Annotated in this window: 186 protein-coding genes, 2 tRNA genes, 3 rRNA genes, 3 pseudogenes, 1 riboswitch and 2 other annotated features (2 of these 197 cut by a window edge); of the genes and pseudogenes, 31 read left to right on the forward strand and 163 right to left on the reverse strand. The window is 41.1% G+C overall.

The features are described from left to right. The 29 genes from ACZ47Z_RS13060 to ACZ47Z_RS13200 form a co-directional block, all read right to left on the reverse strand. Positions 1-911, reverse strand: partial view of an L-lactate dehydrogenase gene (locus ACZ47Z_RS13060; RefSeq protein ID WP_054751473.1) — the 5' portion only. The gene continues 46 nt to the left of window position 1, outside the view; 911 of the gene's 957 nt are visible here — the first part of the coding sequence; the start codon lies at positions 909-911; its stop codon lies off the left edge, out of view. A 20-nt stretch (positions 912-931) separates the two neighbouring features. Beyond that, positions 932-1,681 carry a peroxide stress protein YaaA gene (yaaA, locus tag ACZ47Z_RS13065; RefSeq protein WP_464525623.1) on the reverse strand — a complete coding sequence of 250 codons (750 nt, stop codon included), beginning with the start codon at positions 1,679-1,681 and terminating at the stop codon, positions 932-934. Then, the gene (gene bcp, locus ACZ47Z_RS13070; protein WP_054751471.1) at positions 1,681-2,136 is read right to left on the reverse strand and encodes a thioredoxin-dependent thiol peroxidase; all 456 of its coding nucleotides are present in this window, start codon (positions 2,134-2,136) and stop codon (positions 1,681-1,683) included. Before bcp ends, yaaA begins: the two co-directional genes overlap by 1 nt. Positions 2,137-2,150: 14 nt before the next feature. Continuing rightward, positions 2,151-2,552, reverse strand: a complete 402-nt coding sequence (locus ACZ47Z_RS13075) for a Fur family transcriptional regulator (protein ID WP_117569954.1) — start codon at positions 2,550-2,552, stop codon at positions 2,151-2,153. A 296-nt stretch (positions 2,553-2,848) separates the two neighbouring features. Next, positions 2,849-3,274, reverse strand: a complete 426-nt coding sequence (locus ACZ47Z_RS13080; protein WP_054751468.1) for a bacteriohemerythrin — start codon at positions 3,272-3,274, stop codon at positions 2,849-2,851. Between the two features lie 51 nt (positions 3,275-3,325). Then, complete coding sequence (locus ACZ47Z_RS13085; RefSeq protein WP_054751798.1) at positions 3,326-3,529, reverse strand: DUF6219 family protein; 204 nt, start codon at positions 3,527-3,529, stop codon at positions 3,326-3,328. Between the two features lie 302 nt (positions 3,530-3,831). Further along, entirely contained in the window at positions 3,832-6,573 is a 2,742-nt protein-coding gene (locus tag ACZ47Z_RS13090; RefSeq protein WP_464525624.1) for an ABC transporter permease, read from the reverse strand. Positions 6,574-6,584: 11 nt separating this feature from the next. After that, positions 6,585-7,268 carry an ABC transporter ATP-binding protein gene (locus ACZ47Z_RS13095; protein WP_117960654.1) on the reverse strand — a complete coding sequence of 228 codons (684 nt, stop codon included), beginning with the start codon at positions 7,266-7,268 and terminating at the stop codon, positions 6,585-6,587. Positions 7,269-7,336: 68 nt separating this feature from the next. Then, complete coding sequence (locus tag ACZ47Z_RS13100) at positions 7,337-8,290, reverse strand: sensor histidine kinase (protein ID WP_054751466.1); 954 nt, start codon at positions 8,288-8,290, stop codon at positions 7,337-7,339. A 1-nt stretch (position 8,291) separates the two neighbouring features. Continuing rightward, positions 8,292-8,945, reverse strand: a complete 654-nt coding sequence (locus tag ACZ47Z_RS13105) for a response regulator transcription factor (RefSeq protein ID WP_464525625.1) — start codon at positions 8,943-8,945, stop codon at positions 8,292-8,294. Positions 8,946-9,084: 139 nt separating this feature from the next. Next, on the reverse strand, positions 9,085-9,744 hold the full coding sequence (locus tag ACZ47Z_RS13110) for a thiamine diphosphokinase (RefSeq protein WP_020436384.1): 660 nt from the start codon (positions 9,742-9,744) through the stop codon (positions 9,085-9,087). Beyond that, positions 9,737-10,399, reverse strand: a complete 663-nt coding sequence (gene rpe, locus ACZ47Z_RS13115; protein WP_015528369.1) for a ribulose-phosphate 3-epimerase — start codon at positions 10,397-10,399, stop codon at positions 9,737-9,739. Before rpe ends, ACZ47Z_RS13110 begins: the two co-directional genes overlap by 8 nt. A 4-nt stretch (positions 10,400-10,403) precedes the next feature. After that, positions 10,404-11,282: a ribosome small subunit-dependent GTPase A gene (gene rsgA / locus ACZ47Z_RS13120; protein WP_055172368.1), complete on the reverse strand. Its 879-nt coding sequence runs from the start codon at positions 11,280-11,282 to the stop codon at positions 10,404-10,406. 17 nt (positions 11,283-11,299) lie between these two features. Continuing rightward, positions 11,300-13,546 (reverse strand): Stk1 family PASTA domain-containing Ser/Thr kinase, encoded by a 2,247-nt coding sequence (pknB, locus tag ACZ47Z_RS13125; RefSeq protein WP_054751462.1) that lies wholly within the window; start codon positions 13,544-13,546, stop codon positions 11,300-11,302. Beyond that, positions 13,543-14,283, reverse strand: a complete 741-nt coding sequence (locus tag ACZ47Z_RS13130; protein ID WP_020436380.1) for a Stp1/IreP family PP2C-type Ser/Thr phosphatase — start codon at positions 14,281-14,283, stop codon at positions 13,543-13,545. The genes pknB and ACZ47Z_RS13130 overlap by 4 nt, the downstream gene beginning before the upstream one ends. Before the next feature lie 5 nt (positions 14,284-14,288). Next, positions 14,289-15,329: a dual-specificity RNA methyltransferase RlmN gene (gene rlmN / locus ACZ47Z_RS13135; RefSeq protein ID WP_054751458.1), complete on the reverse strand. Its 1,041-nt coding sequence runs from the start codon at positions 15,327-15,329 to the stop codon at positions 14,289-14,291. A gap of 88 nt (positions 15,330-15,417) precedes the next feature. After that, positions 15,418-16,809 carry a 16S rRNA (cytosine(967)-C(5))-methyltransferase RsmB gene (gene rsmB / locus ACZ47Z_RS13140; protein WP_464525626.1) on the reverse strand — a complete coding sequence of 464 codons (1,392 nt, stop codon included), beginning with the start codon at positions 16,807-16,809 and terminating at the stop codon, positions 15,418-15,420. 80 nt (positions 16,810-16,889) lie between these two features. Next, complete coding sequence (locus tag ACZ47Z_RS13145) at positions 16,890-17,597, reverse strand: zinc metallopeptidase (protein ID WP_015528375.1); 708 nt, start codon at positions 17,595-17,597, stop codon at positions 16,890-16,892. A gap of 50 nt (positions 17,598-17,647) precedes the next feature. Continuing rightward, positions 17,648-18,586, reverse strand: coding sequence for a methionyl-tRNA formyltransferase (fmt, locus tag ACZ47Z_RS13150; RefSeq protein WP_054751454.1), 939 nt, complete (start codon positions 18,584-18,586; stop codon positions 17,648-17,650). 3 nt (positions 18,587-18,589) lie between these two features. Next, positions 18,590-19,087, reverse strand: a complete 498-nt coding sequence (gene def / locus ACZ47Z_RS13155) for a peptide deformylase (RefSeq protein WP_117497775.1) — start codon at positions 19,085-19,087, stop codon at positions 18,590-18,592. Between the two features lie 18 nt (positions 19,088-19,105). Next, positions 19,106-21,331 (reverse strand): replication restart helicase PriA, encoded by a 2,226-nt coding sequence (gene priA / locus ACZ47Z_RS13160; RefSeq protein ID WP_464525627.1) that lies wholly within the window; start codon positions 21,329-21,331, stop codon positions 19,106-19,108. A 4-nt stretch (positions 21,332-21,335) separates the two neighbouring features. Beyond that, entirely contained in the window at positions 21,336-22,802 is a 1,467-nt protein-coding gene (locus tag ACZ47Z_RS13165) for a UDP-N-acetylmuramoyl-L-alanyl-D-glutamate--2,6-diaminopimelate ligase (RefSeq protein WP_015528378.1), read from the reverse strand. A 111-nt stretch (positions 22,803-22,913) separates the two neighbouring features. Next, a complete protein-coding gene (locus ACZ47Z_RS13170; protein ID WP_464525628.1) occupies positions 22,914-23,927 on the reverse strand; it encodes an acyltransferase in 1,014 nt (337 codons plus the stop codon). A 15-nt stretch (positions 23,928-23,942) separates the two neighbouring features. Beyond that, a complete protein-coding gene (locus tag ACZ47Z_RS13175; RefSeq protein ID WP_054751794.1) occupies positions 23,943-25,178 on the reverse strand; it encodes a Y-family DNA polymerase in 1,236 nt (411 codons plus the stop codon). Between the two features lie 223 nt (positions 25,179-25,401). Next, positions 25,402-27,987: an ATP-dependent chaperone ClpB gene (gene clpB, locus ACZ47Z_RS13180; protein WP_020436372.1), complete on the reverse strand. Its 2,586-nt coding sequence runs from the start codon at positions 27,985-27,987 to the stop codon at positions 25,402-25,404. Positions 27,988-28,175: 188 nt separating this feature from the next. Continuing rightward, positions 28,176-29,261: a glycoside hydrolase family 172 protein gene (locus ACZ47Z_RS13185; protein WP_055160890.1), complete on the reverse strand. Its 1,086-nt coding sequence runs from the start codon at positions 29,259-29,261 to the stop codon at positions 28,176-28,178. Between the two features lie 15 nt (positions 29,262-29,276). Then, positions 29,277-30,116 carry a carbohydrate ABC transporter permease gene (locus ACZ47Z_RS13190; RefSeq protein ID WP_054751448.1) on the reverse strand — a complete coding sequence of 280 codons (840 nt, stop codon included), beginning with the start codon at positions 30,114-30,116 and terminating at the stop codon, positions 29,277-29,279. A gap of 23 nt (positions 30,117-30,139) precedes the next feature. Next, on the reverse strand, positions 30,140-31,015 hold the full coding sequence (locus ACZ47Z_RS13195) for a carbohydrate ABC transporter permease (RefSeq protein WP_054751446.1): 876 nt from the start codon (positions 31,013-31,015) through the stop codon (positions 30,140-30,142). Positions 31,016-31,055: 40 nt separating this feature from the next. After that, positions 31,056-32,318, reverse strand: a complete 1,263-nt coding sequence (locus ACZ47Z_RS13200; protein WP_055160884.1) for an ABC transporter substrate-binding protein — start codon at positions 32,316-32,318, stop codon at positions 31,056-31,058. Positions 32,319-32,511: 193 nt separating this feature from the next. On the opposite strand from ACZ47Z_RS13200, the gene ACZ47Z_RS13205 reads away from it, so the two are divergent. The 5 genes from ACZ47Z_RS13205 (at position 32,512) to ACZ47Z_RS13225 (ending at position 39,004) form a co-directional block, all read left to right on the forward strand. Beyond that, on the forward strand, positions 32,512-34,311 hold the full coding sequence (locus ACZ47Z_RS13205) for a sensor histidine kinase (protein ID WP_227164816.1): 1,800 nt from the start codon (positions 32,512-32,514) through the stop codon (positions 34,309-34,311). Beyond that, complete coding sequence (locus ACZ47Z_RS13210) at positions 34,311-35,897, forward strand: response regulator (protein WP_055160878.1); 1,587 nt, start codon at positions 34,311-34,313, stop codon at positions 35,895-35,897. Before ACZ47Z_RS13205 ends, ACZ47Z_RS13210 begins: the two co-directional genes overlap by 1 nt. A 121-nt stretch (positions 35,898-36,018) precedes the next feature. Continuing rightward, entirely contained in the window at positions 36,019-37,056 is a 1,038-nt protein-coding gene (locus tag ACZ47Z_RS13215) for a YeiH family protein (RefSeq protein ID WP_054751435.1), read from the forward strand. A 71-nt stretch (positions 37,057-37,127) separates the two neighbouring features. Further along, positions 37,128-38,510: an MATE family efflux transporter gene (locus tag ACZ47Z_RS13220; RefSeq protein WP_054751433.1), complete on the forward strand. Its 1,383-nt coding sequence runs from the start codon at positions 37,128-37,130 to the stop codon at positions 38,508-38,510. Between the two features lie 80 nt (positions 38,511-38,590). Next, positions 38,591-39,004 (forward strand): potassium channel family protein, encoded by a 414-nt coding sequence (locus ACZ47Z_RS13225; RefSeq protein ID WP_015528383.1) that lies wholly within the window; start codon positions 38,591-38,593, stop codon positions 39,002-39,004. 4 nt (positions 39,005-39,008) lie between these two features. On the opposite strand, the gene ACZ47Z_RS13230 is transcribed toward ACZ47Z_RS13225, so the two are convergent. The 3 genes from ACZ47Z_RS13230 to ACZ47Z_RS13240 all read right to left on the reverse strand — a co-directional run bounded on the left by ACZ47Z_RS13230 (position 39,009) and on the right by ACZ47Z_RS13240 (position 45,405). Then, complete coding sequence (locus tag ACZ47Z_RS13230) at positions 39,009-40,301, reverse strand: chloride channel protein (protein ID WP_054751430.1); 1,293 nt, start codon at positions 40,299-40,301, stop codon at positions 39,009-39,011. A gap of 20 nt (positions 40,302-40,321) precedes the next feature. Beyond that, positions 40,322-41,101 carry a DUF2238 domain-containing protein gene (locus ACZ47Z_RS13235; RefSeq protein ID WP_196020084.1) on the reverse strand — a complete coding sequence of 260 codons (780 nt, stop codon included), beginning with the start codon at positions 41,099-41,101 and terminating at the stop codon, positions 40,322-40,324. 197 nt (positions 41,102-41,298) lie between these two features. Beyond that, complete coding sequence (locus tag ACZ47Z_RS13240; RefSeq protein WP_464525629.1) at positions 41,299-45,405, reverse strand: phosphatidylinositol-specific phospholipase C domain-containing protein; 4,107 nt, start codon at positions 45,403-45,405, stop codon at positions 41,299-41,301. A gap of 234 nt (positions 45,406-45,639) precedes the next feature. Between ACZ47Z_RS13240 and ACZ47Z_RS13245 the strand changes: the two genes are divergently transcribed. After that, positions 45,640-46,959 carry a sensor histidine kinase gene (locus ACZ47Z_RS13245; protein ID WP_054751421.1) on the forward strand — a complete coding sequence of 440 codons (1,320 nt, stop codon included), beginning with the start codon at positions 45,640-45,642 and terminating at the stop codon, positions 46,957-46,959. 4 nt (positions 46,960-46,963) lie between these two features. Here ACZ47Z_RS13245 and cytX read toward each other — a convergent pair whose 3' ends face one another. The 4 genes from cytX to ACZ47Z_RS13265 form a co-directional block, all read right to left on the reverse strand. After that, positions 46,964-48,136: a putative hydroxymethylpyrimidine transporter CytX gene (gene cytX / locus ACZ47Z_RS13250; RefSeq protein WP_054751419.1), complete on the reverse strand. Its 1,173-nt coding sequence runs from the start codon at positions 48,134-48,136 to the stop codon at positions 46,964-46,966. A gap of 3 nt (positions 48,137-48,139) precedes the next feature. Further along, positions 48,140-48,949, reverse strand: coding sequence for a bifunctional hydroxymethylpyrimidine kinase/phosphomethylpyrimidine kinase (thiD, locus tag ACZ47Z_RS13255; protein ID WP_015528392.1), 810 nt, complete (start codon positions 48,947-48,949; stop codon positions 48,140-48,142). Positions 48,950-48,989: 40 nt separating this feature from the next. Further along, positions 48,990-49,060: transfer RNA gene (locus ACZ47Z_RS13260), tRNA-Gly, on the reverse strand. Positions 49,061-49,169: 109 nt separating this feature from the next. Further along, positions 49,170-50,237: an Rpn family recombination-promoting nuclease/putative transposase gene (locus ACZ47Z_RS13265; RefSeq protein ID WP_226866203.1), complete on the reverse strand. Its 1,068-nt coding sequence runs from the start codon at positions 50,235-50,237 to the stop codon at positions 49,170-49,172. A 711-nt stretch (positions 50,238-50,948) separates the two neighbouring features. Here ACZ47Z_RS13265 and xdhA point away from each other — a divergent pair. The 4 genes and pseudogenes from xdhA to ACZ47Z_RS13285 form a co-directional block, all read left to right on the forward strand. Further along, positions 50,949-53,258 carry a xanthine dehydrogenase subunit XdhA gene (gene xdhA, locus ACZ47Z_RS13270; RefSeq protein WP_464525630.1) on the forward strand — a complete coding sequence of 770 codons (2,310 nt, stop codon included), beginning with the start codon at positions 50,949-50,951 and terminating at the stop codon, positions 53,256-53,258. Next, entirely contained in the window at positions 53,251-54,138 is an 888-nt protein-coding gene (gene xdhB, locus ACZ47Z_RS13275; protein WP_464525631.1) for a xanthine dehydrogenase subunit XdhB, read from the forward strand. The genes xdhA and xdhB overlap by 8 nt, the downstream gene beginning before the upstream one ends. After that, the gene (gene xdhC / locus ACZ47Z_RS13280; RefSeq protein ID WP_020437186.1) at positions 54,131-54,637 is read left to right on the forward strand and encodes a xanthine dehydrogenase subunit XdhC; all 507 of its coding nucleotides are present in this window, start codon (positions 54,131-54,133) and stop codon (positions 54,635-54,637) included. The genes xdhB and xdhC overlap by 8 nt, the downstream gene beginning before the upstream one ends. A gap of 16 nt (positions 54,638-54,653) precedes the next feature. Continuing rightward, a pseudogene (locus tag ACZ47Z_RS13285) lies at positions 54,654-54,905 on the forward strand (purine permease); the annotation flags it as partial. A 145-nt stretch (positions 54,906-55,050) separates the two neighbouring features. Here ACZ47Z_RS13285 and ACZ47Z_RS13290 read toward each other — a convergent pair. Further along, positions 55,051-55,764: an HAD family hydrolase gene (locus ACZ47Z_RS13290; protein ID WP_464525632.1), complete on the reverse strand. Its 714-nt coding sequence runs from the start codon at positions 55,762-55,764 to the stop codon at positions 55,051-55,053. A 290-nt stretch (positions 55,765-56,054) separates the two neighbouring features. Between ACZ47Z_RS13290 and ACZ47Z_RS13295 the strand changes: the two genes are divergently transcribed. Continuing rightward, complete coding sequence (locus tag ACZ47Z_RS13295) at positions 56,055-56,837, forward strand: hypothetical protein (protein ID WP_054751409.1); 783 nt, start codon at positions 56,055-56,057, stop codon at positions 56,835-56,837. A gap of 270 nt (positions 56,838-57,107) precedes the next feature. Here ACZ47Z_RS13295 and ACZ47Z_RS13300 read toward each other — a convergent pair whose 3' ends face one another. From ACZ47Z_RS13300 to ACZ47Z_RS13345, 10 genes are all read right to left on the reverse strand, one after another. Next, on the reverse strand, positions 57,108-57,854 hold the full coding sequence (locus ACZ47Z_RS13300) for a TSUP family transporter (protein WP_015528406.1): 747 nt from the start codon (positions 57,852-57,854) through the stop codon (positions 57,108-57,110). 94 nt (positions 57,855-57,948) lie between these two features. Continuing rightward, complete coding sequence (locus tag ACZ47Z_RS13305) at positions 57,949-58,218, reverse strand: STAS-like domain-containing protein (protein ID WP_054751406.1); 270 nt, start codon at positions 58,216-58,218, stop codon at positions 57,949-57,951. A 230-nt stretch (positions 58,219-58,448) separates the two neighbouring features. Beyond that, positions 58,449-58,955, reverse strand: a complete 507-nt coding sequence (locus ACZ47Z_RS13310; RefSeq protein ID WP_015528408.1) for a flavin reductase family protein — start codon at positions 58,953-58,955, stop codon at positions 58,449-58,451. A gap of 86 nt (positions 58,956-59,041) precedes the next feature. Further along, positions 59,042-60,265: a tyrosine--tRNA ligase gene (gene tyrS / locus ACZ47Z_RS13315; protein ID WP_015528409.1), complete on the reverse strand. Its 1,224-nt coding sequence runs from the start codon at positions 60,263-60,265 to the stop codon at positions 59,042-59,044. Between the two features lie 728 nt (positions 60,266-60,993). After that, positions 60,994-62,457 carry an N-acetylglucosamine-specific PTS transporter subunit IIBC gene (gene nagE, locus ACZ47Z_RS13320; protein WP_054751402.1) on the reverse strand — a complete coding sequence of 488 codons (1,464 nt, stop codon included), beginning with the start codon at positions 62,455-62,457 and terminating at the stop codon, positions 60,994-60,996. Between the two features lie 212 nt (positions 62,458-62,669). Beyond that, positions 62,670-63,515: a BglG family transcription antiterminator LicT gene (licT, locus tag ACZ47Z_RS13325; protein WP_227164825.1), complete on the reverse strand. Its 846-nt coding sequence runs from the start codon at positions 63,513-63,515 to the stop codon at positions 62,670-62,672. A 417-nt stretch (positions 63,516-63,932) separates the two neighbouring features. Beyond that, entirely contained in the window at positions 63,933-64,682 is a 750-nt protein-coding gene (truA, locus tag ACZ47Z_RS13330; protein WP_464525633.1) for a tRNA pseudouridine(38-40) synthase TruA, read from the reverse strand. Between the two features lie 157 nt (positions 64,683-64,839). Continuing rightward, positions 64,840-65,664 (reverse strand): energy-coupling factor transporter transmembrane component T family protein, encoded by an 825-nt coding sequence (locus ACZ47Z_RS13335; RefSeq protein WP_412430502.1) that lies wholly within the window; start codon positions 65,662-65,664, stop codon positions 64,840-64,842. Then, entirely contained in the window at positions 65,661-66,527 is an 867-nt protein-coding gene (locus ACZ47Z_RS13340) for an energy-coupling factor transporter ATPase (RefSeq protein ID WP_015528414.1), read from the reverse strand. Before ACZ47Z_RS13340 ends, ACZ47Z_RS13335 begins: the two co-directional genes overlap by 4 nt. Continuing rightward, positions 66,512-67,363: an energy-coupling factor transporter ATPase gene (locus ACZ47Z_RS13345; protein WP_015528415.1), complete on the reverse strand. Its 852-nt coding sequence runs from the start codon at positions 67,361-67,363 to the stop codon at positions 66,512-66,514. Before ACZ47Z_RS13345 ends, ACZ47Z_RS13340 begins: the two co-directional genes overlap by 16 nt. 307 nt (positions 67,364-67,670) lie before the next feature. Between ACZ47Z_RS13345 and glpK the strand changes: the two genes are divergently transcribed. Continuing rightward, complete coding sequence (gene glpK, locus ACZ47Z_RS13350) at positions 67,671-69,167, forward strand: glycerol kinase GlpK (protein WP_464525634.1); 1,497 nt, start codon at positions 67,671-67,673, stop codon at positions 69,165-69,167. A 133-nt stretch (positions 69,168-69,300) separates the two neighbouring features. Here the strand turns inward: glpK and ACZ47Z_RS13355 are convergent, their stop codons facing one another. From ACZ47Z_RS13355 to ACZ47Z_RS13415, 13 genes are all read right to left on the reverse strand, one after another. Beyond that, on the reverse strand, positions 69,301-70,188 hold the full coding sequence (locus ACZ47Z_RS13355; protein ID WP_054751394.1) for a YitT family protein: 888 nt from the start codon (positions 70,186-70,188) through the stop codon (positions 69,301-69,303). A gap of 30 nt (positions 70,189-70,218) precedes the next feature. Then, positions 70,219-71,556, reverse strand: a complete 1,338-nt coding sequence (locus tag ACZ47Z_RS13360; RefSeq protein ID WP_464525635.1) for a putative ABC transporter permease — start codon at positions 71,554-71,556, stop codon at positions 70,219-70,221. Positions 71,557-71,582: 26 nt separating this feature from the next. Further along, complete coding sequence (locus ACZ47Z_RS13365; RefSeq protein WP_464525636.1) at positions 71,583-72,569, reverse strand: class C sortase; 987 nt, start codon at positions 72,567-72,569, stop codon at positions 71,583-71,585. After that, positions 72,515-73,477 (reverse strand): class C sortase, encoded by a 963-nt coding sequence (locus ACZ47Z_RS13370; RefSeq protein WP_464525637.1) that lies wholly within the window; start codon positions 73,475-73,477, stop codon positions 72,515-72,517. Before ACZ47Z_RS13370 ends, ACZ47Z_RS13365 begins: the two co-directional genes overlap by 55 nt. A 122-nt stretch (positions 73,478-73,599) precedes the next feature. Continuing rightward, complete coding sequence (locus tag ACZ47Z_RS13375; protein ID WP_464525638.1) at positions 73,600-75,261, reverse strand: SpaH/EbpB family LPXTG-anchored major pilin; 1,662 nt, start codon at positions 75,259-75,261, stop codon at positions 73,600-73,602. Between the two features lie 79 nt (positions 75,262-75,340). Next, positions 75,341-80,554 (reverse strand): SpaA isopeptide-forming pilin-related protein, encoded by a 5,214-nt coding sequence (locus tag ACZ47Z_RS13380; RefSeq protein ID WP_464525639.1) that lies wholly within the window; start codon positions 80,552-80,554, stop codon positions 75,341-75,343. 606 nt (positions 80,555-81,160) lie between these two features. Beyond that, positions 81,161-84,050: ribosomal RNA gene (locus tag ACZ47Z_RS13385) — 23S ribosomal RNA — on the reverse strand. A 407-nt stretch (positions 84,051-84,457) separates the two neighbouring features. Further along, positions 84,458-84,575 (reverse strand): 5S ribosomal RNA (rrf, locus tag ACZ47Z_RS13390). 66 nt (positions 84,576-84,641) lie between these two features. Next, positions 84,642-86,172, reverse strand: a 16S ribosomal RNA gene (locus ACZ47Z_RS13395). Together the 16S, 23S and 5S rRNA genes form the textbook arrangement of a ribosomal RNA operon. 822 nt (positions 86,173-86,994) lie before the next feature. Further along, on the reverse strand, positions 86,995-87,519 hold the full coding sequence (locus ACZ47Z_RS13400) for a VanZ family protein (RefSeq protein ID WP_288645677.1): 525 nt from the start codon (positions 87,517-87,519) through the stop codon (positions 86,995-86,997). A gap of 71 nt (positions 87,520-87,590) precedes the next feature. Continuing rightward, the gene (locus ACZ47Z_RS13405) at positions 87,591-88,955 is read right to left on the reverse strand and encodes an MATE family efflux transporter (protein WP_054753152.1); all 1,365 of its coding nucleotides are present in this window, start codon (positions 88,953-88,955) and stop codon (positions 87,591-87,593) included. Positions 88,956-89,203: 248 nt separating this feature from the next. Then, a complete protein-coding gene (locus ACZ47Z_RS13410) occupies positions 89,204-91,687 on the reverse strand; it encodes a hypothetical protein (protein ID WP_464525640.1) in 2,484 nt (827 codons plus the stop codon). Between the two features lie 16 nt (positions 91,688-91,703). Continuing rightward, the gene (locus ACZ47Z_RS13415) at positions 91,704-93,776 is read right to left on the reverse strand and encodes an efflux RND transporter permease subunit (RefSeq protein WP_288597352.1); all 2,073 of its coding nucleotides are present in this window, start codon (positions 93,774-93,776) and stop codon (positions 91,704-91,706) included. A 251-nt stretch (positions 93,777-94,027) separates the two neighbouring features. Between ACZ47Z_RS13415 and ACZ47Z_RS13420 the strand changes: the two genes are divergently transcribed. Further along, positions 94,028-94,633 carry a TetR/AcrR family transcriptional regulator gene (locus tag ACZ47Z_RS13420; protein ID WP_227165469.1) on the forward strand — a complete coding sequence of 202 codons (606 nt, stop codon included), beginning with the start codon at positions 94,028-94,030 and terminating at the stop codon, positions 94,631-94,633. A 542-nt stretch (positions 94,634-95,175) separates the two neighbouring features. Here ACZ47Z_RS13420 and ACZ47Z_RS13425 read toward each other — a convergent pair. The 19 genes from ACZ47Z_RS13425 to ACZ47Z_RS13515 all read right to left on the reverse strand — a co-directional run bounded on the left by ACZ47Z_RS13425 (position 95,176) and on the right by ACZ47Z_RS13515 (position 118,523). Then, the gene (locus ACZ47Z_RS13425; RefSeq protein WP_054753137.1) at positions 95,176-96,114 is read right to left on the reverse strand and encodes an alpha/beta fold hydrolase; all 939 of its coding nucleotides are present in this window, start codon (positions 96,112-96,114) and stop codon (positions 95,176-95,178) included. Positions 96,115-96,124: 10 nt separating this feature from the next. Beyond that, positions 96,125-97,495, reverse strand: coding sequence for a citrate/2-methylcitrate synthase (locus ACZ47Z_RS13430; RefSeq protein ID WP_054753135.1), 1,371 nt, complete (start codon positions 97,493-97,495; stop codon positions 96,125-96,127). 182 nt (positions 97,496-97,677) lie between these two features. Beyond that, positions 97,678-98,550, reverse strand: a complete 873-nt coding sequence (gene rsmA / locus ACZ47Z_RS13435; protein WP_020436330.1) for a 16S rRNA (adenine(1518)-N(6)/adenine(1519)-N(6))-dimethyltransferase RsmA — start codon at positions 98,548-98,550, stop codon at positions 97,678-97,680. A 16-nt stretch (positions 98,551-98,566) separates the two neighbouring features. Then, entirely contained in the window at positions 98,567-99,328 is a 762-nt protein-coding gene (locus ACZ47Z_RS13440) for a TatD family hydrolase (RefSeq protein WP_054753133.1), read from the reverse strand. A gap of 301 nt (positions 99,329-99,629) precedes the next feature. Further along, positions 99,630-101,900 (reverse strand): hydratase, encoded by a 2,271-nt coding sequence (locus ACZ47Z_RS13445; protein WP_015528694.1) that lies wholly within the window; start codon positions 101,898-101,900, stop codon positions 99,630-99,632. A 134-nt stretch (positions 101,901-102,034) separates the two neighbouring features. Beyond that, on the reverse strand, positions 102,035-102,934 hold the full coding sequence (locus ACZ47Z_RS13450; RefSeq protein ID WP_020436328.1) for a sensor histidine kinase: 900 nt from the start codon (positions 102,932-102,934) through the stop codon (positions 102,035-102,037). A 3-nt stretch (positions 102,935-102,937) separates the two neighbouring features. Then, entirely contained in the window at positions 102,938-103,783 is an 846-nt protein-coding gene (locus ACZ47Z_RS13455; protein ID WP_054753131.1) for an ABC transporter permease, read from the reverse strand. Continuing rightward, positions 103,776-104,729 (reverse strand): ABC transporter ATP-binding protein, encoded by a 954-nt coding sequence (locus ACZ47Z_RS13460; protein WP_227159201.1) that lies wholly within the window; start codon positions 104,727-104,729, stop codon positions 103,776-103,778. Before ACZ47Z_RS13460 ends, ACZ47Z_RS13455 begins: the two co-directional genes overlap by 8 nt. A 51-nt stretch (positions 104,730-104,780) precedes the next feature. Then, positions 104,781-105,467, reverse strand: coding sequence for a response regulator transcription factor (locus ACZ47Z_RS13465; protein WP_464525641.1), 687 nt, complete (start codon positions 105,465-105,467; stop codon positions 104,781-104,783). Further along, positions 105,452-106,810 (reverse strand): MATE family efflux transporter, encoded by a 1,359-nt coding sequence (locus tag ACZ47Z_RS13470; RefSeq protein ID WP_464525642.1) that lies wholly within the window; start codon positions 106,808-106,810, stop codon positions 105,452-105,454. The genes ACZ47Z_RS13465 and ACZ47Z_RS13470 overlap by 16 nt, the downstream gene beginning before the upstream one ends. A 14-nt stretch (positions 106,811-106,824) precedes the next feature. Then, positions 106,825-108,180 (reverse strand): MATE family efflux transporter, encoded by a 1,356-nt coding sequence (locus tag ACZ47Z_RS13475; RefSeq protein WP_412292172.1) that lies wholly within the window; start codon positions 108,178-108,180, stop codon positions 106,825-106,827. A 60-nt stretch (positions 108,181-108,240) separates the two neighbouring features. Continuing rightward, entirely contained in the window at positions 108,241-109,116 is an 876-nt protein-coding gene (locus ACZ47Z_RS13480) for a YitT family protein (protein WP_055166567.1), read from the reverse strand. A 268-nt stretch (positions 109,117-109,384) separates the two neighbouring features. Then, entirely contained in the window at positions 109,385-110,578 is a 1,194-nt protein-coding gene (gene tuf, locus ACZ47Z_RS13485; protein WP_020437194.1) for an elongation factor Tu, read from the reverse strand. A 124-nt stretch (positions 110,579-110,702) separates the two neighbouring features. Further along, positions 110,703-112,820, reverse strand: coding sequence for an elongation factor G (fusA, locus tag ACZ47Z_RS13490; protein ID WP_464525643.1), 2,118 nt, complete (start codon positions 112,818-112,820; stop codon positions 110,703-110,705). Positions 112,821-112,841: 21 nt separating this feature from the next. Next, complete coding sequence (gene rpsG / locus ACZ47Z_RS13495) at positions 112,842-113,312, reverse strand: 30S ribosomal protein S7 (RefSeq protein WP_020437196.1); 471 nt, start codon at positions 113,310-113,312, stop codon at positions 112,842-112,844. Between the two features lie 211 nt (positions 113,313-113,523). Next, entirely contained in the window at positions 113,524-113,943 is a 420-nt protein-coding gene (gene rpsL / locus ACZ47Z_RS13500; protein WP_004847546.1) for a 30S ribosomal protein S12, read from the reverse strand. 307 nt (positions 113,944-114,250) lie between these two features. Continuing rightward, positions 114,251-115,687 carry a proline--tRNA ligase gene (gene proS / locus ACZ47Z_RS13505; protein WP_464525644.1) on the reverse strand — a complete coding sequence of 479 codons (1,437 nt, stop codon included), beginning with the start codon at positions 115,685-115,687 and terminating at the stop codon, positions 114,251-114,253. 95 nt (positions 115,688-115,782) lie between these two features. Further along, positions 115,783-116,026, reverse strand: a binding site (T-box leader). Between the two features lie 49 nt (positions 116,027-116,075). Further along, the gene (locus ACZ47Z_RS13510) at positions 116,076-117,209 is read right to left on the reverse strand and encodes a toxic anion resistance protein (RefSeq protein WP_054753125.1); all 1,134 of its coding nucleotides are present in this window, start codon (positions 117,207-117,209) and stop codon (positions 116,076-116,078) included. Positions 117,210-117,266: 57 nt separating this feature from the next. Further along, a complete protein-coding gene (locus ACZ47Z_RS13515) occupies positions 117,267-118,523 on the reverse strand; it encodes a 5-bromo-4-chloroindolyl phosphate hydrolysis family protein (protein ID WP_464525645.1) in 1,257 nt (418 codons plus the stop codon). Between the two features lie 114 nt (positions 118,524-118,637). Here ACZ47Z_RS13515 and ACZ47Z_RS13520 point away from each other — a divergent pair, with 114 nt between their 5' ends. Next, positions 118,638-119,306 (forward strand): RluA family pseudouridine synthase, encoded by a 669-nt coding sequence (locus ACZ47Z_RS13520; RefSeq protein ID WP_464525646.1) that lies wholly within the window; start codon positions 118,638-118,640, stop codon positions 119,304-119,306. Positions 119,307-119,430: 124 nt separating this feature from the next. Here the strand turns inward: ACZ47Z_RS13520 and spoVG are convergent, their stop codons facing one another. The 3 genes from spoVG to ACZ47Z_RS13535 all read right to left on the reverse strand — a co-directional run bounded on the left by spoVG (position 119,431) and on the right by ACZ47Z_RS13535 (position 122,188). Next, positions 119,431-119,721: a septation regulator SpoVG gene (gene spoVG, locus ACZ47Z_RS13525; RefSeq protein ID WP_055147886.1), complete on the reverse strand. Its 291-nt coding sequence runs from the start codon at positions 119,719-119,721 to the stop codon at positions 119,431-119,433. Positions 119,722-119,798: 77 nt separating this feature from the next. Beyond that, positions 119,799-120,917, reverse strand: a complete 1,119-nt coding sequence (gene glgD / locus ACZ47Z_RS13530; RefSeq protein WP_054753113.1) for a glucose-1-phosphate adenylyltransferase subunit GlgD — start codon at positions 120,915-120,917, stop codon at positions 119,799-119,801. After that, positions 120,914-122,188: a glucose-1-phosphate adenylyltransferase gene (locus tag ACZ47Z_RS13535; protein ID WP_015528671.1), complete on the reverse strand. Its 1,275-nt coding sequence runs from the start codon at positions 122,186-122,188 to the stop codon at positions 120,914-120,916. Before ACZ47Z_RS13535 ends, glgD begins: the two co-directional genes overlap by 4 nt. Before the next feature lie 226 nt (positions 122,189-122,414). Between ACZ47Z_RS13535 and murC the strand changes: the two genes are divergently transcribed. The 4 genes from murC to ACZ47Z_RS13555 all read left to right on the forward strand — a co-directional run bounded on the left by murC (position 122,415) and on the right by ACZ47Z_RS13555 (position 127,424). After that, complete coding sequence (gene murC / locus ACZ47Z_RS13540; RefSeq protein WP_054753109.1) at positions 122,415-123,791, forward strand: UDP-N-acetylmuramate--L-alanine ligase; 1,377 nt, start codon at positions 122,415-122,417, stop codon at positions 123,789-123,791. 268 nt (positions 123,792-124,059) lie between these two features. Continuing rightward, positions 124,060-125,178: a DnaD domain protein gene (locus ACZ47Z_RS13545; protein ID WP_464525647.1), complete on the forward strand. Its 1,119-nt coding sequence runs from the start codon at positions 124,060-124,062 to the stop codon at positions 125,176-125,178. Positions 125,179-125,238: 60 nt separating this feature from the next. Beyond that, complete coding sequence (locus ACZ47Z_RS13550; protein WP_020437205.1) at positions 125,239-126,225, forward strand: ATP-binding protein; 987 nt, start codon at positions 125,239-125,241, stop codon at positions 126,223-126,225. 14 nt (positions 126,226-126,239) lie between these two features. Further along, positions 126,240-127,424, forward strand: coding sequence for a ribose-phosphate pyrophosphokinase (locus tag ACZ47Z_RS13555; protein ID WP_054753105.1), 1,185 nt, complete (start codon positions 126,240-126,242; stop codon positions 127,422-127,424). A 765-nt stretch (positions 127,425-128,189) separates the two neighbouring features. On the opposite strand, the gene rpoC is transcribed toward ACZ47Z_RS13555, so the two are convergent. From rpoC to murB, 32 genes and pseudogenes are all read right to left on the reverse strand, one after another. Beyond that, positions 128,190-131,882: a DNA-directed RNA polymerase subunit beta' gene (gene rpoC / locus ACZ47Z_RS13560; protein WP_464525648.1), complete on the reverse strand. Its 3,693-nt coding sequence runs from the start codon at positions 131,880-131,882 to the stop codon at positions 128,190-128,192. An 18-nt stretch (positions 131,883-131,900) separates the two neighbouring features. Further along, on the reverse strand, positions 131,901-135,761 hold the full coding sequence (gene rpoB, locus ACZ47Z_RS13565; protein ID WP_464525649.1) for a DNA-directed RNA polymerase subunit beta: 3,861 nt from the start codon (positions 135,759-135,761) through the stop codon (positions 131,901-131,903). A 282-nt stretch (positions 135,762-136,043) separates the two neighbouring features. Further along, on the reverse strand, positions 136,044-137,207 hold the full coding sequence (locus ACZ47Z_RS13570) for a M20 family metallopeptidase (protein ID WP_055171567.1): 1,164 nt from the start codon (positions 137,205-137,207) through the stop codon (positions 136,044-136,046). Positions 137,208-137,284: 77 nt separating this feature from the next. Next, positions 137,285-137,656, reverse strand: a complete 372-nt coding sequence (gene rplL, locus ACZ47Z_RS13575) for a 50S ribosomal protein L7/L12 (RefSeq protein WP_015528663.1) — start codon at positions 137,654-137,656, stop codon at positions 137,285-137,287. A gap of 92 nt (positions 137,657-137,748) precedes the next feature. After that, positions 137,749-138,282, reverse strand: a complete 534-nt coding sequence (rplJ, locus tag ACZ47Z_RS13580; protein ID WP_020437213.1) for a 50S ribosomal protein L10 — start codon at positions 138,280-138,282, stop codon at positions 137,749-137,751. 60 nt (positions 138,283-138,342) lie between these two features. Beyond that, positions 138,343-138,484: a sequence feature (ribosomal protein L10 leader region), on the reverse strand. Positions 138,485-138,609: 125 nt separating this feature from the next. After that, the gene (rplA, locus tag ACZ47Z_RS13585; RefSeq protein WP_015528662.1) at positions 138,610-139,302 is read right to left on the reverse strand and encodes a 50S ribosomal protein L1; all 693 of its coding nucleotides are present in this window, start codon (positions 139,300-139,302) and stop codon (positions 138,610-138,612) included. 152 nt (positions 139,303-139,454) lie between these two features. After that, positions 139,455-139,880 carry a 50S ribosomal protein L11 gene (rplK, locus tag ACZ47Z_RS13590; protein WP_015528661.1) on the reverse strand — a complete coding sequence of 142 codons (426 nt, stop codon included), beginning with the start codon at positions 139,878-139,880 and terminating at the stop codon, positions 139,455-139,457. 52 nt (positions 139,881-139,932) lie between these two features. Next, positions 139,933-140,451, reverse strand: coding sequence for a transcription termination/antitermination protein NusG (gene nusG / locus ACZ47Z_RS13595; RefSeq protein ID WP_015528660.1), 519 nt, complete (start codon positions 140,449-140,451; stop codon positions 139,933-139,935). A gap of 25 nt (positions 140,452-140,476) precedes the next feature. Beyond that, complete coding sequence (gene secE / locus ACZ47Z_RS13600; RefSeq protein ID WP_015528659.1) at positions 140,477-140,674, reverse strand: preprotein translocase subunit SecE; 198 nt, start codon at positions 140,672-140,674, stop codon at positions 140,477-140,479. A gap of 24 nt (positions 140,675-140,698) precedes the next feature. Continuing rightward, a complete protein-coding gene (gene rpmG / locus ACZ47Z_RS13605; RefSeq protein WP_054753150.1) occupies positions 140,699-140,848 on the reverse strand; it encodes a 50S ribosomal protein L33 in 150 nt (49 codons plus the stop codon). Positions 140,849-141,051: 203 nt separating this feature from the next. Beyond that, positions 141,052-141,888, reverse strand: a pseudogene (locus ACZ47Z_RS13610) (tRNA lysidine(34) synthetase); the annotation flags it as partial. Positions 141,889-141,942: 54 nt separating this feature from the next. Then, complete coding sequence (locus tag ACZ47Z_RS13615) at positions 141,943-142,701, reverse strand: tRNA threonylcarbamoyladenosine dehydratase (RefSeq protein WP_020437216.1); 759 nt, start codon at positions 142,699-142,701, stop codon at positions 141,943-141,945. A 25-nt stretch (positions 142,702-142,726) separates the two neighbouring features. Then, positions 142,727-143,449, reverse strand: coding sequence for a J domain-containing protein (locus ACZ47Z_RS13620; protein WP_020437217.1), 723 nt, complete (start codon positions 143,447-143,449; stop codon positions 142,727-142,729). Between the two features lie 118 nt (positions 143,450-143,567). Next, positions 143,568-143,975, reverse strand: coding sequence for a zinc ribbon domain-containing protein (locus ACZ47Z_RS13625; protein WP_020437218.1), 408 nt, complete (start codon positions 143,973-143,975; stop codon positions 143,568-143,570). Between the two features lie 224 nt (positions 143,976-144,199). Then, positions 144,200-145,090: a DUF4340 domain-containing protein gene (locus tag ACZ47Z_RS13630; protein ID WP_020437219.1), complete on the reverse strand. Its 891-nt coding sequence runs from the start codon at positions 145,088-145,090 to the stop codon at positions 144,200-144,202. A gap of 17 nt (positions 145,091-145,107) precedes the next feature. Next, positions 145,108-146,577 (reverse strand): Gldg family protein, encoded by a 1,470-nt coding sequence (locus tag ACZ47Z_RS13635; protein WP_464526060.1) that lies wholly within the window; start codon positions 146,575-146,577, stop codon positions 145,108-145,110. Between the two features lie 51 nt (positions 146,578-146,628). Then, the gene (locus ACZ47Z_RS13640; protein WP_020437221.1) at positions 146,629-147,495 is read right to left on the reverse strand and encodes an ABC transporter permease subunit; all 867 of its coding nucleotides are present in this window, start codon (positions 147,493-147,495) and stop codon (positions 146,629-146,631) included. Next, positions 147,479-148,483, reverse strand: a complete 1,005-nt coding sequence (locus tag ACZ47Z_RS13645; RefSeq protein ID WP_054753101.1) for an ABC transporter ATP-binding protein — start codon at positions 148,481-148,483, stop codon at positions 147,479-147,481. Before ACZ47Z_RS13645 ends, ACZ47Z_RS13640 begins: the two co-directional genes overlap by 17 nt. A gap of 187 nt (positions 148,484-148,670) precedes the next feature. Beyond that, positions 148,671-149,546 (reverse strand): SGNH/GDSL hydrolase family protein, encoded by an 876-nt coding sequence (locus tag ACZ47Z_RS13650; protein ID WP_054753094.1) that lies wholly within the window; start codon positions 149,544-149,546, stop codon positions 148,671-148,673. Between the two features lie 61 nt (positions 149,547-149,607). After that, entirely contained in the window at positions 149,608-152,241 is a 2,634-nt protein-coding gene (locus ACZ47Z_RS13655; RefSeq protein WP_117824982.1) for an SbcC/MukB-like Walker B domain-containing protein, read from the reverse strand. Beyond that, positions 152,238-153,398, reverse strand: coding sequence for an exonuclease SbcCD subunit D (locus ACZ47Z_RS13660; protein ID WP_464525650.1), 1,161 nt, complete (start codon positions 153,396-153,398; stop codon positions 152,238-152,240). Before ACZ47Z_RS13660 ends, ACZ47Z_RS13655 begins: the two co-directional genes overlap by 4 nt. 23 nt (positions 153,399-153,421) lie before the next feature. Then, positions 153,422-153,994: a hypothetical protein gene (locus ACZ47Z_RS13665; RefSeq protein ID WP_117889823.1), complete on the reverse strand. Its 573-nt coding sequence runs from the start codon at positions 153,992-153,994 to the stop codon at positions 153,422-153,424. Positions 153,995-154,139: 145 nt separating this feature from the next. Next, entirely contained in the window at positions 154,140-154,700 is a 561-nt protein-coding gene (locus ACZ47Z_RS13670; RefSeq protein WP_054753087.1) for a prolyl-tRNA synthetase associated domain-containing protein, read from the reverse strand. 16 nt (positions 154,701-154,716) lie between these two features. After that, positions 154,717-156,423 (reverse strand): ABC-ATPase domain-containing protein, encoded by a 1,707-nt coding sequence (locus ACZ47Z_RS13675; RefSeq protein ID WP_464525651.1) that lies wholly within the window; start codon positions 156,421-156,423, stop codon positions 154,717-154,719. Positions 156,424-156,783: 360 nt separating this feature from the next. Further along, positions 156,784-158,898: a glutamine synthetase III family protein gene (locus ACZ47Z_RS13680; protein WP_464525652.1), complete on the reverse strand. Its 2,115-nt coding sequence runs from the start codon at positions 158,896-158,898 to the stop codon at positions 156,784-156,786. 294 nt (positions 158,899-159,192) lie between these two features. Continuing rightward, a complete protein-coding gene (gene fba / locus ACZ47Z_RS13685) occupies positions 159,193-160,056 on the reverse strand; it encodes a class II fructose-1,6-bisphosphate aldolase (RefSeq protein WP_015528648.1) in 864 nt (287 codons plus the stop codon). 335 nt (positions 160,057-160,391) lie between these two features. Then, positions 160,392-160,463, reverse strand: a tRNA-Glu gene (locus ACZ47Z_RS13690). Between the two features lie 237 nt (positions 160,464-160,700). Next, the gene (locus tag ACZ47Z_RS13695) at positions 160,701-161,636 is read right to left on the reverse strand and encodes a diacylglycerol/lipid kinase family protein (RefSeq protein WP_054753083.1); all 936 of its coding nucleotides are present in this window, start codon (positions 161,634-161,636) and stop codon (positions 160,701-160,703) included. A 163-nt stretch (positions 161,637-161,799) separates the two neighbouring features. Next, complete coding sequence (locus ACZ47Z_RS13700; RefSeq protein ID WP_015528640.1) at positions 161,800-162,054, reverse strand: HPr family phosphocarrier protein; 255 nt, start codon at positions 162,052-162,054, stop codon at positions 161,800-161,802. After that, positions 162,051-163,010, reverse strand: coding sequence for a DNA-binding protein WhiA (gene whiA / locus ACZ47Z_RS13705; RefSeq protein ID WP_055147949.1), 960 nt, complete (start codon positions 163,008-163,010; stop codon positions 162,051-162,053). Before whiA ends, ACZ47Z_RS13700 begins: the two co-directional genes overlap by 4 nt. A gap of 12 nt (positions 163,011-163,022) precedes the next feature. Then, entirely contained in the window at positions 163,023-163,901 is an 879-nt protein-coding gene (gene rapZ, locus ACZ47Z_RS13710; protein WP_054753081.1) for an RNase adapter RapZ, read from the reverse strand. 1 nt (position 163,902) lies between these two features. After that, the gene (gene murB, locus ACZ47Z_RS13715; RefSeq protein ID WP_054753079.1) at positions 163,903-164,808 is read right to left on the reverse strand and encodes a UDP-N-acetylmuramate dehydrogenase; all 906 of its coding nucleotides are present in this window, start codon (positions 164,806-164,808) and stop codon (positions 163,903-163,905) included. A gap of 196 nt (positions 164,809-165,004) precedes the next feature. Between murB and ACZ47Z_RS13720 the strand changes: the two genes are divergently transcribed. The 3 genes from ACZ47Z_RS13720 to ACZ47Z_RS13730 all read left to right on the forward strand — a co-directional run bounded on the left by ACZ47Z_RS13720 (position 165,005) and on the right by ACZ47Z_RS13730 (position 168,395). Beyond that, complete coding sequence (locus tag ACZ47Z_RS13720; protein WP_081016886.1) at positions 165,005-166,330, forward strand: HlyC/CorC family transporter; 1,326 nt, start codon at positions 165,005-165,007, stop codon at positions 166,328-166,330. Between the two features lie 109 nt (positions 166,331-166,439). Next, positions 166,440-167,216 (forward strand): N-acetylmuramoyl-L-alanine amidase, encoded by a 777-nt coding sequence (locus tag ACZ47Z_RS13725; RefSeq protein WP_117827410.1) that lies wholly within the window; start codon positions 166,440-166,442, stop codon positions 167,214-167,216. 153 nt (positions 167,217-167,369) lie between these two features. Continuing rightward, the gene (locus ACZ47Z_RS13730; protein ID WP_020437239.1) at positions 167,370-168,395 is read left to right on the forward strand and encodes a branched-chain amino acid aminotransferase; all 1,026 of its coding nucleotides are present in this window, start codon (positions 167,370-167,372) and stop codon (positions 168,393-168,395) included. A gap of 165 nt (positions 168,396-168,560) precedes the next feature. Here the strand turns inward: ACZ47Z_RS13730 and glmM are convergent, their stop codons facing one another. Next, a complete protein-coding gene (gene glmM, locus ACZ47Z_RS13735; RefSeq protein ID WP_055147962.1) occupies positions 168,561-169,904 on the reverse strand; it encodes a phosphoglucosamine mutase in 1,344 nt (447 codons plus the stop codon). Positions 169,905-170,268: 364 nt separating this feature from the next. Between glmM and ACZ47Z_RS13740 the strand changes: the two genes are divergently transcribed. Both ACZ47Z_RS13740 and ACZ47Z_RS13745 read left to right on the forward strand, forming a co-directional pair. Continuing rightward, a complete protein-coding gene (locus ACZ47Z_RS13740; RefSeq protein ID WP_464525653.1) occupies positions 170,269-171,915 on the forward strand; it encodes a SulP family inorganic anion transporter in 1,647 nt (548 codons plus the stop codon). Positions 171,916-171,932: 17 nt separating this feature from the next. Further along, positions 171,933-172,730 carry an HAD family hydrolase gene (locus tag ACZ47Z_RS13745; RefSeq protein ID WP_464525654.1) on the forward strand — a complete coding sequence of 266 codons (798 nt, stop codon included), beginning with the start codon at positions 171,933-171,935 and terminating at the stop codon, positions 172,728-172,730. Positions 172,731-172,814: 84 nt separating this feature from the next. Here the strand turns inward: ACZ47Z_RS13745 and ACZ47Z_RS13750 are convergent, their stop codons facing one another. The 6 genes from ACZ47Z_RS13750 to ACZ47Z_RS13775 all read right to left on the reverse strand — a co-directional run bounded on the left by ACZ47Z_RS13750 (position 172,815) and on the right by ACZ47Z_RS13775 (position 177,977). Further along, positions 172,815-173,528: an acyl-[acyl-carrier-protein] thioesterase gene (locus ACZ47Z_RS13750; protein ID WP_464525655.1), complete on the reverse strand. Its 714-nt coding sequence runs from the start codon at positions 173,526-173,528 to the stop codon at positions 172,815-172,817. 21 nt (positions 173,529-173,549) lie between these two features. Next, complete coding sequence (gene spoIIR / locus ACZ47Z_RS13755; protein WP_464525656.1) at positions 173,550-174,236, reverse strand: stage II sporulation protein R; 687 nt, start codon at positions 174,234-174,236, stop codon at positions 173,550-173,552. Positions 174,237-174,349: 113 nt separating this feature from the next. Next, entirely contained in the window at positions 174,350-175,033 is a 684-nt protein-coding gene (locus ACZ47Z_RS13760; protein WP_237984644.1) for a GntR family transcriptional regulator, read from the reverse strand. Position 175,034: 1 nt separating this feature from the next. Then, entirely contained in the window at positions 175,035-175,910 is an 876-nt protein-coding gene (gene ispE, locus ACZ47Z_RS13765) for a 4-(cytidine 5'-diphospho)-2-C-methyl-D-erythritol kinase (RefSeq protein WP_464525657.1), read from the reverse strand. 76 nt (positions 175,911-175,986) lie between these two features. Then, positions 175,987-177,546, reverse strand: a complete 1,560-nt coding sequence (locus ACZ47Z_RS13770; protein ID WP_464525658.1) for a DUF3794 and LysM peptidoglycan-binding domain-containing protein — start codon at positions 177,544-177,546, stop codon at positions 175,987-175,989. A gap of 11 nt (positions 177,547-177,557) precedes the next feature. Continuing rightward, positions 177,558-177,977, reverse strand: a complete 420-nt coding sequence (locus ACZ47Z_RS13775) for a protease complex subunit PrcB family protein (protein ID WP_054753068.1) — start codon at positions 177,975-177,977, stop codon at positions 177,558-177,560. Positions 177,978-178,149: 172 nt separating this feature from the next. On the opposite strand from ACZ47Z_RS13775, the gene ACZ47Z_RS13780 reads away from it, so the two are divergent. Next, positions 178,150-178,890 (forward strand): lysophospholipid acyltransferase family protein, encoded by a 741-nt coding sequence (locus ACZ47Z_RS13780; RefSeq protein WP_054753066.1) that lies wholly within the window; start codon positions 178,150-178,152, stop codon positions 178,888-178,890. A gap of 81 nt (positions 178,891-178,971) precedes the next feature. Here ACZ47Z_RS13780 and ACZ47Z_RS13785 read toward each other — a convergent pair whose 3' ends face one another. The 4 genes from ACZ47Z_RS13785 to ACZ47Z_RS13800 all read right to left on the reverse strand — a co-directional run bounded on the left by ACZ47Z_RS13785 (position 178,972) and on the right by ACZ47Z_RS13800 (position 181,498). Then, positions 178,972-179,439, reverse strand: a complete 468-nt coding sequence (locus ACZ47Z_RS13785) for an S-ribosylhomocysteine lyase (RefSeq protein ID WP_054753065.1) — start codon at positions 179,437-179,439, stop codon at positions 178,972-178,974. Positions 179,440-179,538: 99 nt separating this feature from the next. Then, entirely contained in the window at positions 179,539-180,531 is a 993-nt protein-coding gene (locus ACZ47Z_RS13790; RefSeq protein ID WP_464525659.1) for an aldo/keto reductase, read from the reverse strand. 96 nt (positions 180,532-180,627) lie between these two features. Continuing rightward, positions 180,628-180,783, reverse strand: a complete 156-nt coding sequence (locus ACZ47Z_RS13795; RefSeq protein ID WP_054753061.1) for a rubredoxin — start codon at positions 180,781-180,783, stop codon at positions 180,628-180,630. A 94-nt stretch (positions 180,784-180,877) separates the two neighbouring features. After that, on the reverse strand, positions 180,878-181,498 hold the full coding sequence (locus ACZ47Z_RS13800; protein ID WP_054753059.1) for a flavin reductase: 621 nt from the start codon (positions 181,496-181,498) through the stop codon (positions 180,878-180,880). Positions 181,499-181,725: 227 nt separating this feature from the next. Between ACZ47Z_RS13800 and ACZ47Z_RS13805 the strand changes: the two genes are divergently transcribed. Then, positions 181,726-182,472 (forward strand): SIR2 family NAD-dependent protein deacylase, encoded by a 747-nt coding sequence (locus tag ACZ47Z_RS13805; protein ID WP_054753057.1) that lies wholly within the window; start codon positions 181,726-181,728, stop codon positions 182,470-182,472. 46 nt (positions 182,473-182,518) lie between these two features. Here the strand turns inward: ACZ47Z_RS13805 and ACZ47Z_RS13810 are convergent, their stop codons facing one another. Continuing rightward, the gene (locus tag ACZ47Z_RS13810; RefSeq protein WP_054753144.1) at positions 182,519-182,785 is read right to left on the reverse strand and encodes a helix-turn-helix domain-containing protein; all 267 of its coding nucleotides are present in this window, start codon (positions 182,783-182,785) and stop codon (positions 182,519-182,521) included. A gap of 50 nt (positions 182,786-182,835) precedes the next feature. Continuing rightward, complete coding sequence (locus ACZ47Z_RS13815; protein ID WP_054753055.1) at positions 182,836-183,741, reverse strand: hypothetical protein; 906 nt, start codon at positions 183,739-183,741, stop codon at positions 182,836-182,838. Positions 183,742-184,059: 318 nt separating this feature from the next. Here ACZ47Z_RS13815 and ACZ47Z_RS13820 point away from each other — a divergent pair, with 318 nt between their 5' ends. Both ACZ47Z_RS13820 and ACZ47Z_RS13825 read left to right on the forward strand, forming a co-directional pair. Continuing rightward, positions 184,060-185,457, forward strand: a complete 1,398-nt coding sequence (locus tag ACZ47Z_RS13820) for an MATE family efflux transporter (protein ID WP_118174996.1) — start codon at positions 184,060-184,062, stop codon at positions 185,455-185,457. A gap of 12 nt (positions 185,458-185,469) precedes the next feature. Continuing rightward, positions 185,470-188,856 (forward strand): bifunctional diguanylate cyclase/phosphodiesterase, encoded by a 3,387-nt coding sequence (locus ACZ47Z_RS13825; protein WP_464525660.1) that lies wholly within the window; start codon positions 185,470-185,472, stop codon positions 188,854-188,856. A gap of 102 nt (positions 188,857-188,958) precedes the next feature. Here the strand turns inward: ACZ47Z_RS13825 and ACZ47Z_RS13830 are convergent, their stop codons facing one another. The 13 genes from ACZ47Z_RS13830 to ACZ47Z_RS13890 form a co-directional block, all read right to left on the reverse strand. Further along, positions 188,959-189,783: a TPM domain-containing protein gene (locus ACZ47Z_RS13830; RefSeq protein ID WP_054753047.1), complete on the reverse strand. Its 825-nt coding sequence runs from the start codon at positions 189,781-189,783 to the stop codon at positions 188,959-188,961. A gap of 12 nt (positions 189,784-189,795) precedes the next feature. Next, positions 189,796-190,890, reverse strand: coding sequence for a TFIIB-type zinc ribbon-containing protein (locus ACZ47Z_RS13835; RefSeq protein WP_464525661.1), 1,095 nt, complete (start codon positions 190,888-190,890; stop codon positions 189,796-189,798). A gap of 63 nt (positions 190,891-190,953) precedes the next feature. Further along, positions 190,954-192,387: an SPFH domain-containing protein gene (locus ACZ47Z_RS13840; protein ID WP_464525662.1), complete on the reverse strand. Its 1,434-nt coding sequence runs from the start codon at positions 192,385-192,387 to the stop codon at positions 190,954-190,956. Between the two features lie 83 nt (positions 192,388-192,470). Then, positions 192,471-192,854, reverse strand: a complete 384-nt coding sequence (locus ACZ47Z_RS13845) for a hypothetical protein (RefSeq protein ID WP_055148016.1) — start codon at positions 192,852-192,854, stop codon at positions 192,471-192,473. A 410-nt stretch (positions 192,855-193,264) separates the two neighbouring features. Beyond that, the gene (locus ACZ47Z_RS13850) at positions 193,265-194,047 is read right to left on the reverse strand and encodes a nucleoside phosphorylase (protein WP_054753043.1); all 783 of its coding nucleotides are present in this window, start codon (positions 194,045-194,047) and stop codon (positions 193,265-193,267) included. Positions 194,048-194,104: 57 nt separating this feature from the next. After that, positions 194,105-194,989, reverse strand: coding sequence for a ribokinase (gene rbsK / locus ACZ47Z_RS13855; RefSeq protein WP_155204511.1), 885 nt, complete (start codon positions 194,987-194,989; stop codon positions 194,105-194,107). Positions 194,990-195,021: 32 nt separating this feature from the next. Next, a complete protein-coding gene (locus tag ACZ47Z_RS13860) occupies positions 195,022-195,939 on the reverse strand; it encodes an ABC transporter permease (RefSeq protein ID WP_226865832.1) in 918 nt (305 codons plus the stop codon). Next, positions 195,939-196,997 (reverse strand): ABC transporter permease, encoded by a 1,059-nt coding sequence (locus ACZ47Z_RS13865; RefSeq protein WP_226865833.1) that lies wholly within the window; start codon positions 196,995-196,997, stop codon positions 195,939-195,941. The genes ACZ47Z_RS13860 and ACZ47Z_RS13865 overlap by 1 nt, the downstream gene beginning before the upstream one ends. Continuing rightward, entirely contained in the window at positions 196,997-198,496 is a 1,500-nt protein-coding gene (locus ACZ47Z_RS13870; RefSeq protein WP_226865834.1) for an ABC transporter ATP-binding protein, read from the reverse strand. Before ACZ47Z_RS13870 ends, ACZ47Z_RS13865 begins: the two co-directional genes overlap by 1 nt. 67 nt (positions 198,497-198,563) lie before the next feature. Next, positions 198,564-199,616: a BMP family lipoprotein gene (locus ACZ47Z_RS13875; protein WP_226865835.1), complete on the reverse strand. Its 1,053-nt coding sequence runs from the start codon at positions 199,614-199,616 to the stop codon at positions 198,564-198,566. 46 nt (positions 199,617-199,662) lie between these two features. After that, positions 199,663-200,604 carry a nucleoside hydrolase gene (locus tag ACZ47Z_RS13880; protein ID WP_055171635.1) on the reverse strand — a complete coding sequence of 314 codons (942 nt, stop codon included), beginning with the start codon at positions 200,602-200,604 and terminating at the stop codon, positions 199,663-199,665. 16 nt (positions 200,605-200,620) lie between these two features. Next, complete coding sequence (locus tag ACZ47Z_RS13885; protein ID WP_054753035.1) at positions 200,621-201,460, reverse strand: YjjW family glycine radical enzyme activase; 840 nt, start codon at positions 201,458-201,460, stop codon at positions 200,621-200,623. Beyond that, positions 201,447-202,970: a YjjI family glycine radical enzyme gene (locus ACZ47Z_RS13890; RefSeq protein WP_464525663.1), complete on the reverse strand. Its 1,524-nt coding sequence runs from the start codon at positions 202,968-202,970 to the stop codon at positions 201,447-201,449. The genes ACZ47Z_RS13885 and ACZ47Z_RS13890 overlap by 14 nt, the downstream gene beginning before the upstream one ends. A gap of 134 nt (positions 202,971-203,104) precedes the next feature. On the opposite strand from ACZ47Z_RS13890, the gene ACZ47Z_RS13895 reads away from it, so the two are divergent. After that, entirely contained in the window at positions 203,105-203,806 is a 702-nt protein-coding gene (locus ACZ47Z_RS13895) for a Crp/Fnr family transcriptional regulator (protein ID WP_464525664.1), read from the forward strand. Positions 203,807-203,873: 67 nt separating this feature from the next. On the opposite strand, the gene ACZ47Z_RS13900 is transcribed toward ACZ47Z_RS13895, so the two are convergent. The 5 genes from ACZ47Z_RS13900 to ACZ47Z_RS13920 all read right to left on the reverse strand — a co-directional run bounded on the left by ACZ47Z_RS13900 (position 203,874) and on the right by ACZ47Z_RS13920 (position 210,439). Beyond that, positions 203,874-205,244, reverse strand: a complete 1,371-nt coding sequence (locus ACZ47Z_RS13900) for a hypothetical protein (protein ID WP_054753029.1) — start codon at positions 205,242-205,244, stop codon at positions 203,874-203,876. 152 nt (positions 205,245-205,396) lie between these two features. After that, positions 205,397-206,662 carry an MFS transporter gene (locus tag ACZ47Z_RS13905; protein ID WP_226865839.1) on the reverse strand — a complete coding sequence of 422 codons (1,266 nt, stop codon included), beginning with the start codon at positions 206,660-206,662 and terminating at the stop codon, positions 205,397-205,399. 27 nt (positions 206,663-206,689) lie between these two features. Then, on the reverse strand, positions 206,690-207,565 hold the full coding sequence (locus tag ACZ47Z_RS13910) for a shikimate dehydrogenase (protein WP_054753027.1): 876 nt from the start codon (positions 207,563-207,565) through the stop codon (positions 206,690-206,692). A 28-nt stretch (positions 207,566-207,593) separates the two neighbouring features. Further along, positions 207,594-209,567 carry an FAD-dependent oxidoreductase gene (locus ACZ47Z_RS13915; protein WP_464525665.1) on the reverse strand — a complete coding sequence of 658 codons (1,974 nt, stop codon included), beginning with the start codon at positions 209,565-209,567 and terminating at the stop codon, positions 207,594-207,596. Between the two features lie 35 nt (positions 209,568-209,602). Continuing rightward, positions 209,603-210,439 carry a sugar phosphate isomerase/epimerase family protein gene (locus ACZ47Z_RS13920; protein ID WP_054753024.1) on the reverse strand — a complete coding sequence of 279 codons (837 nt, stop codon included), beginning with the start codon at positions 210,437-210,439 and terminating at the stop codon, positions 209,603-209,605. Between the two features lie 426 nt (positions 210,440-210,865). Between ACZ47Z_RS13920 and ACZ47Z_RS13925 the strand changes: the two genes are divergently transcribed. Continuing rightward, positions 210,866-211,753: a LysR family transcriptional regulator gene (locus ACZ47Z_RS13925; protein ID WP_464525666.1), complete on the forward strand. Its 888-nt coding sequence runs from the start codon at positions 210,866-210,868 to the stop codon at positions 211,751-211,753. A gap of 20 nt (positions 211,754-211,773) precedes the next feature. Here the strand turns inward: ACZ47Z_RS13925 and ACZ47Z_RS13930 are convergent, their stop codons facing one another. From ACZ47Z_RS13930 to gnpA, 7 genes are all read right to left on the reverse strand, one after another. Further along, positions 211,774-212,502 (reverse strand): DUF554 domain-containing protein, encoded by a 729-nt coding sequence (locus ACZ47Z_RS13930; RefSeq protein WP_055162980.1) that lies wholly within the window; start codon positions 212,500-212,502, stop codon positions 211,774-211,776. 175 nt (positions 212,503-212,677) lie between these two features. Beyond that, entirely contained in the window at positions 212,678-213,964 is a 1,287-nt protein-coding gene (locus ACZ47Z_RS13935; RefSeq protein ID WP_464525667.1) for a right-handed parallel beta-helix repeat-containing protein, read from the reverse strand. Beyond that, entirely contained in the window at positions 213,915-214,280 is a 366-nt protein-coding gene (locus ACZ47Z_RS13940) for a hypothetical protein (protein ID WP_227159927.1), read from the reverse strand. Before ACZ47Z_RS13940 ends, ACZ47Z_RS13935 begins: the two co-directional genes overlap by 50 nt. 95 nt (positions 214,281-214,375) lie before the next feature. Further along, complete coding sequence (locus ACZ47Z_RS13945) at positions 214,376-215,173, reverse strand: carbohydrate ABC transporter permease (protein ID WP_464525668.1); 798 nt, start codon at positions 215,171-215,173, stop codon at positions 214,376-214,378. 1 nt (position 215,174) lies between these two features. After that, positions 215,175-216,053 (reverse strand): carbohydrate ABC transporter permease, encoded by an 879-nt coding sequence (locus ACZ47Z_RS13950; protein WP_464525669.1) that lies wholly within the window; start codon positions 216,051-216,053, stop codon positions 215,175-215,177. Positions 216,054-216,125: 72 nt separating this feature from the next. Then, entirely contained in the window at positions 216,126-217,433 is a 1,308-nt protein-coding gene (locus tag ACZ47Z_RS13955; RefSeq protein WP_054753020.1) for an ABC transporter substrate-binding protein, read from the reverse strand. Between the two features lie 79 nt (positions 217,434-217,512). Further along, positions 217,513-219,666, reverse strand: a complete 2,154-nt coding sequence (gene gnpA, locus ACZ47Z_RS13960) for a 1,3-beta-galactosyl-N-acetylhexosamine phosphorylase (RefSeq protein ID WP_464525670.1) — start codon at positions 219,664-219,666, stop codon at positions 217,513-217,515. A 310-nt stretch (positions 219,667-219,976) separates the two neighbouring features. On the opposite strand from gnpA, the gene ACZ47Z_RS13965 reads away from it, so the two are divergent. After that, positions 219,977-220,831, forward strand: a complete 855-nt coding sequence (locus tag ACZ47Z_RS13965; protein WP_054753019.1) for a helix-turn-helix domain-containing protein — start codon at positions 219,977-219,979, stop codon at positions 220,829-220,831. Between the two features lie 52 nt (positions 220,832-220,883). On the opposite strand, the gene gmk is transcribed toward ACZ47Z_RS13965, so the two are convergent. Next, entirely contained in the window at positions 220,884-221,558 is a 675-nt protein-coding gene (gene gmk / locus ACZ47Z_RS13970) for a guanylate kinase (RefSeq protein ID WP_181986577.1), read from the reverse strand. Between the two features lie 239 nt (positions 221,559-221,797). On the opposite strand from gmk, the gene ACZ47Z_RS13975 reads away from it, so the two are divergent. Then, positions 221,798-222,004 (forward strand): hypothetical protein, encoded by a 207-nt coding sequence (locus tag ACZ47Z_RS13975; RefSeq protein WP_054753015.1) that lies wholly within the window; start codon positions 221,798-221,800, stop codon positions 222,002-222,004. A 162-nt stretch (positions 222,005-222,166) separates the two neighbouring features. On the opposite strand, the gene guaD is transcribed toward ACZ47Z_RS13975, so the two are convergent. The 10 genes and pseudogenes from guaD to ACZ47Z_RS14025 all read right to left on the reverse strand — a co-directional run. After that, positions 222,167-223,453: a guanine deaminase gene (gene guaD, locus ACZ47Z_RS13980; RefSeq protein WP_464525671.1), complete on the reverse strand. Its 1,287-nt coding sequence runs from the start codon at positions 223,451-223,453 to the stop codon at positions 222,167-222,169. 36 nt (positions 223,454-223,489) lie between these two features. Beyond that, positions 223,490-224,908, reverse strand: coding sequence for an NCS2 family permease (locus ACZ47Z_RS13985; RefSeq protein ID WP_464525672.1), 1,419 nt, complete (start codon positions 224,906-224,908; stop codon positions 223,490-223,492). A 141-nt stretch (positions 224,909-225,049) separates the two neighbouring features. Beyond that, positions 225,050-225,146, reverse strand: a riboswitch (purine riboswitch). A gap of 444 nt (positions 225,147-225,590) precedes the next feature. Then, complete coding sequence (locus tag ACZ47Z_RS13990; RefSeq protein WP_054753013.1) at positions 225,591-225,803, reverse strand: PF20097 family protein; 213 nt, start codon at positions 225,801-225,803, stop codon at positions 225,591-225,593. Positions 225,804-226,016: 213 nt separating this feature from the next. Beyond that, a pseudogene (locus ACZ47Z_RS13995) lies at positions 226,017-226,136 on the reverse strand (DUF6054 family protein); the annotation flags it as partial. Between the two features lie 257 nt (positions 226,137-226,393). Further along, positions 226,394-227,152 (reverse strand): EFR1 family ferrodoxin, encoded by a 759-nt coding sequence (locus ACZ47Z_RS14000; protein ID WP_464525673.1) that lies wholly within the window; start codon positions 227,150-227,152, stop codon positions 226,394-226,396. Between the two features lie 74 nt (positions 227,153-227,226). Then, positions 227,227-228,039: an alpha/beta fold hydrolase gene (locus ACZ47Z_RS14005; protein ID WP_464525674.1), complete on the reverse strand. Its 813-nt coding sequence runs from the start codon at positions 228,037-228,039 to the stop codon at positions 227,227-227,229. A gap of 97 nt (positions 228,040-228,136) precedes the next feature. Then, the gene (locus ACZ47Z_RS14010) at positions 228,137-228,466 is read right to left on the reverse strand and encodes a DUF6054 family protein (protein ID WP_054753011.1); all 330 of its coding nucleotides are present in this window, start codon (positions 228,464-228,466) and stop codon (positions 228,137-228,139) included. A gap of 48 nt (positions 228,467-228,514) precedes the next feature. After that, entirely contained in the window at positions 228,515-228,814 is a 300-nt protein-coding gene (locus tag ACZ47Z_RS14015; protein WP_464525675.1) for an LURP-one-related/scramblase family protein, read from the reverse strand. 369 nt (positions 228,815-229,183) lie between these two features. Beyond that, complete coding sequence (locus ACZ47Z_RS14020) at positions 229,184-230,608, reverse strand: sucrose-specific PTS transporter subunit IIBC (RefSeq protein ID WP_055162950.1); 1,425 nt, start codon at positions 230,606-230,608, stop codon at positions 229,184-229,186. Positions 230,609-230,647: 39 nt separating this feature from the next. Then, positions 230,648-230,686, reverse strand: partial view of an alpha-galactosidase gene (locus ACZ47Z_RS14025; RefSeq protein WP_464525676.1) — the 3' end only. It continues 2,145 nt past the right edge of the window; 39 of the gene's 2,184 nt are visible here — the last part of the coding sequence; its start codon lies beyond the right edge, outside the window — the gene reads right to left on this strand; the stop codon is at positions 230,648-230,650.

Consider the following 230,686-nt stretch of genomic DNA (forward strand, 5'->3'; position numbering starts at 1 on the left):
TCTTTTAGCTTCAATGCTTCTTCTCCACTAAGATTAATCGGTATATCAGATTCAATTCCGTCTGCACCAACAATGACAGGCATACTTAATACAACATCATCAATCTCATATACTCCATGTATCATGTGCGATACAGGAAGTATTGATTTTTCGTCACGCATAATTACTTCACAGATACGTTTTACTGACATTGCAATTCCATAATATGTCGCATGCTTCTTATTAATAATCTCATAGGCACTGTTTTTGACAGCATCTGCGATTTCCTTCGTGTTTTCCTTATGGTTATAATGTCCTCTCATCTCACACATGTCACTAAGCGGAACACCGGATACATTAGCAGATGACCATGCCACAACTTCACTGTCTCCATGCTCTCCTACTATAAATGCATGCACGCTTCGGCTATCCACTGATAAATGCTGTCCAAGCTTGCTTCTAAGTCTTGCACTGTCAAGAACTGTTCCTGAGCCGATAACTCTCTCCTCCGGAAGTCCTGACAGTTTGATTGCAACCTGTGTCAGAATATCCACAGGATTTGCTACAACCAGAAGGATTCCTCCAAAATCTCTTTTGGCAATTTCCGGAATAATGGACTTAAATATTGCCACATTCTTATTTACCAGATCAAGTCTTGTTTCTCCTGGCTTTTGCCCTGCACCTGCTGATATAATTACAATCGCAGCATCTGCCACATCATCATAATCACCAGCATATATTTTCATAGGGCTGGCAAATGGTATTCCATGACTGATATCCATAGCCTCTCCCTCTGCCTTATTCTTATCCGCATCTATCAAGGCAATTTCAGTGAATAATCCACTCTGCATAAGCGCAAATACAGATGCTGAGCCTACGAATCCGCAGCCTATCATAACTGCCTTTTTTGAATTTGATTTTTTCTTATTCATGCAATCATCCCTTCCTTTTGTTATTCTACAATTCTTTCAAATATGTATTCATTACCTGACGAAATTCCGCCTCTGAATACATAACCAAGTCTGTTAAAACTTCTGATATCATCTGGTTTTTCTATATGATTCTCTGCCATATATCTTACCATTTCACCACGAGCCATCTTAGCATATGTGCCTTTTGTGATAAGCTTATCACCAGACTTTTCGCAAAAAGTAATAGTAATATATCTGTCTGCTGGAGTCAGATATTTTTCAATACATTTAGAGTATTCCTTTGAAGCCAGATTAATGATAATTCCGCTGTCATCCATTACTTCCCTGTAAAGCATCTCACCCCAGAACTCATACAAATTTTTATAATGCCCTATTGCAGCCTTTGCCTGCATTTCGAGTCGATATGGTGTAATACCATCCATCGGTTTTAATACCCCATAAAACGCTGACATTATTCTCAAATGTTCCTGCACATAATCAAAATGAGCATTTTCAAAAACTACAGGAGCCATATACTGATAGGCAATGCCCTCGTAAGCTAAAACAGCAGGTGTAAGTTGTTTATACAGATTCATAGAATTAATTCTCTCTATGTTCTGTGCCGCAATATTGTCATTGCACTTCCACATTTTTTGAAGTTCTTCTTCGGTTCTTCCTTTCAGCCAGCTAAGTATCTCTTCTGTTTTTTCCATGAATACCGGACATGATAATATACCTATGCTATCAGTGTCTGTTTTCATTTTTTTAGCGGGTGATAATATAATCTTCATCAGCTTAATTCCTGCAGCATTTTTTCAGGATCATCAGCTGCTTTTACTTTATCATTAGCTTTTACTATTATCCCATGTTCATCAATAAGGTATGTTGTTCTGACCACACCCATGGATACTTTTCCGTAGTTTTTCTTTTCCTTCCATACATCATATGATTCAATAACCTTGCGCTCTGTATCTGATAAAAGCGTAAATGCCAGTCCATGTTTTTCCTCAAATTTCTTATGTGATGCAACTGAATCCTTGCTTACGCCAAGTACAACCGCACCTTTCTCAACAAACTGTGGGTATCTATCTGAAAATCCACAAGCCTGCTTTGTACATCCAGGTGTATTATCCCTTGGATAAAAATACAGGATTACTTTCTTTCCAAGATATTCGCTTAATTTATGTAATTCTCCATTCTGATCCGGTAATTCAAAATCCGGTGCTTTTGTTCCTACTTCTAACATTTTTATTCTCCAATCTATGCATCTTTCATTTCTTTCTTCTGACATTCCTGGCAGATGCCCTTAAAAAAAATGTCATGGCTTATATACTTCATTCCATGTGTGTCTTTTATTTTCTTCTCCAGCTCTGATATAACATCCATATCAACATCAAATATCTCTCCACACTTTACGCATTCCACATGGTAGTGATTTTCGAGTGTAAAGTCAAAGCGGTCTGAACCATCTGGAACTTCCACTTTTCTAACCTTGCCTTCTTCTACAAGAATGCCAAGATTTCTATATACAGTCCCTCTTCCGATAGATGGATATTTTTCTTTTATAAATGTATATATCTGGTCTGCTGTTACATGACGGTGCATTTCATTTACTGCATCAAGTACCATATCTCTTTGAATTGTATTTCTAATTTTTTTCAGCCTCCTTAATAGGATTTATTCTTAATTAGGATTTTATATCATTCCTTTTATTCTGTCAAGCATATATTTAATTATGTGCACAATTATAAAAAAAGATATTCAGATACGTAACACTCATCTGAATACCTTTTTTGTAACTTTATTAAATTGTCACCTTCTACAGCATCTCTATTAGTCTCAAATCGTGCAATTACATCACATCCACACTTATCTGCAAGCATATCTGCTGCTTTGCAGAAAGTATTTTGTCTGACTGGGGCATACATTATTAAAATATAATTGCGTAACAAACAGTTCTATAATCTGTCAGGATTATCATATATATTTATATATTCGGCTACAGATCTGTCAAATGTCTTGATATGACCAAACAGCCAGTCAATAACATTGATTTTTACCTGTTCCATAAACTTTTCATCTGGTCCCTCATTTTCATCCAGATAATCATAGAGTACCTTAACAGTATGCCTGAACTCCTCATGCTTCTTTATATGTTCCTCCAAGCCTGGATAACCTACATCTTTCTGCAGTTTTTCTTCTTCTTTGAAATGAAATTCCGTATATTCATCAAGATAATCAAGCATTTTAATTGCCTTTACTCTTGCATCTTCTGATTCACATGCACTCACAAACTGCTGAATACGATCAATCAGTTCCTTATGCTGCTCGTCTATTGTCTTATTGCCTGTTATTAAATTATCATCAAATGTAATTACTGTCATAAAACCACCTTACAATCCACCTCATATAAGTTACCAAATTGCATAAATATTCTAATTCTTTTCTACTTCTTCACTTTTCTTAACTGCACCTTTGCCCGAAATCATCTTATACCCAGAGAGTACAGAAAACAACATACATCCCATTGCTCCAATCGCAAAAATCTTATGTTCCTTCATCTTTCCTCTGAAGCCGGTATAAAATGTAGCAACCATACATGCTAATGCACCCACTGCCCAATATTTATGAGTTTTCACGATTTCACCTCCAATCTCTTTAATTGTAACGCAAATATAATTGCTGTACAACACCATTATCTATGCATTTCTTTTTCCAATAACAAGAGTTACTGCAAGCGTTATTGCAGAATAGAATAATGATTTTTTCATCATAATCTCTCCATAAATTCACATTTGTACTTTTCTTTTATATCGCATAGACACAGTATATCATATCCACTGTGCCTATGCGATATCCTACTGCTTCTTTCTATTCCGGTGTATATGACCAGTGCATCATTCGGTTTGTGATGGTATCTTCCCACTTAGGCTTTTCCCTTTCAGGTCTTCTTACATATGAAATGTGTAACCACAACATTAATAAGCACTAAAGAAAACATTACACCTACAGTACTAAGGATCGGCCAATGAAATGTAAAATATGACAATTTATTTTCCATATAAATCTTTACCCCAACCAAAGCTGCCATTCCTACAGTAAACAACAATCCTATCACACACATAAAATAATAACTGCCTTCTCCAAAGAGCATTAATTTCATTTGCTTATCGGTCATCCCAATGCTTTTCATAATATCAAATTCTTTTCTCCGAGTGTACATCCCGGTAAATACAACATTACAATAATTAGTCAATCCCGCAATGAATAATATGATACTTACAGCACCTAAGAGAATTCGATTTCCTCTCATATATGTTTCTTTTTGCTGCATCAGATCTGATTTACAGATAATAAAAACTCCTGCTTCGCCGGTTCCTTCATCCATTGATACTTCTGTCATTTCGGATCGTTTCTTATTTTCCTCGGATATCAGCTCGTTGATCTGTGTTTTAACATAAGGTTCTTTTTCCGGATCAGCAGTTAATTCCATTGTTAATATCTTTTTCTCAGTTGGTATCTTTTGAAAGCCTTTCTCACTGATAAAATAGTATAAGCTGCATTCCCCATGCCAGGATTGATTTATTTCCGGGAAATCATCGTTTTGCCGATCCAAATAACCACATAGAGTAAATGTTTCAGATTCTTTTTGAGGGAATTCGTCTTCCTGTTGTTTCTCTTTATTCTCAGAATTACTTTGTTCTTTTCTACGAATCGCATCTTCTCTTGAGAGCAAAGTTTTAAAGTATACCGGTTCGCCAATTGCTTCATCTGCAAGTTTTTGCTGTTCCGGGGTCAGCATATGATCATGTATGAGCAACACGCCATTTCCTTCTTCCAAAGATTTCAAATCAATATTGAGTTGATTATCCTGAACGTATTTCTCAAGCGACAAGATTTGATTGTCATTTAAAATCTGCACAGTATCCCAACTGAATCCTTCCACCATATTGTCATCTGTAAGATTAAAAAGCCCTTCGTCATAAGGACGGATGCCCTTTCTGGACATAACTGTAGTTACATAAGCTCCTTCGATCAAATTAGATTTTTCCCAATCGATACCATCTATCTTGTGTAATTTTTTCTCCAACTTTTGAGAGATTGGTGAAAATTCATCATAATCATTGTCATACAACAGTTCCACACCGTCGCCCTGTGTCAGTAAAGGATCAACATCGATTTCTCTAGTTTTATATTCTTCCCCATATCCCAGGCTTTTCCCAAATTCGCTAAACTCTCCTGCCAGCAAAAAATCAGGGCGTTTCTCAAGAAGATGCTTATAATCGCATCCATTTGTAAGTACATTCATTAGAATAAAAGACAGGACTCCTAAAAAGATGGAAATACTTGTAATGATAAATCGTGCTTTATGACGTGTTATATTTCCCCATGCAATATAAAACATTTCTCCTGTCTCAGAGCGTTTCAACACCAGTTTTCCAGGATGTTTTATTTTTTTGTCACCCATATTTCCATCATAAGTGGCACTCTCGATACAAGACAGCTTCGTTATTTTTCTAATAACGCCTTCTGATTCCATCCACAAAATTCCATTTACAAATACAACAGAAAGAAAAAGAATCCATGGTCTGAAAAAGGAAAGTATCGTGTTTCCTCCCATTTCCTGATAAAAATGAAAGCCTAATACTTCCGGTATCAATAAGACCAAAATCAGTGCAGAAATCAAACTCCCTAAGACAGAACCTTTTAACATGAGTAACCGCATTTGTTTCCGGTATATTTTTGTGATCTGTCTTTCTGTGGCTCCAATCGTGTGGAGTAATCCGAGATTTTGAATATCTTCACTCATGGATATCCAAAGAACATTACGCACAAGGAAATATATTCCACACAAAATACCTAGCGTTCCTAATATCACCATCTCATATCCACCTGCGAATTTAGAAACGGCAGTATATTGTGCTGTATCAGAAACGTATATCTTCTGATCTGCACTCTTCATCGGCAATGCCTGATATAATTTTTCTTCTGTTTTGCTTCTGCTTAAATGATTGCTCTGACTGAAAAGTAAAGTATAGGGACCCTTTTCCAGGTTTAACTCATTAATTTTGTCATGTGAAATATATCCGATTGCTAATTTATTTCCAGAGTCCGTATACCATCCACATAGTTTGAATTTTTCTTTCGAATGTTCGAACAGACCTTTGTATACATCTAAGTTTATTTCCATTCCCTGTTCCGGTTCAGAAATACCAAGTTTTTTCAATGCCCGCTTAGACAATAGAATTTCATCCTTTTTCTGTGGGTAGCTTCCAATTATATTGGTATATGCAGGCTTCAAAAAATTGTTCCAGCTTTCTGAGTCAGCCCATACTACATCACATATCGTTTTTGCATTATCATCTGAAATGTCTGTAGCTTCACCTACAAAAATACTTTTTCCAACCCGTTTTATATAATCCAGTTGTTTTAATTTTGCATATTGTTCTTCTGTTCCATCTTCTATTCTGCCCGAAGAAGCAGTTCCATTTTCTCGGGTTAATCTTATTTCTTCTGCCTGTATTTTTCCACAGGAGATTCCGAAGACCATGGTTATAGCAACAATACCGATTACTACTGAGCAAAATAAAATCGTATTTCTTATCTTTTTTGTGCCTGCAAAATTTTTAGCCAGGAATCGGATTATGTCTTTATTGTTATTTGGAATGTTCTTATGAAACATAGTGATACCTCCTAACAATCGTTACAATCTCTTGTATAGATTTTCCCATCAGACATACGTATTACTCTGTCTGCCATCTGCGCTACTTCCTCTTGATGCGTCACGATCAATGTCGTCTGATGAAATCTTGCGGCACAGGATTTTAGTAATCCTACGACTTCCATACTTGTAACAGAATCCAGATTTCCGGTCGGTTCATCCGCCAGGACAATAGCCGGTTTCGTCAATAATGCCCGCGCTATAGAAACTCGCTGTTGCTGCCCGCCGGACAGCGTTGATGGAAGACGTTCTAATTTATCTTTTAGTCCTAGTATTTCTACAATCTCATTGAAAAAATCTACATCGATTTCCTTGCCATCCAGTCTCATTGGGAGGACAATATTTTCACGTATACTAAGAGAAGGTATCAAATTATATTGCTGAAATACAAATCCGATATTTCTTCTTCTGAATATCGTTCTTTCTTCCTTGTTAAGATCTTTTAAACTTGTATTTCTGATCCAGACACCTCCAAAATCCGGAGTATCAAGACCTCCTAAGATGTTCATAAGTGTTGTCTTTCCGCATCCTGACGTACCGACAACTGCTATAAATTCACCATCTTCCACAGTCAACGACACACCATCTAAAGCACGCACTTCATATGTATCGGATGTATAATATTTTTTTAGATTCATGGCTTTGATTATATCCATCTTTTCTGTAAACTCCTTTCGTAAATGCTACCTTTAACTCAGCCATAATCTATTATACATGGTACCTCTTACAAACTTCTTACAAGCTGCATGTGAACTGTCTCGACCGGAAGATTTACCTCTATAAGCAGCCCTGGCTTCATTTGTTTTGCTTTCATCATCCCTTTTTGTAATAGAACAATCTCTCTGGAAAGATATAAACCAATTCCGCATCCTTCCTGCCCTCTTGCCTGCTCACCACGATAAAATCTTTGAAAAATTTTATTTTCTTCTCCATCTCTTATCCCGATTCCATAATCTCTTACTTGAATTTTATAAAACATTTCTGTCTGTTTCATTGTGATATTGATCGTGCTGTTGTTTTTACTATATTTGACTGCATTATCAAACACATTATAAAACGCCTCACACATCCAGTTTTTATCATGTTCGCAAATGATTTTCTCTGGCAATTCTACTTGAAAAAAGATTTCTTTCTCTTCTGCCTTTTTCTGTATTTGCCCCAACGCATTTAGAATCGTTTCGACAAGATTTTCTTTTTGCATGTGAACTTGTATGATTCCTTGCTCTAATCGGGCAGTTTTTATAAAGCTCTCCACCAAAAAGCATAATTGTTCTTCACTTATTCGCAAGTCTTTCATGTATTCTGCATTCAATACTTCTTGCGTTTCATTCAATGATTCTTGCAGCAATTCCGTATAATTTTTTATATTTGACAGCGGTGTCCGTAGTTGATGCGCAATCTCAGAAATCAATTTCTGTATCTCATATCGACTTTTTTCGGCCTCTTTTCTTCTTCCTTCTAACATTTCCTGTAAACGGATTAATTGATTGGTAGTTTTGGAATAAAGCGTTTCTTTCCCGATATCTGAACCATCTAATTCATTGCCGTTTATTAAGGATTCCGTCAATTTATATATTTTATTCATTTCCTTCGCTCTTAAATGATTTTCCACTAAATATACAGTACTTCCTCCGAGTATGAAACCTATTAAAAGTACTGTAGAAATTGCTACAACCATGCTAATCTCCCATTCTATATCCCATTCCAAATACATTACTGATAACATTCGATGAATCCTTTAATTTCTTTTTCAATCTACTGATCATAACACTAATTGTGTTAGGATCAATGAATTCACTATCGATTCCCCATATATTTTCCATTATCATCTCTTTTGTAAGAACCTGATTCTGATTCATAATAAGATATTCTAAAAGCTGATACTCTTTGACTGTCAAAAATATTTCCGTCTCTCCGACGAAAACCTGTTTTCTATCAGAATACAAAATGACTTGTCCGCACAGAAAAGTATTTTCATTTGACTTTCTCTTTAAAACAACTTCTATACGTTTTAGTAATACCTTTATTGAAAATGGTTTAACCACATAATCATCTGCTCCTGTATCAAACGCTTTTAACATATCTTTTTCATCATCTTTTGCAGTTAAAAAAATAGCTGGAATTTTTCCATTTTTTTGAAGCTCCTGATATAGATTTATTCCATCCCCATCCGGCAATCCAATATCTACGATCAACAAATCTACAGAACTATCTATATTTTTAATTGCCTCTTTTCTTGAAGCGGCAAGAATCGTTGTATAACCTTGATTTTTCAAAGATGTATCTAATGCTTTTCTTAACAATTTATCATCTTCTATAATTCCTATTACCATACACACCTCCTGATTTTTCTAGAATATATACAAAAAGTCCATTACAATATACATAACACCTCTGTATATTGTAACGGACTTTTCCAAAAAAGAAGCCCTCAAATAGCATCTAATACCACACTATAAAGGAGTTTGAATTTCAATCTCTCGTCTCCATCAAAATCACTTTTCCAAACACGAAAGAGATCTTCACTTCATCTTCACCTTCTGCAAACTCATTACTCACACACAAGCTGTCTCCTGATGAGAGCAAATGATTCTGCAATGGATATTTTGCACCGCTGATACAGAAATCCTCAACCGGAAGTTGCATCGGAAATACTGAAAAATACTTTCCAAAAGCTTCTTCTCTGCGAATTGCGATTCCATGATCAAGCAGACGAATTCTATTATGACTGTCTAAGATCATCGCCTGAGATCCTGCTTCAAGTGCAATATTCAGGCACTGAACATTAGCCCAGAAATGATCCAGACGATTTCCTGTTCCTCCAAGAATCCAGATTTCTTTTCTTCTGAGTCCAAGACACATACGAAGTGCAATCTCCGTATCAGACGCATCCTTTACCGGATTGAACTCCCGGATCGGTACACTTGCTTCTTTTCTATAATAATCGATTACTTCTTCCGGTACACTGTCAAAATCTCCTACAATGTAATCCGGCTTGATCTTATGTTCATAAAGAAATGCGAGTCCTTTATCTACTCCGATAATAAATTCTGTCTCTTCTGCCTCAAGAATCGGAAGGACAAAATCTTCTTCCAGCATTCCCCCGCTCACAATAACTGTTCTCTTACACATTGCCGTTTAAAATCTCCATAAACTTTGCTGTATTATCTTTGATATCACCTTTAAAAACGCCTGAACCTGAGACCATTACATTCGCTCCGGCTGCAAGTACTTCTGCCACGTTTTTATGATATATTCCACCATCTACTTCAATATCAGTTGTAAGTCCTTTTTCATTCAGAAGGTTTCTCAATTCACTGATACGCTCCAGTGATTCCGGAATAAATGCCTGTCCGCCAAATCCCGGTTCTACAGACATGATCAGAAACATCTCTGCCTGATCCAGATATGGAAGCAGTACATCAACCGGTGTCTTTGGTTTAATAGAAATTCCCACTTTCGCTCCTGCTGCATGGATTTTATCAATTGTTGCCTGCAGATCTTCACATGCTTCATAATGAACTGTAACGATATCTGCTCCTGCTTTCACGAATTCTTCCACATAACGAATCGGTTCTGTCACCATGAGATGAACATCCAGTGTCTGTGTTGTTGCTCCCTTGATCGATGCGAGAACAGGCATTCCAAAGGAAATGCTTGGAACGAACATTCCGTCCATCACATCAAAATGAATATACTCTGCGCCTGCTTCTTCTGTTAATTTCAACTGCTCTCCTAAAATCTTGAAATCTGCTGAGAGAATAGATGGTGCCAAAATATTTTTCATAAACTTAATACCTCTTTCTTTCCTTTAGTTCACGGTACATCTCCGTATAATCTTCATATCTGATCTTATGGATCTTCCCTTCTTCAACTGCCTCTTTTACAGCGCATCCGGGTTCATGAATATGGTCACAGCCATTGAACTTGCACTGTCCTTCAAACGGTGTGAATTCCGGAAAATAATATTTTAAATCTTCTTTTTCGAAATCATTGACATAAAGAGAACTGAATCCCGGAGTATCCATAATATAAGAATCTTCTCCAATCACGATCAGTTCGGAATGTCTTGTTGTATGTTTCCCACGGTCAATCTTCTTACTGATACTTCCTGTCTCCATCTTCACTTCAGACTGCAGAAGATTGATCAGGGATGATTTTCCAACACCGGAAGGACCTGCGATCGAAGTTGTCTTTCCTTTTAAAAGTGATTTTAACTCACTGATATTTTCTTCTTCCTTAGCACTTGTGAAGATTACCGGATATCCGCATCCGGTATAAACTTCTTTCAATTCTGCAATTTCAGGATGGCTTGCAATATCCGTCTTATTAAAACATAATACGACAGGTATCTCTTTTCGTTCCATCATGACAAGAAAACGATCTAACAGATTATAATGTGGTTTCGGTTTTGTCACTGCAAACACAACCAGTGCCTGATCAATATTGGCTACTGCCGGACGAATCAACTCATTCTTACGCGGCAAGATCTTTGTGATATTTCCTGTCATTTCTTTTTCATCAAGTACCTCGATCACAGCATCATCACCGACCAACGGCTTGATTCCGTCTTTTCGAAAAGCACCTTTTGCTTTACACTCAAAAATTCCGGATTCTACTACATTCACGTAGTAGAATCCGGCAATCCCTTTTATTATCTTTCCCTGCATATACTTGCTCTCTGTTATCATTGATTCGTGTTCTCTTCTGTCCCGGAATCATTTCCGGAATCTCCACTATCCGGATCTGATGGCTGAGATCCTTTGCTGACCATATACTGGACAGTTGTTCCTTTTTCTACCTGCGTACCACTGCTAACAGACTGATAGAATACCTGTCCTTCTGGATATTCATCACTATAATCTTCACCAATATACTCCGGTGTAAGTCCTGCCTGCTTCAACAGTTTTTCCGCTGTATTCTGGTCTTTATAGGAAAGATCCGGTACTGTAACCACCGTCATCTTTGGTCCTTTGCTCACCACATATCCGATTGTTGTACCTTTAGATACTTCTTTTCCGGCATCTGTGTCCTGTGAAATAATAACTCCTTCTTCTACAGTATCACTGTAATCTTCAGTTGCATTTCCGGACAAACCTGCCTGTGAAAGTGCTGCTTCAGCATCCGACTGGGACTTTCCGGTAAGTTTAGGAACTGTTGCCGGCTGATTTCCCTTGCTTATTACAAGAGTGACCGTTGTTCCTTCTTTTACTTCTGCACCTTCACTCGGACTGACAGAAACAACTTCTCCCTGTTCCACATCATCACTGTAGACCGGATCACCTTTCTTCACAACAAGATTCTTATCCTGAAGTGCTTTTTCTGCATCAGCTTCCGACATTCCAACAACATTTGGAATCGTTGTCATTTTAGCTTCTTCACCACTGCTGATCACAACATTGACTGTTGTATGCTTCTTTACTTTCTTTCCATCAGCAGGATCCTGGCTGATGATCTTTCCTTTTGCAACAGTATCGGAAGGCGCAGTTGACTTATGGATTCCGAGATCATATTTGTTCAGTTCTTTCTGAGCTTCCTCATATGTCTTGCCTGTCACATCCGGTACTTTTACCATCTCTGAATCTGTTTGTTGTGTAGTCGTTCCTTTTCCACCTTTAAATACGCCCACTGCATTTCCTACAAGGAACATGATCAAAAGTGCGATCACAACACCGGCAACAACCATAAGAATCTTCATGATCTTCTTCGTGTCTTTATTCACTTCATTTTTCTTACGGCGATCATCATAACGGTCTTTGCGGCGGTCGTCGTAATCATCATCATCATAGCGGCTTCTGCGGCGATCATCATAATCATCGTCATCATCATAACGGCTTCTGCGGCGATCATCATAATCATCGTCATCATCATAACGGCTTCTGCGGCGGTCGTCGTAGTCATCGTCATCATCATAACGGCTTCTGCGGCGGTCATCGTAATCGTCATAGTCATCCTCGTAATCGTCGTCATAATCATCATTATAATTTTGACGATTCTTCATACGATTCAGTTCATCCTGTGACATAACAACCGTGGTCCGTCCTGTATCCTGAGATGCTGCCGGCATACGTTTTGTCACACCATCAAGAACTACAAAATCTCCATCCGGATCTACCAGTGAATGCTTCAGATCCTGAAGCAGCTCCTCGCAGCTCATATAACGCTTATTCGGCAGTTTCTGCGTACATTTCATAATAATGCACTCCAGGCTGTACGGAATATCCGGAACTTCTTCTGCTGGAGACTTGATCACTTCATTCAAATGTTTCAAAGCAACCGTCACTGTCGAATCTCCGTCAAACGGAACATGCCCGGTGATCATCTCATACATCGTGATACCTGCTGAATAGATATCACTCTTCTCATCTACAATACCGCCTCTGGCCTGTTCCGGAGATGTGTAATGTACAGATCCCATCACTGTCGTTGTTACTGCCTGTGTTGCCGTTGATGTCGTAGCCCGCGCGATTCCGAAATCAGTAACCTTAACCTTTCCATCTTTGGAAATAATGATATTCTGCGGCTTAATATCCCGATGAATGATATGGCAGTTATGCGCTGCCTGAATACCTGTCACCATCTGGATGGAAATACTGATTGTCTCTTTTGCTGAAAGCTTTCCTTTCTTCTCAATGTAATCCTTCAGCGTAATTCCTTCTACAAGCTCCATGACCATATAATAAAGACCGCGATCCTGCCCTACATCATAGACATTAACTACATTTGGATGCATCAATCCTGCTGCTGCCTGAGCTTCGCTTAAAAACTTCTTAATAAACGTCTCATCCGAACGATATGTGCTCTTCAGCACCTTGATCGCAACAAAACGATTCAGCTTATGATCCTTGCCTTTATAGACATCTGCCATTCCGCCAGAACCGATACGGCCAAGTATCTCGTATCGTTTTCCTAAAAATACTCCTTCTTTAATCATACACTCACCTCATCTGCAAATGGCTCAAACAATACCACTCCGATGTTATCTGTTCCTCCATTCTCTTTTGCTGCTTCCACCAGCATCTCACCTGCCTCGACGATATCCCGGCTTCCCTGCACAATATGGAAAAGTTCTTCATCTTCCACCATATTACTTAATCCGTCTGTACACATCAGAATGATGTCTCCCCGTTTCAGACGATGTTCATAAAAGTCCACATCCACATCAGCTTTTGCACCGATCGCTCTTGTGATAATATTCTTATCCGGATGATGCTTCGCTTCTTCCGGCTTAATTCCACCAAGACGTACCATCTCTTCTACAAGAGAATGATCCTTACTTAGCTGTTGGATCCCCTGATTGATCAGATACAGACGGCTGTCTCCTACATTGGCAAAATACAGCATCTGTTCTTTCACAGTAGCGGCAACAACCGTTGTTCCCATCCCCTTCAGATGTTCGTCACCGGATGCTTCTTTGATAATCTCACGATTGGCAGCCTTGATTGCTTTCACAAGAACTCGTTCGATATCCTCGCCCTCGCTCTTCGCAATCTCTTTGATCATCACTTCCACAGTACACTTAGAAGCATAATCTCCTGCCTGATGGCCACCCATACCATCCGCTACCACGAACAGGTTCTGGAGAATACCCAGTGGTTTTCCCGTCGTAAAGACGTAGTCCTGATTTACCTGTCGCACCATTCCAACATCTGTAATTGAAAATGTCTTCATACCTTCTATTCTCCTTCAGTTTCTACGTAGCGGCGCCTGAGCTGACCGCAGGCTCCGTCAATATCAGAGCCCATTTCCCTTCTTATAGTAACATTTATTCCGCTTTTTTCAAGTTTATTTTTGAAATTCAAAGCACTTTTCCGGCTTGGACGAACAAAATCACGCTCTTTTACCGGGTTGACCGGTATCAGATTGATATGACAGTTCTTGTGCTTTAATAAATGAATCAGTTCCTGTGCATCCTCATCCGTATCATTCACACCATGCACAAGACTGTACTCAAAACTCACTCTCCGGCCGGTTTCTTTGAAATATTCGTCACAGGCCGCGAGTACTTCTGTGATATCATATTTATTTGCAACCGGCATTAATTTTCTTCGCTTTTCCTGATTGGAACCGTGAAGTGAAAGTGCAAGTGTGATCTGTAAATGCTCTTTCGCCAGTTCTTTCATCTTTGGAACTATTCCGCAGGTTGATACGGTGACATTTCTCTGACTGATGTTCAATCCATGCTCATCTGTAAGTAAATGAATAAACTTCAGGAAATTATCGTAATTATCCATCGGTTCACCGGTTCCCATGATCACTACATTTGAAACCCTCTCACCACTTATCTTCTGAATCTGATAAATCTGTCCAAGCATCTCAGACGGAGAAAGATTTCTCACCAGACCTCCGATCGTTGATGCACAGAATGCACATCCCATCCTGCAACCGACCTGGGAGGAAATACAGACAGAATTTCCATGCTTATATTTCATAAGAACACTTTCGACTACATTTCCATCATAGAGACGGAACAGAAACTTGTTCGTACCGTCAATCTGGGAAATCTGTCTCTCCAGCATAACAACCGGGAGAATCTCATAATTCTCTTCCAGTTTTTCCCTCAAAGCCTTTGAAAGATTCGTCATCTCATCAAAATGATCTACCAGCTTCACATGCAGCCATTCATAAATCTGTTTTGCACGAAATGCTTTTTCTCCGATCGTCGCCATCTCTTTCTGTAATTCTTCATATCCATAAGCACGGATATCCTTCTTCATCTTAAAGTTTTCCTCCTGTATTTCGTTTTTTCTGCGAGTTATTCACATTATTTGTCTGCTTTTTCTATTTTTTCACATTTCCTGAAAATCATGCTTTTTTCTTAAATCTTGCAATAAAGAATCCGTCACAATCGTGAACTCCCGGGAAGAATTGGATACATCCCTTCTCGATCACATCACTTCGTAACTCCTTGCAAAGATTTTCTGTAATATCGTCCAGTTCAAATTGTGGGTATTCTTTCAAGAACCAGTGTACATTGTCCATGTTTTCTCCCGGATTTACGGTACATGTGCTGTACAGCAATGTGCCGCCATCCTTGACGATTGCCTGTGCGCAAGTCAGAATCTTTCTCTGCAAATCTGCAAGTTCTTCAAGATCTTCCGGTTGTACGCGATATTTCAGATCTGGTTTTTTGCCAAGCACGCCAAGACCTGAACATGGAAGGTCTGCAATCACAAGATCCGCTGTTTCCTTATCATACTCATCAAATACAGAAGCGTCCTTGCATACAGCACAAATATTTCCAAGTCCGGAACGGTCGATATTCTGCCAGATCAGATCTGTCTTATATTCGGTCAGATCTCTTGCTTCAACCCGTCCTGTCTTTTTTTCTGTTCCATTCTCTCTCGCCGCCACTTCATCTGCCAGCTGAAGCTTCTCTGCCACATGAAGTGATTTTCCTCCCGGTGCTGCACAGACATCAATTACATGATCGCCGGCTTTTGGATCTGCCAGTTCTCCGACAAACATAGAACTGATATCCTGTACTGCAAAGAGTCCTTCCTGAAAACTTTCCAGACCTTCCAGATAATCATAATCTGAAAGATAAAACGCATAAGGAAGATACGGATGTGCTTCTACTTTCGCTCCTTCTGCTTCCAGTTTTTCTTTCAATATTTCCGGTGTAACCCGGTTCATACAACATCGGATCGTAATCGGCTTCTCTTTCTGAAAATCTGCTGCCATCTTTTCTGTGATCTCTTCCCCATATTCTTTCTTCCATAAAGAAAGAATCCATTCCGGGACAGAATATTTCACAGACAATCTCTGTACATCTTCTTTTGGATACTCGATCTCCTCCATCTTGCGGACAACATTTCTCAGAACTCCATTCACATATCCCCGCAGACCTGAAAATCCTTTTCGAACTGCAAGCTTTACTGCCTCACTGCACACCGCATGATCCGGTACGCTATCCATATATTTCAGCTGATAGACACTGCTGCGAAGAATATTACGGATGACCGGTTTCATCTTCTTAACCTTTGTCTTAGAAATCTGATTCAAGATATAATCAATTTCTATCATATGTTCCAGAGTACCTTCCACAACTCTGGTGATAAATGCACGCTCACGTTTCTCAAGATATTGATATTTTGACAGAACATCGCCAAGAATCTTATGACTATATGCTCCATTCTCTGTTATTTCCATCAAAATCTCAAGAACAACCTCGCGTTCATTGATCTGCTTTCCCATAAATAATCTCCTATTCTCCGCATTTTTCTTTCTATCTGCTGTCAGTCAGTTACTGTTCACACGATGTGCGACCAGCAACGTCAGTCATTCCTTCTTCGTCCATTTGTCAGGATCAACAAACGTAAAAGCTGTAAAATCATTGCAGCCGCACTTGCCACATATGTCATTGCTGCTGCCCGAAGTACCTTCTTCACTCCACCAACTTCGTCTTCACGGAGCATTCCTGAATTTCCAAGTACCTTCACCGCTCTTCTGGAAGCATTGATTTCCACCGGAAGTGTTATAAGATGAAATGCCACAGCTACCATAAAGAGCAGAATTCCGATATCAATAAGAAAGCTGGACATCTGGCCATTCATAAACAGGCCGATAATGATCAATGGCCAGGAAATCATGGAACCGAAATTTACGACCGGCACAAGTGCCCCACGGATTGATAAAGGTGCATACCCTTCAAAATGCTGTACTGCATGACCACACTCATGTGCCGCAACTCCGATTGCTGCTACAGAAGTTGAATTATAAACCGGATCAGAAAGTGCCAGTGTCTTGTTTCTCGGATCATAATGATCGGTCAGATTTCCCGCGATATGAGTCACCTGCACATCATAGATTCCATTTCTTCTGAGGATCTGTTCTGCCGCTTCTCGTCCTGTCATCCCTGAATAACTGCGGATCTTCGAATATTTTGCAAATGTTCCTTTCACCTGGGATGATGCGAGCAGGCTGAGAACCACACCGATCAGTACCAGTATATAAGTCCAGTCATAATAAAATCCATAATACATACTAAAACTACCTCCTGTTATCTATCTGCAGTCCCCCTCCAGAAGTCCTCTTATTCCTGTGTAAATTTAACTCCGCTTTCAATTGTGTATCCCCTTAAGAAAGCTCCCGTATCCATTCTCTTTTTCCCCGGAATCTGAAGTTCCAGAACTCGTAAGACGCCATCCCCTGTCTGAACAGTAAAGGAATCTTTCTCTACACTCAACACTGTTCCAGGCTCTGCTTTTACCGTGCCATCAGCCTCTGCTTTTGCTCTCCAGATCTTCACTACCTTTTTGTCCCAATGTGTGTAAGCACTTGGCCAGGAATTCAGGCCACGCACCAGACGTTCGATCTGTACTGCGGATGTATTCCAGTCAATATTTCCAAGCTTCTTATCGAGCATTCTGGCATATTCTGTCGGGCTTTCTCCCTGCTTCTCGAAAGTTGCCGTATGATCTTCAATAGCTTTCAGAGTCTCTACACAAAGCTTTGCTCCTGCCTCTGCAAGCTTATCATGAAGGCTTTCTCCTGTCTCATCTTCTGTGATCGGCACTTCAACCTTCTGGATCATGTCGCCTGTATCCAGTCCTTCGTTCATCTGCATTGTTGTAACACCTGTCACTTCCTCGCCATTGATGATAGACCACTGGATTGGCGCGGCACCACGGTATTTCGGAAGTAGAGATGCGTGTACATTAATGCATCCATATGGTGTCATCTCCAGGATTTCTTTCGGAATGATCTGACCAAATGCAATGACAACCATCACATCTGCATTATATTTTCTCAGTTCCTCTGCACATTCCGGATCACGGATTTTCTTAGGCTGATAAACCGGAATTCCATGTTTCATCGCAGCTTCTTTCACCGGAGTTGGCTGCATCTCTTTACCGCGTCCCTTTGGTTTATCTGGCTGGCTCACTACGAGACATACCTCATGTCCTGCTCCCACCAGTGCCTCCAGTGTTCCCACGGAGAAGTCCGGTGTTCCCATGAAAATTATTCTCATCAATTATTCCTCCACTTCGTATTCCATATCTTCCTCGTTGTAGGCCGGTGAATCATGCAGTTCTCCTTCTACTTTCTCTACATAGAGGTGTCCTCCCAGGTGATCGATCTCATGACAGAATGCTCTTGCAAGAAGTTCTTCTCCTTCTATCTCGAATTCCTCCATATTTTCATCCAGCGCACGTACCTTTACGTGATTCGGACGAGTCACGATTCCCCATTTTCCCGGCACACTTAAGCAACCTTCTTCGCCTGTCTGCTCACCGGATGTCTCAATGATCTCAGGATTGATCAAAACGATCGGACCCTCTCCGACATCAATCACTACAATCTGTTTGAGAATACCAACCTGCGGTGCGGCAAGACCCACACCCATCTTCTCATACATCGTATCAAGCATGTCTTCAATTAAAATCTTTGTACGAAGTGTCATCTTCGTCACTGGTTTACACTGTTTTTCAAGAACGTCATCGCCCATCTCTCTTACTTCTCTGATTGCCATTATTCTTTCCTCTCTTTTCTATAAATTCATCGGGTTGAAATCGAATTGGATTCTCATTTTCTGAAACCCTGAGTTAATTTCTATATATTGTTCCATCCTGTCTTTTAATACAACTAAGGTTCGGTATTCCGGAGCTTTTACGTAAATCACTCTCCGGTAAATATCTTTGATCTTATCCACTCCCGGACTTGCCGGGCCGATCACATTGAGCTGTGCCTGCCCTTTGATCCGCAAAATGTATTCCTTCAGATACTTGCACGCTTTCTCTAAAAGTGCCTCATCTTCACATGCCGCAAGTACTGCCATCAGGTTCTCCACCGGTGGATATCCCATCAGACTACGGTAGCGGATTTCTTTCTCATAGAATGCTTCATAATCCTGCGCTGCTGAAGCCTCGATTGCATAATGCTCCGGATCGTAAGTCTGGATCACAACCTCACCCAGTCTGTCACCTCTTCCGGCACGGCCTGCTGCCTGTGTCAAAAGCTGGAATGTTCGCTCACCGGAACGATAATCATCTGTATAAAGTGACATATCCGCTGCCAATGCACCGACTAACGTGACCTTTGGAAAATCATGCCCTTTTACAATCATCTGTGTTCCCACAAGAATATCTGCCTCTTCATTCGCAAATGCAGATAAAATCTGTTCATGGGAATCCTTTTTCTTCGTCGTATCCATGTCCATGCGTAGTACTCTTGCCTGTGGGAATCTTGCCTTCACCATATCCTCGATCTGTTGGGTTCCTGCGCGGAATTCTCCGATATACCGGGAACCACATTCCGGACACTCCGTCACCTTCGGCTGCTCATATCCACAGTAATGGCAGACCATTTTTCCACCTTTGTGTACCGACAAGGATACATTACAGTGCGGGCATTTCACTACATGGCCACATTCTCTGCAGGAAATAAAACCAGAATATCCCCTGCGATTCAAAAACAGCATGATCTGCTCTTTTGCATTCAATCTGTCTTCGATCAGTTCCTGCAACTTCTCACTCAAGATGGATCGGTTTCCATTCTTCAGTTCTTTACGCATGTCTACTGTATACACAGTTGCCATCTGCTGCATATGGGAACGGTTCTTCATCTCGTAAAGCTGATATTCACCAAGTCTTGCCCTGTACATGGCCTCCATGGACGGAGTTGCGCTTCCAAGCACTACACTGGCATCTTCTACTTCTGCCCTGTGGACTGCCACTTCTCTTGCATGATAGCGTGGCACCTGCTCACTCTTGTAGGTTGGTTCATGTTCTTCATCTATAACGATCAGCCCCAAATCCGGAAATGGAGTAAAAAGTGCAGAACGTGGTCCGATCATCACATCGACCTCGCCCCTCTTTGCACGCATCATCTGATCGTAACGTTCTCCGGCAGACAGTCTTGAGTTCATGATAGAAACTCTGTCGCCGAAACAGCGGTAAAACCGCATCACTGTCTGATAGGTCAGTGCGATCTCCGGAATCAGAACGATTGCCTGCCTTCCCTGCCCGACCACAGTGCGGATCATCTCCATATAGACTTCTGTCTTCCCACTTCCGGTCACTCCGTGAAGCAGATAAGTTCTCCTTGTTCCACACAGATAGTCTTGCCGGAATCCCTGGATCACATGCTGCTGTTCTTCTGTATAGATGATCTCCTGTTGTGATTTCTTTGCCTGTTTCACCGGATTACGGTATACTTGCTCTGACTCTATCTTCAGCACTCCCTGCTCTTCCAATGCCCGGATCACAGGCAACGTCACATTTAATTTTTTCGTCACCAGCTCATAATCCTGAACCGGTACTTCCATCAAAGCTTCCAGAAGTCTCGCTCTTGCTTTCTGATTCTTTTTCTGATAAAAAGCCAGCTTCTCCCGACTTTCTTCCTCAGTAAGCAGCAGACGGAGATGTTTCTTCACCTTCGCATTCTCTTTCTGCTTGATTGGCAGCACTGTCTTAAGTGCCTGGATCATTGTTCCGCCATACTGCTCTTTCATCCATGCCGCCAGCGCGATCAGTCTCGCTTCGATTGCCACACTGTTTCTGGATATGTCTGTGATCTCCTTCACCTTTGACAGATCATAATTGCAAGTCTCTGATAATGAAGTCACATAACCTTTGATCTGCCGGTTTCCTTTTCCAAAAGGGATAATTACTTCCATCCCCGGATGCAGCTCGTCTTTCAGTCGTTCCGGTATTCGGTACTGAAAGATCTTATCCAGTTTTTCATGTTGTATATCTACAATAACATCTGCAAACACAATCTTATTTCTCTTTTAATTCTTCCAGAACTTCTTTGATCAGCACGCGCTCATCCATCGGATGCTTCACGCCGCAGATCTCCTGATAGTCCTCATGTCCTTTTCCTGCCAGTACAATAACATCCCCCGGCTCGCCGTGCTCGATCGCATATTTGATTGCCTCTTTACGATCACAGATCTCCACATATTTTCCATCTGTCTTTGCGATTCCGGTTTTAATATCGTTAATAATATCCTGTGGTTCTTCAAATCTCGGATTATCTGATGTAATGATCGTCAGGTCGGCCAGTCTTCCGGATACTTCACCCATCTCGAATCTTCTGTCTTTGGAACGGTTTCCGCCACATCCGAACAGACATACAAGACGTTTCGGATTATATTCCTTCAATGTTGTCAGAAGACTTTCAAGACTCATCGCATTGTGCGCATAATCGATCATCAGTGTAAAATCATCAGACACCTTGATCATCTCGATACGTCCTTTTACCTTGGCCTTCTTGAGTGCATCCTTGATCATCTCAACCGGCACCTGGAAATGACGGCAGACTGAGATAGCAGTCAGTGAATTGTAAACACTGAATTTACCCGGAACATCAATCTCTACATCAAAATCCATAACGCCTGCAACATGATATGCCACACCAAGATATCCTGGTCTGGATACCAGTTCTACATTCTCTGCGCGAAGATCTGCCTCCGGTGAAAATCCAAATGTCTCAATCTTACATGTAGACCCTTTAAATACATCTTTAAAATACTTGTCATCCACATTGGCGATTCCGAGCTTACACTGCTTGAACAGAAGACCTTTACATCTCTTGTAATCATCAAAATCCTTATGCTCGTTCGGTCCGATATGGTCTCTTCCAAGATTTGTGAAAATGCCGATCTCAAATGGGATTCCTGCTGTTCTGTGAAGCATCAGTCCCTGAGAAGAAACTTCCATAACAACACAGTCACAACCTGCTTCTACCATCTCTGCAAAATATTTATGGATCGTATAAGACTCCGGAGTTGTATTGCATGACGGGATCTTCTTGTCTCCGATAATTGCCTCGATTGTTCCGATCAGTCCAACCTTATGTCCTGTCTCTTCAAGAATAGACTTGATCATGTAAGTTGTTGTTGTCTTTCCCTTTGTTCCTGTAATACCGATGACTTTCATCTTATCTGCCGGATATCCAAAGTAAGCTGCTGACATCAGAGCCAGTGCATAACGAGTATCCTCTACCTTAATTACAGTCACATTTTCCGGCACTTCGACATCTTTCTCTACAACAACAGCTGCCGCGCCTTTCGCCGCAACATCCGCTGCATATTTATGTCCATCAGATACTGCTCCGCTGATACACACGAAAACAGATCCTTCTTCCACTTTTCTTGAATCATTGATCAGTGTTGTTACTTCCGTAGAATCACTTCCCTGTACTACTGTGTAGTCCAGGCGTTCTAATAATTTATCTAATTTCATGATCTAACCCTCCTGTTCTGAACTGGTGTACTGCATCATTGACTTTCAGGCAAATAACGATTGTCTTAACCTTTATAGAATAACATAATCTCACCGCATATGCAAAAAAACCTACATAATCTTTCGTCCTGTTTTCGTCTTTCGAATCAGCCAGACACATCCAAATGACAATAACACAAGTCCCATACTCACTACCGGAATCATGATCCAGGCTGAAAATGTCTCTGGCTTAATATTTCTCTTATAAACATCAAGAAACATGATATGGATCAAATAAATCCCAAAGGAACATCCACAAAATCTGTCAATCCACTTCTTTGCCTGTTCGGACGGATTGAATTCGCTCTTTTTCAATCGTACTAACATAAGAAATGCCATCGCTGCTGCCAGTGCAAGCAGTGGATTACCATATTCCAGCAGACGTTCATAATGTTCTCCATCCTGCAAGGTTGCCGCATAAGTCAGCCCATAATTTAATGCCATGCATACTACAAAAATACCTGCCGGAATCATTTTCCCCTTCATCACATGCTTACGATATTTATATATATAATATCCGATAAATACATAATAAGAATAGATTCTGTCCCCCACCATTGGGACAGAATAATACATCTTTTCATCAAAAAATGTGGAAATATAATTGAACAAAACAGCTGCCGTAATCACCACAAGAAATGCGCGTTCCATCCGAAGGTTCATCCCTTTACACATAACCTGGAAAAAAGGAAGTACCAGATAGATCGGAATCATTGCATACAGATACCACAGATGCTGTTCTACCGGCTTATATAATAAATCTTTGATTTGATAAGGATCTTCCATATAAACTGCATTCCAGATCATATATATTACACTCCACACAAGCAGAACAATTAGAAAACGAAAGATTCTTTTTGCATGTTTATGAAGTGATTCCTGTCTTCCAAGCAGAAGTGCTCCTGTGATCATGAAAAAACATGGTACACTTATCCTTGCCAGCAGATTTAATAGCAGTGAAAAACTGTACTCCCCAATCGTAATATCGCCATAGGCTCTGCAGTAATAGTTTGATACATGGATCACAATAACAAATATAAAAGAAATCATTCGAATCAATTCCAGATTATAATTTTTCTCTTTCAATGCACGTTCCTCTTTCTATCTCTTCTGATTTTCATCTTTTTTCTTGTTTCTGTCCGGTTTATAAAATGTGCCTTTCACAACCGCACCCTTTCCATAACGATTGTTCAGCTGTTCCAATGCGGCATTTAATTTCTTATGTTTCTCGTCCGGTTCTTTTGGAAATTCAATATCAAAAATTGTCAGCTGCTCCGGTGCATTCTCTTCTACTAACTTTGACGTTCGGATTCCGAGCAGACGGACAGGTTCTCCACTCCAGCTTTCACGGAACAAATTACAGGCTGTCTCACATAAGATAACCGGATCATTCGTCGGCTTTTGAAGCTGCACCTGATGCGACATATTTCTGAAATCATAATAGCGAACCTCCATGCTCACCATCCCGGCTTTCTTTCCTGCCTTCTTCAGCCTGTTTCCCACGCTCTGCGCAAGCTCACGAAATACATCTATCGCCTCTTCATAAGTCGTTGCATCCTCTGACAGAGTCGTTGAATTTCCTACTCCCTTTGCCTCTTCCGGTTCATACTGTACCTTATCATCCCCGATTCCATTTGCGAAATTCCAGAGCATCCGGCCATGACTTTTTAAATGCAGCGTAATTACATTTACATCCGCATGAGCAAGATCTCCAATTGTATTAATTTCAAGTTTCTTAAAGACTTCCACACTTGAACGCCCTGCCATAAAGAGTTCTCCGATCGGAAGTGGCCACATTTTCTGCGGAACCTCTTCTGGAAATAACGTATGGATCCGATCCGGTTTCTGAAAATCCGAAGCCATCTTCGCTAGTAACTTATTACTGGAGATTCCAATATTCACCGTGAATCCAAAACGCTTCTTCACTTCTTCTTTGATCTCCATTGCACCGTCCACCGGTGTTGGATATCGCCCGACAAGCTCTGTAAAATCCATATAACATTCATCGACACTGACCTGCTCGATCTTCTTTGTATATGTCCGCAGGAAATCCATCAGCATCCGGCTCTTTTCTCGATACATCTTATGATTCGGCGGTGCTGTCACAAGATTCGGACATTTTCGAAATGCATTTACTACAGGTTCACCCGTCTGAATCCCATAGGATTTGGCAAGTGATGATTTTGCAAGGACGATTCCATGACGCGAGCTCTGATCTCCGCCAATAATCGCCGGAATCTCCCGCAGATCCACTTTTGATCCATTTTTCAATTGTTCAACCGCCGTCCAGCTTAAAAATGCTGAATTGACGTCGATGTGGAAAATAATGCGCGCCATGGTAGCCTCCTTTCTGGAATTCTGCCTGAGTTCTTTCTTAGTATTAATTCTTGTTGTATGCATATGCATTCTGTCAGTTTCTTATTTTAACATAGAGTCTGCTCTTGTATCAATTACTTCGGTGAACGAAAAAAAAGCTGTGAAAAACTCAATTTTCCAAAAATCTCCAGAAAATTTTCATTTTTCACAGCCCTACATATTATATCGTTACTATACTAGTATTTTATTTCTTCACACCTGCTGTCAGTTTACCGTCCTTCACATCGATCAAGATCGTGTCTCCACGTCCCACATCTCCTGCAAGGATCAGTTTTGCAGCTAATGTCTCTACATTCTTCTGCAAGTAACGTTTCAGTGGTCTTGCACCGTACATCGGCTCATATCCACCTTCCACAACAAAGTCTTTCGCTGCATCTGTCAGCTCGACACTCAGTTCACGTTCTTCCAGACGGCGGTTCACATCAGCAACCAGAAGGTCAATGATGGAACGTACATTTGTCTTTGTCAATGGTTTGAACATGATAATCTCATCCAGACGGTTCAGAAATTCCGGTCTGAAATGTGCTTTCAGATCATCCATTACCATCTCCTGACTCTGTTCATCGATCGAACCATCTTCTTTAATGCCTTCCAGCAGATAATTTGCACCAATGTTGGAAGTCATGATCAAGATTGTATTCTTGAAGTCAACTGTACGTCCTTGGGAATCTGTGATTCGTCCATCATCCAGTACCTGCAGCAATACGTTGAAGACATCCGGATGTGCTTTCTCGATCTCATCGAAAAGCACAACAGAATATGGTTTTCTTCTGACTGCTTCTGTCAGCTGTCCGCCTTCATCGTATCCGACATATCCCGGAGGAGCTCCGATCAGTCTGGACACGGAATATTTCTCCATGTACTCACTCATATCGATACGAACCATGTTGTTCTCATCATCAAACAGGCTCTGGGCAAGTGCCTTTGCAAGCTCTGTCTTACCTACACCTGTAGGTCCAAGGAACAGGAAGGAACCGATCGGTTTTGTCGGATCTTTGATACCTGCTTTGGAACGGATGATTGCTTCAGTTACAAGCTCTACACCTTCATCCTGACCGATGACACGCTTATGCAGTTCATCTGCAAGGTGAAGAGTTTTGTTTCTCTCGCTCTCGTTCAGTTTTGCAACCGGGATACCTGTCCATCTGGAAACGATTTTTGCAATCTCATCATCTGTAACGGATTCATGCACAAGAGAAAGATCTTTTGCCTTTACCTTTGCCTCTTCCTCTTCCAGCTGTTTCTGCAGCTGTGGAAGGCGACCATACTGAAGCTCTGCTGCCTTATTCAGATCGTACTCTCTCTGAGCTTTCTGAATCTCCTTGTTCACCTGCTCGATCTGCTCACGGATCTTCTGCACATGCTCTACGGAATTCTTCTCATTCTCCCACTGTACTTTCTTACTTGCATACTGCGCTTTCAGTTCTGCCAGTTCTTCCTGCAAATGTTCCAGACGCTCTTTACTTAAGCGATCTTCCTCTTTCTTAAGTGCAGACTCTTCAATCTCCATCTGCATCACACGACGGCGAAGCTCATCAAGCTCTGTCGGCATAGAATCAAGTTCTGTCTTGATCAATGCACACGCCTCGTCAACAAGGTCGATTGCTTTATCCGGCAGGAAACGATCAGAAATATATCTGTTCGAAAGTGTAACTGCCGCAACAAGCGCACTATCTGTGATCTTAACTCCATGGAAGACTTCGTATCTCTCTTTCAGTCCTCTCAGGATAGAGATTGCATCCTCAACGGTTGGCTCATCTACCAAGACCGGCTGGAAACGACGCTCCAATGCAGCATCCTTCTCAATATACTGACGATACTCATCCAGTGTTGTTGCACCGATACAATGCAGTTCACCTCTGGCAAGCATAGGCTTAAGCATATTTCCTGCATCCATCGCACCGTCTGTCTTACCGGCTCCGACGATCGTATGAAGTTCATCGATAAAAAGAATGATCTTTCCGTCACTGTTCTTCACTTCTTCCAGAACGGCTTTCAGACGCTCCTCGAATTCACCACGATACTTCGCTCCTGCTACCAGTGCTCCCATATCCAGCGAAAAGATTGTCTTATCTTTCAGGCCTTCCGGTACATCTCCGCTGACGATTCGCTGTGCAAGTCCTTCTACAACCGCAGTTTTACCTACACCAGGTTCACCGATCAGCACCGGGTTATTCTTTGTCTTACGGGACAGGATACGAATCACATTACGGATCTCTTCATCACGTCCGATGACCGGATCCAGTTTCTGATCTCTTGCTTTCTCAACAAGATCCTGACCGTATTTATTCAATGTATCATAAGTTGCTTCCGGATTGTCAGAAGTAACTCTCTGATTTCCTCTTACTGTTGACAGCGCATGGAGGAACCCCTCTCTGCTAATGCCATATTCACGGAAAATCTGCTTCAACTCACGGCTTGCATACTTCAGCATTGCAAGAAACAGATGCTCAACAGAGACATACTCATCTCCCATCTGCTTTGCTTCATCTTCTGCATGGATCAGCACATTATTCAAGTCCTGACCGACATAAGCCTGACCTCCCTGTACCTTCGGTCTCTTGCCGATTGCCTGCTCGATACTGTTAATAAAGAGCTGGCCCTGAATGTTCATCTTCTCAAATAATTTTAAAATCAGACTGTCATCCTGTGTCAGCAGCGCATACAGCAAATGCTCCTGCGCCAGTTCCTGATTCCCGTTATCCGCAGCAATCTTCTCACAGTTCTGAACTGCCTGTAATGAATTCTGTGTAAATTTATTGATATTCATGGTCTTTCCCTCCTTTGAACCACAAATTTGCTTTTCCTGTGTTCTATTAGGAATATAGCACGTATTGTTAGCACTGTAAAGGGTTGAGTGCTAATTCTTTTCTAAAAATTTTGTGAAGTCCTTATTTCATGGGCTTCACAAAATTTTAAATTTACAATTACACTCAATTTGTAATGATTTAGACCATTCTATCTTGGCCATCTCTCTTTTTTATTCATTAACGGTTTAAAAGCCTGATGCGGTTCACTCTGATACCAATATGCTACACTGGCAACATCATCCTGTCTTTCAAATAGTCCTTTATAACATACACCGATCTGCTGGATAGTAACTTTTAAATTTTCTTCAAAGCAAATCGGATCCATCAGATGCCATCTATAAAATCCTCTCATTGGCGGACAATCATCATTATGATATGGATTATGCACCAGTTCATCGTGTGCTGAATAATACGGATATCCTAAAAATGGAGAATTATAAGTCTGTTCTACCGTCTTTCCGTTTACCTGGTGAGCAAAACTCCATGACCCGCCAAAATAGTCCTCTGTTCCCGTGCCACATATTGTAGGATATTCTTCATCTCCGTCAATATAAAATTTAACTTCGCCTTCTCCCCACCAGTATCTTTCAAGTGTTGTCAGAGCAAGATATGTACCAATATAATGGCCTTTTCCTTTCACATTATCCAAAATAACATAATCCTTTGCCAGTTCTGTTATTCTTTGACGTCTCCACTGTGCATGAAAATAAGCTGTATCTTCTGGTAACTCATCATACAAACAATAGTCTACCTGATAAAAGAAATCAGGAATTGGATTATCATGTTGATTTTCTAAAGTAATTCTTGCTTTTTTACGAAATGGCATTTGAAAATAGCTATTAAAACCTCTGTTTGGAATTACGGATATTGGCATAGATGTAACAAGACATTCTCTTGCAAAACCACAGCAGAAGAAATCACCTAAAGGACTTTCAACCGATGGAACTTCCTCATCATCCCAGTACATGCGGAGTACTAAATCACGGAGTACATAACAATCCGCATCTGATGTTTTATTATTAACCGTAATCCATATATGCTGAATAATACCCGGTCCATCCATTTCAGCTAATACTACCGTTTCATTCGGCATAATATTTTTCAAGCACGGACTACCTTTTCTTGAAGGGCCAAGATGACTTGCTGCAATTCCACCCTTTCCTTTTTCTCCAGTTGGATTTTCAGCATTTATAGCTCTCGATCTTCCATTTCTTAATCTGAAAATATCTGACATTATTCACACCTCCACTTATTGCTTAACGCCGCCAGCCATAACACCTTCCATGATCTGCTTCTCAAAAATAAGTACGAAAATAACTATTGGCAGCAGGATAATACATCCAACTGTACTTATCAAATCCCATGGCATACTATATGATGTCTCCCTTGGAATAGTTGTAATAGCAACACTTAATACTTCTATTTTTTGTGCAAAAAACAATGGAGTGAATAAATCATTAAGGCAATTTATAAAATTAATGATTAATATTGTTGCAATAGCCGGTTTCATTAAAGGCAACGTGATATAAAACAGTTTCTGAAACATATTCGCTCCATCTATTTCTGCTGCTTCATCTAATGAAATAGGAATTTCACTTAAGAAATTACCTAAAATCAACATAGTAAATGGAATCAATGCACTTGTATACATGATGATCAAGCCAGGAAATGTATCAACTAATCCAAATCTTTTCATCAGATCATATAACGGTCTTGCTGTTACAATTCCCGGAATTAAAGCAGATGCCACTATCGCTGCATATACAAGTGTAAGTCCTTTTCCTGAATAACGAGTAAATGCATAAGCTGCCATTAAGCAGATAACTGTTGATAAGATTAACGAACATACAGTAATAATTGCTGTATTTAAAATCTTCTCACCCAAATTCATCTGCGTGAAAATTCTAATATAATTATCCAGTGTAGGATGTTTTGGCAGATAGTGAATCGGTGAACTAAACAGCTCAGAAGCAGGTGAAATAGATGATGTAAAAATCCAAAGTAATGGAAGTAAAATAATAAAAGCAACTATTAAAATCAAGCCCCATTTGAATATCGGTGCCAAAACTTTTTTTGTTTTTGGTTTCATTGTCAACCTCTCCCTTCTATATTTTAATCAAACTTTTTGATTGCTCTAAGCTGTATAAAACTTAAAATTGTCATAACAATAAACAGGCAGACAGCTATTGCAGACGCATATCCGAGATTCAAATTAGTAAAAGCCTCCTGCATAATTCGATATGCTAACAAAGATGTTGAATCCCCTGGACCTCCTGATGTCATAGCATATACTAAGTCAAAACTTGTCAATCGCCACATTGTAAAGAAAATAGAAAGGCTCAGTATTGTCTTCATTATATTTGGCAGTGTAATTGAGAAAAAAGCTCGTACCGGTCCTGCTCCATCGATTTTTGCTGCCTCATAAATATCTGCTGATAAAAACTGTAATGCGGCAAGCACCAAAATTGCAAAGAAAGGTAAGTCCTTCCATAAATCAACTGCAATAACTGCTCCTTGAGCTGAATTTGCATGCACAAGCCAATCATAATGAAAATTCGGTACAAATCTTCTAATCAAATCATTGATTAATCCATATTGATCATTAAACGCCCATCTTGCAGCAAGTCCCGCTACTACCATGGGCATTGCCCATGGTATAAGTACTATTGTACGCAGGAATTTTTTACCTTTGATCTTCATATTTAACATTAATGCAAGAATCACACCTAATACTAAATGGAAAAACATTGATACAACCGTAAATTTCACAGTAAATCCGATAGAAGATAATAATTTTTGATCTTCAAATATTCTAAGATAATTTTCTAATCCTATAAATTGAAAGTTATTGCCTTTTAATAAACTCATATCATAAGTACTGTTTATAAAGGTCATGATAATTGGATAGAGCGTAGTAAATGCTCTTACAATCACTACCGGAAGTACCAGAAGCCATGCAATCCACAATCCTTTTGTCTTCTTTTTCATTGTCCTTACCTCCCGTAAAACACGTAAAACAATATATTAATTATTTGACTACATATGTATCAACTGCCTTTTGTGCTTTTTCACAAAATGAGTCTAATGTTAACTCGTCAGATACATACTGCTGGAATAAAGATCCCATCTCACTAATAAACTCCATCGCCTGCGGTGCCATAGGACGTGCAAGAAGTTCTGTATTGTCCACGTACTCTTTTATTTCATCTAAACCAGGCAAATCCATTGCTGCTAATTCATCACTTTCCAACACGTCTGTTCTTGCCGGAAGTCTGGATGTCATTTCTGTATAATCAAGTTCTCCCTGCTCACTTGCAGCATACTTGAGGAATTTCTGCGCCGCTGCTTTATTTTTTGAAGCACTATTCAAAACATATCCCCATGTAGAAATATAAGCTGCCTTATTTTCAAATGTCGGCATAGGGGCAATATGCTGTTTATCCGGACCATACTTTCCTGAATTAACAAAAGACTGTATTGCTCCTACATACATAAAGATAGAAGCATATTCTCCATCAAAAAATTTCTGCATCATTGGATCGTACTGATCTGCCAGCTGAGAAATAGGTGTCTCTTTTTTCTTCATCATATCATACATGAATTTTACAGCTTCCTGAGTTTTAGGATTTGTCCAATCGTAGTAGTCTCCACCAAACAAATTCACAAATGTTCCGATAGAGTTAAATACATATGTTTTTTCCCACGCATCTCCATATCCGTATTTACCGTCCGATGAATTAGCTTCTACATATTTTTCAAAATCCTCTTTTGTCTTAATCTCAGTAAGACCTGCATTTGCCATCTTTTCCTCATCAACCCAGAAAGCAAGAACATCCATAAAGCAAGGAACTGAATAAACATTGTCTCCTACCATTGTCATTTCCTGCATATATTTCTGTGGAAAATTTTCCATGATCTCCGGTGTCATGACGGTGTCTTGAAGCGGTTCTAGATAACCTGTATTTTTAAATCCACTCATCATTTCATCATTAATTGTAACGACATCAATGCTATCATCACCTGAAGATAATATAGTTGTTATTTTTGCCTGACGATCATCTGTATTTGTCGGGCATGCGATTGTTTCAATTTCCAGTCCCGTTGCTTCCTCCGCTTTATGGATATATTCATCAAAAGCTTTTCCATAAGTTGTATCCTGTGTCATCAAGGTGATTTTGTTTGAATTCTCGTTCTGCTTAACCTCTGTGTTTCCTCCGGACTTCCCGCATCCACTAAAAAGTCCAACAGACATTGTTGCTATAAGTAATACACTGACTATTCTTTTTTTCATTTCTTTCCCTCCTGCGTTTTAATATGCAACCTAATATCTACAACTATTTGTTAATATCATCATAGAAAATAATGCTTTAAAAATAAATATATTATTTTGCGCATACTTTATAATTTTTTTATTTTTCAAATCAAATTATTGCGTTTTATTATTTCTTTTATTAGAATGAAGCTGAAAGGAGCGGTTCCATAATATGAAGCTATTTACGTCACTAATCAATACTATAAAAGAACACTTTCGCTTAAAACTAATCATTTGCTTTATTCTTTGCGCCATACTTCCCCTTCTTATATTGGGAACAATATCTTATAAAATATCTTATAATATAGCTAAAGACAAGATTCTGAAAGAAACAGCAATTTCTTGTGAAAAAAATCAGCACCTGCTTGAAAATCGAATGACTCAAATAGAAAATTTAGAAGATTCTATTCATTTTAATTTATGTATGTTATGTACAACAGCAGAACAACCTATGTCAAATTATCTCGACAAACTTTCTGCGGTTCGGAATAATATTGCTTCAACAGCTGATTCTTTTAATATTTATCATGTAAATATCTTTTTACCTGATGATAGTTTTGCTTCAAAAGAAGGTCTTACTTTCTGTTCTTTATCAGACCTTAAAAAATATAAGGTACAGTTGAGCGATTTTTCAAAACAGGGGCTTACTCCTAATTGGATTTTTCGCAAAGACATTAACTTCCCTTATATGGTCAGCAAAGGTGAAGAACCTTCCGGAGTACTCTCCTGCTATAGGTATGCAAAAATCAATTCACAAAAAACTTGTTTGGCTGTTCACATAACAAGTGAAGAATTAAGCAACTACTTAAACACATTTTCTGAAGGCAATCCTTCTCTTTCTTATATAATAAATTCCGAGGGTGTTGTATTATCAAGCACAGATAAGAAACAAATTGGGGGTTCTTTATCCAATGAAAAACTTCATGCAATCACACAAAACTTGAGACTATCACATTTCTCATATGATAAATGTGAGATAATTTCCACACCGGTACATAACCAGCTATTTCTTGTTACTGAAACTCCTGATTATTATATACGCCAAAGTTCATCCTTTCTCGTAAAAATGATTTTCATTTGTTTCATGATTATTGTCCCTCTGACTATGCTCTCAATTATCTGGGTGGCTGATCAAATGACAAATAAAATCAATCATTTGTCTCATTCTATGTCGGAAATCAAAATGGACGATGTCATAGATTCGACGCAGATCGACAAGTTAGTTCCATCTTCTTCAACTCACTTGGATGAAATAGATTCACTAACCGTCACCTGTGCTAACATGATTTCAGAATTGAATTCAAGCTTTGAGAATAACCTTCAATTAAAAATACAAGAGGAAAAACTAAATTATCAGTTGCTGCAATCACAAATCAATCCTCATTTCCTATATAATATTTTAGCATCTGTTCAAAATTTGTTGTCATTTGGTGAAATCACGAAAGCGAATAAAATGCTTGCTGATTTATCGCTTTTTTATAAAGGATTGTTACGCACCTCCAATGATCTGATTCCTATTAAAAAAGAATTAGAAATTGCACAATTATATATGGAAATGGAAGCATTATGTAAAGATAATTTATTTGATTGGAATATAGATATGGAAGAAGGAATAGAAAACTTTCTTATTTGTAAGTTCACACTACAGCCTATATTGGAAAATTCGATTCAACATGGTTTTAAAGGAAATGGAATCCATATGCATATCGATATTTCTATTAGATATGATGATGATATGATAGAAATCATGATTTCTGATAATGGAATTGGTATGTCTCCTGAGAAACTAAATGAACTCCGTGAAGGTATTGTTTCCAAACAAATTCACTACGAAAAACATTTCGGTATAAGTAACATTAATTCACGTATATGTTCCTCTTTACAGGGACATGGTACACTCAGAGTTGAAAGCAACAAAGATACTGGAACCACAATTTATATAAGAATTCCGCAATTACTGGAGGACTACTAATGTACAAAATTATGATTATAGATGACAACCATATATCTGTTGATGGTATTTGCCACAACATTGACTGGTCTGATTTAAATGCAGAAGTCGCTTGCAAAGCCTATGATGGACAGCAGGCTCTTGATTATCTGCAAAATAATATGGTTGATTTAATTATTTCCGATATAGAAATGCCACAATTAGACGGTTTATCTCTTGCACAAAATGCACTAAAGATTAATTCATCTATAAAAATAATACTTATCAGTGCATTTGATAAATTTGAATATGCCAAACAAGCTATACGACTCGGTGCATTTGACTATATAGAAAAACCGCTTGATTATTCTTATCTAAAGAAAATCATTCGCAATGCTCTTAGTATGCTTAATAAAGAACAGAGGAATCTTGAAATATTAAAACAAAGCCGCCCTATAATGATCGATAATTTTTTTCATAAATTAATACAATCTTCAAGTGATGAAGCTCGATATACACTTTCAAATTATGCCGATTATCTTCAGTTGAATCTTGACTATCATTATTATCAGGCCATTGTAATTCAAATACAAAATGCAACAGACATCAAAGAAAAAAAAGGCATTGAAGAGTATCACATAAAACTAATGAGTATGTCTGATACCATAAAAGAACTTTTCAATGAGCACTTTTCACTGATTCATACTTTAACAAGTTTTGACGAAATCGTATTGGTGATTGCTCACAATTATTCTAATCAGAAATACTTCTATAATGCATCTTATGAACTGTTAACAGAATTATTGCAACTTTATAAAAACAGCTTTTTCGAATTAAATATCGGAATAGGAAACATCGTCAAATACTTGTGGACTTTATCTGTTTCGTATTCCAATGCATTAAAGTCACTGGAATACCGTTTTTTCTTTCCACAGAAAAACATATTTACACTGGGTGATACTATAGACAACGATTACTCTGCTGAATTATATGAAGTTTCCGGTCATGAAAAGTTAATACAGCTTTTATGCGAAAATGACCTGGACGGAGTAGAAAAGTGGATTCTTTCATTTTCAGAAGAATTAACACAAAACTACAAAAACAAACAATTTATATTTATACGTATCTATCAGCTTTTGGGACATTTACTAAAATTTCTCTGCGATATGGGCATTAGAAGCAATGACATGGAAAAAGACATTATTAAAACCTATCAACACCTTGACTCTTTTTCAACAAGTACTGAGATCTTCCAATGGCTTTCTAGTTTATGCCAGACAATATCTGATAAAATTAATCTTTCAGCACAGAGTCGTCAAGAACATGTTTGTACTGCTACTATCAATTATATACACCAACATTATCAAGACAACACCTTATGTCTAAATGAAATTGCTAACAATGTTCATATTAGTCCGGCTCATCTTAGTGCTCTGTTCAAAAAACAACGCCAGCAAAATATTTCGGATGTAATCACAGATATTCGGATTGAAACGGCCTGTAATCTATTGAAAAATACGAACCTTTCACTAAAAGAAATAAGTGCGAAAGTAGGATATTCAAATCAATACTACTTCAGTTCTTGTTTTAAAAAGAAAACCGGACAGACACCTTCATCCTATAGATAGTAGAATTTATACACTTTTTATTATTGTTTATCCGTGTTATAATCTATAATTGTTTCATAAAAATACGGTTGCTGACGCCCATAGTGCGACAGTAACAAAAGACTTAAGAGAGGAAACTATCATGAATTTTATTCAAAAAAATTTCAAAGGAATTCTGGTCTGCTTTCTGATTGCGATTCCATCCTGGCTGATTGGAAAAGCATTTCCGGTAATCGGCGGACCTGTCATTGCGATTCTCGCCGGAATGATGATCACCTGCTTTTGGACTGAAAAAGGAACAGCCGAATCAGGAATTAAATGGACATCTAAAATTATTTTACAGACTGCTGTTGTTCTGCTTGGATTCGGTATGAATCTCGGAGTTATCTTACAGACAGGAAAGCAGTCTCTTCCTATTATCGTCAGTACAATTTCTACCTCTTTGATCATTGCATGGCTGCTCCGCAAGGTGCTGAATGTTCCTTCCAACACATCTATCCTTGTTGGTGTCGGTTCTTCCATCTGCGGTGGTTCTGCGATTGCTGCTACAGCGCCTGTCATTGACGCCGATGACACAGAAGTCGCACAGGCGATTTCTGTTATCTTTTTCTTCAATATTATCGCTGCTGTACTTTTCCCGGTGCTTGGAAATGCACTCGGCTTCGACACAACAAGCGGAAATGCTTTCGGTGTCTTTGCCGGAACTGCGATCAATGATACTTCATCCGTAACTGCTGCCGCCTCTACCTGGGACAGCATGTGGAATCTTGGAAGTGAGACACTTAATACTGCTGTCACAGTTAAACTGACACGTACGCTTGCAATCATTCCGATCACACTTGTGCTCTCACTAATTCGTGCGAAATCAGCCGCAAAAGACGGAAAATCATCCGGTAAGTTCAGCTTAAAAAGAGCTTTTCCAATGTTCATCCTGTACTTTATCATTGCGGCCGTCATTACAACTGTATGCATGAGCCTTGGGGTAAGTGCGGATGTATTTGCTCCGCTGAAAGAACTGTCTAAGTTCTTCATTATCATGGCTATGGCTGCGATCGGTCTGAACAGCAATGTTGTGAAGCTTGTCAAATCTGGTGGAAAGCCAATCCTTCTCGGTGCTTCCTGCTGGGTTGGAATTACAGTAGTCAGCCTTGCAATGCAGCATGTAATGCATATATGGTAAAATATTGATTTTTCCATTACATGAGATGTATAATCTTCTTTGACTTTAAATCTATTTAGGAGAAAACAGATATGAATAGCAAATCAAATTCTCAGGCGATGGAGACTGAAAAGATTCCGCGCCTTCTGGCACAGCTTGCAATTCCTGCGGTTATCGCCCAGATCATCAATCTTCTATATAACATTGTAGATCGAATCTATATCGGACACATTTCCGGTGTTGGAGCCGCAGCATTAACCGGCGTTGGATTATTTACACCGATCCTTATGCTGATCAACGCTTTTGCTATGCTTGCAGGTTCCGGTGGTGCTCCGCGTGCTGCGATATCTATGGGAAAGAAAGATAATAAAACAGCTGAAAAAATCCTTGGAAACTGTTTTGCACTTCTCATCCTTATGGCTGTCATACTTACTGTAGTTTTCTTTACATTTGCACCACAGCTGTTGACACTTTTTGGAGCCAGCGAGAAGACACTGCCGTACGGAGTAGCATACGCAAGAATCTATATCCTTGGAAGTGTCTTTGTCTTAATCGTGATGGGAATGAATCCATTTATTACAACACAGGGATTTGCCAAGATCAGTATGATGACTACTGTGATCGGAGCTGTGATCAATATCATTCTTGATCCGATTTTTATCTTCGTATTCAATCTTGGTGTAAGAGGTGCCGCACTTGCCACTGTTTTAAGTCAGGCTGTCGGTGCAATTTGGATTCTTCGTTTCTTATCCGGGAAGAAGACGATCCTTCATCTTAGAAAAGAAAATTTCAGATTACAAAAGGATGTTATCTTACCATGCCTTGCACTTGGTATTTCCACTTTTGTCATGCTTTCTACAGAAAGTATTCTCTCCATCAGCTTTACTTCCAGTCTGTCAAGATATGGTGGAGACCTTGCTGTCGGAGCCATGACGATCATTACAAGTGTCAGCCAGCTTGCCACGCTGCCACTGCAGGGAATCTGCCAGGGCGGTCAGCCGATCATGAGTTATAACTTCGGTGCTGGCAATAAAGAACGAGTAAAAAAAGCCTTCTTTACACAATTTAAGGTTTGTACGATTTTCACCAGCTGTTTCTGGCTGATCATGCTGCTGTTTCCTAAGCTGTTTGCAGGAATCTTTTCCAACAATACGGATCTGATCACTTATACCGCATGGGCGCTGAGAATCTATATGGCAGGTATTTTCTCCCTCGGATTCCAGGTTTCATGTCAGCAAAGTTTCATGGCATTGGGACAGGCAAAGGTCAGTCTGCTGCTCGCCTGCTTAAGAAAACTGATCTTACTGATTCCGCTGATCTTTATCCTGCCACTCTTTATTCAGGATAAGGTTTTTGCAGTCTTTCTTGCAGAACCGATCAGTGATATTGTTGCAGCCACAATCACAACAATCACATTCATGAGCCGCTTTAATGGAATTCTGAATAAAGGCAGTAAAATGAAAACCGCAGAATAAATTTTATCTAACTATTCTTTTGACTCCATTTCATGATATAATTAATTTATCTGAAATTTATGAAACGGAGCCATTAATATATGAAAAAGCTAAAACTTTTATGGATGATCTTAAAACGCACGAAAGCAACCCAGATTCTTTCCGGTTATATCGTATTTCTCTTTGTATCCGCAGCCATCATTCAACTGGTAGAGCCTGACATCAACCACTATGGAGATGCCCTCTGGTATTGCTATGCGGTACTTTCTACCGCCGGGTTCGGCGATATTGTTGCCATAACTTTCATTGGCAAACTGGTTTCGGTACTTGTTACAATCTACACGATCTTCGTTGTTGCAATCGTTACCGGTGTTGTTGTCAATTATTACGGACAGATTGTAGAGATGCAGCGTCGTGAAACGGCAATGATGTTCCTGGATAAATTAGAACGTCTCCCGGAACTTTCCAAAGAAGAACTGGAAGACATCTCAAAAAGGGTAAAAAAATTCCGCTGAGTTTTCACTCAACGGAATTTTTGTTTTCCACTTTTCTCTTATCAAATAAGGATAGGCATTTGCTGCCTGCTGCCGCAGCCACAAAAATCCATACGAACAATTTCACCGGATAGCATAGAAACAGAAGCATTGTAACGGCTAACGGCTTTTTCATCGTTCCACCTAGAAGCGCCGCTGTAACAATTGCAGATGCGAAAACAAGATGACTCTCTGCATTTCCGCAGATCAGCATTCCCACGCCATATCCCATACATACACCTGCGAAGATAACCGGGAAGAAATGTCCTCCCTTCAAACCGAACTGTATACAAATATTTGTGAGAAGCACTTTCAAAAATGCAACTCCGATCAGTGCTAACGGAAGGTATTGACTATACTCTTTCATCAACACTCCCATCTGTTCTTCTCCCGAAAACATAACTGCCGGGATTAACATTCCACAGATTCCAAGACAAATTCCTGCGAGAACTTCTCGAAGAACTGCCGGTACCTTTTTCGCAGTTTTCTTCGCTATCTGATGTGTCTTTTCATGAAAAACAGCTAACACGCATCCTGCAATAATATAGAGAAGTATTAATGCATAGTCCATCTTTCCGATCTCAACTGCCTCAAAGCTTGGAAAACCGGAAAGTCCTGAACCGAATACTGTGGAAAGTCCTGCATAAATACCTGTTGCAGCAGCAATTGCGATTCCATAAATAAATATCTTTGATGAAATTCCTGCCGGAACAACAGTTTGTTCTGAATTATTCTCTTCTAAAGTGTTCTCTTCCACTTCAAACAATCCAAATAGCGGAGCATGGAATAAAACACTTAAGGATGCTGCTACCCCGATCTGGGAGTATTCCTTCGCATGCTGTCTGGCAAACTTCAGATTATCTCCTGCCCAGTAACACATTCCGACGATAATTCCGGTAAGCCCGGCTTCCGGACCTACACTGCTTCCGATCAAAAGTGGTAGCACTGCTGCGATCATCATGACAAGCATATTTTTATAATCATAATGCTTTTCCGTTTTCACTTTTGCCATAACAGTTTCCATTTCCTCCGGATAATCTCCGAACATCTTCCGGAAGACACCGACAAAAAATGCACCGATCACACAGACCACTATCGTATAGTATGGTAATGAGAAATGTTCCGGAACCCATTCCCAGATAAGATTCATTCCGACTGCCATGATCTTCAAAAGTGCCCAGACCAATCCGCCGGCAACTGCACCGATAATTGCACAGAACAGCCAGAGCTCTAACTGGTTTTTTATCTTTATATTTCTAATTTCTTTTTGACTGTTCATCGATCTGTCCTTTACGTTTTCTATTTCTCAGATACTTCTGCATCCGTATCTCTCACCTGTGGAATTAAGGAAGCTGCCAATTTCCCTTTTCCGCGATGTTTCAAGTATAAAATTCCAATTGCAGAAAATACAACGGCTCCGACAAAATTCACCATAAGATCTTTCATTGTATCTACGATTCCAATGTCTAAATATCCGCCCAGATTCCACGTCTCACCGTTGATCACAACAGACTGAACATCTACATGGATTGGGATATTTGCTCCTGTCGGATTCAGCTTCACGGAATTGATTGCCGGAACGATCCAGTCTTTCTGCATATCCAATCCGAAAAACCAATCCATACTGAATTCAAAGAACTCCCACAAAACACCAACTGTCATTGAAAAACAAAATGCAAAAAATGCCACAAAGTATGGGGACATCTTAATTGAAAATCGATCACTTCTGTTGAATAAATCAATCAGCGCAAACCCGATTGCCGCCATCAGGAATCCATTCGTTGTATGCAAAATAGTATCCCATACCGGAATCTTTACATAAAATGCATTGATCTCTCCAAGGATCTCTGCTGAAAAGATAAAAATCAGAATAACCGTTTCCAGACCAACCGGAATTGTCACTCCAAGTTTCTTGTCGATAAACTGTGGCACCATAAACAAAATCAATGTTAAAATCCCAAGAAACATATTGTGATAGTTTCCTAAAAAGAATTGTCTGATAATGGAGACAATAACCAACATTGTCAGTACCATCTGGACCCTTGTTCTATTTCTTGCTTTTTTACTTAATTCACTCATTTCTCACTCTCCTTTTCTCTCAACACATTGCGGTCAGAAACACTTTTTATTACATGTTTAAGATATACCGCATCTGTTTTCATAATATACTAATTTTATCTTTTTTTCAACAAAAGGTGTCAGGCCGAAGTTTAAAATAACAGCTTCCACATATGCCTGACACCTTTCTATCTGTCGTTTATAGATTCACTTTAATTTTACTTCTGTTTTCTTCTTCTAATAACATAAATCATTCCACCGATCACTGCAATTGATCCTGCAATCATCAGAATCCAGATGTAACTAATGCTGTCTCCTGTCTTTGCTGTTTTCACCTGTTTTCCTGACACTGAAGTTCCTGTTGGTTTCTTTCCTGCAGTACCTGTCGATGTTTCCTTTGAATCTGTTGGATTCTTTGTTTCTTCTTTCTTCACAATCTGGTAATCTATCTGATAGTCTGTATCCTCTCCGTGAAGCACATAATTATCACTCTGTTCACCAATCATTCCGACAATGGTGGCTGTATATGTTCCGGTCTTGATTTCATTTCCACCTTCTACAACCGCCTTGCAGTTATCTTCGAACAATACCCCTGTAAATTCTGCAGACACATTTGCTTCTTTTCCCGTATAAATCACAGTTCCGTCCGTATTCCATGCAACGCCCAGAGGTTTTGGCTGTACCTGCAGCGTTCCTGGTTTAAACAGTACTGCGTAATTCGCATTATCTGCTGTCAGCGGAGTTTTTTCTGTAATATCATAAAGACCGACCGTACAGTTTTCTTTTTCTGCATTTCCTGCTGTCAATGTGACATTTATTTTCAAATCCTCTAACTGATCATCCCCTGCCAGACTTCCATCACTGATTGACCAGGTATACTCTGTGATCGTCTGTCCATATTCTTTCTCCATACGGTCCGGTCTGATCGTAATGCTTCTCGGTTTTACTGTTACAGAAATATTTGACGTAACTGTCTTGTAGTTCGGATTAGCCGGTGTGAAGATCATCTCTTGTTCACTTTGATCCTCTGCTACTGTAAGCATTGTCGTATCGTCTGCAAAACGGAATACACCTTCTCCCGACTGACCGGAAAGTGTTGCTTTCTTTAAGCTGTCTCCATAAATCACTTCTGCTGCCGGGAAAGTCACTTCCGGATCTGCCTGCAAAATCTCATATTCCCATACATGCACGCGGTTTGTGCCGGAAAAGATATAGTTTTCATTGGTCAAACCTATTGCAAGCGCCTTGTAATTTCCAACTTCTGTATGATCTGCATTGAGCAGTTTTTTAATCGCACAACTATCCTTTTCTAAAAGGCTGTCTGCTTTCACGTTTGCCTCTATTCCACATGCATTTCCTGTATATGTATACTGTGCTGCCGCATTCCATTCTATCTCTGCTTCCTTTGGTGATACATTAAGGAATGCCGGAAGAACTACAACATCATAATTCGTATTTGTCGCATTGTCTTTCAGGATGACATATCTTCCTGCGTTTCCATATGCGCCAAGAATGTCATCTCCATCTTCATCTGTTATGCTTCCTGTCAGAATATCTTCCGGTTCGATGGTTGTTGCTTTCAATGTCAGTCCGAGACTTTCAACAGTATCTCCTGGAAGAAGTTTCGCCCTTTCTGAATCACTGATCGTAAATGTAAGATCTGCGCTGGTCAACTCATCTCCATATGTCTTTGTTTTCTTTTCTGCACGGACAATGATTCTCTGTGCACTACTGACTGCTCCATTTTCGAATGTAGTATTTTCTGCTGTACTGCTTTTGGAACCTGTTGTTTCCATTGTGTTCACTGGATTGATATCAAGATCGTATTCTTTCAAATGAATCCAGTTTACCTTGAATCCGCCTACTGTTTCCGGACAATCAATCTTATAGCTTCCTGCATCGATTATCTCATTTAATGACTGTCCTGTCTCCTGGATTCTCATTTCATCCGTAACATTTGCAAAAAGTTCTTCCACTTCATCTGCGCTCAGTGTTTCCGTTGGTGCAACAACGTATGACATCTTCGGAGTTTCACCATAGGAAATTTCTTCATATCCGAGATACGCTGTGATCACTTCTGACTTATTCACTGTTTTTACCGGAACCCACATAGTAACATTTTTGTATTTTTTATTATCTGCCGGCAGGAAGGTCAATTCAAATTTTGTCTGATCTGTTACTTCCTGATCTGTTACAACATGGGTTGCATCTTCAAACTTCCATGTTCCTGCCGGTGCATTTTCAATCCCCTTCAATGTAGCTTCTGCCAGTGTCTGACCATATTCAACCTCTACTTCCGGTGTAGGAAGTTTTGGTTCAAATATCATGTTGCTGTTTGTCTCATAGATCAACCGTGACATTGGTTCATCAATAAAGTTAAGCATTACTGTTCCAAGGAATCGGTTATCGATACAATTCTCCTTATCTTTATATAAATCCGAATTGATATCTCTTGTCATATTCAACGGAATTCCATTTGCACAGGAAGTATAATTAAATACCCATGAATTAGAATCAATTGGATGACTTGTATCTATTCCTGTTGTCTGTTTCATTGTTCCTGCTATATATTCCCACTTCTTTGAATAAATATCACAGTCATATGTATTATATGCATCCTGGATATACACTCGATTTTTTCCATCATCATATGTTTTATATGCATACTTATAATCTCTATAACTCACATCATCCCAATTGGTAAGATCAAGTCCCATTGCACGCGTCTGCCAGGCTTCATAATTTTGAGTTAATTTAAATCTTCGAATAAGTACAATTTTTCCACGAGCTTCCTTCATTGATGGAATGTCTCCATCAGTGTACACTTTATCTTGATGATTTTTCACAAATTCTGCAACTGCATGCTCCATTCCTACTGTAGAACCATCATCCGGTTTTATCGTAAGAATAATTGTTTCTGAAGGATGTTTTTCCAAAAAAGCAAGTGATGTATTAAAGATTGACTGTAATGTAAGATCACTTCCGTCTTTTTCCTGACACTGCCATGTATCGCCTCCATGTATAATCTTCACGTCTGCCGCAGAAGCATTATCTTTTGTTGCATTTCCACGAATATCAAAACTACGTGCTCCCACATTCAACTGCTCATCATAATAAAGATTCTGACAAGATGTGAGTGATAAACTTGCAACAAGGTCTTGTACAACCCCTGCTGTTCCTGTATCATGTGTTGCCGGAATATTTACAGAAGATAATAGTGCATCATCTGGAATATCTGCCATCCATTCATCTGCGTAACCGTAAGCCGTATCATTTGTACTTCCTGCCAAAATTGACACATTCATAGCCGTTGCTGTATGACCAATCCATGTCTCGCCAATCCCCTCTTTTAGATACATACCGCTTCTGGCGTTCATGATTTTATATGTTCCATCATCCTGTCTAAAGAAGCGCCACAATTGGCTGGTATTTTGATTTCTGTCAAAACTTTCCTTATTCCAGATATGTACTATTGTATTTACACAACCTGATTCTCCCAGGACATCTATCGCATAATTGGTATCTTTCTCTCCATCCGATATAGCTTCAATTCTATATGCCTGATAGTCTGGATACCAAACCAGTTTCCATTTACTGGCGGTCCCCTGTTCTAGAAAAAGTAACTGTGTTCCTGGGAGTGACTCATTTGAAGGCCTGTTTATTGCTTCATGTGTTTCTGCTTTATAGATTTCAGAAACTACACTTTTATCTCCATCTTTTAAAATCTGAGTTTCCTTTCCTGTGAGCGGAACCACCGATTTTGTAACCAGCCAGACTTTTCTATCTTTTTCTTCTGTCTGAATAATATTGGGATTATTATTATTCAAATTTCCTGAGTATCCAAGCCATCTTCCACTTTTTCTATTCTTTATATAATATCTTTTATTTCCGTTTGCATCATTTCCAAGATAATAAAATGCAAATTGACGATGCTCTTTTCCTTTGACTTTTTCATCATTACTTTCCCATACATGTATCTTTGCACCGCTATCTTTACTTTCATCTTTTACATCTGCGAAACGATCTGTTCCATTCACCTTAATGTGTTTAATTCCATACCATCCGTTTTCTATTTTATCCAGACGGAAACGGCAATTACCGCCTTCTCCGGTATCCAAATGTACATCGCTTCCTTTCTCGCCACTGTCATTTACATTCCAACGATAATCTGTATTTTCTTCCAATGTAATAAATAATTCACTGTTCGTCTCCATATTTGTGTCCAGCGTTCCACTGGAATCTGCCGCTTTTACACTGAATGGAATCCCCGTAAGTGCTATCGTCATACATATGAGCGCTGCCATTATCCTTTTTATTGTTTTCATATCCGTTTTTCCTCCTCATTTGTATTTTGCTATATTATCGGCAATCATATTTCTTATCATTATATTTTTGATACCGGATTTTTCAATATTTTTGGCATGAACTGTCTGAAAATGGCACGAATCGACATTCTGTGGTATACTAATCCTATGTCAAAACGTTTGTATTTAATATGAACTGTGCAAACCTGCACGACAACACTTTATGGATTATCTATTTCAAAAGGGGGGATTTTGATGCGGACTTTAATTTTCCAGACTTTGGAATTTACAGTTTTGATTCCTGGTATGCTGCTTGCCTATCTGCCGGTAAGATCATCTCTGAAGCAAACACCTAAGAAGCTGGCTGTCTGGATGCTTCCGCTTCTTATTATATGCTCTTGTTTTTGTGGTTTTGCATGCTATAGATTCCATTTGTCAACAAGATCTGTTCTTCTTCCTCTTTTATTTGTTCTACTTGTTCTATATCATAACACTTTATTAATTTCACTTTGGAAATCTGTCAGCATCTTTCTTGCCGTCTGTGCAGTTTTTTCCTGCTTTAACAGCCTTTCCAGAGCTGCTTCTGCAATGTTGAATTTTGGTTCTGAACACCTTGCATTTTCCGGTTTTTCTACTTTTGGGATCCTGTATAATCTTTTCTGCATTCTTTTCGTCCTTCTCGTATGGTATCCAGCCTCCCATTCAGTCAAAGAAATAGTAGAAGATGAAAATCTTGCTCCGACCTGGTATGTTTTCTGGATTCTCCCGGTTCTGGTCATCGGATTGAACCTTGCTTTGATTCCAAAATATAATACCATCCTGCACACGCAGCGTTTTCTGCGTGGATACATTGTGATTGTTTATGCTCTTCTACTCATCCTTGCATTATTTTACTCGATGTTTTTAATGATGGCTAATATCCTGAATAAAAACAAAAAACTTCAGCAGGAAAATCTTTTTCTTTCTGTACAGCAGGAACGATATGAGAATTTAAGAAGTGCGATTGAAGATGCCAGACAGGCTCGACATGATATTCGTCATCATTTTATACAACTTTCCACCATGGCCAAAGACGGTGATTTAGAAAAGATCAAAGAATACCTGCAAAATGCAATGGATAAAATTCCAAACCTTACTTATCACTTCTGTGAAAATCAGTCTGTCGATAACGTGATTGGATATTATTATGCGCTTGCTCAAAAAGAAGAAATTCCATTTGCTGCCCGTGTTGATCTTCCAAAAGAACTTTCCGTAGATGAAATGGATCTCTGTCTTATTCTTTCCAATCTATTAGAAAATGCATTGGAAGCCAGTCGCAAAACTACCGCTGCGCAGCAGCAGATATCGTTGGAAATCTATCAACATTCTGCTTCTATTCTTTTAATCCGGGTAGAAAATAATTTTGACGGAACGATCAAAGAAAAGAACCATCTGTTCCATTCCACCAAGCGAAAAGGTCTGGGAATCGGTACCCAGTCTGTCCGCAGAATGGCAGAAAAGAACGATGGTTCTTGTAATTTTACTTATGAAGATGGAGTCTTTACCGCAAAGGTTATGCTTCGCGCTGACCTTTAAAAGGCTATGCTTTCTTTCTTCCTCTTACTGTTGCCACGATCATGCAAAGAAGAATTGTCAAAACCATATCCGGAAGTGTATTTCCAAGCAGCATATCAATATTCATCAGAACACGGTATAAAATGAAGCCGGCCAGCCAGATCAACAGATTACACCAATCGAATCCGGTTTCCGATTTTTTCTTTTTCAGAATAAAGAAATCTGCAATCTGCACTGCGATCATTGGCGCAAATACAGAGCCGATCAGATACAGGAAATCTGTGATATCGTCCATCGGATAGACAATTGCTCCGATGGTACCGATCACTGTTACAACTACAGCAACGTATTTTCCTTTAAGTCCTGCAAAGATGGATTCACTTGAAATTCCTGCTGAATAAGCATCCAGGAAAGTGGTTGTAACTGTTGAAAATACAATGATCAGAAGACCTGCGATTCCAAGTCCTGCTTTTACCATGATCTGTGCGATATCACTTTCTCCTGTGAACAATGCAGCACCCATTCCGACCAGATACATAAAACAGCTTACAACTCCATAAACAACTGTACTGACTGCGGTTGCCTTCACAGGTTCTTTCGCCTCTCTTGTATAATCACTGATCAACGGAAGCCAGGACAATGGCATTGCAACCGCAAGTTCTACTGCTGCTCCAAAGGAAAATGTCTCATCGGTAATGGATGTAACTACAGTTCCATCAAAGAAAATAATCTTAAAAAGAATCAATGTAAGAATAAAAAGTGCTGCCATCGCAACTGTATTTACCTTTCCAAGATTCGTAATTCCGATCAGAATCCATACAATGATCAATGCTCCTATTACCAGACACCATACCCAGTGTCCCACTGTAAAGATGCCTCCTGCTGCCAGTGCTCCATCATAGATCATAATTGCAGTCCATCCGACAAGCTGAAGCACATTCAGGATTGCGAAAAGCTGTCCTCCATGACTTCCAAAGCTGTCTTTTACTGTCTCCATGGCACTTTTTCTTGTCTTACCTCCAATCACTCCAGCCAGAAACAACATGATACATCCAATCACATGTCCTACCAGAATGGCTGCCAGCCCTCTGCCAAATCCAAGAGCTGCAAAATATGTCCCTGTAAGAATCTCAGCAATGGAGACTCCTGCTCCAAACCAGATTAATCCGTTCTCAAATAATGATGTTCTTTTTTCCATAGTTTATGCCTCTGCTTCTTTTGTATATTCATTCTGGATAGCAAATCCATGATCCATTGGACCGCTTCCCTTCCCAAGGTCAAGCATTGCTGCAAGTGCCCCAGAGATATACTCTTTCGCACGCTCCACAGACTCCTCCAATGAGAATCCTTTTGCAAGATTAGAAGCAATCGCAGAAGACAATGTACAACCTGTACCATGAGTATTCGGATTATCAATTCTTTTTCCGTTAAACCATCGATACGCTCCATCTGCATACAGCAGATCATTCGCATCATTTAAGTTATGTCCCCCCTTGCAGAGTACTGCACAGTGATATTTTTCTGAAATTTCTTTCGCCGCATCGATCATCTCTTCTGCACTTGTGATCTTTCTTCCGATCAACTCCTCTGCCTCCGGAATATTCGGAGTCAGTACACTTGCAAGCGGGAATAATTCTTCCTTCAATGTATCCGCCGCATCATCACTGATCAGCTTCGCTCCGCTTGTTGCTACCATAACAGGATCTACTACAATATTCTTTGCTTCATACTGACGCAGCTTCGCTGCAATAACTTTGATCAGTTCTTTATCTGAAACCATCCCGATCTTTACGGCATCCGGATAGATATCTGTAAAGATACTGTCAAGCTCCTGTCCTAAAAATTCCGGTGTTGCATTTAATATAGAAGTAACACCTGTTGTATTCTGCGCTGTCAATGCAGTAATCGCACTCATTGCATATACTCCATTGGTGATCATTGTCTTGATATCAGCCTGGATTCCTGCGCCTCCGCTAGAGTCACTTCCGGCGATTGTAATTGCTGTTTTCATGTTCTTGGCCTCCTTCTTTTTTAAAAACGGGTACAAAAAAAGCGGGTGATGGGAATCGAACCCACGTATCCAGCTTGGAAGGCTGGTGTTCTACCATTGAACTACACCCGCGTGTCTTGTGTTATCTCTGACACGAGTTATATCTTATCATACGTATCAGAGATATGCAAGCACAAATTTAAATTTTTCTAAGTTTTTTTAATTTTTTGTATCTACCTTATTACAATTTTTGCAATTCCATCAATTTCTTTCTTAATCTCATATTTTCCTCTTCTGCTTTATCAGCTCTTTGTTTTTCTTCTTCTGCTCTTTGTTTTTCTTCTTCCGCTCTTTGCTTTTCTTCTTCTATCTTTTGCTTCTCTTCTTCTAGTTCTCTTGCAATGCTCTCCTTCGCTTGAGCCACCTGTTCGGCTACCTTCTCTGCCACTTGTTCTTCGACCTGTTTTGCAACACTTGCCTTTACTTGTGCCAATTCTTCTTCCATCTCGTCAATCATCAACTTTACTGTATTACGATCCAAAATCTCAAGTTCTTTCGAAAACATCTCCATCATTCCTTCCATATTAAGACAGAGTGTATAGATTTCTTCATAAATCTTCTGAAAATCCGAATTTTGATTCAAAAGTTTTATAATCATCTCCGGATCATCCTGACTGAGAAATACGAGCCACTCTTCCAATCTGTTTTTTATCTTTCTGTTTTCATTTTGAATGATGTCACTAAAAATGTCAAGACATATAAAAGTATATTCTTGCAGTAAATTCACTTCTACTCCTGTATCACTTTTTTGTTCGCAATGGTGAATATATATTTCTTTCGAAAACCTGCGGAAATCAGCGCTGCTCTTTTCAAATAATACAATTGTATAGACTTTCTGAATTCTCTTATAAGTAAATGAATTTCCTAATTCTGCGCGCACTCGTTTATACTGTCGTAACAATAAATCAGAAGAATAACAGGCACTTCTCTGTCCGGGAAATAAATATCCCATTTTTTGTACTTCAACATTTGCTATACTGCCATCTTCAAACTGAACAACAATGTCCATAATCAATAAGGAGCTCTCTGCTGCAATACGCGCTGATTCATTCGGAAGTACTTTTAAAATTCTAATTTTTCTTCCCAGTATTTCTGATAGAAAATCATTTAACCTTTCGGGTCTGGTATCCGGATTCATAATAACTTTAAAATAGGTATCATAGAGAAGTTTTACACCTTTTACACCAGTGCAAATGTCAAGATATTCCTGTTGGTATTTTTCTTCCCAACCGCAAAATGTCTTCCACATTTTCGGGCTATTCCGGATTTCTTCAAGCACTTGTCCTTTGGTTCTGATCATTGGGAAATAGTTTTGTAATTTGTTTTTCATCGTTTATTTTGATGCGATATTTAAAATAAAACAGTCCTCTTACCTGCCCAACACCAACTTCATGAATTGGTATGTTCTCAGAATATCCCAGTCCACTTTTAATTGCAATGTGTTTCTTGTTTATAACTCATCTTTTTTGTTGATAATTTGTGGATAACTTTACAAATCAATATTTTTTCAATTTTTATTGTCATTTTTGCCAAAAAAACATTATAATACAATTAATTTATAGTCATTTTTTGTCCAAAACGCCATAATTCAAAAAAGCGGAGAAAAAATGTCACATGGCCTTTTAATGTATCAGCTTTTCTCTCTATAATGAATAAAAAGGAGGAGGAAGATTCGTGGATTTATTTAATAGCTTACCACTTAAAAAGCAGGAATATATGAACAAAAGATCCCGGCACCGGAGATTCTGGTACTTAACCAGACACGAGCGCGCATTTCCGAAGAAGTGGGGATTTCTATTAAAACTCTGGACAGAAACATCAGAAAGCTGGAAGAGATGAATCTTCTGACGCTAAATAAAGGAAAGATCGTGATTACCCAAGCCCAATATCTTCAGATGAAACAGGATATTGATTTTTACGTAAACGGTTGATCCAAACTTATGTTTAAGGAGGGGATAACATGTATGTAGGAAAAAAGGTTACTCGTGTAGATGCCTACGATAAAGTAATTGGACGTACAAGGTATACAGATGATCTCTGTGATAAGAGTGCCTATATTGCACGTATTTTACACTCTACAATTGCCAACGGACATGTTCTTTCTATTGACACATCTGAAGCTGAGAAGATACCTGGAGTTGTAAAAGTATTTACCTGTTTTGATTTAAAGGAGAAGCATTATTTCCCAACTGCCGGACATCCATGGTCCACAGATAAATCACATCAGGATGTTGCCGATCGTCTTGTACTTACAGACCGCGTCAGATTTTATGGGGATGATATCGCTGCGGTTGTAGCAGAGGATGAGGTTTCCGCTGCACAGGCACTTCGTGCGATCAAAGTAGAATATGAAGAATATCCATTTGTTCTGGATGTTATGGATGCTATGAAAGAGGATGCTCCTCAGCTTCATGATAAATATCCAAACAATATTCTCAAACACACAACGATCAGTAAAGGTAACTACGAAGAAGCAATCAAAGAACCTGGACTGATCAAAGTAGAAGGCTGGTACAGCACACCAACCGTTCAGCACTGTCATATTGAGAATTTCATCTGCTATGCTGAGATGGAAGGCGACCGCATCAAGGTTGTAAGTTCTACTCAGATTCCTCATATCGTACGTCGAGTTGTCGGTCAGGCACTCGGAGTTGAATGGGGTAAGATTCGTGTCATCAAGCCTTACATCGGCGGTGGTTTCGGAAATAAACAGGATGTTTTGTATGAACCACTTTGTGCATGGCTGTCCATGCAGCTTCACGGACATCTTATTAAACTTGATGTACCAAGAGAGGAGACCTTTGTTTCTACTCGTGTACGTCATGCGATCAAGAGCCACATCATTTCATGGGTTCGCCCGGATGGAACATTTGCTGCAAGAAAACTGGAAGCATTTTCTGATCAGGGTGCTTACGCATCTCACGGTCACAGTATCTGTGCCAAAGGAGTTGGCGCATTCCCGCAGCTTTATCCTTGTGATAACGTAGAGGCTGATGCTTATACGATATTCACAAACAAATCCGTTGCCGGTGCGATGCGTGGTTACGGAATTCCGCAGGCAATGTGGGCTGTAGAATGTCATACAGAAGACATTTGTGCAAAACTTAACATGGATCCGCTTGAATTCCGCCGCAAAAACCTGATGCCGGTCGGATTCAAGGATGCATTTTCTAAAAATGAATTATACAGCGACACATTCAACCAGTGTCTTGACAAAGGAATCGAAGTTACTGATTACCTTCGTAAATACAAAGAATACCAGAACCAGACAGGAGATATCCGCAGAGGTATCGGTATGGCAGTCTTCTGGTACAACACAGCTGTATGGCCAATCTCACTTGAGACATCTTCCTGCCGTATGGTATTGAATCAGGATGGTTCTCTTCAGGTTCAGCTCGGTGAGACAGAGATCGGACAGGGTGCTGATACTGCATATTCACAGATGACTGCAGATATTCTTGGCGTTCCGCTTGAAGCTGTACACGTTGTTTCCTGTCAGGATACAGACGTTACACCATTCGGAACAGGTGCTTATGCATCCCGTCAGACTTATACAGCCGGATTCTCAATTCGCCAGACAGCGCTGCTTCTGAAAGAACGCATTTTAAAATATGCGCATGAACTGACAAGAATGCCTGAATATAACCTGGATATCATTGACGGACAGATTGTTCGTATCACAGATAACCGTGTTCTGATGTCTCTTGGAGATCTTTCAACAGAAGCACTTTACAGCCTTTCACACAGTGAGCATCTGTCAGCTGAAAGTACAGCACAGATTAAGTCCAATGCTTACTCCTTCGGATGTACATTTGCAGAAGTTGAAGTTGACATCCCGATGTGTAAGGTAAAACTGCTTGATATCGTCAATGTACATGACGCCGGAACTCTTATCAACCCGGCACTTGCTGAAGCTCAGGTACACGGTGGTATGAGTATGGGAATCGGATTCGGACTTTCTGAAAACCTGCTCTTTGATCCGAAGACCGGAAGAGCATTAAATAATAACTTGCTCGATTACAAGTTATCCACATTTATGGATCACCCGAGACTACGCGCTTATTTCGTAGAAAATGCGGAGCCTACAAGTGCATTCGGAACAAAATCTCTTGGTGAGCCACCGACATGTTCCATTGCACCTGCAATCCGTAACGCAGTTTATCAGGCAACAGGTGTCTATGTAAATGATGCACCGGTGAATCCACACCACTTGTTTCGCAGTATGAAGGAACAACATATGTTTGAGGAAGGAGGAGAAGCAAATGTATGATCTTAAAGCACTTTATGAAGCTGAAAGCGTAGCTCATGCTATACAGATTTTACAGGAACATCCGGAAGCACAGATCATTGCCGGCGGAAGTGACGTTCTTGTACAGATGCGTGAAGGACGTCGCGCAGGAAAAGAACTTGTAAGCATTTATAAAATTGATGAAATGAGAGGCATATCTTATGAAGAAGACGGTGCGATCCGCATTGGCTCTCTGACCAGCTTCTCTCATATTACAAAGGATCCGATCATCCAGAAGCATATCAACGTACTTGGGGAAGCTGTTGATATGGTTGGTGGACCACAGATCCGTAACATCGGAACGATCGGTGGAAACACATGTAATGGTGTTACATCCGCTGATTCCGCTTCAACACTTCGTGCATGGGATGCAATTGTTGAGATCACAGGACCGGACGGAGTTCGCAGAATCCCGATCCATGACTTCTATATTAAAGCAGGAGTCGTTGATCTGAAACCGGCAGAGATTCAGACAGCGATCATCATTCCGAAGGAAGCATACGAAGGCTACCACGGACATTACATTAAATACGCAATGCGTAATGCAATGGATATCGCAACAACAGGATGTTCTGTCAATGTAAAACTCTCTGAGGATAAGAAGACGATCGAGGATGTCAGAATTGCTTACGGAGTTGCAGGACCTGTTCCGATGCGTGCGCCTTCTGCTGAGGCAAAAGCAAAGGGCAAACCGCTTACAAAAGCTGTTGTTCATGAATTTGGTCAGGCTGTTCTGGAAGATATCAATCCACGTGACAGCTGGAGAGCATCCAAAGCATTCCGTCAGCACATCGCTACTGTTCTTGCAGAGCGTGCACTGACAGAATCTATCAGATTGGCAGGAGGTGTGATCGATGAATAAACAGTACAAATTACTTACCTGCACGATCAACGGTAAGAAAGTCGAGAAAATGATCGATGTCCGTGCATCACTTACAGATGTTTTAAGAGATGACTTCCGTCTGACCAGCGTAAAGAAAGGCTGTGAAGTCGGAGAATGTGGAGCATGCAATGTAATCATTGATGGGGAATGCTTCAACTCCTGTATCTATCTCGGTGTGTGGGCTGAGGGAAAAGAAATCCTTACTCTTGAAGGTCTCGCCGGACCAAATGGTGAGTTATCCGATATTCAGCAGGCATTTATTGACGAAGCAGCTGTTCAGTGTGGCTTCTGTACACCTGGATTCATCATGAGTGCAACTGAACTTTTAAATGCCGGCAAAGAATTCTCAGACGATGAGATCCGTAAAATGATGTCCGGTCATCTGTGCCGCTGCACAGGTTATGAAAACATTTTCCGTGCAGTCAAGAAGACAATGCTTCGCAGACTCGGAAAAAATGAAGAAGCAGACGCTGTCTAACTATCCAATATGGAAGATTGGTTCAATCCTGTACGAAGGAATCAAGATGCTCAAAGACTGCGAGTTCAATGACCGCACAATGATCATTGTATCTCTCGCTTTCTGCGTCGGCGTTGGTCTTACACAAACAGATGCGAACTTCTTCAGCGCTTTCCCACAGGCTGTGGGAGATATCTTCAATGGAAATGCTGTTGCAGGTGTGTTCGTAGTATCACTGCTGCTCAGTCTGATTCTGCCGAAAGATAAAAGTGAAAAAGTAGAAGAATAACGAATAAGAAGAAAATAACAGCTGTAATTGAAATATATTTCTCTTACAGCTGTTATTTTTCTTTTTTTAAAAGGTTTTCTTTTACCATCCAGCTTCCGGAGCAGCCATCACCTTGATTATTTGGGCTTCCTTCTGCATATTCCGCTCACTCCTTTGTGCTGATCTTCTCCAGACATGCAATCAATTCTGCCTCACTTCTTACCACTGCATCCGGCTTTACATCACCTGCTGCCTGATGTCCGCGATGATTATACCAGACTGCATTCCATCCTGCAGCTTTTGCCCCAACAATATCATTTTCAAAAGAATCTCCTACATAGCAGATCTCTTGCGGCAAAATCCCCATTCTTTCCGCCGCACGACTGAAAATCCTCTTGTCCGGTTTTGCTACCCCGAGTGCTCCTGATATAAATACATGACCTACTGGAATCCATTCCGTTACACCAAGCGCATTCACTTTATCCCACTGATGCTGCGCCGGACCATTTGTAACGATTCCCAGAGTCACCTTCTCTTTCAAGTTCTGCATCAACTGTCTCATTGCATCTGTCATCTTGATTTCATGCTGTTTTTCTTCATAAATTGCTTGGAATTCCAATGCTTTGAGTGCATCAATCTTCTTCCCATAATCAAGAAATGCATTTTTGAATCGATAGATATACATCTCTTCCATCGACATCTCACCACTTAAACATCGTGCATACACGGAATCACTGTATCTTCTGCTTGCCAAAAATGCGCCTTCCAGATCCAGATCTTTATCTTCCGGGAAAACCTCCCTGCATGCTTCCTTAAATGGAGTTGATAAATCATATAATGTGTCGTCTACATCGAATACAATTGCTTTCATTATTCTCATCCTGTCCTTTTCCCACTCCCTGGTAAACTGTTTTGGTTACTACTCGCACTACATACGACTGACAATCCATTCTGACAGATACCATGCTTGTTATCTTTTTATCAATCTATTGATAGTCTAACATAGTTTATTTTGTTTGACTAGGTTCAATTTTATCCACTATTTTATAAATCTTATAAGTATACGCTAACCATAAACCTGATTATCCCTTGCATCACCGTGCTATAATTAAAATTAAGGTGGTTAGAAACATTTACCATCTGCTAAGGAATTTGAAAGAAGGCATTTTAATGAGAACTTATGTTACACACTACTTTAACTTTGAATACATCGGAATCTACCTGCTCGTCTCGCTGATCGGGCTGGCCGTTGTGATCGGTATTGTTCTTGGCGTAGCCAAATTGAAAACACGCCAGCGACTGCAGGATGACTCCCTGTCTCACAAAGCAATCCGTCGTATCAACCGCCACCATCAGGAGCGAAAAAGAAGCATTATTGAAAGTTTCTTTGAGATGGTCTTCGCCAGCACCTCCGTGCTGATCTTTCTGTCACTTTACTATGTGATTGACGAGAGGATTCCAGGCGTGTCCATCTATTGGCAGAAGTATCAGGATATTATCCTTTTACTCTTCCTTTGCTTCTCCGTTATCTTAAATGGATGGCTTGATATTGTATTTGTACCATTGGAAGAAATAGATTCCAACCAGAAGGCGTCCATCCGACTGGTATCTTCCTTTTATATTATACTGATACTTCTGTATATTAAGTTTATTTACAATGATGACAACTACGATTCACTGATGATGTACTTCATCACGCTTGCAGTTGGTCGCTTTATCTACTTCGATTTTACAATGGATGACTTTTTAAGCACACTTCACGGCTTCTGGGAAGAATTGCCACTGCTTATCCTGATGGCAAGTTACTCCGGATTCGTCTGCTGGTTTGGATTCTATACCGGATTCCTGCTTACGTCTAACGGTGTGATCGTCAGCACGCTGCTGGCGCATCTGTTTATGGTATGTTCTATTTTTATATTGGATAAGACCAGAGTGCTGAGATTAGTGATGTAAGTATTATATTATAATGTTTATAAAAATTGACAAATTTATGTTATTTTGTATAAAAGTTAAGCCTATGCACAAAGAAGCAGAATCATTTCCACCCATGATTCTGCTTCTTTTATTTCCTTATTATATTCGTAACTGTTCAGAGCCAACCTCCAAAATGCTACGCATTTCGTCGGTATGGCGTATCCGCCAAATAAAATTTCAAAAACAGCCTTAAAAATGCAAGCATTTTACACCTGTTTTATGAAATTTTGCTTGGCTCTGAACAGTTACTTATATCCCAGACACAACCTTAACCAATAACAGTACCAGCACGATCAGAATAATCGGCTTAATCACTTTCACCCCATTATTCACAACCATTCCGGCACCTACGTAATGCCCTGCGATACTGAAACAGGATGCTGCCAGTCCCAGTCCCCACAGGATTTTCCCTGCCAGGATAAATGTGATCAGCGCTGAAATATTGGAAGAAAGATTCACAATCTTCACATTTCCTGTCGCTTTCTCCAATGGTATCTTCGCAAGCTTGGTAAATACAAGCAGCAAGAAGGTTCCTGTTCCCGGACCGTAGAATCCGTCATAACAACCAATCACCAAAGAGCATACAATCGCGATCAGATACTGCTTGTTCTTTGTCATTCCGACCGGAACTTCCACATCCATGTTCTTGTCTCTCAACACACAGAAGGCTACGATCGGCAGGATCACAACCAATACCATTTTCAAAATATGGTCGCTGATGATCAACGCCAGATTCGCCCCTGCAACAGAACCAATCAACGCTCCGATCACTGTTCCTGGTACAAATCCCCAGTCTACTTTCTTATTCTTAATCAGTCTCGCTGTCGATACTACCGTTCCTGTTGAAGATGACAGCTTGTTCGTCGCGATTGCATTATGCACCGGAATCCCGGCAAACATATATGCCGGAAGCGAGATAAGTCCACCGCCTCCTGCAATTGAATCAACAAAGCCCGCCAGAAACACCAGCGGGCATACAATCAGATAAATCCCCATTTTCCTTGTTCCTTTTCTTCTATATAATAAGATATCAGAGACAAATGCCCCGACTTCCTATTGTAACGGTTTACAAGGAATCTGTAAATATCATTTATTGTTGTTTTCCTCCGAGATGGCGAATCATCGCTAACATGGATGTGCTTGCATGAAGCGGTGTAATCTTTATCTCCGGATGCTCTTCCTGAAATACACGGAATACTTCATCCGCAAAGCCGCGCCCCATGAATTCAATTCCCCGAAAATCAATTACAAGCTCCTTGTATCCTTCTGCATCTTTCAGAACTCTTCTTGCATGGGATCTTGCCACCGGATCCACAAAAGGCAATACATCCTTCAGTATTATTATTTTTACTTCTTCCATTCTACCGCCCGCTTTCCTGGTATTTTCTATATCTATTTTTACCATATTTTATCAAGATTTTCAAGTTGTACAGCATTTTTATTTACTCTATTCTACAAAAAACTCCTCTCAGACTGCATCTTATCACAACTGAAAGGAGTTCTCCTATTATTTGCAAGCAGTGTAACTACTCTTTATTTTAATTGTTCCGGCTCTTCGACTTCATAATCTGACCAGCTGAAATCTTTTACTTATTCTCTCACAAGCACCTTCACGATCTCACCCATATACATTGTATGGTAATCTTTGCCCGGATACCATTTTTCATCCGGTCCGTCTACTGTAAAGCACTCCGGTTTCATCTCCTGTGCATAAAGCTTTCTGCAGACAAAGATCAGATCTGCTTCTTCATACGCTGTTGTTCCATCTGTGTAATACGGTGTCAGACCTGCTTCTTTATCTTTATCACAGTCGCGACCTGACTTGGAACCACAAAGATTTAATGCTTTTCTATAATCTTCCTTAAAGAAAGAAAGTGTAAACATCTCTTCTGCATCCACGAATTCCTTCGTATATCTCTGTGGACGAATATATGCTGTAGCCACATTCATCCCCCACATAATTCCAACACCGCCCCAGCTGGCTGTCATTGTATTATGCTTCTCTTCATCTCCTGCTGTGATCAGCATCCATTCCTTGCTGATTTTTGTAAAAGGGTTAAATGAAAGTTCCTCAATCTTTACTTCTTTAAATGCCATTTTTGTTTCCTCCTTATAAGAAGCGGCCGTTACTGTATCCAACTTAATGCTACAGTAACAGCCACTATTTCTCTACTTCATTTCAATTATTTTGCAACAATTCTGCGGAAGTTTTTCTTTCCTTTTTTCACGATCTTTCCTTCTCCGTCGAAGTCTGCCGGAGCATATGTTGTTGTAATGTCTGTTACTTTCTCTCCGTCTACAGAAACACCACCCTGTGTTACGGCACGTCTTGCGTCAGATCTGGAAGATGCCTGTCCGCTCTTTACGAGAACTGCAAGGATATCAATCTTTCCATCCTGGAAATCTGCTTCTTCCAGTTCTGTTGTTGGCATGTTATCAGCATTTCCCTGGCTGAACAGTGCACGTGCACTCTCCTGTGCTTTCTTCGCTTCTTCCTCACCGTGAACAAGTTTTGTCAGCTCATATGCAAGGATTTCTTTTGCTGTATTAAGCTGTGCACCTTCCCAAGTATCCATCTTGTCGATCTCTTCAAGTGGAAGGAATGTCAGCATACGGATACATTTCAGAACATCAGCATCTCCGACATTTCTCCAGTACTGGTAGAAATCGAATGGGGATGTCTTGTTCGGGTCAAGCCATACAGCACCTGACTGTGTCTTACCCATCTTCTTACCTTCGGAGTTCAGAAGCAGTGTGATTGTCATAGCGCTTGCATCTTTACCAAGTTTACGACGAATCAGCTCTGTACCTGCGAGCATATTGCTCCACTGATCATCTCCACCGAACTCAAGGTTACATCCGTAATTCTGGAACAGTTCGTAGAAGTCATATGCCTGCATGATCATGTAGTTGAACTCAAGGAAGCTGAGTCCTTTTTCCATTCTCTGCTTGTAACACTCAGCTGTCAGCATTCTGTTTACTGAGAAATGAGGTCCTACCTCACGAAGTACATCGATGTAGTTCAGATCAAGCAACCAGTCTGCATTATTTACCATAAGCGCTTTTCCATCAGAGAAATCGATGAAACGGCTCATCTGCTCTTTGAAGCAGTCACAGTTATGCTGGATCTGCTCCGGTGTCATCATGCTTCTCATATCAGTTCTTCCGGATGGATCTCCGATATATCCTGTACCACCACCGATCAGTGCGATTGGCTTGTTTCCTGCTTCCTGCAGACGTTTCATCAGGCACAGTGCCATGAAATGTCCTACATGAAGACTGTCTGCTGTCGGGTCGAATCCGATATAGAATGTAGCCTTTCCATTATTTACAAGTTCTTTGATTCTTTCCTCATCTGTTACCTGGGCGATCAGGCCTCTTGCCTGAAGTTCTTCATAAATTCCCATTTTCCTTCTCCTTCTCTTTTCGTTTTATTTTTCTGTTACTTCTACAGAATATTCATAACATGTCTCTTGGCACAAAAACTGTGACCAGTAGCATTAATAACGCATCATTCAGCTTGGCCTTTTTATATATCCAAAAAGAACTTTCCTAGCATATAAAAAAGTCCTTACTGCATGACGCAATAAGGACGATCTATCACCGTGGTACCACCTTAATTCACTGACAACATTCTTTTCTGATGTAAGTATAAAATTCTTACTTTTATGTCTGTCAGTCTCATTCGTGCAATAACGAGCACAACTCCGTCACAGCCTACTCTCTGTCTGATCTGTTCCCCATATCAATCTATGAATTTAAATTCTAGTAATTAGATATGAATTTCCATCATCAGATTTCGGTGTGAAGCTCCAGGATGTATTCGCAGTCAGTCATCTACGCGCCTCTCATCAACCGGCAGCTTTCTGTGTGTCCGCTCTGTCTGTTACTTGTTCCCTTCATAGCCTTCCATATATAACTTTATATAACTTCTATATAAGAGTCAGAATAACTCTCGTAGTTTTGATGATAGACTATTGTAATCCTTTTGTCAAGTGGTCTTACATATATAAAAACGGAAGTGTCCCCGGCTCTTCGCCGATTCCACTTCCGCTTTTGAAAAGGGATTATTAATGTGTGTGTTATCCGTATTCTTTCACATCATTATCCCGGATAACCTAATTATCATTTAAACTTATTTGCAAAGTTTCTTGAACTCGTCAGCTACGAACTGAACTTTTGTTCCAATGATTACCTGAACGTCTTTCTGAGATGGACGAACAACACCTGCAACACCTGCAGATTTGATCTTCTTCTCATCAACCTTTGTGTAATCTTTGATTACAAGACGAAGTCTTGTGATACAGTTGTCGATAGACTCAACGTTATCTTTTCCACCAACACCCTCAAGAACGATCTTAGCTACTGTTGTGAAATCATCGTTTGCAAGAACAACTTTTGTTTCATCATCATCGTCATCTTCACGACCTGGTGTCTTCAGATCGAATTTAACGATTGCGAAACGGAATACAACATAGAATACGATGAAAGCTGCGATTCCAAGTGGAAGGATGAGCCATGTCTTAGCTGCTGCCGGAAGGGAAGCAGAGAAGATAAGGTCTGTAAGTCCTGCTGAGAAGCAGAATCCTGCACGGAATCCAAGAGCTACTGTGATTACTGTAAAGATACCATACAGTAATGCGTATACAACGTAAAGTGCCGGAGCAAGGAACATGAATGCGAACTCGAATGGCTCTGTAACACCACAAACGAATGCGGAAATTGCTGCAGATGCGATAAGTCCGATTGCAACTTTCTTCTTATTGCTCTTTGCAGACTGAATCATAGCAAGAGCTGCTCCAGGGATACCAAACATCATACATGGGAAGAATCCTGACATGTACATTCCAAGACTCCAGGAAACGTCTGCAGATGTTTCTCCAGCCCAGAAGTGTGACAGGTCTCCAAGTCCGATTGTATCAAACCAGAATACATTGTTCAGTGCGTGGTGCAGACCGAACGGGATAAGTAATCTGTTGAAGAATGCATAGATACCAGCTCCAAGAGCTCCCATTCCTGCGATTCCTTTTCCAAGTGCAACCAGTCCACCGAAGATTACCGGCCATACGAAAAGAAGAACTGCAGATACGATAATGGAAACAACACCAGCAACGATTGCTACACAACGCTTTCCACTGAAGAATGACAGCCAGTCAGGAAGCTTAGTTGATTTGAATCTGTTGTAGCAAAGTGCACCGATGATACCAGCGATGATACCGATAAACGGGTTAGCGATTTTGCTGAATGCGATAAATGCTGTTGATCCTTCTTCCAGTGTTCTAAGAACAGATACTGCTCCAGTAGAAAGAAGGTTTGTGATCATCAGCCAAGATGCAAGTGCAGCAAGACCTGCTGTACCATCATGGTCATCAGACATACCAACACCAACACCGATTGCAAAGAGGAGTGCCATGTTATCAATAAGAGCACCACCAGCTTTTACAAGGAAAAATCCGATCTGCTGAACAATACCAGTTACATCTCCACCCTGCATAGTAGATGGACACATTGCGTATCCTAATCCCATCAGGATACCACAAATCGGAAGACAAGCAACAGGAAGCATAAGAGCTTTTCCTAATTTCTGTACGAATTTCATAGAATTCCCTCCTTAATAATCTCTCATTTTTAATCCCTTTTTATTTTAACCGGCAAATGAGTCCTCCGGTCAAAATCACCTCTGATCCTCCGGGTCTTCCACAAACCAGAGAACCATCTATGACAAAAGCGCAATGCGCTAAAGTCCAAGTTCATCTGCGGCTGTTCATTTCTCAATGCAGCCTTTCACTTTTGTTACCGTTCAAAGCAACCTTATTCGTCCTCCGAATCCGCCATCGCAACACGGCGAATATGGAGTGTCAGATACAAAACTTCCTCTCCTGACAGCTTGCAGTCTGCCGTCTTTTCTATGTAATCTGCAACTTTTCTGCTGCAAGAATACTCTCTCGGATACTTTCTCTGCATCATCTCTGTAATCTCGTTCTCTTCCTCTTCAAGTAACTCCTTGCGGTAAATCCTCTGAAGAAGGAACTTCACATGTGTCAGAAATCTCTCATAATGCAGCGAGCCTTCATCCATCTCAATCCCAAGTTCATCTGCTACGATTCCAAGAATCTCTTTCACCTGATTCGGAAACCGTACTGCATCCCGAATATCAGTCCCATACTCTGCGTTGACAAAATGTAATGCAATAAATCCTGCTTCGTCCTCAGGCATCTCTACATTCAGTCTTTTTTTCACAAGTTCTACCGCATATCTTCCGAGTTCAAATTCCTGTGGATAAAATCTTTTAATCTCCCACAGCAACGCATTCTCAAGATGAATCCCCTTTTTACAGCGGCTGATTGCAAAACTGATATGATCTGTCAATGTAACATAGATGCTCTGATTTAACTTCAGCTTCATTGTCTTCTTTGCATAGGAAATGATCTCGTTCGAAATCTGAACCTGCTCAAGCGGCATCTTCGCCAGCAATTCCTTGAGCTGTTCTGCTATGCTCTGACTCTTGATACGGAAAACCTTCTCTATCTTCTCTGCTGGAACTTCCTGTCCCCGCTTCATCTGGAATCCGATTCCGCGGCCCATGATAACAACTTCTAAGCCTTTTTCGTCAAATGCAGATACAATATTGTTATTAATTATTTTGTCTATAACCATCCGATTGGCCTTTCTCTAACTTTGGGAAAAACTCCCTCATAACAAAAAAGCCAAACTTTAAGGCATCCCCCTTGATTCCTTCGGTGACGCTCATAAAATCTGGTTTTGCCTGCCTAACAGTAACAATCCTTCTTTAATGATAACAATTCGTCAATGTTATCTCTTTTCTACGTGATTCAGTATAACAAACCTGCACATAAAAGTCAATCAAATATTTTATAATTTGTTAATAATATTTATATTTTTTTTATACTTTTACATAATACGCGATTTTTTTCGTTATTCTTTACAAAAACAAATTCCAGGCATACGCTTAAAATTCGTCTCTGCCTGAAATTTGGTTCTGTCTACTGACAATCACCACACTGTCTAGTCTAACAGCGAAACGGTTCATTGTCAACCTTTACAAAAAATTATTTACTTTTTTTCATCAAGGTAGTCAATTTTAACAAGCCTCAGTCCCTGTGGTGGAACTGTCATTCCTGCTGCCTGGCGATCCTTTGCCTCAAGAATGGCCGGAATCTGTTCCGGGGCAATCGCTCCTCTTCCAACTCCGATCAACGTACCTGCAAGGATCCGGACCATATTGTAGAGGAATCCATTTCCACGGACACGAATTGTAATAAGCTCTTCCTCTTTCTCTACTTCCAGATCATAAATCGTGCGAACCGTATCTTCCACCTGAGTATGAACATTACAGAAGCTCTTAAAGTCATGCTCCCCTTTCAGATATCCTGCTGCTTCTCTCATCTTCTCAAGATCCAGGTCAAAAGAAACATGGTACGTGTCTCTTCTTCTCATCGGATCCGGAAACTTGCTGTTCAAAATCTTATATTCATATGTTTTCTCTGTATCACAATGTCTCGGATGCCAGTCTGCTGCCACCTCATCTGATGCCACAACCACGATATCTTCCGGAAGCAGTGGATTCAATGCATAAGCAAATCGGTCTGCCGGGATTGTAGACTCTGTGTCAAATACAGCAACGTTTCCCTTCGCATGGACTCCAGCATCTGTGCGGCTTGCCCCGATCACGATACTCTCTTCCTTCGTAAGTCTGGAGATTGCCTGATTCAATTCGCCTTCAATCGTCGGCACTTCCGGCTGCACCTGCCAGCCACAGTATGCTGTCCCGTCATACGCCACTCTCAATCTGATTCTTCTCATATCTGTTCTTTCTCCTATACTATGAGAAACACGCTCCGCGAGTTTCTCAAGTTATCGCGACAATTGCCAAGGTCTCGTGCAAGCACGGACTTTGGCTCGTTGCTCGCGTAAATAAAAGGGACAGAAATCTCCGTCCCTCTTCTCTATTTATTTTATTCTAAAAAATCCACAATTTAAACGGCACAAATCTTCCGATCACTACAATCGCGATCAGATATCCCCATGTGATTGCATAAGCAAGTCTGTCCTGATAATGATATTTCAAAGGCTTCATCTTTGTACGCCCCTCGCCACCATGATAACAGCGGGCTTCCATTGCCATCGCCAGATCATTCGCTCTTCGGAACGCAGACACGAAAAGCGGAACAAGGATCGGAATCATTGCCTTTGCTCTCTGGATAATATTTCCTGATTCAAAATCAGCTCCTCTTGCGATCTGCGCCTTCATGATCTTGTCTGTCTCTTCCAGCAGAATCGGAATAAAACGCAGTGCAATAGACATCATCATCGAAATTTCGTGTACCGGTACATGGATTCGGTTCAGTGGATGAAGCAGCTTCTCCAGTCCATCCGTCAGTCCGTTCGGAGTCGTTGTAAATGTCATCAAAGAAGATCCTGCAACAAGCAGTACAAGACGAACTGCCATGAACACAGAAGTACGAAGTCCTGTCTCTGTGATCGTAATGATTCCCCAATGGAATAACACTGCACCGCCTCTTGTAAGGAACAAGTTCATAGCCACTGTAAACAATAACAAGATCACAATCGGCTTAAGTCCTTTTCCGATAAACTTTGCCGGGACTTTAGAAACGTGAATCATGCACGCAAGAAATACAAATGCCAATGCATATCCAAGCACACTGTTCTGCACAAATAAAGAAATCAAAAAGATCAGTGTGCAGACAATCTTCACACGCGGATCCAGTCTGTGAATCGGACTCTGCGCCGGATAATACTGTCCTATCGTAATATCTCTGATCATGACTGCACCTCCTGTCTCTTCTTCAGGAAGTTGTAGATCTCGTCTGCAGCCTCTTCCACAGTTGTCGCATCTGCTGATACATCAAATCCTTTTTCTTTCAGATCATGCATTACATATGTTACCTGTGGTGCTGCCAGTCCAACAGCCTCAAGCTCTTTATAATGGCGGAACACTTCTTCCGGCGTACCGTCAAGCATCTTCTCTCCATCATTCATCACGATCAGGCGCTCCACATATTTCGCAACATCTTCCATGCTATGGGAAACAAGAATTACTGTCATTCCAGTCTTCTCATGAAGCAATTTTACCTGATCTAAAATCTCATCTCGTCCCTTCGGATCCAATCCGGCAGTCGGCTCATCCAGAACAAGTACCTTCGGATGCATTGCAAGAATTCCTGCGATTGCCACACGGCGTTTCTGTCCACCGGATAATTCAAATGGGGACTGCTTATAATATTTCTCCGGAAATCCTACAAGCTCCAAGGCTTCTCTTGCCTGCTTCTCGCACTCTTCCTTGGAAAGTCCCTGGTTCTTCGGTCCAAAACACACATCACTTAACACATCAACTTCAAACAACTGATACTCTGGATATTGGAACACAAGTCCTACCTGTGTACGCAGTTTCTTCATATCATATCCGTCCTCGTAAATGTTCTGTCCCTCATAAAGTAATTTCCCTGAGGTTGCTTTCATCAGACCGTTCAAATGCTGGATCAAGGTTGATTTTCCCGAACCCGTGTGTCCAATGATTCCGACGAACTGTCCCTGCGGGATCTCAAGACTGACATCCTTCAGCGCATGATGCTCATATGCAGTTCCCGGGCTATATACATAACTGATATTTTCTAACTTAATTGACATAAGGCATCCACCAATTCTTCCCTTCTAAGAATTCCTTTCGGCAGCGGAACTCCTTTTTGAATCAATGCGTCTGCCAGCATTGTCACCTGTGGTACATCCATACGGTACTTCTTGAGTTCATCCACCCGGCTGAAGATTTCTTTCGGTGTACCATGCATCACCACATGCCCTTCATCCATTACAAATACCTGATCCGCATCGATCACTTCTTCCATATAATGTGTGATCAGGATCACCGTAACATTCTTCTCTTTTCGAAGCTGCTCTACCGCTTCAATAACTTCTTTTCGTCCATTCGGATCAAGCATCGCTGTCGGCTCATCGAGCACGATACACTTCGGCTCCATTGCGATCACTCCTGCGATCGCCACTCTCTGCTTCTGACCTCCGGACAATTTATTCGGAGAATCCTTTCTTCGCTCCAGCATACCGACTGCACGCAGACTGTTCTCTACCCGTTTCCAGATTTCATCCGTAGGAACTCCTAAGTTCTCCGGACCGAATCCTACTTCCTCTTCCACAACAGTTCCGATAATCTGGTTATCCGGATTCTGAAATACCATACCGGCGCTCTGTCTGATGTTCCAAAGCTCATTCGGATCTTTCGTATCTCTTCCGTCCACCCACATCGTTCCACCTGTCGGGACAAGAATCGCATTCATATGCTTCGCCAGGGTAGACTTTCCTGAACCGTTGTGTCCAAGAATCGCCACAAAAGACCCCTGCGGGACATCAATGTCAACTCCGTCAATGGCGCGATGGGATCCGATCACATTACCTTCTTCGTCTCGTTTATCATATTCAAATACAAGCTTTTCAGCACGTATCATTCCCATGGAATATACCGCCTTTCTTATTATAAAAATGCATAAGAAAATAAAACTTTCTAATGTCTCTGTATCGTTATTAGTTGCATAAGGCGAACTGCTGAAAAGCAATTCAAAATTTATTTTACGGTATCGTAAAAAGATTTGCAAGCATGCATACAGTAAAATACAGTAAAATGCGAAAATTTAGTTATTACAGCACCTTTCGTCCATTGAACCTCCATTCCGATTATGATATTCTTATCTTATTAGAATATAGAACAGAACGAACCTCGATTACTGTTCTGAGTAATACTAGAATGAGGAGGCACATATTATGTCAAAATACGTTATGGCATTAGATGCCGGAACCACAAGTAACCGCTGCATTTTATTTAATAAAAAAGGGGAAATCTGCAGCGTCACACAGAGAGAATTCACACAACATTTTCCGAAACCGGGCTGGGTTGAGCACGATGCGGATGAAATCTGGGCAAGCATGCTCGGAGTTGCTGTGGAGGCTATGAACATCATCGGCGCAGAACCTTCTGATATCGCTGCAATCGGTATCACGAACCAGCGCGAGACAACGATTGTGTGGGATAAAAATACCGGCGATCCTATCTGCCACGCAATCGTCTGGCAGTGTCGTCGTACTGCTGAATTCTGCGATTCTTTGAAGGAAAAAGGACTGACAGAAAAGTTCCGTCAGAAAACCGGCCTTGTACTTGATGCTTATTTCTCCGGAACAAAGATCCGCTGGATTCTCGACAACATTCCGAAAGCAAGAGAACGTGCCGAGCACGGAGAACTGCTCTTTGGTACAGTAGAGACCTGGCTGATCTGGAAACTGACGAAAGGCGCAGTACATGTTACAGACTACTCCAACGCATCACGAACCATGCTTTTCAATATCAATACATTAGACTGGGATGACGAGATTCTCGAAGAACTTCAGATCCCACGCTGTATGCTTCCGACACCGAAGCCTTCCAGCTGCATTTACGGAGAGACAGATCCTTCCGTCCTCGGCGGAGCGATCCCGATTGCCGGTGCTGCCGGAGATCAGCAGTCTGCACTTTTCGGTCAGACCTGCTTTAAACCGGGAGATGCGAAAAATACTTACGGAACCGGATGCTTCCTTCTGATGAACACCGGAGAGAAACCTGTCTTTTCCAACAATGGGCTGGTCACCACGATTGCCTGGGGACTTGACGGAAAGGTTACATATGCTCTGGAAGGTTCTATCTTTGTTGCCGGTGCAGCGATCCAGTGGCTGCGTGATGAACTACGCCTGATTGACTCCGCAGACGACTGCGAATATATGGCAAAGAAAGTGAAAAATACAAACGGCTGTTATGTTGTACCTGCTTTCACCGGACTTGGTGCTCCATATTGGGATCAGTATGCCCGCGGAACGATCGTCGGCCTGACACGTGGGGTAAATAAATACCATATCATCCGTGCAACCCTCGAGTCTCTCGCTTATCAGGCATATGACGTCCTGACTGCCATGAAAGCAGATTCCGACATTAATCTTGCCTCCCTGAAAGTAGACGGCGGCGCAAGCGCAAATAACTTCCTGATGCAGACACAGGCTGATCTGATCAACGCACCTGTCCACCGTCCGGTCTGCGTTGAGACGACTGCCATGGGAGCTGCTTATCTGGCTGGTCTTGCAGTCGGCTACTGGAACAGTCTTGAAGAAATCAAAGAGAACTGGGCGATCGATCAGATCTTTGAACCTTCGATTGATCCGGAAGTCCGCGAAAAGAAACTGAAAGGCTGGCACAAGGCTGTCAAATATTCCTTCGACTGGGCAAAAGAAGATTAACATTTTTATATCTTTGAAAACGAATCTCTTCATAAAGAGCATATAGAAAAACTGCTGTCCGTCTGTTGTTCACAAATCCCGCAAGCAACAGTTCAGACAGCAGCTTTTTCTATTTCATATTCTTCTCTTTTATTTACAGCTCATCAAGACTTTCCTTGAATCCCTCTCCAAGCACCTCACTCGTCTCAGTAAACATTACAAACGCAGAGTCATCTACCTGGTAAACTGCATTTTTCACAAGATACGCTTCTGACTTGGAACATGCACAGAGCAGAACATTTCTCTTACTCTTTGTATAAGTACCCATTCCTTCCAAAGATGTTACACCACGGTCGGTGATTCTTCCAATCTCTTCCGCGGTTTCTTCTCCTTTGGATGTTACGATAATCGCAAGTGTTCCTGCGCCGATTCCGTAAAGGATCTTGTCAATCACCATAGAGCAGACAAATACTGCAATCAATCCATAAAGAACTGAGTCAACATCACCGAATACCGGCCATCCGATCAAGATAATGATCAAGTCGATCAACAACGTCAGTCGACCAAGAGACATATGTGGTCTCTTCTTTTTGATCGTCATCGTCAGGAAATCTGCTCCGCCCGAAGAAGAACCTCTCATATAGAAAAGAACCATTCCAAGTCCAAGCAATGCTCCCGAGTAAATCGCTGCAAGCAGACGCTGCCCTGTATAATATGGGAACATCGGAAATACAAGATCGACAAAAATGGTTGAAATAATCATTGTTCTCGCAGTCTTTATCAAAAAACGCTTTCCTACTGTCTTGTAACTGATGATGACCAGTGGAATATTCAGTATCAATGTCATTGTACCGACCGGAAGATTCCATAACTTGTTCATAATCAAAGCAATACCTGAAATTCCTCCAGGCGCAAAATTTCCTCCCTCGGCAAATGTATAAATTCCGGCACCAAACAAAATACTTCCTATAATATCATACAAAATATCCACTGCAAGCTCTTTCTTCGGATGCTCTGCCCGCATCTTTTTATTCTCCATCATACCATTTTCCTCTCGTTTACATCTTATTTTCTATTCTGTCGCTTTTGCGTTCGGATAAATCTTCTCCATCTTCGCATCATCGTAATGCTCATCTGCCCATTTCTGAATGCTGTTTTCCGCTACAACGCCCTTTCCACGTTCGTCATAACGAACAAGTGCAATACATGACACAGCCACATTGCAGACCATGAAAATGATCAAAAACCAGGTGAGCACCTTCCCTGCCAACATCGGGATTTTCTCAATCCATGCGGAAATGTACGGATAGATCTTCTTAAACCAGACAACTGCTGCAATTCCCCAGAAGAAGCAGTATAATAAGTTGATTCGGCCTCCTAAGTTAAATGGAATCTCGCTATAGTCCCAAAATACTTTCCCGAATACAATTTCCGTAAATACACTACAGAGATATTCGTATGCTCCGCCGAGCAACGTACCGATGATAAATAAGAAGCTGTCACTCTTATCTTTATATTTGTAAAGCATTGCTGTCACAAGTGCGATCGCCAGTCCCCAGACAATACTGAACGGTCCCCAGACCACACTGGAGCGACTCATCCACACACCTGCCGTGATTCTGCAGAAAATCGTCTCTGTAATGTCTCCAAGAAATGCTCCGACAAAGAACAACAGCACAATCTTATAGAACCCACAGCCTGCGGCAAATACTTTCCCCTTCTCCGCTTCCTCTTCCTTGCGGATCAGTTCCCTCGCTTTTGGATACGCTTTTTGGATACGTTTCCCAACCCATCCGGAAATCGCACTTCCAAGCTTATTGCTGACTTTATCCAGACCTTCATTCGTAGCTTCCCACCGCGCGAGGTTCTTCCCTTTTCCACGAAGCAGCAGATAAGATCCGAGGATATCCACAACCAATACTCCAAGAAGAACCAATACAAGGATCTTCATCAGGAACAGAGGCAACATTTTAAATGCTATGATCGCAAATCTGTTTCCCCAGCGGATTACGAGATATCCAAGAGCACCCCAGATAAGAGAAGCCGGGATACAGATATATCCGTCCAGATTCCATTTAATCCTGGAGTAATCCCACCATCTGGCTTTAAATGCCTTCTCGATCAAATGCCCTGCAACCCATTCAATCACTGTCGCATAAATCGTCGCAAATAAAAAAAGCCAGACTCCTCTTAGCTCCTGTAATCCAAATGTCATGAACAGAGCGGCGATACCGTAGATCACACAGAACGGTCCATTCACCAGACCTCTGTTCGCAAACTTCTTCTGTTTTACTGTTGCGGCCGCTGTCTCCAGCACCCATCCTAAGAAAGAATAGATGAAAAACAGCCAAAGCAGTTCATACCATGTAAAACGAATCATTGCTCCATCTCCTTTGTACCATGTTTTCATTCACATCTTTCTTAGTATAACGCATCTCAATGCTTTTTCCTAGGGATAAATCCAAAAATAATCAATACTCCGATCAGCCCGATTCCAGCATAACCGGCTTTCCTCCATAACGTATCTCTCTCAATCAGACGCTGATCTTCCTCTATCGCTTCCGTTCTGTTCTGCTCGGAAGTGGTGATATTCTCTTGTTGGCTGCTGTCCGCCTCTTCTGCTGCATCAACTGCTGCCTCCGGCTGTGTTCCAACCTCATCACAATACACAACATATCTTTTAGAATTCTGCGTATAAGGATGACATGTCATCAAAGTCACCATATTCCGCCCCGGCTGAATCATGATCTTGTCACTCTCATCCGGCAGGATAATCTCAATCTCAGACACACGATACGTCAATGTTTCCTGACAGTTTTGTATCGTCAGTTCATCTCCAATCTCCAACCGCTCGATCTCGCGGAACATCGGAATCCCCTTCCATCCTCGGTGCGCTGCGATCACACAATTACTGTCTGTATCCTGTACCGGAAATGAAGTCTGTCCAAGCATGACCGCACCTCTCGCCATCTTCTCCTGCGTCGCGCCGAGATATAATGGCAATGTCACATCCATCTTCGGAATATCAAGAATCCCGATCATCCCGTCATCAATCCCATACTTCGACAGATCCAATGTCTCCTGCTCGTAAGACCATGGATCAGTCAGTCCTGACTGACCATCAGAAAAGATCTGCTGATTATATGCCTGCATCTCCTGGTAGAGCTGGGCGTTCTTTGGAATCTGGTTGGAATCGGCAGAGGTAGAGTCTTTCTCTTCTCCACTTTTATCCAACTGGCTTCCTTCCACCTCTTCTTTAAAATGTTCCACTGCTTTCTCGTTCTCCTTCTGCAATGCAACCTTTTGTAAATCTGGGATTGCATACACAAACAAACCTCCAAGATACAGAATTATCAGCATAATCGCCATCAGCGTTCTGTTCTTTTGCTTTTTCTTCTCCTTCTTTTTCCTGCTTTTTTGCATGGTTTCTTTTCCTTCTTCTCTTTTTCATCATAAATCGCAACTTCTGATTTATTCTTTTTCCCAAACTTGCGCACAATCACATTGATCAGAACAACCAGAATCACTGCAAAAAGAATGCCTTCTATAATGGCTTTTTCGTACATTGCTTTCCAGCCACCGCCATCCGGACCTTCCTCTGCCTGTCCTGCTGCCTCATCACTCACATCCTGCGTATATTCTGTTCGAATGCCTCTTACCAAAAGACGATGTGAATTAATCCCATAAGGTGTACATGTCACCAATGTTGCATAATCATACCCCGGAACGATTTTCAAATCATCTGTTTTCGATGGCTCAACAACCTTAATCTGATCCACCTTATATGCCAATGTCTCATTCAGCACATGAATAAGAAAAATATCCCCTTCTTTTACAGATTCCAGCTTCGTAAATATTTCCGCTTCCGGAAGTCCTGTATGCCCGGAAAGTACTGTATGTGTACTCTCTCCACCAATTGGAAGAGATGTCCCCTCCAGGTGACCAACACCTTTTGCTAACACTTCTTCTGATGTGCCATGGTACACAGGTTCATACACATCAATCCTTGGAATCTCAATATACGCCATAATTCCATTTTTCTCAAGATTCAATGCTGAAATATAATCTGCTGACATATCAGCTGCCGCATCCGGATCAAATGGATCCGATATAACAACTGTATTGCTCAAACTGTCATTGTACTGCTTTGCTTTTTCTTTCGCTTCCTCAATCTCTGCATCTGACAGCTTCTCCATCTCTTCATTATATTCTGTAAGAATCTGATCCTGTTTTCTATCCTGTAATATATTACTGATAAATGGATAACTCAAAACGCCGATTCCACAAAGCAGAATCAGCACAAGAAAGATATTAATTATTTTATTTTTCATTTTCCTGCTCCTTCCCTGTATTTGAAAACAAGAAATGTGCTTTCTCACTTTCAAATACAGGGAAACAGTCATTTCTGTTTCCCTGTATAGTATTAATTATGTATATGAGAGCATCTAATTAATTATTTGGATCTTTTTCTCATGAATAAGAGTGATCCTGCAGCTGCAACGATTGCGATACCTACGATTGTGAAAAGTGCAATACCTCTTCCACCTGTAACCGGAAGGTCAAATCCCTTGCTGTTGACTACTGTGAGTGGTACTTCGGCTGTTTTGCTGCCTGAATTCTTCTGATCGTTCTGCATTGTAACAGGTTTACTGCCTACAAATGCTTCTGCTCCTCCTGTTGCATTATCATCTTTAATCACAATCACTACTGGATCTTTCAGAAGTACATAACCTGCGTTTGTTTTTGTCTCTGTCAGTTTGTATGTACCTGGTTTTAAACCTCTGATGTAGATTCTTCCGTTGGCGTCTGTTGTTACTTCATTTGACTTTCCGCCTGGTGTATAGAAATCATTTGGAGTTTTTTTCGCAACATATACTTCTTTATCGCTTTCATCTGTTAATGCAAATGTAACTCCTGAAAGCTTCTTTTCGCCTTCACCATTTTTCAGAAGATCGATTCCGTATGTGAATACTTTAGTGTTTTTATGCTCTGTATTTCTATCAATATCACCTGTATTTTTATATGTTACAAAAACATCATTTGTATTTCCACTCTGTCCAAGAACTGCTTTGTCATTTAATGTTGCTGTATATGTAATTGTAAAGTTCTGTGTTGTATTTTGTCCTAATGTTTCACAATAATCTTTATTAAAAGTAATTGTAATTGTTGTAATTCCATCTGTATCAGTAGGTGAATCCATCGTATAATTCTCTTGGGCTACAGTAGTAGTTCCATTTTTAACTTCTACACTATTTCCAAATGTTAACCCTTTACTCATTTTATCTGTTACAACTAAAGACTCTAATCCATTCTCACCTACCGGAATCTCATAAGTTACTTTGTAATTAATTGTAGCTCCGATATTAGCAGTTGTGCTTACTTTTTCATTTGTACCTTCCACAATTTCCTTATCAATCTTATCTTCACCTGTTGAGTTCTTTGGATATACTTTTAAATCTGTTACTGTTTTTCCATCTTTTCCAGTAAACGGTAAAGAAACGAGGAATGGAACAGAAACTTTTGTTACGTTTACTTTTTTATTTTCATCGCTTGCCAATGCTGCTTTTGTAGCATCTGTTTCTGCAAAAACATATAACTTATACAAAGATAAATTATCAAATTTAACTTCTCCACTTTCAGCTGCTGTTGACTTTTTATTAGCGTCCATAGCATTAGCTTTTACAAATGCAATTGTATCAGTTTTTTTTGTTTTAATCGCAGTATTTAATTCAGTTTGTGTAAAATTAGTATTTACCTTTGTTTTATCAAGGCCAATTGCTTCCAGAAAATCTGCATTTTTCACCTTATACTGTGTCTCTGTCTGTGAAGAATTCTCTCCCGCAGTATCTACCTGCACTCTCTCACCAACCTCTACATAAGCAAACTGAACCCCTTGTAATAAAGTATTCCCTTCTTCTGTTGGTGCAACACCTGTATAATTCTCTGGTAACAATGTCTCCCCAGCTCCAGTATTACTCATATACTTCGTAATCGTAACACTACCTTTTTCTTCTGTGGTGCCTTCATCCGCAAATGCCATCACTGACATACTGCTCATTACTGTTGCCGCTGCAAGTGCTGCCGCCGCAAATTTTTTCAAAACATTTTTCTTCATTGCTCTCTTCTCCTTCTTTTTTTCTAAATCTATTCAAAGGGACTCCCTATTCCCTACGAATACTGGTTCATTGATTCTTTTAGCCTCTCCTTGAAACTCTCTTCTTTCTGCTTTTCTTTCTTGCTGTTAACAAGTAACCACCCACCAGAACTGCTGTAATTCCGATTACGATAAATTTGAAAATTCCTTTATTTCCACTTGCCGGAAGATCGAATGCTTTATCATTAATGATAGTGTAAGTAAGGTTCCATGTCACACCACTTTTCGTTACTTTATTTCCATTCACTATATCTCCCGCATCATACTTATATGGAAGTGTTATCTGAATCGGCTCTTTTAAGAGCACATAACCGGCTTTTGTCTTTACTTCTTTCAGATAATATGTAATCGGAGTTTCTTCCGTTCCAGCTTTAATGTTATTGAAGACTAACTCCCCATTTTCTCCGGTAGTACCTGTTAGCTCATTTCCTGAGTGGTCTTTTGCAACTTGCGTTGTATTAGAATCTGTATAAAGCGTAAACTCTGCCCCTTCTAAGAAATTATCTTTTCCGGTCTTCTTTATGATTTTCAATGTACCAGTTTTTTTATTTGTGATATTATAACTTCCATCTTTAGCTTTCGTATATTCCGGATAATATCCTGCTATTGGCTTTATATGTGCTAGATTCTGTGGATCTGGTTTCCCATTATTAAGTTCTTCCGAACTTATTAAGGTTCCTAATTCTACAACCTTGTACTTATATTCTTTTCTATCATTCGCTGCATAATCCACATATTTCAATAATCCTGTGAATGTGTACTTCCAATTAGCATCACTCTTAACAACCTGATTTGGAATCGCATTTCCTGACTTATCTTTTGCTTGTTCATATTCATTAGTTTTAGGATTTAAATACTGAATCTGAACAACAATATTTCCCGGTGTACCTGCTGTCACTCCGCCTTCCCAAGTCTTCGTTCCGGAAATGGAAATCAATGGTGTAACTGTATTCACAAATGTAACCGCTGTGCTAGTTGAATTGTTACCCTCATCTGCTTCTACAATTCCTGTAACGACATTGTTCTCTGCTTTGACATTCTTGTCATTTCCATCATTTGTAACTTCAACTTTTTCCAGACTATAATCGGCATCCTTTGGTATTACTTCATAAATCGTATAATCGGTACCTGCCGGAATTCCTTGAATCGTTTTCTCCTGTCCTGCTTTCAATTCAATCGGCTGCGTAATAACATCTGTTCCTGTATTCGCTTCCAGTTTCATTCCTGCAATATTTCGGTATTCAATTATAAACTGATACGTTCTTTCTGGTTGAGATTCTGACTCTCCCGTGCTTAATTCTTTTTTCAGAGAAATAGAACCTGTCCGCAGCTTATTCACATATTTTGCTTTCAGATCAATCACTGCATTTTCACTATCAGGATTAGCATAACTTCGGAATACAATCGTTGATTCAGTAGGTTTTGGCGCTACACTGATATTCTCTGTTCTTCCATCATTTACCTCATATCCTGATTGTTTTTCAACAGATGTCTGTATGTCACCGGTTACCTTATCAGTTGTTTTGCTCAAATCCCTTGGATTTACAATCGCTCCATTTTCATACAACGACCACGTTGTAGTAAATACATCCGGTGAAACATTTTTCTCGACAATGGAAAGATAACTTCCTCTTCGGAACTGATCGCTGAATATTGCACTTTCTTTATTTCCAATACTAAGAAGTCCATCGCTGTAGATGATTGTATCTCCCTTTGTATTCTGATAATATGAACCATTCACTGGTTCTAGCTTATTTGAATTAATTGAACCATAATCCGGAATGTCTTCTTGTTCTGTTGTAAACCCTGTCTTCTCACCGCTGGCCGGCTTTACAAATGAAAACTTATCAAGATAAATCGTCACATCATTCCAGTAAGCAAATTGGATTTCTTTCACTTTGCTGAAATCAAATTCCCTTGTATTTCCAGCATCTAATGTTTTTGCTTTTAATTTTTCGAGATCGATTCTTATTGTCTTCCAGGTCTGCTTATCAATATTATTATTTCGTCCATTGTAAGTAAGGAAGCTTGCCCATGCTCCTATCCTTGTTCCCTTTGCATCAACTAATGCAACAAATGGATCTGTTCCCGATGCATTTGCGTCCATGTTATATACATCAAACTGTAAATATTTATACCCTTTTGAATCTGATGCATCAAATGTATTACCATTACCATCTTTTGCCTGGATTTTTACCAATCTTGAATCTGTTGTTGATTGAGGATCTTTTGCATTCTTTTTGCCCGGATAATAGTAGCTTATAATTTTTCCTTTTTTGCTATTTGTAGTATCATCAATCACTTCAACTTTTGAGTTGCACACCCTTGTTCCAGAAATACTTGTGTTATTTGAATAGTCATTAAATACGTTCTTTACTTCCGGGCTGCTAGGAGCAGACACGTCTTTAATCTCTCCACTTGTTGCAAGATTTTTTATCTCAAAATCAAATGTTCCGACATCTGCTAAAGCTTTTTTGAAAATATCATTTGCTCCTGTTGTATCAACTTCTTTTTCTACAGTGAGCTTATTCTCCTGTGGGAAGTTGAAAGTGATTTTCATATTTGATTCCCAAAGACCACGCTCCATATAAAACATAGTAAGTGTGTGTTCCTTTGTAAAATAATCTTTTGTATCGAATGCATTAGGAAAAGAAGTTTCTACATTTGGCTGAAATCCATTAGAAGAAGCGTTCTTTACGCTACTAACCGTAGCCTTTTTCTCAGCAAAATCAATATTTCCTGTTACCACACCGTGATCTCCACCGATATCAAGAACTAATTGACCATCGATAAATACCCATACATCATCATCACCTGAGAAATCAAATTTGATATTTTCTTTCTTATTATTATCAGGATTAACCACTTGTCCATTTGATGTAAGCCGGAACTTCAAATCAAACTTTTGTCCAAATCCATAATTTAATCTAGAAGCATCACCTGATTGATCTCTAGAAGCATCACCTGATTGATCGCTTGAATTCAATGGGAAGTAGTTTCCATCATTTGTTGGTCCTGTCGTTGTACATCCCTTTACTGGGTTAGTATTTGATTGTAAGAAATATTTATCTGTATCATCATATTTTAATTGAAGATTTCTATTGTCTGCTTCGTCATCAGCACTGTCAAAAGTCCAGTACATTCCCTTTTTTACAAATGGAAATGTTACATTTTCATATACTTTTCCAAGTACTGTATTTTTCGAGTTATTTCCATTTAAAAAATCTTTGTCAAAAAATGGAGCTAGTACCGTTCCATTACTTTCTGTTTTTAATTGTAGACTATTATTATTTAACTGATCTGCAACCAATCCCTGGGTGGCATTATTTCCATTTGATAATGGGGTATCTGAATTCTTTCTTCCCCACATAGAGCTATTCTCGTAAAAGAATTTTTGAAATAAATCATTATTTCTATCACTATCGTAACCAAACAACTCCATTGTTTCAGCAATATCATTAAAATGTGAATCTGAATAATTCTGAAAATTTCCCCAGTATAATGGTGACTTTGCGCCATTATCTTCATAATAATCACTCAACGCCATGTTGAACTGACGGAACGGCTGATAGATTCTGTTATTTGTTACATCACCTTGTTTTGGATAGTTATCTCTGTTTTTTCCGTTCAGTTCATAATCTGAGTAGTAATCATAAATTGTCGTATTTACATATAAATTATCAGCATCTCTTTTTTCTGTTGCATTTGGTACATCTACAACCGTTGCATTCTTCTTTCCCCTTTCCGCATCTCTTACTGTATATGCCTCTCCCCAGTAACCGCCACGGTTTCCTTGAGTGCCTTGATAGATAATGTCGTCACTTGAATCTCCGTAATAACATGGTTTTGTCATCTTTTCCGGAATATCTACTAAATCTGTCGCATCACCATTTGCTGCTACGTTCGTATCATATACTGGATCTGCAGCAAATCGTATTTTTGTATATCCCTTTTGAAGAGTTACTTTATATACATCTTTATAATTTTCTTCTAGTGCTATTTCCATTTTTCCTGTATAAGATGTAGTACCAGTATCCTTTGTAGCATAGAAGTAAATTGGACCCTTCTCTGAATGTGGAATTCCATCTCCAGTCCCCTTTACATTTTCTGTCTTAGCATAAGATAATTTAGATAATGTAGCGTCATAATATACTGTTATTCCATCTGCTGGTTGGGTAGTTCCTTGATATTGATATTTACTCTGAGCTGCATTCTTTTTTCCAGTACCTTGTTCATCATCACCTGTTAACTTAAAACAAGGTTGATTTAATCCCCAGTCGATTTGCAAATCTACAGTCTGAGAAGATTTATCGTTACCATTTGGCCAAGTACTCTCTCTAAGGAAAATTACATTTTTCCATTGCTTATTAAATGTATATTTCCAGACATTTGGTAAGTTTGATCCACCCTCTTTAGCCATTGGTAAGATGCTCTTCAAATCATCAGTGCCATCATTAAATGCATAAATATAAATTTGTGTTGCATTATTCCACCTGGTATCCTCAATATTGCTTTGTTGGAAGTAAACTGTATATTGGTTTTCTTCTGCAACTGCATTTAAAGCATTTTCTCCGTCCGTATTCTCATCCGCAGCTTCGCTTTCTGATTGACTTACTGCCTGGCCTTCCCAGACAACTGTCGCTTCATTCTCTTTACTCTCGTCTGCTCTCTTAGCTGCTTCTGTGATATCCTGCTCCTCTTCGAATGCCTTTGCCTCAACCAGCACTTTCTTTGTATAGCTTGCTTCATCTGTACGATACTGAAGCTGCATATCAAAGTTGATTGCTGTTGCATCTGCTGGCATTGTAATCTGCAGATATTTAGAAGTAACTGTTCCATTATCGTCCTTGTCGTTCTTCCACTCTGCTGTTGGACTTGCCTTTGTTCCATTATTAAGAGTCACTGAATCTTTCAATGTCTCATCGATTGTTTTCTGTGTGTTTTTATCTGTAAGCTGATTGCTTGTCAGAAGATTGACTGCATCTATATCTGTTGCCGCAGATCCGTCCTCGTTTTTTAGATATACATTCAGACAGACTGATTGCGAGCACTGCCCCTGCGCAGTCACATGAATTGTCTGTGTAACATTCTGTTCCACAGTTTGTTCAGAATCTTTAGAAATGTTAATTTTTATCCGATCTTGTTCGTCACTGCTCTCTCCTGTTGCAAATACAGTATTTCCTGTTAATACTGTTCCAAGTACCATTGTCACTACAAGTATCAGACTAACTCTCTGTTTTGCCTTTCCTCTCATTTTTCGAACTCCATCCCTTTTCATAACCGATAATATAATTTCTGTCTCCCCTCTGCTGTCTATCGGTAATCTCTTGTATTTGTTTCTTAACATTATGTTAACAAAACTTTCCAATTTAATGAATATTAAATTTTCAAGATTTATAACACTATTTCAAGATTTATAACACTATTTCAAGAAGTTACGTGTTTTACCTCCAAAAAATAACCCAGAATCAACTGATAAATTTTCTCTTTTATCAATTAATTCTGGATTAACACTTGCTGCTTTTTTCCACATCTTCATAATAATAATCTCCTCCTCAAAACGAATTGATATTCTTTATGAGTCGTATATTAGACCACAAAGGAGTGATTTGTCAAGCAAAAAACAGACTGTGCTCTGCTTTTTAGCTATATTCGTTAAATATAGTCAAGTGATGTTAAAATACATCGAGTTGGTTGTTGTATCTATTAATCTGATATCTTAATACATTTCGTTCTATGGAAGTTATTGCAAAGAAAAAAACAGTGCTTTCACACTGCTTCTCATTCCTGTCTATATTCCATGTACCTTCAAAACTACATACAGTTAAAACCAACATCATCATCCAAACCTATCACTGCTTTGGTTATGCCCTCGACCTATTAGTAACAGTCAGCTCCATGTGTTACCACACTTCCACCTCTGCCCTATCTACCTCGTCGTCTTCAAGGGGTCTTACTAACTTGACGTTATGAGATATCTCATCTTGAGGGGGGCTTCACGCTTAGATGCCTTCAGCGTTTATCCCTTCCCGGCTTGGCTACTCTGCTATGCCTTTGGTAAGACAACAGATACACCAGCGGCCAGTCCATCCCGGTCCTCTCGTACTAAGGACAGCTCCTCTCAAATATCTTACGCCCACGCCGGATAGGGACCGAACTGTCTCACGACGTTCTGAACCCAGCTCGCGTACCGCTTTAATGGGCGAACAGCCCAACCCTTGGGACCTACTTCAGCCCCAGGATGCGATGAGCCGACATCGAGGTGCCAAACCACTCCGTCGATGTGAACTCTTGGGAGTGATAAGCCTGTTATCCCCAGGGTAGCTTTTATCCGTTGAGCGATGGCAATCCCACTTTATACCACCGGATCACTAAGTCCTACTTTCGTACCTGCTCCACCCGTCGGTGTCGCAGTCAAGCTCCCTTCTGCCTTTGCACTCTTCGAATGGTTTCCAACCATTCTGAGGGAACCTTTGAGCGCCTCCGATACCCTTTCGGAGGCGACCGCCCCAGTCAAACTCCCCACCTGACATTGTCCCCCAGCCGGATCACGGCTGCTGGTTAGAAACCCAGTACTGCAAGGGTGGTATCCCAACATTGGCTCCATAGCAACTGGCGTTACCATTTCCTAGCCTCCCACCTATCCTGTACATGCAATACCGAATCCCAGTATCAAGCTGGAGTAAAGCTCCATGGGGTCTTTCCGTCCTGGCGCAGGTAACCAGCATCTTCACTGGTATTTCAATTTCACCGGGTGCATTGTTGAGACAGTGCCCAAATCATTACGCCTTTCGTGCGGGTCGGAACTTACCCGACAAGGAATTTCGCTACCTTAGGACCGTTATAGTTACGGCCGCCGTTTACTGGGGCTTAAGTTCAAAGCTTCGCTTGCGCTAACCTCTCCCCTTAACCTTCCAGCACCGGGCAGGCGTCAGCCCATATACCTCACCTTTCGGTTTTGCATAGACCTGTGTTTTTGCTAAACAGTTGCTTGGGCCAATTCTCTGCGGCCATCTTACTGGCACTCCTTCTCCCGAAGTTACGGAGTCATTTTGCCGAGTTCCTTAACAATGCTTCTCCCGTCGGCCTTAGGATTCTCTCCTCATCCACCTGTGTCGGTTTACGGTACGGGTATCCTGCAAACAATAGCGGCTTTTCTTGACAGTCAGCTCACGTGCTTCCCTACTTATTTTCAGTCCACATCACGTCTTCAGATTAAAGAGCGGATTTGCCAACTCTTCTCCTACCTCGCTTGTACCGGTCTTTCCATTCCCGGCTCACGCTCTCTGCCTGTGTCCCCACAGTTCTGTTACAGGATAGTACAGGAATTTCAACCTGTTATCCATCGACTACGTCTTTCGACCTCGCCTTAGGCCCCGACTTACCCAGAGCAGATCAGCTTTACTCTGGAAACCTTAGATATTCGGCCGGAAGGATTCCCACCTTCCTCTCGCTACTCATTCCGGCATTCTCTCTTCTTAAAAGTCCACAGCTCCTTCCGGTACTGCTTCGTCCCTTTAAGAATGCTCCTCTACCAATTGAATTCTCAATTCCAAAGCTTCGGCAGTGTGTTTTAGCCCCGGACATTTTCGGCGCAGGACCTCTCGACTAGTGAGCTATTACGCACTCTTTGAATGAATGGCTGCTTCTGAGCCAACATCCTAGTTGTCTTCGAAATCCCACATCCTTTTCCACTTAACACACATTTTGGGGCCTTAGCTGTTGGTCTGGGCTCTTTCCCTTTTGACCACCCAACTTATCTCGGATCGTCTGACTCCCATACATCATCTACACGGCATTCGGAGTTTGATATCCCTTAGTAAGCTTTGACGCCCCCTTAGGAATTCAGTGCTCTACCTCCGCAAGACTCGTATGAGGCTAGCCCTAAAGCTATTTCGAGGAGAACCAGCTATCTCCGGGTTCGATTGGAATTTCTCCCCTATCCACACCTCATCCCCACCCTTTTCAACGGATGTGGGTTCGGTCCTCCATTGCCTTTTACGGCAACTTCAACCTGGACATGGATAGATCACCCGGTTTCGGGTCTACTCCGACTGACTATGCGCCCTATTCAGACTTGGTTTCCCTTCGGCTCCGGACCTTTAGTCCTTAACCTCGCCAGCCAGCGTAACTCGCCGGACCGTTCTACAAAAAGTACGCGGTTGAGCATATAAAGCTCTTCCACAGCTTGTAAACATATGGTTTCAGGTTCTTTTTCACTCCCCTCCCGGGGTCCTTTTCACCTTTCCTTCACAGTACTATGCGCTATCGGTCACTAAGTAGTATTTAGCCTTACGGGGTGGTCCCCGCATCTTCCCACAAGGTTCCACGTGTCTCGTGGTACTCTGGATCCCGCCATGTCAACTCGTCTTTCGCTTACGGGGCTTTCACCCTCTCTGGCCGGCTTTCCCAAAACCGTTCTGCTAAACTCGTTGAATCAATTCCGCGGTCCGAACCCCAGCATGCACGCACGCTGGTTTGGGCTCTTCCGTTTTCGCTCGCCGCTACTCACAGAATCACATGTTGTTTTCTCTTCCTCCGGCTACTTAGATGTTTCAGTTCACCGGGTTCCCTTCCTTAAGTTATGTATTGGCTTAAGGATACTTGAGGTTTGCTCAAGTAGGTTTCCCCATTCAGAAATCTCCGGATCAAAGGATATTTGCTCCTCCCCGAAGCTTTTCGCAGCTTATCACGTCTTTCATCGGCTCTTAGTGCCAAGGCATCCACCATACGCTCTTATCAGCATAACCAACTCGACCTCATCCCACGGGAATGGGATAATGTCCACACATACATAGCGTTGTATGCGTTGGTGATAGTCAATTTATTTTAAGTCTGTTTTCTTCAGACTGTAAGTTAATGTTGTTAACATTACCTCGGATGTCTTGATTAGATATTTATCTAAATCTATTGATTTTTACTATATGCAGTTTTCAAGGTACATAAGATGAAGTTCTTATTCAGTTCTTCATCCGACTGATATTTTCATCAGTCATTACATACACAAATCTCTTTGTATATCTAATCACTGGTGAAACCAGCTATCATAACAGCACTGCCCTGCTGATTGGGTTGGCGGCGATAAGTTGTTGCTCATCTGTGCCTGTATCTATATGTTCAACTTCGGCAGCGTCTCTGCCTTAGTTTCTTTCTTTTAATTTGGCGGCCACCTACTCTCCCACACCGTCTCCAGTGCAGTACCATCGGCCGCTTAGGTCTTTACCATCGTGTTCGGGATGGGAACGGGTGTTACCCCTAAGCGCATCGCCACCAAAAATTTTAGGTTACTTGATAACCCAACAATAGACAACAGTAAAACGCTTTACTTCTTTCTTCCTTAGAAAGGAGGTGATCCAGCCGCACCTTCCGATACGGCTACCTTGTTACGACTTCACCCCAGTTATCGGTCCCACCTTCGGCAGCTCCCTCCTTACGGTTGGGTCACTGACTTCGGGCGTTACTGACTCCCATGGTGTGACGGGCGGTGTGTACAAGACCCGGGAACGTATTCACCGCGACATTCTGATTCGCGATTACTAGCGATTCCAGCTTCATGTAGTCGAGTTGCAGACTACAATCCGAACTGAGACGTTATTTTTGGGATTTGCTCGACCTCGCGGTTCTGCTTCCCTTTGTTTACGCCATTGTAGCACGTGTGTAGCCCTGCTCATAAGGGGCATGATGATTTGACGTCATCCCCACCTTCCTCCAGGTTATCCCTGGCAGTCTCTCTAGAGTGCCCGGCCAAACCGCTGGCTACTAAAGATAGGGGTTGCGCTCGTTGCGGGACTTAACCCAACATCTCACGACACGAGCTGACGACAACCATGCACCACCTGTCATCCCTGTCCCGAAGGAAAGGCAACATTACTTGCCGATCAGGGAGATGTCAAGAGCAGGTAAGGTTCTTCGCGTTGCTTCGAATTAAACCACATGCTCCACCGCTTGTGCGGGTCCCCGTCAATTCCTTTGAGTTTCATTCTTGCGAACGTACTCCCCAGGTGGACTACTTATTGCGTTTGCTGCGGCACCGAACAGCTTTGCTGCCCGACACCTAGTAGTCATCGTTTACGGCGTGGACTACCAGGGTATCTAATCCTGTTTGCTCCCCACGCTTTCGAGCCTCAACGTCAGTTACCGTCCAGTAAGCCGCCTTCGCCACTGGTGTTCCTCCTAATATCTACGCATTTCACCGCTACACTAGGAATTCCGCTTACCTCTCCGGTACTCTAGATTGACAGTTTCCAATGCAGTCCCGGGGTTGAGCCCCGGGTTTTCACATCAGACTTGCCACTCCGTCTACGCTCCCTTTACACCCAGTAAATCCGGATAACGCTTGCACCATACGTATTACCGCGGCTGCTGGCACGTATTTAGCCGGTGCTTCTTAGTCAGGTACCGTCATTTTCTTCCCTGCTGATAGAGCTTTACATACCGAAATACTTCATCGCTCACGCGGCGTCGCTGCATCAGGGTTTCCCCCATTGTGCAATATTCCCCACTGCTGCCTCCCGTAGGAGTTTGGGCCGTGTCTCAGTCCCAATGTGGCCGGTCACCCTCTCAGGTCGGCTACTGATCGTCGGCTTGGTAGGCCGTTACCCCACCAACTACCTAATCAGACGCGGGTCCATCTCATACCACCGGAGTTTTTACCCCTGCACCATGCGGTGCTGTGGTCTTATGCGGTATTAGCAGTCATTTCTAACTGTTATCCCCCTGTATGAGGCAGGTTACCCACGCGTTACTCACCCGTCCGCCACTCAGTCACCAGGATCTTCATCCGAAGAATCAAATCAAGGTGCTTCGTTCGACTTGCATGTGTTAAGCACGCCGCCAGCGTTCATCCTGAGCCAGGATCAAACTCTCGTTAAAAGTGTTTGTATCCAGTTCAGAACCAACTAACTAGCTAATTCTTCCCTTTTTACTGTTGTTTTGGTTTGTTTAAAAACCGTTCTTAAAAATCTTCTCTTAAAGAAATTTTCAAGGGTTGTTGTTGTCTATTGTTCAGTTATCAAGGTTCTTTGTTTGTGTCGTTCTTTTCAAGCGACAGCTTTTATATTTTATCAAAAGCTTTTGTCTTTGTCAAGAACTTTTTTATTTTTCTTTTGCTGTTTGTGAGTCACTCATCCGCTTCTCTTCGACAGCTCATTTATGTTATCACATTCAAACTTTTCTGTCAACCACTTTTTAACAATTCTTATGAGTTTTTATTAGTTCTTCTTATAAGCTGCTCTTTTGAACTTTCTTTCCTCAGGGACTGTCCGCCTCCGCGCCTTCCTCTAAAGTAAGCTTTCGTTCTATAGTTTTCAGTGCCGTTCTCAGCGACGAATGTTATCTTAACACAGCCGTTTTTAATTGTCAATGTTTTTTATATATTTCATGCAATTCAGAATATTCTGAAAATTAGTATCTGCGTTCCCCGACCCTAACAGATTTTGCAAGCTTGCTTGCAATAAACTGGTAGGGGTGGGGAACATAGGGCGAATGCCCTTAACCGAAAGGACGTCAGTTCTTTCGGTTGTTGCAGATGCGTAAACTGCGTTTCCAAACCCTAACAGGTTTTGCAAGCTTGCTTGCAACAGGCTGATAGGGTTGGGGAACATAGGGCGAATGCCCTTAACCGAAAGAACGTCAGTTCTTTCGGTTGTTGCAGATGCGTAAACTGCGTTTCCAAATGCTACGAATATTGCATGCTTACTTATTTGCCACAAACAGCGCACTCAACAATGCAATTCCAACGATTTCAACCGCTGCTCCAACTACATTGATTACACGCATTCTTTTCTTGGATAATATTTTCCCAAAAAGTACAAAAAGTAATGTCCCCAATACACCACCGAGTGTATTTCCAAGTAAATCTGTAATATCACTTACTCCAATTGAAAATATCCACTGTATAATCTCAAAGCTCAAACTTATTAGAAATGATGCACCAATCCCCTTCCACCATTTTCTTTCTCCAAAAAATGCAGTAAAATATACTCCTGCCGGAACGAAAACAAGTATATTATATACCACTTCTTTTATATGCATTATAGGCTTAACGCTTGTTTCATAATGAAAAGGAATCAAATTTAATTGTCTCAAATGTGGGATTTCTTCTATAGCAAATGCAAATTTAAACAGCACAAGCCAAGTTAGCAAAAGAAGATATACTCCAAATACGATACATGATATCACTTTGGTTCTATGATTTTCCCATTGTTTTTCTTTTACCATTTTCCCTTAAACACCTTTCTCATATATGCTTTATCGTTTCTTATAAAAGAATAATAGCAGGCTTTTCTTAATCAAAGCCTGCTATTATTCTTAAGTATTCTTGAACTTCTTGTAATCCAGAAGAATGTTGCTACAAAGATAATACCTTTTACAATGGATGTCGATGAAACTGCACACCAGATTCCATTAAGTCCGAGTGCTGTTCTGCAAAGGAGAATTGCCAATGGAATTCTCGCTCCTGTAAATATAATTGAAATCACACTGCACAGATGTGTCTTTCCAAGTCCGGACAATGCCCCAACCGTCATAAGCTCTACGCACATAAATGCTTCACTGAGTCCTACGATTATAAGGTAATCTACTGCGATTTCAATTGCTGTTGCTTCATGGAAAAAAATTCTTGCGATTGGTTTTGGAACAAATACAAATATTGTTGTAATTATCAATCCCCAAATACCAACTGTCCATAAAGATGCTCTGTATCCTTTCTTGACACGATCCATCTTGTTGGCTCCATAGTTCTGTCCAACAAATGCATTCAGCGCCGCAGCGAATCCATCCGCCGTATTCCATGAGATCGATTCAATCTGACCACCGACTCTCTGTACTGCAACTGCCTCAGCACCAAAGACGGATACCATACGTGCAAGTACCATTGAGATTACACAATAAGCCATTCCCTGAAGTGCTGTCGGAATTCCGATCTTGCAGATTCCACTTACATATTCCATCGGAATTCTTGCAAACAGACGAATTCCTTTTAATACATTATCCTTCTTCTGCACAAAGATTCCGATGATCATTACACTCATTACAATTCCCTGCGCTGTTACAGTCGCAATTGCTGCACCTGCCACACCCAATTCAGGAAGTGGCCCCGGTCCAAGAATCAGTACCGGATCCAGGATCATATTAATTACCAGCCCGATCAGATTCGCAATAAATGGAGTCTTTGAATCTCCCTGTGCAGTATAAATACCTGTCAATGTAAATGTCAGAAATGAAAATACGATCAAACCGCAGGCAATTCTTGTATAAGAAAGTGCAGCCGCAATTGCTTCTGCATCATCCAAATGAAAGAAGCCGATCAATCGATGTAAAAACAGCAATACAATTGCCGCATATACTAATCCCATCAATGTAGCTAACTGTACTGCGGTCTGCGCATATTTATTCGCCTCGTCTCTATTTCCTTTTCCGATACATTGCGCTACTTGAACTTGTCCGCCCATTCGAGCCATAGATGCCAATCCTTGTGACAGCCAGGTGTACATTCCTCCAACACCAACTCCGGCAACTGCCTTCGAACCAAGCAGACCGATCCATGCCATATCTGTAAGATTATACAATGTCCCTAAAAATGACGATGCCATAATCGGTATCGCCAACTTTGTCAAGGTCTTTAAAATAGGACCCTTTGTTAAATTTCCTTCCATATCTTCCCCACATACCATAATTTCTACTATCAATTTGTTCTACTGTGCATTCAATAGCATCTCTATAGACAGACTACTACATAATGGTATTTTTTGCAATCCCTTCTTGTGATGGCAAATTCCAAAACGAAAAACGGAGTTACTGTTCACTCCCGTGTCAATCACTCCGCTGATTGACACAGTAACAAAACGGAGAAATCCTGGTCGGGGATTTCTCCGTTTTTCCTATATTATAGAGATGATACGATTTACTCGATTGCTTCTGTCTCGATTACGAATTTCACGTTTCCTTCCATTCCGCTGTCTTTTCCACTGAATGTTGTATAAGTACAATCATCCGATGTAAGTGCATCGAAACGGTCAAGTACATCACCAAGTTCGTCTTCTACTGTGCTCTTTAATTTGCTTGTTCCTTCACGGTCGAACTTCTCCATACCGTCTGCGAGTTCTCTTGCTCCTGACTGAAGAGTTGCTGCACCTTCACGAAGGGCTGCGCTGTTCAGTGAAAGTTTTGCCGCTCCGGATGACATCTGGCTTCCCAGTGTATTTAGTCCGCTTGCCAGCTGGTTTGTTCCGCTCTGAAGTGTCTGAACTCCTGCTACCAGTGTTGAACTGTTAGCTTTCAGTTTGTTGGCTCCTGCTAAAAGTGCGTCATTATTTGCACTCAACTGTGAGAATCCACCGTTCAGTTCAAGAATACCCGTAACTGCTGCCGGGAACTGTGCCTGTACAGATTTGTTTAACTCACCAAGGTTAGATGAAAATGTTCCGATTGCTATATTTAATCCCTGCATTCCTGCATCCAGCTGATCTACAGATTCTGATAACTGTCCGATTGCTTCCGCCGGAAGTTTATCCTTCATACTTGTGATTGTCTGAAGTTTCTCCTGCATTGCCGGAAGCTGAGCTGTCAGTGTCTGTGCTGTCTGCTGAAATGTTTTCATTGACACACTGATTGCTCCCATCTCCTGCTGGATCGCTGTTGTATCAATTGTTGGAATTGTCACACTAACTTCGCTTGCCTTCTCGAGTCCGCTCAATCCGTCTGCCGCGCTCTTTGCTGCATTTAATTTATCAATTGCTGCCTGAAGATCCGCTTTTGCAGTCTCGTCTGTTGTCTGATCTTTCTTCGCCTGTAATTCACTGACTGCAGAATCAATTGTTGCTTTGCTGTTTGCTGCTGCATTTTTTGCTGTATCAACCTTATCATTATAATCTCTGATCTTTGCATTCAGATCATCTACTGCACTCTGACAAGTTGTGTCCAAAGTAGCAAGCTGCTGGTTAATCATTCCAAGCTGCTGACTCAGACTTGTGAGGTTAGCTGCAATATTCTGAACCGGTGTTGCAATTCCATCATTCAGCGCTGTTCCAAGCTGCTCTGTCTGATTGATCATTTCAGTTCCTGTCGCCAACATATTTCCTACCTGACCCAAAAGTGCCTGAACCTCTTTGCTTCCAAGTGCTGCTTTCAGCTGTGCTGTTCCCGCTGCCAGTTGGCCGGCTGCTACCTGAATATCTTCTGTCGCTGCTCCTTCTCCGTCAATCGCTGCATTCAGCTGACTGATCGCTCCCTGTACTGTTTTCAGTCCGCTGCTGAGCTGGCTCAGTTTCGCGGCACCTGCTGCCAGCTGCTGTTCACCGCCAATATAAGCTGTAACTCCGTCAGCCAGTGCATTTGTTCCGTCTGTATAATCCTGCACGCCTTTGACAACTTTATTGACACCATTCACATACTCTGTCACGCTTCCGTTCAGTTCTCCATTGCTTCCAAGGTACTTCTGAATTGCATCATTCAAAGTATCCGCACCTTCTGTATAGCTGTTGACACCGTCTGCAAGTGTTCCGGCTCCGTCTGCAAGTGTGTCAGATCCACTTACTAACTGAAGTGCTGCATCTTCCAGTTCATCTAAGGAACTCTTCAGTGAATCAACATCTACGATATTATCAAAATCAATGTCATCAAGAAGATCGGTAAGTGCCACTGTAAATGTAGAAGACATTGTGAAATCTGTCACATCAGCTTCCACGCAGAGACTTTCCGGGATTGTCAGATCTTCTGTTTTGCTTTCGTCCAGATTCAAACTTTCTTTCATGCCAGGCATTCCGAATCCGACTACGATATTCTTGCTTCCATCAGAAATAACTTTTCCGTTATCAATCGTAACATTGCTAAATGTTTCATTCGGAAGGATCATTCCCGTCATCATGACAAATGGTGTGTAAACTTCTTCTTGTTTTCCATCTACGCTGACTGTTTTCTTCTCTTTATTTGTATAATCCACCTGAATCTTCAGATGTCCGCTTTTTCCTTTCAAATCTGCCGGTTTGATTTCTTTTCCGTCCAGATAGTAAGTAAGCTTTACAGAAACCGGAAGATTCTGATCTGTTGTTCCCTGATAATAAATATCTTCACCGTCTGTATTCCATGTCAATGTATCTCCAGATGCTTTGAATGTTTCATCACCTTTTACATTCTTAATATCTTTCAGAGTACTTGCATCTGTCAGGCTTCCTGATACACTGCCCGAATTCTTCAGCCAGTTAGATACTGTTACTTCATCAATTGTTCCTGTTGCGTCTGCATTTACATAAACTGTCTCTTCCTTATAAACTGCATCTGCGTCAGAACTTGTTCCTGCAGCAAAGACCGGCACAGCACCCATCATTACTGACATTCCAACGGCAAGAGAAGTTGTGAGTCCACGTTTGATTTTTCTGTTTTTGTTCATGATTCTTACATCCTTTCTACTTTTTTCCACCGAGGAATCCGATGGACGTCTTACATATTACTTTGTCAAATATCATAAACATCGCCGGCAATATCAGGATTACAACAACCATACTGATAATCGCTCCTCGCGCAAGCAAAGTGCAAATAGAACCGATCATTTCAACCTGAGAGTAGCAGGCTACTCCAAATGTTGCCGCGAAGAAACTTAATCCGCTGCTGATAATTGACGGCATACTAGTTTTATGGGCAATACTGATTGCTTCCATCTTATCTCGTCCACGCTGACGCTCTTTCTGATAGCGGGTCGTCATTAGAATTGCATAATCTACAGTTGCTCCCAACTGAATTGCTCCAATTACTATACTTGCAACAAATGGAAGGCTTGTTCCCTGATAAAACGGGATTGCCATATTAACCATAATTGCAAATTCAATAACTGCCACCAATATGATTGGCAGTGATATTGATTTGAAGATAATCATAATAATGATAAATATCGCTGCAATTGAAAGTGCATTTACATTTACCAGATCCACATTGGTTACATCCTCCAAGTCTTTCATCAAAGGAGCTTCTCCAATTACCATCGCATTTTTATCATAAGATTTTACAATCTTATCGATCGATGCAATCTGTGTATTGACTTCCTCTGTTGCTGATTCATATTCCGAGCATACGAATGCAAGCTCGTAATCATCGCTTTGCAGCATTTCTTTGATATCATTTGGTATCATAGAGTCTGGCACTGCCGGTCCAATCAGCGAATTCATACTGATCGTCCACTTGACACCCTTCACAGAATCAATCTCATCGAACATTTTCGACTTCTGTTTTGCATCCATACTTCTATCTAACATAACCATATGAATATTACTCATATCGAAGTCTTTCTTAAGTTCTGCATTCGCCACATTACTGTCCAGTGTGGATGGGAGTGAATCTGCAATGTTGTAGTAAATCTTTGTGTGATTATTTCCATAAATAGCCGGGAATAAAAGTACCAGGAAAACAACGATCCATACTTTATAGTGCTTTGTAATAAAAGCTGATGGCTTATCCATGTTGCTGAGCAACAGTTTATGTTTTGTCTTCTCAATTGGTTTATCAAATACAAGAACCAAAGAAGGTAAAACTGTTACGCAACAGATCACACCGATCAATACGCCTTTTGCCATAACGATACCAAGATCTCGGCCAAGTGCAAATGTCATAACACACAACGCTACGAATCCGGCTACTGTCGTAACAGAGCTTCCTGCCACAGACTTAAATGTATTGGAAATCGCATGTCCCATGGCACGTTCTTTCTCTCCCGGAAAACGCTTCTTGTTTTCCTCGTAGCTGTTCAAGAGGAAAATGGAATAATCCATTGTCACACCCAGCTGCAATACCGCAGTCAATGCCTTTGTGATATACGAAGTCTCTCCAAGGAAAATGTTGCTTCCAAGATTGTAGAGAATCGCAAGCCCAATACTGATCAGAAATAAAATCGGTACTACGAAAGATCCGCTTGTCAGTTCAAGTACGACCAGACTTAAAAGTGCTGCAATCACCACATAAACCGGAAGTTCTTTAAGTGCCAGATTCTTAATATCTGTAACAACTCCTGTCATACCGCTGATAAAGCACTGATCATTCGCCAGCTTTCTCATCTGTCCGACAGCATCCATAGCTTCATCAGAAGATGTTGTATTATCAAACAATACAAGCATCATCGTGGCATCGCCTTTGAAAAACGCCTCCTTTAAATCCTTTGGGATCATCTCCACCGGAAGACTGATATCAGCTACATCGTCATACCAAAGTACATCTTTTACATGCGGTACTTCACTGAACTGATCTTCAAGCTTCTGAACATCCTTCATGTCCATGTTCTCTACCACGACCATGGAGAAAGCGCCCATTCCATACTCATCCACCAGAATATCCTGACCCTTTACTGTCTCCAGATGCTCCGGCAGATAACTGAGCAAATCATAGTTTACACGTGTCTTTGCCATCCCGATGACCGACGGGATAATCAGAAGAAATCCGATGATCAACATCAGAACTCTGTGTTTGGCAATCCATTTGCCAACTTTAACCATTTGTATCATCTCCTATACTGTCTCACTACTCAAGTCTCTTATAGTATAGCGCGAAATGACCATTAGTCAATATTTTTTTGTTAAAAAATGAAAAATGGTCATTTTTATTGACTTTTAGGAATTTTGTGCCATACTAGTAAAAAGACAATAGGAATTTTTCACAGAATGTATTTTTATGAAAACCTCTTATTGGCAAAGTTTGTATTATATATTACAATCACTAAAGACACACAAAGGAGGTCATTGAGATTATGGGAAAAGTAGATGATAATAAAAAACAGAAAATGAATACACTGCTCCAGACTGCATTTGACCTGTTCACCGGAAAAGGCTTTGCCAAAACAACTGTATCCGACATCGTGAATCAGGCCGGTCTGGCAAAGGGGACATTCTATCTTTATTTCAAAGACAAGTATGATTTAAGAGATAAATTGATCGCATACAAAGCCTGTCAGCTTTTTGATGATGCACACAAGCAGCTTGAAGGAACTGAGATTAATTCTTTAGAAGAAGAGATTCTTTTTTTAACAGACTATATTATTGACCGTTTCCAGAAACAGCAGTCCTTGTTAAAATTTTTGTCAAAGAATCTCTCCTGGGGAGTTTTCCAGGATGCTGTCGGAACAGGTTCTGTAGTGTCCAGGCAATTTTATGATCACTACAGAAATTCACTTGTAAAATATAATGTAAACTGTGAGAATCCGGATCTCTTACTTTTTACACTAATTGAATTGATCAGTTCAACAAGTTACAACTGTATCCTTCATGAGAAACCTGTTTCTATGGAAGAGTACAAACCTTATCTTCATAAATCACTCAAGAAGGTCTATGAAGTGTTTGTAAGCGTTCAGGATTAAGTTTATTTTATTTTATTTATTTTTCTTTTAATGTTTGAACATAATTTTGACACATTTTCTGTCTATACTAAGACTCAGATAGTTGATAAACAACTATCTCCCCCCTCATAAAGTAATGGCATCCCGGTGTGCCGGGATGTCGACTTTACTCTCATTCCTTTAGATAATAAAAAGAAGACCCGATTGTCAATCTGCTGAAGCAGTGAGGTGCTCGGGTCTTACTTTTTGTGTTTTCATATGATGTCGTGCAGGATTGTTTTATATATAACACCACCTATATTCTGGCATCATCTAAGTTATCACTGCAACGCGAAAGCCCGCTAACCTTTCGGCTAACGGGCTTCGTTGTGTTTATAGTTATCTAAAGGAATGAGAGTAAAGTGTTGACACTTTCCTGTGTCACAACTTTATGAGGGGGGGAAGATAATTGATTTTCTCTTATCAACTATCTTGATATTAGTATATCCGGAAAATGTGTCAAAAGTATGAGTGCTTTCTTAAAGAATACGAAAAAATATAAACAGATTATGAAAAAATATAAACTAATAATTTATTTTTCTACGTTCTTCCATCCACTCGAGAAGATCTTCATATACCTGCTCCCGATCTGTCTCGTTGAGCAGTTCATGACGATCACCGGCATACAGTCTTAGACTGATGTCCTGGATTCCGGCCGCTTTGTATTTCTCATAAACCTTCCTTACGCCTTTTCCGAATCCTCCAACCGGATCTTCGGCACCGGCTGCGAAAAGGACTGGAAGCTGCTTCGGAATCATATAGATACTTTCTTTTTTCTCCATTATAAGCATCCCGGTAAACATGCTATAATACGCGTTCACTGTAAAGACAAAGGAGCACAGTGGATCTGAAATATATTTTTCCAGATGTTCTTCATCACTGGTTACCCAGTCCGCGCGTGTCTTTGGATTCTTGAATTTCCTATTATAGGCACCGACTGCCATTCTATCCACCAGTTTACTTTTATAATGCCAGCCACGGAACATCGCCAGTGTCCTACACAATCTTCTTCCAAACTGAAGTGTCGCTCTCTGCTGATCTGCTACAACTCCGATAAACATTGCTCCCGCCAGCCCATTTCCATACATCTGTACATACTGGCGCAAAAGACTTGAGCCCATGCTATGTCCTAACATAAAGTAAGGTACATCCGGATATTTCTTCATCGTCCGCTGACGAAGTGTATGCATATCTCCGATCACGCATGCATTTCCATATTTTTCGTTAAAAAATCCATACTCCGACTTGCTCTGCACAGATTTTCCATGCCCTAAATGATCGTTTCCAACGACATAATATCCATGACTACACATGAATTCTGCAAATTCATCGTATCTCTTAATATATTCCACCATTCCATGGCTTAACTGCAGGACAGCTTTCACTTCTCCTTCCGGTTTCCACTCAATCGTGTGGATCTCCGTATTGCCATCCTTTGAAGGGAAATAAAACTCATCTCTCATCGTTCATTCACTACCTGTCATCTAATTTGATATAATCACGATATGGTGCAAGCGGCTTATAAGCCGGACGTATGATCTTATCTACATTCTTCAACTCTTCCAGTCTGTGTGCACTCCATCCAACGATACGTGCTGCCGCAAAAATTGGAGTATATAATGCCGGTGGAAGATCAAGCATGCTATAAACAAGTCCACTGTAGAAATCTACGTTCGCATTAACACCTTTATACATCTTACGTCTCTCGCTAATGATCTCCGGTGCCATCTTCTCTACTTTCTCATACAGTGCATATTCTGCCTCGTGGCCCTTTTCATATGCAAGCTGCTTTACAAACTTCTTGAAGATCTCCGCTCTTGGGTCGGATACAGAATAAATCGCATGTCCCATTCCATAGATCAGACCTCTCTTATCAAACGCTCTCTTCTCCAGCAGTGCCTCAAGGTAAGCTCTGATCTGATCATCATCCTGCCAGTCTGTCAGCTGCGTCTTCATATCTTCAAACATCTGTGTTACTTTCACGTTCGCACCACCATGTTTTGGCCCTTTCAATGACGCCATAGCTGCTGCAATTGTAGAATAAGTATCTGTTCCTGAAGATGTAACAACATGCGTTGTAAATGTTGAGTTGTTACCACCGCCGTGATCCATATGAAGAACAAGAGCCATATCAAGGATCTTCGCCTCAAGTTCTGTATACTGACGATCTTCTCTGAGCATCATCAGAATATTCTCTGCCATAGACAGTTCTTTCTTCGGTGCATAAATATACAGATCTTCACCCATTTTATAATTGTAAGCAAGATAGCTGTAAACCATAAGCATTGGGAACTGGCTGATCAGGTTCAGACTCTGACGCAGTACATTCGGAATGCTTGTATCATCCGCTTTGTCATCGTAAGAATAAAGCTGAATAATACTTCTTGTAATACTGTTCATCATATCACGGCTCGGAGCCTTCATGATCACGTCACGTACAAAATTCGGTGGAAGCATCCGGCGGTCAGCTATCATATCCTTAAAATTCTCAAGTTCCTTCTGATTCGGAAGCTCTCCAAAAAGAAGCAGATATGCAATCTCCTCAAATCCAAAATGTTTCGCCTCAAGGAATCCGCTTACAAGATCTTTAATATTGTAACCTCTGTAATAAAGATTACCTGCACACGGTACGGATACACCGTCTACAATCTTTGTTGCACACACATCGGATATATTTGTCAATCCGGCAAGTACACCTTTACCGTTCAGATCTCGAAGTCCTCTTTTTACCTCGTATTTGGTATAGAGTTCTTTGTCAATTGCATTGTTCGTTTCACATTTCAGAGCAAGTTCTTCAATCTCCGGAGTGATGTCAAAAAATATGCTGTTAATATCTTTGGCCATGGGCTCTTCCTCCTTCTCTTGTTTCTTCTAATGTCTTTTTATCTTTTAATTATACTAGATATCCGTCTAGTAAACAATTAACTGAATATTAAATCTTTATGAATCAAAAAGTGAAGAAGAATAAAGTTGCTGTCCACTACATTTTTGTAAACAGCAACTTTGTAAATTCCTTTAATATTATTTTATCTGCAATCATAAAGAAAATCTGCCAGCTTTGCAAATTCTTCCAGCGTAAGGGCTTCCCCTCGAATAGATGCACCTCTTCCGAGTGCTTCAATCGCTGCCTCGATTTCTTCCTTCGTGTAGTCAAGTTCTGCCGAATTCTTCAGTCCATTTGCCAAAGTCTTTCTTCTCTGGTTAAAGGAGGCACGGATAATACGGAACATAAGCTTTTCATCCTTTACCTTCACCGGTGGTTCTTCATAACGTTCCAGACGGATTACCGCAGATCCAACCTTCGGACGAGGCATAAAGCAGTTCGGTGGTACATTTGCTACAATATATGGTTTCGCATAATATTGCACAGCCAGAGACAGTGCACCATAGTCCTTCGTTCCCGGTCCCACCTGCATACGGTCTGCAACTTCTTTCTGAACCATAACTGTAATACTCTTGATCGGAACATGATTCTCAAAAAGTCCCATAATGATCGGCGTTGTAATGTAATATGGCAGGTTGGCCACAACCTTGATCGGTTTTCCTCCATTTTCCTCTTCTGCAAGCTTTGCAATATCTACTTTCAGAACGTCATTGTTAATAACCCGGGCATTGTCATAATCTGAAAGCGTATCTTCCAGAATCGGAATCAGTGCCTTGTCAATCTCAACTGCAACAACTTTTCTCGCTGCACATGCCAGATACTGTGTCATCGTTCCGATTCCCGGTCCGATTTCCAATACAAAATCATCTTTTGTAATCTCTGCTGCCGCAATAATTTTGTCCAGTACATGTGTATCGATCAGAAAGTTCTGACCGAACTTTTTCTGGAATACGAAATTATATTTCTGTAATACTTCTATCGTATTCTGTGGATTTCCAAGTGTTGGTTCTTTCATCTCATCTCTCCATTTCTTATAATTGATATAAATCCCTTGCATTCTTCTCTGTCTGTTCGATCACCTGCTCCGCAGAAATGCCTTTTAGCTCTGCGATCGCTTCTACAACATATGGCAGGTACAAGGACGAATTTCTCTTTCCTCTGAATGGTGTCGGTGCCAGATACGGACAGTCTGTCTCAAGAACAATTGACTCCAGTGGAATTTCTTCTACAATCTCTTTTAACTTCTTTGAGTTCTTGAATGTCACAACACCGCCGACTCCGATGTAATATCCCATCTTTACATATTCTCGCGCCATCTCAAGGCTGTAAGAATAACAGTGTATCACACCTTTGAGTCCTTTTCCATGTTCTTTCATAATTTCCATCGTATCAGCTGCCGCCTCACGGCTATGGATCATCACAGGTTTGTTCATCTCTCGCGCAAGATCCAGCTGTCTGATGAACCAATGTTTCTGCAGATCATGCCCTTCTTTATCCCAATAATAATCAAGTCCGATCTCGCCAACCGCAACGATCTTTTCTTTCTTTAATAATTCTCTCATTCGAGCGAAATTCTCTTCATTCAGTGCACCGACTTCGTCCGGATGTACACCTACTGATCCATATATAAATGAATACTTCTCTGCGAGTTCTACTATCTTATCCCAGGACTCTACTGTCGCCGCTGCATCCACAATTGTTCCAACGCCGCCTGCTGCCATACTGCTTAGTAGCTCATCTCTGTCTGTGTCAAACTGCTCATCATCATAATGCGCATGTGTATCAAATATCATTTTATTTACCGCCTATTTTCAATATTTCTAATCTTGTGCTTTATTTTACCACAAATAATTCTTTCCGTCTTCATATAATACATCCATCGCCCCAATGTCCAAGGTTCTCAAGTTCCGCACAACTAACTAAATCAGACATTTCATAAGCAGATTTTTTCATTCTTATACCTTAACGTGTTACATTTTATTTCGTTTTAATACTAGCATGTGAAAATTTAATTAGCAAGATAAAAGCAGCGAGATACAGGTCATTCCCCATATCTCGCCGCTTTTCTTTCATTTTATCATATTTAATGATTGACTAATGATTTCTATAGTAATTGATCAGACATCCGTCAAGAATGATCTCACGCTCTGCGTCTGTAAGATCTCCCAGCTTAAGGTTCAGTTCTTTGAGTTCATCACCTACAACATAAGCTTTGATCACATCCGCTTTCTCTTCTACTGCTTTTCTCACATTAGGAACAAAGATGTAATCTCCGTTCTTGAAGGAAAGTGCTTCATGATCTTCTTCTGTCAGGAATGGGAGCATTCCCCAGTTGATCAGGTTGGAACGATAACGCTTTGTTGCATACTCTGTTGCGATGTTTGCCCATCCTCCAAGTACTTTCTGACAGGAAGCTGCCTGCTCACGAGCAGATCCGTCTCCTGGTTTTACTGCGAAGATTGTACTTCCGACACCAAGGTTACCCTTGCCAACTTCCGGATATGTCTCGTGAATCTTATCCATCACCGGTTTCAGTTCTGCAAGTGCATCTACCGGACATTCATCTGCTTCAATTGCTTTCTGAGCTTTCTGTACTTCTTTCGCACGTCCGACGTATGCAGGATCTTTTCTTGAAAGAGCGAACTCTGCAAGTCCCAGTGGATTAGAACGGTAAGAAGATGTCTCTCCGGACGGAATCAGCTCATCTGTTGTTGTAACAGGATCATGGATCTCAGATACAACCTTCACAAGCAGGTTCTGTGGAAGTGCTGACATTGCCGGCCAGTCCTTAATGTTTGGTCCAAATTTAATCTCAACGCTTGGATCAGCAACGCCCTTGCTGTCAAATACACGGTTTGCATAAATGTTCTTATCAAAGTGATATTTCTGTCCTTTGTACTCTACATCCATTGCTGTTGCCGGTGTTAAGAATCCCTTGTTTGCTGCTGTTGCTGCGATAGAACGAGCATCCATCAGTGCTACAGAAGAGATCTGTCCGTTCTGCAGCTTACTTCCTTCACGGTTCGGGAAGTTTCTTGTTGTATGACGGATAGAGAATGCGTTATTCGCCGGAGTATCTCCTGCTCCGAAGCACGGTCCACAGAATGCTGTCTTCACAACAGTTCCTGCTTCCATAAGATCTGCAATTGCACCATTCTTAACAAGTTCCATATAAATCGGTGTACTTGCCGGGTAAACGCTGAATGTAAATTCATCTGCTCCGATGTTCTTTCCTTTGATGATATCTGCAGCTGCACAGATATTTTCAAATCCACCACCTGCACATCCTGCGATGATTCCCTGCTCTACATAGAACTTACCGTTTCTGATCTTATCCTGCAGAGAGTAATCAACTGCACCGTCAAGACTTACAAGTGCTTTCTGCTCTACATCATGAAGGATGTCTGCCAGATTTGCGTTCAGTTCATCAATTGTATAAACATTGCTTGGGTGGAACGGCATTGCGATCATTGGCTTGATCTCGCTTAAGTTCACATAAACCATACCGTCATAATATGTAACTGCTCCAGGATTCAGTTCTTTGTAATCTTCACTTCTTCCGTGAATATCATAGAACTCCTGAATCTTCTCATCTGTTTTCCAGATAGAAGACAGACAAGTTGTCTCTGTTGTCATAACGTCGATTCCGATACGGAAATCTGCACTAAGCTTGCTGACTCCAGGTCCAACAAACTCCATAACCTTGTTATTCACATAGCCATTCTTGAATGTAGCTCCGATGATTGCAAGAGCAACGTCCTGCGGTCCTACACCTTTCATCGGCTCTCCGTCTAAGTAGATTCCGATCACGCCCGGCATCTTAATATCATAAGTCTTGTTCAGAAGCTGTTTCACAAGCTCCGGTCCACCTTCACCCATAGCCATCGTTCCGAGTGCTCCGTAACGTGTATGGCTGTCAGATCCAAGGATCATCTTTCCTCCGCCTGCAAGCATCTCACGGGCAAACTGATGGATAACTGCCTGATGCGGTGGTACATACATACCGCCGTACTTCTTCGCACAAGTTAATCCAAACATATGATCATCTTCGTTGATTGTTCCACCAACTGCACAAAGACTGTTATGACAATTTGTAAGTACATACGGCATCGGGAACTTCTCAAGTCCTGATGCACGTGCTGTCTGGATAATTCCAACAAATGTAATGTCATGGGATGTCAGCTTATCAAAACGGATCTGCAGACGCTCCATGTTCTCGGATGTATTGTGTGCCTTTAAAATACCATATGCCATTGTGTTCTGAGCGGCTTCTTCCTTCGTCAGCGGAACCTGCACATTTCCTGTGTCTTCTACTATCTCTGTTCCATTGAGAAGATATACGCCATTCTCGTACAATTTAATCATGTAAAGACCTCCTTCAATCTGATCTATAGTTTTGAAATAACTGCTACCATATTAACATATTTCAGTGTTTCGGTAAATCTAAATTTTCGCAATTCAGCATTGTAACTCAATAAAGTGCAATTTTTACTGATTTTTTAGATAGAAAGCGGAAATCTCATCTCAATAATAAACTCATTTTTCTCTGTCTTTGCGCTGATTTCTCCATTCATACGTTTCACAAGTTCCTTTGCAATAGATAGTCCCAATCCGGTAGATGTTTTGCTCCTTGCCACATCCGCTTTATAAAATCTGTCAAAGACATGTTCTATATCAATCTGCTCCGAATGTATCACCTGATTCCTGATTCGCAATACTGCATGCTCCTGCTTGCGCTCTAACACAATACTTATCTTCTTTTCTCCATGATCCAGGCCATTTTTAATTACATTCTGAATAACACGGTGGAGTCCTTGTTTATTTCCGGCTATGGACAACAGTTCTTCTGTAATCTGAATATCCGGCTGGATTCCCCTTCTTACCCAGTCATCATAATAGGAAAACACCGTTTCTTTCAGAATCCGGTTGATACAGCAAGGCGTCAGTTCCAGACTATAGGATTCATTTTTTAACTTTGTGAACATGAAAAGTTCTTCCAGCATTTCATTCAGACTGTGTATTCTTTCATGAATAATATTCAGATAACGTCTCTGGTCTTCGACATTTTCGCATTCTTCCATAAGCTGAAAATATCCATCCAGAGATGTCAGCGGTGTCCGGATATCATGGGAAAGATTCGTATAAGTATCCGCGATCAAAGCTTCTTTCTCCTGATAACGCTGCTTCTCTTTTCTTTGTAATTCCAGAAGTTCATTCAATCTGTCTGAAAGCGTTCCGATTCCACCCAAATCAAACTCGCGTTGAATCAACATGTTACTGTCATGTTTCATCAAGAACGCCAATTGGCGGCAGATGTCCTTCACCTGCCGCTGATATTTCCACATAATAATAAATTGTAAAATGATAATTCCTGCTAATATTCCAATTACGATATACATCCGCTAAATATCCCTCTTTTGAAAAACAGCACTGCTTGCAGCTATCATTATGACAGCAAACACAATTGCCACGCCGAATGCTGCCAGACACTCATTTCCACTTGGATTCATAGGAAGCAGTGATAATTTCCCGGTTATCGTATACTTATAAATCTGGAAATTCTGGATTCCCATTTTCCGAACAGCACTGTTTATTAATCCGTATACGATACTCATTATATTCATTGTAAGACAAATCGCGATGACCATGCTGATCACATTATTTTTCAGAATAATTGCAATCGCCATGCAGATCAACACGAGTGCATAATGAAGTGCCAGCTCCGTCAGGAAATAAGACAGAATAGCTTTTGAACTTCCCAACGTCAATTCTTTGAATACTATATAGTTCGCAGCTCCCTGGAGTAAGAATGCACCTGCCATTGTCAGCACCGTAAAGACCGCCAACGCAATAGATCTGGAAAAAATCAGTGTTCCTCTTTTTTGAACCTGGCCGCCAATATTTTTAATATAACCGCTTCCAATATCCGCTGTTGAAAACATCACAGCAAAAATCACCAGAAACAACGCATAAAATTTTCCCTGAGAATTTGCAAAGAAAATGTCATACACCGTAACCTTTTCTCCCGGTTCTGTCGGCAGTGTCACCATCATTCCCACATTAATATTCTCTGAAGTCGGTTCCGCAAACTGCTCCTGCCGCACGGTATCTTCTTTACTTAATGAATCATAATCTGTTTTACACATAAATGTTGTAAACAGTACTGACACAGCCAGCACGATCCATACTACATACATACTTTTGGTCCGAAACATCCGGTACAAATCCATTTTTATCATATTAAGCATGGCTGGCACCTCCTGTCAGATTCAGAAAATACGTTTCCAGTTCTTCACTCGTTATAGAAAGCCCTTTTACCGGAATTCCTGCCTTTGCAAGCTCCATATTCAACGTTGCACTTTCATTCAGACGTTCAAAAATGTGAATATGTTCTTTGTCTGTTACCTGATAATTCGTGAATCCCATAGCATCCAGCACCGGAATTGCCAGCTTCGGATCAGCCAGTGTTAATTCCATCCGCTCACTGCATCTTCGCATTAATTCTTCTCTTGTAAGCTCCTGCAATAAACTTCCATTGTGAATGATTCCATAATCGGTAGCAATCTTCGATAATTCTTCCAGAATATGACTGGAAATGCAAATCGTCATATTCCTCTCTTTCTGAAGTCTCTGAATCGTGTCACGAACCTCAGCAATTCCCTGTGGATCCAACCCATTGATTGGTTCATCAAGGATTAACAGATCCGGTTCTCCAACCAACGCAAGACCAATTCCCAGACGCTGTTTCATTCCAAGAGAAAAGTGTTTTGTCTTTTTCCGTCCCACATGCTCCAGACCTACTGTTTTCAATATCTCTTCAATGTAACCTGCTTTCTTTATCCCAAACAGCTTGCATTTGATATTCAGATTTTCATATGCGGTCATATTTCCATATAATCCCGGTGCTTCAATCAGACATCCCACACGGGAGCGGACTTTCTGTAAATCCTTTCCCTTGTATCCGAAGATCTCAATCTCTCCACTCGTTGGCCTGGAAAGTCCACTGATCATCTTCAGGCAAGTCGTCTTCCCTGCTCCATTTCGTCCGATAAATCCGTAAATAGCGCCCTTTTTAATATGCATACTGACACTGTCCACAGCTTTATGATGTCCATACCGCTTCGTCAGTCCTCGTGTTTCCAATAACATCTCACTCAAATTTTTCATCTCCTTTTTCTTATCTGCATTTATCATAAAAGATGAATCCTAATCAAACGCAAATAAATAGTAAAAAAAGAGTAAAGATTACGCATGAAGACGATAACCGATTCCCCATACTGTCTCAATGTATTCCTCCGAAGTCACTTGTTTGATCTTCTTGCGGATATTGCTGATATGTACGTCCAATGTCTTCGTCTCACCCATATAAGGTTCGTCCCAGGCATATTCGAAAATATCCTCTTTACTGAAAACCTGTTTTGGATTCCTGAGCAGTAATTCTAAAATCGCAAACTCCTGTTTTGTGATCTTCGGAAGTATCTTTCCATCGATTTCAACCTGAAATGTATCTCTGTTTAATAGCATATCTTTAAATGAAAGCGTATGCTGTTCCTCTGCTTCCTTTTCTTCTTTATGACGGAGTTGTACCTGAACTCTTGCCAGCACTTCCCTGATTTCAAATGGTTTCGTTATATAATCATCCGCTCCGCTCGTTAAAACTTCTACCTTTTCATCCAGGCTGTCTTTTGCAGTCAACACAATAACCTGAAGATTTCCCTTTTTCCGTATTTCCTCCAGAACTGCCTCACCTGGAATTCCGGGCAGCATCAGATCCAGCAGCACGAGTGCATAACTGTGCTCCTGCATATTTAAAAGCAGCTTTGCTTCGGTCCCGGAAAATGCCTGCTCACAAGAATAGCCTTCTTTGGATAATGCCTCCTGAAGCAAGTTATTAATATTTGTATCGTCTTCTACAATTAGTATTTTCTGCATGATATTGCTCCTTTATCTTCCTCAATCGGCCATGATTTTCTGAGTGCTGCATAGGAAATCAGGAAGTTTGCAAGCCATCCGGCCGGTACTGCAAGCCAGACAAATGCAATTCCGAACCGCGGTGCACAAATCAAAGCGACAGACAAACGGATCGCAAGATTTACCATATTCGCAATGAGAAACGGACGCATGATTCCAAGTCCGCGAAGAACACCATCGGTTGCCATCTTAATACCCATAAAGATGAAAAAATATCCGAGCCATCTCATATAATCACCGGATACCTGATACGCTAAAGCTGTTCCATCTTTTCCAAGGAATAAGGAAGAAATCTGGTTGTGCAGTGATTCAATGACCAGAAAAGCAAGGACTGCGAAACATAGATCTAACACCAGTGCCGCATGATAGCCTTTTTTAAGCCGTTCGATTTTCTTTGCACCAAGATTCTGGGATATATACGGCGAAATCGCATTGCCGATGGATACAAAAATCAGTGAAAAAACATTTTCCACTCGCATCGTTGCTGAATAACCTGCGAGTGCCTGTGTACCAAATGGATTTACAACTGCCTGTACGATCATCATACCGATCGACACTGTAGACTGCTGGAGAACTGACGGTATGGCAATTTGAAGCATCGAATATAACTCCTGGCCGTCAAACCATTCAAACTGACATTTATACCGTCTCATTCTATAAAGGAAAATCAGAAATGAAAATACTGCGGAAATCCCCTGTGCAATAAGCGTTGCCAGAGCCGCACCAAACACGCCGAGACCAAGTCCGGCTACCATCCAAAAATCCATAAAAATATTTAATACAGATGAAAAAATCAGAAGAACCAATGGAATTCTGGATTCACCGATAGAAGTAAACATCGTTGAGAGAATGTTGTACATAAACAGAAATGGGAATCCCACAAAATAAACCCGCAGATACAGTACTGCTTCATCCAGTATATCCGCAGGTGTTTGTAATAAACTCATCATTGAATGTGAAAAGCAAAAACCAAAGATTCCAAGTAGTATGCTCAGGACTAAAAAGCTGATCAGCGATGTCGACACAATTGTTTTCATTTTACCATAATCTCTGGCTCCAAAATAACGGCTTACGAGTACACCTGCGCCTACACCGGCGCCCAGAGCTACACAAATGAAAACATTCGTAAGTGCAGCACAGGCACCGACAGCCGCAAGTGCCGAAGAACCAACAAACTGACCGACAATGATCGAATCAGCCATATTATATATCTGCTGAAAAAAACTGCCTAAGATCATAGGCATTGCAAAAACAGTTAACGCTTTCAGGGGCGCATCTGTAATTAGATATTCATCTTTTGACATGATTATACTTCTCCTCAATCAAAATCTCTGGTAATATTTGTAAGCCATTTCTTTCTGAAATAGTGAATAAATACCACGGGCATTTTCTCGAACTCATCTAAAGTCATTACAAAGTAAACCCAGACAGGCGGTAATTTAAAAACATATGCTGCAAGGAAAGTTGCCGGAACTGCAACAAGCCACATAAATATGGAATCTACGATCATTCCAAATCTGGAATCTCCGCCACCTCTGAAACAACCGCATATAAGGCAGGTATTAATCCCTTCTCCCACAAGACGCCAGGTTGTCATAATTATAAAAATGCTAAGATAAGAAAGGGCAGTCTCGGTCAATTTATCCCGATAGAAGTCCAATATCAGAGGACGAATCGCCAGAATAATAACGCATCCGATCAGGCTTACAGCAAGTGTTATCCTAAGCATCCGTTTCCCGTATTCTCCGGCTGTATCAATTTGATCTTTCCCTAACTCCTGGCTGATAATGATAGTCGTAGCGTTGGCAAAACCGCGACAGGCAATAGCACCAATATTTACCACCATAACAGCAACCGCATTTGCGGCAACCATGTCATCTCCGATATGCCCAAGAATTGCTGCAAATGCTGAAGTGGCAAAACTCCAGACAACATCATTTACCACGGCTGGAGTGGCAATTTTCATAAAGTCATGAAACAAAATACCTGATTTCGCAAAGAAGTATTTTATCCGGAATCTGACATCTGAACTGTTTAATGAATAGATGAGACAAATTAATACCTCTGTAATTCTGGCAATCACAGTACCAAGTGCAACACCTGTAACGCCAAGCTTTGGAAATCCAAACAGACCAAAGATAAATGTGGCATTACAAAGTACATTGACACAAAGAGAAACAATGTACGTAATAGAAGGCAGCATTATTTTTCCAATACTTCGAAGAGCGCTCATAAAAACCTGCGAGAACCCCATAAACATAAATGAAAATGAAATCACCTTCAAATACTCACTTCCGGCAGCAATCGTATCCGGACTATTTGTGAAAATCTTCATAACCGTAACCGGCATAGTAAAGGAAATAACGAAAAATATAAGCGAGACGATCAGTGAAATCCGTTCCGCAAGACCGAGAATCCTTTCTACTGTCTTTTTATCCCCTTTTCCCCAGTACTGGGCACACAGAACCGAAGTTCCTGTAGCCATACCGTAATATAAGCAGAACAGAATAAACGTATACTGGTTCGCAAGTGATGAAGCTGACATCGCCGTCTGGCTTACGTATCCAAGCATTACCGTATCGGCAATGTTTACCAATGTTCCAATCAAATTTTGAATCATGATCGGAAAGGCTAATTTTGATGTGTATTTTAAGAAATCTTTTTTATTTAGCATACAACTGTTCTTCCTTAATTCTATAAATGTTTAATCTACAGTACTGTTTTTGCAGCATCATCAGCCTTCCTCTTCTCCGTAATGTTTACTCAAAGAGAAGCCTCTTCCTCGTACCTCTGTAACTCTGCTGATGATCATAAATGCCTCCGGGTCAATCTGTCTGATCAATTTCTCAACTTGTGGAAGTTCTCGATTAGACACAATACTCAATACAATCTGCTTTTGTTCTTGTTTGTAACCGCCTTCCCCATACAGCATCGTCACGCCTCTGTCTACCTGCGCAAGAATTGCCTGACGTACTTCTTCCACCTGTTTGCTGATAATCTTCACTTCCGTCTTGGTATTTCCCATCACTAACACTTTGTCCAGCACTGTCGTGTAGATCATTACCAGTAAAATTCCGTATAAAACGCGTTCCGGAGGATTATATAGAATCTGCGGTAACAGAATCAATATATCAAATACATTCAGACTCACTGACACCGGAATTCGAAAATACTTATTCAAAATCAACGGTGGAATATCCATACCTCCGGTAGAAGCTCCTGTTCGAATTACAATACCAAGTCCAATCCCGATTCCAAGTCCGGCAAAAATCGTATTCAGCATTGGATTATCCGTGATCACCAGATCCCCAAAAATATGATTGGCCGCTTCCAATGCAATTGGATATGTGAAAGAACTGAGAATTGTCGTCAGTGCAAATTTCTTACCAAGAAAAATCACTCCAACTATCAGCATCACAATATTAAATGCTAAGACAAATCCAGAAATTGATGCTCCCGTAAAATGCTTCACTACCAGACCAATACCGGTTGTTCCTCCTGTCATCAGATTCCCCGGTAAAAGAAAAAGTTTGATTACAAAAGCATAGAAAACATTTCCAAAAATGACCTTTGCAACGGTACTTGCCCGCTTTAAATATGCCTTATCCATAAATTCCTCCCATTAGCCATATGATTTTAATTATCCCCAAAAACGTCCGTTAGAGAATCTTCCCTAACAGACGTTTTTCAAAGTATTTCCTAATACAGTGATATTATACTGAGAAATGCGGTCAGTTTCAATAGGATTTTTCAAGGCACAACATATTTAAGATAATACTTTTTTGTATATTTGCGCACTAATAGAAAAGCCCGCAGAACCGAAGTCCTGCGGGCTTTTTTCATTTTAAGTATCGATATTAAATCTATCTAGATATTAATTACTCGATGATTGAAGCAACTGTACCTGATCCTACTGTACGTCCACCTTCACGGATAGCGAAACGAAGACCTTCCTCCATAGCTACTGGATGGATCAGTTCAACTGTCATCTCTACGTTATCTCCAGGCATACACATCTCGATTCCTTCTGGAAGCTCGCAAACACCTGTTACGTCTGTTGTTCTGAAGTAGAACTGTGGACGGTAGTTGTTGAAGAATGGAGTATGACGTCCACCCTCGTCTTTTGTCAGTACGTAAACCTGGCATGTAAATTTCTTATGGCAGCTTACTGTACCTGGTTTGATAAGAACCTGTCCTCTTTCGATTTCTGTTCTCTGAATACCACGAAGAAGTGCTCCGATGTTATCTCCAGCCTGAGCCTCATCAAGAAGCTTACGGAACATCTCGATTCCTGTTACAACAGTCTTCTTAACGTCCTCGTGGATACCAATGATTTCAACTTCGTCAGATACGTGAAGTGTTCCACGCTCTACTCTACCAGTTGCAACTGTTCCACGTCCTGTGATAGAGAATACGTCCTCTACTGGCATAAGGAATGGCTTGTCTGTAGCACGCTCTGGTGTTGGGATCCATGTATCAACAGCGTCCATAAGTTCCATGATCTTGTCTCCCCACTCTCCGTCTGGATCTTCAAGAGCCTTAAGAGCTGATCCCTGGATGATCGGTGTGTCATCTCCTGGGAAGTCATACTCGTTAAGTACTTCACGGATCTCCATCTCTACGAGTTCAAGAAGCTCTTCGTCGTCTACCATGTCACATTTGTTCATGAATACAACGATATATGGTACGTTAACCTGACGGGACAGAAGAATATGCTCTTTAGTCTGAGCCATAACTCCGTCTGTTGCAGCTACAACAAGGATAGCTCCGTCCATCTGAGCTGCTCCTGTGATCATGTTCTTAACGTAGTCAGCATGTCCTGGGCAGTCAACGTGTGCGTAGTGACGGTTAGCTGTCTCATACTCAACGTGTGCTGTAGAGATTGTGATTCCACGCTCTCTTTCTTCTGGAGCCTTATCGATGTTCTCGAAATCTACAGATGCGTTACCTTCTACTCTGTGAGAAAGTACTTTTGTGATAGCAGCTGTAAGAGTTGTTTTACCATGGTCAACGTGTCCGATAGTACCGATATTACAATGCGGTTTTGTTCTTTCAAATTTAGCCTTTGCCATTTTGAATATCCTCCTTAAAAATATAACCCTCAATGGGGCAACCTTGTTTTGGTTTTCTATTTTAAACCTGGCTAAGTTTGATTATATTTCAAACTTAGCCGATTTTCAAGCCTTTTATGATATTTTAGGCATTTTTGTTGGATAATACTTTCTCCTGTACAGACTTCGGTACTGGCTCGTATTTCTCAAAGAACATTGAGTAGTTACCACGTCCCTGTGTTCTGGAACGAAGATCTGTAGAGTATCCAAACATTTCTGACAGAGGAACGTACGCACGTACGATCTTTCCGCCACCGAGATCATCCATACCTTCAATACGTCCACGACGTGAGTTCAGGTCTCCGATGATATCTCCCATATATTCTTCAGGCATTGTAACCTCTACCTTCATGATAGGCTCAAGAAGTACAGGTGCGCCCTGTTTCATAGCATCCTTGAATGCAAGGGAACCAGCGATGTGGAATGCCATCTCACTGGAATCGACTTCATGGTAAGATCCGTCGTATACGTTAGCGTAAACACCAACTACAGGAAATCCTCCAAGGATACCAGACTTCATAGCTTCTTCAATACCTTCACCTACTGCCGGGATGTATTCCTTCGGAATAGCTCCACCAACTACAGTAGACTCGAACTTGTATGTCTCCTCACCGTTGACATCCATTGGCTCGAATTTAACTTTACAGTGTCCATACTGTCCACGTCCACCAAACTGTTTTGCATACTTGCTGTCGATATCAACTGCTTTTGTAATGGACTCTTTGTAAGCAACCTGAGGTGCACCTACGTTAGCCTCTACCTTGAACTCACGAAGAAGTCTGTCTACGATGATCTCAAGATGAAGCTCACCCATACCAGCAATGATTGTCTGTCCAGTTTCTTTATCTGTATGAGCACGGAATGTCGGGTCTTCTTCTGCAAGTTTTGCAAGAGACTCTCCAAGTTTTCCCTGTGAAGCCTTTGTCTTAGGCTCGATAGCGAGCTCAATAACTGGCTCTGGGAATTCCATGGACTCAAGAATTACTGGATGCTGCTCGTCGCAGATTGTATCTCCTGTTGTAGAGAACTTGAATCCGATTGCTGCAGCGATATCTCCTGAATATACTTTATCCAGCTCTTCACGCTTGTTGGCATGCATCTGAAGGATACGTCCAACACGCTCTTTTTTATTTTTAGTAGCATTCAGTACATAAGAACCGGAGTTCATAACACCTGAATACACACGGAAGTAAGCAAGCTTACCTACGAATGGGTCTGTCATGATCTTAAATACGAGAGCAGAGAACGGCTCTTCATCAGAAGAGTGTCTTACTACTTCGTTTCCGTCTTCATCAACACCCTCGATTGCCGGGATGTCTGTTGGAGCCGGCATAAACTCGATGATTGCATCAAGGAGTTTCTGAACACCTTTGTTTCTGTATGCAGTACCGCAGCATACCGGAACAGCTGTACACTCACATGTAGCTTTTCTCAGAACTGCTTTCATTGCATCGATAGAAGGTTCTTCACCCTCAAGGTATTCCATCATAAGGTCATCATCCAGCTCACAGATTTTCTCTACGAGTTCTGTGTGATAAAGCTCAGCTTCATCCTGCATCTCTTCCGGAATATCTGTTACAGTGATGTCTTCCCCCTTCTCATCATTGTAGATGTAGGCCTGCATCTCGAACAGATCGATGATTCCTTTGAATTCGTCTTCTTTTCCGATTGGAAGCTGAAGACAAATAGCGTTCTTTCCAAGTCTTGTCTTGATCTGATCTACAGCATTGTAGAAATCAGCACCAAGGATGTCCATCTTATTGATGAATGCCATACGTGGTACGTTGTATGTGTCTGCCTGACGCCATACGTTTTCTGACTGCGGCTCAACACCACCCTTAGCACAGAATACGCCGACAGCTCCATCAAGTACACGGAGTGAACGCTCAACCTCTACAGTGAAGTCAACGTGTCCCGGAGTATCAATGATATTGATACGATGCTCTAAAGCGCCCGGTTTCACTTTTGTCTTCTCTTCCAATGTCCAATGACATGTTGTAGCGGCTGAAGTAATTGTGATACCTCTTTCCTGCTCCTGTTCCATCCAGTCCATAGTAGCAGTACCTTCGTGAGTATCACCAATCTTATAGTTAACACCGGTATAGTAAAGAATACGCTCTGTCAGTGTAGTCTTACCAGCATCAATATGAGCCATAATACCGATATTTCTGGTTCTCTCTAATGGATATTCTCTTCCAGCCAAGATTTTTTCCTCCTAAAATAATTAGAAACGATAGTGAGCAAACGCCTTGTTTGCTTCTGCCATCTTGTGCATATCTTCTTTTCTCTTAACAGCTCCACCTGTGTTGTTAGCTGCATCAAGAATCTCGTTTGCCAGTCTTTCTTCCTGTGTCTTCTCGCCTCTCTGACGTGAATACATAGTTAACCAGCGAAGTGCGAGTGCCTGTCTTCTGTCAGCTCTAACCTCGATCGGTACCTGGTATGTTGCTCCACCGATACGTCTTGCTTTAACTTCAAGAACTGGCATCATGTTGTTCATAGCCTCTTCAAACACTTCAATAGCCGGCTTCTCAGCCTTAGCTTCTACTCTTTCAAATGCTCCGTATACAATCTTCTGTGCTACGCCTTTCTTACCATCAAGCATGATGTTGTTGATAAGTTTGGTAACAACTTTATTGTTGTATATTGGATCCGCTAATACATCTCTCTTCTGAGTATGTCCTTTACGTGGCACGGTCCTTCCCTCCTTAATCATATTTTCCGGTTTTTCCGGGATTAATTCATCGGTACTCACATGTGTCTTTCTATGAGATCACATTCCATGTGCTCGCAGCCGCGAAATCTATATAGCATCCGCAACCTACGACTAATCATAGTTCTGTTTGTGATACGATTTAACTATTAGTTACACTTATCTAAAATACTATACTGCAATCCGCGACTTCTTATTTAGCGTCTTTCGGTCTCTTAGCACCGTACTTAGAACGAGCCTGTCTTCTCTTAGCAACACCTGCTGTATCAAGTGTTCCACGGATAATGTGGTATCTTGTACCTGGCAGGTCCTTAACTCTTCCTCCACGGATCATAACAACGCTATGCTCCTGAAGGTTGTGTCCTTCACCTGGAATGTAGCTTGTTACTTCGATTCCGTTTGACAGACGAACTCTGGCGATCTTTCTCAGAGCTGAGTTAGGCTTCTTAGGTGTAGCTGTCTTAACTGCTGTACATACACCTCTCTTCTGTGGTGCAGAAACATCAGTTGCACGTTTCTTCAGGGAGTTGTATCCTTTCTGAAGTGCCGGTGCTGTAGATTTCTTCTCAGAAGTCTGACGTCCTTTTCTAACTAACTGGTTAAATGTTGGCATTCTTTTCACCTCCTATGAATTATTCGTTACCTTGGGCTTATGCCTCAAGGGGCTGCGGATAATTAAGTCATTATCCTTATTTGCGCATCAAAAAGACATTGCCTTTTTCCACACGCTCGTTTAGTTTATTACGTTTAGCGCCGAAAGTCAAGGCTTTTTTCGCATTTTCCATATTATTTTTCATACAAAAATAACAGATGGCACTCTCTTTTTTTCTTAAGAAACCATCTGTTATTTGTTATTAAATCAAATTCTTTTTTCTAGCAACTATGAAAGTAAATCTCTTCTTTATTTTCAACGAAATAAATTAGTACGCTTTGCCCCAGTATACCATATGCTTCGCCGGTTTTCCGCAGCATACACATACATCTGAAAGATGTTCTTCCTCTTCCGGAATACATCTAGATGTAGCTCCGCCTGTCTGAGCTTTGATCTCATCTTCACAGGCTTCGTCTCCACACCACATTGCTTTGATGAATCCAAGGTTCTCATTGAACTTCTCATTCATCTCATCCATTGTTGTTGCTTCATTGATATGAGAATCAAGGAATGCTTTTGCTCTTTCGAACATATCATTCTGCATTGTCTCAAGAACTTCAGCAAGTTTTGTTGTAAGCTCATCCAGAGAAACAACGATCTTCTCTCTTGTATCACGGCGTACGATAACTGCCTGATTGTTCTCGATGTCTTTCGGTCCGATCTCGATACGTGTCGGGATTCCAAGGATCTCCTGTCCGCTGAACTTCCATCCAGGTGCTTTGTCAGAATCGTCGATTTTCACTTTGTATCCTGCTGCCTTCAGTGTATCAACAAGTTCATTTGCCTTATCAAGAACACCTTCTTTATGCTGAGCGATCGGAATAATCATTGTCTGCACCGGTGCGATTCTCGGTGGAATAACAAGTCCACTGTCATCTCCGTGTACCATGATCAGCGCACCGATGATTCTTGTAGACAGTCCCCAGGATGTCTCGTATACTTCATGAAGTTCGTTATTCTTATCTGAATACTGAATACCAAATGCACTTGGGAAGGAACTTCCGAAGAAGTGGCTTGTTGCTGACTGGAGTGCTTTTCCGTCATGCATCAGCGCTTCGATTGTATAAGTATCCTGTGCTCCTGCGAATTTCTCACTCTCTGTCTTACGTCCGGAAACTACCGGGATTGCAAGAACATCCTGTGCAAAGTCTCTGTAGACTCTCCACATCTGTTTTGTACGCTCTTCTGCTTCTTCGTATGTTGCATGGATTGTATGTCCTTCCTGCCACAGGAACTCTCTGGAACGAAGGAATGGTCTTGTTGTCTTCTCCCAACGAAGAACGGAACACCACTGATTCCACACCTTAGGAAGATCACGGTAAGACTGAACTGTCTTGCTCCAGACATCACAGAACAGTGTCTCAGATGTAGGACGGATACAGAATCTTTCCTGAAGTTCTTCCAGTCCACCATGTGTTACCCATGCAACTTCCGGTGCAAATCCTTCGATATGATCCTTTTCTTTCTGAAGAAAGCTTTCCGGGATCATAACCGGAAGGTATACATTCTCTACTCCTGTCTCTTTGAAACGTGCATCCAGGTTCTTCTGAATATTCTCCCACAGAGCATATCCGTTCGGAAGGTAGTTCATACATCCTTTAACACCTGAATAATCACACAGTTTTGCTTCACGCACAACGTCTGTATACCACTGAGCAAAATCTTCTTCTCTGGCAGTGATATTCTGTACTAATTTCTTTGCCATTGTTCTTCTCCTTTTTGTTTTTTTGCATTGCTGTCCCCTGACAGCAGTTTGCTTTTACTTTAATATAAAAAAACGCCGGGATATCGCATCCCCACGATAGGGACCGAATATCTCCGGCGGTACCACCCTAATTAATGCAATACATCCATTCTATAATCAAAACCAACACAAATGATCTCTGTATCTGCATTCACTTTCTTCTCCTTTAACGCAGGACCTACGCTGTACTTTCATACAGGGACTCCCGGGCCGGTTCCATACCGTAATGCAAAGGCTCTCACCTGCCGCCTTCTCTCTGAAGCATGCTGCGTATCTACTATTCCCGTTCAACGTCAGTTATCAAATGAAATTCTAACTGATAAAACACCCGCTGTCAAGCCAAAAAGCTTTATCCTCTGATTTCCAGAAGCTTTGCTTTCAATTCATTTTCCATATTGCGAAGTTCCGCCTCCGCTTCCCGGCGTTTTTCTCTTCCTTCTCTCTGAATGTTCATCACTTCATCCAATGTAGAGATCAGTGATTCATTTGTTGCTTTTAATGTCTCGAGATCTGCAATTCCTCTTTCAGACTCTTTTGCAGTCTCAATTGTGGACATTTTTAATGTCTCCGCATTCTTCTTCAACAGTTCATTTGTCATATCCGTCACCTGTCTCTGTGCTGCCGCCGCCTGTGAAGAATGTTCTACTCCAAGTGCGAGAAGCATCTGACTCTTCCACAACGGAATCGTATTCACGATTGTAGACTGGATCTTCTCTACCATCTGTGTATCATTATTCTGAACCAGTCGGATCTGTGGTGCGGTCTGGATGGAGATCATTCTCGTCAGTTCAAGATCATGTAACTTCTTTTCAAAACGGTTGCACATCGAATCCAGATCTTTTGCTGCCTGCGCATCTTCCGGGAGGCCGCTTATCTGAGCTTTGCTCATCAATTCAGCAAGCTGTGTGCTTCTTACTTCTTCCAGTTTTTTCTTTCCTGCAAGAATGTACATAGAAAGCTCTTTAAAATAAGTAAGATTCAGATCATACATCTTATCGAGTATCGCAACATCTTTTAAAAGCTGCACCTGATGGTTGTCCAGTGCTTTCACGATCTGATTCACATTTTCTTCGGCTTTCGAATACTTTGCTTTCATAGATTCAACTTTATTCGATGCTTTCTTAAATATTCCAAGAAATCCTTTGCTCTCTTCTTCATCAAAGCTCTTCAGTTCAGTTACAACATTCGTAAGCAGTGTACCAACTTCTCCCAGATCCTTTGACTTCACATTTTCCAAAGCACTTTCTGAGAAATCTGCCATCTTTTTCTGTGTACCTGCGCCATACTGAAGAATCATAGAAGAATTCGTCAGATCGATCTGCTGTGCAAATGCATCTACCATCCTGCGCTCTTCTTCTGTCAGGATCGTATCATCCAGCTTCGGTTCTTCCGGCTGCACCGCCGGTTTCTTTTCTTCTTCCGCTTGAAACGGTTCCAGTGTCAGTGTCGGCACTGTACTTACATCCTTGAATGCATCACTCATAGTAATCCTCCATTTCTGTTTGTAACTGTTTTGATTCATTGTCTGTTTGGGATATCATTATTTCTTCAGCCCGTCTTCTGTCAGACCTTCCTGCGCAAGCATTGTATGAAGTACTGAAATATCTGAAGATACATCCCATGCTGTATCCTGGAACAGGCTGTCCAGTAATTTCTCAAATGCAATATTCAATGTATCTATCGTATCTTCAATCTCTTTCTTGGAAGAAATGATATTTTCTCCCTGTACTGGCTGGGCATCCAGCTCTTCATACGCTTCAAGAAGTTTCATCGTTGTCGGAAGATAATAATCCATCATTCTTCGCATATCATTCACAGAATCCGGATTCTGCTCCACGCGGTCAAAAATACGATCCACGAGCAGTTCCATGCGGGAAATCTTTGCCGAAATCACTTCTCCCGGAATTGCGTCATTCGCTGCCTTGATCCTTCTCACATATTCATCTCCTGCCTGTACGATCTTCTGTACTTCCGGTGAAAGTCTGTCATACTCTTCCCGCATCTTTTTCTGAGCAGCCTGCTCCTCTGCCTTACGCTGTTTCATGTCTTCCATAAGAGCTGTATACTGATTCCATGCATGTTCACTGACCATCAGGCAGGATTCTTTCTCATCCAGATGTCCCTGACAGAACCAGCCTTTTGTAATCATTTTTTTCACATCTTTCAGAACCTTTCTGACATCTCGTCCTGTCGCAGAAGCAATTTCCTTAATATCACAAAATTCCCGGTCTCTCAGAACAGATACATATTGGCGAAACCTTCCCACCGTACGTACCATATCTACTCCTACATAAGTCATCACTGCAAAAGATATAAAAGCAACTGCAAAAATTCCAATGATCAGACCACTGACTACATCAAACGCTGTGATCACACTTCCAATCAAAGTGATGATAAGGAAAATAACAGAAGTCAATCCAAATACAGCTCCTGTCGCTGCCAGAAAAGTCCCGCCGATCTTTACCGAAGTTCCTTTGAGATATCTTGGACTCACCGGTACCGGACGATTCTGACTATAATTTCTCATTTCCGACATCTTCGATCCTTGATTCGGACGATACCCCTGGTTTTCTGCACCTGATCTGCTTCCGGCATTCTTTTTATCTCCATATAATGGCTGTCCGGTCTTCGGATCTCTGTACCAGCCACCGTTTTTAATCCCTGCCGAGACGCAGTCCATCGCATGGTTCACCGTATCAGACACCATCTGGTTCAATCTGCTGTAATCCTTTGTATCAATTGCATCCTGTATTGTCTGCTTTATCTCTTCTCCAAAATGTTCCCAGTCATTATTCATTGATGTTCTCCTTAAAAGCTTGACCTGATTCGTTTACATCATGTATCATTATAACATTATTAATTCTCAGTTTAGACGCAACTTTAGCGATTGTCAAGAAAGAAGGATACAACTATGATTTCATCACTTACCCCTGAAATAATATATGAGGACAAGGATATTATCGTCTGTCATAAACCTGCTGGAGTTCCTACCCAGAGCAGCCGCATTGGCACAAAAGATATGGTCAGTATTTTAAAAAATCATCTGATAAAAAATACTGCTAAAAAAACCGCTTCACGCAAACCTTATCTTGCTGTCATCCATCGGCTGGACCAACCGGTAGAAGGACTTCTTGTTTTTGCAAAAACGCCTGCTGCCGCAAAGGAACTTTCCCGCCAGCTTACCACATCTGGTTTTGGGAAATATTACCGTGCACAGGCTTTAGGCATTTTCGAACACAACGAAGGAACTCTGGAAGACTATCTTGTAAAAGACGGACGAACCAACACCTCCCGTGTCTGTGAAGAAAATGTGCCTGATGCAAAGTATGCACGACTTCATTATAAAGTAATCCATACAGATACACTTCCTTCTGGTGAACCTTTTTCCCAACTGGAAATTCATCTGGATACCGGGCGTCATCATCAGATCCGCGTGCAGTTTGCACATGCCGGACACCCTCTGATCGGGGATCGGAAATATGGCACTGCCGCATGCACTTCACGACAGTTAATGCTTTGTGCCTGTCGACTGGAATTCACACATCCGACAACCGGTGAAAAAATGGTTTTTCATTTATAAGACAAAAAGGAAAAGTGCAGTGATCGGGCAATCACTGCACTTTTCCTTTCGCCTGTTTCCTATCTATTGTATTAGCCCTGCCTTTACCTGTCATTTATCCAAATAAGAGCAGCACCACAATACCCTACATCTCGTCAACAACCAACGGCTCCGGCTCTTCTTCAAGTGCCTGCTGATATCTTGCAAGAATTGTTGACTGAATTCGTTCTCTTGTTCCTGAATTGATCGGATGTGCGATATCACGATACTCACCATCTAATGCTTTTTTACTTGGCATTGCAATGAAAAGCCCCTTTTCACCTTCGATCACTTTGATATCATGAACAACAAACTCCTCATCAATTGTGATAGATACTACTGCTTTTAACTTTCCCTCTTTCGCAACTTTACGTACACGTACATCTGTAATCTGCATATTACAGTTCCCCTTTCTCTTTTGCATTATCACGGAATATGAACACCCTTTTTCAGGGTTTTTTTGCTTATCTTGGCTTATAATGCATATCTTTCATTCTTTTCAATAACTATTTTAATTCCGTCTTCCCCTACATGTCTTGTATTCGCACGGATCGTATCCCTGCTCTCTACAATACAGTTCTCAATGTATGTATTATCTCCAAGATATACATCATTCAATATGATAGAGTTCTTAATCACGCAATTATTTCCAACAAATACTTTCTTGAAAATAACTGAGTTCTCTATCGTTCCATTAATAATACTTCCACTTCCAACCAGACTGTTCTTCACGATCGCACCCGGATTATATTTTGCCGGTGGCTGATCACTCACCTTAGAATATACACTTGGCAGATCCTTGAAGAAATATTTTCTCACTTCCGGTTTCAGGAAATCCATATTCGTCTTGTAATATGCATCTACTGTTGAAATATTATTCCAATAGCTTTCAATCTTATAACCATAAATCTTCTTTACATTCTTATAACGGATCAGGATATCATTTACGAAATCATGTCTCTCTTCTTCCGCACATTGTTCTACAAGATCGATCAGCAGTCTTCTGCGGATCACATAAATTCCTGTAGAGATTGTCTGTGATCTTGCAATCATCGGTTTTTCTTCAAATTCTTCGATTCTGCAAGATTCATTCATCTTAATGGTTCCGAATCTTGTCGCATCTTCTCCTGCTCCAAGTTCTTTACAAACAACAGTGATATCTGCTTTCTTCGCAATATGATATTCCAGCACTTTATTATAATCCATCTTATAGACTGCATCACCTGATGTAATGATTACATAAGGTTCATGACATCTTCTCAGGAAATCCAGATTCTGATAAATCGCATCTGCTGTTCCTCTGTACCAGTAACCATTATCATCTGTGATCGTAGGTGTGAATACATATAATCCACCTTGTTTTCTTCCGAAATCCCACCATTTGGAAGAATTCAGATGCTCATTCAAAGAACGGGCATTGTACTGTGTCAGCACAGCAACTTTCTGGATATGAGAGTTTGTCATATTACTTAATGTAAAGTCAATTGCGCGATAGCTTCCGGCAACCGGCATTGCTGCTGCCGCACGTCTTGAAGTCAGCTCTTTCATCTTTCTGCTGTTACCGCCGGCTAAAATAATTCCTACTGCTCTCATACTCTGTCACCTGCCTTTATCAATGTCTCACCGCTTGCAAGTACTCCATCTATGTAATCCTCGGATGATGTCACTCCACTGATGGCGGTATTCTTTCCAATCTGTACTCCTCCCGGAATCACTGAATTCTCTCCGATCGTAGCCAGTCCACCGCTGTAAATATTCGGTTTCATCTTATTCGGGACTTCACTTCCGATTCCGATAGAAACATCATTTCCAATTACCGTGTCTTCTGCTATGATTGCTTTCTCGATCACGCAGTTTTCTCCGATCGTAACTCCCTGCATAATAATTGAGTCACGGACTACGCTGCCTTTTCCTACAGTAACACTTCCTCCAATAACAGAACTGTGGACTTCTCCGTAAATTTCTGTTCCGTTTGCAATGATACATCTGTCTACAACAGCATTCTCTGCAATATACTGTGGAGGAATATTCGCACTGTTCGTATAGATCTTCCAGAATTCTTCATAAAGATTAAACTCCGGAATGATATCGATCAGTTCCATATTCGCTTCCCAATAAGAGCTGAGTGTTCCAACATCTTTCCAGTATCCGTTGTACTCATATGCAAACAGCCTGTCCCCTTTTTCATGACAATATGGAATAATGTGTTTTCCGAAATCACAGTTTGGCTGGTCTTTCAGCTTAATAAGTGCCTCTTTGAGAACCGGCCAGCTGAAGATATAGATTCCCATCGATGCCAGATTACTGCTTGGCTTCTCAGGCTTCTCTTCGAATTCTTTGATCCTGCTGTCCTGATCTGTCACTACAATTCCGAAACGGCTTGCTTCTTCCATCGGCACCGGCATTGCTGCAATTGTCACATCAGCATTGTTTGCCTTGTGGAAATCAAGCATCACTTCATAATCCATCTTATAGATATGATCTCCTGAAAGAATCAGTACATAGTCCGGATTATAAGTCTCTATGTAATTCAGATTCTGATAAATGGCATTCGCTGTTCCTGTATACCACTCACTGTTTGTACTCTTCTCATATGGTGGGAGAACTGATACACCTCCAACGTTGCGATCCAGATCCCACGGAATTCCAATTCCAATATGTGTATTCAGGCGAAGCGGCTGATACTGTGTCAGTACACCAACCGTATCGATTCCCGAGTTAATACAGTTGCTAAGCGGGAAATCAATAATACGGTACTTTCCACCAAAAGCAACTGCTGGTTTTGCAACTTTTGATGTAAGTACTCCAAGTCGACTGCCCTGTCCACCCGCCAGCAGCATGGCAATCATTTCCTTCTTATACATTACGTCACCTCATTTCAAGTAAGCTAGAATCATTATACCATATATTTAGAAATAACAAACATATTTTACAATTTTTTTCATACTTTTTTCTCCTTTTTATCAATTTCTACCAAAAAGATCTTCTTTCTTTTTTTTCGATATATAGTATAATATAAACGATATAGAAGATTTATGACTAAAATCACAAGTTATTTTATAAAATCTATTAAAGAAAGGGCGTATCTCAATGTATAAAATCAATTTTGAAAAGCCGATACATATTCATTTTATTGGAATTGGCGGAATCAGTATGAGCGGTCTTGCTGAGATTCTTCTGGAAGAAGGATTTACTGTATCCGGTTCAGATTCAAAGGAGTCTCCGCTTACAAAGAAGCTGGAGTCTGAAGGTGCCATCATCCATTACGGACAGTGTGCCGAGAACATTTCTGACGGAATTGACTGTGTTGTATACACTGCTGCGATCAATAAAGCTAATCCAGAGCTTATGGAAGCTGTTGCCCGCAAGATTCCAATGCTTACACGCGCAGAGCTGCTTGGACAGCTGATGAAAAATTACAAGACACCGATCGCTGTATCCGGTACTCATGGAAAAACTACTACTACATCCATGATCTCTCATATTTTACTTGCAGCCGATCTGGATCCTACAATTTCTGTCGGCGGTATTCTCAAGGCAATCGGTGGTAACATCCGCGTTGGAAAATCCGAGACTTTTATCACAGAAGCCTGTGAGTATACAAACAGTTTCCTTCATTTTTATCCGAAGATCAGTGTCATCCTCAATATTGAGGAAGATCATCTGGACTTCTTCAAGGATCTTGAAGACATCAGACATTCTTTCCATCAGTTTGCAGCACTTCTTCCTTCTGATGGAACTTTGATCATCAATGGTGATATCGACAATTATCAGGAGATTTATGATAGTCTTGACTGCAATGTGATCACTTATGGTTCTTCTGATATGCTTGACTACAGTGCTTCTAACATCACTTATGATGAAAAAGGGCTTGTTGCATTTGATCTTATAAAGAACGGAAAAGTGGTTGACCATATCCAGCTTTCTGTAACAGGTGATCATAATGTATCAAATGCACTTGCATCTATTGCTACTGCTGAACTGCTTCAGATTCCAATGGAAACAATTAAAAAAGGAATTCTTTCTTTCAGTGGAACAGACCGTCGTTTCGAATACAAGGGAACATTTAACGGTGTAACTGTTGTCGATGATTATGCACATCATCCGACAGAGATTGCCGCTACTCTGAAGGCTGCACAGCATTACCCACACAATCAGGTATGGTGTGTCTTCCAACCACATACTTATACGAGAACAAAGGCTTTCTTCCATGAATTTGCAGAAGCTCTTTCTCACACGGATCATCTGGTGCTTGCAGATATCTATGCAGCTCGTGAGACAGATACTCTCGGAGTTTCTTCTGCCGGTCTTGCAGAGGAAGCACGTAAACTTGGAACAGATGCACATTACCTTCCAAGTTTTGAAGAAATAGAAGCTTTCCTTAAAGAAAACTGCAAATCCGGAGATCTCCTGATCACAATGGGAGCCGGAGATGTTGTCAAAATCGGCGAAGACATTTTAAAATAAGGCTTTCTCAATAACTTTGCTAAACTATTCTGTGGAAAAGTTCACATAGATATCCACATGCATGTGAACTTTTCCACACTTTATCCACATTTTCTCCACATAGTTATCTACAAAAAAGTCCTAGTTACCCACTCGAAAATTCTTTTTAAGATTCTCATATGATGTTATAATATTCACACTAAAGAGAAGAAGATATAGATTTCAGGTTGCCCCTCATCAGACAGAGCAAGTGGCAATTGGTTAATACATAGAGAAAGCAGGATAAGTTATGAAGACTTTGGTTTTAAAGAATAATTTTCAGATGAATATGACAATGCTGCCGAACAGCTTTGTAGATCATTATATGGCGAATGCGAACGGAGAGTTTGTAAAAGTATACCTTTTTCTTCTCCGCCATGTTGAGGATGCTGCATCTTCTCTGAGCATCTCCATGATCGCAGATTATCTGAATAATACAGAGAACGATGTTCTTCGCGCTTTCCGTTACTGGGAATCTGTCGGTCTTCTCAGACTTGGACACGGACCGGACGGTGGAATCACTGCCGTTGAATTTCTTCGCGATGAAGAAGAGAATACTTGTAGAGATACAACTGATTTTTCCGGCTGTACATCAGGCTATCCACAGGATTCAATTCCAACTCAAACTCCGGTAGCTCCGGTAACAGAGTTCCGCTCAGAAGCTGTTTCTGCACCGGTAGAAAGCAGTATCCAGACCCCTGTTTCCAATGCGGTTCCTCTTGATACATTCCGTGCCCAGAAGGAGATCAAGTCTCTCCTGTTTATCACAGAACAGTACCTTGGCAAGACACTGACGCATACGGATGTCGACACAATTACTTATTTCTATGATACGCTGCATATGTCTGCTGATTTGATTGAATATCTGATTGAATCCTGTGTAGAGAACGGACATAAGAGTATGCATTATATCCAGAAGGTTGCCATTTCCTGGGTAGAGAACGGAGTTGAAACTATATCACAGGCAAAAGAACAGGCTGCTGCATACAGCCGTAACTGCTACACGGTTTTGAATGCATTCGGCATTAAGAACAGAGGACCTGCCTCTTCCGAACTGGAATATATTAATAAATGGGCTGATACTTATGGATTTTCCGCTGACATCATTCAGGAAGCCTGCCGCAGAACAATCTCTGCCACACATCAGCCAAGTTTTGAATATGCTGACTCCATTCTCACAAAATGGTATGAATGCAATATTCATCATCTGACTGATATCAATGCCTTGGATCATGAATTCCAGAAAGAACGTTCCTTACATAGAAGTCCTGTCACAAAACCAAAGAATGTCACAAGAAATCTGAATAATTTTGAGAGACGTTCCTACGACATGGATTCTCTGGAAGAGCAACTTTTAAAGAGCAACTAATGAAAAAACAATAGTTTAGAAGATCAATTATATTTAAGAGAATTTAAAAGGAGTCTTTACATGGGATTAAAAAATTCACAGTACCATGCAATCATGCGTAAATATGAGCAGAAACAATTACATAGCCATGACATTCAGATGGCCCGGTATGAAGAAGTCTATAAAAAGCTCCCTGAATTCAAAACACTTGATGACTCCATTGCCTCACTGTCTATTCAGCATGGAAAGAAACTACTTGATGGAGATACCAGTGCAGTTGATGCTTTAAAGAAAGATCTTGCAGAATTACGTAATCGTAAGATTCATCTGCTCAAATCAGCCGGCTTCCCAGAAGATTATCTGGAGCCGGTTTACGACTGTCCGGATTGTAAAGACACCGGATACATTGGTAACAAAAAATGCCATTGTTTCAAAAAAGCGATCATTGGATTGCTTTATGACCAGTCAAATATTAAAAAATTCCCTGTAGAAGCAGATTTTAGCAATTTCAGACTTGACTATTATCCGGTTTCACATTACGATAAGAAAACGGGACGTTCTTCTCGTTCCATGATGGAAGATACTTTGCGCATCTGCCATCATTTTATCGACAGCTTTGGTACAGAGTTTAACAATCTCTTTTTCTATGGAGATGTCGGTGTTGGGAAAACTTTTCTCTCCACCTGTATCGCAAAAGAGATTATGAACAGAGAATATTCTGTTTTGTATTTTTCTGCTCCACAGCTTTTTAATACTCTTGCCAAGAATGCATTTGACAAAAATGACATTGATGCACATAACATGTGTGAATACATTTTTGACTGTGATCTGCTTATTATTGATGATCTTGGTACAGAGTACACAAACGCCTTTATTGCATCACAGTTTTTTACTTGCATCAATGAAAGGCTGCTGCATAGGAAATCAACGATTATTTCAACAAACCTTTCTTTGGAGTCGCTCGCTGATCTTTATACTGAGCGTTCTTTCTCCAGAATTACAAGCAGATATAGTCTGTTGAAAATAGTCGGTGATGATATACGTATTAAAAAGAAGTTAGAACATTAGGAGGATTATGACTCATGTTAAGTCGTTCAGAACGTATCTTGGAGAACATACCAGTAGGAAGCCTTGGAATCATTCCTTTACTTGGCTGTGAAGAGCTTGGAAATAAGGTAAATGATTACCTTGTTAAATGGCGCCGCGAAAGCGCTCACGAGCACAAGAATGATGTTGCTTTCTCCGGATATGAGAAAGAGAATTATCTGATCAATGCCAGCGTACCGCGTTTCGGTTCTGGTGAAGCCAAAGGTATCCTTGGAGAATCCGTACGTGGAAAGGATATATACCTGATGGTCGATGTATGTAATTATAATGTTACTTACTCTCTGACAGGAAACACAAACCATATGTCACCGGATGACCATTTCCAGAACTTAAAGAGAATCATTGCTGCTGTAGGTGGTAAGGGACGCCGTATTAACGTTATTATGCCATTCCTTTATGAAAGCCGTCAGCATAAGAGAACTTCCCGTGAATCTCTTGACTGCGCACTTGCACTTCAGGAGCTTGTCCGTATGGGAGTTGACAATATTATCACTTTTGATGCTCATGACCCTCGTGTATCAAATGCGATTCCGCTGAGTGGATTTGAGACAATCTCACCAACTTATCAGTTCATCAAAGGTCTTCTTCGCAATGTAAAGGATCTTCAGATCGACAGTGAACATATGATGGCGATCAGTCCGGATGAAGGTGGTACAAACCGTGCTGTATATCTTGCAAACGTTCTTGGTCTGGATATGGGTATGTTCTACAAACGCCGTGATTACACTCAGATTGTAAACGGACGTAACCCTATCGTTGCTCATGAGTTCCTTGGAAGCTCTGTAGAGGGCAAAGATGTAATTATTATTGATGATATGATTTCTTCCGGAGACAGTATCATTGAAGTTGCTACAGAATTAAAGAGACGTAAAGCAAAACGTATCTTTGCCGCTGCTACTTTTGGTCTGTTTACTAACGGAATGGAGAAATTTGACAAAGCTTATGAAGAAGGTATTATTGATGGTATCCTGACAACAAACCTCATCTATCAGACACCAAACCTTCTTTCAAAACCATATTATATCAACTGTGATATGAGCAAGTACATTGCTCTGATCATTGATACTCTGAATCATGACGGATCACTGAGCGAGATTCTCAGTCCGAATGAGCGTATCCAGAATGTACTTCAGAAATATAAAAATGGAGAGACTATCTAAATATAAATTTAGCGTAGAAATCATTTTACTGATATACGGACGAAAACAGAAAATATTATTTTAGAAAGTCGATTGTTAGAAGATGGGTATAGGAACGCCGACTCAAGGTTACGCATACTGTTCATACTAGAAAAAACAACAGACTGCTAAAAGCAAAGAAAGGATTGACAAACTCGCTGCCGCTCAGACAGCTGTCAATCCTTTCTTTAACGCAATCTATTGTTTTTCAAGTATGAGCAAGCATGCTCCACATTCGTCTGCGTCCCTATACCCATCTTCTAACATAAAGCTCCGCGAAGCTCATATTTTCTGTTTTCTGTTTATTGAAAAAAACGATTTCAACGCTAAATTTTATTAGCTACAAAAACGTTTGAGATATGGATATCATTCTAGGGAATTTCCATTGCGCCTACTTCTCAAGTAAAGTTCTTCTTTCGAGAGAATAGAAATCAGATAGCGCAGAAAAACTTACTGATAGATAGACGTTGAGGGTTTGATTCAGATGACTGTTCTGTGTGCTTGGAAAGACTTAAAAAACGAAAGATTACGTTAAAGCAGTGCGAGGCTACTGTCTGAAGCGGCAGCGAGTTTGCCGAGCACTGCTTTGCTCTTAGTAATCTTTCGTTTTTCTTAGTCTTTCCTGTATACAGAACCCGGAGTCTGCATCAAACCCTCAACGTCTGTCTATTCAAATAAACTTTATATGCGCTATCTGATTTCGTCCGAACTCGAAAAAGAATCTCTACGCTAAATCTTTATATTATCTTATTCTTCAGTTTCTGCTACTGCTTCTTCAACTGCATCTGCACTTTCGTCTGCAACAGCTTCTTCTGTGAACTCATCTGTCAGATCAACATTCTCATCAAGATCGATATCATCTTCGAAGTCCAGTTCATCTTCCATCTTAATATCTGTGTTGAGTTTTACATCACGGTACTTCTTCATACCTGTTCCGGCAGGAATATGTTTACCGATGATAACGTTCTCTTTCAGACCAACCAGATGGTCAACTTTACCCTTGATAGCTGCTTCTGTCAGAACCTTTGTTGTCTCCTGGAAGGAAGCGGCTGACAGGAAGGATTCTGTTGCCAGAGAAGCCTTTGTGATACCAAGCATGATCTGCTCTCCGGTAGCCGGCTCTTTTCCTTCTGCAACAAGCTGCTCGTTTACTTCTTCGAAGTCAAGAACGTCTACCATTGTTCCAGGCAGGAACTCTGTATCACCCTTCTCTTCGATTCTGATCTTCTTCAGCATCTGACGAACGATAACCTCGATATGCTTATCGTTGATCTCAACACCCTGGAGACGGTATACACGCTGTACTTCCTGGAGCATATAATCCTGTGTTGCACGAAGTCCTTTGATTTTCAGGATATCATGTGGATTTACGCTACCTTCTGTAAGCTCATCTCCGGCTTCAAGCATAACGCCGTCCTGTACTTTGATACGTGATCCGTAAGGAATAAGATAGGATTTGGATTCTCCTGTCTCTTCGTTTGTAACGATAACCTCACGTTTCTTCTTTGTATCACTGAGTGTTGCACGTCCTGCGATCTCTGTGATGATGGCAAGTCCCTTAGGTCTTCTTGCCTCGAAAAGCTCCTCGACACGAGGAAGACCCTGTGTGATATCGTCACCGGCAACTCCACCATTATGGAATGTACGCATAGTAAGCTGTGTACCTGGTTCTCCGATTGACTGAGCGGCCATGATTCCGACTGCCTCACCAACCTGAACTGCCTCACCTGTTGCCATGTTCGCACCATAACATTTGGAGCATACACCGTTCTTACATTTACATGTAAGAATTGTACGGATCTTAACCTGCTCAAGAGGATTTCCGTTCTCGTCAACACCTTTCTTCATCACGCGCTCTGCACGACGAGGTGTAATCATATGGTTTGCTTTTACAAGGACGTTTCCGTCTTTATCTTTAAGATCCTCAGCAGCAAATCTTCCTGTGATACGATCCTGAAGGCTCTCAATCTCTTCATTTCCATCCATGAATGCAGATACATACATTCCCGGAATCGGCTGACCCGGTTTTGCACAATCTGCATCGTGAATGATAAGCTCCTGAGATACGTCTACAAGACGTCTTGTCAGGTAACCGGAATCGGCTGTACGAAGAGCTGTATCGGCCATTCCTTTTCGAGCTCCATGGGCAGACATGAAGTATTCCAGTACGTCAAGACCTTCACGGAAGTTTGACTTGATAGGCAACTCGATCGTACGACCTGTTGTATCAGCCATAAGTCCACGCATACCTGCAAGCTGTTTGATCTGCTTGTCAGATCCACGGGCTCCGGAATCTGCCATCATGAAGATGTTATTGTATTTATCAAGACCTGTCAGCAGTGCCTCTGTCAGTTTATCATCAGTTGCTTTCCATGTCTCAACAACTTCTTTGTAACGCTCTTCCTCTGTGATAAGACCACGTTTATAGTTCTTTGTGATCTTGTCTACTGTATCCTGTGCTTCCTGCATCATCTGCGGTTTCTGCGGTGGTACAGTCATATCGGAAATGGATACTGTCATAGCTGCTCTTGTAGAGAACTTGTATCCGATTGCCTTAACATCATCAAGAACTTCTGCTGTCTGTGTAGCTCCATGAGTGTTGATAACTTTCTCAAGGATCTGCTTCAGCTGTTTCTTACCAACATGGAAGTCAATTTCCATCTTAAGTTCATTTCCCTCAACCTCACGGTCTACAAAACCAAGATCCTGTGGAATGATCTCGTTAAACAGGAGACGACCAAGTGTTGCGTCGATAGTTCCTGTCTTCTCTTCTCCATTTGCAAGAGTCTTTGTCACACGTACTTTAATCTGTGAGTGAAGTGTGATATATCCATTCTCGTATGCAAGAATAGCCTCGTTCACGCTCTTAAAGAACATGCCCTCTCCCTTTGCACCAGGACGAAGCTGAGTCAGATAGTAAATACCAAGTACCATATCCTGTGAAGGAACGGCTACCGGACCACCATCAGATGGTTTCAGCAAGTTGTTTGGTGAAAGAAGAAGGAAACGGCACTCTGCCTGTGCTTCCTGTGACAGCGGTACATGGACAGCCATCTGGTCTCCATCGAAATCGGCATTGTAAGCTGTACATACCAGTGGATGAAGCTTGATTGCCTTACCTTCTACAAGGATTGGCTCGAATGCCTGGATACCAAGTCTATGCAGAGTAGGGGCACGGTTCAGCATAACCGGATGCTCTTTGATTACTTCTTCAAGCACATCCCATACCTCTGGTTGAAGTCTCTCGACCATTTTCTTTGCATTTTTGATATTGTGTGCTGTTCCGTTCGCTACAAGCTCTTTCATAACGAATGGCTTGAACAGCTCGATTGCCATCTCTTTCGGCAGACCACACTGATAGATCTTCAGTTCTGGTCCAACGACGATAACAGAACGTCCTGAATAGTCAACACGTTTTCCAAGCAGGTTCTGACGGAAACGTCCGGACTTACCTTTCAGCATGTCAGACAGAGACTTGAGTGCTCTGTTTCCAGGTCCTGTTACCGGACGTCCACGACGTCCGTTATCGATCAGCGCATCAACAGCTTCCTGAAGCATACGCTTCTCGTTTCTTACGATAATATCTGGTGCTCCCAGTTCAAGGAGTCTTCTCAGACGGTTATTTCTGTTAATGATTCTTCTGTACAGATCATTCAGGTCAGATGTTGCAAAACGTCCTCCATCCAGCTGTACCATAGGACGCAGATCCGGCGGGATAACCGGGATAGCTGTAAGGATCATCCACTCCGGTCTGTTTCCGGACTCGCGGAATGCTTCTACAACTTCCAGACGTTTTACAATTCTCGCACGCTTCTGTCCTGTTGCATTCTCCAGGCCTGCCTGAAGTTCTGCATATTCTTTCTCAAGGTCAATAGACTCAAGAAGCTCTTTGATGGATTCAGCACCCATACCTACACGGAATGCATGTCTTCCCCATTTTTCCTTTGCTTCCTGATACTCTGCCTCTGAAAGAATCTGCTTGTAGGAGAGATCTGTCTCTCCCTTATCAAGCACGATGTAAGAAGCAAAGTAAAGTACTCTCTCCAGTGTTCTTGGAGAAATGTCAAGGATCAGACCCATACGGCTCGGAATTCCTTTGAAGTACCAGATATGGGATACCGGTGCTGCCAGAGCGATGTGTCCCATACGCTCACGACGAACACTGGCCTTTGTAACTTCAACACCACAGCGATCACATACAACACCCTTATAACGGATCTTTTTGTATTTACCGCAGTGACACTCCCAGTCTTTGCTTGGTCCGAAGATTCTCTCACAGAAAAGTCCGTCCTTCTCCGGCTTCAAAGTCCTGTAGTTGATGGTCTCCGGCTTTGTTACCTCACCTCTGGACCACTCCAGGATTTTTTCAGGTGAAGCCAGGCCGATCTTAATCGCATCAAATGTTAACGGTTCATATTGTTGTTCATTGTTATTTGGCATAAAAACGGCTCCTCCTTATTATTCCTCACCCAGGTAATCATCATCAAAACTTAAGTTCTCAAGATCGCTGTCGTCCGGCTCTTCGTCCAGTTCAACATCTTCCAGTTCTTCTCCGACAAACTCCTTCTCTGTGAATCCATGATCTCCGAAAGATTCATTCTCATCACGATACTTTCTGTCTCCTTCGATGATATGACGCAGGTCTGTCTCACCGTAATCAACGCTCTCCATGATCTTAACCTCTGTATTGTCATCACGCAGTACGCGGACATCCAGAGCAAGTGACTGGAGCTCTTTAAGAAGAACCTTAAATGACTCAGGAACTCCTGGTTCAGGAATATTCTCTCCCTTAATAATTGCCTCATATGTCTTCACACGTCCTACAACGTCGTCAGACTTCACTGTCAGGATCTCCTGCAGTGTATAAGATGCACCATAAGCCTCCAGGGCCCATACCTCCATCTCTCCGAAACGCTGTCCACCGAACTGAGCTTTTCCACCCAGCGGCTGCTGTGTTACGAGAGAGTAAGGACCAGTAGAACGAGCATGGATCTTGTCGTCTACCAGATGATGCAGTTTCAGATAATGCATGTGTCCGATTGTTACCGGGCTGTCGAAGTACTCTCCTGTACGTCCGTCACGAAGACGAACTTTACCGTCTCTTGACAGCGGAACACCCTTCCAAAGTTCTCTGTGATCTCTGTTCTCAGACAGGAACTGGAGAACTTCCGGACGAAGCTCTTCGCCATGTTTCTTCTCGAACTCATCCCACTCAAGGTTTACATAATCATTTGCCAGATCCAGTGTATCCATGATATCGTTCTCGTTCGCACCTGCGAATACAGGAGTTGATACGTTGAATCCAAGTGCTTTTGCTGCAAGACTCAGATGAATCTCGAGCACCTGTCCGATGTTCATACGAGAAGGCACACCCAGTGGGTTCAGCACGATATCCAGAGGACGTCCATTCGGAAGGAATGGCATATCTTCTACTGGAAGTACACGGGAAACAACACCCTTGTTTCCATGTCGTCCGGCCATCTTATCACCAACGGAGATCTTTCTCTTCTGAGCGATGTAAATACGAACTGCCTGATTTACTCCAGGTGACAGCTCATCTCCGTTTTCTCTTGTAAATACTTTGGCATCTACTACGATACCATATTCTCCATGAGGTACTTTCAGAGATGTATCTCTTACCTCACGTGCTTTCTCACCGAAGATTGCACGAAGCAGTCTCTCTTCAGCAGTCAGCTCTGTCTCTCCCTTTGGAGTTACTTTTCCGACAAGGATATCTCCGGCACGAACCTCAGCACCGATACGGATGATTCCTCTCTCATCCAGATCTTTCAGTGCATCATCACCAACACCTGGGATGTCTCTTGTGATCTCTTCTGGTCCGAGCTTTGTATCTCTTGCCTCTGCTTCATATTCTTCAATATGAACAGATGTGTAGACGTCATCCTGAACCAGTCTCTCACTTAAGAGAACAGCATCCTCGTAGTTGTAACCTTCCCATGTCATGAATCCGATCAATGGGTTCTTACCAAGAGCCATCTCTCCACCGGATGTAGACGGTCCATCAGCGATAACCTGTCCTGCCTCAACGCGTTCACCTTTATCAACGATCGGTCTCTGGTTGTAGCAGTTGCTCTGGTTACTTCTCTGGAATTTTGTCAGTTTATATGTTTTCTTTGTTCCGTCATCATGTCTGATCGTAATGCTTGTAGATGTAGAGCTTTCAACTACACCAGCCTGCTCTGCAACTTCAGCCACACCGGAGTCAACAGCTGTCTTAACTTCCATACCTGTTCCGACTACCGGAGCTTCTGTTGTAAGAAGCGGTACTGCCTGACGCTGCATGTTAGATCCCATCAGCGCACGGTTAGCATCATCGTTCTGAAGGAACGGAATCAACGCTGTAGCCACGGAGAACACCATCTTAGGTGATACGTCCATGTAATCGAATTTATTTCTTTCGTAGTCCTGTGTTTCCTCAAGGTAACGACCGGATACGTTCTTATTAATGAAATGACCTTCTTCATCAAGAGGTGTATTCGCCTGTGCTACATGGTAATTATCCTCTTCATCAGCAGTCATATATACAACTTCATCTGTAACAACCGGGTTCATCGGATCTGTCTTGTCAACTTTACGGTATGGTGCTTCGATAAATCCATACTCGTTGATTCTCGCATAACATGCAAGGGAGTTGATCAGACCGATGTTAGGACCTTCAGGAGTCTCGATAGGACACATTCTTCCATAGTGAGAGTAGTGAACGTCGCGGACCTCGAATCCTGCACGGTCTCTTGACAGACCTCCAGGACCAAGTGCGGAGAGACGTCTCTTATGTGTCAGCTCTCCCAGCGGGTTGTTCTGATCCATGAACTGTGACAGCTGGGAAGATCCGAAGAATTCCTTCACTGCTGCTGTTACAGGCTTAATGTTGATCAGGGACTGTGGTGAAATACCCTCCTGATCCTGTGTTGTCATTCTCTCACGAACAACTCTTTCCAGTCTGGACAGACCGATTCTGTACTGGTTCTGAAGAAGTTCTCCAACCGCACGGATACGTCTGTTACCCAGATGGTCGATATCATCATCATTTCCCATGCCATACTCAAGATGCATGTTGTAGTTGATAGATGCAAAAATATCTTCTTTTGTGATGTGCTTCGGAATCAGATCATGAAGATCTCTCTTGATCAGTCTCTTCATCTCATCTACATCACCTGCAGATTCTTCAATGATTCCTGCAAGAACCGGATAATATACCTGCTCTGTCACGCCAACCTCGGCCGGATCAATATCAACAACAGCCTGGAGGTCAACCATCATATTGGAAAGAACCTTGATATTTCTGGAAGTCTCTTCACCCTCTACCCAGATGTACGGTACTGCCGCATTCTGGATCATATCAGCGATCTCACGAGTAATCTTTGTTCCCTTTTCAGCAACAACTTCACCTGTGATCGCACTTACAGCATCCTCAGCGAGGATCTGTCCTGATACACGGTTCTTAAGAAGAAGCTTCTTATTAAACTTATAACGTCCAACTTTGGCAAGATCATAACGTCTTGGATCAAAGAACATGCTTGTAATCAGGCTTTCTGCACTGTCTACTGCCAGCGGCTCGCCCGGACGGATCTTCTTATAGAGCTCTAACAGACCTTCCTGGTAGTTCTCAGAAGTATCTTTTCCAAAACTTGCAAGAAGTTTTGGCTCTTCACCAAAGAGTTCAATGATCTCTGCATTTGTACCTACTCCAAGTGCACGGATCAGAACTGTGATCGGCACTTTTCTTGTACGGTCTACACGTACATAGAAAACGTCATTGGAATCAGTCTCATATTCCAGCCATGCTCCACGGTTCGGGATAACAGTTGCTGAATAAAGTTTCTTACCGAACTTATCATGTGCGATTCCATAATAGATACCCGGGGAACGCACAAGCTGGCTGACGATAACACGCTCAGCACCATTGATAACAAAAGTACCTGTCTTTGTCATCAGCGGAAGATCTCCCATAAAGATCTCATGCTCGTTAATCTCATCAGTCTCCTTATTATAAAGCCTTACTCTGACTTTCAGAGGTGCTGCATAAGTTGCATCACGTTCTTTACACTCATCAATCGTATATTTTGCATCTTCCTCGCAGAGTGTAAAATCCACAAATTCCAGACTCAGATGACCATTGTAATCTGCGATCGGGGAAATATCATCGAATACCTCTTTCAGTCCTTTGTCAAGAAACCACTGATAGGAATCTTTCTGAACTTCAATGAGGTTAGGCATCTCCAATACTTCTTGCTGCCTGGAATAGCTCATGCGGAAGCTTTTTCCGGTTTTGATGGGACGAATTCTGTTTTTCTCCATTGACGTTTCACTCCTCATTTATTGTTTTTGCAGGCAATAAACTGCCTTTTACGAGTTCCAGTTATATAAAAATGAAAAGAGCCTTGCGACAGTATTCTCTGTCACTATATGGCATACCTTTCCACAATAGCGCATTTTCTACTATATCACAAAGCTCTTTTTATTGTCAACATGATTCTTGTGTTTTTTATATTTTTCTTGACTTTTTTCTCAAGATATGTTATATCTTCCGCTATTCTAAGCTTTTTCCTTTTGAACAGTATCTTTTTTCAGAAATAACTTCTATATCATATCTTCATAAAGACAGATCAGCTCACGATAAACCTGAACACACCGCTCAATATCCGCAATTTCAACATACTCATCCGGTTTATGAGCCTGTGCAAGATTTCCCGGCCCATAAGACATACAATTCGGATTTCCCAAAAGACCTGCCACAACTGCTGTGTCTGTATAACCCGTGAACGCTGACACAACCGGATCTTTTCCAGTAACTTTTTTCACTGATTCAGATAAAGCTTTCATAAGACCTGACTCCATGTGTGTCTCCACCGGTGGTCTGTCACCTGTAATCTTATAAGAACCCTTTACACCCGGAACTGCATTTTCCCCAATTTCAATTGCTTTTCGAACAATCTTTTCTGCCTCTTGTGTATTCATCGGCGGAACAAGACGCATATCTATCGTCACCATGCTGTGATCTGATACTACATATGGACTGTATCCTCCGGAAATCTGTCCAAATGTAACCGTAGACTTTCCAAGTTCTTCATGTGTCGGTACTTTTCCCATCGCTTTTCGGATCTCTGCGATCATAAATGCGATTCCGGCGATTGCATCTGCCCCCTTCTCCGGCATACTCGCATGTGCAGTAATACCTTCCACATTAAGTTCAAACCAGGTTCTCCCTTTGTGAGCCATCTGAATCATTCCGGAAGTCGGTTCCATATCAAGAACCCAGTCTTCCTTCTGAATCCATCCTTGTTGCACTGCTGCTTCTGACCCTTTCATATCTGCTTCCTCGTCTACTGTTCCGATAAAGACTAATGTTCCCGGAAGTTTTTCTATATCCTCAGCATTCTCTTTCTGTGATTTTGCCACCTCCGCAAATGCTGTCAACGCACTTGCAAGTCCTGACTTCATATCACAAGCTCCTCGTCCCCAGATTTTCCCATTTGAAACTTCTGCGCCGAATGCATTTTTTGTCCATCCTTCGCCCTTAACAACCGTATCCATGTGACAGATAAATACCAGTGCCGGATGCGCTTTCGCACCTTTCACAACACCTTTTACAATTTTTCTTCCCGGCTCTACTTCGTAAGCCTCTGTATCTGCTCCACTCTCTTTCAAATAGTCGCAGATATATTCACCAATCTCGGTTTCCCAGCTTCCTGGATCCGTACTTTCTATCTTAATCAGCTCTCTCGTCAACTCAACTGCATCCATTTCTAACGCCTCTTTCGCAAAAAGACCGCAGAAGCATATCATCTTCTGCGGTCGGAATAAACTTATATTCAGGAAAATTATTTAAGAGTAACCTCTGCTCCCTGCTCTTCAAGTTTAGTTTTGATTTCCTCAGCCTCTGCTTTAGAAACTGCCTCTTTAACTACCTTCGGAGCTCCGTCTACAAGCTCTTTAGCTTCTTTAAGTCCAAGACCTGTGATCTCACGAACAGCCTTGATAACTTTTACTTTAGATGCTCCAGCGGATGTAAGCTCTACGTCGAACTCATCTTTCTCTGCTGCTCCTGCACCCTCAGCTGCTGCTGCAACTACAACGCCTGCTGCTGCAGATACGCCGAACTCTTCTTCACAAGCTTTAACAAGCTCGTTTAACTCTAATACTGATAACTCTTTGATCGCTTCGATCATTTCAGCTGTTGTCAATTTAGCCATTTTAAATATCCTCCATTTTTCTTTTCATTCTTAATTAATTAGATGAGCATCTGCTCATATATGCTGTCTGTATCCAGATCAGCTGACGCATATTACTCTGCGTCTGTTGCTGTCTCCTCTGCTGCTTCTGCTGGAGCCGCTTCTCCACCCTGCTCTGCGATCTGTTTGATAACACGAGCAAAGTTTGTGATAGGTGACTGTAAGCTTCCAAGCAACTTGGAAAGCAGTTCGTCTCTTGAAGGGATCTTAGCAAGTTCAGAAATACCTGCTACATCATATGCTGTTCCTTCAACTACACCACCCTTAAGTTCAAGTGCCGGAGCATCCTGTGCAAATTTGTAAAGGATTCTTGCCGGTGCTGTTGCGTCATCTTTAGAAATAGCAATAGCGCTTGGTCCTTCCAGGCAGTCATCAAGGGCTGCAAATTCAGTACCCTCGAAAGCTCTCTTCATCATTGTGTTCTTGTAAACTTTGTAGATCACACCAGCTTCTCTAAGCTGTTTACGAAGCTCTGTATCCTGAGCAACTGTAAGTCCACGGTAGTCAACGAGAACTACTGACTGAGCGTCTTTAATCTCTTCTGCAATCTTGTCAACGATTGGCTGTTTTACTTCAACCTTTGCCACTTTTCGGTACACCTCCTTATATTATTCGTGTACTGCCAAAGTTCCCAGCAGATCACTCTGCTGAAACTAAAAAAATCTCCAGGTCCAAAGACGTGGAGGTTCTACAAATTCATACGCATGTAAAAATTCATTCTTCCTCGGTAGGCGTTCATAACTTACGCTTTTCAGCACCTACTGTCTTCGGCAGTTGCTAAGCTATAATACCATGTTATTTTCCATATGTCAAGCCTATTTTTCATCTTTTTCTTTTTTTCTTTTTCAAAAGAGGATCCGCCGAAAGCAGACCCTCCTCTATGACAGTCTCGCAACTGTCTCTTTTACATTTTATTATGCAAGCTTAACCGGGTTAACCTTTACGCCAGGTCCCATTGTAGATGTAAGAGTTACACTCTTCAGGTACTGACCTTTAACAGCGGCTGGTCTAACCTTGTTAATTGCATCGATAAGCGTCTGGAAGTTGTCCGCTAACTGCTCCTCTGTAAAGGATGCTTTTCCAACCGGAACATGGATAATGTTTGTCTTGTCCAGTCTGTACTCAATCTTACCAGCTTTGATATCGTTGATAGCTTTTGTAACGTCCATTGTTACTGTACCAGCCTTCGGGTTTGGCATAAGTCCCTTAGGTCCGAGTACACGTCCAAGACGTCCAACAACACCCATCATGTCCGGTGTAGCAACTACAACGTCGAAGTCAAGCCATCCCTCGTTCTGAATCTTCGGGATCAGTTCGTCTCCTCCAACGAAGTCAGCACCTGCTGCTTTTGCTTCCTCAGCCTTAGCGTCCTTAGCGAACACAAGGATGCGAACCTTCTTACCTGTTCCGTGTGGAAGAACTACAGCACCACGGATCTGCTGATCAGCGTGACGTCCGTCACAACCTGTTCTGATATGAGCCTCGATTGTCTCGTCAAACTTTGCTGTTGCTGATTTCTTTACTAATGCTACTGCTTCTGCAGGATCATAGAGATTTCCTCTTTCGATCAGTTTTGCAGCTTCGATATATTTTTTTCCTCGTTTCATTTTACAATAACCTCCTTGTGGTATTGGCGGGAACTTGCCCCTCCCACTTTATGAATTTACTAAACAATTGAACTCTCAGCGCTCTCTCCCCCGAGGACACCGGAAAAGGTCGGCTGATTGTATCCTACAATATAATCGTTATAAAATCTGGATTAGTCTTCTACAACTACACCCATGGAACGGCATGTTCCAGCGATCATGCTCTCAGCAGCCTCTACTGTAGCTGCGTTCAGGTCTGGCATCTTCATTTCAGCGATCTCTCTAACCTGAGCTTTTGTGATTGTAGCAACTTTTGTCTTGTTCGGTACACCAGAACCGGACTGAATCTTACAAGCTTTCTTAATAAGAACTGCTGCCGGTGGTGTCTTTGTGATGAAGCTGAAGCTTCTGTCATTGTAAACAGTGATTACTACAGGGATGATAAGATCTCCCTGATCTGCTGTTCTAGCATTGAACTGTTTTGTAAATTCTACGATGTTTACACCGTGCTGTCCAAGTGCAGGACCAACCGGTGGTGCCGGAGTTGCCTTTCCAGCAGGAATCTGTAATTTGATATATCCTTCTACTTTTTTTGCCATTTCAATTACCTCCTTGTGGTATTGGCGGGATTCTCATCCCTCCCACGCAATTTTAATCCATTTTCTTCACTTCTGAAAAACCAAGTTCAACCGGAGTTTCTCGGCCAAACAGCTCAACATTGATTGTCAGACTCTTCTTCTGTTCGTTGATTGTCTGAACAGCTCCAACTGTTCCTTCCCATGCACCGCTAAGTACAGTTACAACATCACCGATCTCAAGATCAAGGATCACCTCATCCTGTTTGATTCCAAGGTTCTCCATCTCACTCTCATCAAGCGGTACCGGCTTGGATCCAGGTCCGACGAATCCTGTAACACCTCTTGTGTTTCTTACAACATACCAAGTGTCATCATTCATGATCATGTGGATCATAACATATCCAGGAAACATCTTTCTCTGTACGACCTTTTCCACTCCATTACGTATCTCAGGTACTTCCTCAAGTGGAACACGAACTTCCAAAATCTGGTCTTCCAGATGACGAGTCTCAATTGTCTTGTCAATGTTTGCTTTTACTTTGTTCTCATACCCTGAATAGGTATGAACGACGTACCATTTTGCCTCTGACATAAAATCACCTTTCTGCTGCGGTCAACTATTTCACTAAAAAGTCAATTCCATATCTCAAAAGCGCATCAACTACTGAGATCAGCGCTCCAAGCACTACGGAGACAGCAACAACTGCCGTGGTCTGTTTAGCAAGTGTATTCTTGTCTGGCCAAACGATCTTATTGAACTCTGCCTTAAGTCCTTTGAACCAGCTCTTTTTCTGAGTTTTTGTATTCTCACCCATAATTCCACTTCCTTTCGACAACAATTATTTTGTCTCTTTGTGCAGTGTGTGTGATTTGCAGAATCTGCAGTACTTCTTGGTTTCCATGCGTTCCGGATGAGTCTTCTTATCCTTTGTCATGTTGTAGTTACGGTTCTTGCATTCCGTACATTCCAGAGTAATTCTTGTGCGCACAACTTCCACCTCGCTTTTAATATATTCACCTACGTGTTGCTGATGGTTGCGAGCCATCAATTTTTAGGCATAAAAAAAAAGCCTACTTCCATTCGCCCAAACATTGTATCATGGGGGCAAACAGAAGTCAAGCCTCTTTCTTAATTTTTCAATTTAGCATTTTTTATATCCACTGCTTCTTCATTTACATCCGCAGTTCCGTATCATTCACCTTGTTCTTCCGACTTCTCATCGTAAGTGTCAAGGAAATGATGCTTCTCACCTTTTGACTTATACGCAACTACAGTATCCAGATTTACATTTTCAACACTCTTGAAAATATTTCCCTCCACATATGGATTTACTTTTTTCAATGTAGCAATCAATTCTTTGATTTCTTTACGCTTAGAAAGATTCTCTTCATTCTCAGTTGTAGCGCACGCTTCTGTAAACTTACATGCACACTGAAGAAAATACAGATCATTATAATCTCTCCATGCTTTGATATCTTCTTCGCGAACCATATATAGCGGTCGGATCAGTTCCATTCCTTCAAAATTTGTACTATGCAGCTTCGGCATCATCGTCTGCACCTGCGCTGAATAGAGCATCCCCATGAGGATCGTCTCGATCACATCATCATAATGATGTCCTAATGCAATCTTATTGCATCCCATCTTCTGCGCATGACTATACAGATATCCGCGACGCATTCTTGCACAGAGATAACATGGTGACTTTTCTATATTAAAAACTGATTCGAAAATATCTGATTCAAAAACCTCTATCGGAATCTCCAGCCGCTTTGCATTCTCCTCTATCACCTGACGGTTAACCGGACTGTACCCCGGATCCATCACAAGAAACTTCACCTCAAAATCAAACTTATTATGACGCTTCAGTTCTTGAAAAAGCTTTGCCAGCAACATAGAATCTTTTCCTCCGGAAATACAGACAGCAATTCTGTCTCCCGGTTTTACAAGTTCATATTCATTGATTGCCTTTGTAAATTTACACCAGATATTCTTCCTGAATTTCTTGCGCAGACTCTGCTCTACTTCCTCCGCAAAGCTTAATTCTTTCTTTGACTTACTCATCTCTCTTCCCCTGTCGTTCTATTCACATTTTGCCAAATCTTTAATCACTTCACCTGCAATGATCAACCCTGCCACTGATGGCACAAATGCCACACTGCCCGGAGTGGATCTGCGTTTTGCAGCCTTGTATTCCAGATTTTCCTGACAAGTTTCCTCCACATTGCAATTATCTGAAGTATCTTCCAATGGACGGATCGGCTCTTCTTCTGAATATACAACTTTCAGTTTCTTAACACCGCGTTTCTTTAATTCTCGTCGCATTACCTTCGCAAGTGGGCATACCTTAGTCTTATAAATATCCGTCACACGAAACGCACTTGCATCAAGCTTATTCCCCGCCCCCATGCTGCTGATGATCGGTATATCCAATTCTTTACACTTCATAACTAAAGCAATTTTAGCTGTCACTGTATCTACCGCATCCACAACATAGTCATATTCTTCAAAAGGAAATTCATCTGCATTATCCGGCAGAAAGAAACAATTGTGAATGTTCACTTTCGCCTCCGGATTAATATCGAGAATCCTGTCCTTCATCACTTCTGTTTTATATTGACCAACCGTCTTTCTCGTTGCAATAATCTGTCGGTTCAGATTACTCATACAGACTTTATCATTATCGATCAGATCCAGCTTTCCAACTCCGCTTCTTGCAAGAGCTTCACACACGTATCCACCGACACCACCGATACCAAATACTGCAACGCGGGCGCCTTCCAGCCTGTTCATTGCTTCCTTACCTAAAAGCAGTTCTGTTCTCGAAAACTGTGTTAACATTCTCGGTTCTCCTCTTCTATTCCTCTTACATAAATGTTCCGCCACCCGGACCGCCTCCCAGGCACAGTCCGCCACTGTTACAGCAAATATTGCACATCAGATTGGCAATACATAGTTTCACACACCAGCTACTATTATAGGTTCCCGGATATCCGTACATTGTCTGTCTTGTCTGATACCAGTTTCCGCCACCTTCCAGTTGTTGAAGTAACATCTGATACTGCATATTCTGTGGTTCCAGACGAACTGCTTCTCTCGCATGTTCCAATGCAGTCACGTTATTTCCTAATCCGGAATTCGCCGATGCGCTGTAGAAATACCATCTTGCACTATGCTGACTGATTCCGTCAAGTACGTTAAGAGCCTCTTTATAATGTCCGCTTCGTATGTAATTAGCTGCCGCATTCAGATGTGCATCTTCCTCACTCATCCCGGAAGTTCTACCCGTACTTCCTGCTGAACCATATCCATAAGAACCAAAACCGCCGAATCCTCCAAACGGGTCGTAACCTCCATAACCTGAACCATCACTCGAACCATATCCGGAAGTATATCCTTTTTCGCGTTCATCCATAATCTGCTGATAAGCCTGCTGCACTTCCTTAAACTTCGCCTCAGCCTCATCTTTCTTCGGATTATTGATATTCGCATCCGGATGATACTGTCGGCTCAGCTTTCGATAAGCTTTCTTCACATCTTCATCCGTAGCATTCCTGTCTACACCTAATATACTGTATGGATCTGACATCCTTCCTATTTCCTCGTTCTTTCTCTTGCCTTTATTCTAACAAACAGTTACTGTTCACACGATGTGCGACCAGCAACACTTGAATATCATAACAGATTGCTCGTCTCCAGTAAACCTGTCAACTCTTCTTAATAAATGTTGTTCCACATTTCGGACAGCGAATCTCAATCTTTCCCTTTCCTTTCGGAATACGAATCTTCTGTTTGCACCCCGGACATTTATAAATATGATATACCTTTCTTTGCGCCAGACTGTTCTTCTGCTGCTGAATATAAGTCCTAATCTTGTATGTCTTTGCAAGATACTTCTGATTTTCCGCATATCGTTTAGATACATTTTTGGAGAATATACGGAAATAACAATAAATGATCAATATCCATCCAAGTAAATAGAATAATGATCCTGCCCTTCCTCCTGCAAAAAATGAGGATAAGAGCACTACTATCAGTCCCCCAATAAGCAGAGCCTTAGAGAACTGATCCAATCCATACCTTCCCTGCATAAAACGTAAAAACTTTTCTTTCACACTAATCCTTCTTTCTTAAATTAATCCGCCTGCAATCTTCCATCACTCTTTACAGTAACAGTATCTTGTCATGCATTTCTTGAGTTAAGTTTTTCACAAAAATAATATGTGCTATATTCTGCGCTGTTTTCGCTCAAAAGTCAATTAAATAAATATAAAATGTGGTAACTGTCCAAAGGAAACGCACCGAATTTTCTTCGTTTTCTCCAAACAGTTACCAGTCTTTATTGATTCAATATATTATTACAGATTTCATCCGAGATCAGGTACACGATCCTGGAATCATTCATCATGACATATCTGTCTCCACTTCCATTTTCTCCTCCGATGTAAAGCGTCATGGTCTGATCTTCATCATCGCTTGTATAAGTAACTTCTACTGTGATTCTGGAAGTCGCATCCAGACCATACCCTGCAAGATCCGCATCATCTACAGAATAATCCGCCGCCTCTGACAGCTTCACAGCACCAAGTCCTCCGGCTACTGCTGCAACATCTTCTGCCTGATTCTCATTTTCGGAATCATAGGTTGTTGTCTCACCGTTCTGTGTGATCACTTCTTTTTTCAGATTTCCACTTCCGATACTTGGATAAGTATCCAACTGAGCAATCTGATCCAGTTCTGTCTGGATATCATCCAATGAAGTCGCCGGAATTGTATAAACCTTTTCCGTATCGTCCACTGTCGCATAGTAATCATTTCCGGTCGCATTCCCAACCTTGATTGTTGTCACAGTTCCATCTTCATCTGTCAGTGTAACTGTATAAGTCGGATGATCTAATCCATATTCTTCCAGCGCATCCGCATCCTCAAGTTCTCGATCCGCACTCAACTGTCCCATGGCATCAGCCACTGTCTTCGGATAACTCTGACGCAATGGAAAATCTTTATCTGCGGTATAGTACCAGGTATCTCCGTCTTTCTCAAAATTCATTTCACCCGTACCAAGATCATATTTCACCCCGGTAATCTCTGAGGTCTTCAGGTCTGTCACTTTCACCGTTTCTTCTTCCTTGGAATCCTGCTTCTTATTCCATGTGCTTAAGGCAAAATAGAGGATAAGGAGCAACACCAGAACACCGATCAGAATCACTGGCCCTTTCTTTTTCTTCATTCTAATTTTCTTCCTCCTTAAGCTTTTCTTCTTCTGAACCATACGCTGAATCCGGCGATCAGAATCACTGCCGGGATTCCAAAGATTACAAGAAGGCTGAACAGACCGGCATGCTGTATCGTATTATACTCTGTTCCAAGGCTCTTTGCCTCGATGGACAGATTCTGTACTCCGTCAAAGTTTGCACTTACTGCATTCATAAAGATCTGTGTATTCTCAAGCTGTGAAAATGCATCTGTAATATTCTGATCGATCAGACTTCCTGCGGAGATCACCGTCAGACGGGCTTCTGTTGTACTGCTTTCCTCAGAATCTTCCGTACTTTCACTATCATCAGTTGTTGTATCTGTTGCCTCGGCATCTGAACTATTCGAAGAAGAATCATCTCCCGAAGAAATTGTCTCTGTTGCGACAACTCCAAGTTCATACGTTCCCTGTTTCTGTTCGGACTCTGTTACTGCGTATCCATTTTCCGATGTCTCCATGAATGCACTTGTTGTTATCGTATCTCGTGTCGGATCTGTCAATGTCATTCCATGTGCATTCGTCAAAAGCACCATCTGAGAACTGATTCCGTTCGCAAGATCACCGGATACATTCAGCTGTGGGAAGATATAATATGGCTGGTTCTGATAACATCTTGTCGGATCCGCAATATAACCATCTACACCTTCAATTCCATACACCTTCAGCACACTTGCCAGATTTGGGAAATCCGTCAGAGAGGTATCCCCAAGCAGACACATCACTTTTCCACCTGCTGCCAGATAATTTGTCAGAAGTGTCACTTCATTTTCTGAAAGGTCATTCGTCGGTGCATTCATAAGCAGAAGATCACAATCATCCGGAATGGAATCTGCCATCAGAAGGTTCAGCTCTGTCAGCGTGTAATTATTTTTACTCATCAAATCTGTAACTGTAGATGACAGTTCCGCCTCTCCATGCCCGCTTACTTTATAGATTGTCTTCTGCACATCACTTGTCACATAATTCACCGCACTTGTCAACTGACCATCTCCGTCAAATTCTGAATAAGATGCATTTCCTGAATAATAGGAAGACATATCCATAACAAGAATCTTGTCAAAAGAAATAGTTGTTGTCTTTCCTGTTGCTTCACAAGATACAACAATTGTATTTTCGGATGCATTATACTCTGTCAATGCTGACGGATGCAGAACCGGATCGATCCACTCAACATTGATCTTATCTGAAAGTGCTGCATATTTACTGATAAATGTCTTAATCCTGTCATCCGTGTCTTTCTTTACCGCAAGAACTTTCATATCGACTTTATCATTCAATCCGCTCAGCAGATCCTTTGTTGTATCTGAAATTTCATAAATCTTTGTACTGCTCATATCCAGATTGCGATAAGCTTCCGGGATCTGTCCGATTACCAGATTGAACACAATAACAATCGCGATTACAAGTACTGTCAGCCCCACACTGTAAGATCCGTGCTTTGTACCGGAGGTGTGGAACATCCCTTTGATCTTTCCTGTTGTTTTCTTTCTTCTATCCACTTTCATGCCCTCCTAATTCCAACGTCTCTTCTGGATTGCCTGTACTGTCAGGAACACAAAGACTACGATCAGTGAAAGATACAGCGCGATTCCTGTTATATCTACAATACTGTTCGAAGTGATATCCGTAAATACATCTGCAAGTGCCAGTCTTCCAAGCATCTTTGTCAGCAGGTTTTCATAAAGACTTGATTTCACAAAGTACACGACCACACCGGCGATCACACCAACTGCTTCGATCACACCGGCAATCACTATATTTCCTGTCATCTGATAAATATAAACAACAATCAGAGTCAGAATGATAAGCACACCGACCAATCCGCTGACTGCACTGCTTGGAAGCATGGAAAGAATTCCATTCCAAAGATACAAGATAAGCAGAATACCAAATGTACTGATAAATGCGATCATCTGACTTTCTGTCAGAGCAGACAGGAACATGCCAATCGCCGCATATACACAGCCCAACAGGAAGAATACCCCGATGGATATGTAATCTACTTTCAGATATGCAGTTCCCTGTGCCTTAATGATTAATGGGAACGCACAGAAGATCACATTCGGGATTCCAATTACCGTTACCATTGCAAGATATTTTCCAAGCACAACCTTCCACAGACTGACCGGAGCTGTCAGAAGCAGCTGATCTGTCTTATTTTTACGCTCTTCTGAAAAACTGCGCATCGTGATCAGCGGAATCCCTACGATAAATACGATCAGTGTACCTGAAAGCGTATAGGAAAAGTATGGATATCCGGCTGTCAGGTTATATGCCATAAAGTAGATTCCTGTAAATGCAATAAGAAATGCAACAAACACGCATCCCACCATAGACTGAAAATAGGAGCGTACTTCTCTTTTATAAATCGCCAGCATCTTTCATGTCCTCCGTTTCCTTCTTCTTCGCCTTTTCTGCATATTCTTCTGCTGCCCTGTCGCTCTGCGTCAGTTCCATAAAGACATCTTCAAGACTTACCTGCAGCGGATTCAGTTTCAGCAGTGGCTGATGATTCTGTGCAAATGCCTGAAATATTTTCTCACGTATATCTGTATTTTTCTTTTCCTGAACCTGAGCCCATGTGATTCCATTTTCCAGATGCTTTGTAGAAATGCTTCGAATTCCATCTACTGTCTCAAGAATTCTTCGAACTTCGTCCGGGCTTGCTTTCGTCTCGATCTCAATCAGATCAGAATCTCCCAGATTCCGTTCCAGGTTCTCCGGCGTGTCACTTGCGACCAGTTTTCCTTTGGAAATGATCAAAATATAATCGCAGACTTCACGGACTTCCGCCAGAATATGAGAACTCAAAATCACTGTGTGTTTCGTTGCAAGCTGTCGGATCAGTTCACGGATCTCTATGATCTGTTTTGGATCAAGTCCGACACTTGGTTCATCAAGAATAATGATCTCCGGAAATCCAAGCACTGCCTGTGCCAGTCCGACTCTCTGACGGTATCCTTTCGACAGATTCCTGATCAGACGGTTTTCCACTTCCCAGATCTTCACCATCTTCTCTACTTCATTGATAGACTCTTCTCTTTTATTCTTAGCGATTCCTTTCAACTCCGCTACAAATTCCAGATATTCACGGACTGTCATCTCCATATACAACGGTGGCAATTCCGGCAGATAACCAATCTGCTTTTTCGCCTCCTCAGGTTCTTTCAGAATATCATGTCCATTGATCAGTACTTCTCCTTCGGTAGCACCGAGGTATCCTGTCATAATATTCATCGTTGTTGATTTTCCCGCCCCATTCGGTCCAAGAAAGCCGTAGACATGCCCTTCCTCTATTGTGAAGTTTAAATGATCTACTGCTGTATGATTTCCATACTTCTTCACAAGATTCTTTACTTCTATCAAAGTCTTACCTCCCTATATTTCTTCCAGTCTATATCTATGCAGACAAACCGGGATTTTTGACCTTTCAAAAGTATCAGGATTCTGTGAATGTTTTGTGTTATAAATGTGACAGTTCTATTTCTTGTAAAACGAAAAAGCATTCTCTGCATTGTTCCATATAAGAACCAACACAAAGAATGCTTCTTTTTTACTTTTCGTATTCCTTACAAACCAGATCTGCAATGATCTGCTGCCCCTGAGAATCCGGATGTACTCCGTCTTTCTGCAGATGAGATATTACAGATGACTGATACACATCCGCAACTTCATAATCGTATTTTCCCGCACGTTTTTCAATGATCGCGTTCATATTTTCAATAATGTCTTCTACAATTTTATTCAGTGTAGACGGAAGCTTCATATTTCCTGCCGGATTATAAATTGTAGTCACGATCACTTTTGCATCGTCCTTTTTCAATGAATTTACTGTCTTCATCATCTGGATCCATTCTTTTTCAAAGGAATTATAATCCCAGTTGTTCAACGCGTTGATCGCACTCAGCACAAGCAGCGGATTCTTCTTTACAGACTCTTTCAAAGATGCAAGTGCCTCATCCGCACTTTTAAATTTTGTATCTGTCTTCAGGATTTCCTGAACCACACGCTTACATTCGTTGAGCAGGTCATTCGAACCAATTGTTATAAAAATAACATCTGCTTTTGCAAGATTCGTCTGCACATCCTGCTTTGACAAATACTTTTCGTTCAATCCTGCTGTATCAAGACCTGTTCTTGCATAATTGTGATAAATATATCTGCACCCTTCGCTATATGCTATTTCCTTTGCTGCCAGACTTCCATAATTCTCCATCCAGGATTTATCGCAAGTGTAACCTTTCGCAATACTGTCTCCAAGTACTGTGCAATAAAGCTGATGTGGGCGTGCTGTTTCCTCCGTATTTTCTGTTCCGGATACCGGAAGAGTCCCTGTCAGCAGCATCCCTGCGCTGAGCAGAACTGCCAACATCCTTCTTCCGTATCTTGAAATCCTTCCTTTTCTTTCTCTCATTCCATTTTGTTTCATTTTCCGCACCTGCCTGTATTCTGTCCTTCTTCGTAGCTGTCCCTATTATTGCCTTATGCTTTTAGATTTCCCATTTTGCCTGACTTCCATGCTCCATCTTTGTAATATTTAATTTCCAGTCAATCTGCTCTTTCAATTCATTTACATGGGAAATGATTCCAACCAGTCCTTTCTCTCCTGCAAGTTCTTTGAGAATCTGAATTGCACGGTCTCTTGATGCATCATCCAGAGATCCGAATCCTTCATCTACAAACATCGTCTCCAGACTTACAGCTCCCGCCGTATTCTGGATAATATCTGCAAGTCCCAATGCCATTGATAAGGCTGCCATGAAGGATTCTCCTCCTGAAAGAGACTTCACATCTCTGACAGAATCTGTCACCAGATCATAGACATCCAGATCAAGTCCGGCCTGTCCCTGACTGCTCAGATCCTGAATCTCCCTGCACTGTAAAATAAATTCATTTGATGTCATCCGCGCCAACCTGCGGTTTGCCGCCTGAATGATCTGCCGGAAATAAGTCCGCTGTACATACGTCTCAAAATCAAGTTTCACACTGCCGCTCAAATTGCCATTTGCAGTCTTGCTCAGGTTGGAAAGTACCTCATATTCTTTTCGCAGAGCTTCCTGCGAAGAAAAATATTGTTTCAGGTTCTTGTACGCATTCTGGTTACCTGTCCATCTGCTGTGAAGCTGCATCTGATGATCCTGTTTTTCTTTCAACAGATGTTCTACTTCATTTCGCTTTTCTATCTCCTGCTGCGGATCTTCCCGCTTTTCGCCTGCAGTCTGTTCCTTCAGCGTCTCGATCTTTGCCTTTTTCTCTAACAGCTGGCGGTCATGTTCTTTCACTTCTTTGTCTTTCTCCCGCCACCCTTCGATCCACTGTTTCGCCTCACGGAATTCTTCCTGTGAAGTAAATTCCTGTCGGCTGATCTCCTCTCGGAACTCTTCCTGCTCTTTTACAAAACGCTTCTCAAGTTCTGCCTTCTGGCCTCGAAGTCCCTCCAGTTTTCCTGCCTGACGTCTGCTTTCCTCCGTCATCTTACGGCACTGTTCCTGTGCCTGCTTTGTTTCATTCTTCTTCCGATCCAGTTCAACCTGCATCTTCTGAAGCTCTTCTTTCACCTGCTCTTCTTTCACAGGATTATCTCCGAGAATACGTTGTTCTGATTCAAGCTGTGCTTTACATATCTGAAACTTTTCCTGCTGCTGTATTCTTTTTTGTTCCAGCAGATCACGTCTTTGCTTCAGTTTCTCTACCGTCTCTTTATCCGGTGCTTCTCCGGAAATCTTTGCCGGATGCGGATGTTCTACTGATCCGCAGACCGGACACGGCGTGCCTTCCTGTAATTCCTTTGCCAGGATTCCCGCCTGCTCCTGAAAGAATTTCGCATATGCTTCCTCATACTGAGCTGATGCTTCCTGACAATTCTGTATACAACGCTGCATTGCCCCTGTCTGATTTTCATATTCTTTCGAATACTTACGCACATTTGCGTAATGTGGAAGAAGATCCAATAACTGTGAAATTCTTTTCAGCATTTCCGGTTCTACCTTTGCAAAAACTTCTTCCAATTCTTCCGCTTTTTCTTTAACCTCAGAAAGTTCCTTTTCCTGTTCCTTCTGCCATACAGTAATCTGCTCGATCTCGCCCTGTATCTGCCGCACGGATTTCGCTGTTCGAAGAGCCTGCACTTCCAGATGTCTCGCCTGCTCTGCCCGGTGTCCAAGCCCTGCCTGAACCCGACAAGTTTCCATCTCGTCCTGTTTTGCATTCAGAAGAAGCAGACTCTTCTCTTCCATTTCCAAACGATCAAATATCTTATTCTTCTCTTCTTTCTTCTGAATCAGCATTCGAAGTGTTTCTGACTGTTTCTTAAGTTCCTCTGATTCTTTCTTTAAGACTTTTCCACAACTTTCTTCATATTCGAGAAAGTTTTTCACAGCCTCCAGAACCTTTTCCCCTTCCGGCATGGATAACTCACAGAGTTCTTTCCACTGATCTGCCAGTTCCTGCTGTTCTGCATTCTCCGGTTCCACACGCTCCATCTCACGCCGGATGTCTGATTCACTTTCCTTCAGCGCAATATACAGATCTTTTCCTTTTTCTTTCAGCGCTTCCTGAATCCGCCAGTAGATCTGTGTCTGGAAAATCTGCGAGAAGATCTTTTTACGTTCTTTCGATTCTGCATGAAGAAGCTTTAAGAAATCTCCCTGTGCGATCATGGAAATCTGCGTAAACTGCCCCGCATCAAGACCAATGATTTCCTGAATCTTCTGGTCTGTCTCTCGCTTCTTCCCCTGATATTCCCTTCCATCCGGAAGAAGGAGACTCACCTTCGCTGTCTCTTTCACATACCGGAGGCTTCCATCTGCTTTTCTTCTCTTCCCTACCCGGAGATATTCCGGATTACGGCGCACGGTATATTCCTGTCCCCGATAAGAAAACACATATTCAACATAAGTGTCTGTGTCTTCTGATGCATACTGGCTGCGCATCATATTTCCATCTCTGCGTCCGCCACTCGTCCGGTCATACAGCGCATACATGATTGCATCAAAGATGGTTGTTTTTCCTGCACCCGTATCTCCGGTAATCAAAAATAATCCACTGTGAATCTTTGTAAAATCTATCTCCTGGACGCCCGCATAAGATCCGAATGCGGACATCGTCAATCTCACCGGTCTCATACGTCTTCCCCTTTCATTTCACTTAGAATCTCTCTTAAGATCTTTTGTTCCTGCTCAGACATTTCCTGCCCCTGCATCTCTTTGTAGAAATCACAAAATGTTTCAAACGGAGTACCGATCCATATCTGTTCTTCAGAAAATTCCAGCTTCTGTCTCGTCCTTTCATTATCCATCCGTACTTCGAGGATATGATGGAACTTTCTTTCCAACTGTTCCTTCGGTTTGTACGGATCAACCTCATCTGTCAGCGTTACACTGACATAATCTTCACTCCCGGTTCCGTCCTCCGCTTCAAGGATCTCTTCCAGCGTTCCCCTAAGTTTTCTCACATCACGAAGTGGATGCAGCGGCAGCTTCTGAATCTCCGGCTCACTACCTTTTTCTTTCAGTTCAACTACATGAAGTGTCTTCTTCTGGTTTGCCTCACTGACAGAATATTTCAACAATGTTCCGCAGTAGCGGATCTTCTCCTGACCGACTCTCTGTGCTCCGTGTAAATGTCCGAGTGCCACATAGTCAAACTCCTGTACTACGGAAATATCTACATTATCAATGCCTCCGACAGATAATACTTCTGATTCACACGTTGTTGGAGTCTCCCCCTTCCCTGTATAAAACTGATGGGAAACCAGTACATTTCTTCTGGAAAAATCAATCTTCTCCCGTTCCAGAATTCCTTGTACAGCTGCCGTATAACTCTCCGGCACCTCTCCGCCAAAGATCTTGCGCACATATCCAGGCTTCAAAAATGGAAGCAGCCAGAAATCCACTTCACCAAACGCATCTGTCAAAGTAATCTTTTTCAGACCATCCTCTTCTTCCTCCGGAACCTGACCCGCAATATAAATCTGATGGCTTCCAAGCAAACGACTGGCATAATCAAGCCGCTGTGCAGAATCATGATTTCCCGATATGATAAGAACCGGAATCGCCGGTTCAATCTTAGCCAGAGCTGTCAAGAATTCATCAAACAGACTTACCGCTTCTCCTGATGGCACGGATTTATCATAGATATCTCCAGCAATAACAATTGCATCCGGATGTATGGACGCTGCATATGAAAGAACCTCCGCAAGGATATGTTCCTGATCCTCCCGGAGGTTATAATGATGTAATTGCTTTCCTATATGCAGGTCTGATAAATGAAAAAATTTCATATCGTCACCTCATTACAGTAAATTTACTTCTTTCCCGGATTCTTCCAGATCCAGATTGCTGCTACAATACCAAGCATATACAGAATGTTCACAAGAACGACCGGATTATCCTTCAGTAAAGCGACAACTGCTACAATTGCTGCAAGTATCGCCGCAAGCTGAAGCACCTTGAGAAGCTTCTCATTCCGGCTCTGTCTTGCTTTCTGTAAGCATTCCAGTCTGCGCTGTTCCAACGTCAGATATTCCAGCATATCTTCCGGCCGAATCTTAGAAAGAATCACTTCTTCTCTGGAAAACTTCTTCTCCCCACTGCGGTGGAAAATACTCTTGATCTGATCGATCTTTTCCTTCCGGTTCTGCGGATCTTTAACCGCCTGCTCATACTCTTCCTCGGCTACACGATCCTCCGCAGTCTCTTTGTAATAATCTTCCAGCTTCTGCGCCGGTTCTACCGGTGGCTGTACAGGATGTGTTGGTTCCGTATTCACCGGTGGTATCGCCTCTGTCTCCACTGGCGGAATCTCCTCCGCATCCACCGGCTGCTCGACTACTCCTGATGTATTCACTTCATCTATCACTTTATTTTCCTCAGACACGCTAGTCCTCCTTTTTATCTTCTCTGCATCAATCCTGAAAATGATACCTACTATTCGCATATCAACATATAAATTATAGCAAATGCACGAAAAATATACAACCAACAAGAAATGGACTTAGTGTCGATTAATCATATTTTCATTACTACTGTTGTTCCTCCGCTCCCGGAAGTTTCACCATCTTCGGCGCATGCTTAAGTGCCGGAATGATCTTTGCGATCAAATCAGATGTACGAATCTTCAGACTGGATGTGTTGATGCACGGATGACAGCCAAAATACGGATCTTTCATTATATCCTCATCGATCAGAAGCTGTACTTTCCCCTCTGTATCATTCATAAGTCCCATAACGCTGACGGATCCCGGTGTAATATCCAGATACTTCTCCATATACTCCGGTTTTGCAAAGGAAAGTCTGGCAGAGCCTATCTGTGCCGACAGATTCTTTGTCTTGAATGGCTTGTCACCCGGCATCAGAAGCAGATAAAAGTCTGTTTCCTGTCGATTGCAAAGGAACAAGTTCTTGCAGATTGCGGTTCCATCTCCAAGTGTTCTATCGATCTCTTCACAGGCTTCCATCGTCATTGCCGCCTCATGGTCTACTCTCTGGTATTCCACACCAAGCTTGTCGAGGAAATCATATACCCTGATTTCCTTTTCTAATCTTCCTTCTGTGTTTTCTGGTCTTCCATTCTCTAATTTCATATTATCAACTCCTATGTCATACTAACCTAAGTGCTCTATATCTGTCAAAACATGCAAATATTTCCTGTCTTCTCGGCACTGCCATACAGGATACACTGGATGTACTCTCGCATAATTCCGCCAGCGATTTATTCTGCATCACTTCTTCCAACTCATCTACAATCTGAATCAGATTCTTCTTTCCGTCAATCAAATGTTTCTGTGCATATCGTACACAGTATCCAAGTGCTGCCACCTGTTCGTTATCCGCAATCTGCTCTAAGTATCTCAGATCGATCGTATCCCGGTTGATCATCACAGATTCTTTCCCCATCGTCTTCATCTTGATCCTGTCATTTCCGCGAAATGCTTTATCCGGTCGCGGCACTCTGTCATAAGTCGGTTTCTCTGCCGGCTGCTCCGGCACGCTGATCTGTGGGAAATTCTCTGCTTCTTTTTTCGCCAGTACTGTAATGTCTTTCGGAACATAACGATCCATCTGGATAATACTGTCTGCAATATGGAAATAAGCTCCCGAACTTCCTGCAACGATCACTGTCGAGATTCCATAGTTTTCATACAATTCCCTGATTCTTTCAATAAATGGTGTGATCGGTTCCATCTCTCTGTGGATCACGCGCTGCATCAGCTCATCACGGATCATAAAGTTCGTTGCACTCGTATCTTCATCAATCAGGAACAGAGATGTTCCCGCCTCAATTCCTTCGATCACATTTGCCGCCTGTGAAGTACTTCCACTTGCATCTTCTGTACAGAATGATGTCGTATCTTTTCTGTTCGGAAGATCGTTGATGAACATGGAAATATCTGTCTTCTGGATACTTCTTCCATCCTCCGCACGCAATTTCACTGCTGTCGCATCTGTGATCACATACTCTCTTCCATCCCCTGCGATGTGATTGTACACTCCAAGTTCCAATGCTTTCAAAAGTGTTGATTTTCCGTGATAACCTCCGCCGACGATCAAGGTAATCCCCTTACGGATTCCCATACCGGTAATCTTTCCTTTATGCGGAAGTTCCAGTGTCACTTCCTGTTCCTTCGGAGACTGGAAGGCGATTCCGTCACGCATCGGCCGGGATGAGATTCCGGATTCCCTTGGCAGTACACTTCCGTTTGCCACGAAGGCACAAAGACCAAGTTTCGGAAGTTCTTTACGGATATACTCCTGGTCTTCTGCAAGATCTACGATTCTTCTCAATCTCTTTGCATCCAGATTCTTGTAAAACAGGGATGCCTTTACGCACTCCGGAACAAAATCAAATAAAATCTTCTCTAACTCTCTCGCATTGATTGTTCGTCCATTTGCCGGAAATCCGATTTCCATTCTAAGAAGGATATTCCCGTTCTCCGGCTGAATCTGACACGCTGTTCTCTCCAGAACTTCCTGTCCGCATCTGCTGACAGAGATCAGACCACTCTTACCTGAACCTTTTGCCTTGAATGCAAACCGTTCTGCCCTTCTTCCAAACTGGCGCAGCAATTCGTCCTGAAGTGCAATTCTCTGACATTTTCCACAATATAATTCCTGTGGGAATCCTGCTGTCTTCCCACTCACCAGTACACTTACCTTTGACGGTGACGCAAACGGATCTCCCTGTACGTGATCGATCGATAAAACATATCCCGGAAATCGGTACTGTCCTTTTGTATCTTTATAAGCCGGATATCCCCGGTGATCTATTCTTGATAATAAACTTCTAAGTTCTGCTTCTGACTGCATTTTTATTCCACTCTTTCTTTTTCTCATTCGTGCAGAATACGCTCAAACTGCACGAACCATTTCTCATTATACAACATTTTTTGCTCTCTTGCATGCAAGAGTCATGCCGCTTGCATGATCTGTACAGCAAAAGGTTACTGTTCACTCCCGTGTCAATCACTCCGCTGATTGACACGGAGGATGCGTGTTTTGACTTGAATGCATCTCGCCCCATCGCCAAAGGCGATTTAAAATGGCGAGATGCGTTGCTGGTCGCACATCGTGTGAACAGTAACAGCAAAAAGAAGCCATTATCCAGACTCTTTATCCGAATAATGACTTCCAATCATTTACTTCAAATTACTTTTCTGTAATACAATTTTATACCTCGAAGATCAGGTCTCCGTAAGATGGCATTGGCCAAGCTTCTTTATCCACGATCATCTCAAGTTTGTCAACCGGTGCACGGAGTGCATCCATAGCCGGAACAACCTCTGTATGATAGTATGTAGCCTGTACTTCGCCTTCTTCTTTTGCTGCTGCCTCACCTGTCACTTTTACAAGCCTATCAAGCGCTGCCTTTGTCTCAGCCATCAGAGCACTTACTTCCTTAAGTGCCTCTGTCTGAACTGTCGCATCAACACCTGCTGCCTTCACAGCATTAATTGTATCTGCCAGTGTCTTTGTATACTTGATAAATGCCGGCAGGAACTGTTTGCTTGCCATATCGATCATAGTACGAGCTTCAATATTGATTGCCTTAGCATATGCCTCATACTGAATCTCTGCACGAGACTCAAGCTCTGCTTTTGTGAATACATTAAATCTCTCAAACAATTCTACAGCCTTCTCTGTTGTGATCGCCGGAATTGCTTCAACCATAGACTTAATGTTCGGAAGTCCTCTTCTCTCAGCCTCTGCAACCCACTCATCAGAGTATCCGTTTCCGTTGAAGATGATTCTCTGGTTCTCTGTCAGGTATTCTTTAATCAGATCATGTACTGCAAGATCAAAGTCATCTGCTTTCTCAAGAATATCACATGCATCTGCAAATGCTTCCGCAACAATTGTGTTCAGTACGATATTCGGGTTTGCAATAGAATCTCTTGATCCAACCATACGGAACTCGAACTTATTTCCTGTAAATGCGAACGGTGATGTTCTGTTTCTGTCTGTTGCATCTTTGAACAGATCTGGAAGTGTACTTACACCTGTCTCCAGCTTTCCGCCCTTCAGACTATGTGTAGCTTCTCCTGTGCTGATCAGCTGCTCAACAACATCCTCAAGCTGTTCTCCAAGGAAGATAGAGATAATTGCCGGAGGTGCCTCGTTTGCTCCAAGTCTGTGGTCATTTCCCGGATCTGCTGCGGATTCTCTAAGCAGATCTGCATGTACATTAACCGCTTTCATAATGCAGGCAAGTACAAGAAGGAACTGTGTATTCTCATGAGGTGTCTTACCTGGTTCGAGAAGATTGATTCCATCATCTGTAGTAATAGACCAGTTGTTGTGCTTACCGGATCCGTTAACTCCTGCGAACGGTTTCTCGTGAAGCAGACATTTCAGCCCATGCTGACAAGCTACTCTCTTCAATGTCTGCATTGTCAGCTGATTCTGATCTACAGCGATATTAGCTTCTGTATAAATCGGAGCCAGCTCATGCTGTGCCGGTGCAACCTCGTTATGCTGTGTCTTTGACGGAACACCCACCTTCCAAAGCTGGATATTTACATCTCTCATGAAAGATGCAATTCTCTGACGGATTGTTCCGAAGTAATGATCGTCAAGCTCCTGTCCTTTCGGAGGCATTGCCCCAAAAAGTGTACGTCCTGTGTAGATCAGGTCTTTTCTTTCTTCAAACTTCTCTGCATCTACAAGGAAGTACTCCTGCTCTGCTCCAACAGATGGAGTAACCTTCTTAGATGTTGTATTTCCAAATAAACGAAGAAGTCTTAATGCTTCTTTATTGATCGCTTCCATAGAACGAAGCAGTGGTGTCTTCTGATCCAGTGCCTCTCCTGTGTAGGAGCAGAATGCTGTCGGGATGCAAAGTGTAGCTCCGCCTGCGTCCTGTCTTACGAATGCCGGTGATGTACAATCCCATGCTGTATATCCTCTTGCCTCGAATGTTGCTCTCAGTCCTCCTGACGGGAATGAAGATGCATCTGGCTCACCCTTGATCAATTCCTTTCCTGAGAAAGTCATCAGAACCTTTCCGCTCGGAAGTGGAGCTGAGATAAAGGAATCATGCTTCTCTGCTGTAACTCCTGTAAGTGGCAGGAACCAGTGTGTATAGTGAGTCGCTCCTTTTTCAATCGCCCATTCTTTCATCTCGTGAGCAATAACATCTGCTGTCTCGAGATCCAGATCTTTTCCTTCTTCAATTGTCTTTCTCAGATTCTTGTAAACTTTCTTTGGCAGACGCTCCTGCATAACTGTATCATTAAATACATTTTCTCCAAAGATGTCAGCTACATTGAATAATTCTGTGCTCATACCCTATACCTTCCTTTTCTCTTAATTCTTCGATTACTGTTCACTGCAATGAACAATATTCGATTGCACTACGGGAAACCCCATAATAGATTACCTCTCAGGAAATCATCCGTCTGATCCAGTCAGATCAGATCTGATTTTATTCCATCCAATCTGATTCAATCATGCGGATCATTTCCCAAGCGATAAAAAAAGGGCACTCCAATTATAATTGGAACGCCCTTGTTCTGTCTACGTGAGTCAGTATACCTCAACTTGCTTTAAAACGCAAGTGCTTTTTTAAAAAAGTTCTTCTCAGGCTTTTCCGACAGATCCGAATAACTCCATCTTCTCTTTTACTGTTTCCATGATTGCGTCTGCACCTGGTTTGAGAAGTTTACGTGGGTCAAATCCTTTACCCTCAAGATCTTTTCCTGCTTCGATGTACTTACGTGTAGCATCTGCGAAAGAAAGCTGACACTCTGTATTAACGTTGATCTTAGCAACTCCAAGAGAGATTGCTTTCTTGATCATATCTTCCGGGATACCTGTACCACCGTGAAGTACGAGTGGCATTGCTCCTGTACGCTGCTGAATAGCATCCAGAGTCTCAAAGCTTAATCCTTCCCAGTTTGCCGGATATTTACCATGAATGTTACCGATACCTGCTGCCAGGAAATCGATTCCCAGATCAGCTACTCTCTTACACTCTTCCGGATCAGCGCACTCACCTCTTCCGATAACTCCATCTTCTTCTCCACCGATGGATCCAACTTCTGCTTCGATTGACATTCCGTGCTCGTGAGCGATCTTAACGAGTTCTTTTGTCTTCTCAACGTTCTCGTCGATTGGATAATGAGATCCGTCAAACATGATTGATGAGAATCCTGCTTCTACACATTTCAGGCATCCTTCGTAGCTGCCGTGGTCAAGATGAAGAGCAACCGGAACTGTGATTCCGAGTTCTTCCATCATTCCGTTTACCATACCTACAACAGTCTTATATCCTGTCATGTACTTTCCTGCACCCTCAGATACACCAAGGATAACTGGTGAGTTGAGTTCCTGTGCTGTTGTAAGAATAGCCTTTGTCCACTCAAGATTGTTGATATTGAACTGTCCTACTGCGTAGTGGCCTGCTTTTGCTTTCTGAAGCATTTCTGTAGCTGATACTAACATATTTCTTTCCTCCAATTCTTAAAGATCCTGACACCCGTGAAAACCATCAGGAATTATTTATTTAGAATTCTTCTATATTATAGCGTATTAATTTATAAATGACAATCTTATGTTTTGCATAAAAAACAGTACGCAGTTACAATTATCGTTAACATTTTCACAAGGGTTTCTTCTGCCCTCTGTGGATTGTTCTTATTTTTGTACAATATAACCAATAATTATTTATTCGGTATAACCGCACTTTTCTCCTTTTGCTAACTCTGTATTTCTGATTCGTGATTTACTAAAAGATTTTCAAAGCACAAAAAAAGCTCGTAAATACGAGCTTTTTTCAGTGACTCCGAGGGGAATCGAACCCCTGATTCCAGCGTGAGAGGCTAGCGTCTTGACCGCTTGACCACGGAGCCTTATTCATTTTCGTCTGTGTCTTTTTTGTTACCGCCACAAGACAATAGTTATTATATACCAGGCTTTCAGAAAATGCAACCCCTTTTTTTAATTTTTTTCAAAAAAAATTTATTTTTCTTTCAAATTGCCGTTTTTCGTTGATTTTACGCGGTTTTCGGCGATTGTTCAACAAGCTTCAATTTCAAAAAAAGGGGTGATTTTCTAAAATATCACTGAAAATTTTTCAGATTATGTGTTTAGACTTCCTCTGCTTCCACCAACTGTTCACTCAGATCTTCTACGGCTTCTTCCTTAACCATAATCTGAAGTGCCTGGTTTTTATTCTTAATTACAACTTCTTCATGAGTACCGCCGTACTCTCCATCCAGCGTCCATGGAATTGTCTCAACAGATTCAAAACGGACTTCACCACTCTTGAAGGAGTATATTCTGTCTGAATTAATCTGACGCATCACAACTGCCCCCAGCAGTTCGTTCAACTCGACTGGATTCTTTGGTGTTTTAAAGAGTGTCACCTCAAAAACACCATCATCAAAAATAACATTTTCTCCTGTGATTCTTTTGAATCCTCCTACAGAGCGTGAATTTGTCACCATTCCAAAGATAAACTCATCTTCAATCGTCTCTCCGTCATGTGTGACTTTGATCTTATAAGACGGAATATTGAACAGTCTCTTGGTTCCTTCCAGAATATAAGCCATATGACCAAGAATATTCTTCATACTCTGCTTCGTCTCATATGACACGTCTGTGAAAATGCCAAAGGCTGCAATATATACGAAGTAGTCATCGTTAAACTGACCGATATCAAAGGAAAATGGTGTTCCTGTTACAATTGTATCTGCGGCCTCCAGCATATTCTTGGAAATATGCAGACTACTTGCAAAATCATTCGTTGTTCCGGCCGGAATATATCCGATCGGCGTCTTATTTTCTCGCATCATCATACCGGTCACGACTTCATCTAATGTACCATCTCCGCCACTACATGCCACGAGATCATATTCTTCTGTGTACTCACTGACTTTTCTTACAGCATCCTGACTTCTTTGTGTAGGATAAACCGTCACCTCATATCCGCCCTTCACAAAAGTGTCGATCACATCTGAAAGTTTCGGCTTCAGAAGTCCCATTCCTGAATTCGGATTGTAAACAAATAGCATTCTTTTCATAAACAAATACCTCCTTATTCAAAAATCATTTGTGTTCACATCAGCTGCAAACTCTCCCCCATAGAAAAAGATGGCTGTACTCCTCTTCAAAGTACAGCCCCTCTATATTCATTTGTAATCACATAGTTATCTCTCTGTGACTTCAATTACCATCTTATTGTTATTATACGTTAGCAAAAAATGTCTTAATGCCTTCCGCTGCTTTCTGCTCGTCCTCGCCGTCTGTCACAACAGTAATCTCCTCGCCTCCGATCAGATTCAGACTCATCATACCCATAATACTCTTTGCATTGATGTTCTTCTCGGCTACCTGAATGTACACTTTGCTCGCATACTGGCTGGCTTCCTGTACGAGAAGGGCGATCGGCCGTCCATCAAACCCTGGGTCCGCTTTCACTACAACAGATGTCTTAATCATAATAATCCTCCTTGTTCTTGCCGAACTTTGTCTGCCATCTCACTCAGCTTACGCAGTCTGTGGTTGATACCCGATTTTCCAACCGGAGGATTCAGGGATTCTCCCAGTTCCTTCAATGTTGCTTCCGGATGCTCGAGGCGGGCAAGAGCGGCCTCGACTAATCCTTTCGGTATATTCTCAAATCCTATCTGATCTCTCAAATATGTAATATCTTCCAGCTGTTTCACTGCTGCTGATACTGTCTTATTAATATTGGCAGTTTCACAATTCACTTTTCTGTTCACAGAATTTCTCATCTCCTTGAGAATTCTTACATTCTCAAGTTCCATTAATGAGACATGTGCCTCCATGATATTCAGAATATCTACTATCTGTGCTCCTTCTTTCAGGTAAACAACATACGACTTTTTTCTGAGCACGATCTTTGCGTCCATAGAAAAACTGCAGATCAGATCACAGATCTGATGTGCCATCTCTTCTGTGGAACAGACAATCTCAAAATGATATGCCTTGTTCGGATCACTCATAGATCCGGACGCCTGAAACGTTCCGCGGAGAAATGCTCTTCGACAACAAACCTGTTGGACAATCATCGGATTCACGGCATGCAACTCTTCCGCATTCTCCTGCTGTTCCCCTATCATCTTCGTAGCCTGTAAGATACGTATCGCATCTTCATGCTTTTTTACGATAACAGAATAGGTCTCTGTCTGCTTCTTTATATTTCTCCGAACGGAAATATCACTCCTTATATTAAATGTTTTTTCTATTAATGTAAAGACCTTTCTTGCAACTAAAATGTTTTCTGTACGAATCTTGATACTGCACCGGTCAAAACTATTGATTACAACCGTCCCGCACATGCCAATAAAAGCCGTCAGTTCCGCAATCTGGCAATGTCTGGCTGAACTGATGTTCCTTGCAAGCTCTTCCTTCACTTTTCCAGAAAATGACATATTTTCCACCTTTTACTTTCTCTTTGTGATACTATCCTTCCCGATATCACGATGTTCAATACGGACGCCATAACTTTCCTCTGTCTCAAGCGTGTGATATAACGCATTTGCCAGCGTTACAGATCTATGCTTTCCGCCGGTACATCCAATTGCGATCACAAGCTGGTTTTTTCCCTCCAAAATATAATTTGGAATCAGAAATTCAACCATGTCTTTTAATTTTTCAAGGAAAATCGGTCCCTTGTCATTCTGCATGACATAATCCTGGACTTCCGGATCATTTCCTGTTTTTTCTTTCAATGCATCAATATAGTACGGATTCGGAAGAAAACGCACATCGAATACAAGGTCTGCGTCCTGCGGAATTCCGTATTTAAAACCAAAGGACATTACTGTGATATAGAGATTGCAAAAACTCTCACCTTTCACAAAAATCTTCTCAAGTTCAATCTTCAGTTCTCTTGTCAGCATCTTACTTGTATCAAGAATATACGTTGCCTTCATTTTCAAAAATGCGGTCTTCTCACGTTCTTTCGCAATACCGGTATCCACACGTCCCGACCCGCTCAGAGGGTGCTGTCTTCTCGTTTCTTTGTATCGCTTTACAAGTACAGAATCCTTTGCGTCCAGAAACAGAATCTCATATTTGATCCCCTTTTCGTCCATTTGCTCAAGGTCTTTCTCTAATCCAGAAATATCCTGTCCGCTTCGCACATCGACTCCCAATGCCACTTTCTTCATTGAAGTTTCTGAATTCTCAATCATCTGCACAAATCCAGGAAACATTGAGATTGGCAGATTGTCCACACAGAAATATCCCATATCCTCAAGCATCTTAAGTGCTGTTGATTTTCCCGCTCCTGACATCCCTGTTACGATAACAAAACGCATATCAAAACTCTCCTATTCTTCTTACTTCCGCTTCCAGACGGACTCCTGAATTTTCTTCCACTTTATCTTCTACCTGACGCATCAGTTCCATAACCTCTGCTGCGCTTGCATTCCCTCTGTTGATCACGAAACCGCAATGCTTTTCAGATACCTGTGCATCTCCGACCCTGAATCCGCGAAGTCCTGCATCTTCAATCAGTTTTCCTGCGAAATATCCTTCCGGACGCTTAAATGTACTTCCTGCACTTGCATACTCTAATGGCTGCTTTGTCACTCTTTTTTCTTTCAGATCATCCATCACTTCTTTGATCTTCTCCGGATTTCCTTTTTCAAGAGAAATCACTGCTTCAAGAACAATATAATTCTTCTGTTCTACCACGCTTGTCCGATAAGCAAGCCCCATCTCTTCTACCGGGATCGTGAGAAATTCTCCATCTGCTGTCATCACTTCCACACTCTCAAGTACCTGCTTCATCTCTCCACCGTATGCACCCGCATTCATACGGACGGCTCCGCCTAATGTTCCCGGAATCCCTGCTGCAAATTCAAAACCGGTTAATGAATCAGCCAGTGCAGCCGCCGCAATCTTCGACAGAAGTGCGCCTGCTCCGGCATAAATCTTATTCTCTTCTACCCTGATCTGATTCATTTTCTTAAAAATCTGAAGAATTACACCACGATATCCCTTATCTCCAACAAGAAGATTACTTCCGTTTCCGATCACGGAATATGGGATTTCCTCTTTTTTGCATAACTCAACGATTGCCTGGATCTCTTCCTTTGATTCAGGTGTCACGAAATAATCTGCCGGACCACCAATACGAAATGTTGTATGTTTCTTCATCGGCTCATCTTTCATTACATTTTCCTGTTTTGTAATAGTGCACAATCTATTGTACAATTCCATATCTATACTCCGTTTCTTCTATATAATAGTATTAAATATTCTTATCAGTCATCAACATCATACACCACCCACTTCATAAAGTAAAGTATATTGCCTTGCCAAACACTAATAAACCATGTATAATGAATGCGTATATCTAAAATTAACCAAGCCTCTTTGGAGGCACATTTTTTAATCAAAGGAGTGAATATTTAAAGTGGACGCAGGTGACACGTACCTATTAATTATACTGTTAATTTTACTATTGTTTTCATCATTTTTTTCATCAACCGAGACTGCGCTGATGTCAGTGAATAAAATTAAACTCCGCTCTCTCGCAGACGGTGGGAACAAGCGGGCAGCTTTGGCTCTTGATATCACAGAGAATCACACAGCGAAGATGCTCAGTGCGATCCTGATTGGTAATAACATTGTGAATGTTTCAGCATCTTCTCTTGCTACAACCCTTGCCTATTCATTTGGTGGATACATGGTCAGCATTGCTACACTGATTCTGACAGTGGCAATCCTTGTATTTGGAGAAATTACACCGAAGAATTATGCAACGATCAACGCTGAGAAGCTTACCCTTCGCTATATTCCGGTCATCAAGTTTTTCATGACGGTCATGACTCCTGTCATTTTCATCATTAACTTGTTTTCCCGCGGAATCATGCTGATCCTTCGCGTAGATCCGGATGCGGCGAATAAAGCTATGACAGAAGAAGAACTTCGTACCATTGTGGATGTCAGCCATGAAGATGGTGTAATCGAGTCTGATGAAAAAGAGATGATCTACAACGTATTCGATCTCGGCGATGCCAAGGCGAAAGACATTATGGTTCCTCGCGTACATGTTACATTTGCTGATGTCAATAGTACCTTCGATGAATTGATTGATATTTTCCGTGAAGACAAATTCACAAGACTTCCTGTTTACGAAGAGACACAGGATAATGTTGTCGGTATTATTAACATGAAGGATCTGCTTCTTTACGATCATGATACACCGTTCAATATCCGGGATTTCTTAAGAAAACCTCATTTCACTTATGAGTTCAAAGATATCTCTGAACTTCTTGTAGAGATGAGAGATTCTACTTTTAATATTGCAATTGTTCTGGATGAGTACGGTGAGATGGCAGGACTCATCACTTTGGAAGATATTCTGGAAGAGATTGTCGGTGAGATTCATGATGAATATGATGAGAATGAAGATGAACTGATCAAAGAGATTTCTGATCATGAATATATTATCGAAGGCTCCATGAGTCTTGATGATGTGAACGATCACTTACATACAGAACTTAACTCTGAAGATTATGATTCTCTTGGAGGACTGATCATCGAACATCTGGACCGTTTACCTCAGATGGGTGATGAAGTTGTCACTGAAGATGGAATTCGTCTGGTGGTCGAGAAGTTGGATAAGAACCGCGTAGAAACGGTACATGTTTATCTTCCTGAAAGAGCAGATACAGAGGAAGAAGCGGATGAAGAGAATTCAGATCCTTCTGAAACTGACAAACACTCACATGAATAGAACTTTTTAAAATGTCGGCTGCATTATCGCAGCCGGCATTTTTTGACGTTTCACAGGCAATGCACGCTTTCATATAATATATAGAAGCACAAAATAATGAGGTGATTATATGTCTTATTCTATCATGCTTGATGCAGGTCATGGCGGTCGTGATCCCGGGGCTGTCTATAACGGCCGACGGGAAAAGGATGACACTTTATCTTTAACACTTGCCATTGGAGAACTGCTGCAGGAACATGGAATTGATGTACTCTATACACGTACAACAGACATTTATGAATCTCCATATCAGAAAGCATTGGAAGCAAATGCAGCCGGTGCAGACTTCTTTCTGTCTATTCACCGTAATTCTTATCCGACAGATAATACCGTATCCGGCGTAGAATCTCTAGTTTACAACAAATCCGGTCTGAAGTACACAATGGCTCAAAATATTAATGAGGGATTGGAAGCTCTCGGTTTCATCAATCTCGGCGTAAAAGAGCGCCCCGGTCTGGTCGTTCTGCGCCGTACACAGATGCCGGCGGTTCTGGTAGAGGTCGGATTTATCAACTCTGACACTGATAACCGGCTCTTTGATGATAACTTTGATGATATTGCGCTTGCGATTGCTGAGGGAATCCTTGATACATTAGAAGAAAGCGGAGAAATCAGCAGTGATTCTTCTCTCCCTCACTATGCAGTGCAGACCGGGGCTTTCCGCAGTGAACGATATGCACGACGGCTCCTGAATGAATTAACCGAAATGAATTTTCCTGCTGTTTTGACAGAAGGGGATGGTTTATTCCGGGTAACGGTCGGAGAATATGATACGCTTGACGAAGCTGTAAAAATGGAACGCCGGTTGAAGCGTGCCGGATATCAGACAGTTATTGTAACTATTTAGTTGCAGGATTTAGATTCTGACTATTACATGTCCGTAAAAACATTTTCAAAAAACAGAGCGCACTCTTGATTTTTTCAATTGACGGTATTATAATAGCGTTAATTAGAAATCATACGGTCTTTCGCCGCATAAAGGAATGGAGGATTTACTACAATGGAGAAAAAAAACATTGACTGGGAAAATATCGGATTCGGATATATCCCTACAGATAAGCGTTTTGTAGCTAATTATAAAGATGGAGCATGGGATGAAGGTGGTCTCACAGAAGATCCTAACATCGTCATGAATGAATGTGCCGGAGTTCTTCAGTATGCACAGACAGTATTTGAAGGAATGAAGGCTTACACAACAGAGGATGGACACATTGTCACTTTCCGTCCGGACCTCAATGCGAAGCGTATGGTCGACTCAGCGAAACGTCTTGAGATGCCGCCTTTCCCGGAAGATAAATTCGTTGATGCTATTGTTCAGACAGTAAAGGCAAATGAAGCTTACGTTCCACCTTACGGAACAGGAGCAACACTTTATATCAGACCTTATATGTTCGGAATCAATCCTGTAATTGGTGTAAAACCGGCTACTGACTATCAGTTCCGTGTATTTGCCACTCCGGTTGGACCGTACTTCAAGGGCGGCGTGAAACCACTGACACTGTGCGTATCAGACTTTGACCGCGCCGCACCGCATGGAACAGGACACATCAAAGCCGGACTGAACTATGCAATGAGCCTTCACGCAATTGTTACAGCTCACGCAAATGGTTTTGATGAAAATATGTACCTTGACTCCGCTACAAGAACAAAAGTTGAGGAAACAGGTGGAGCAAACTTCCTGTTCGTAACAAAAGATAACACTGTAGTTACACCACACTCCACAACAATTCTTCCGTCTATCACAAGACGTTCTCTGATGTATGTTGCTGAACATTATCTCGGACTGAAAGTAGAAGAAAGAGATGTTTACTTTGATGAAGTAAAAGACTTCGCTGAATGTGGTCTGTGCGGAACAGCCGCTGTTATCTCACCGGTTGGTAAGATTGTCAACCACGGAGAAGAAATCTGCTTCCCAAGTGGAATGGAACAGATGGGACCTACAATCGCAAAACTTCGCGATACACTGACAGGTATCCAGATGGGACGTATCGAAGCACCGGAAGGATGGCTGAAATATATCGACTGATTTTAAATCAGATAAGAATTTTCGATCAGATATTGAAAGAAGGGATTCATTTTTCGAAATGTTTCTCTTCTTTTTTAGTGAAAAAGGACATCCTGCAGAGATTTACTCCCGCAAGATGTCCTTTTCATAGCTGTTATCCAGCAACCCTGTTCCATTCTTAATTATTTACTCGCAAAGTCCTTCGCTTTCAATTACTTTCACTACGCTGTCTACATACTTCTCACAGATCTCGTCAGAAGCTGCTTCTACCATAACACGGATTACCGGCTCTGTTCCACTCTCGCGAACAAGGATACGTCCGTCTGTTCCAAGTTCTTCAGCTGTTTTCTCTACTGCCGCCTGAACTGCTGCGTTATCCAGTGCTGTCTTCTTATCCTTTACACGAACATTCTTCAGAAGCTGTGGGAAGATCTTCACTTCATCTGCAAGTGTTCCAAGTGTCTGCTTCTTCTCAATGATTGCTTCCATAACCATAAGAGATGTCAGGATACCGTCACCTGTACGTGCATGTTTGCTGAAGATGATATGTCCGGACTGCTCTCCTCCAAGAACATATCCGTTCTTAAGCATGTTCTCGTAAACGTACTTGTCACCAACTGCTGTCTGCTCATACTTCATACCAATCTTATCACAAGCTTTATAAAGTCCAAGGTTAGACATGATTGTTGTAACAACTGTATTGTCTTTCAGTTTTCCCTGCTCCATGAGATATTTACCACATACATACATAATGCGGTCTCCATCTACAACATTTCCATTCTCATCAACTGCGATACATCTGTCAGCATCTCCGTCATAAGCAAATCCGATATCCAGATGTTTCTCTTTTACATACTCCTGCAGAACTTCGATATGTGTAGAACCACAGTTTGTATTAATATTCACACCATTTGGCTCATTGTTGATTACATAAGTCTTTGCTCCAAGTGCATCAAATACACTCTTTGCAACGCTTGACGCACTACCATTCGCACAGTCAAGTCCGACTCTCATATCCTTGAAAGAACGTGTTGCGAGAGAAATCAGATGACCGATATAACGGTTTCTTCCTGCTGCATAGTCAACTGTGCGGCCAATGCTCTCTTTTGTTGCCAGCGGGATCTCATCAATCTCCCCATCAATATAAGCCTCGATCTTCGCCTCAACCTCAGCCTCCATCTTATGACCTTCGCTGTTGATTACCTTGATACCATTATCATAGTATGGATTGTGGCTCGCTGAAATCATAAGTCCACAGTCAAAATCTTCTGTTCTTACTACATATGAAACACTTGGTGTTGTTGTCACATGAAGAAGGTAAGCGTCAGCTCCTGATGCTGTCAGTCCTGCAGCAAGTGCATACTCAAACATGTAGCTGCTTCTTCTTGTGTCTTTTCCAATCACGATTCTGGCCTTGTGGTCCTGTCCGAAATACCATCCAAGATAACGTCCTACTTTAAATGCATGCTCTACTGTAAGAACTACATTCGCCTCACCACGGAAACCATCTGTTCCAAAATATTTTCCCATAATAATCTTCCTTTTCTTTCTTGTGATATCTCTTTTATTATCAGATCTATTCACAAATTTGCTACCGTAAAACATATTTTCATTATATAAAACATGCTTTACAAGTTATTCCTATTATATTACCTTTATAAATCAGATACAAGCTTTTTTCTCTTAACATTACTCGTTACTGTTCACACGATGTGCGACCAGCAACGCATCCTCCGTGTCAATCAGCGAAGTGATTGACACGGGAGTGAACAGTAACCCTTCTTCATGTCTTTAAAAACATACACGGTTTCCTCTTCTCAGTGTCCCTTTTTCTATGCTATACTTGAAAGGTTATGTTTTATAGTTGTCACAAAAGAAAGGATTGATCTATCAAATGAATTCATTGAAGCCGATGTTACTTACATCATTAAAGAGCTACAATCGTTCTCAGTTCATCAAAGACGTAACTGCCGGAATCATTGTAGCAATTATTGCATTGCCGCTGTCAATCGCACTGGCACTTGCATCCGGTGTAGGACCGGAAGCTGGTATCTTCACTGCGATCGTTGCCGGATTTGTCATCTCTGCACTCGGCGGAAGCAGTGTACAGATTGCCGGACCAACGGCTGCATTCGCAACAATTGTCGCCGGCATTGTTGCCAAAGACGGAATGGATGGACTTGTCATTGCAACAATCCTCGCCGGTATCTTTCTGGTTCTGATGGGACTGTGCCATTTCGGAAGTCTGATCAAATTTATCCCATTTACGATCACAACCGGATTCACTTCCGGAATTGCTGTAACAATTGTAATCGGACAGCTGAAAGATTTCTTCGGACTTACCTATCCGGATGGGGTAAAACCGATCGAGACAACAGAGAAATTCCGTGCTGTTGTTGAAAACTTCTCTACGATTAATATTGATGCACTGATCGTCGGTGCAGTAAGTCTTGCTGTTCTGATCATTGCACCATACATCTTTAAAAGAATCCCTGGATCTTTGATCGCAGTTATCGTTGGAATCCTGATGGTTCAGTTCCTGCCGTTAAAAGTTTCTACAATTGGAAATCTTTATACGATCAGCAACGCTCTCCCATCCTTCCATCTTCCGGCTGTATCACTTGAAGTTGTTCAAAATGCTCTTCCGAACGCATTTACGATTGCTGTTCTCGCAGCGATTGAATCTCTGCTTTCCTGTGTTGTCGCAGACGGAATGATCAACGGCAAACACCGTTCCGACATGGAACTTGTAGCCCAGGGAGCCGGCAACATTGCTTCTGCTCTTTTCGGTGGAATCCCTGCGACAGGAGCGATTGCAAGAACTGCTGCAAATATTAAAAACGGAGGACGTACTCCGATTGCCGGAATCGTTCATTCCATTACACTGGTCATTGTGCTTGTCGTACTGATGCCATATGCCGGAATGATTCCAATGCCAACAATCGCAGCAATCCTGTTTATCGTTGCATACAATATGTGCCAGTGGCATACCTTTGTAAAACTGGTTAAGACTGCTCCAAAGAGTGATATCATTGTACTTTTTGCTTCATTTATCCTGACAGTACTCTTCGACCTGGTCGTAGCGATCGAGATTGGTATGGTTCTTGCCTGCCTGCTCTTTATCAAGCGTATGAGCGAAGAGACACACGTCAACAGCTGGACTTATGTGGATGATGACACCCCGGATGTCGATGAACACCTTCAGAAACTTCCACTTCAGATCCGTGTCTATGAGATCTCAGGGCCTCTGTTCTTCGGAGCAGCAAGTGCGATCGAACACATTGTCGTAAAAGATTTTACTACCTGCCTCGTTCTTCGTATGCGAAGCGTTCCTGCGTTGGACAGTACTGCTATGAATGCTTTGGTTGATCTGGTAGAAGTCTGTGAGTCAAAGGGAATTACGGTTGTCTTCTCCCACGTCAACGAACAGCCAATGAAAGTTATGGAGAAAGCCGGATTCACAGAACTGGTTGGAAAAGAGAACTTCCAGCCGAATATCAGCGCTGCACTGAAACGTGCTGAAGAAGTTATTGCAGAATAATCAGGAGGATTTTACATATGATCAAATTAATCGCAAGCGACCTTGATGGTACGCTTCTTCATAACGGAGCACAGAAACTGACTCCTCGTGCCATAGAACTGATCCATGAACTGACACAGAAAGGGGTTCACTTTGTTGCTGCAAGCGGACGCCAGTATGATAATGAGCGCAGACTGTTTTCTGAGATTAAGGACGAGATTTCCTATATTGGAGAAAATGGTTCCATCTGTATTCATCAGGGAAAGGTAATCTCTCGCGGAATAATTGCAGATGACCTTGCCTGCCGCATTATAGATGAAGTGAAAAAATCACCGAATTTTGATATTCTCATTTCCAGAGAAGATGCCTGTCTGATCGAAGATAATCATGAAGCTTTTGTAAATCATATTGTAAATGTCATGCAGAACACAACAAAAATCATAGATGACCTGAGTAAAATCGAAGGTCCGTTTCTCAAGATTGCAATCTGTAATATGATTGATGACACAAAAGTAATCATGCAATATTTAGAACACTTACAGGAAATGTTCGGTGCAGAGATTAAGGTTGTTACTTCTGGAAATATCTGGATTGACTTCATTGCTCCGGGAACAAATAAAGGTGCTGCTCTTTCTAACCTGATGAAATTATTCCATGTAAAACCAGAAGAATGTATGGCATTCGGAGATCAGCAGAATGATCTGGAAATGCTTGAACTGGTCGGTCACAGCTACGCAATGTCTAACAGTGCACCTGGTGTATCCTACTATGCAGATGAAGTAACTGACTCTGTTGAGGATGTTCTGGAAGATGTCCTGGCAAGTCTTGATAAGTAAATATCACCTGCAAACGTTGCTTGTTCGCAACAAAAAGCTCCCGAATGTTCACAGAAATTTCTGTAGGAACATCCGGGAGTCTTTCTATTCTATCTCTTCTTTAAATTCCAGAACTGCATATGGTTTTGCCTGTTCGTCACAGAGTTCCACAACAATCCTGTCTGCTTCTTCACTCAGCTTCGGATAGATCATATCTCCCAGTACAGCTGCCTTTTTATACTCTACACGCAACTGTGCAATCTGAAGATCATCCGGAAGAAATTCCAATGCCATCTGCACATACTGACAGTTGTTCACATGCTCATTTGTGTCAATATGATGCTTTCTGACCGGAAATGCTTCCAGATCATCTGTCTCTTCCGGAAGTCGGATTTTTCTTCCTTCATATGGTATATCAAGTGGTTCTTCTACTCCATACAACTGAACATCCTTTGGCTGCGGCCTGGTTGGTCTTCCTGTCTCTGTATCAATAAATGCCCAGACTGAATTCGCACAGGCGAGATATTTTCCATCTGCATCTTTCATATAAAAGTTTCTGTTTCCAAACAATCCCTTGAATTCTGTTGCAAATGTTCCGATTGTAATTTTCTCCCCAAGCTCCGGTTTCCGATTCAGGATCACCTGCCAGTAAGATAAAATCCACGCTCTTTTCTCTTCCTTCAGAACCGTTGTACCAATTCCAAGATCCTCCGACTGGAAGGTACTGCAATCCTGAAAATAATTGATCAACGCCGGAACGGTCATCGTACCGTGGTGATCCACCTCGCTGTAACGTACTCTGCTGTCAAATTCATACATTTTCTTAACCTCTTTTATTTCTTATTTCCAAAAATACCAGCCAATCTTAAACTTTGTATTTGCTGTCACTTTGGAATATTCTTCTTCCGTCAGTACCTGTTTCAATTGTTTCTTTCCTTTATCAGGAACCACCGCATTCGTTGTATCCAGAAAGCAGAGATTCGGATAAAGCACGCACCACCAGTTATGTCCCTCTGCACTCCCCAGTTCCACCCGCAGTGCCTGATAATTTCCCGCCGGAAATGTCATATCACCGTAAGTCCTGTCAGGAAAATAACAGGTTGTCACAGCCACATTCACACTCTGATCTTCTCCTGCCGCCGCAACTGTCTTTTCTCCGATTGCACGGATCTCATCTGTATGTGTACGTGCCCACTGCACAGTCTGCTTAAGACATTGTTTCTCTTCCGGTTCTTCTGACAATTCTTCTTTCATATAATCCAATACTGCATCTCTTACCTGCAATTTCAGATTCTGGTCTTTTTCGCTATCACTATTCGCTAACACATGGAAGCGAAACACTTCCTGCGCCAGGTGCTTCTGTGTTTCTTCCTGTGCATATAATTCTTGTTTTGTATATATCATTCCTGTGAAAAAAGCAGCGATCAGAAGCCCCACTGCCACTGAAAAAATCACTGCTCTTCCCGGCAGTTTTTCTTCTCGGACAGACTTCAGCTTTCTTCTGAGCAATGCAAACCGTTTCTTCATAATACCATCCTCCATCTATGATAAATCAATTCTGTTCATACATGGAGTCTTTCCACAAAAATGAATTCCATACATATAGAATAAAGAATGTGCCGAGACACATTCTTTATTTTTTAAGCATTTTCTTCTTTCTCACGGATCGTGCCAACAACCGTTTCTGCCTGGTTCTTAATATGTTGGCTTGTAAACTTTGTAGCCAGCTCTTTATCATGTCCGGCAATCGCATCAATAATTGTCTGATGCTCATTCAACAGCTGTGGGTAGCATTCTTTCTTCTTTAGATATTCAATTCTGTATCTGTACATCTGTTCGCGCAGATTATTCAGAAGCTGGATCAGTCTGCGGTTGTCTGTTGCAGCGTAGATAATATCATGAAATGCAACGTCTGCCTGTGCGATCTGTGTAATATCATCACTGTTGAGAATAGACTCAAACGTTTCCGCTGCTGCACGAAGCTCGCACACTCCTTCTTCATCCATTCTGTCACATGCAAGCTGTACCGCAAGCTCTTCTAACGCACAGCGCACTTCCAGCACATCTCTTAGATTCTTCTCTGTGATCTCTGCAACTTCCGCACCTTTTCTCGGAATCATAAGGACAAGACCTTCCAGCTCCAGCTTGCGGATTGCTTCACGGATCGGGGTTCTGCTCACTCCGAGTTTATTCGCCAGCTGAATCTCCATCAGGCGCTCTCCCGGTTTCAGTTCTCCGCGCAGGATCGCCTGTCTCAATGTATTAAATACCACATCTCTCAGAGGCAGATACTCGTTCATTGTTACTTCAAAATCAGTTCCCATTTTACTTCCTCCTAACGTTGTGTATATTCGTTACGTATGCCTGTCTTGTCAGACCTTTGTCCCGAATCATCTTCTGTGCTTCTCTTGCTGATGCCCGGTTTTCAAACAGACCAAACACAGTTGGTCCACTTCCGCTCATCATTGCCCCGATTGCTCCGCAATCCTGCATCACCTGCTTGATATCCGCGATCACCGGATGCATCGGTATTGTCACATCCTCTAACACATTCCCCATAGAATCTGCAACCTTGTGAAGATCTCCCTTCTGAAGTCCTTCCAGAATTCCGTCAATATCCGGATGCTCGACAATCTCTTTGGAGTCCAGTGCTTCATACACCATCTTCGTTGAAACACTGATCGGAGGCTTGGCGATCAGTACCGTACATTTCGGCATTGCCGGAAGAACGCTTAACTCTTCTCCGATTCCTTCTGCCAGAACAGTTCCGCGCATAATACAATACGGAACATCTGCTCCAAGCTTCACTCCACGTTCCATCAGCTGCTGCTGCGTCAGGTGCAGCCCAAACAACCGGTTCATTCCAAAAAGAACGGCTGCCGCATTTGAGCTTCCTCCTGCAAGACCGGCAGCTACCGGAATGTGCTTATTCAACGTGATCTGAACCCCTTCTTTCAGATCAAATTCATCCATCAGAAGCTGCGCTGCTTTATAAGCAATATTGCCATCCCCGGTTGGAAGAAACTTCAGATTTGTTGTCAGTGTAATTCCGGGCTCTTTTTTCTTTGCAATCTTCACTTCATCATACAGATAGATAGACTGCATGACCATTCTGACATCATGGTATCCATTCTCGCGTCTTCCAAGCACATCCAGGCCTAAATTAATCTTGGCAAGTGCTTTTAATTCAATTTGATTCATCCTGTGTACCTCCATCGCTGTTTTCTAAAGAACCAGATGTGAAAATTTACACAAATGTATCTTGTATACATAGTACTTACAGTATACTCATATTTTCTTTAAAAATCAACAATTTATCCCCTATTTTCACATTTTCATTTTCCAATTCGTTTACATTCATAATCCCCTCAACTGTAGTCATATACTGTTTTGCCAACTCCCAGAGATCTTCTTTCTCCTGCACAATATGACCAACGATTCCCGGCCTCTTATCCATCTGTTCAAGATCCAGCGGTTTCTCCAGGACAGATACGATTGTCTGAAGTTCTACCTCCCGCCGTAAGAATGCATCAAATGCAAGAATTGCTCTCACTTCTACAGCCTCACTGCCTGCCATAGACACCTGGATCTGATCTACATGGTGACTCATCGTACAACGTACATTTTCCGGAAGATCGGAACATTCGATCAGATGTTGGAATGGTATCATCCCCTGCCAGCTTCCATATGGTCTTGCATCATCTCCTCTCAGGTAGAGAAAGCTAAGATGCAGGATTCCTTCTATTTGGATTCCTTCTTCTCTATACTCCGTATGCTCTATCTGGATTTCCCCTCTGCTGCAGAGTACTTGAAGTACATCATCTTTTAATTCTGGAAGTGAAAGCCGTTCCGTTAGTTTATATCTGGATTGGTTCTGCATTAAAAGCTCTTCAAAAACCGTCTCCTGTTTTTCCGGAATACACTGCTCTTGCAAAGAGTAAATATCTTCTAACAACTCCATCTCCTGCTCTTCGTAAAAGTTCATCCGCAGCAGTAATGTCCCTTCAATCCCAAGGATCCGCATCTCGCCGTCCTCATCCATGCGGATATCAACCAGTGTATCCTCCAGCGTATGTTCCACAGAATAGAACATTCCTTCTGTCAGGCCATTGCAAAGAAGTTTTCCTTCATATGGAATCACCTGGCTGACCCAGTCTGCCTTCAATTCTTCTGACAGATAGAGACAGAACACCTGCAGTTCTCCTCTGACTGTCACCTCATCTGTCCCCGGGCGTAATTCTAACTTTCTACCGTGCACTTCGGATAACAGAATCTGGCTGATACTCTCCTTCGTTCCCGGTAATGTAATCTCTTCTTTTATTCTATAAGTGTCTTTTTTTGTGTCTGACAATCCAAGCAGACGAAACTTTTTCATTTTTTTATAAACTGCATGCTCGCTTTCCACATCTTCCGTGACTTCTTCACTTATCATCTGGGTTCTTCCAATTTCAAGCTCTGTCAGCAGATGCAGACTCAGCTTTCTGGAATGCACCATTGATACACTGAACTCTGTTCTGAGATTTTTCAGGAAATATTCTTCCTCTCCCGGTTGTTCTACATATACCATCTCTTCGAATGGAAGCTTTCCTTCTAAAACTGCCGGTTGCGGATCCAAAGAGGCTGTCATGTACAAAATCTTAAATTGAGCTTTTCCACTGATTTTCAGATAATTTTCTACAAGCTTCATATCTTCAGTCTTCACACAGACTGTCCCTTCAATTACATTTCCCACATCCTCCTTCGCATCCGGAACGTTATAGTCTTCGTCCAGCTGAAACTGATCGTAAATACATTTTCCCTCATGCATCAGGCGTATCGCTCTCTTCACAATTTCCATCCTGCTCCTCCTCAATCAAACATAACCTCTTTTTCTGTTTCACTGATTTCCACGACTATGTATGGAAATGTCGTGATTTCTTTCGTCTCTTCACCAGTTGCCGGTCCCATCAGACTTGTATGCAAACAAACTGCATGCTCCGTTTCATAAAGTTCCTTTACCTCAATCGTATATCCTGTTGTCGGACATGCACCGTATCCTTCTGCAAGATATGTCTTTCCCTGATCCGAGTAGACAAAATGAAATGCTTTCTTTTTTAACTGACCGAGCACTTCTGTCATCTCCTCCGGAAGATGCTCCTGGTCGATCAGAATATATTCCAGATCTTTTCGTTTTTGCTCTTTCTCAATCCTGGTAATACATCCGCTTATAAAAAAGCAGACACACAGTAGAAACACAGTTAAAATGCCCTTTTGTTTTTTATTTTTCATTACAATATTCCAGATACTGTAAACAGTAACGCCATCCGGATTTTTTATTTCCCTTCAATCTATGCATCAGTTGTATTTTTTATGCTGCTACGGTATAATAAAGCTACATGCGCCAGTAGTTATTTTATATTATGGCGACTCTATTATTCTTAAGATAAAGAAAGGATATTATATGTTTCGATTTATTTTTGTTGCAATTTTTCTAATTCTTTACCTGATTCTTTCTATTCCTGTTTTCTTTGTGGAATGGCTGATCGGTAAATTCAACCCACATGCGCGTGACATCAGTTCTCTGCGTATTGTCCAGTGGGGATTTAAAGTGATTTTGAAAATGACCGGTGTGAAAGTTACCGTGATCGGTGAAGAGAATATACCGGATGAACCTGTTCTCTTTATCGGAAACCACCGCAGTTTCTTTGACATTCTGCTTACCTACAACAGATGCAAGAACCTGACCGGCTATATTGCGAAAAAAGAAATGGAAAAAGTTCCTCTTCTTTCCACCTGGATGCGTTTCGTCTATTGTCTCTTCCTTGACCGCGAGAATCCAAAGGAAGGACTGAAAACAATCCTGCAGGCAATTGATTATGTGAAGAAGGGTATTTCTATCTGTATCTTCCCTGAGGGAACCCGCAATAAAGGCGAAGAATTAACTATGCTTCCGTTCAAAGAAGGTGCTTTCAAGATTGCCACAAAGACCGGATGTCCAATCGTACCGATTTCCATGAATAATACTGCTGAGATTTTCGAGAATCATTTTCCAAAGATTAAGAAAACACATGTTATTCTTGAATACGGTACTCCGATCTATCCAAATGAACTGGATAAGGATGTAAAGAAACATATCGGAAGTTATGTGCAGAATATCATGGACGAGACGATTCATAAAAATGCTGCACTCATTAACAATTAGAATTGCTTTCTCTAAAGCAAGGACAGGTGATTGGTCTTACAAACCAGTCACCTGTCCTTTTTTCAATGTTTTAATTTTTCTTTACTCCGGATATACCAGATGACGGTCATTCACCAGTGCATCCTTGTATTTCTTAATGTAATACTTCGCCATGTCCAGATTCTGCTCCTGATAGTTGCCACACTGTTCCGGTGCAGCTCCCGGAATCTCTCCTTCAAATCCGATAATGAAATCACACATCTCAAGAACCAGATCAAGAACATCCTCTGAATCCAGATTACCGAACATTACAAGATAACATCCTGTTCTGCAGCCCATTGGTCCAAAGTAGATCACGTCATCCTTCTTCTCACTGTTGCGGAGAAATGTCGCTGCCAGATGTTCGATCGTATGAAGTGCCGGAGTGTCAACTACCGGTTCTCTGTTCGGTGCTGTGATTCTCAAGTCAAATGTCGTTGTCACACAGTCTCCTTTGGCATCTCTTCTGGAAACATACAGACCCGGCATCAGATCCAGGTGATTGATTGTAAAGCTTGCTATTCTATCCATAGTAAAATCTCCTCTTTCAACTTTCATTTTTATCCAGTATAACACAGATTAGAAGTGACAACTAGATTAAAACAAGTACATGATGAACAAACTTACTGCTTAGTCCAGCGACAGTTCATCAATCTTGCGGATCTCCTCTTCTGTAAAGTCTGTATTCTGTATTGCCTTGATATTATCCAATACCTGTTCCGGTTTTGATGCACCTACAAGAACGCTTGTTACAATACCATCCTTCAAGATCCAGCTCAATGCCATCTCTGCCAATGTCTGACCTCTTCCGGCTGCCAGTCCGTTCAGTTCTCTGATCTTCACAAGTTTTTCCTCTGTCAAAGCAGATTTCTTCAGGAAACGACCGTCCGTCATAATTCTGCTGTCTTCCGGGATTCCTTTCAGATAACGGTCGGTGAGAAGTCCTTGCGCCAGCGGACTGAATGCAATAATTCCCTTCTCCAGCTTCTTCGCAGTGTCTTTCAAACCATTTTTCTCAATTGTTCTGTCAAAGATAGAATATCTGTTCTGATTGATCACAAATGGGCACTTCAAATCTCTTAAAATTGCTTCTGCCTTTTCCAATGTTGGACCATCATAATTTGAGAGACCCACATAAAGTGCTTTTCCTGACTGAACTGCACTTGCAAGTGCACCCATTGTCTCTTCCAACGGAGTCTCCGGATCCATCCGGTGATGGTAGAAAATGTCCACATAATCAAGCCCCATGCGCTTCAGGCTCTGATCCAGACTGGAAAGAAGATATTTTCTACTTCCCCAGTTTCCATAAGGACCCTCCCACATATCAAATCCAGCCTTTGTACTGATCAGAAGTTCATCTCTGTACATACCAAGTTCTTCTTTCAGAATCTTGCCAAAATTCTTCTCCGCACTTCCGTAAGCCGGTCCGTAATTATTTGCCAGATCGAAGTGTACGATTCCATTATCAAATGCTGTGAAAAGGATTTCCTTCATATTCTCATAGACGCCTGTATCTCCAAAATTATGCCACAATCCAAGTGAAATTGCCGGGAGCTTTAATCCACTCTTTCCGCAACGTACATAAGCCATTTTCTCATATCTGTCATTTGCTGCCTGATACATGTTTCTCTTCCTCTCTTTCGTAACGTAAAACAGGTGATAAAATAGTTCTGTATCTATTCTACCACCTGTTTTCATTATTTTAAATAAAATTTCTCTTTACTCCTCAGAGAACTGATCCTTTCCTGCTGCGCACAGCGGACATTCAAAATCTTCCGGTACATCTTCCCACTTTGTTCCAGGTGCAATGCCGCCTTCCGGATATCCCTGCTCCTCATCATATTCCCATCCGCATAAATCACATACATATTTCATAATTTCATATCTCCTTTTCTTTTCATCTTCATTTTATAATTATTCCTGATCTCACATCTGTTCACTACATGATGAGATCAATGAATCATTACCATTAGTTTTCAAAAATTGGTTCAAAATCGCTGACATCATGTCCGCAGATTGGACAGATATAATCCGCCGGAAGTTCACTGCCTTCATATACATAATTACAGATCTTGCATCTCCAACCAACGATCTTCTTATCCTGAGGTATCTCTTTCTTCTTTGGTTTTACACGATTCTGGTAATCTGCATAAGTAAGCGGTGCATTCTCATTCAACAGTTTTGCATCTGTTACTTCTGCAATAAACAGAGTATGTGTACCAAGATCCTGCTGTTCCAGAACCTTACCACTGATTACAGCACATGCCTGATATCCCATATATGGTATATCATTCTGATCAACCGGAAGCGTCAGATCTTTCATCTTATCCACATCTCTTCCTGACTGGAATCCGAAATGCTTAATTGTCTCAAAGGAACACTGTACATCCAACAGACTCAATGCAAAGAGTCCGCTTTCTTTGATTAGATCACAAGTATAATTACTGTTCAAAACAGATATCGCAATTCGAATCGGGTCGTTTGCTACCTGCATACATGTGTTCGTAATACAGCCATTTACTTTCTCGCCGGAACGTGTGGATAACATAAATACTCCGTAAGACAAATTATAAAGTGCTTTCTTCTCCATCTGATTACCTCCTTATTTATCTTAATAATAATTACTATTATCATATTTTTACTATAGCTTACTTCTCTATTATTGTCAACAGTGAATTCATCTTTTATTAAAATATCTTTGAATTTTCTCCGTTTTATTATAAGTTTTCAGACAATTTATTTCTATCTATGTTATAATATTTTTATAAGTAACACTTCAACAAACGCTAGCAACATTTTGTAAAGGCAGGGATGATTATGAATTTAAACTATCTTGAAGAAACAATTAGAACATCTAAGTATCTTGTTTGTCTCGCCGGAATGGAATTTATGAGAGAGCAAAATGTCGCATATCATCGAGACAGCGACGAATCATATCGGATTGAAGAAAAGTATGGCTACTCTCCGGAAGAATTATTCAGTGCCCGTATGTTTAACACACATGCAGAATTATTCTATGAATATTATAAAAATGAAATTCTTTCCAAACATCTGGAGGCAGGAAAGGGAAATGAAGCACTTGCAAAATTAGAAGAGGCAGGATATTTAAAGACAATCATCACAAAAGGCATCTATAATATGCCTCAGAAAGCCGGCTGCAAAAATGTGATCAATATATATGGAAATATTTATGAAAATAATGCGTGTCCACGTTGCGGAAAGATTTTCCCGATTGAATATATCAAAAACAATGATAAAGTTCCTCTTTGTGATGTATGTAAATCGACTGTGATTCATCCCGGAGTTTATTTACATGGTGAAATGCTTAGTAATACGGTCATCAGCCATGCTGTGGAAGAAGTCGCTAAAGCTGATACAATTCTCGTTCTCGGAATGAACCTGAATTCCAGCTTATGCAAAGATATGCTTCCACATTTCACAGGCAAAGATTTGATCGTGATCCATAAGGAAGCACATTATCTGGATGAAAAAGCAACCGCAGCTTATCATGAAGCAGTCAGTGAGATTCTTCCAAAGGTTATGGAAAGTATATTGAAGGAATAATGCTTGAAAAAGAGGCTGCACATGAGAGACAGCCTCTTTTCACCTTCTACTCTTCACCATATCCCAGAATCTCTTTAATCTCCGGAATTGTCTTCTTCTGTTCTCTTAACCGACGAATCTGCGCAATCCTTTCTAAGCTCTCAACTCTGCGGTATCTTCTGGTCAGATTCTCTTCTGCCTGCTCGAACGGCAGCATTCCTTCCTCTGTATAAAACTTCAAAGTACTGTAGCGCACTGCTGTAAGCCGCACAAGCTCTCCGATCGTCACATATTCTGCCTGCTCTATTACTTCCATGCATCTCTGTCTTGACATCTGCTCACCTTTTCTACCGTCCACATAATTAGTATTTCCGTACTTTCTTCCTACTGCCAGTATGCCGGTACCAGGTTGACTCCCTGAATCGGTACTTTATATGCTGTTTTCGTCATTGGGAAGATACGGTAATATATGTTGCCTATTTTTAGTAAAGTCTCACTGCCTACTCTGATCTCCTCTACCGCAAAGCCTTTTTTCTTCAAATGTTCTACAGCCGCAGCTCTTCTGTCCGCCACGTTAGTTCCAAAAATAACCGTATCGATAAATACGGATTTTCTTCTGTCAAGGTAAGGAAATACAAGATTAACACCCTCTAAATATGGATTCTTAAGCAGTTTACTCTTAGTCTTCACAAACCGATTCATAAATCCTTCAAAAACATTATGAAATTCTGCTTCCCATAATGCACGGTACTTCTCATCCTGAACAGCAGCTTCTGTCATACGTTCTTCTACACGATTCTGCTCTGATACAGAAAACAAGTCATGGATACAGCCACTTTCACGGAGAAGCCATAAGAGAACCGCATATTCCAGACTAATTGGATCATCCTCTAAAATTTCTGCACGAAGTCCTTCTTTTATTCTGATATAACTTGTCTCATCACTAAGATATGCCTTTAGTTCAACACCTGATGTATCATAATTCATATCACAGCCCAAAATATCCGGAACTTCCTTAAGTAATTCCTCTGCTTCCAGAATACTCACCACTTTTTGCTCGATCTGAGTCTCCTCTTTTTTCTTCAATGTCTTTGCCGTCTGTACCGCTTTCTGCAGTGCTGCAGAAAATTCTGAAAATGAATCCGCATCTGCTTTTCCTAATTCTGTCTCCAACACTTGCGCAGCCGAAACAGCCCTCAATACGGCACTTTTTGCTACGCTTGGATGAAGACTCTCCTGTCCGTCCAACGCAAGTAATGCATATTGCTGAGATAATGTAAGATCTTTCATACCCGTCTTCCTCTCTTTCCTCTTATTGTTACTGTTCACATGATGTGCGACCAGCAACGCATCTCGCCATTTTTGTTTTCTACTTACTACTTACTACTTACTACTTACTACTTACTACTTAAAAAATATCATATACTACGCAAACTGTCAAGTTATTACTATTACTTCTATTGACTTTACCTATTAACACAATAAATCTATACATCAAACTGACCTTTAAGACATTTTCAAGTCTTCAACTATTGAAACGTACACCATATAATGCTATCATTAATAATTGACGCTTTAAATTAAGTTTTCGTAATAACAGGAGAATATATGAACCAAAAAACAGCTTCTGCCCCTGCAGCAGAGAACAAAATGGGAACCATGCCAATCGGCAGACTCTTATTCAACATGTCCTTACCGATGATGGTTTCCATGCTAGTGCAGGCACTTTATAATATTGTAGACAGTATCTTTGTAGCAAAACTGTCAGAAAATGCTCTTACCGCAGTTTCTCTTGCCTTCCCGTTACAGATGCTGCTCATTGCAGTTGCAACCGGTACCGGCGTTGGTATGAATGCACTTCTTTCCAGAGCTCTCGGTGCAAAACAAACCGAGGAAGCAAATAAGATTGCGTCTAATGGAGCATTTCTTTATATCATAAGTTATATTGTATTTCTTATCCTTGGTTTTACCGTAGTAAAACCTTTCTATGCAAGCCAGATTGGAAATGCAGATGTTGAGATCATGGAAATGGGAATCGATTATCTGAGCACTGTTATGATCTTCTCTATGGGACTGCTGGCACAGATTTGCTTTGAACGACTGCTCACTTCCACAGGAAGAACCATTTTCAGTATGACTTCTCAGCTATGCGGTGCGATTACGAATATCATTCTTGACCCGATCCTGATCTTCGGTCTGATCGGCTTCCCTAAGATGGGCGTTACCGGTGCTGCCTTAGCTACAGTCATCGGGCAGTGTGTAGGCGCACTTGTCGCATTTATCTGTAACCATAAATTTAACCCTGATGTGAAACTTCAGTTCCGTGGTTTCCGTCCGGATGGAAGAATTATCAGAACAATTTATGCAATCGGTATTCCATCTATTATCATGCAGTCGATTGGTTCTGTTATGACATACTCCATGAACCGTATCCTGATCACATTTTCATCTACTGCAACTGCCGTATTTGGGGTGTATTTCAAACTGCAGAGCTTTTTCTTCATGCCTGTCTTCGGTTTGAATAACGGTATCACTCCGATCATTGCATTCAACTACGGTGCGCAAAATAGAAAACGTATGGTCAAGACGATCAAGCTCAGTATGGCAACAGCATTTTGCATTATGCTCTTCGGATTCCTTTGCTTTGAATTCGTTCCACAGGTACTTCTCGGAATGTTCAACGCATCTACTGATATGCTTACGATCGGCGTCCCTGCGCTTCGTATCATCGGTATCCATTACTTGCTTGCATGGTTTGGCATCATCTGTGGTACTGTATTTCAGGCACTTGGAAAGGCCGTATTCAGCATGATTGTATCCATCATGCGTCAGCTTGTCGTACTGATCCCGGCTGCATATATACTGGCAAAATTTGGTGGGCTTCATGCAGTGTGGTGGGCTTTCCTGACTGCCGAGATCATGTCACTGATTGTCTCACTTATCTTTCTGTTTAGGACTAATCGAACGATTATTTCCAAGATTCCGGATGGAAGTGATATTCTATAAAAGGAAAAAGTTATGAAATTTAAGAAAAAATTATGGATCTCTTTAATCCTGTTCATCCTGTTTGGCACTGTCTTTTCAGGTTGGATTTTTCATCAAAATACGACCCGTGAATATTTAGTTTTTGACAATACAACCCAGCTTGTGACAACCGAACGATTCGAAGATAATATTCGAATTGAAGATGTCATTCTTCCGGATTCTTTTCAGAATCAACAATCCATTTTGTTCAAGACAACCCATACCCGGGCTGAGGTATTGCTTGATGGAGAGAAAATCTATGAATTTGGAAATGATACTGACACATTAAGATTCATGAAGTCTCCCGGCCCTTGCTGGCATATTGTCGATCTTCCAAAAAACAGTGATGGAAAACACTTGCAGGTCAGGATTATTCCTGTATATTCAGACTACTACGGAAATTCTTTCCATCTTTTTGGAGGGACAAAAGGAGACTGTACCCTGAAGATCCTGAGCAAAAGTCTCTGTTCATTGGTTCTAAGCTGCGAAATCTTATCGTTAGGAATCATCTGCCTGATTTTATGCTTTTCTATAATGAGGAAAAATGATAAATATTCGTCAGATGAATCCTACATGATTTTCCTGAACCTTGGTGTTTTTTCTCTTTTGATCACACTTTGGACTTTAAAGCAATGTGGTTTTCTGCAGTTTTTAATTCCAGATCCAAGAGCACTTTATTTTATAGACTACTTTACTTTTTTCCTGTTTCCAGTACCATTTAACTTTATTCTGTATGATATCTGTAAAAGCAAATATCGTAAAGGAGCTGTACACCTGTCCATTCTCTATCTGTGCAATATGGCAGCGGCAGTATTGCTTCAATGTACAGGCGTCATCGATATCTTCCGCATTCTTCCGATAACTCATCTGATCATGCTGGTGAATGTAATTTATACAGTAACATTGATTCGTTATGAATCTATAAAATTACAAAATGAAGCTGCCAGACATTTTAAATATCCAATGTATCTGGTCATGGCATTGGGTGCTGCAGAACTTGTTGCTTACTATATCCGGCATTTTCAACAAACCTCCCTCTTCCTTCCATTGGGAACGATGCTATTCATCCTTTTGCTGGTCTGGATCCAGGTATCACGTTTTTATGATCACTATCTCCAGAAACAAAAGCTGGTTTACCTACAGAAACTTGCGGACACGGATCTGCTTACAGATACCATGAATCGAAATGCCTATGAAAAGAAAGTGAATCGTCTTAACGTGCAGAAAGACAAACTTCATACTACCGGTCTTATTCTTTTTGACCTGGATAATCTGAAAATAATTAATGACCGGTTTGGACATGAGAAAGGCGATGAAGCTCTGCAGTTATGTTCTCAGTGCATTAAACAATTCTTTCCTGATAAAGAAAATCTTTTCCGCATTGGTGGAGATGAATTTGCATATTTCTACAATAAGAATAAGGAAAATAATATTGAAGACAAAATTGCTCAATTAAATCAAACTTTAGAATCAACAGAGCATACCTTTAACTATCCATTAAGTATTTCCTCCGGATATGCCTGTTTTCTTCCGGAAATGGACAGCACTTTTAAAGACCTTGCAAAACGAAGTGATCTCATGCTGTACCGCATAAAACGAAAACGGAAACTTGCATATGCAGGCAATTCAGAACTTCTGACTAGCAACACGCTTATTAATACAGGAACATCTGCCGAGGAAAAGCAGCAGAAAGAAATCTTCAGCCACACAAAAAATTATCAGGATTTTTCGCTTAAAGAATTATGTAATATCATCGATCTGCTCAGCCCAAGCACAGATGGTTTCCTGTATATGCTGGATTTCAGAACCGACTTTTTCTATATTGCTCCACAAGCTCTGAATCGTTTTTGTCTGCCTGGAAATGAATTCCATAATATGACAAAAGAACTTAAAGAATTCGTATACAAAAAAGATTATCCGCTTCTGAAAGCTGAACTAGATAATCTGCTCAACACAGACCGGAACACACACAATATGGATTACCGCTGGCTGGATCTTAACAGGGAACCAGTCTGGATCAACTGCCGTGGCTATATCATACGTGGCGATCAGCAAGAGCCGATCTACCTGATCGGATGTATCAATGAAATTGGTAACCGGCAGAAAGCTGATAATATTACCGGACTTCTCGGAGAGACTTCTTTGGAAAAATATTTCAAAGATTCGGTTTCTACACTTAATAAAGGCTTCTTGATTCATGTCGGAATTGACGGTTTTAAAATGATCAATGAAAACTATGGATGGGATTACGGAGACTACGTTCTTCGAGAAACAGCGTCCTGCATCTTATCCTGTATCTCGGATAGCCAAAAGGTCTACAAGATAGCATCAGATGAATTTATTATATTAGATACAACATCCTCTGATATGACAACAGCATCTAACCTTTATGACCACATATGCAAACATATTAATCAGTTTATTGAAGAAAACAACTTTGCTGCGGTATTTACTATTTCTGCCGGTATCCTGCCGCTTCCGGATCTATCACGGACCGGTTATGAAGAGATTATAAAGCGAACTGACTTTTCACTGACCGTGGCTAAGCAGCATGGAAGAAACTGCTGTTATATATTCCAGGAAGAAGAGTACCAGAATTTCTTACGTATCCGTGAGATCACAAATGAGCTTCATTCAGCAGTAAATCATGGTTTCCGTGGATTCTCAATAATCTTCCAGCCAGTCATGGATATCCGACAGGATAAACTGACCGGAGCAGAGGTGCTGATACGCTTTGCTTCTAAAAAATTTGGACCGATCTCACCTGCTGAGTTCATACCACTTTTAGAGACAAGCGGACTGATTATTCCAACCGGACGCTGGTTCATGCGAGAAGCAATAACCGCCTGCCGGAAAATCCGGATGCAAATTCCTGATTTCAAAGTTAATATTAATGTATCCCAGGTGCAGATCACAAAATCAGATATTATTACAGACCTTATCAGCGAGATGGACGCTTCTGGTCTTCCACCTGCTGCAATTGTAATTGAACTGACAGAAAGTATTCTGCTCGAAAAAAATGAAAAGGCGCAAAACTTCCTGAAAAAATTAAAACAGGCTGGCTTGCAGTTAGCATTGGATGACTTTGGAACCGGTTATTCCAACTTTCATTATCTGAGTGAACTTCACCCTGATATTGTTAAGATTGATCGTGGTTTTACTTCCAAGGCAATCACAGACAAAAAGGAATATTATCTGTTAAATCAGTTTAGTAACATGATTCATAATCTCGGTCTGAAACTTTGTATTGAAGGTATTGAGACAGAAGACGAATTACAGAAGATGAAACTTCTGAAACCGGATTACTGCCAGGGATTCTACTTGGGACGACCGTGTTCTTATGATGAGTTCAGGAAATATTTTGTGGATGTGGACAGATAATTACACTATTTAAAAAGAGAAGCCAATTCCCAAGCATTTGGGAACCAGCTTCTCTTTTTTCACTATTAAATTGCCCCGGTATTCTGTATCCGAACATCTCTCCTAGAATTTTCCGCCACCGCCTCCGGCAGTGCTTCCGGAAGATGTTGTATGCGTACTGCTTCCGCCGCCACCACTGGAAGAATCATTTTTCTCTTTTTTTGTTTTTGTCATTGTATTATACAGGAATATGTCTCTGCTCTCAGTAAGATTCATACTTCCAGCTTTCACATAATTATTAGCTGCTGCCTGGAAACGTACTGTTTTCAACTTTGATTTCATAGTGCCAACAACAATCAATGAAAGGACGATACCAGCTACTAATGAAATCGGAATCCAGATCCATGACATTGGTTTTTGTGGTTCATTATCGATATCATAAGGTTCTCCGGTTTTTGCCTGCGTAATAAAATCATCACACTCGTCAGCAAATATATCAAATGCTGCCGCAAAATCACCATCAGACAAATCACCCGTCATCTCTTCTCCTATGTACTGGATACCTGCATCCGTAAATGCTGTAATAGCATATCCGTAGGTTGCCATATACCAATCATGATCTTCCATGCTGATCAGAAGTATTGTTCCATCCTTGTCCGGTCCATAACCATAATTATGAGACTCGTAGAATCGTTCCGCATAATCAGATACCGTCAGTCCATCCAGTGTATCGGTTGTGGCAACCGTCACATCTACCTTCTGTCGCGTACTAATCTCATCTAACTTACTGGTTAACAGCTCCCTCTCATCTGCAGACAGAAGCTCCGCATTGTCGATGACACGAGGATATTCATTTGCGAATCCTTCTGTTTCCTCCGCAAAAGCCGGAACTGCAAGACCTAGACAGAGGATGAGGATCGTCATAAACGATAAAATTCTTTTCTTCATTTCCCCACCTCCCTAAAACAGTCCGCTCAGGTGCAAAAACCATGCAGCACCATACGTTACAACTGAGAATACAGCTGCCAGCATCACTGTCCAGCGTGCTGCTGCACCTTTATCTACCGGCAGATCACCGACAAACTTTCCTGTTTGTCCATTCATTGCAAAGGTGTATTTATTTCCGTTCCATGTCGTATTCAGAAGCCATACCGGATACAGTGCATACTTTGCCTTTCCGCCATGAAATTGTACACTGCTATTGTCTGTTGTTACTGTAGCATAACCTTTTACTGTCTCAGCAAAAGCTTCCTCTGTAGAATGTTTTACACGTTTATTGGCACGTTCAATACTTTGTTCGGCAGTTACATCATACTTATCTGCCAGATATCCTGCGAGATAAGCAGTCTGGAAATCCACCGCACCTGAAATATTGAATGGCTCGATAGATTCCATCAGATCATCTGCCATCTTTGTGGATCCATCTACCGGAACATTTTCAAAACCAATACTTCCACCCCGGTGAACCATAAAATGACTTGTCTCAGTATAATCATAATCACTGTCACTCCACATGCGTACCTTTGTTGCCCGATAGCGGACTGCGGCATCTACATTTGTATCAAAAAGCCAGAATGGAACGTAAATACCTTTGATCTCATCAATATGATTCTGATCCTTGAAGATCTTTGGCAGAAGACGTTTTCCGGTCAGATGCTTCTTCAATCCTTCTTTTGCTGCCTTTTTATCTAATTTGAACGGGATCACCAGATCCGGTTTTAATGCTCCCGCAAATTGTCCCATCATTACGATCGGATTATCACAGAATGGGCAGGATGTTGCTGCCATGTTGGCATCTCCGACAATCTCGCCTCCACAGGACTTACACACATACGTGCGTAAACCATCTGTTTCACCTTCCTGCCATTCACTGCCTGCGGAAGTATCCCACTCCATGTCATCTGTCTGTTCATTCTGCAGCTCTGCATCATAACCTTTGAGTGCATCCATCTCGAACTCAGTATCACAGTACGGACACTTCATCTTCTGAATCTTACTGTCAAAGGCGATTGCACCGCCACAGCAAGGACATTTATATTCCTGCAAGCCTGCCATAACTCATTCTCCTTTCTTCCGTGCCGTGCTTCCGGCAGTTATTTTCTAACTGCTATTCATCCGTTACTGTCTGTCGTTCTCGTCAAAGATATCTCCACACTCCGGACAGAATCTCGGCGGATTCTTCGGATCTTCCGGTTCCCATCCGCACTTATCACAACGGTAAAGCGGCGCTCCTGCCGGCTTCTTTGCTCCACAGTTCGTACAGAATTTGCCTTTGTTTACTGCGCCACAGGAACACGTCCAGCCTTCGTCCTCTGCCGGTCTCTTAGAACCGCATTCCGGACAGAAGTTGCCTGTCACCGTAGCTCCGCAAGAGCATTTCCATGCGCCCGGTTCTGGTTTCGGTTCCGGTTTCTTTGCTCCACAGTTCGGACAGAAATTACCTGTTACTGTAGTACCACATGCACATTTCCATCCGCCTGCTGCCGGAGCTGCCTGCTGCTGTGCTGCCTGCTGCTGTGCTGCCTGCTGAGCCTGCTGTTGCTGTCCCATAGCGAAAAGATTCTGTGCATTCATTCCACCACCTGCAGCGTTCATTGCCATACCCATGCCCATGAATCCTGTCATAGCTCCTGCCTCGTTGCCTGCTGCGGTCTTCATCGCATCTGCCTGAGCACCGACAAGTGTAGCTGCTGCCATTGTAGGATCACGCATAATTGCTGTACGCTGTGCCTGTTTGATCAGTTCTGCATCCTCGTCCGGAAGAGTAACTGATCCAAGAGCAATACTGACAACCTTCAGTCCACGAAGAGCGCCCCACTTCTCTGAAAGTGCAGTGTTCATGGCATTTTCAAGATCTGTGTTGTGTGTTACAATCTGGTTTGGACGAAGTTCCATCTCTGACAGACGACCAAATGCCGGCTGCAGGGCTGAGATAAATTCTGTCTTAAGAGTACTGTCAAGTTCTTCACGGGAATACTCCTGTTCTACATTTCCACATACATTTGAATAGAACAACAGTGGATCAACAATCTTATAAGAATATACACCTGAACAACGGATTGATACGTCAATATCCAATCCGATCTTGGAGTCTACTACACGGAACGGAACCGGATTCGCTGTACCGAAACGGTTTTCCAGAATTTCCTTTGTATTAAAGTAATAAATTCTCTGATCCTTACCTGTATCTCCACCATAAGTAAAACGCTTGCCTACGGTTTTAAATGTCTCTTTAATGCTCTCACCGAGATTGCCCGAAAAAATAGATGGTTCTGTTGAGGTATCATATGTAAATTCACCAGGCTCTGCACAAACTTCTACAACCTTCCCCTGTTCTACAATGATCATACACTGTCCATCAGCCACGGCAATACCGGAACCGTTAGAAATGATATTGTCATTTCCTTTTGTATTAGAAGAACGACCTGTCGTTCTCTTCTGACCCTTTGTAACAAGCACTTCTTTCGGCATAGATTCGCAATAGAAAAACTCCTTCCATTGATCCGCTAATGTTCCACCAAGTGCACCCATACCTGCTTTAATAAGTCCCATACTGACTCCTCCTTTTTCAACTTATGATCTGTCTACATTTTAAAATTCTACAGACAAATCACGGTTTGTTTCCTGCTGCCTTTTTACATCGCATAAATCTGATCCATCAGATATTCAGCTGTCATAGATCCATAGAAAAACTGATCAATAAAACCATTCTTCTTTGCATCCCGAATCTCTATCGCTGCCTGTCGTTCCGTATTGGAATCTACAATGAGAGCAATTTTACAGTGGGGACACATTTTCTTTACTTCATCACGAAGCTTCAATCTCTCACAGAGGTTCCACGGGATATAACCTGTCACTTCCATTATAAGAACAAATGGTTTGTACACCTGACACAATTCAACCGTATCCTTCGGAGACTCCGTACGAATCACATCGATCTCATAATCTGAATTTCTGAATGCGGTCGCTATGGAATCAGCAAACAGAAAATTCTGCATATCGACCACAATTTTCCGCATCAAACCATCCCCCTTTCCTTTTGCGACATATCCGATGTGTTCTTTTCTTTTATTTTATTATAACAAAAAAGAAAAAATCCGTCTGTCCTCGAAAGTGAGGACAAATAGATTTTACATCTGTCGGTTGCAAAGTACAATGAGCACTGACCATTGCGTGGTTCTTCTACTGTCCGGTTCAAATAGCTGTTCTGGTTCAAAAGCCCTGTGAGGATACACATAAAGCTTAATACAAACAGATCAATTGTCGTTAAGACATAACATCACAAACATTCCAATCTTCGAATTTCTCTACATCTAACAATAATGCTACTATCTGCAAATGATTGCCAGTAGCGAAAAAACAAATAGCCGCATTCCCGAAAGAATGCAGCTATTTGAAGGGCTAAAAACTGTTAAAAGTGAATTGGCTTTTAAATAGTTTCTGCCTGCAGTTTTTGCTCGAAACGATAAATTGCTTCTAACACAATCTTAATTTCTTCGTCCCAACCTTTTACAAGTCCCTCATTTACATTTTCATAAATTACATCACCTGTGACCAGATTTCCAGAAACTGCACTGATCATAGCAGCACGTTTCTTTCTACGGTGACAAACTGTATAAAGAGCAGAACTTTCCATTTCTACATTTAAGCAACCTAAGCCGGATAATTTCTGAATCCACTCCTCTGTCTCACCATAAAAAGCATCATCAGAAGCATTGATTCCGTAATGCACTTTTCCGGATAGCTGCGGCTGCATCTCTCTTGCAGTATCAATAATCTCACGAGTTAAATCAAAATCCGGTACAGATGGGAAACAATCCGGTACATAAAAGCGGCTTGTCCCTTCATTTTTCATAGAACCTGTAGAAATCATCAAATCTCCGATTTTAATGTCATCCTGTAACGCTGCACTGCTTCCGATTCGGATCAAACATTCTGCACCAATATTCATCAGTTCTTCTGCTGCGATTGTAGCAGAAGGACATCCCATACCAGTGGAAGTTACAGAAATTTTTACCCCTTTATAATATCCTGTAAATGTACGATGTTCTCTGTTTTCAGCAACAAATTCAGCATTATCCAGATATTTTGCAACACGGTCTGAACGTGCCGGATCTCCCGGTAATAAAACATATTTTCCGATATCTCCGGGTTTTAAATGTATATGGTACTGCTTCTTTCCTAATGTCTTTAATTCTTTATCTAATGCCATAACAAAATTCTCCTACAATCATTTTTCTATTTTCTTAACTCAGGTTGCTTCAGGATCTTATTTCATCAATACATTAACAACTTCTTCATAAGTAGGCATTCCGCCCTGTGCTCCGAACTTTTCAATAGACAGACTTGCGGCAACATTTGCAAATTGTAATGCATCCTTAACGGATGCTCCGCCTGCGATCTGCATTGCAAATGCTCCGTTTAATGTATCTCCTGCTCCTGTTGTATCGACAACCTTTGTCTTTCTTGCCGGAACAGTCAATGTCTCTCCGTCATTCAACTGCACAAGTACACCCTTTTCACCCATTGTAATCAGAAGTTTCTCCGGATATTTTTTTACTAATTCCTCATAATCATTTGTCTGAAAAAGTAATTCTGCTTCATGCTCATTTGGTGTAAAATAAGTAACCTTTTCAATAATATCCATATCCACCCCTTCGATTGGTGCCGGGTTAAAAAGTACAGGAATATGATTCTGGTTACAAAAATCTATCACATACAGATTCGTTTCTTTCGGAATCTCATTTTGTAAGACAACCAGGTCAAACTCTGTCAGGTAATGTTTGATTTTATCAATATACGGCTTATCCACATAATGATTTGCACCACTGACAATAATAATTGTATTATCATCATCCCCAACTGTGATCAAAGCAATTCCTGTAGGAACATTTTCTATCGTTTGGATATGTGTTGTAGATACTCCTTGTGATTCCAAATTTTCAAGCATTGCTTTTCCATTCGCATCATCTCCGACACAGCCAAAAAATACTACTTCTGCTCCTAACCTTCCCATCGCAACAGCCTGATTAGCGCCTTTTCCTCCCGGAGTGTATTGCAATGATTGTCCTGCTATTGTTTCACCTTTTCGCGGAATTCTATCTGTCTCAACTGACTGGTCAATATTAATACTTCCAACAACTGCAATTTTCATAACTATGTGCCTCCTGTACATTCAACGTTCCATCAATCTTTTATATCTCCGGATGCCTGCGGTCCTTTTGATTTTCCACCTGCAAGAACTAAAACAATCATTGTTAATACATATGGAAGCATCTGCAAGAATTGCTCCGGAATATCAAATTCCATTATAATTCTAATTGCCTGTGAAAATGCAAACAGAAGACTTGCAAAGAATGATCCCAAAGGATTCCATCCTCCGAAGATCGTTGCTGCCAGCGCAATATATCCCCTACCTGCAACCATTTCTTTTACAAACAGATTACTCTGAACAATTGAAAGATAAGAACCGGCTAAACCGCACAACATTCCACACAAAATAACAGAAACATATCTGTATTTTTTAACATTTACTCCGGCTGTTGCAGCCGCCTTCGGATGATCTCCTATCGTACGAAGTCTCAAGCCTGCTTTTGTTTTAAACATGATATACCATGAGATAAAAACTATAAAAAGTGTAATATACAAATACGGCGACTGATTAGTGAACAATGCACCCAGAACAGGGATCTTACTCAATCCAGGGATTGTAATCGTCGGAATCTGAGCAACTTCTTCACTCAGACCTTCTTTATTCCAAATCACTTTACATAATACCAATGTCAATCCAGAAGCAAAAATGTTAATTCCAACTCCGCTGACCGCCTGGTTTGTATGATATTTGATACATAAAACCGCATGTAAAAGTCCGAATAATCCACCCATAATAATCGCAAGTGCAACTCCAAGCCAAGGAACTGATGTAAAAGCAGTCCCCATAACGGCTCCAATTGCACCCATCAGCATCATACCTTCAATTCCGAGGTTAATGATACCACTTCTTTCACAGATTACACTTCCAATTGAAGCAAGAATTAAGGGAATGGCCATTCGCAAAGTAACCATGACCATATCCATAGAAAAAAGATGTGCTAAATTTTCCATTATTTCGCCCTCCTTCTCTTCATGAATGCAACTAATTCCGGAGTCGCTACGAATAGAATAACCAGACCTTGCATCACTTTGATCATACTTGTTGAAACGCCGGCCACATAACTCATTGTCATTGCACCTGATTCTAAAATTCCAAATAAAAGTGCACTCAAGATAACTCCAACCGGATGGTTATTACCTAATACAGCAACCGCGATTCCTGTGAATCCATATCCAGGAGAAAATCCGTCTACGAACTTTCCTGTTTTTCCGAATACTTCCGTAACTCCTGTCAATGCTGCAATCGCTCCACTGGCTGCCATCGTAATAATAACTGTCTTAACCATACTGATTCCTGCTGCCTGTGCCGCAGAACCATTTTCTCCAACTGCACGAAGTGCAAAACCTGCTCCTGTTTTGTTGATAAATACATATAACAGTGCTGCCAGGATCAATCCCAGAATCAATGCTGTAGTCAGCTGAGATTTTGGCAGGATTTTCGTAAGCATATATTCCTGACCGATCGAAGGTGATTGCATAACTTTGGATTTCGGATCTTTCATCGGACCATGTACACAGTAGCTTGCGAAAAACTTCATAATATAGTTCAGCATGATTGCCACAAGTACTTCATTAATATTCAGCTTTGCCTTTAAAAGGCCATTGAATCCTCCAACCAGTGCTCCGGACATCATTCCTGTTAAAAATGATACAAGAATAACAAGAAATCTAGGAAGCCCCTGCATTGCCAACGCTGTCGCTGTTGCTGTCAATGCTCCGATATAAAGCTGGCCTTCACATCCGATATTAAATAAGCCTGCTTTGTTAGAAAATGCACATGCCATACCAACAAATAATAACGGTACTGTTTTGCCTAATGTTGTCGCAATCGCAGTTTTAGATCCTAAAGCGCCTGCTAACAGTGCCTGAAATGCATTGATTGGATTTTCCCCTGATACAAGCATGATCAATGCAGTAATTAATAAGGATAAAATAATTGCAAATATTGATAAGTATAATTGTTCAAGACTTAAAAATACTTTTTGTTTTTTTACAGTTTGTTTTTCCATTATGATTCCACGCCCCTTTGACCAGCCATTAGCAGACCTATTGACTCATTTGTAAATTCTTCATTTTTTCCAAGTGCCATGACCTCTCCTTTGTACATAACCGCAATACGATCACATAATTGGAAAATGTCTGTAAGTTCTGCTGAAATCAGTAAAATAGCTTTTCCTTGATTCCTCAGTTCCAACAAGATTTCATGAATATAATTGATTGCTCCTATATCCAGACCTCTGACCGGCTGGCAGACCAGAATGAAATCAGAATCTTTTTCTACTTCTCGACTCAAAACCATCTTCTGCTGGTTTCCACCTGACAAAGATCCTATACTCTGCTTTTCATCCACCGCACGCACATCATATTTTTCCATTAATTTTTTTGTTGTCTCAGATAATGTCTTGAAATTAATCCAGCCATGCTGAACATATTTCGGATCATTCTGATTTCCCAATAGATAATTTTCTAGGATTGAAAATCCTGGAAGGATTGCACGCTGATGTCTTTCAGAAGGAATATAACTCATACCAAGTCCCAAACGCTTTTTCGTTGGACATTCTGTAATATCTTCTCCCTTGATGGAAATCTTTCCTTCTTTACACTTCTGCAGTCCCATGATCATCTCTTCCAACTGCATCTGTCCATTCCCTTCAACTCCTGCAATTCCAAGGATTTCCCCGGCATGAACATCAAGTGAAACTGTATTGGACGCATTTTCAAGCAACTTTACATTCTCGATTGATAATATCGTTTCACCTGCATCCTGTTTCTTACGCTCCAAATGGAAAGAAACTTCATGTCCGACCATCTCATTCGCAAGCATTTCTACCGTAACATCCTTTGTAGCTGCCTGGAACACCGATTTTCCGGCTCTTAATACAGTAAGTGAATCCGATACCGCTTTTGTCTCATTCAGCTTATGTGTAATGAAGATAATCGTCTTTCCCTGTTTTCTGATATCTCTGAAAATATCCAAAAGCTCTAATACTTCTTGTGGAGTTAATACGGCTGTCGGTTCGTCCAAAATCAGGATTTCTGCACCGCGGTACAGAGTTTTCAAAATCTCTACTCTTTGTTTCATACCAATTGACAAATCTGCAACCTTAGCCTCTGCATTCAAATCGAAATGATATTTGTCTGATAACTCCTGAACCTTTTTTATTGCTTCTTTTTTATTGATACTGAACTTTCCTGGTTCATTTCCGATCACAACATTTTCCCATACTGTAAGTGCATCCACTAACATGAAATGCTGATGAACCATTCCTAATCCACATTGAAAAGCATTTCTTGCAGAATGTTTTTTAATCTCTTTACCGTTTATCTTTAATTCGCCTTCGTCTGCTTTGTACAAACCGAACAGCACATTCATCAATGTTGTTTTTCCTGCTCCGTTTTCTCCTAACAGGCAGTGTATTTCACCTTTTTTTACTAAGAAATCGATTTGATCGTTTGCAGTAAAACTACCAAAGCGCTTCGTAATTTTTCTCATTTCCACAGCATACATATTTGCCACCTCGATATTTTATGAAAAAGAAGATGCTTAAACTTCAAACATCTTCTTTTCTTATTTCCTACAGCTCTACCGGAACCTGAATTTCTCCAGCAATGATTTTCTCTTTTATCTCTTCTAATTTTTCTACTACATCTTCCGGAACTTTAATATTGCTGCCATCTAATGTATATCCAATTCCTTCATCTTCCAGTCCTAAAACCTTTTCGCTTCCAACCTGAAGATCTCCTTCGAGTGCTGCTTTTACAATATCATATGCTGCAACATCAACACGTTTTAACATACTTGCTACGATATGATCCGGATCTATGATATTCTGATTTGAGTTTGCACCGATTGCAATGAAATCAGATTCCTGAGCTGCTGCAAACACACCAAGACCTGATCCGCCCGCTGCATGGAAAATGATGTCATAACCTTTCCCCTTCTGAGTCGTTGCAATTTCTTTTGCAGTTGTTGTATCACCAAACGGATTATCTCCGCCTACATACTGGATTGCTACATCTGCATCAGAATCAACATACTCGATTCCTGCACGATATCCTGCTGCAAAATGGTTGATAATATCATTCTCAAGTGCACCTACAAATCCATATTTATGATTATCTTCTAATCCATATGTAGCTGCATCCTGTTTCATATATGCTGCCAACGCTCCTACAAGGAACGATCCTTCCTGTTCTTTGCAGGAATAACTTACAATATTATCCCCTACTAAAGATGAATCAATGGAAGCATATTTCTGATCCGGATAATCCGGTGCTACTGATGCTAACGCATCTACAGAATCAAAGCCAACACCAATGATTACTTCATATTCGTTTGAATCACTCATCGCACGAAGAATTGTCTCAAAATCTGTTACTTCTTTTGGCTCAGCATAGTCATAGTCTACGCCGAGTTCTTCCTTTGCACGTTCCATACCTTCATATGCAAGGTCATTATAAGACTGATCTCCCAGGCCGCCTAAGCCAAAAACCACAGCAGCTTTCATGTCTGCTTTATCTGAACCAGATTCTTTCTTTCCTTCATCTGATGACCCTGAACATCCCATTAAACCTACTGTCATCATACCTGCTACCATAAGTGCCAACCATTTTTTCATCTTTCTCATTTTATTTCCTCCTCGTAGAATACGTTTTCTTTCTTCTTAATACTTTTTAATAAAACGCCGCGAACAAAGTGTCTAAAACTTTTTTGGAATCAACTTCCATACAATGATTTACATATTCTCCATCAATTGGATATTCTCTTAAGTCTGTTACGACCATTCCTTTACAATATGCACCTTCACATTCTATTCTGGTAACACATCTGTGTGTCTTTACCACACTTGGATCTACCGCTACGATCATTGCCAGCGGATCGTGAAGCGGACAACATTCTCTCATCCAATTCTGCTGTCTTGCGCCCTGCATATACCATTTCATCTCTTCTCTTAAGAAATGAATCTGCTCTTTACACTCTTCTCTGCAATATTTTTCTGCATATTCTAAGTCTTCTTTTCTTAAGATTGTCTTTAATGTCACATCCAATCCTACCATTGTCATATCCCATGGTGTTTGAACGACTATGTCGGCTGCCTCAGGATCTCCTCCGATATTAGCTTCAACAACAGGCGAAACATTACCTGTAGCTAAAACCGTTCCGCCCATGGACACAACCTTTTTAATCTTTCCGGCGAAATCCGGATAACGTTTGATTGTTTTTGCAATATTGGTCATTCGTCCTAATGTGACTAACACCAGTTCGCCTTCATTTTCAGAAGCAATCTGATACAGAAAATCACATACATCCATATCAACAGGTTTTTGATCGGATGGTGGTAATTCAACATTACCGATTCCATTTTTCCCATGAATAAATTCCGGGAAATCAACCTCATCTCCATTCAACGGTTGTTCAGCCCCGACACATACCGGAATCTTATGCTCCATTCCTGCTAATTTTAAGATTCTCAACGCATTGTCAGCGCCTTGCTTTGCTGTCACGTTTCCAACACTTGTAGAAATGCCAACAACTTCTACATCCGGTCTTGCCAGCGCAAATAATATAGCTAAAGAATCATCTACACCCGGATCGCAATCAATACAAATCTTCATCTTTTCCCTCCTTTTACTATATCAAAATAATATTTTCAAATCCATTATCCTCCGCGATTTTTTTGTATTTCATCATTTCATTGGATGATGGAGTCCTGAAAATCTGATCATATGGAGAACGAACTCCAAACTGACGATAAGCGATTATTTTATATCGAATTTGTTTTTTATCTAAATACGGCTTCAGCAATTTTGTGATTTGAAAAACAGTATCTTCATTCGGCAGTTGATCCGGTACTATAACTGTACGAATCTCCTCAAGCTTTCCATGTTCAGCTAAGTAAACTGCATTTTTCAGAACCTGCTCATTACTCATACCGGTTAATTTCTTATGTGCATCGCAATCAAATGCTTTAACATCCAACATCACACCATCACAAACATTCATAAGCTCTGCATCCTGTGAAAAATCATAACTGCCATTACTATCAATTAATGTTGATAATCCTTGCTGCTTCGCTAATAAAAATAACTCAGCCAGGAAATCTCTTTGCAGTGTACACTCACCGCCTGACACCGTAATTCCTCTTATATATGGAAGATCCGGTGCAATCTGTTCCATAATCTGTTCCGCTGTATAATCTTTCACTCGTGGCGAAGACATATGAGGACATACATGGATACAAGTATCACATTCACAACATTTATCTTCATCCCATACAATCTTTCCGTCTTTCAGGGAAAGTGCTTTGGCTGGACACTTCTCGACACATGCACCACATTGAACACACTGCCCGATTGTCTCCGGATTGTGACAGTAAGAACACTTAAAATTACATTTTTGTAAAAAAACAGCTGCTCTGTTTCCCGGTCCGTCTACAACACTGCTATGAATAATTTTATTAACGATCGCCATTTAAGCTCCGCACCTTTCTTTCATAGATCTTACTGTTTTTCACTTCGTAATATCCCCATTTTGCATTTGCCTGAGGAACTGCAATACCATTGTCTAATTTAGCAATATCCGACTTTTTCACCAGATATCCTGTGATTCTAATAACATCTGAATCAGACGAATAGGTTGAAAAATACTGCATTCCTTCCTTAAATCCGCCCTTAATCAAATCTAAAATAGCATCCGGATTTCTTTTTGCGGTTTCATCAAACGGGAAAATATCACCCACGCCTGATGGGAAGAAATGATGTACTTTTGCACAGTGATGTAAATGCTGATGCAGCGGAAGCTCCGATCCAATCGCAATACGTGCTCCCGGACTGATATCATAGTCACTGTCTATTCCAACCTGAGCATGTAATGGAAAATGATGTTCCGTGCAATCACAATATTTACTCTCAAAAGAGTTTACACATTCCTGAAGTTTTTCCAGGATTCGGATGGCCAGCTGATCTGCATCTTCGCTATATCCATAACGGTCAGATTTATGCTCTTTTTCCATCAATGTGTTTACGCACTCATTCATACCGACAACACCAAACATGCCGGTGAAATTTTCAACCTTAACAAATCCCTCTTGTACTAAGAAATTTGATTTAAAGAAATGACTCTTTTCTACCAAAAATTCGATTTTATTTTCAATATATCCACACAGTTCTTTTACTGCGCGCGGCAATAACTCTTCCAGGAAATGCTCGCTGTCTTTTGCACGTTCTGCCAGTCTACTTAAAACAACACGAGATAATGTAAAGGAGCCGCCTGCTATCGGTAAAGCGTTGTAGCAACTTGCAATTCCATAAGCGCCATCATACAGCTTGCGATACATTTTGTGATTTGCAAAACTTGGCTTCGCACAATTCAATGCACAGATCACACATTTTTCTGCAAAATCATCTGGTGTTATATCCGGATCATAAAGCAGTGTGATTGAAGGAATTGCATTTTTCAATTCTGTTTCAATCTCAACAATCATCTCACCTGCCCTTGTTGCTTCAGGTCCTAAGTTCATGTGGCAATAAGAATCCGGAATTGAGCGGTCTAAAAAGATCAGGAAGCTTTTGATCAGCTTATATGCATTCTCATCATCCATGAATGGTTCCAGCAATTTATCTACAGATCCCAGGTAAACCGGATAATGTGTAACTGATGGGACATGACGATAAAAGATTTCCAATGTCTGAATCGCTTCGAATAAATTTTTAGGTGGATCCAAACGTAAGAATTTGCATCCTTCTCTCATTAATTTTTCATAATCCGGAAGAATATATCTCGGTTGATATGTGACATTTCCTTCTGCCATTCTGCACAAACATCCCGCCTCACACAATTCTCTAAACTCATTTGTAGTTTCGAAAAATTCCACATAAGACAATGGCACATCCGATAACGCGATCATAGCCTGCTCATGCGTAAGTGCACTATTTGTTATGATCGATTCCACAGTTTCTTTTAAATTAGTAATGTTTAACATGGCAATACCTCCCAAATAATTCAATACTGAAACAACGGTTGAAATTTATTGTCCTCTTATGGCCTTTATGATATCATTAGGATGGAATTTAAAAAAATGCCATTTGGCATGTTTCTAGAAGAAAGGAACAAAAAATGTCCGGAGATCTAAAAAAAATTGTTGAATATGCAGAAGAATTTTTAGAAAAAAGTTTAGAATCTAAATTTTTTTTAGATTTACTTGATCAGGCAGGGCTAAAAATTGAGCATGCCTCCAAGAATGATTGTCTTATTTATAATGATATGCCTTCGAAATATATCTATATACTTTTAAAAGGCGCCTGTTATTCTGAAAAATACAGTCCTTCCGGAAAATTATTGACTGCCGTAGCCTGCAAACCTATAGAAATCTACGGCTTATTTGAAGCTGTACATCCTACATTAAACAGACACACAGCAACGATTCGCTGTGCTTCTGATTGTTCCTATATTCGTATTCCTATACAAACATATCTGGATCAACTTTCAAGAGATCCTGAATTCGGAGTGCTCAGCCTTAAGCATTTGTCCTTATTAGTTGAACGAATTTTGAATGAAAATGAATATTTACTTTTAAATAATACAAAAGACAGGTTATTGCTTCATCTATTTCGATGTTGTGAAAATCAGAAATTTCCTGTCATCGTCAAAGCAACAAAAGAAGAATTGGCTCAGCTACTTAACATCAGCCTTCGTACGCTATACAGACATTTAGACTGTCTGTACGAGGAGGGACTGATTGCAACCGAGCATGGGAAAATAGTGATTTCTGAATCACATTATCAGAAAATTAAAGAGGCGGTGCTTACGTTTGTTTAAGGCTGCTTTTTACACAAAAAGCAGCTAATCTATTTTCCAGACTAACTGCTCCTGTTGAATTCTTTTATTAATTTTGTTCTGTCTCCGAAATCTCTAATTTCCTCTTCTGAAATTCCATATTAGACAGTAAAATGTTCATTGCAAAACCTACAAGCAAAGCCCATCCGGAACCTTTAAATGCAAGCACTGCTGCCATTACTCCGGCAATACTTTTATCTGTACTCGTCTTACAATAATCCATACCGATTCTTGCACATACATATGCCTGGAATAACAAAGTGATCGCAGAACCCACGCCCATGATTGGTTTCATGAATGACACGATCGGCACTAAAATAACACTGATGAATGTTGCCATACGGAAAGAACTCATTCCACCGATCAGCGATTTCATCACTTTCTTTCCTTCTTTATAACGCATTGCAACAGATACGGTCATACCAATCCAAAGCGGACCTGCCAGTGGTGGGAACGGTGCAAAAATTGCAAGGAGCAGGTTTCTAAGACCACTGATCAGGTTTGATCTGCTTGAATTAAAGTCAATATATTCGTCACTTCTACTGTCCTGTGCTTCCTCTACCAACGTCTGTGATGTAACAAAATCTCCAAACGCAAGTACATAACAGATCAACGCCAACGGAATTGCACTTATAAATTTTGAAATCGGTGGAAATCCGACTGCAAAAATACTGACTGTGTGGAAAATATTACTAAAGTCAGGAATTCGGATGAGTCTTCCAAGTTCGAGAACCGGTTTTGACAATTCTCCAAGCAATACTCCTGCTAACATAGCAATCAGATATGGGAATAAGTTTCCATATTTTGCCATGATATCCAATATTTTATATTTTTCTCTGTTCTTTTCACAGAACGGTGAAAAACTCAAAAACGCAAGTAACAATGTACCGGAAAGTGTTGCGATTGGCGCAGTCATCAGCTGGCTTCCATCTGAGAGCTGTCCTTGCAATACTGTAATCGGTGCTGCAATCAGAATACCGCCTTTGATTGAATTCGGCACACCATTCACGAATTTATCTGCAAGCTTGGTAATTCCCATAAATATAAATACAAATGCAACAAGCAGCTGCAATGCAATCATTGCCTGAATACGCTCCGGTCCTTTTGGGAATCCATTTAAATATGCCAGTGTAAATGGTAATGTCGGTGTGATCCATCCCGGGACAACCGGATCTCCTAACCATCCATGAAGCATGTACATAAATACTTCAATGATGACGCAGCTCCATGCAAGTTCATACGGAAGTCCAAGATTATCCGTCAGATACGGAATCGAACTTAACGCAGTAGCGCCAAGGATCAGACCTTGAAAAAATTCTACATATTCTAATTTATAATGAATTCCCGGAATACGCCACTGAAATGGGCCGAGTGGAATATAGGGAAGTTCGTTGGCTTTTCTTGTTCTTTTCGGACTCATCTTTTAAGCTTCTCCTTCATTTTTCGATTTACAAGTGTCTATTTTTTAACAATTTAATCTCAAAAAAAGGACTGCATTCTTTTTGATGATAACATCTTTTGGAACAACAGTCCATTTTTTCGTATGAATTGAGATTGTTACTATGTTACTTCCTATAATGCACTTTTTCCGAAGATTTTTTTGTGCTGTGCTACTAAGTAGAGAGAACTTAAAATAGCAAGGATTGCAAATACTAACAGCATGATCATGAGGCTGTATACTGCACTTGCCTCACCAGATGATTTTGTAAGCTGTGCTGCCACTACTGGGATCAGGTAGCTTGCCGCACCCATAAATGTGTAATAAATACCAGTATTTCTCCCCTTCGGTCCTGGGTTAAATAACTGAACAACTGCAAGACCTGTCTGAAGAGCACCTCCTGCTGCGAAGAATCCCAACATTGCGATAGCGATGTAAATGATTGCTACCTGATGGATAAACAGTACACCCGCAAGTGCCACTGCTGTACAGATAGAATCAATAAGGACAACCTTTAACGGGTTCCATTTTAATTTTGCCATCATGAACGCCCAGAAAAGTACTGCACAGATAGACCCGATTGTATAAATAGAAGTCATACCTGCTGCCTGAATCTCGGAAAGTCCACATACGGAAAGTCCAAATGCTTTTGTATACTGCTGTGCGCCATACATGATCGCCATGCAAAGGAACGCATAAAACATTACAAGAAATACGATAAATTTATTTGGCTTTACAAGCATTGCTGCCTGCACTGCATTATCGGATTTGTCTTTCTTTCCTTCTGACGCTTTCTTCTGATCATCATAAGCAAACGGTGCAATAATTGCAAGTACCAGACAAACAACTGACATTACAAGCGGGATAATAACATTTAATTTCCAGTTTCCGCTGTTTGCATTATGAACAACCATGAATGGATAAATCATACCGGAAACAGAAACAAAAAATTTGATCCCGATCAGTGCAGATCCAGGTGCTGCCGGATAAGCTTCCTGTACAGCCGGATATCCTGATGCATCCCAGAAACCGGATGTTGCAACTCCTGAAACAAATCCACATACAGAAGCAACTAATGCACTTTTTGTAAATAAGAATCCAAGGAAGCATAGAATATATAATGCTGCTCCACCGATCATTAATTTTTTACGTCCTACATGATCCGAAATCTCTCCACCAATCCAGACGCTGACGAATTTACCAAAGCCTGTCCATGCAACTGCTGTACTTACCGCTGCAAGACCTGCTGCATATGCTGCTGACTGTGGGTCTGCCATATTGAATCCCCACTGTTTTGCAAAGTTTACGTTGTTCTGACTTAAAATGATAGCCTGGATACCATGTGTTAAATAGCAAAAATATACACAAAGGATAGACCACAAATATTTCTTTGCTCTCATTCCATCATTCTCCTTTTGTGAATGTAATTATTTTGCCTGAGCCTTCTGAAATTCCTGATACTCAGCAAGTGGCATCTCTTTTCCAACAAACAGTTCGTAGTTAACTGCCCCCTGCTGCAGAAGCATTCCTGCGCCACCGATTGCTTTACATCCTGCTTCTTCTGCTTCAAGGATCATCTTTGTCTTCTCTGGATTGTATACAGTATCTGCAACAACAAGATCCTTACGGAATAAAGATTTGTCAACCAGAGTTACATCCTCGTGTGGTTTCATTCCCATAATCGTTGTATTGATAAGAATATCACAAGTTTTAATTTCTTCTTCCAGTTTAGCCTTATCAGCAAGATCCTCTACAGTAACAACACAGTCCGGACACTTCTCTGCTAATTTAGCCTTTGTTCCTTCTGCTCTTTCGTAGAATTTATCTTTTATATTGAAAATGTTAACTTCTTTTGCTCCGTCCAATGCTAACTGAACCTGAATAGCTGTAGCGGCTCCACCGGCACCAAGGACAACAATCTTTTTATCTTTTACAGATACACCATTGATCTCGAGATTTTTAACAAATCCAACACCATCTGTAATGTATCCTGTGATCACACCATTATCATTTACAAATGCGTTACATGCTCCGATGATCTCTGCTGCCGGAGAAAGTTTGTCAACTAACTTTGCTGCAATATTTTTACATGGCATTGTAAAGTTACCAGCGCGCATGTTGAATAAACGAATTGCCTCAAATGCTTTTGGCATTTCTTCCTCTGTTACATCAAATGCCAGATATGCATAATCTAATCCGTCATGCTGGAAACTGAAGTTGTACATTGCCGGTGATCCTGAATGTCCAACCGGTGATCCAAATAATCCCATTAAGCCTGTGTGTCCAGAAATTCTTTTTTCCATGATTCTAATCCTCCTGATATAATTTCATTTATAAATTCAATGCAACCTCATATGCTTCTTTTGTGGCATCCAGTGCACGGCGTGCTCTTACTGCGTCACCTACCATGTGGACTTCTGGTACGATGTCTTTTAATTCTTCTGCAAAGTCATAAACTACATTCTGTCCATCACGGTGTGTATAACGTGAGCTGAATCCCATAGAGAGAACAACTGTGTCGAATCCTCTTGCCTCGTAGATCGTCTCGTCTGATTTATCTGCTGCATTTTTGTAACTTACGCCATCTGAGAAGATCTCTGATACAGCTGCACTTGTAATCTGTTTGATGCCATATTTCTCAAATGCTTCCATAAGAAACATTCTGTGCTCATGGATCACATCCGGTCCGATCGCGTCTCTCATTTCGATAATGGCTACTTCATGTCCCTGTTCTGCTAAGAAGTCTGCTGTCTCTGCACCTACCATACCGCCACCAACAACTAAGACTTTATGTCCTACCGAGCGTGTTCCTTCCAGGCAGTCAACACCATAGACGATATCCGGATTTTCAATACCTTTGATAAATGGAAGTACTAAAGTCTCAGCTCCTGTTGCAAGGATCACTGCATCCGGTGTATCTTCTTTCAACATCTGTGCAGTTACTTTTGTATTCATCTTGATATTAACTCCGGCTTTTTCACATTTTACAATGTAACTTCTGATCATACCTGTGATATCACCTTTTCCTGGTGGATATGCAGCCAGTCTCATATTACCGCCAAGCTTATCTGTAGCTTCAAATAATGTTACATCATGTCCGCGTCTCTTCGCTGTAAATGCAGCACACATACCTGCCACACCACCACCGATCACGTAAACTTTTTTCGCCTTCTCAGCCTTCGGAAGTCCTTCTTTTTCATGTCCGAGTACTGGATTTACAAGACAACAGATTGGTTTACCTGCATACATATTAGCAACACAGCCCTGAAGACAGGCGATACATGGTGTAAGATCTTCCAGTCTTTCTTCCATTGCTTTCTGTGGTGTGTGCGGATCTGCAAGTGACTGACGTCCAAATGCTACTAAATCTGCATTTCCCATTTTAATGATCTGTTCTGCAAACTGTGGTTCTGTATATCTTCCGACTGTAATAACCGGAATAGAAACACATTTCTTGATATTTGCAACAAGCTCTGCTGAGAATCCGCCGTGAATTCCTGTCGGAGCCCACATATACTCATCTTTTAAATGTACTGCACGGGATACGTGAAGACCATCAATCCCGCAATCTTCTAAATAAGAAGCAACTGCACACATATCGTGATTATCAAGTCCGCCAAACATGTCTTCTGTACTGTTAATACGTGCAAGAACAGCAATCTTTCCTTCTGTTTTCTTCTTTACTTCTTCAATGATGAGACGTGAAAATCTCATTCTGTTCTCAAAGTTTCCGCCAAACTCATCGACACGCTTATTTGTTCTTGGTGACATAAATGAATTTACAAGATAGCCGTGCGCCATATGGATCTCTACTGCATCTGCTCCACCTTTCATTGCACGTTCTGCTGCTTCACCATATCCTTTTACAAGCTCATACACTTTTTCTGTAGATACTTCTTCAGGAATGTCTCTTCCATCTGCTGATGCGATTGCTGTAGCTGCCTGGATCGGTGCTCCTGCATTCTTTGCATTTCCTTCCGGTCCTGCATTCTGAAGCTGGATAGATACCTTTGCACCTTCTGCATGACAGGCATCTGTGATTTTCTTCAGACTTTCAATGCTGTTGTCATCATAAAGACATGGTTTCTTAGGACCGCCCTTCGCTCCTTTATGTACTACAGTCGCTTCAATTGTGATCAGACCAAACTGACCTTTTGCACGCTCACCATAGTAAGCCACAGATTCGTCACTCCATGTTCCGTCTGAATTTGCGAAATTATTTCCCATCGGTGGAACCACAAAACGATTTTTAACAGTCATAGGTCCAATCTGAATCGGAGAAAACATATTTTTGAATTTCATCATTTTACCTCTCTCTTTGGCATCATCTGTTTTTCAAATTAGTCTACCAACTCTGGCCAAACTTCTTTTAATACTTTCTCTGTGTTTTCATATGTATAAGCAGCTGCTTCTTTCAGTCCTTTTCCAAGGATTGCATCAGAAATAACTTCTACACCAACAACCTTCGGATCAACTCCTGCGTCTTTAATCATCTTAACAAATCCTGCTGTATCTTTTGCTCCTGTTCCCGGTGCAAGACGATCATGCATAGACTCATCTCTTAAAATAGGTGCTGCATATGGTCTTTTATAAGCATCATTAATCTGGATAGAAATAACTTTCTTGGCAATCTCCGGTGTAAGGATATCGTATGGCTGATCTGCTCTTACCCAGTGCCATGTATCAAGAATGAGCATTGCGTTGTCGCATCCAGAAGCTTTTACAACTTCCCAACCTTTCTTAAGATCCGGAATTCCGCTGTATGGCATCGGCTCAACACCAATGATGTATTTTCCTGCTCTCTGGCAAAGTTCTTTTAATTTCTGTGCTGTGTACTCAACAGAATAATTTTCCATCAGTCCACAGTTGATGTGGCCTACTCCAAAGAGTTCGCACATATGGAAACACATCTGCTCTTTGTATTTCTGCTCATAAGAACGATGTTCCTCACACCACTGAACAATGTACTCTACCTCTGTTACTTTCATATCATGTTTGTCAAGAATTGCAAGAATGTCTTCATCATGAAGTCCTTCATTCAATGCATCAACATAAGTCTCTGCGCGAAGACCGATTCCTTCATATCCTGCTTCCTTTGCAGCGATTACACGATCTTCAAATTTGCACTGATCTCCAAGTGTCCATGAACTTACTGTGATTGGGTTTTTCTTTGACATAATTCTTCCTCCATTGTAAAAATTGAATATAATCCATTGGATTTTTCTGTTCAATCTTGTTGTTTTTTTCTATTTTTATTATATCTGTTTGTTAAATAAATGACAAATTGGTAATTCTATCACGATCCATGCATTTTGTTTATAGATTTTATTTACACTTCGTGTTACGATATTATTATCAATAAGCATTATTGCGTATTTATCTCTCAAATAGAGTAACTGTTCAGAGCCAACCTCCAAAATGCTACGCATTTCGTCGGTGTGGCGTATCCGCCAAATAAAATTTCAAAAACAGTCTTAAAAATGCAAGCATTTTACATCTGTTTTATGAAATTTTGCTTGGCTCTGAACAGTTACCAAATAGATATAAAATGAACCTGATTAAATGGGAAGATACAAATTTTTATAAGGAAGGTACCAGACTTTATGAATCTCTATCATCTTAGATATTTTGTTACTCTCGCTCATCTAGAACACTACACAAAGGCTGCGGAGATTCTTTCTATCACTCAACCAAGCTTAAGTCATGCAATCTCATCTCTGGAAAGTGAGCTCGGAGTAAAACTCTTTGAAAAAGATGGACGTAACGTTGTCCTCACAAAATGTGGACAGGCTTTTCTTGTCGATGTGGAACAGGCTTTGGATATGCTGGATTCAAGCATCAATAAACTGCAGATGACCGGATTTGGGGAAGGCCGCATCGATATTGTTGAACTCCGTACGCTCAGCAGTGCAGTTGTTCCGAACTTTGTAAAAGGTTTTTTGGATTCCACGCCTAACAAAAAAATCGATTTTTATTTTCATAGTTCAACCGGACTCACATCCGACATGATCCAGGGATTAAAAGAGCGAAAATACGACATCGCATTTTGTTCCAAGATGGACAATGAACCGCTCGTTGAGTTTATTCCGGTCGCAAAACAAGAGCTTGTACTGATCGTACCGGAAGGACATCCTTTGGACGGGAAAACTTCGATTGATCTAAAAGAAGCGCTTACGTATCCGCACATCGTTTTCTCTAAGCGAAGCGGTTTAAGACATGTAATTGACAAGTTATTTGAAAAATGTGGCGGATACCCTCAGATTGCTTACTCAATGGAAGAAGATCAGGGTGTTGCCGGATTAGTCAGTGCCGGATTCGGCATCGCAGTTGTGCCGCGAATGCCGATTCTTTCCTCTTTACCGGTTTCAATCATAGAGATTGCAACTCCGTCCTGGGAAAGACTCTTCTACATGGCAACTTTGAAGAATGTTTATCAGGCACCTGTTGTTACGAATTTTAAGAATTATATATTGGAACATGCTGAAATATAGAATGATACATTTCTTCTACTTTATAGCATCGGTACGATCATATTTACCCAGAACCAGCTCACCGGCATCACAAGCACCATGGCTGGGATCATGTCTGCGACTGGAAAATCGTGAATCTTTGCGATCCGGAAACCAGTTGCAAGAAGCAGGAAGCCTCCACATGCCTTGAAGTCGGCAATCATATCCGGCGTGGTCAGTGGGAAGATAAATTTTGCTGCTGCGAATATAATAAGGAAGATCACACACTGCGGAATTGCAACTGCAGCAACCACCATACCTAATGTTCCTCCAAAAATCATCGCAGTAAAGAAATCCAGAATCGACTTCGAAATCAAAATTGTATGATCACCGCTCATTCCGGAATCCAGTGAACCATAAATCCCTGTCCCACTGGCACAAAACAATACGATGATCGTCACAAGCATTGACATATACTCTTCTCTGGACATGGATTTGTTCTTATTTGGGAAGAGTTTTCCCACCGGTTTCTCCATGCAGGTCGCTCCGCCATTAATAATTCCGCCCAGATTGACTGCCAGACCAAAGGCAGTTCCAATTATCACTGCAAAAATAACAGCAGGCATATTTTTCATAAGTCCAATGGAACTAACTCCCATTCCCATTGAGCAGACACCAAATATCTTGGTAAGTTCCGAATTAATTTTTGCAGGCAGCTTGTGCCCAAATAATGCCCCGATCACACCGCCGGCTGCAACCGACAGGGCATTGATAATAACTCCTATTGGCATATTCATTCCTCTACTTTCTAAAACACAGATGCGGTGTAAGGAATCTCCTACACCGCAAATTTTCAATTTGATATTCAGTTTATCATAACACTTTTTATAATGTAAAGCTTTTATTTTCCGAGATATCTTTTGTTTGACTTAACTGTTTGTAAACATCACGTCCATTGAAAGTCCTCTATAATTCAAAAACCTGATTGTCCACCAGCGTGTAATTACCGCCGTCCATATTTTTACGAACGAACGGAACGCCTTTTCTTACATAGAAAGTATTATCTTTGATCAGTGCATCCGGGTTCTCTGCCGGGCTGATCGTTCCCCCAAGGTCATCAAAACTCACATTATTGCGGAACGTATTATGAATTGCTTCCTGCAGGCAGAACATCACGCATCCACCTTCATTCTGTCTGCTGTAATTATATTCATAAACGGTTCCATCACCGGAATCTGCATCATATGCCATACCGTCCTGATTTAGTCTTGTGTCAACACTCTCATTATACCGGAACAGTGCATCCTTACACTTCCAAGGCCAGATAGCCGCTGCCACCTTACCCAATCGATTACCCGGCTCACAGTAAATACGATCATTTATCTCACAGGCAATCGAATCTGTCATATTATGTTCCACCAGTGGACGAAGTGCATACATGGCTGTAATACCGTCACCACCTGCTGCCTTTACATAATTATCGCAGATTCGTATCTTCTCATGTCCGTACTTCAAGAAGATCTCCTCGTCCAGTTCTGCTCCCTGGAACTTCTCATGTGCATAAGTGTAACCGACAGCAATTCCCCAACGGCTCACCTGATACACAAAGCATCCTTCAACCGTGACATCTTTATAATGGGCAACTCCTGTAATCTCTTCATCTTCCGGCTGAAGTGCTGTCATATAGATACCACCGTTATTCATATGCTTATCGTACACATTACCATTCACATCATGGATCAGCAGATTACGCAGTGTGATACCGTGTCGTACACCTTTGTCTTTTGCTACAACAGCAACACCTGTGCGATTCATCTTATCTCCAAGGGAATAGTACTCGCCGATAATTTTGTCTGCTTCGTTTGTGATCTCCAGATCTTCTACGATGATATATTCTGCATCATACAGTAGAACTGCGGAAGATACATACCCGCGATATACATGAGTTGGTGAATCTAATGGGGCTCCATAATTCTGATACCAGATTCCCTGCCCACAAGCCTCAATACGCGGCGCATCGCCTTCTCCGTAAGCACCGATCACGATCGGTGCATCTTCTCTTCCGCTATCTGTTACCTGAAGATACTGTCCGCAAAAGACGCTCCCACGCTCAAGTAATACATGATCTCCCGGCTGCAGACTTCTCTGATTGATTGCAAAAAGACTTGCGAATGCACTTTCGCTTGTCAGTCCATCGTTCGAATCATTTCCTGTCTTCGAACTCACGTAATACGTCTTCGATAAGCTTGTCATATGCATCCTCCCGTAATCTTTTTTCAATAATCTGTTCTACCTCTTCATAAGTAAAGAGATCTCCGAAATATCGACCGAATAAATCCATATTTTTTTCGTAAAATTCTTTCTTCTCCTGCTCTGTGACATCCGGACACAGACCTGTGCTTCGAACCGCCTCACTTGGCTGGACAAAATCCAGTTTCAGTCTTGTCAGCTCATACTGCAAATACGCTGGTGCTGAAAAATAACGTGGTCCATAGAACAGCTTCTCCTCCTGCTCCATCATCTTCAGCTTTTCATTATGATTCTGTCTTCTTGCTTCAAGTCCCTCCATAGAAGGATCCTCAAGCAATCCCATTTTATGTGCTAAAAGGAAGGCACCTTGCGCCTTCCTTAAACATTCCTGTTTTATACAATACTTTTGCTGCATTATTTTACCGCTCCTGTAATTCCGTTTGCAAAGCTCTTCTGTAAGCACAGGAAGATGATTGCAGTCGGAAGTGTACAAATCAATACACCAAGCATCAGCATACCATAGTCAACACTATAACCACTCTTCAGGTTCGCTACAAGCATCGGCATAGTGATTGCTTTGCTGTCCTGTAAAATGATCGTTGGCCATAAGTAATTGTTCCATGCATTCATAAAAGTTACTGTCATTGCTGCTCCATAAGTAGATTTCATGACAGGAATAAACATCTTAAAGAAAATCTGCACTTCACTTAATCCCTCAAGTCTTGCCGCTTCAATAATATCATGTGGAAAAGAACGGGCTGCCTGTCTGAACAGCATGATCATAAATGGTGTTGAAATAGTTGGAAGTGCAAGCGCGATCCATGTATTAACCAATCCCCATGATGTAAACATCTTAAACAATGGAATCATAATCGCTACAAAAGGAAGCATCATTGCAAGAAGCAAAATATTCATTAAAATGTCTTTCCCTTTATCGTGATAAATCTCGAATCCGTATCCGGCGATTGAACACACGAGTAATGCTACAAATGTAATAATAATTGCATTACGGAATGAATTGAACATTGCCAGTCCAAGATTCTGCATGCCTACCAGCGTCTTAAAGTTCTCTGCCAGATAAGTACCCGGATACAGTCTTCCCCTTACAACATCAATACTTGTATTTGTTGCTCCACAAAGCATGTAGTACAGTGGGAATGCAGAGAGAAAACTTGCAATAATTAAAACTGCATAGGAAACTATTGATTTCATTTTAGTCACGTTTGTCACCTACTTTCATCTGAATTGCAGACAGAATTGCTACCATTACAAGAATACATACAGACAATGCTGCTGCATAATTAAATTTCGGTGTCTCCACAAAGGAGATATTGTAAATGTAATGTGCCAATGTCATTGTTGACTTACCAGGTCCTCCGGCAGTCAGGTTCATAGACTCATCAAACAACTGCAGTGTTCCTGAAGTTGACATAATCGCTGTCATAAGGATCGTCGGCTTTAGAAGCGGAATCGTAATTTTTGTAAACTGTTTAAATGGTGTTGCCCCGTCGATATAACTTGCCTCATATACGGAATAATCAATATTCTGTAATCCTGCAAGATAGAATACCATATTGTATCCTGTCCATCTCCAGATCAGGGCGATAACGATTACCCAGCGTGCCGGCCATGTACTCTGAAACCAGTCAACAGAAGATAAACCAATTCCTGTAAGTACTCTGTTCACAACTCCGTCCGGAGCAAACAAGGATTTAAATATCATAGAATAAGATACAAGAGATGTTGCACACGGAAGGAAAATCAAAGTACGAAAAATACCTTTACCTCTGATCTTTGGGCTATTCAAAAGCTGTGCCAGGATTAGTGCTAAAACAAGCATGATCGGAACCTGGATCAAAAAGTAAAAGAACGTATTAAATAAGCATTGCTGAAATGTTTTATCCTGGAAAACTCTGGCATAATTTGATAAACCGGTAAATGTTCCTCCTGTCTTTCTAAAAGACAACAGAAGTGCCTGTGCCATTGGATAAAAACAAAATACGAATATTAAAATCGCTGCCGGAAGAAGAAAAACCCATCCGGTAAGATTATGCTTTTTCTCTAAAGTTAATTTTGTTTTCTTTTTTTCCATATTATTCTCCTAAAACAGAACCGGGAACGCAATACTGCACTCCCGGTACGTCCTGTTTTTAATCTTTGATGATTACTCACCAATATTAAATTCTACTGTATCCTGAGCTTTCTTGATCTCGCTGTCAATATCAGCGCCATTCTGAACAACATTAGTGATTGCATCTGTTAATGCACTTCTGACATCTGAGTAGTATGCGCCATAATCGATTCCAGGAACCTTTCCAGCGAAGTCTACGATGTCTTTGTATACAGCCTGTCCAGCGTAGAAATCAGATGTCTCATTGTAAACATCTGACTCAGCCGCCGGTAAGTAACTTGCGATTGCTCCAGCGTTTGGAAGAAGGTCATCATATAACTCTACGCTTCCGCCGAATGTTGTCTTAAGGAAGTCATATGCAAGGTCTGTGTTCTTGCAGTTAGAAGATACTGCCCAGCTTGCTCCACCACAGTTTGCGTAGTTTGTAGCACCATCAACATCATCAAGTTTAGGCATGTTTACGATAGACCAGTTTCCAGCCTGATCATCAGCTGCCTGGATAGAAGACATGATCCAGCATCCCTGGATAACACCAGCTGCTGTTCCCTTGTTCATAGAAGCAATGTACTGATCCCAGTCAGTATAATCAACCATGATTCCTTCATCAATGAGCTGTTTGTATGTCTCGATTGCTTTCTTGAGAGCTTTGTTATTAACTAAGTCAACTTTTCCGTCTACCATCGGAGAAGCACCTGCTGACTGAAGCATCTCAATGATAATCTCAGATCCGCCTGAGCTTGTAAGCATTGGAACGTTGTTTGTCTCAACTACTTTTTTAGCTTTTTCCATGAAATCTGACCATGTTGTGTCTTTGAAATCATCTACTGTAAGTCCGGCTGCCTCAACCATGTCTTTACGGATTGCCATGATTGTAGCACCGTTATCAAATGGAACGCCATAGTTCTTTCCGTCTACTGTAGAGTCAGCTAACTTTCCTGCAGAGAAATCTGAGAAAGTGATTCCTGAATCTGTAAGTTCTGTAAAGATTCCAGGATAGTTTGCTACGTTCTTATGGAAGGAATAATCCTGCATCAGGAAGATGTCCGGTAATGTGCTGTAATCATCAGCTTCAGCTGCTGTGATCAGAGCTGTCTCAATATCTGAATATACTTTTTCCTGAATATCCAGTTTGAAATCCGGGTGATCTTTCTGGTAGATTGCCTCTGCCTGTTTCATTGCATAAACGTTGAAGTTAGGATCCCAGCACCATACGCTCAGTGTGTTTTCCTGTGATGCATCATTCTTTGCATCAGTGTTGTTGTCAGATTTGCTTCCGCATCCTGCAAGTACAGATACTGACATTGCTGCTACTAAAAGTGCGCTCAATACTTTCTTTTTCATAGTTTTTGTCCTCCTTATACATTTAAAAGTACTGCTTTATAAAATATGAAATGCATTCCTTGCGTTTCATAAGTTATCTTTATTCAACATCATCTACCCAACGCATCTCGCCTGGCTCTAAATCCAGTTCATATACACAGTTGCCATTGATATATACATCTGTGTGTCGCGCTTCTGATGAGTTATTAATAACTGCGATCTTCTTACTCTTCGGGAATACAGTTACTTCTGTATCAACATTTGTTACATAGTAATGCTTCATCTCTTTTTCCATGCCTGCTGCATAGTAAATAGCACGAAGAAGAATTCTACAGTTCTGTGGAGAATATGGAAGACCTGCAAAGTATACGCTATGCCCTTTTCCATATTCATTAACAACCATCTGGCTGTACTCTCCATCCATTGCAAGGATCTGATAATTCTTGCCCTGTGCATAGACACGGCTTGTTCCCTCACCAAAATCTATTTCTCCTTCAATATCCTCTAAAATAAAGTGGTTTGCATCTAATTCATTATACTTATCTGTATTAAGTGAGAAGCACATCTCACGATCTACGCCAAGTACATCTGATAGCTGGAAGAATCTTCCCTGATGCTGGTATGCTGTCGGTTCACCAACTCCGATGAATCCGCCTCCCTCGTCAACAAAGCGACGAATATTTGTTACAACTTCTTCATCGATCCAGTTTTCAGCTCCACTAAATGCTGTATATGCATCACCTACATTGATGATTACTCCAATGTCTTCCGGAATACCTTTCTTCACGTCATCAAAGGAAATAAATTCAACTTCGAATGGCATACCACTTAAGCACTCAAGCACACCCTCTGCTGAATAAGTCTCTCTGTGCCAAATTGCGTGATGTACCTGATTGGACATCCACTTTCTCAGTCCTCCCCAACAGTTGAGGATCGCAACCTTAAATGGTGCTACATAGGAAGGCGTTCCCTGCATATTCTCATGAATCTGACGGAACTCTGTAACAACATTCTGGATCTCATCAATGAATCCCGGCCAGTTGCTCGCGAGTTTTAAGTATCCGCCGTATCCAATTCTGTCTAATGGTGAACGAAGAAGTGCACGTCTTGCCTTTCTCCAATTGTCTCTCGCTTCCCCGATCGGATCTCCGCCTTCGCAGAATACATCCGGGAAGAAGTATGGTAAGAGACGGCCCTCTGTATAATCAACGCCCTTGATATCAGAAATCATACGAAGTGTCACACCACTTCCGACAGAACCTACAACTGCATCCAACCCGATGCTTGCAAAGTATTTACCATAAGGCTCTGTTCCGATCCAGTGATCTCCAAGGAACATCATAGCTTCTTTTCCATAAGAATGAACAATATCAACCAGCTCTTTCGCAAGTGCACAAACTTCAATCTGCTGGAATTCAATAAAATCACGGAACTCTTTGCTCGGTACGCGGAACATACTGTTGTGATATCCCTGATCTACGATAAATTCCGGACGGAATTTATATCCTGCCCATTTCTCAAACTTCTCTAAAATATATGGGCTTACACTTGCACTGTATCCGAACCACTCAACGTACTTCTCTCTCTTCTGATCATCAAAAGTTAATGTAAACTGATGGAAAAATGTTGTAAATCGAACAACATCTATATTCGGATTCTCTTCACACCATCTTTTCAGCTTTTCCTTTACATACTTCTGTGTCTTCGGCTGTCTTACATCATATGTCAACTGATGTGGTGTATCCTGCCAATCATTTGTAATGAAATTATACATATGTACCGGATCCCAGATAAGGAATGCCAGGAAACTTACTGTATACTCATGATACGGTTTTGTCTGAATCTCAACCTCTCCTGAAGCTTCATCAAACTCCCATTTATCTGTAGGAACAATCTCTCCTGTTGTACGGTCGATCACTTCCCACCAACGTTTTGGATCATCTAACGTATTTACTTTCAGCTGCTCTGTGTGAAATCCTTCCATTAAGCGAATACGAAGTGTTTCGCCTCTTGCTGTCACACGGTTACTGATCAAATATTCCTGCTGGATCTCTTCCGGATTCGCGCTCGCCCACTCATTATCTTTTCTTGTTGTATAATAAGTTGCATATTTCTTAACCGGCTCTGACAGAAGTTCTTTTGGCATCTCTGTTCCGTCACAATCTCTCAACGCATCTGCTCCCAAGAGATTCTTTAATCGTAATGTCTCGTCAATAACATCTGCATCTGTCGGCAGCGTCAATCTTCCTGTCATCAATATGATTCCCCCCAAATAACTTTTATATTGTCTTCTATTTGATGGCTAAAGTATAACAATTTCGACAAACGCTATCAATTTCTTTGTTGCTCGGTTTGTTATGTTTTTTGCTTTTTATTACTAAAATACTGTTTTTCCTTGATTTTTTATGTATAATATATTCAAGCAATTTCTTTATTTTTTCATATTTCCGTCTTTTTTACGAATCAATTTTAAAATTATTGCTTTTTTGTATTTTTTATATAAAATTCAATCAATTTTTAAAATTTGAATAAGACATTAACATTTATTATGAGGTTATTTACTTATGAGTAATGAATTTATCAATCTTGGCTCTGCCAATAACGACAGGGCAGACTTTCAGCTTCGCTATATTTCCATCTCCAAATATGAAGGAGACTGGCACTCCCTTCCGCATACACATCAGTTTTCAGAGCTTTTCTATGTTCTGCGTGGTGAAGGTGTCTTTTATATAGAAGATGAGAAAGTTTCCGTAAAAACAGATGATTTAATGATCATCAATCCATATGTGGAACACACTGAGAAGACACTTCCGAATAACCCAATGGAATATATTGTTTTCGGCGTCGAAGGACTTGCCTTTTCTTTTATTCATCCAGATCAGGAGAATCCGAAAGGATACAGCTACTACAGCTACGGATCCGACAAAAATCAGTTTATTAATTTCGCACAGCTGATGATGCATGAATTTCAGGATAAAAAACCAGGTTTTGAAAAAGTCTGTCATGGATTACTGGAAGTTCTTCTGGTATATATTTCCAGAAAGCAAAATCTGTCCGTTATCACAAACTCTTCGTTTCAGCTTTCTAAAGAATGTGCACTTGCCAAACGGTATATTGATATAAATTATTCCAAAAATATTACTTTGGACTCTTTAGCCGAGATCACACATATCAATAAATTTTATCTGGCACATTCCTTTACAGAATGTATTGGGCAGTCTCCGATCAACTATCTAACAGACAGAAGAATTGAAGCGTGTAAAGAACTTTTAACGACTTCCAATTTCTCCGTCACACAGATTGCCTCCAGTGCAGGGTTTTCTTCACAGTCTTATTTTTCACAGATTTTCAATAAGAAGGTGGGAATGTCACCACGCCAGTACCGGAAATTATATTCAAACAAAAAGGAGCTGGAGTAATGGTACTCCAGCTTTTCTAATCAGATGTATGTTCAACCTTGCTTCTTAAAATTTACAGCAATGCCTCTTTGTATGACTGAACATGAGGCTTCACTTCTCCGTCTATGTAACTATCAAGAAATTCTTTCATGCAGTTACGGCTATAGCGATTACTATGAATAATCTGTGCGAAACGACTCAAAGTATTTGAAATTGTATCATTGACTAAAATATAATCATAACTATTGGCACATGAAATCTCTTCTTCTGCTATTTCCATTAAAGCATTCACTTCTTCTTCGTTATAAATTCCAGTGCTAGACAGCCGGCTCTTTAATTCATCCCAAGATGGCGGCAAAATGTAAATCAGTGTAGCATCCGGACAAAGTGCACGAATTTTCATTGCTCCGATTGTGTCCACATCCAGAATTACATTTTTCCCTTTTGCACGCGCTTCCTCTACACTTTTCTTCGTTGTTCCGTAAGCATTACCATTCACATATGTATATTCCAACATCTCACCCATACGAACCATTCGCTCAAATTCCGGTACAGACACAAACCAATAGTCTTTTCCGTCTATTTCATGCTCTCTCTGTCTTCTCGTTGTCACAGATACACTGACACACGCCTGTTCATGATCCTGCAAATACTCTCTCAAAACCGTCTTATTCCCCACACCAGACGGTCCCGAAACAACAATCAACTGTCCATATTCCGCAATCTTGTCCAAATATTCCTTTTTCATCGCCGTTTCTTCCTCTCAACCATATTTTCGTATGATTTATACTTTTTTATTATAAATTCAGACAATATATTGCGTCAAGCATATTTTTCATACAGATAAACTCAGTTTTACTTGTTGTCTTGTGATTTGTATTTCTGTTGCCATAACATGGTATATTACTCACTCTCTTTTCCAAAATTTACACAATCTGGAAGATACCATAAATCAGGACACTTGATAACTGTAGCTTTCTCAATGATATGCCACTTGCTTTTTGTATTATTGAGCTTGTATTTGATGCGGATGGACATGGTGTAGACTTTGTATTCCGTTACTGTAATGATGAAATGGCTGTTGTTGAGGGCGTTCCCGTTTCAGAAATGTTGAATTGTTCCTTTTATGAAGTCTTTGAAAATGGGGATAAAAAATGGCTTGTCACTTGTGCATGTGTGTTGATTCCGTCTTAGAAAAGTACCAAAAATAAACCTCTTGGATTTGCATTAATTAAATACTAATCCAAGAGGTAAAACGGGTATATTCCCACAAGAGGCAGATTTGGGGTCCTGCCTCTTGCAAGAAATCTTTATTATCGAGCTCCAATCTTTCGTTAATTATAGAGAAGCTCTTTTTTAATCAGCTACTTTTTCTCCTGCTACATATTTAGCATAAACTTCTCGTTCATCCGCCAAATAAATCATTCGTTCTAAACGCTGTTCCACATTCATCTCCTGTGGATGAATCAATCGTTTATCATCGAGCACTACCGCATCCATTTCGTATCCTGCTTCGAAACTTCCTACTTTACCAAAAAATTCTCCGCCTCCTTTTGTAGCCATATAAAATACTTCTGGCATAGTTAATTGGGTTAATTTTTCATCTTTCAATCTCCAACGTAACTTTGACGCCTGAACTGCATACCTCATAGCTACAAACATATTTTCCGTAGATCCGGCAGCCACATCACTTCCTAATCCTACATGCATTCCTTCTTTCAAATATTGTCTGATAGGTGCCACTCCTGATGACAAATTTGTATTAGATTCCGGGCAGTGTGCGATAAACACACCATTTTCCTTCATCCTTCTGATCTCATTTTCATCTGAATGTACGCAATGAGCCATAACCGTCTTGCTGTCTCTTCCAAACAGCCCAAACTGATCATATGCATCTCCATAAAATTCTGATTCTGGACATAATTCCTGTACCCATGCAATCTCTCCATAATTTTCTGAAAGATGCGACTGTACCGGAATCTGATATTTTACTTGAATATCTTTCAACTTATGCATAAGTTCATCTGTACAACTCGGTATAAATCGAGGAGTCAAAATCGGTCTTGTATGTTGATACTGTTTCTTTTGTACTTCTTCAAGCCAAGAGATTGTTTCGTTTACACTTTCTTCTGTTTCTTCTCTCAGATAATCCGGTGAATTGCGATCCATATTTACCTTACCAACCATCGTAGCAAGTCCTGCTTTTTCAAGCATATCCATCAATAAAATCGTTGATTCTTTATGAATCGTTGCAAATATACATGCTCTGGTTGTTGCACTTTTCTTCAGATTATCTACAAACATCTGATAAGCTTTTTGAGCATAAATTGTGTCTTTATACTTTGACTCCTCTGGAAAAGTATTTGTCTCCAGCCAGTCTAAAAGCTCCATATCCATACCTAATCCACGGAAAGCATATTGTGGTGCATGTACGTGTAAATCTACAAATCCAGGAACGATGATTCTGTCTCCATAATCCTCTACCGGTATTCCTTTATATTCTTCCGGAAGTATCGGATACACTCCCTCGATTTTATTTGCTTCATATACAAGATATCCATTTTCGCAAATCTTTAATTTATTCGAAGATTCAGAATATACAATCTGCCCCTTTAAAGCTCTAAGATCTGTTTTTTCATTCATTATCTACTAAACCTCCTACAATAAAATCCTTCTGCTTTATCCCAATGTCATAAAGGCATATCGTAAGATAAATATAATTGAAATAATCCATGTCAAAGCTTTGATTTCACGAGCTTTACCTGTAAACAGTTTCATAAAGCAATATGTGATCAATCCAACTGCTACACCATTTGCGATAGAATATGTAAATGGCATAAATACAACTGTACAGAATGCTGGCAATGCATTTGACATTTCACTGAAATCAACTTCTTTAATATTACTAAGCATCAGAATACCTACAAAAATCAGAGCCGGAGCTGTTGCCTGACCCGGTACGATACTTACTATTGGTGCAAATATGATTGAAGCAAGAAACATTACTGCTGTTACTAAACTTGTCATACCTGTTCTTCCACCTGCAGCAATACCTGCACTGGATTCTACTACTGTTGTAACTGTAGATGTACCAACCATAGCACCTGCTGCTGTTGAAATCGCATCTGACATCAATGCTTCTTTCATGTGAATGATTTCTCCATTCTCATCAATCATACCAGATTGTCTTGCAGCACCCATCAAAGTTCCAATAGAATCAAACATATTAACTAAGGAAAAACTAAGTACAAGCATTACTACTGTAAAGATTGTGCTCACTAGATTTTCCCCTGCGAATAAACCTGCAAAGTCCATTTTAAATAATGATACTTCTGCAAAATCACTGAATTTTGCGCCCAGATTCATGTCAAAAGAAGATAATTTTGTAACTCCCAAAGGAATTCCTGCTGCAGTTGCTACTAAAATACCAATGATAATAGAACCTTTTACATTACGTGCATTTAAAACACCAATTACAATCAGACCGATCAGTGCAACAAGTGCTCCACAAATTAATGAAACATCTCCACCTTCACTTCTCCACTGTGCAAAGTCTACCATGCTTACAAGTGTTGCTGAATTTCCTACAACTAATCCGGAATTTTTCAATCCGATAATCGTAATAAATAAACCAATTCCTGGCGTTATCGCCATTTTTACAGCATCCGGAATTGAACGGATGATTGCTTCTCTAAGTCCAACTGCTGTAATAACAATAAAGAAAATACCAGATATGAATACAATTACTAATACCTGATTATAGGTATATCCCATAGCTAATACAACGGTATAAGCAAAAAATGCATTCAGTCCCATTCCTGGAGCCTGTGCAAACGGAACCTTAGCATACAGAGCACATAATATTGTTCCAATAAATGCACCAATACAAGTACCAATAAATACACCATTGGAAATCTTTCCTGCCATAACAGTATCTCCCATAATTACATATGGGTCTGCTAAAATCTGTGGATTCAGAATGAGAATATAAGCGATTGTAATAAATGTTGTTATTCCCGCTAAAACTTCAATCTTCATTGTAGAACCACTTTGTGAAATCCCAAAAAATCTTTCAAAAAAACTATCCCTTTTTTCCATAAGTATAACCTCACTTTCACATTTTGCAATTCTGCCATCTATGCAGTTCGGCTCTTATTATGAAAAATTCCTCCTCCCTATAAAAAAAATTAGCCTAAGAAGGGTCCTCAAATAAAACTCTTTTTAGGCAAACAAAAAAAGAGTCACCACATAGGATTATGTAGTCAACTCTTTGCAGTAGTTGGTAGAAACACTGAACCAATCTCCAGCATATGCATAACAGCATTAGTTGATTGATTTAATATGAATTATAGTATATTTATTTACAATCGTCTATTGATTTTATGCTTAAAAAACGTAATCATTTTTTGTGCGTATTGTATGTTTTATTTTATTTTTTACATTCTTTTTGGTGTTTATGCATATTTTAGAGATATATTTTCCTCGACAAGCTGAGTTAATGGCATAACTTGCGTTTGCAATATGACCGCACCGGCCGATGTTATTTGCATGATCGATCATCTTCTAGCGTTGCTGACATGCGTGCCCCGCGATTCTTTTGCCCGGACACAGGCATATTTTCTTGTTTTTCTATTGTCCGGATACGGACAGTTTATGCTGTCAACATCTTTCTCGCCTCTTCACGGATGTTGATTGCTGCATTACGATCTCCTATTCCCACTTTTTTAAAATTATTCATTTTTTGGTATTAGTTTTTAATTTTGAATTCTACAAATTGAATTTATCTATTTGCATAATCAATCAAAATCTTTTTGCAACTACTGCAACGATAAGCTTCACAATGAGGGATTCCGCCTGAACCCTTACTCAATTCCAAATCGTCCGATTTTTTAATACGAAAAACTTTTTTCGGATTATCAACTGCAAAAGTAATGTCTCGTGAGCTCATTAGGTATCCTCTTATCATTTCTTCACCACAATATGGACATTTCATGCTGATTTGCCTCCCTCGTAAAACTTTAATTATTTTTTTCGCAATAATATTGCAAATAAAACGATTAGAACTAATATAATTATCAAAAAAATAAATTTTATTTGACCTTGGTATCCTAATCCAATCCACTGCAATACTATTATTAACACAAAAACTAACAACGCCCAATAATTTCTTTTCACTCTTCTCCCTCCTGATGAATTCAAGATTAAGTTACACATCCAACAACTCGATTAACTTATCGAGAAATGCCTCTTCCCCCCATGTATTAATTTTGAAAAATACAGCTTGGCTTCCTCCTGCTGTAATTGCAGAAAGTTGTACTGGATCACTATTTAATTCCTGGAACATTTTTCTGCATCGATTGCCAATACAAACATCAGAGCATCCAACGCATTTCCTGGATCCTGTACATCAATGATATAAGTATCTGTCATATGAAACAGCTCTTTACTAACCCGTGCAATTGAATAACCGCTTCGATCAAGAATACTATAACCCAATTTTCACAAGTAACTTAGATGTCAAAGCCGAAGCTAATAAAAGAGCGGTACATCCTGCTGTAAGTTTTCCAACGATCACAGGGACAATCATTTTGGGATTAACTGCTCAAAATGATAACGCGGTTTTCCTATGCTCTTTTTGCCATACTCTATTGCTTCTGTGGGACAATAACAAATACATGCCATACATTGAGTACATTGATTCCCCCATATCGGCTTTCCGTTTTCAAGTGCAATGTTATTCTTTGGGCAGTTTTTAACACATTGACCGCATCCGATACAAGTATCATCTGTCTGAAATGCAGTAGCTTTCACGAAGAACTGATAAAAAATCGAATTTACCGGGCCACTCATAAAACGGTCGTAGAGATTGTTTCGTGGTACAGGGAAAGGTTGTTCTGCCTTAATACAGGCAATGGTATCCACAATAGTAGGCTCAGCATTTTTTACAATTTTTCTCGCTTCCTCTGCTTGAGGTGCATCGAACATGGCAATATAGTTTTCCGGCATAAGAATTTGAGATGTACCCATATAACATAAGTGCTTTTGCTCAGCAAGACTACAATTATATTTTGACGCATTGCCAATTTCACTACCGCAGTTCATAACAAACCAAATACGTTTTGCAGAAAGCAATTTCGTTTTGGAAAGCCAATCCGACACAATTCGGGGAATACGCCACGCATAAGTCGGAGTTACAACGACTACATTCTCACCTGTTTTTATTGGCGAATAATCTACTGCCTTGATTTTTGCATTCACATCTACAATATCGTCCTGCAATTCAACTGCAATTTTTTTCGCTATATAACGGCTATTGCCGGTTCCTGAAAAGCACAAAATCATAATAAAACCACCTCCACGACTTCCGATTGAGATTTCACCTTTTATAACGGTTGACCAATTGTTTTCAATAGTCTTTATATGTTTGAAAGGAATTCTTCTATCAAACTATTTATCATCTTCGGTTTATCTGTATTAGAATTATGACCGGCCCCTTCAATCCATTTTAAAGGAATTTTCGTTTTTTTATGCCATGCTCTGTTATACCTTATGCATGAACCGGCATGATCCTTTGTGCCACATATCAACAGGGAAGGGCATTTAATTTCATATGGCAGTTCCTTTTCCATCGCCTCTGCCAGAATACGAAATCCATGCCCTGCAATTTGTGCATAACGATGCTGATCACCATCATAGACTAACATCATTTCCTTCATCAGGTTTCTGCCATAATTAGAAGTTGCAACTCCCTCAGTTCCAGATTTCAAAAGCAACTTCCATGGGTAATGTGCATATATTGGTTCCATTCTTTTCAGAAGCCAGATTTCCACTGATGTCACATAGTTTCTCTGCAACGGTGCCGAATCAATGGAGATAAAGCCTGCCAGCCGGTCGGGATACAATTGTGCATAAGCCTGTCCCACATATCCTCCCATTGATTGGCCGATTATAATCGGTTTTCTGATTTCTTCTTTTTCAAGAATCCCATTCAGCCATTTTGCCTTATCAAACAGATCAAAATCAAACCTGAACGGCCAGGAGGATGCATGGGCTGGTGCATCCCATACAATAATATTATATTTTCCTTCAAAGTACTCAACCTGTTTATCAAACAGTCTATGGTCAGCAGTCAACCCTGGCAAAAATACAAGCGTCGTTGTATCCAAACTCAGATTATTTGACCAATAGTGAATTGTTCCGCAAGGAGTTTGATATGTACTTTCCTTCAACAAATCCACCTCCGCAATTTTCATTTTTCTCAGTTACACAAACTGAAAAACTTTAACTATTTTTTTCGCAATAATATTGCAAATAAAACGATTAGAACTAATCCAACAACTCGATTAACTTATCGAGAAATGCCTCTTCCCCCCATGTATTGATTTTGAAAAATACAGCTTGGCTTCCTCCCGCTGTAATTGCGGAAAGTTGAACTGGATCTTTGTCATTTTGAAAAAGTGTAATATTAAGACTCACTCTGTTTCCTCCAGCATAACTGTAACGCTCAAAAACACGAACGCTGCAACGCGCAGTTCCACTTCGAAAGTCACTGGCATCTTCTAGCGTTGCTGACATACTGCCATTTATTATTCCGTCTTCAATTTTGGAAAGTAACTGATCAAAATCTTCATTTATATATCTTTCTATTTTTGCCATGCAAAACACCTTCCTCTCAACTATCTACACTGAAATCTGGATCACTATTTAATTCCTGGAACATTTTTCTGCATCGATTGCCAATACAAACATCAGAGCATCCAACGCATTTCCTGAATCCTGTACATCGATGATATAAGTATCTGTCATATGAAACAGTTCTTTACTAACCCGTGCAATTGAATAACCGCTTCGATCAAGAATACTATAATCCCATTCCATAATGGTTCCATCAATATGCCCCCAGGCCAACTGGCCTTTTACTACATAAACAGTGTTGCCTGCTTCATCATAGATATCGCAGCTGTCAAACCATGAAAACAACCTTTGTTTAAACAATAGCTTCATAACTTTTCACCACTCTCTCCAACAAATATAATAGTTTCTTTATAAGTACCATAATACCATGCCAGAACACATAAAAAATATACTAAATTTCATTTTTCACATTGGAACCTGTTTTTTATCTGTCCGGCTGTTGTATATATGGAGGAATCTTCATACAACTATCGGATTTTGATATGGCTAAAATGCAGTGGCTACAGAATAAAATTTTTTTAAAAGTGATAATACATGCATGATAAAAGGTGCCGCAAAGCGACACCCTTAAATATGTACTGATATTTATTTTTAGTCCAAACTATTCCTCATCCAAAATTGTATCAAGAGCGATAAGTTCTCCCGGTTCAAGTGGTTGAATAATAAACGGTGAATGGCTTACACTTCTTTAAATTTCGAATGCTTGGACAATGCCATTGTCACTGCAAATCCAACAACAAGTGAGATCAGAATTCCGATCATATAATTCAGCATTCCGCCGGACTTGATGCATACGAATCCGATGATTCCTGCTGCTCCCGGGGAGATATTCTGAACATTTGTCAGTGTCACATAAGCACATCCTACAGCAGAACCGAACATTGCTGCATAGAATGGATATTTCATCTTCAAGTTGACTCCGAACATTGCCGGTTCTGTAATACCAAGCAGTGCTGAGATACCGGAAGAAACTGCGATACTCTTCATCTTCTTATCCTTTGCACAGAACATTGCTGCCAGTGTTGCTCCACCCTGAGCCACATTGTTGCATGCTGCGATTGCAAAGAGGAAAGATCCGCCTGCTGCAATCAACTGGATATCAACCGGGAGAAGACTGTGGTGCATTCCTGTCATTGTTAATGGCGCATAGATAAATCCGAAAATAAATCCACCGACAACACCTAATGTATCATGGAGCCACAGAATACCATTTGTAATCCAGTCTCCGGCTGTACGCATCACTCCACCTACCACTGTAAATGTAAGGAATGCTGTTACGAGTACGGAAAGTGCAGGTGTCAGGAGGTTGTCCAGATATTCCGGAACTACTTTGTGAAGTTTCTTCTCGATAAATGCAAGGATTGCTGCCGCTGCAAGTACCGGAAGTACAGTTCCCTGATATCCAACCTTCTCAATTGTCAGCGCTCCGATATGCCATACCGGAACCGTTCCCTCTGTAATGGCTGTACCATAAGAATATGCATTCAGAAGATCACCGGATACCATGATCATTCCCATAACTGCTCCAAGATAAGGATTGCCACCGAACATCTTTGTTGCTGAGAACCCTACAAGGATTGGCAGGAATGCATATGCTGCACTTGCAAATGTGTTGATCATAGATGCAAGATCTGCAATATTCGGATATACTTCAACAAGTGACTTTCCTGAGACAAAAAGTCCTTCTGCTGTCAGAACATTGTTCAGACCCATCAGAAGACCGCTGGCAACCAGTGCCGGAATAATCGGTACGAATACATCCGCCAGCATCTTTACCAGTTTCTGTAACGGATTCATCTTCTGGTCAGCAGCCTTTTTCACTTCGTTTTTTGTACTTTCTTTGATGTCTGCATACTGAATAAAATATTTGTATACTTCATCTACTGTACCACTTCCGATGATGATCTGGAACTGACCGCCTGTGGAAAACTGTCCTTTTACAAGCTCTGTCTTGAGAATTCCATCTACATCTGCTTTGCTCTCATCTTTTAATACCAGACGTAATCTGGTTGCGCAGTGAGCCGCGCTGATTACATTTTCTTTTCCGCCTACCAGACGCAGAAGTTCACTTGCTGCATTCTGGTAACTCTGCTCTTTACTCATTCTAACTCCTCCTGTAACTTCATTTCTTTTCTATCTCAATCAGGATTTTCTTAGTACCATCGTTGTACTTGAAAAGTC

Source organism: Mediterraneibacter faecis (genome assembly GCF_055383675.1).

What these genes read in the sequence shown, in the direction of transcription:
- ACZ47Z_RS13430 (WP_054753135.1), bottom strand. Translation starts at nt 97,495, where the DNA reads ATGGCCAAAGATATTAACAGCATATTTTTTGACATCACTCCGGAGATT.
- ACZ47Z_RS13820 (WP_118174996.1), top strand. Translation starts at nt 184,060, where the DNA reads ATGAACCAAAAAACAGCTTCTGCCCCTGCAGCAGAGAACAAAATGGGA.
- nusG (WP_015528660.1), bottom strand. Translation starts at nt 140,451, where the DNA reads ATGTCAGAGGCAAAATGGTACGTCGTTCATACCTATTCAGGGTATGAG.
- ACZ47Z_RS13535 (WP_015528671.1), bottom strand. Translation starts at nt 122,188, where the DNA reads ATGTATAAGAAGGAAATGATTGCCATGCTGCTGGCGGGTGGACAGGGC.
- ACZ47Z_RS14000 (WP_464525673.1), bottom strand. Translation starts at nt 227,152, where the DNA reads ATGATTTTGTGCTTTTCAGGAACCGGCAATAGCCGTTATATAGCGAAA.
- rbsK (WP_155204511.1), bottom strand. Translation starts at nt 194,989, where the DNA reads ATGAAAATTGCAGTTGTTGGAAGTATTAATATTGACCAGTCAGTTGAG.
- whiA (WP_055147949.1), bottom strand. Translation starts at nt 163,010, where the DNA reads ATGTCATTTTCTGGAAAAGTGAAGGAAGAGCTTGCAAGGAACATCAGT.
- licT (WP_227164825.1), bottom strand. Translation starts at nt 63,515, where the DNA reads ATGGTTATAGACAAAATAATTAATAACAATATTGTATCTGCATTTGAC.
- ACZ47Z_RS13190 (WP_054751448.1), bottom strand. Translation starts at nt 30,116, where the DNA reads ATGAAACCAAAAACAAAAAAAGTTTTGGCACCGATATTCAAATGGGGC.
- ACZ47Z_RS13475 (WP_412292172.1), bottom strand. Translation starts at nt 108,180, where the DNA reads ATGCTAAATAAAAAAGATTTCTTAAAATACACATCAAAATTAGCCTTT.
- ACZ47Z_RS13660 (WP_464525650.1), bottom strand. Translation starts at nt 153,398, where the DNA reads ATGAAATTTTTTCATTTATCAGACCTGCATATAGGAAAGCAATTACAT.
- ACZ47Z_RS13470 (WP_464525642.1), bottom strand. Translation starts at nt 106,810, where the DNA reads ATGTCAAAAGATGAATATCTAATTACAGATGCGCCCCTGAAAGCGTTA.
- ACZ47Z_RS13770 (WP_464525658.1), bottom strand. Translation starts at nt 177,546, where the DNA reads ATGGAAATTGTGAAGAGAGCGATACGCCTGATGCATGAGGGAAAATGT.
- ACZ47Z_RS13100 (WP_054751466.1), bottom strand. Translation starts at nt 8,290, where the DNA reads ATGGTTGTAGCAATTTCTACAGTACTTTTAATAGGTTTCATACTCGGA.
- gnpA (WP_464525670.1), bottom strand. Translation starts at nt 219,666, where the DNA reads ATGACAGGAAGATTGACGCTGCCGACAGATGCAGATGTTATTGACGAG.
- rpoC (WP_464525648.1), bottom strand. Translation starts at nt 131,882, where the DNA reads ATGCCAAATAACAATGAACAACAATATGAACCGTTAACATTTGATGCG.
- ACZ47Z_RS13920 (WP_054753024.1), bottom strand. Translation starts at nt 210,439, where the DNA reads ATGTCAAAGAAAAACCCAATCACAGTAAGTTCATGGACACTTGGAGAT.
- ACZ47Z_RS13520 (WP_464525646.1), top strand. Translation starts at nt 118,638, where the DNA reads ATGATTTCATCACTTACCCCTGAAATAATATATGAGGACAAGGATATT.
- ACZ47Z_RS13290 (WP_464525632.1), bottom strand. Translation starts at nt 55,764, where the DNA reads ATGAGAATAATGAAAGCAATTGTATTCGATGTAGACGACACATTATAT.
- ACZ47Z_RS13845 (WP_055148016.1), bottom strand. Translation starts at nt 192,854, where the DNA reads ATGCGGAAAATTGTGGTCGATATGCAGAATTTTCTGTTTGCTGATTCC.
- ACZ47Z_RS13890 (WP_464525663.1), bottom strand. Translation starts at nt 202,970, where the DNA reads ATGTTAAACATTACTAATTTAAAAGAAACTGTGGAATCGATCATAACA.
- pknB (WP_054751462.1), bottom strand. Translation starts at nt 13,546, where the DNA reads ATGATTAAAGAAGGAGTATTTTTAGGAAAACGATACGAGATACTTGGC.
- ACZ47Z_RS13790 (WP_464525659.1), bottom strand. Translation starts at nt 180,531, where the DNA reads ATGTATCAGGCAGCAAATGACAGATATGAGAAAATGGCTTATGTACGT.
- def (WP_117497775.1), bottom strand. Translation starts at nt 19,087, where the DNA reads ATGGCAATCAGAGAAGTAAGAGAGATGGGCGATGACGTTCTTGAAAAA.
- ACZ47Z_RS13800 (WP_054753059.1), bottom strand. Translation starts at nt 181,498, where the DNA reads ATGGAGAAGAAAGCACTTTATAATTTGTCTTACGGAGTATTTATGTTA.
- nagE (WP_054751402.1), bottom strand. Translation starts at nt 62,457, where the DNA reads ATGAAATTCGTACAGAAATTAGGAAAAGCTCTTATGCTTCCTGTTGCT.
- ACZ47Z_RS13670 (WP_054753087.1), bottom strand. Translation starts at nt 154,700, where the DNA reads ATGAAATTAGAGAATGGAAGACCAGAAAACACAGAAGGAAGATTAGAA.
- ACZ47Z_RS13840 (WP_464525662.1), bottom strand. Translation starts at nt 192,387, where the DNA reads ATGGGACTTATTAAAGCAGGTATGGGTGCACTTGGTGGAACATTAGCG.
- rsgA (WP_055172368.1), bottom strand. Translation starts at nt 11,282, where the DNA reads ATGCAGGGAAAGATAATAAAAGGGATTGCCGGATTCTACTACGTGAAT.
- glpK (WP_464525634.1), top strand. Translation starts at nt 67,671, where the DNA reads ATGTCAAAATACGTTATGGCATTAGATGCCGGAACCACAAGTAACCGC.
- ACZ47Z_RS13985 (WP_464525672.1), bottom strand. Translation starts at nt 224,908, where the DNA reads ATGGAAAAAAGGGATAGTTTTTTTGAAAGATTTTTTGGGATTTCACAA.
- ACZ47Z_RS13870 (WP_226865834.1), bottom strand. Translation starts at nt 198,496, where the DNA reads ATGTATGCTGTGGAAATGAGAAAAATTACGAAGCGCTTTGGTAGTTTT.
- ACZ47Z_RS13990 (WP_054753013.1), bottom strand. Translation starts at nt 225,803, where the DNA reads ATGAAATGTCCATATTGTGGTGAAGAAATGATAAGAGGATACCTAATG.
- ACZ47Z_RS13950 (WP_464525669.1), bottom strand. Translation starts at nt 216,053, where the DNA reads ATGGAAAAAAAGAAAACAAAATTAACTTTAGAGAAAAAGCATAATCTT.
- ACZ47Z_RS13445 (WP_015528694.1), bottom strand. Translation starts at nt 101,900, where the DNA reads ATGATTAAATTGTACGAGAATGGCGTATATCTTCTCAATGGAACAGAG.
- spoIIR (WP_464525656.1), bottom strand. Translation starts at nt 174,236, where the DNA reads ATGAAGAAACGGTTTGCATTGCTCAGAAGAAAGCTGAAGTCTGTCCGA.
- murC (WP_054753109.1), top strand. Translation starts at nt 122,415, where the DNA reads ATGTATAAAATCAATTTTGAAAAGCCGATACATATTCATTTTATTGGA.
- ACZ47Z_RS13875 (WP_226865835.1), bottom strand. Translation starts at nt 199,616, where the DNA reads ATGAGAAAGATGAAAAAATGGTTGGCACTTATGGTAGCAGGTATGATG.
- fba (WP_015528648.1), bottom strand. Translation starts at nt 160,056, where the DNA reads ATGTTAGTATCAGCTACAGAAATGCTTCAGAAAGCAAAAGCAGGCCAC.
- ACZ47Z_RS13695 (WP_054753083.1), bottom strand. Translation starts at nt 161,636, where the DNA reads ATGAAAAGAATGCTATTTGTTTACAATCCGAATTCAGGAATGGGACTT.
- truA (WP_464525633.1), bottom strand. Translation starts at nt 64,682, where the DNA reads ATGAGAAGAATCAGATTGAGAGTGGCGTATGACGGGACAGCATACTGT.
- ACZ47Z_RS13825 (WP_464525660.1), top strand. Translation starts at nt 185,470, where the DNA reads ATGAAATTTAAGAAAAAATTATGGATCTCTTTAATCCTGTTCATCCTG.
- ACZ47Z_RS13225 (WP_015528383.1), top strand. Translation starts at nt 38,591, where the DNA reads ATGAAAAAGCTAAAACTTTTATGGATGATCTTAAAACGCACGAAAGCA.
- ACZ47Z_RS13865 (WP_226865833.1), bottom strand. Translation starts at nt 196,997, where the DNA reads ATGGAAAAACAAACTGTAAAAAAACAAAAAGTATTTTTAAGTCTTGAA.
- ACZ47Z_RS13245 (WP_054751421.1), top strand. Translation starts at nt 45,640, where the DNA reads ATGCGGACTTTAATTTTCCAGACTTTGGAATTTACAGTTTTGATTCCT.
- ACZ47Z_RS13880 (WP_055171635.1), bottom strand. Translation starts at nt 200,604, where the DNA reads ATGAAGATTTGTATTGATTGCGATCCGGGTGTAGATGATTCTTTAGCT.
- ACZ47Z_RS13955 (WP_054753020.1), bottom strand. Translation starts at nt 217,433, where the DNA reads ATGAAAAAGAAAGTATTGAGCGCACTTTTAGTAGCAGCAATGTCAGTA.
- ACZ47Z_RS13450 (WP_020436328.1), bottom strand. Translation starts at nt 102,934, where the DNA reads ATGTATATCGTAATTGGAATATTAGCAGGAATTATCATTTTACAATTT.
- ACZ47Z_RS13915 (WP_464525665.1), bottom strand. Translation starts at nt 209,567, where the DNA reads ATGATGAAATTCAAAAATATGTTTTCTCCGATTCAGATTGGACCTATG.
- ACZ47Z_RS13510 (WP_054753125.1), bottom strand. Translation starts at nt 117,209, where the DNA reads ATGAGTGATGCATTCAAGGATGTAAGTACAGTGCCGACACTGACACTG.
- ACZ47Z_RS13935 (WP_464525667.1), bottom strand. Translation starts at nt 213,964, where the DNA reads ATGACAAGCTTATCGAAGACGTATTACGTGAGTTCGAAGACAGGAAAT.
- rapZ (WP_054753081.1), bottom strand. Translation starts at nt 163,901, where the DNA reads ATGCGTTTTGTTATCGTAACAGGGATGTCAGGAGCGGGAAAATCAACA.
- ACZ47Z_RS13860 (WP_226865832.1), bottom strand. Translation starts at nt 195,939, where the DNA reads ATGGAAAATTTAGCACATCTTTTTTCTATGGATATGGTCATGGTTACT.
- rsmA (WP_020436330.1), bottom strand. Translation starts at nt 98,550, where the DNA reads ATGAAAGAACCAACACTTGGAAATCCACAGAATACGATAGAAGTATTA.
- xdhC (WP_020437186.1), top strand. Translation starts at nt 54,131, where the DNA reads ATGAATAAACAGTACAAATTACTTACCTGCACGATCAACGGTAAGAAA.
- tyrS (WP_015528409.1), bottom strand. Translation starts at nt 60,265, where the DNA reads ATGGGAATTTATGAAGAACTTCAGGCAAGAGGCCTGATCGCCCAGGTA.
- ACZ47Z_RS13360 (WP_464525635.1), bottom strand. Translation starts at nt 71,556, where the DNA reads ATGAAAACATGGTACAAAGGAGATGGAGCAATGATTCGTTTTACATGG.
- ACZ47Z_RS13620 (WP_020437217.1), bottom strand. Translation starts at nt 143,449, where the DNA reads ATGTCAGATCCATACAGTATATTAGGTGTAGACAGGAATGCTACGGAT.
- ACZ47Z_RS13655 (WP_117824982.1), bottom strand. Translation starts at nt 152,241, where the DNA reads ATGAGACCGGTGAGATTGACGATGTCCGCATTCGGATCTTATGCGGGC.
- ACZ47Z_RS13945 (WP_464525668.1), bottom strand. Translation starts at nt 215,173, where the DNA reads ATGAAATCAATAGTTTCCTATGCAGTTTTAATTATTGCAAGTTTTCTC.
- rpoB (WP_464525649.1), bottom strand. Translation starts at nt 135,761, where the DNA reads ATGGAGAAAAACAGAATTCGTCCCATCAAAACCGGAAAAAGCTTCCGC.
- ACZ47Z_RS13700 (WP_015528640.1), bottom strand. Translation starts at nt 162,054, where the DNA reads ATGATTAAGACATCTGTTGTAGTGAAAGCGGACCCAGGGTTTGATGGA.
- ACZ47Z_RS13175 (WP_054751794.1), bottom strand. Translation starts at nt 25,178, where the DNA reads ATGGCGCGCATTATTTTCCACATCGACGTCAATTCAGCATTTTTAAGC.
- ACZ47Z_RS13230 (WP_054751430.1), bottom strand. Translation starts at nt 40,301, where the DNA reads ATGAACAGTCAAAAAGAAATTAGAAATATAAAGATAAAAAACCAGTTA.
- ACZ47Z_RS13205 (WP_227164816.1), top strand. Translation starts at nt 32,512, where the DNA reads ATGAAGCTATTTACGTCACTAATCAATACTATAAAAGAACACTTTCGC.
- ACZ47Z_RS13750 (WP_464525655.1), bottom strand. Translation starts at nt 173,528, where the DNA reads ATGTATGAATTTGACAGCAGAGTACGTTACAGCGAGGTGGATCACCAC.
- cytX (WP_054751419.1), bottom strand. Translation starts at nt 48,136, where the DNA reads ATGGAAAAAAGAACATCATTATTTGAGAACGGATTAATCTGGTTTGGA.
- ACZ47Z_RS13730 (WP_020437239.1), top strand. Translation starts at nt 167,370, where the DNA reads ATGGAGAAAAAAAACATTGACTGGGAAAATATCGGATTCGGATATATC.
- ACZ47Z_RS13815 (WP_054753055.1), bottom strand. Translation starts at nt 183,741, where the DNA reads ATGAAAGATCTTACATTATCTCAGCAATATGCATTACTTGCGTTGGAC.
- glmM (WP_055147962.1), bottom strand. Translation starts at nt 169,904, where the DNA reads ATGGGAAAATATTTTGGAACAGATGGTTTCCGTGGTGAGGCGAATGTA.
- ACZ47Z_RS13240 (WP_464525629.1), bottom strand. Translation starts at nt 45,405, where the DNA reads ATGAAAACAATAAAAAGGATAATGGCAGCGCTCATATGTATGACGATA.
- thiD (WP_015528392.1), bottom strand. Translation starts at nt 48,949, where the DNA reads ATGAAAACAGCAATTACAATCGCCGGAAGTGACTCTAGCGGAGGCGCA.
- ACZ47Z_RS13365 (WP_464525636.1), bottom strand. Translation starts at nt 72,569, where the DNA reads ATGCAAAAAAGCAGGAAAAAGAAGGAGAAGAAAAAGCAAAAGAACAGA.
- tuf (WP_020437194.1), bottom strand. Translation starts at nt 110,578, where the DNA reads ATGGCAAAGGCTAAATTTGAAAGAACAAAACCGCATTGTAATATCGGT.
- xdhB (WP_464525631.1), top strand. Translation starts at nt 53,251, where the DNA reads ATGTATGATCTTAAAGCACTTTATGAAGCTGAAAGCGTAGCTCATGCT.
- ACZ47Z_RS13905 (WP_226865839.1), bottom strand. Translation starts at nt 206,662, where the DNA reads ATGAGAGCAAAGAAATATTTGTGGTCTATCCTTTGTGTATATTTTTGC.
- ACZ47Z_RS13630 (WP_020437219.1), bottom strand. Translation starts at nt 145,090, where the DNA reads ATGAAGAAAAAGAAAGGGCCAGTGATTCTGATCGGTGTTCTGGTGTTG.
- ACZ47Z_RS13080 (WP_054751468.1), bottom strand. Translation starts at nt 3,274, where the DNA reads ATGACAGTAATTACATTTGATGATAATTTAATAACAGGCAATAAGACA.
- ACZ47Z_RS13400 (WP_288645677.1), bottom strand. Translation starts at nt 87,519, where the DNA reads ATGGTAAAAGAAAAACAATGGGAAAATCATAGAACCAAAGTGATATCA.
- rsmB (WP_464525626.1), bottom strand. Translation starts at nt 16,809, where the DNA reads ATGGGAAAGCAGATCAATGAACGCGAGGTTGTTCTTGAGATTTTGATG.
- ACZ47Z_RS13650 (WP_054753094.1), bottom strand. Translation starts at nt 149,546, where the DNA reads ATGAAACAAAATGGAATGAGAGAAAGAAAAGGAAGGATTTCAAGATAC.
- ACZ47Z_RS13405 (WP_054753152.1), bottom strand. Translation starts at nt 88,955, where the DNA reads ATGGAAGGAAATTTAACAAAGGGTCCTATTTTAAAGACCTTGACAAAG.
- ACZ47Z_RS13795 (WP_054753061.1), bottom strand. Translation starts at nt 180,783, where the DNA reads ATGAAATATGTATGTGATTTATGCGGATGGGAATATGATGAGGAGCAG.
- spoVG (WP_055147886.1), bottom strand. Translation starts at nt 119,721, where the DNA reads ATGCAGATTACAGATGTACGTGTACGTAAAGTTGCGAAAGAGGGAAAG.
- ACZ47Z_RS13455 (WP_054753131.1), bottom strand. Translation starts at nt 103,783, where the DNA reads ATGCTTAATATGATAAAAATGGATTTGTACCGGATGTTTCGGACCAAA.
- ACZ47Z_RS13740 (WP_464525653.1), top strand. Translation starts at nt 170,269, where the DNA reads ATGAATTCATTGAAGCCGATGTTACTTACATCATTAAAGAGCTACAAT.
- ACZ47Z_RS13110 (WP_020436384.1), bottom strand. Translation starts at nt 9,744, where the DNA reads ATGTGTAAGAGAACAGTTATTGTGAGCGGGGGAATGCTGGAAGAAGAT.
- ACZ47Z_RS13420 (WP_227165469.1), top strand. Translation starts at nt 94,028, where the DNA reads ATGGGAAAAGTAGATGATAATAAAAAACAGAAAATGAATACACTGCTC.
- ACZ47Z_RS13195 (WP_054751446.1), bottom strand. Translation starts at nt 31,015, where the DNA reads ATGAAAAAGAAGACAAAAGGATTGTGGATTGCATGGCTTCTGGTACTT.
- ACZ47Z_RS13200 (WP_055160884.1), bottom strand. Translation starts at nt 32,318, where the DNA reads ATGAAAAAAAGAATAGTCAGTGTATTACTTATAGCAACAATGTCTGTT.
- bcp (WP_054751471.1), bottom strand. Translation starts at nt 2,136, where the DNA reads ATGTTAGAAGTAGGAACAAAAGCACCGGATTTTGAATTACCGGATCAG.
- ACZ47Z_RS13090 (WP_464525624.1), bottom strand. Translation starts at nt 6,573, where the DNA reads ATGTTTCATAAGAACATTCCAAATAACAATAAAGACATAATCCGATTC.
- ispE (WP_464525657.1), bottom strand. Translation starts at nt 175,910, where the DNA reads ATGAATCAAATTGAATTAAAAGCACTTGCCAAGATTAATTTAGGCCTG.
- ACZ47Z_RS14020 (WP_055162950.1), bottom strand. Translation starts at nt 230,608, where the DNA reads ATGAGTAAAGAGCAGAGTTACCAGAATGCAGCAAGTGAACTTCTGCGT.
- murB (WP_054753079.1), bottom strand. Translation starts at nt 164,808, where the DNA reads ATGGAATTGTACAATAGATTGTGCACTATTACAAAACAGGAAAATGTA.
- fmt (WP_054751454.1), bottom strand. Translation starts at nt 18,586, where the DNA reads ATGAGAATAATTTTCATGGGAACACCGGACTTCTCCGTGGGAACACTG.
- ACZ47Z_RS13850 (WP_054753043.1), bottom strand. Translation starts at nt 194,047, where the DNA reads ATGGCATTAGATAAAGAATTAAAGACATTAGGAAAGAAGCAGTACCAT.
- ACZ47Z_RS13675 (WP_464525651.1), bottom strand. Translation starts at nt 156,423, where the DNA reads ATGCAGTCAGAAGCAGAACTTAGAAGTTTATTATCAAGAATAGATCAC.
- ACZ47Z_RS13780 (WP_054753066.1), top strand. Translation starts at nt 178,150, where the DNA reads ATGTTTCGATTTATTTTTGTTGCAATTTTTCTAATTCTTTACCTGATT.
- ACZ47Z_RS13355 (WP_054751394.1), bottom strand. Translation starts at nt 70,188, where the DNA reads ATGATGGAGAATAAAAAGATGCGGGCAGAGCATCCGAAGAAAGAGCTT.
- yaaA (WP_464525623.1), bottom strand. Translation starts at nt 1,681, where the DNA reads ATGAAGATTATATTATCACCCGCTAAAAAAATGAAAACAGACACTGAT.
- ACZ47Z_RS13760 (WP_237984644.1), bottom strand. Translation starts at nt 175,033, where the DNA reads ATGGGAACTGATTTTGAAGTAACAATGAACGAGTATCTGCCTCTGAGA.
- xdhA (WP_464525630.1), top strand. Translation starts at nt 50,949, where the DNA reads ATGTATGTAGGAAAAAAGGTTACTCGTGTAGATGCCTACGATAAAGTA.
- gmk (WP_181986577.1), bottom strand. Translation starts at nt 221,558, where the DNA reads ATGAAAAAGGAATATTTGGACAAGATTGCGGAATATGGACAGTTGATT.
- ACZ47Z_RS13165 (WP_015528378.1), bottom strand. Translation starts at nt 22,802, where the DNA reads ATGAAATTAGATAAATTATTAGAACGCCTGGACTACACAGTAGTACAG.
- ACZ47Z_RS13835 (WP_464525661.1), bottom strand. Translation starts at nt 190,890, where the DNA reads ATGGCAGGCTTGCAGGAATATAAATGTCCTTGCTGTGGCGGTGCAATC.
- rpe (WP_015528369.1), bottom strand. Translation starts at nt 10,399, where the DNA reads ATGAAAAATATTTTGGCACCATCTATTCTCTCAGCAGATTTCAAGATT.
- ACZ47Z_RS13615 (WP_020437216.1), bottom strand. Translation starts at nt 142,701, where the DNA reads ATGTTAACACAGTTTTCGAGAACAGAACTGCTTTTAGGTAAGGAAGCA.
- ACZ47Z_RS13410 (WP_464525640.1), bottom strand. Translation starts at nt 91,687, where the DNA reads ATGAACAAAAACAGAAAAATCAAACGTGGACTCACAACTTCTCTTGCC.
- ACZ47Z_RS13925 (WP_464525666.1), top strand. Translation starts at nt 210,866, where the DNA reads ATGAATCTCTATCATCTTAGATATTTTGTTACTCTCGCTCATCTAGAA.
- ACZ47Z_RS13095 (WP_117960654.1), bottom strand. Translation starts at nt 7,268, where the DNA reads ATGGATATAATCAAAGCCATGAATCTAAAAAAATATTATACATCCGAT.
- ACZ47Z_RS13550 (WP_020437205.1), top strand. Translation starts at nt 125,239, where the DNA reads ATGGGATTAAAAAATTCACAGTACCATGCAATCATGCGTAAATATGAG.
- rplA (WP_015528662.1), bottom strand. Translation starts at nt 139,302, where the DNA reads ATGAAACGAGGAAAAAAATATATCGAAGCTGCAAAACTGATCGAAAGA.
- ACZ47Z_RS13680 (WP_464525652.1), bottom strand. Translation starts at nt 158,898, where the DNA reads ATGAGCACAGAATTATTCAATGTAGCTGACATCTTTGGAGAAAATGTA.
- ACZ47Z_RS13775 (WP_054753068.1), bottom strand. Translation starts at nt 177,977, where the DNA reads ATGAAAAATAAAAAACAAAAGGGCATTTTAACTGTGTTTCTACTGTGT.
- ACZ47Z_RS13310 (WP_015528408.1), bottom strand. Translation starts at nt 58,955, where the DNA reads ATGGCATTTAAAGAAGTAAAGATTGAGGAACTTTCATTTAACCCTTTT.
- ACZ47Z_RS13975 (WP_054753015.1), top strand. Translation starts at nt 221,798, where the DNA reads ATGCCACTTGCTTTTTGTATTATTGAGCTTGTATTTGATGCGGATGGA.
- ACZ47Z_RS13460 (WP_227159201.1), bottom strand. Translation starts at nt 104,729, where the DNA reads ATGATAAATGCAGATAAGAAAAAGGAGATGAAAAATTTGAGTGAGATG.
- ACZ47Z_RS13885 (WP_054753035.1), bottom strand. Translation starts at nt 201,460, where the DNA reads ATGGCGATCGTTAATAAAATTATTCATAGCAGTGTTGTAGACGGACCG.
- ACZ47Z_RS13725 (WP_117827410.1), top strand. Translation starts at nt 166,440, where the DNA reads ATGTCTTATTCTATCATGCTTGATGCAGGTCATGGCGGTCGTGATCCC.
- ACZ47Z_RS13640 (WP_020437221.1), bottom strand. Translation starts at nt 147,495, where the DNA reads ATGCTGGCGATTTATAAAAGAGAAGTACGCTCCTATTTTCAGTCTATG.
- ACZ47Z_RS13545 (WP_464525647.1), top strand. Translation starts at nt 124,060, where the DNA reads ATGAAGACTTTGGTTTTAAAGAATAATTTTCAGATGAATATGACAATG.
- ACZ47Z_RS13910 (WP_054753027.1), bottom strand. Translation starts at nt 207,565, where the DNA reads ATGGAAAAAAGAATTTCTGGACACACAGGCTTAATGGGATTATTTGGA.
- ACZ47Z_RS13265 (WP_226866203.1), bottom strand. Translation starts at nt 50,237, where the DNA reads ATGTGGAAGACATTTTGCGGTTGGGAAGAAAAATACCAACAGGAATAT.
- rplK (WP_015528661.1), bottom strand. Translation starts at nt 139,880, where the DNA reads ATGGCAAAAAAAGTAGAAGGATATATCAAATTACAGATTCCTGCTGGA.
- ACZ47Z_RS14010 (WP_054753011.1), bottom strand. Translation starts at nt 228,466, where the DNA reads ATGGCAAAAATAGAAAGATATATAAATGAAGATTTTGATCAGTTACTT.
- ACZ47Z_RS13895 (WP_464525664.1), top strand. Translation starts at nt 203,105, where the DNA reads ATGTCCGGAGATCTAAAAAAAATTGTTGAATATGCAGAAGAATTTTTA.
- ACZ47Z_RS13515 (WP_464525645.1), bottom strand. Translation starts at nt 118,523, where the DNA reads ATGAATAATGACTGGGAACATTTTGGAGAAGAGATAAAGCAGACAATA.
- ACZ47Z_RS13635 (WP_464526060.1), bottom strand. Translation starts at nt 146,577, where the DNA reads ATGTTCCACACCTCCGGTACAAAGCACGGATCTTACAGTGTGGGGCTG.
- ACZ47Z_RS13105 (WP_464525625.1), bottom strand. Translation starts at nt 8,945, where the DNA reads ATGGTAATAGGAATTATAGAAGATGATAAATTGTTAAGAAAAGCATTA.
- ACZ47Z_RS13380 (WP_464525639.1), bottom strand. Translation starts at nt 80,554, where the DNA reads ATGAGAGGAAAGGCAAAACAGAGAGTTAGTCTGATACTTGTAGTGACA.
- glgD (WP_054753113.1), bottom strand. Translation starts at nt 120,917, where the DNA reads ATGAGAGCAGTAGGAATTATTTTAGCCGGCGGTAACAGCAGAAAGATG.
- rpsL (WP_004847546.1), bottom strand. Translation starts at nt 113,943, where the DNA reads ATGCCAACATTTAACCAGTTAGTTAGAAAAGGACGTCAGACTTCTGAG.
- ACZ47Z_RS13425 (WP_054753137.1), bottom strand. Translation starts at nt 96,114, where the DNA reads ATGAGAGATGAGTTTTATTTCCCTTCAAAGGATGGCAATACGGAGATC.
- ACZ47Z_RS13965 (WP_054753019.1), top strand. Translation starts at nt 219,977, where the DNA reads ATGAGTAATGAATTTATCAATCTTGGCTCTGCCAATAACGACAGGGCA.
- ACZ47Z_RS13375 (WP_464525638.1), bottom strand. Translation starts at nt 75,261, where the DNA reads ATGAAGAAAAATGTTTTGAAAAAATTTGCGGCGGCAGCACTTGCAGCG.
- ACZ47Z_RS13130 (WP_020436380.1), bottom strand. Translation starts at nt 14,283, where the DNA reads ATGAAGACATTTTCAATTACAGATGTTGGAATGGTGCGACAGGTAAAT.
- ACZ47Z_RS13930 (WP_055162980.1), bottom strand. Translation starts at nt 212,502, where the DNA reads ATGCCAATAGGAGTTATTATCAATGCCCTGTCGGTTGCAGCCGGCGGT.
- proS (WP_464525644.1), bottom strand. Translation starts at nt 115,687, where the DNA reads ATGGCAAAGAAATTAGTACAGAATATCACTGCCAGAGAAGAAGATTTT.
- rplL (WP_015528663.1), bottom strand. Translation starts at nt 137,656, where the DNA reads ATGGCTAAATTGACAACAGCTGAAATGATCGAAGCGATCAAAGAGTTA.
- secE (WP_015528659.1), bottom strand. Translation starts at nt 140,674, where the DNA reads ATGGGTGAGAATACAAAAACTCAGAAAAAGAGCTGGTTCAAAGGACTT.
- ACZ47Z_RS13555 (WP_054753105.1), top strand. Translation starts at nt 126,240, where the DNA reads ATGTTAAGTCGTTCAGAACGTATCTTGGAGAACATACCAGTAGGAAGC.
- ACZ47Z_RS13745 (WP_464525654.1), top strand. Translation starts at nt 171,933, where the DNA reads ATGATCAAATTAATCGCAAGCGACCTTGATGGTACGCTTCTTCATAAC.
- ACZ47Z_RS13570 (WP_055171567.1), bottom strand. Translation starts at nt 137,207, where the DNA reads ATGGATGCAGTTGAGTTGACGAGAGAGCTGATTAAGATAGAAAGTACG.
- ACZ47Z_RS13220 (WP_054751433.1), top strand. Translation starts at nt 37,128, where the DNA reads ATGAATAGCAAATCAAATTCTCAGGCGATGGAGACTGAAAAGATTCCG.
- ACZ47Z_RS13300 (WP_015528406.1), bottom strand. Translation starts at nt 57,854, where the DNA reads ATGGGGATTTATCTGATTGTATGCCCGCTGGTGTTTCTGGCGGGCTTT.
- rlmN (WP_054751458.1), bottom strand. Translation starts at nt 15,329, where the DNA reads ATGAAGAAGGATATCCGTGCTTATGGATATGAAGAATTACAGAAAGAG.
- ACZ47Z_RS13480 (WP_055166567.1), bottom strand. Translation starts at nt 109,116, where the DNA reads ATGGATAAGGCATATTTAAAGCGGGCAAGTACCGTTGCAAAGGTCATT.
- ACZ47Z_RS14015 (WP_464525675.1), bottom strand. Translation starts at nt 228,814, where the DNA reads ATGAAGCTATTGTTTAAACAAAGGTTGTTTTCATGGTTTGACAGCTGC.
- ACZ47Z_RS13215 (WP_054751435.1), top strand. Translation starts at nt 36,019, where the DNA reads ATGAATTTTATTCAAAAAAATTTCAAAGGAATTCTGGTCTGCTTTCTG.
- ACZ47Z_RS13340 (WP_015528414.1), bottom strand. Translation starts at nt 66,527, where the DNA reads ATGTCAATTAAGTTAGAAAATATCAGTTATGTATATAGCCCGGGAACT.
- ACZ47Z_RS13810 (WP_054753144.1), bottom strand. Translation starts at nt 182,785, where the DNA reads ATGTCAAGACAGAGATGCATGGAAGTAATAGAGCAGGCAGAATATGTG.
- ACZ47Z_RS13210 (WP_055160878.1), top strand. Translation starts at nt 34,311, where the DNA reads ATGTACAAAATTATGATTATAGATGACAACCATATATCTGTTGATGGT.
- ACZ47Z_RS13830 (WP_054753047.1), bottom strand. Translation starts at nt 189,783, where the DNA reads ATGAAGAAAAGAATTTTATCGTTTATGACGATCCTCATCCTCTGTCTA.
- ACZ47Z_RS13900 (WP_054753029.1), bottom strand. Translation starts at nt 205,244, where the DNA reads ATGAGTCCGAAAAGAACAAGAAAAGCCAACGAACTTCCCTATATTCCA.
- ACZ47Z_RS13345 (WP_015528415.1), bottom strand. Translation starts at nt 67,363, where the DNA reads ATGGGAATGATACGTGCTGAAAAGCTTGTATTTGAATATGATAAACGA.
- clpB (WP_020436372.1), bottom strand. Translation starts at nt 27,987, where the DNA reads ATGAATATCAATAAATTTACACAGAATTCATTACAGGCAGTTCAGAAC.
- ACZ47Z_RS13465 (WP_464525641.1), bottom strand. Translation starts at nt 105,467, where the DNA reads ATGCAGAAAATACTAATTGTAGAAGACGATACAAATATTAATAACTTG.
- ACZ47Z_RS13940 (WP_227159927.1), bottom strand. Translation starts at nt 214,280, where the DNA reads ATGGAGGGACTTGAAGCAAGAAGACAGAATCATAATGAAAAGCTGAAG.
- ACZ47Z_RS13415 (WP_288597352.1), bottom strand. Translation starts at nt 93,776, where the DNA reads ATGGTTAAAGTTGGCAAATGGATTGCCAAACACAGAGTTCTGATGTTG.
- ACZ47Z_RS13805 (WP_054753057.1), top strand. Translation starts at nt 181,726, where the DNA reads ATGAATTTAAACTATCTTGAAGAAACAATTAGAACATCTAAGTATCTT.
- ACZ47Z_RS13785 (WP_054753065.1), bottom strand. Translation starts at nt 179,439, where the DNA reads ATGGATAGAATAGCAAGCTTTACAATCAATCACCTGGATCTGATGCCG.
- ACZ47Z_RS13370 (WP_464525637.1), bottom strand. Translation starts at nt 73,477, where the DNA reads ATGAAAAATAAAATAATTAATATCTTTCTTGTGCTGATTCTGCTTTGT.
- ACZ47Z_RS13295 (WP_054751409.1), top strand. Translation starts at nt 56,055, where the DNA reads ATGAGAACTTATGTTACACACTACTTTAACTTTGAATACATCGGAATC.
- ACZ47Z_RS13235 (WP_196020084.1), bottom strand. Translation starts at nt 41,101, where the DNA reads ATGAGTGAATTAAGTAAAAAAGCAAGAAATAGAACAAGGGTCCAGATG.
- ACZ47Z_RS13185 (WP_055160890.1), bottom strand. Translation starts at nt 29,261, where the DNA reads ATGTCAGATATTTTCAGATTAAGAAATGGAAGATCGAGAGCTATAAAT.
- ACZ47Z_RS13440 (WP_054753133.1), bottom strand. Translation starts at nt 99,328, where the DNA reads ATGATATTTGATACACATGCGCATTATGATGATGAGCAGTTTGACACA.
- guaD (WP_464525671.1), bottom strand. Translation starts at nt 223,453, where the DNA reads ATGAATGAAAAAACAGATCTTAGAGCTTTAAAGGGGCAGATTGTATAT.
- ACZ47Z_RS13145 (WP_015528375.1), bottom strand. Translation starts at nt 17,597, where the DNA reads ATGTATTATGGATTTTATTATGACTGGACTTATATACTGGTACTGATC.
- ACZ47Z_RS13335 (WP_412430502.1), bottom strand. Translation starts at nt 65,664, where the DNA reads ATGATCAGAGATATTACGATAGGACAGTATTATCCGGCGCAGAGTCCG.
- ACZ47Z_RS13305 (WP_054751406.1), bottom strand. Translation starts at nt 58,218, where the DNA reads ATGGAAGAAGTAAAAATAATAATACTGAAGGATGTATTGCCTTTTGTG.